The sequence below is a fragment of the Pseudomonas sp. B6(2017) genome, from assembly GCF_002112765.1.
Lineage (GTDB): Bacteria > Pseudomonadota > Gammaproteobacteria > Pseudomonadales > Pseudomonadaceae > Aquipseudomonas > Aquipseudomonas piscis.
Map to the genome: position 1 here is coordinate 1 of NZ_NEIQ01000013.1, position 227,306 is coordinate 227,306.

The following is a 227,306-nucleotide window of genomic DNA, read 5'->3' on the forward strand; positions in this document are numbered from 1 at the left end:
CCTGAGATCCCAACCATCGAAACTATCGAGGACGACAATGGACTTCTCGCAGAGCAAGAAAACCTTCACTGAGCAGGATCGGAAAGCCAACGAGGCCCGCGAGTACCTGCGCCAGACCGACTGGCTGGTGGTACGCAAGCTGGAAACCGGCAAGGACGTCCCGGCCGATATCGCAGAGAAGCGTGCCGAGGCGCGCAGCCTGATCTAACGCAGTAGTAACCAAACACACCGCCATCTGGCGGTTTTTTTGTGCCTGGAGAAAACCCAATGCGTACATCGCAACGCGGCTTGAGCCTGATCAAGTCGTTCGAAGGCCTGCGCCTGCAAGCCTATCAAGATGCCGTCGGAGTCTGGACCATCGGCTACGGCACGACCCGTGGCGTGAAGCCTGGTATGTCGATTAGCAAGGAGCAGGCCGAGCGCATGTTGCTCAATGACGTGCAGCGCTTTGAGCCTGATGTGCAACGACTGATCACCGCGCCGCTGAACCAGAACCAGTGGGACGCCCTCATGAGCTTCACCTACAACCTTGGGGCTGGGAACCTGGAGTCGTCCACGCTGCGCCGTCTGCTCAACGCCGGTGACTATGCCGGGGCCGCAGAGCAGTTTCCGCGCTGGAACAAGGCCGGTGGCAAAGTGCTTACCGGTCTGGCCCGTCGGCGCTCGGCAGAGCGTGAGCTGTTCCTGGAGGCGGCATGAAGGCCCCGGGCTGGTTGTTGCCAGCCCTGGCCCTGGTGCTGGTGCTCGCCTCCCTCTACGGCGCGTATCAGCACGGTAGGTCTGTCGAGAATGCAGAGTGGCAGGCCCGCTGGAATGCCCGTGACGCCGGCGACAAACAGGCCTGGGCCCTGGCAGAAGCCGAGGAGCGTGACAAAGAGCAGGCCTACCAACGATCAGTTACAAAGGCGGTCCAAGATGGGCAACGGAAAATCGATCAAGCTGCAGCTGATGCTGTTACCGCTCGCGCTGCTGCTGGGAGCCTGCAGCGGACAGTCGACGATCTCACAGAGCGCCTCAAGCGTACGACCAGCAGCAATTCCTGCACTGCCGCCGCAAGCGCGGCAGCAACCCGCACCGCCCTGGTGCTTGCCGAGCTGTTCAAGCGCGCTGACGCGCGAGCGGGAGACCTGGCGGCAGAGGCTGATCAAAGCCGGAGCAGGGGAGTGACGTGCGAGCAGGCCTACGAGAGCTTGGCGAGATAGCGTGTAAGGCGCGGAGTGAAAGACTGAACCCTGTTCGTTGCCGTTATGTCACAAAGATATCGGGAAATCATCGGCGTGCCGCCGGATAAAAAGACGTGCAGAGGCCAAATCATCAGGCCTAGAAGTGTTGCTATACATTAAGCGTGGAGTGCTACTCAGCGAGGTCAAGCCCATGATTAATACGGCCCTGGTTGAATGGCGGTATCTATTGGCTATACAGGATATCGCTGAGGAATGTATCGATGAACGCTACTGTCACCTGATCTCCACCGCCAATGAGATGTTGCGATTGGGGCTAGTTAATCGGTCCGAGTGGCACGCTCAGATTCAGGAGGCTGGAGACTGGTTGGTAGCTGCAATTGAGCGCGAGCAATCCTTGCTGGAAACTAAAGAACCTGCTGGGGTGGGCAAAATCCGATGATGGCCTGTGCAGTCATTATCCTTCGCAAGACCGATAGTCTGAAGCTAAAGGTGTGGGCGCTCCTGGCAGATGAGCGTTTGCTCGTTGCGTCCGTTGTGGCTTGCCAGTGATCGGCAGATGCTGAGCAAAGGAGCAGGGTAGCGATGCGCGAACAGACTTATGATGGCCCATGAGCATGATGCGGGGCGCCCCTCAGAATGAAGTTGCGATTGCCAGAGCCAACTGCTTATCGGTCATATGCGGCTGGCCATAGGCCGAGTGGTAGTAACGTGCTGCCTGCTCAAATTGAGCTCCACGGATCTCGCCATCTGAGCCGATGAACGCAAGCGCATCTGCCTTTGCCGATTTCATACTCGAAGGGCCATAAACCGTTAGTGCGGTGGTTCCGCTAACAATCAGGAGGGGAGCAATCGTAGTGATAAACATCGCTTTTTCGACTGGATCATTGTTCTCGTGCGCTACAACTGGAGTGCTAGCCAATGCCAGTAAAATCACACACAGTGTTTTCATTGAATCCATTCTTGACCGCTTCCTGCCGTCTGGTTGAGGGGCGTCACCATAGCAGGGATAGATAGGGCTGGCACAGGAAGCCAGGCGTTGGGCCGGGCTTGCCAGTGATCAGCCGTTGTTCACCGCATCGCCAACGGCAGGCTTGGTTGAGGACTCTATGAGATGCGCCCCGTGATTCCTGACGTTGCCCACCGCAGTATTGACACGGAACCACTCGAAGGCGTCGGCGGGTTCGCCCTGGTGTAGGACCATCTGTTCGGCGCGCTCCTTTGGCGTTGCCGGATCGAGCCATTCCCTGGCCAGGTCAGGTGCCAGGACCACGGGCCGCCGGTCGTGGATATCGACCATGCCGCCCTGGGCGTCGGCGGTGATGATCACAAAGCCGTCGTGCTCGCCTGGGCCTTGATCCAGATCCGGTAGCTGCCCGATTGAAGCGCAAAGGATAGGTGAACCGTCGCGATGGCGGATCAGGTAGGGCTGCTTCTTCGATCCGCCTTCATCTACCCATTCGAACCAGTTGTCGATCGGGCAGATAGCGCGGTGTGGCCAGATCTGGCGGAAGAAAGGCCCGTGGGCCACTTTCTCGACGCGGGCATTTATTGGCGCGGCGCGGTCTTTCGCCCAATGCGGCCGCCAACCCCAGCGGACAGCGTCGGCGTGTATCTGGTCGCCGGCAGCATGAAGGAGGGCGAGCTGCATCGTCGGCGCCGCGTTGTAGCGGCCCAGCGGCTGATCACCGACGTTGTTCTGCCAGGCTCCTGGCATGCTGAGTGCAGCAACAAAGTCGTGAATGCCGCGGTACTGCGAAAGTCGTCCGCACATCTTGAGGTCTCTACCCAGCGTAGCGATCCTTACACTGTAGACCCTGGGTTTCCCCTGGCAACGAACCCACGTCCGCCGCAGGCCTGGCATTCTTCGCGAGTGGCGAACCGGTTAAGGCATTCAGGGCACTTCTTGAATGCTGAAGTAAGGAGCAGGGGGCGAGCGCGCTGGTACGTTCCGAAGTCGTGATTCTCCAGCGCAACCTGGGCGCACTCCGCAATCGCTCTATAGGCGTCAGGATCATCGATGTTCGTGTACTCGATGCCGTTGATTCGTTGACCCGTTATCACAAGGTCATGCATCCGGCCGTCCGGAGTCGTGATCGTCATGCCCTCCATTTTCCAGATGCTGCCGGTCATACGGAAAACCAAGCGCCTGTTCTCTCGTTCACCAATAATTTGCGCGGCATAGTCATTTCTGTCTGCAGGGTAATAGAGGGTGCCCGAAAGCTTCCCGATACTGGGCCCACCGTCGCGCGCAACCAGGTCGTAGAAACCCGACGACATAAAGTCCGGCTCACAGTCGATCAGCGTTTCGACTGCGTGCCAGTACGCCGCGTCTGCGATCTCGTCGAGTTCGAATTTCTCTGCTGCGCTGATGATCTGCTCGTTGAGCATGTCTTGCGAGATGAGGCGGCACATTGAGCGATGCACTTCTGGATTGTTGAAACGTTTTTCGTGGTCGTCGAGATAGCGGCGCCATTGCGCCATTCGCTCGGCTTTAGCGGGGGCATGGGCTAGGAGTTGATTCTTCATCGGATCAGACTACGTAACTGATACTGTGTTTATGTACAGTATCTGATATGTAGCAAGCCCGCGATTTGAGGCGACGAGGTGTATTCGGCAGGACGCCGGAGGAGGGCTAGTTATGGAACGCATCCATAATAGTTATGGAACGCTTTGTGTTGCATGACGCCAAGGCTGAATGCCAGACACAAAAAAGCCCTGAATAATCAGGGCTTTATCGTAGAGATTTGGCGGAGGCGTAGAGATTCGAACTCTAGGACCTGTTACAGTCGGCGGTTTTCAAGACCGCTGCCTTAAACCACTCGGCCACACCTCCAGATCGCATTGCGGGCGCCATAATACCCGAATGAAACACACTGTCAAACTCTCTGCGTCGCGCGCTACAGCGCCTCTGTTATCATCCTTGCCACTAAATGTTTCAACCAACAGGAGTGTCGCCATGCGCGAACAGGATTACGCAGTTAACAACGGCGTGCAGGCCGAGCAGCTAGAGGTTAGCCGCGTCCTGCGCAACACTTATGGCTTGCTGGCCCTGACCCTCGCTTTCAGCGGGATCATGGCCTACGTGGCACAACAGATGCGCGTCGGTTACCCGAACGTCTTCGTCGTACTGATCGGTTTCTACGGTCTGTTCTTCCTCACCAGCAAACTCCGTGACTCGGTCTGGGGCCTGGTCTCGACTTTCGCCCTGACCGGTTTCATGGGCTTTTTGCTGGGCCCGATCCTCAACCGCTACCTGGGCATGCAGGGCGGCGCTGAAGTGGTCAGCTCGGCCTTCGCCATGACCGCACTGGTGTTCGGCGGCCTGTCGGCCTACGTGCTGATCACCCGCAAGGACATGAGCTTCCTGGGTGGTTTCATCACCGCCGGTTTCTTCGTCCTGATGGGCGCCGTGCTGGCCAGCCTGTTCTTCCAGATCAGCGGCCTGCAACTGGCGATCAGCGCCGGCTTCGTGCTGTTCTCCTCGGTGTGCATCCTGTTCCAGACCAGCGCCATCATCCACGGCGGCGAGCGCAACTACATCATGGCTACCATCAGCCTGTATGTATCGATCTACAACCTGTTCGTCAGCCTGCTGCAGCTGTTCGGCATCATGAGCCGCGACGACTGATCTTCAGTTCCAAGCCTTGAAAAAGCCCGCTTCGGCGGGTTTTTTATCGCCCGGATTTTCTTGGCCGGAGCAGGGCAGATGTTCACTCCATGGGCGGCAAACGGCGCTTGATCGGTGACTTCTTGATGATCGAGGTGTTGGTCTCGGCGTACTGGTTGAGGCGGTCCAGCAGGCTGTCCAGTTGTTCCATGGAGCGCACCTGCAGGCGTGCGAAAAAGCAATCGTCGCCGGTGACCTTGTCGCACTCGGTGAACTCGGGGATCGCCAGGATCTGTCGTTCGACTTCCTGCAGTTTTCCCGGCAAGGGACGGATGCGCACGATGGCCTGCAATTGATACCCCAGGAATTTTGGGTCGATTTCCAGGGTGTAGGCGCTGATCACCCCTCGTTCCTCTAGTCGGCGCAGGCGCTCGGCGACACTGGGGGCGGACAGCCCGCTGATCTGCCCCAGGGCCTTGAGTGAAAGTCGGGAGTCTTGCATCAGGGCGCTGATCAGCGTCTGGTCGATGGCATCCAGCATGGCAGTCTCGTTAGGTAGATGGGCTTTCTTGCCTTGATAAAAAAGGCGAAGGCTGAGTCTAGCCTAGGATTTTCTCTGGTGAGGCCGTAGTTGAGTTACGGATAATCTGGCGACCGATAAAGGAGCCTGATGATGGATGCATTGATTCGTCGCGGATCGCTGGAAATGAGCGCCGCCATGCTGATTTCCGGAACCATTGGCTGGTTCGTCCTGGTCTCGGGGCAACCGGTCTTGGACGTGGTGTTCTGGCGCTGCCTGTTTGGCGCCGCGACCTTGCTGCTGGTCTGCGCTGCCCTGGGCTTGCTGCGCAAGGACATTCTCACGCAACGGGTCCTCTTGCTGGCGGTGGTCAGCGGCGCGGCGATCGTCGGCAACTGGGTGCTGTTGTTCGGCTCCTATTCCCGGGCCTCGATCGCCATCGGCACCGCGGTGTACAACGTCCAGCCGTTCCTCCTGGTGGGTTTGGGCGCGTTGTTCCTGGGGGAAAAAATCACTGCGCAGAAATTATTCTGGCTGTGCCTGTCGTTCGGTGGAATGCTGGCCATCGTCAGTGCCCATGAAGGGCAGGGCGAGTCTGGCGATGATTACCTGCTGGGCATCGGCCTGGCCCTGAGCGCAGCCTTGTTGTATGCCTTCGCCGCGCTGCTGATCAAACGCTTGAGCGGAACCCCGCCGCACCTGATCGCCCTGATCCAGGTCTGCACCGGTGTGTTGCTGCTGGCGCCCTGGGCCAACCTCGGCACGCCACCCCGGGAGGCCAGTGCCTGGGCCAGCCTGCTGGCGCTGGGCATCATCCATACGGGACTGATGTACGTGCTGCTGTACGGTGCGATCCAGAAGCTGCCCACGGCGTTGACCGGGGCCTTGTCCTTCATCTATCCGATCGCGGCGATCTTCGTCGATTGGGTGGCGTTCGGTCACCGCCTGGGCTGGCTGCAGTGGCTCGGGGTCGGTGCGATCCTGCTCGCCGCCGCCGGCATGCAGCAGGGCTGGAGCCCTAGGTTGCGCCGCAGCGCCGTGCAGTGAGCCGGCCTGCACCGGTCGGCACCTGGCCTTGACAGCCCGGGGCGCAGCGCTAGATTTCAGCATGCGCCGCAAAGTTTGCGCCGCATTTCCTCTTGATCCAGACGCCTGGCGATCCGGCCATCCGTGCCTGGATCATTGCCGGGTGCCTGGCGCTGCCTGACGCCGCCCCGGTGGTCGATGACCTGTCATTGCCGACTCGCGCCGTACAGGGCCGGTTGGCCCTGGAGCGATCATGAGCACTCGACGCAAGGTTCCCGGAATCCGCAACTACGATGGTCCCGCCGGTGGCTGGGGCGCGCTCAAGGCCACGGCCACGGCCGTACGCGAGCAGATGGACACCCTCAAGGCCCCCCTGACCCTGATGCGCACCAACCAGCCCGACGGTTTCGATTGCCCGGGTTGCGCCTGGCCGGACAAGGAGCACAAGTCGACCTTCCAGTTCTGCGAGAACGGCGCCAAGGCGGTGACCTGGGAGGCCACCAACAAACGGGTGACACCCGAGTTCCTGGCCAGCCATCCGGTGGCCTCGCTGCTGCAGCGCTCGGACTATCAGTTGGAGGACCTCGGTCGCCTCACCGAGCCCCTGGTCTACGACCGTGCCAGCGACACCTTCAAGCCGGTGCCCTGGCAGGCCGCCTTCGAGCGCATTGGCCAGGTCCTGCGTGGCCTGAAGCCCGAGCAGGTGGAGTTCTACACCTCGGGCAGGGCCTCCAACGAGGCGGCCTACCTGTACCAGCTGTTTGCCCGGGAATATGGCTGCAACAACTTTCCCGACTGCTCGAACATGTGCCATGAACCCACCAGCGTCGGTTTGCCCAGATCCATCGGGATCGGCAAGGGCACGGTATCGCTGGAGGATTTCGATGTTTGCGAGCTGATCATCTCCATCGGCCACAACCCCGGCACCAACCACCCGCGAATGATGGGCACCCTGCATGAGGCGTCACGCCGCAAAGTGCCGATCATGGTCTTCAACCCCCTGCGCGAGCGGGCCCTGGAGCGCTTCGCCGATCCGCAGAACATGGTGGAGATGGCCACCTATGGCTCCACGCGCATCGCCTCCTCGTACTTCCAGGTCAAGGCCGGAGGCGACGCCGCGGCGGTCAAGGGCATCATGAAGGCCTTGTTGGCCCTGGAGCAAAGCCTTGGGCAGGTGCTGGACCGCGACTTCATCGCCCAGCACACCCTGGGCTTCGCTGCCCTGGAGGCCGACCTGCACGCCACCCAGTGGGCGGATATCGAACAGGCCAGCGGCCTCAAGCAGAGCGACCTGGAGATGGTCGCCGCGGCCTATGCCAAGTCCAATGCCACCATCGTCACCTATGGCATGGGCATCACCCAGCACAACGAGGGCACCGCCAATGTGCGGCTGATCTGCGACCTCTTGATGCTGCGAGGCAACCTGGGCAAGCCCGGGGCCGGGATCTGCCCGCTGCGTGGCCACTCCAACGTGCAAGGCAACCGCACCGTGGGCATCACCGAAAAACCCGCGCAAGCGTTCCTCGACAAGCTCGAGCAGGTGTTCGGCTTCAAGCCACCGGCCAGCCATGGCCATGACGCGGTGCAAGCGATGCAGGCGATCATCGCCGGCCAGTCCAAGGCCTTGCTGTGCCTGGGGGGCAACTTCGCTGTGGCCCTGCCGGACCCGGGCCAGTGTTTCCCGGCCATGGCCCAGCTCGACCTGAGCGTGCACATCGCCACCAAGCTCAACCGCAGCCATCTGCTTGTAGCCAAGGAAACCTACGTTTTTCCCTGCCTGGGCCGCACTGAAATGGACGTGCAGGACGGTATGCACCAAGCGATCACCGTCGAGGATTCGATGTCCATGGTCCATGCCTCGGCCGGCAAGCTGGCCCCGGCCTCGCAAGCCCTGATGTCGGAACCGGCGATCGTCGCCGGCATGGCCAAGGCGACGCTGACCGCGAGCAAGGTGCCGTGGCTGGAACTGGTGACCGACTACGACAAGATCCGCGACCTGATCGAGAAGACCGTCCCCGGCTTCGACGACTACAACGCCAGGATCCGCGTTCCCGGAGGCTTCCGCATGCCCCTGGCGGCGGCCGAGCGCCAATGGCTGACACCCTCGGGCAAGGCCGAGTTCTTCGTCTTCCCCGGCTTGCACGAAGACAAGGAAGTGGATGGCGCCGACGTCCTGCGCCTGGTGACCCTGCGCAGCCACGACCAGTACAACACCACCATCTATGCCCTGGACGATCGCTACCGCGGGGTCTTCGGTCGTCGCGACGTGCTGTTCATCAGCCCGGCGGACCTCGCGGCCCGGGGCCTGGCCCATGGCGACCTGGTGGACATCGAGACGGTGACCGACGGCCGGCGCCTGCGCTACGAGAACATCACCGCCATCGAGTACAAGATCGCCCCGGGCACCGTCGGCGCCTATTACCCCGAGGCCAACCGCCTGGTGCCGCTGGACTACCTGGACGTCGACAGCGGCACGCCGTCCTACAAGTCGGTACCGGTGCGGGTGCTGCGCGCGGGCGTTTAGCCGCCAGGTTGGGCAGCCGATCCCCTGGAAGGTCCTGCGGAGCTTGGCGCAGCTTCGCAAGCTCAGCAGCGGCTACAGGTGCTTCGTGTAGCCGCTGCCGCAGGCTGCGCCCGGGCGCGCAGCGGCCGCCCCTGGATTGGCCGTCCGATCCCCCAGAAGGTCCTGCGAATCCAGGCGCAACTGCGCAGGCTCGACAGCGACCACAGGAGTGGGTGGCTACGGCGCCGCAATCTGCTAATTTCCGTGGGTGATTTTTTGACCGTAGCCTGTGGAATCCAACATGACGACACCTTCATCCTCGGCTGGGCGCTTGCCCGAGCCCCAAGCTGTCTGCAGCCCCATTACCCGCAGCGCGATCTTCATCGTCGCCACCCTGGCGCCCGGTGCCGAAGCGGCGCAAACCCTGCGCGAGTGGTGCGCCGATGTCGCCGGGCGAGTGCGCTCGGTGGGCAAGCGGGTACCGGCGGGCAACCTGACCTGCGTCTGTGGTTTCGGCTCCGCCGCCTGGGACCGGTTGTTCGGCGGGCCGCGCCCGGCCGCGCTGCATCCGTTTCGTGAAGTGGGGGTAGCGGGGCGGCTGGCACCGTCCACCCCTGGCGACCTGCTGCTGCATATTCGCGCCGAACAGATGGACCTGTGCTTCGAACTCGCCACCCAGTTGCTCAAGCCGTTGGGTGCTGCGATCGAAGTGGTGGACGAGGTCCAGGGCTTTCGCTACTTCGACATGCGCAGCATGGTGGGTTTCGTCGACGGCACCGAGAATCCGGTGGGCCGCGAAGCCGTGGACTTCACCCTGGTGGGCGACGAGGACCCGCAGTTCGCCAATGGCAGCTACGTCCTGGTGCAGAAGTACCTGCACAACATGAGCGCCTGGAACGAACTGACCGTTGAGGCCCAGGAACGCATCATCGGCCGGACCAAGCTGGACGACATCGAGCTGGCCGACGGGGTCAAGCCCAGCTGTTCCCACAGCTCCCTGACCACCCTCGAGGAGAACGGCGAAGAGGTGAAGATCCTGCGCGACAACATGCCGTTCGGCCGGCCAGGGGCCGGGGAGTTCGGTACCTACTTCATCGGGTACGCGCGCTCGCCACAGCCGGTGGAACAGATGCTGGAAAACATGTTCGTCGGGCGGCCGGTGGGCAACTACGATCGCCTGCTGGACTACAGCACGGCAGTGACCGGCGGCTTGTTCTTCGTGCCTTCGGCCGAGCTGTTCGAAGACTTGGCCGAACGCGAGCCAACGCCCCTCTGAACGCACAAGCCCCCGACACGCAAGTGCGTGCCGGGGGCGTATGGGTAATGGGCCCCTATCAGTGGCTGCGCATGCCCGCAGCTTGCATCAGCAGCCGCAACAACCCGGCCACCAGCCCCAGGCTGACCACGCTGGCCAACCAGATGCCGGCCATCCACAACAGTTGCCGCCACCCCGGAACGGGGCGTGTGACTTGTGGCTTATCCATGGGCCAGCTCCAGGACCAGGGCCGTGGTGCAGGCCAGTGTCAGTATCGCCCCCAGGTACAGCAGGCTCAGTTGTGCCACCTGGCGGTGCAAGGGCAGGCGGGCCAGGGTTTCGTGCAGGGTTGGGTGTTCAGTGGTAGCCATCGCCGATCCTCACTTTGCCGCGGAACACGTAGTAGCTCCAGCAGGTGTACATCAGGATGATCGGCAGGATGAACAGCGTGCCGATCAGGATGAACAACTGGCTGGTCAGGGGCGAGGCCGCTTCCCACAGGCTGATGGACGGCGGCACGATGTTCGGCCAGATACTGAAGGCCAGGCCGATGTAGCCCAGGAACACCAGCACCAGGGTGAACACGAACGGCCAGTGCGAATGATGCTGGCGCAAGGTTCCGAGCAAGCCCCAGAACGCCAGCAGGCCCAGCACCAGCAGCGCGCCGAAGATCACGATATGGGCGTGGCCGAACCAGCGGGTGGCGATCTCCGGATGCAGCATGGGGGTCCACACGCACAGCACCGCGATCACCGCCGTCAGGGCGAACGCCAGGGGCCGGGTGTAGTGGCGCATGCGTGCTTCGAGCATGCCTTCGGTCTTGACCAGCAGCCAGGTGCTGCCCAGCAGCGCATAGGCCACCACCAGCCCCAGGCCGCAGAACAGCGGGAAGGGCGCCAGCCAGTCCAGGGTGCCGCCGGCGAACTGGCGATCGACCACCGGGATGCCGCTGATATAGGTGCCGATCACGATGCCCTGGCACAGGGTCGCCAGCAGCGAGCCGCCGATGAAGGCCAGGTCCCAGATATGTCGCTTCTCGGGGCTGGCCTTGAAGCGGAACTCGAAGGCCACGCCACGGAAGATCAGCCCCGCCAGCATGAACACCAGCGGCAGGTACAACGCCTCGAGGATCACCGAATAGGCCAGCGGGAAGGCGCCGTACAGCGCCGCGCCGCCGAGCACCAGCCAGGTCTCGTTACCGTCCCAGACCGGGGCCACGGTGTTCATCATCACGTCCCGTTCCCGGGCATCGGGGATCAGCGGGAAGAGAATGCCGAGCCCCAGGTCGAAGCCGTCCATGATCACGTACATCATCACCCCGAAGGCAATGATGACGCCCCAGATCAACGATAGATCTATGCCTTGAATAGCCATGATCGTTTCCCTTGTTTCAGTTGTGGTGATCGCCGGACGCGAACGTCTCGGAGATGGCGGACAGCGGACGACGCGGGGTCGGTTCCTGGGCCGGCGTGGCTTCGGGCAGGTGCTCGTGGTGGGGCTGCGGGCCCTTGCGCACCAGCTTCATCATGTAGCCGATGCCCACGGCGAATACCGAGAAGTAGATCAGCACGAACAACGCCAGGGACACGCTCAGCTGCATCACGCTGTGGTTGGACGCGGCATCGCTGGTACGCAGCAGGCCGTAGACCACCCAGGGCTGGCGACCGACTTCGGTGGTGATCCAGCCCGCCAGCATGGCGATCAGCCCGGTGGGGCCCATCAGCAGGACCAGGCGCAGGAACCAGCGGTTGCGGTACAGCGCGCCGCTGCGCCGCAGCAGCAGGCCCAGCACCCCGGTGAGGATCATCAGCATGCCGAGCCCGGCCATGATGCGGAAACTGAAGAACACGATGGCCGAGTTGGGTCGGTCTTCCTTGGGGAAGCTCTTGAGCGCGGGGATCTGCTTGTCCAGGCTGTGGGTCAGGATCAGGCTGCCCAGGTACGGCACCTCCAGGGCGTAGTCGGTCTTCTCGCCGTCCATGTTGGGCAGGCCGAACAGCACCAGGGGCGAGGGCTCGTCACCGTGGTTTTCCCAGTGCCCTTCGATGGCGGCGATCTTCGCCGGCTGGTGTTCCAGGGTGTTGAGGCCGTGGGCATCGCCGACCACCGCCTGGATCGGCGCGACGATCAGCGCCATCCACAGCGCCATCGACAGCATCTTGCGCACTTGCGGTGTGTCGTTGCCGCGCAGCAGGTGCCAGGCGCCGGAGGCCCCGACGAAGAACGCCGTGGAGACGAACGCGGCGATGGCCATGTGCGCCAGGCGGAAGGGGAACGATGGGTTGAAGACGATCGCCAGCCAGTCCATGGGCATGATCCGCCCATCGACGATGGAGAAGCCCTGGGGCGTCTGCATCCAGCTGTTGGAGGCCAGGATCCAGAAGGTCGAGATCAGGGTGCCGATGGCCACCATCACCGTGGAGAAGAAGTGCAGTCCGCGGCCGACCCGGTTCCAGCCGAACAGCATGACCCCGAGGAAACCCGCTTCGAGGAAGAACGCGGTGAGTACCTCGTAGGTCAGCAGGGGGCCGGTGATGCTGCCGGCGAAGTCCGAGAAACGACTCCAGTTGGTGCCGAACTCATAGGCCATGACCAGTCCGGAGACCACGCCCATGCCGAAGTTGACGGCGAAGATCTTCGACCAGAAGTGATACAGGTCCTTGTAGGTGTTGTTGTGGGTCTTGAGCCAAAGCCCTTCGAGCACGGCCAGGAAACTGGCCAGGCCGATGGTGATGGCTGGGAAGATGATGTGGAACGAGACCGTGAACGCGAACTGGATGCGCGCCAGGTCCAGTGCCTGTAGATCAAACATGACAATACCCTCGTAAAGGCTGGATGCCGTGCAGCCGCCGCCCGTTCGCCGCGAGCCGCAAAGGTTCGCGCTACGGGGACGGGGCTGCGAGTGGAGGCCGGGGCGCCGGGCCCGGTCAGACGCCGACGGACTGGATCAGGTTGCTGGCCTGGGCCGCCTCCAGGCGGATGGCGATGAACTTGGAAGTCGGCGTATAGGTGCGGTCGCCGTAGCTCTCCAGTGGCACCAGGGGGTTGGTCTCCGGGTAGTAGGCGGCGGCCTGGCCGGCGGGGATGTCATAGGCGATCAGGGTGAAACCGCTGACCCGGCGCTCGCGGCCGTCTTCCCACAGGGACACGATGTCCACCTTCTGCCCCGGCTCGTAGCCCAGCTTGCGGATGTCCTGTTCGTTGGCGAACAGCACCTCGCGCATGCCATAGACCCCGCGATAGCGATCGTCCAGGCCGTACAGGGTGGTGTTGTACTGGTCGTGGGAACGCATGGTCTGCAGGATCAGCTGCGGCTGCTCCTTGAGCTTGCGCACCCCGGGGTTGACCAGGTCCGCGGGCAGTTCGCTGGGGGTGAACCGCGCCTTGCCGGTGGCGGTGTTCCAGCGCCGGTCGGCCGCATCGTTGCCCAGGTGGAAGCCGCCGGGGTTGAGCAGCTTGAGGTTGAAGTCGCTGAAGCCCGGGATGGTATCGGCGATCAGGTCGCGGATGCGTCCGTAGTCTTCGATCACCCACAGCCAGTCGATGGGACGCGGGCCCAGGGTGGCGTTGGCGATGCCGGCGATGATCGCCGGTTCCGAGCGCAGGTGCGCCGACTTGGGCCGCAGTTGGCCATGGGAGATGTGCACCATGCTGAAGGTGTCTTCCACGGTGACGCCCTGGGGACCGTTGGCCTGGATATCGATATCGGTACGGCCCAGGCACGGCAGGATCAGCGCCTCGCGACCGGTCACCAGGTGGCTGCGGTTGAGCTTGGTGGCGATGTGCACGGTGAGCTCGCAATTGCGCAGGGCGGCGTGGGTGCGAGGGGTGTCCGGGGTCGCCTGGGCGAAGTTGCCGCCCAGGCCGATGAACACCTTGGCCTTGCCCTGTTCCATGGCCGAGATCGCCATCACCGTGTTGTGGCCGTGCTCCCGTGGCGGCTTGAAGCCGAAGCGCGCCTCCAGGGCGTCCAGCAACTCGGTGGGCGCCAGTTCGTTGATGCCCATGGTGCGGTCGCCCTGCACGTTGCTGTGGCCGCGCACTGGCGACAGCCCGGCGCCCGGGCGGCCGATGTTGCCGCGCAGCAACAGCACGTTGATCACTTCCTGGATGGTCGGCACCGAATGGGTGTGCTGGGTCAGGCCCATGGCCCAGCACATGATCACGCGCTTGGCCTTGCGATACATGCGGGCGGCCAGTTCGATATCGGCCAGGGACAGGCCGGACTGCTCGACGATGTGGCTCCAGGACGTGGCGTCGACCTCGGCCAGGTAGCTGTCCAGGCCCGAGGTGTGTTCGGCGATGAAGGCCCGGTCGAACACCGCTTCGCCATTGCTGGCCAGGGCTTCACGCTCCCAGCGCAGGAGGAACTTGGCGATGCCGCGAAAGGCCGCCATGTCGCCGCCCAGGGCCGGACGGAAATAGGCCGAGGAGGTGGGCTCGGAGCCGTTGGTGAGCATCTCCAGCGGGTGCTGCGGATGCTGGAAGCGTTCCAGGCCGCGCTCCTTGAGCGGGTTGAAGCAGATCACCTGGGCGCCGCGCTTGACCGCCTCGCGCAGCGGTTCGAGCATCCGCGGATGGTTGGTGCCGGGGTTCTGGCCGATGACGAAGATCGCGTCGGCCTGCTCCAGGTCGTGGAACACCACGGTGCCCTTGCCCACCCCGACGCTCTCGAACATGCCCACGGCGCTGGCTTCATGGCACATGTTCGAGCAGTCGGGGAAGTTGTTGGTGCCGTAGGCGCGTACGAACAGCTGGTAGAGGTAGGCCGCTTCGTTGCTGGCCCGGCCCGAGGTGTAGAACTCGGCCTGGTTCGGCGAGTCCAGGCCCTTGAGGTGGCTGGCGATCAGGTCGAAGGCCTCGTCCCAGGTAGTTTCCACATAGCGGTCCTGGGTGGCGTCGTAGCGCATCGGATGGGTCAGGCGGCCCTGGTATTCGAGCCAGTAGTCGCTCTGCGCTGCCAGGGCCGAGACCGTGTACTTATTGAAGAATGCCGGGTTCACCAGGCGCCCGGTGGCTTCCCAGTTGACCGCCTTGGCGCCGTTCTCGCAGAACTTGACCATGCCGTTTTCCGGCGACTCGCCCCAGGCGCAACCCGGGCAGTCGAAACCGCCGTTCTGGTTGGTCTTGAGCATGGCGCGGATGTTCTTGAAGGCGTTCTCGCTGCCCAGCCAGTTGCGGGTCACCGCCATCAGTGCCCCCCAACCGGCGGCCGCGCCCTTGTAGGGTTTGTATCGATCAACTTCGCTCATGATATTTCTCCAATACATCGCACGCAGGGAACCGCCCGACATTCAATGGATGTCAGATGGTTTCTGACTGCTCAGGCTAAATGCGATTTTGCTGGGACTGGTTATAAGCCCCGTTCTGTTTGTTTGCGTGGAGTAACTTTCGCGGCCTTTTTCGGGCCACGAATAAAGCCTATTCGGCGTCCGTGCGGGCTGTCTAATCGCAATTAATGACCAACTGATCGAGAACCTCTATCGGGGTATTAATTCTTTTAAAAACAATAGTTTGAATTTATTTATCCGACAGCTTTGCGCTTGATAGATGTTTTTGATCAACCAGTTGTTAATAGCGATTGGACGGCCTTTTGAATGGCTCTTAATCTTGCCGCCAATAACTCGCGACAAGCGCGGCTGCACTGTCGGAGTTCAACTAATATTCAATGAGTTCGCATCGGCGACAGAGGCTGTGATGGCAGATCAAGTATTGGTGGATGGCTTTGCTCGCCGGGTCGACTATCTGCGCATGTCGGTGACTGACCGTTGCGATTTTCGTTGCGTGTATTGCATGGCCGAGGACATGCAGTTCCTGCCGCGCCAGCGCATCCTGACCCTGGAAGAGCTGTACCAGCTGGCCGAGCGTTTCGTCGCCCTGGGTACCCGCAAGATCCGCCTGACCGGTGGCGAGCCGCTGGTGCGTTCCGGGGTGGTCGAGCTGTGCCGGCGCATTGCGCGGCTGCCGGGCCTGCGCGAGTTGTGCATGACCACCAACGGCTCGCAACTGGGCAAGCTGGCCGCGCCCTTGTTCGATGCCGGGGTCAAGCGCCTGAACATCAGCCTGGACAGCCTCGACCCGCAGCTGTTCCGCCAACTGACCCGCACCGGCGAGCTGTCCCAGGTGCTGGCCGGGATCGATGCGGCGAACGCCGCTGGTTTTACCCGCACCAAACTCAACTGCGTGGTGATGAAGGGCCGCAACGACCACCAGATCAACGACCTGGTGGCCTTCGCCATCGACCGTGGCCTGGACATCTCCTTCATCGAGGAGATGCCCCTGGGCGCCATCAGCGAACACAGCCGCAGCGATGCCTTCTTCTCCAGCGCCCAGGTGCGCGAGCGCATCGCCGAGCGCTACACCTTGATGGAGTCGGCGGAATCGACCCAGGGGCCGTCGCGCTACTGGCGCCTGGCCGAGGCACCGCAGATCCGCCTGGGCTTCATCTCGCCCCACAGCCACAACTTCTGCGGCACCTGCAACCGCGTGCGGCTGACCGTGGAAGGGCGCTTGCTGCTGTGCCTGGGCAACGAACACTCGATGGACCTCAAGGCCGTGCTGCGTGCCCACCCGGGCGATACCCAGCGCCTGGAACAGGCCATCGTCGAGGCCATGAAGCTCAAGCCCTATCGCCATCACTTCGAGCTCAACGATGAGGTGCAGGTAGTGCGCTTCATGAACATGACCGGTGGCTGACCGGCCCCATCCCTTGCTTGCCCGAATCGTCCAGAGGCCGTCCTTCGATGATCGTCAGATCCAAACCCAACCTGCTCGGCGTGCTGTTTTCGCTCAAGGGCTCGATCGCCAAGCGCATCGCCCTGCGCAGCCTGCTGGTGACCCTGCTGGCCGCCGCCATCGTGTTGATCGAGACCCTGCACCCGGCGTTCTTCTCCAAGGTCAACGCCACGCCCTTCACCTTGCTCGGGCTGTCGCTGTCGATCTTCATGAGCTTTCGCAACAACGCCTGCTATGACCGCTGGTACGAGGCGCGCAAGGCCCTGGGCAGTATCGTCACGGACGTGCGCTCGCTGATCCGCGAGACCCAGGTGATCGGCGATGCCCGGGAGCGCGGGGCGATCCTGCGCAACCTGTGCGGTTTCGCCCATGCCCTCAAGGCCCGGCTGCGCCAGGAGGACGAGCTGGGGGCCGCGGGCACCTGGCTCAGCCAACTGCCGCCGGCGGCGACCCCGAACCTCAGCGACAACGTACTGCGCCTGGTCTCGCGCCAGTGCTCGGGCCTGGCCGAATCGGGCCGCCTGGGCGAGTGGCGCTACATGCTGATCGCCAACCTGCTGGCGGGCATGACCACGGCGCAGACCACCTGCGAGCGGATCAAGGCCACGCCGTTGCCGTTTCCCTACACCTTGCTGCTGCACCGCACCAGCTACATGTTCTGCATCCTGCTGCCCTTTGCCATGGCCGAGCCCCTGGGCTGGCTGACACCGATCTTCACCGCCATCGTCAGCTACACCTTCTTCGGCCTGGACGCCATCGGCGACGAGTTGGAAGACCCTTTCGGTCGTGACGAGAACGACCTGCCCCTGGACGCCATCGTGCGCAACATCGAGCGCGAGATCCTCGATGCCCTGGGGGTCACCGAACTGCCGCCGGTACTCGAACCGGTGGACTACGTCCTGAGCTGACCCGTCCCGGGTCGCCAGGCTTTCCCTTGCCTGAGGTTGAACATGAACGACGCTGTCGCCAGTCCCGCGTTGACCCACCTGGACGCCCAGGGCCGGGCCAACATGGTGGATGTCACCGCCAAGCCCGCCACTGACCGTGAGGCCCTGGCCGAGGCCTGGGTGCGGATGCACCCGGCCACCCTGCAATTGCTGGAGGACAACGGCCATCCCAAGGGCGACGTGTTCGCCGTGGCCCGGATCGCCGGGATCATGGCGGCGAAGAAGACCCACGAGCTGATCCCCCTGTGCCACCCCTTGCTGCTGACCAGGGTCAGTGTCGAGCTCGCCGCGGCGCCGCCGGACCGGGTGCGAATCACCACCCGTTGCCGGCTCAACGGTGCCACCGGGGTCGAGCTGGAAGCGATGACCGCCGCCAGCGTCGCCGCCCTGACTGTCTACGACATGTGCAAGGCGGTGGATCGCGGCATGGTCATCGAGGGCGTGCGGCTACTGGAGAAACACGGCGGCAAATCCGGTTCATTCATCGCGGGAGAGCAGCCATGATCCTCATCAACTACTTTGCCCGCTACCGCGAGCAGCTGGGCAGCGGCGGCGAGAAGCTGGCGCTGCATGTCGAGCTGCGCACGGTTGGCGATGTGCGCCGGTTGCTCATGGCCCGGGACGAGAACTGGGCCCGGGTCCTAGGGGAGAACAGCCTGATGTGCGCGCTGAACCAGGACCTGTGCAAGCTCGACGCGCCCATCGAGGACTTCGACGAGATCGCCTTCTTTCCGCAAGTGACGGGGGGCTGAGGCATGGGTATCCAGGTCCAGCAACAGGCCTTCAGCCTCGATGCCTTGAATACCGCCCTGCAGGCTGGCGATCCGGCAGTGGGGGCGGTGGTGACCTTCGTCGGCTACGTCCGCGACCTGAACCTGGGGCAGGCGGTGCAGAGCCTGTTCCTCGAGCATTACCCGGGCATGACCGAGCGCTCCTTGCGGGGCATCGTGGCCCAGGCCGAGCAGCGCTGGCCGCTGCTGCGGGTCGAGCTGGTGCATCGGGTCGGGCTGCTGCGGGTCGGCGAGCCGATCGTCTTCGTCGGCGTGGCCAGCGCCCATCGCCAGGCCGCCTTCGAGGCCTGTGACTTCATCATGGATTACCTGAAGACCCGTGCGCCGTTCTGGAAGCGCGAAGTCACCGACAGCGGCGAACATTGGGTCGAAGGCCGTGCGAGCGACCAGCAGGCCGCCAGCCGCTGGCAGCAACCCTGAGCACCTGCGGTAGATCTGGAACCGACTCTGGGTGGCGAGGGCGCTCGCTGCCGCTCGGCAGCGCAGGCCGTAGACCCGAATCCTCGCTACAGCTGATCGAGCGCCGGCCAAGGCGGATGGCAAGGCTGCGCCTTGCAGCGCGAGCGACTTCACGCGCTACAGGAATGCCGTGCGGTTACACCGGGCTGTAGATCCGTGGCGGGCTGCGATGGGGGACGTGGATCAGGTTGAGATGGTGCTTGTTGGCCCATTGCACGGTCAGGGCGGTGGGCGCCGAGAGGCTGACCAGGGTGCCCAGGCGTGCCCGCACGGCCTTGTGGATCAGCTCCAGGCTGCAGCGGCTGGTGACCACGGTAAAGCCCAGGCGCGTATCGATCCCGGCGTGGAGCAGGGCGCCGATCAGCTTGTCCAGGGCGTTATGGCGGCCGATGTCTTCCTGGCACAGGCGTACCTCTCCTTGTTCATCGAAGTACAGCGCCGCATGCAGGGCGCCGCTGCTGCGACCCATGAGCTGGGCTTGCTCGATGCGCTCGCGCAGGCCCTGCAGGTGTTCCACCGGCGGCAGTGGCGTTGGTTCCAGCACCTGTAGCTGCGGCAGGGCCTGCTCCAGGGCCTCGACCCCGCACAAGCCGCAGCCGCTGGTCCCGGCCAGTTGCCGGCGATGGTCCTTGAGGGCCCAGAAGGCCCGGCTGGAAATCTGCACGTCGGCCTGGCAGGCCTGGGGGAAATGGCTCAGGCGGATGTCGTAGATCTCGTCCAGGCCGGTGACGATATCGTTGGTGATGCTGAAGCCACGGATGAAATCCTCCAGGTTGCCCGGAGACACCATCATCACTGCCTGGCTCAGGCCGTTGTAGGTGATGGCCAGGGCGGTCTCGGCGGCCAGGGGCGCGTGGGCCTCTTGCGGCGAGCCGTATTCGCGATAGGCCACGCTCTGCGGCGCCGGGGCCGGTGCGTTGGCCTCGGGCTGTTGATCCGCTTGTTCGATCCGGCAAACCATGCATCCACCTCTTGCTACTGGTGCGCCCGCAGGCGCGCTAAACGGTCATTCGCCCTTGATCGCGAACAGCTTGCGAGCTTCGGCGAAACACTTCTCGGCAATCGCCGACCGTGGTTCGGTCTTGCGCATCACCATGCCCAGGGGCGCCAGCACGCTGGCGTCGGGCAGGCTGATGAAGGCCAGGTTCTCGATCGGCGAGTCCAGGCCGCTGTCCAGGGGCATGATCGAGCAGCAGAAGCCCTCGTGGATGGCCTGGAACAGCTGGTAGGTCGAATCGCTTTCCAGGATCGGCTGCGGGTTGAGGCCGCGGCTGCGGAAACTCAAGTCGATGGACTTGCGATAGTGCATGCCGGTGCTGAGCATGCCCAGCGGCAGTTCGGCGGCATCTTCCCAGCTCATCTCGTTGCCTTCGAAATGAAAGTGCCGGGTGTCGTACAGCAGGCCGACCCGGGTCTCGCCGATCTCGAAGAAGTCCAGGTAGTTGGGATTGACGTGGTCCAGGTAGCAGACCCCCAGGTCCAGCTGGTTGTTGCCGATCTCCTCGATGATGCGGTCGGAGCTTGCGGACGACAGGCTGAACTTGAGCTCGGGAAAACTCGCCGACAGCTTCTGCACGTAGCCGATGGGGTTGAAGCCGCTCAGGGGCACCAGGCCCAGGCGCAGGTTACCCACCAGTTGCCCGCGGCAGGCGGCGGCTTCGGCGAACAGCCCGTCGTGGGCGGCGAGCAGGGTCTTGGCCCAGGCCAGCACCCGTTCGCCGGCCTCGGTGAAACCCTCGAAACGCTGGCCCCGGGTCACCAGGATCAGGTCCAGCTCGTCCTCCAGGTTGCGCAGGCGCATGGACAAGGTCGGCTGGGTGATGTGGCAGCGCGCGGCAGCCTGGCCGAAGTGGCGGGTCTGTTCCAGCGCGATCAGAAACTTCAGTTGCTTGATGTCCACAATGGCACCTGTCGTGGGAGGGTCGTCGTCAGTATTAACGCAGAGGTTCAAGCTGTGGGAAGACCCGAAGATCGTCCCGGGCTGTTCCGCCAGCCTTCAGGCCGGGGAGCCGGGGGGTGTTTCAGACAGTAGTTCAGGGCTGTTGAAATTGCTCAGCCGGGGATCGTCGGCAGCGCAGTGCAGGGGCGTCAGGCCCTGTATGCGCAGGGCCCGCAGCAAGCTGCGCTCGCCCTGGTCCCAGGCCTGGCGCAGATCGCCCAGCAGCCGCGTCGGCAACAGGCTGAACATGGGTTGCCATTGGCCGTCCTGCTGCACCATCACCGGTTGTTCGCCAGCGCTGCGGGCTTGCCACAGGGCCTCGATCAAGGCGCCATCGATGCATGGCGCATCGCAGGCCAGCACCAGCAGCCAGGGGTGCCGGGCCTGGGCCAGGCCGGCCAGGACACCGGCCAGCGGGCCGGGAAAATCCTGCTGGGCATCGGCCACCAACTGATCGGCGTAGGGCCGGTACTGCTCGGCGTTGCGGTTGCAGGAAATGATCAGGTCGTCGCTCAAGGGCCGCACCACGTCGTGCACATGGGCAATCAGCGGCCGGCCGCGCCAGGGCACCAGGCCCTTGTCCCGGCCGCCCATGCGCAATCCGCGCCCGCCTGCCAGCAGCAGGATCGAGCAGGGCAGGGGAGTGGCGATGGCAGGTCGGGTCGGGGTCATTGGTCACGGGCATGTCAGGTCGATGGCGGGCACGATCTCATTGTCTGTCCGCGGCGTCCAATCGGAACATTCGAATGGCTGATCGATCAGGCTTATCAGGCCCTGGCACGGGCCTGGCGACGATAGAGCGGGTCGATAATCCGGTCAGCCAGAACGATTAGACAGCCGCGCTTTGCGGCCTTTAGCCTGGGTCCATGATTTTTATCTTGGCGGTCGGAGAGTGACATGAGCGTGAAGGCGGATGCGTTGTTTGTACCTTTGAATATTGCCGTGCTGACGGTCAGCGATACCCGTGAATATGCCACCGATACCTCCGGGCAGTTGCTGGTCAGCCGCTTGCTCGAAGCCGGGCACACCCTGAGCGAGCGCAACCTGCTCAAGGACGATCTGTACAAGATCCGCGCCCAGGTCGCGACCTGGATCGCCGACGAGCGCATCCAGGTGGTGCTGATCACCGGTGGCACCGGCTTCACCGGCCGCGACAGCACCCCGGAAGCCGTGGGTTGCCTGCTGGACAAGCGCATCGATGGTTTCGGCGAGTTGTTCCGTGCGATCTCGATCCTCGATATCGGCACCTCCACGGTGCAGAGCCGGGCCCTGGCCGGGCTGTCCAACGGCACCCTGGTGTGCTGCCTGCCGGGCTCCACCGGCGCTTGCCGGACCGCCTGGGAAGGCATCCTCGCCGAGCAGCTGGATGCCCGGCACCGGCCGTGCAACTTCGTCCCGCACCTCAAGCCGGTGCAGGCCTGCGAGTCCCGCGGATGAGCCAGGGCAAGCTGATGCCGGTAGAGGAGGCGCTGGCCAGCCTGCTGGCCATGGCCGATGCCCGGCAACTGGACCAGAGCCAGGAGCTGGCCCTGGACCAGGCCCGGCAGCGGGTCCTGGCCTGCGACCTGGTGGCGACCCTGGATTTGCCGCCCTGGCCCAACAGCGCCATGGACGGCTACGCCCTGGAACTTGCCCACTGGGACGGCCAGCCACTGCTGGTGGCGCAGACGGTGTTCGCCGGCCGGCCCGGTACGCCGCTGCAGCCGGGCACCTGCGCGCGGATCTTCACCGGCGCCCCGGTGCCCGCCGGCGCCGACTGCGTCGAGATGCAGGAAAACGTCGAGCTGCTGGATGATGGCCGGGTGCGTTTCACCCAGGCGCTCAAGCCGGGGCAGAACATCCGCCCCCAGGGCCAGGAGAACCGCGCCGGCCAGGTGCTGCTCGAGGCCGGCACGCGCCTTGGGCCCTTCGAGCTGGCGGTGGCCGCCGCCCAGGGCTGTACCCGGTTGCCGGTGGTGCGCAAGCCCCGGGTGGCGCTGCTGTCCACCGGTGACGAGCTGCTGGAGCCGGGCATGGCGCTGCGCGAAGGCTGCATCTACAACAGCAACCGCACCTTGCTCCGGCATTGGCTCGATGCCCTGGGCTGCGAGGTGATCGATGCCGGGATCCTGCCGGACCAGCCACAGCAGACCCGGCTACGGCTCGAGCAACTGCAGCATGGGGCCGACCTGATCCTCACCACGGGCGGAGTGTCCGCGGGCGATGCCGACTGCCTGGGCCAGGTGCTGCGCGACAGCGGCCGGCCGCTGTTCTGGAAACTGGCGATCAAGCCCGGCAAGCCCCTGACCGTGGGCTACTTCGGCCAGGTGCCGGTGATCGGCCTGCCGGGCAACCCGGCCTCGGCCCTGGTGACCTTCGGCCTGCTGGCCCGTGCCTACCTGCTGCGCATCCAGGGCGTGGGCGAGGTCGAGCCTCTGGGCGTCATGGTGCCGGTGGCCTTCGACTGGACCCGGGCCGGCAGCCGTCGAGAGTACCTGCGCGCGCGCCTGGAGCAGGGGCGCGCGGTGCTCTATCCGAACCAGAGCTCCGGGGTGCTGCTGGGTGCCTGCTGGGCCGATGGCCTGGTGGAGATCCCCGAAGGGCGGACCCTGCAGGCCGGGGATCTGGCGCGCTTCATTCCGTTCAGCGAGCTGTTCTAGATCTTCCAGTGCCGGGCGCTCTTGGCCAGGCGCTGGCGCATCTCGGCGAGGGTCGCCACCAACTGCCGAGTCAGCAGCCGGTAGCCGTCCGGCGCCGAGTGCGCCGGTGCTTCCAGGGCATTGCCCGGGCTGGCCTCCAGGGGTTTTTCCAAACGCTGGGTAATGCCTGATTGCAGGGCTCGGGCCATGCCCACCAGGTGCATGCGGATCTGCCGGTGCTCGGCCTTGAGGCCCAGTTGCATCTGCGCCATGGCCTGGCGGTCGCCAGCATCGGGGCGGGTATTGCCGAGGATCTCCAGGGTGCTGATGCACATCCGCAGGTTGCGCTGGATGGCGTCCAGCTCGGTCATGGAGATTCGCACTTCCTTGGACACCGAAGGCATCAGCGAGCGCAGTTGCAGCATGGCGCTGTTGACCCGCCCGAGCAGCCTCAGGTGCTCGTCGTCGGTTACCGACTGGCCCTTGATGATCCGTCCGTACAACTGCGCGCAGTCGCGCAGGGCGCCGGCCAGGTTGTAGCGCCAGGAGTACACCGCGTACAGCGGGATGGCGAAGGAAAACGCCAGGGCCAGGGCGATGCCGATCAGGATATCCACCGCCCGCCACAGGCCGTCGCTGACCTGGTTGTCGCCATGGCCGGCGACGATGAACACGGTGATCGCCGCCAGCAGCGCGGTGTAGCCGCCCTTGCCGATGGCGTGGTAGGAAAAATAACCGCAGACCGCCGACATGCCCAGGTAAGTCAGCCAGGGCTGGCCGAAGTACGCCTGCTGCACGATCAGCAACAGGCCGACCCCGGCGCCTACCAGGGTGCCGATGGCCCGTTCGGTGGCTTTCTTGCCGATATTGCCGTGGTGCTGCAGGCCGCCGATCACCACCAGCATGGTCACCGAGGCCCATTCGCCGTGGGGCAGGTTCAGGCCGGTGGTCAGGAGGATCGTGGCGATCAGCCCGAGGACCACCCGCACCGCGTGGATCAACCGGGCATGGCGATAGCGCCGGTACGGGTCGAGCACTGGCCGCAGCAGATGGCGCAGCCAGGAGGGCAGGCGTGTGCCCTGCAGGTGTTTGAACGGGCCCAGACCGGTTTCTCCTGTGATGGGTGAAAGGCAGCGAGTGGGGGGAGCCTGCCAGGCAGGCCCCGGGCCTTGCTAGAAAATGTAGTCGGTGGTCAGGAAGCTGGAGTCACGGTTGCGGATGATGTCGCTGATCAGCTCCTTGTTGCGTGCCTGGAACTTGGTGGCCACCAGGGTGCGGATCGAGAAGGTGCGCAGCGCGTCATGGACCGACAGCGTGCCCTCGGCGGAGTTCTTGCGGCCGTTGAAGGGGAAGGTGTCCGGGCCGCGCTGGCATTGGGCGTTGATATTGATCCGCCCCACCTGGTTGGCGAAGGCGTCCACCAGCTTGCCGATCTGCGCCGGGTCACTGCCGAACAGGCTCAGTTGCTGGCCGAAGTCCGACTCCAGCACGTAGTCGATCACCGTCTCCAGGTCGCGATAGGGCACGATGGGTACCACCGGGCCGAACTGCTCCTCGTGGTACACGCGCATCTGCGGGCTCACCGGGTACAGCACCGCCGGGTAGAAGAACGAGGCGCGGGACACGCCGCCATCGGGGTTCACCACCTGCGCGCCATGGGCCTGGGCATCGGCTACCAGGCCCTGCAGGTAGTCGACCTTGGTGTTCTCCGGCAGTGGGGTCAGGGCCACGCCGGGCTCCCAGGGCATGCCCGGCTTGAGGCTTTGCAGCTTGGCATTGAATTGCTCGATGAAGCGTTGCACCACCGCTTCGTGGACGAACAGGATCTTCAATGCGGTGCAGCGCTGGCCGTTGAACGACAAGGCGCCGGTCAGGGCTTCGCTGACGGCGTTGTCCAGGTCGGCATCGGGCAGCACGATCCCCGGGTTCTTCGCGTCCAGGCCCAGGGCCGCGCGCAGGCGGTGGGGACGTGGATGGAGTTTCTTCAGGTCGCTGGCGGCCTTGTTGGTGCCGATGAAGGCGAAGATGTCCACCTTGCCGCTGGCCATCAGGGCGCTGACGGTCTCGCGGCCGCTGCCGTAGATGACGTTGATCACCCCGGCCGGGAAGCTGTCGCGGAAAGCCTCCAGCAATGGGCGGATCAGCAGCACGCCGAGCTTGGCCGGCTTGAACACCACGGTGTTGCCCATGATCAGCGCCGGGATCAGGGTGGTGAAGGTCTCGTTGAGCGGGTAGTTGTAGGGCCCCATGCACAAGGCCACGCCCAGGGGCACGCGGCGGATCTGGCCGAGGGTGTCCTGCTCCAGTTCGAAGCGGCTGGAACGCCGGTCCAGCTCCTTGAGCGCGCCGATGGTGTCGACGATGTAGTCGCAGGTGCGGTCGAACTCTTTCTCCGAGTCCTTGAGGTTCTTGCCGATCTCCCACATCAACAGCTTGACCACCGCCGTGCGCTGCTCGCGCATGCGCGCCAGGAAGGCTTCCACATGCTGGATGCGCTCGGCCACGCGCATCGTTGGCCAGGCGCCCTGGCCCCGGTCGTAGGCGCGCACGGCGGCGTCCAGGGCCTGCAGTGCGGTGTCGGCATCCAGCAACGGGGTACTGCCGAGGATCACCTGCTGGTCGCCGTCGGCGCCTGTGAGGTAGATCGGGCTGCGGACCTGGGCCAGGGGGCCGTTCCAGATACGCAGCTGGCCATCCACCAGGTAGTCGCGTTGCTCTACCGGGTCGGGCAGGCGATAGGCTTCGGGGATGTCGCTGGCGGCTGGAAACAGGTTGCTGAGGACTTTGGCTGTGGTCATGACTCTACCCCGTGTTGGAAATGGCTCTGGCGCGGATGACGGGCGATTCGTCGTTCCTGGGTTTATCAGGTCGTTGAAAAATTGCCTGCGTTGCCATCGCTGCGTTGAAAACAGTCTGGTGCGCCAGCCCGGTCAAAATGCTCATTCACCACGGGTAAACTGCGCTTTTTCGCTTGTTTTCGCCTTGCGCTGGCTGCCTCGCCTAGGTTTTTCAACGGTCTGTTATACGCCTGAACGGCCGGGTTCTTCAGCAGTTTCTGCGCTCGGCCGGCAGGCGGTCATGGTTCGAGATTAAACGTTTCAGCGAATGCCCGGCAACTGTTCTCGGCGGCCTGCGCCAAGCCTTGGCCGCAGGCTGTCCGAGCACAGGCCGGGCGCTCTGGCCAGCTGTCCGGCCAAGTCCCCTTGGCTGGCCGCCAATGCCCTCAACCCGGCGGCGCCGGTGCCTTAGTGTTGCCCTGTGAGGTGGGTCCCGTGGCCGGGATCGACCCTTTGCCCGGCTGCCCCGAGGACTGCCTATGCCCAGCGTCACCCTTGCGTTTTTTCCCCCGTTGCGGCGCTTGCTCGCCCCGGCCTGCCGCGGCGCCCTGGTACTGGCCCTGGGCTTGTCCCTGGGCGCTTGCGGCGATGCCGAGCCGCCGGCGCCCGGGCGCCTTGACGCGGCCCGCCAGAGCCCGGCCGACCCGGATCTGGCGCGGATCTACGACAGCAGCTGCAAGCTGTGCCATGCCAACCCGGCTTCCGGCGCGCCGCTGGCCGGCGATGCCAAGGCCTGGGCCCCGCGGCTGGCCCAGGGCGCCGATACCCTGCTGGACCACAGCATCAACGGTTACCAGAGCATGCCGCCCATGGGCCAGTGCATGCAGTGTTCCGAAGAGCAGTTCCTGGCGCTGATCAGCTTTATGTCCGGCCATTCATTCCAATAAAAATACAAGGTCACCTTCCATGGTCATGCACCTCTCTCGCCGCCGCTTGTTGCAAGGGGCCGGCGCCCTCGGCGCATTCACCGCGCTGTGCAGCAACCCGCTGATGGCCGAACTGGTCCGCGCCCCGCGGCTGATTCCCTGGCGCAACTGGTCCGGCGCGCAAAGCTGCCTGCCCGAGGCACGCCTGGCGCCCAAGGACCTGGACGAGCTGGTCCAGGTGATCCGCAAGGCTCCGGGCAAGATCCGCCCGGTGGGCTCGGGGCACTCCTTCAGCGCCCTGGTGCCCACTGACGGCACCTTGCTGTCCCTGGCCTATTTCAACGGCCTGCTGGAGCACGATCCCAAGACCCTGCAGGCGGAGTTCGCCGGCGGTACGCCGATGTCGCTCATGGGGCCGGCGCTCAAGGAGGTGGGGCAGGCCCTGTGGAACATGGCCGATATCGATTACCAGACCCTGGCCGGGGCGATTGCCACCTCGACCCATGGCACCGGGGTCGGCTTCGGTTCCTATTCGAGCCAGGTCTGCGGGTTGCAACTGGTGACCGCCGCTGGCCAGGTGCTGGACTGCGATCGCCAGCGTAACGCCGAGGTGTTCCAGGCCGCGCGGGCGTCCCTGGGGGCGCTGGGGGTGACGACCCGGGTGCGCTTGCAGAACCGCGAGGCCTATCGCCTGCGGGAGAAGCAGTGGATCGCCAAGACCGACGAACTGCTGGAGGACATGGACCACCTGACCCGCAGCAACCAGCACTGGGAAATGCTCGTGGTCACCCATTCCGACTACGCCCTGGCGGTGGCGCTGAACGAAACCACGGATCCGGCCACCCCGCCTCGCGATCCGACCGAGGAGGGCGGCAACGAGTTCGTCAGCCTGATCGAGAACCTGGACAAGTACGTCAGCGATTTTCCCGACACCCGGCGCCACCTGCTCAACAGCCTGCGCTGGCTGGCGAGCTTCGACGAACGGGTGGGCGATTCCTACCAGGTCTACGCCAACGTGCGCAGCGTGCGCTTCAACGAGATGGAGTACTCGGTGCCGGCGCACCTGGGGCCGGCCTGCCTGCGCGAGATCCTCGCGCTGATCCATGACAAGGACCTGCGCACCTGGTTTCCCATCGAGTACCGCTACGTCAAGGCCGACGACATTCCCCTGAGCATGTTCGAGGGGCGCGACAGTTGCTCGATCTCGGTGCACCAGCACTACAGCATGGACCACCACAACTTCTTCGCCGCGGTGGAGCCGATCTTCTGGAAATACCAGGGGCGCCCACACTGGGGCAAGCACCACAGCCTCAACGCCCGCAACCTCCAGGCGCTGTACCCGCAATGGCAGGCTTTCGCCAAGGTACGCCAGGAGCTGGACCCACGCGGCACATTCATCAACGCCCACCTGGCCTCGGTGCTGGGGGTGGCATGAAGCGGAGATCAGCACCATGAACCGTCGTCGTTTCATGGCCGGCACCCTGGGTGCCGGCGTCCTGTTGGCGGGTGTCGGCGCCTGGCTGCGGCCGGGCGAGCGGGGCGCGCCCTACGATGCCTACTTCGCCGGGCTCAATCGCGAGCTCAAGGCCAACGGGCCGATGCAGCCGGTGATGCTGATCGACCTCGATCGCCTGGACCACAACATCGACGTGGTCATGCAATCGGTGCAGCGCGGCGGCAAGCAACTGCGCCTGGTAGAGAAATCACTGCCGTCGCCCGGGCTGCTGGCCTATATCGCCCAGCGTGCCGGGACCCGGCGCTTGATGTCGTTCCACCAGCCGTTCCTCAACCACGATGCCCAGGTCTTCGCCGACGCCGACATCCTCCTGGGCAAGCCGTTGCCGGTGCGCGCCGTCGAATTGTTCTACCAGCAGCATCGGGGCCCGTTCGATCCGGCCCGGCAACTGCAATGGCTGCTGGACACTCCCGAGCGCCTGCAGCAATACCTGGCGCTGGCCCAGGGCCTGGGCACCAGGATGCGCATCAATATCGAACTGGATGTGGGGCTGCACCGTGGCGGGGTGGCGGACAACGCGGCCCTGGGGCGGATGCTGGCGCTGATCGCCGCTCACCCGCAGCACCTGGAGTTCGCCGGGTTCATGGGGTACGACCCGTTCGTCGACATGGGCGTGCCGGGGATTCTCGGCTCGCCGCAAAGCCTGTTCGCCAAGGTCATGGCGATCTATACAGGCTTCGTCGATTTCACTCGCCAGCAGTACCCGGCGCTATGGCACGCGGGCCTGACCCTGAACACTGCCGGTAGCCCCAGCTATCGGCGGCACGAGCAGGAATCCCTGAGCACCGAGGTCTCGGTGGGCACGGCGATGCTCAAGCCCAGCCACTACGACCTGCCATCCCTGGAACAGCACCAGCCGGCGGCGTTCATCGCCACCCCGGTGCTCAAGAGCACCGGGCCGGTGCGGATCCCGGCCCTGGATGACAAGTCACGGCTGTTGTCCTGGTGGGACAGTAACCAGCGCGAGACCTTCTTCATCTACGGCGGGCACTGGCTGGCGGATTTCGAATCGCCGGCGGGGTTGCAGAGCAACGGCCTGTTCGGTCGCAGCTCCAACCAGGAAATGGTCAATGGTTCAAGCTCCGTGGGCCTGGCGGTGGACGACCATATCTTCCTGCGCCCGCAACAGAGCGAAGCGGTGCTGCTGCAGTTCGGCGACCTGCTGGCCCTGCGCGGCGGGCGCATCGTCGAGCGCTGGCCGGTCTACGCCTGACCCCCATGGCGCGGCTACACGAAATCCTGTAGCCGCTGTCGGGCCCTGGCGAGGCTGCGCCAAGGTCCGCAGGATCTTCAGCGATGCCAAGACCGCAGCGGCCTTGCAGGCCATGCGCAGCCTGCGGCGGCTGCACGAAACCGGCAGCCGCCGCGCGGGCTCACAGGGCGAAAGGAATGGTCAGCTTGGCCCACAGCATGTCGCCCTCGGGGCGGTTCTCCACGTCGAACTCCTTGGCCCAGCGGATCTCGGCGCTGGCGTACTTGAGAAACCGCAGGTGCAGCGCCGGGCCGATGGCGAATACCTGGCCGCGCACGCCGTCGCTGACGTCCTCGCCCATGAAGGTCACGGTCTTGCCGAACTGCTTGTCGTCGGTGGTCTGCTTCAAGTAGTAGCCGTTGAGCCCCAGGCTCAGGTCGTCGGTCACCCGGTAGCTGGCCGAGTAGTCGAAGTGGAAGATCTGCCCGGAGCGGTAGTGGGTGGCGTGGTTCTCCTTGTTGAAGCTGTAGGTGCTCTTGAGCGACAGCTCGGTGCGCTCGGAGGGCAACCAGGTCATGGAGAACAGCGGTTTGTAGGTGGTGAAGTTGTTGCTGGTGTTGGCCATCCGCTCCTTGTCGTATTCCCCCGTGGGCAGGGTCACCTCCACGGCCGCGGCCAGGGTCAGGTCGGGGCCCATGTCCCAGAGGATGATCGGCGCCAGGGTGGTGTCGCCCATGCTCTCGCGGCGGTCGCTCTGGCCGAACATCGCCACTTGCTGGCGCAGGTAAGGCTGGGCCGCGTAGCCGCCCAGGCGCCCGCCGAAGATGCGTATCGGGCTGAGGTAGTCCAGGCGCGGGATGATTGCGTCGGAGGTGATCTTGACCCCCGGGACCTTGCCGCCCATGGAACTGATGTCGAGCTTCTTCGCCTGGTAGTGGTTGTAGTAGAGGTTGAAGGAGAACATGTGGTCCGGAAGCTGGTCGGACCCTAGCGGCAGGACGTAGAAACCGTCGGTGCCGGGACCTATGTTGTCGACGCCGGACTCGGTGGCCTGGGCGCTCACGCAGCAAGTGGCCAGGACCAGGGCCAGGCCTGGGCGCAGGGGAAAACTGGGACGGGTCGGGTGCATGGTTGGGCTCATTCTTATTGTTAGTAGGAGGGCTGCGGCGGGGGGCACCGGCCGCCCGATAGAAATAAGCCCTGGCCGGTCCGTGGGGCAGGGTATTGGCGGCCACTCAGGGGGACTTTGTCGGACACTTTGCAATGCCTTGTTACATTCCTCCGCCAAAGCCTGTGGGAAGGGATATGCTTGGCCAGGCCGGTGCAGCCTTGGCAGCGGTGTTGTCCCGACAAAATAAGAACAGCCGTCCAAGCGGCCCGGAATCGCCTTCATGAACAAAGCCGTCGATCCCCATGACCAGCTGGCACTGGTTTCACCCTTTCTGTTGCAGACCCTGGCCGATGTCGCCAACGACAAGGGCATCAGCGCCGAGCGCCTGTGCCGTGGGTTGGGCTTCACCCTGGACGACCTGCAGGACCCGACCCTGCGCATCTCCTACCGCCAGGCGGTGGCGATGATCGAGCGGGCCCTGGACGCGTTGCCCCAGCAAGGGCTGGGGTTGTGGGTCGGCAGCCGCAACGTGCTGGGCACCCTGGGCCTGCTGGGCCATGCCCTGTCCCTGTGCCGGACCCTGGGCGATGCCTTCGAACTGGGCATCCGCCACCAGCACACCTCGGGCACCATCGTCAGTGCCGATATCGGGCGCCAGGGCGAGGAGTTCTTCGTCGAGCTGCAATGCCGGTTGCCCTACGGCGAGGTGCAGATCTTCGCCGCCGAGGAGTTCTTCGCCAGCTTGCTGATCTATGGCCGGGCGCTGTTGAGCGCCGACTTCCAGGCGCTGCGGGTGGAGTTCATGCATGCCGCGCCGGCCTATGCCGGGCTCTACACCCAGTTGCTGGGACCGAACGTGCACTTCGGTTGCCTGCACGCGCGCATGGTGATCGAGGCCCGCTGGTTGCAGGCGCCGCTGCCCAATCACCATCCGGTGGCGCTGCGCCAGGCCCTCAAGCTGCTGGAGCTGGAAAGCGCCCAGGTGCACCAGAAGATGGACCTGATCCAGGCGGTGGAGCGGGCCTTGTCCCGGGATTTGCGTTCCGGCAGCCATATCGAGCAGGTGGCGGGGGACCTGAACATGAGCGGGCGCACCTTGCGTCGGCGCCTGACCGAGCACGGCCTGACCTTCGAGACCCTGCTGGAGCGGGTGCGCCAGGCGCGGACCCTGAACCTGCTGGGCAACCCCGAGTTGACCATCGAGCGCATCACCGAAGAGGTGGGCTACAGCGACGTGCGCAGCTTCCGCCGGGCCTTCAAGCGCTGGACCGGCCTGAGCCCCAGCGCCTTTCGCGAAGAAGCGGCGCTGCATTGAGCGGGTCTGGCGTTTCTGCGACCACTGCGCGCCCGTACGCAGCCTGCGGCAGCGGCTACGCGAATCCGGTGTAGCCGCTGTCGAGCCAGGGCGAGGCTGCGTCAAGGGCCGCAGGCCCTCCAGCAATCGTAAGATGCAGGTGATCCTGCGGGTCGCGCACGGCCTGCGGCGGCGGTAAACTCCGCGCTTTCATTCAGGAGTTCCCATGAGTTACTACCAGTCCGGCATCCTCGCTGCCCCCGTTCCGTCCCAGGCCCGCCACCTGTTTTTCGCCCTCGAGTCCATCGCGGCGTTGCCCCAGGCGCTCGACCAATTGCTGGCGCGGATCGATGGCGCCAGCGCCGTGGCCGGGTTCGGTGCCTCGCTGGTCAAGGCCCTGGGGGCTCGTGTGCAAGGACTGAAGGCCTTCCCCGGACTGACCGGGGTCGGCGTCGATAACCCTTCGACCCAGCACGCCCTGTGGGTCTGGTTGCATGGCGACGAGCGGGGCGAGCTGATGCACCGCAGCAATGAACTGGAGGCCGCGCTGGCCCCGGCCTTTCGCCTGGTGCAGATGAACGAGGCCTTCCGCCACAAGACCGGCCATGACCTGACCGGCTACGAAGACGGCACCGAGAACCCCCAGGACGAGGCAGCAGCCACGGCGGCCCTGGCCGTTGGCGAGGCCGGGCTGCGTGGAGGCAGCTTCGCCGCGATCCAGCAGTGGCAGCATGATTTCAAGGGGTTTGCCGCGATGCAGCCTGAAGAGCGTGACAACATCATGGGCCGGCGCCTGAACGACAACGAGGAACTGGACGACGCTCCGGTCTCGGCCCACGTCAAGCGCACGGCCCAGGAAAGCTTCGCCCCTGAAGCCTTCCTCGTCCGGCGTTCGATGCCGTGGCTGGAAGGTGACAAGGGTGGCCTGATGTTCCTCGCCTTCGGCCACTCCTTCAGTGCCTTCGAAGCCCAGCTGCGGCGCATGAGCGGCCTGGAGGACGGCATCACCGATGGCCTGTACCGCATGAGCCGGCCGATCACCGGTGGCTACTACTGGTGCCCGCCATTGCTGGACGGCAAGCTCGACCTGCGCGCCCTGCAAGCGGCCTGACTGGCTGGATCATCGCCGCCCGCTCGGGTGGCGATTGGGTTGCGGGGAGCCTGGCCAGCGCAAGCTTCATTCGCTCTGCAGGTGCGATTGAGCGTCCATGGCATCATGCAGCAACCTGATCACCTCGATCAGGTCGTTATCGATTACCCGGTAGAACAGGATGTGGCGTGGTCGTTTGACCAGGCTGGATTGTCCCTGGCTGCGTCGTCGGGAATGGAGCAGGTGGTAGCTGCGTAATCCGCGCGCCAGTTCGTTGCGTTCATGACTGCCCAAGCGCAGGGGGGCGGCGGCGAGGTCTTGTAGCGCTCCGAGGAGCAAGTCCTGGTAGCGGATTCGGGCCTGTTCGCCAAAGTGTTTCTGGGAAAACCTCAGGGCATCGACGATATCGCTTCGGGCTGTGTCGGCGATCCGATACCTGGCCACCTCAATGTTTCTCTTGTTCCGTGGCGGCGGCCTCCAGCCCCACTTCAGCAAGGTAATGCTGCAACTGGCCTTCGTGAATTTCCGTGAATCGTCCATGTTCCAGGTCGGTCATGCCGGCCGTGGTTGCGTGCCGCAGCGCTTCGATTTTTGCCGCATCCTCGGCCAGGCGTTGTTGCAGCAGGCGCAAGCCTTCACGCAGCACTTCGCTGGCGTTCTGATAGTGGCCGGTCTTGACCAGGTTGTTGATGAGTTGTTCCTGCTGCGCAGTAAGGACAACGTTACGAGTCGGCATGGCCTGTTCCCGCTCAGAGTGGTGATCGAAGTGATTGGCATATTATGCCAATCGATTGCCGGCTTCATCCTCTGGAGCGTCTCGGTGACAGGTGGCCACCATGGCGTGGCGGTCTAGGCTAACGCCGATTGCCGGCCAGCGGCAGGATGGCCAGGAACGACAGTGCGCAGATCGCCATGGAGGCCAGCAGGAGCAGGCCAAAGTCCAGGGTGTCGCCCAGCAGCCAGGCGGCGAGGGACGGGCCCACGGCCAGGCCGCCACAAATGGCCAGGTTGGCCAGCACCACCAGCTTGCCGCCCTGGCGGTCGTAGTCGCTGATCGCCGAGAGCAGGAAGGGCAGGGCGAAGGTCCAGGCGAACTTGAAGGCGCAGGCCGCCAGCAGGTAGCGCCAGGTGGAGATCTCGCCGAGCAGGCCGCACAAGCCCGCGGTCATGGCCAGGTAACCCAGGGCCAGCAGCCAGGCACGCCGGCCCCGGGCTCCGATCCAGCTGGCCATGGCCGCGCCCGCCACGCCCATCAATGAAGCGCTCGCCAGGGCGCTGGCACTGTCGCCGGTGCTGATGCCGCGCAGGCGTGCCAGTTCGCCGGCGAAGGTCCAGATGCCGCTGAGGCTCAAGTAGAAAAGAAAGATCGCCAGCATGCCCAGGCAGACCTTGAGCCGCATCGCCTGGGCCTGGCGTGGCGGCAGCGGGCGGCTATCGTCGTGACTCCCGGTGGGCAGGGAAAGCACCAGCGGCAGGATCAAGGCGGTGAACAGCGCGATCAGCAGGAAGAAGCTGGAAACGCCCCAGTGCTCGAACAGCCATGGCATGAACTGCAGGCACAGCGCCGCCAGTACCAGCTGGCCGGTGACCCACAGGCCGAACGCGCGGGTGGCGTTGGGCAAGGTTCCGGCGGTGCCCAGGCACACCAGCACCAGCGCGGCTTCGCTGAAGGCCGTGAGAAAACGCAGGGCGGCCAGGAGACCGAAGCCGGGGCTCGGCTCGCTCATCAGCCAGGCGCTGAACAGGTTGCCCAACAGGAACAGGCTGCCGGCCAGGCCGGCGATCCAGCGCCAGTCGTAGCGGCGCATCCACAGGTAGGTCGGCAGGGTGGAGATGGCCATGGCGCCCAACTCCAGGCTGAACAGCCAGCCGACCTGGCGGTTATCCATGCCCAGTTCGACGATGTAGCGGCTGACCAGGGCCGGTGCCGTCAGCAGCACCAGCGGCCCGATGGCGGAGAACAGGATCACCGCCAGCAGGCGCAGGCTGTAGCGGCTTTGCGCCATGTCGAGGGCTGGAGCGGATGGCACGCTCATGAGTAGCGCTCCGGCTGCTCCAGCAGCGGTGAATGCAGGCTGGCCTTGAGCTGGGCGATCCACTGCCGCTGGTGTTCGGCCAGTTCCTGGCCCGGCAGGGCGCGCATGGCGCTCAGGTGGGGATCGGCGATGCCGCTTTGCAGGCCGCTGAGGGTCTCGATCACCGCCAGGCCGAAATACGGCACCGAGTTGGCCTCGTAGCCGCCTTCGTGGCACAGCACCAGGCGCCCATCGCACAGGCGCTGGGCGGCGAGCATCAGCCGGGCCGTCAGTTTGCGGTAGGCCTCGCTGTGCAGCAGCATGCGGCCCAACGGGTCGTGGGCCCCGGCATCGAACCCGCAGGGCACCAGGATCAGTTGCGGACGGTGGGCGGCCAGGGCCGGCAGCACTATTTCGTCGAAGGCATGCAGGTAGGCGCCTTCCCCTGAGCCCGGGGGGAGCGGGATATTGATATTGAAACCAAGGCCCGCCCCTGCCCCTTGTTCCTCGACCTTGCCCGAATCCTGCGGATAGTTGCCGTCCTGGTGCAGGGAGAGGGTCAGCACCCGCGGATCGTCCCAGAAAATACTCTGGGTGCCATTGCCGTGGTGCACGTCCCAATCCACCACCGCGATCCGTTCCAGGCCATGTACCGCCAGGGCTTCATGGGCGGCGAGCGCGGCATTGGCCAGCAGGCAGAAGCCGCGTCCACGGTCGGCTTCGGCATGGTGTCCAGGTGGGCGAACCAATGCGTAGGCATTGCGCGCATCGCCGCGCAGCACCTGCTTGACGGCGTCGATCACCCCGCCGGCGGCGAGCCTGGCGATCTCGAAGCTGCCGCTGCCGAACGGAGTATTGTCGCCAGCGTCGCCACCTTGCCGGTCGCTGAGGCCTTGCAGGTATTGCAGGTAGTCGGCGCCATGCACGCGCAGCAGTTGTGCGTCGGTAGCGGGCCTGGGCTTGATCGGTAGCAGTTGTTCGGTGATGCCGCTGATATCCAGCAGGTTCTTCAGCCGCCGCTTGCTTTGCGGGTTCTCGAAGTGCAGGCCGGGCTGGATCTGCAGGCCGGGGGCGAACAGGCCGGCATGGTTGCCGGTGGAATGCCACATGTAGAGCTCGTGCCAGACAAGTGCCGTTTGCATGGAGTCATTGCCTCTCTGGCGCACGGGAGTACGCCGGTTCTCGGGATGTTGTCGGGGAGGGTGCGAGCCGAGGTTAGAAAGGCTGGGGCAATCGATAAATACACCCGAGGAGGTAGGGGCGGCAGGCGATCCTTGGCCGAGCCCCGGGGCAAGTGTTCCCTTCGGAAACAGCCTTGGCCGGGGCGAGCGTCACGCCAGGGCAGGTGGGCGTGAGGCTTGCTTGAGGAACAGGTCGCACAGCTGCATCTGCGAGGACACCGCAAGGCGCGCGTAGATATTGCGCCGATGCACCTTGACCGTACCGGGGCTGATGCCCAGGTGCCGGGCGATGAGCTTGCCGGGGTTGCCTTGCAGCATCAGGCGCACCACTTGCCGCTCCCGTGGGGTCAAGAGCTCCCCGGCAAAAGTCGCCAGTGCCTGCTCCAGGGGGCTGGTGGCGCTTGGCGGTGCGCGATGCTGGTCGCTGTAGTTGCGCAGCAGGTGCTGGAGGATCGGGTAGATGTTGTGCAGTGCTTGCAACTCCTGGGTGCTGGCCAGGCAGCGCGAACGCCTGCCGATGGACATGACCAGGGTGGTCTGGGCATCGACGGGCACCAGCACGCCGATTTCATCGGCCAGGTCCAGCTCCTGGTAGTAGTGCCGGTAGTAATCGGTGTCGCGCAGTTGGCAGGTGCGCTGGTTGATGCGCAGGATGCCGCTGGTGCGGCCATCGATGATGGAGCAGGACACCGGGTCCAGGCGGTAGATGTCGTCCAGGTAACGCGCGATGTAGCGTTCGTGGTGCTGGGCAGGATAGTCCTCGTAGAGGATCTGCGGACGGCAGCCTGCGCGATAGGACTTGATCACCACGTTGTCGTGGGCCAGCAAGGACTGCAGGGAGTACGACAGCAAGTCCGGGAACCCCGGGTGGGCGCTGTTCTCCAGCAACCTGGCGAGCATCTGGTGCCAGTCGGCCATTTCCCACTTCGCCAGCGCCTTGGTCAGTTGCATGGGTATCCCCCCGTTCGCGTGTTCTGGGTCGCTGTCGGTATTGGCAGCAAATGCAGTGCCATCTTGTGCTTGGCCAGGATTCGCGCAGCGCCCTGTTTGCCAAGGGCCGCCGCTGCTTGCCCGGCGCTCGATCGGACGAGTGGCGTACAGAGATTTCGTACGATTCTTGTCAGAAAATTCCGAGAGGAGTACAAATGTACTCCATGACGACTTTATCTCCCCGGCGCAGTGCCATCCTGACCTTTATCCGCGAACGCATCGCCGATCGCGGCCAGCCGCCGAGCCTTGCCGAGATCGCCGAGGCCTTCGGTTTCGCCTCGCGCAGCGTGGCGCGCAAGCATGTACTGGCCTTGACCGAGGCCGGTTTCATCGAGGTCAACCCGCATCAGGCGCGGGGTATCCGCCTACTCAACCAGGCACCACGCCCCGAGCTGCTGGAGATCCCGGTGCTGGGCCGGGTCGCCGCCGGTGCGCCGATCGGCGTCGATGCCGAGATCCACGGCCAGTTGCTGCTGGACCCGGGGCTGTTTTCACGCACGCCCGACTACCTGTTGCGGGTCCAGGGCGACTCGATGATCGACGACGGCATTTTCGACGGCGACCTGGTGGCGGTACGTCGCAGCGCCGAGGCACGCAATGGCCAGACGGTGGTCGCCCGGCTCGATGGCGAGGTGACCATCAAGCGCTTCGAGCGCAAGGGCCAGGGCATTCGCCTGCTGCCACGCAACCCGGCCTACCAGCCGATCGAGGTCACGGCCGACCACGAGCTGTTCATCGAAGGCGTGTTCTGTGGCCTGGTGAGGCAGGGCTGATGGGCGCCGTGGTCGCACTGGACTCGCTGTTCAATGCCGGGCGGGTCTGGAAGGGCCGCCCGGCGGCCGTGCCCGCCAGTGTGCATGCCACCGGCCACGCTGCCCTGGATGCGGTGTTGCCCAGTGGCGGCTGGCCGGAAGCGGCGCTGACGGAAATCCTCGTCGCCGCCCAGGGCCTGGGCGAATTGCAATTGCTCTGGCCCAGCCTGGCACGGCTGGCGGCGGCGGGGGAGCGCATCGTCCTGGTGGCGCCGCCGTTCGTGCCTTTTCCCCTGGCCTGGCAGAACGCCGGGGTGGATCTGCGGCAGTTGTCGATCATCCAGGCCGCAGAGCGCGATGCCTTGTGGGCCGCCGAACAGTGCCTGCGCTCGGGCAGTTGCGGCGCGGTGTTGTGCTGGCCGCAACAGGCCGACGACCGGGCCCTGCGGCGTTTGCAGGTGGCGGCCGAAAGCGGCCAGACCCTGGCCTTCGCCTACCGTCCCCTGGAGGCCGCGCACAATCCGTCGCCAGCGGCCCTGCGCCTGACCTTGCAGGGCCATCCTGCGCAGTTGCGGATTCTCAAGTGCCGGGGGGGCCTGGCCCATCCACAACCGATTGCCCTGCAGGCCGGGCACTGAGGTCGATATGCGCTGGGTGTGCATCCTGTTCCCGCAATTGGCGCTGGACGCGGTACTGCGCCAGCGCGCCGAGCCCCAGGCGCCGCTGGCACTGCTCAGCGGCAGCCCGCAACGCCGAGTGATCCAGGCGGTGAACGACGCCGCCCGCGAGCTGGGGTTGCGTCCCGGGCAATCGCTGACGGCCGCCCAGGCCCTGGCCCAGGATTTCGCCTGTGCCGAGTACGACCCCCAGCAGATCGATCACTGGCAACAGTTCCTTGCCGCCTGGGCCTATGGCTTCAGCTCCCAGGTCAGCGTGGCCTATCCGCGCACCCTGGTGCTGGAAATCGAATCGAGCCTGGGCCTGTTCGGGCCCTGGCCACAGTTGCAGGCTCGCCTGCGCCAGGAACTGCAGGCATTGGGCTTTCGCCATCGCATCGTCGCCGCGCCGAACCCGGCGGCGGCCCGGATCCTGGCCAATGCCTACGATGGCCTGGCGGTGGCCGGCGAGCAGGACCTGCACCAGGCCCTGGGGCCGATGCCCATCGAGCGCCTGGGGTTGGCAGCAGAGCAGGCCACGGCCTTGTCGCGCATGGGCGTGCGCAGCTTCGCCCAGCTCCGGCAGTTGCCGCGCCAGAGCCTGGCCCGGCGCTTCGACGCCAGCTTGCTCAAGCAAATCGATACCCTGCTTGGCGAACGTGCGCTGGGGCTGGCCTTCTACCAGCCGCCGGATCGTTTCGACCTGCGCATCGAGCTGAACTTCGATGTGCAGTCCCACCAGGCGCTGCTGTTTCCCCTGCGTCGCCTGACCGCCGACCTGGCGGCCTTTCTCTGTGGTCGCGACAGTGGCGTGCAGCGCTTCGTCTTGCACCTGGAGCACGCCGAAGGTGCTAACACCCTGGTCCCGGTAGGGCTGCTGGGTGCCGAGCGCGACCCGGCGATGCTCTTCGAACTGGCCCGCGGACGCCTGGAGCAGATCCAGGTGCCCGCTGCGGTGCGCAACCTGCGCCTGGTGGCCGAGGACTTGCCACTGTTCGTGCCCCGGCATACGGAGCTGTTCGAGGAGCGGCCACAGCAGAACCTGCCCTGGGAGCAATTGCGCGAACGGCTGCGGGCGCGCCTGGGGGACGATGCGGTACAGGGCCTGGGCTATCGCGCCGACCACCGCCCGGAGCTCAGTTGGCAGCCCCAGGCCGACCCACGGCCGTGTCCGGCCAACCCGGGCTTGCGCCGCCCAGGCTGGCTGCTGAGCGAACCCCAGCCACTGGCCGAAGGTTCGGTGCAGATCGTCATGGGCCCGGAGCGCATTGAATCCGGTTGGTGGGACGGTGCCGATGTGCGCCGCGACTATTACCTGGTCCAGACTCGCGCCGGCCAGCAGGGCTGGGCTTATCGCCAGGTAGGCGACCCCGGGCCGCTGTTGCTGCAAGGCTGGTTCGCATGAGCGGCTACGCCGAGCTGCATTGCCTGTCCAATTTCAGCTTCCAGCGTGGCGCCTCCAGTGCCCGGGAGTTGTTCGAGCGCGGCCAGGCCCTGGGCTACCAGGCCCTGGCGATCACCGACGAATGCACCCTGGCCGGTATCGTGCGGGCCTGGCAGGCCGCCCGCGAGACTGGCTTGAAGCTGATCGTCGGCAGTGAAATGCAGGTCGAGGAGGGCCCGCGCCTGGTGCTGCTGGTGCAAGAGCTGGCCGGTTACCAGGCCCTGTGCCGGCTGATCACCCAGGCCCGGCGCCGGGCCGAGAAGGGGTGTTATCGCCTGTTGCGGGAGGATTTCGCCGAGCCCTTGCCCGGGTTGCTGGCGTTGTGGCTGGTCGATGAGAAAGGCGATGAGAAGGACGACCCCGATGCGGCGTCCTGGTTGCGCCAGGTGTTCCCCGAGCGGCTGTGGCTGGCGGTGGAACTGCATTGCGGCCAGGACGATGCCCGGCAGTTGCAGCAACGCTTGGCCCTGGCCCGGCAACTGCGCCTGCCAGCGGTGGCCTGCGGTGATGTGCACATGCATGTGCGTGGACGCCGGGCCCTGCAGGACACCATGACCGCGATCCGCCACCACCTGCCGGTGGCCGAGGCCGGGCAGCGCCTGTTCGCCAATGGCGAGCGCCACCTGCGGCCGCTGCCGGTACTGCAAGGCCTGTACCCCCAGGCGCTGCTCGATGAGTCGCTGGTGATTGCCGAGCGCTGCCACTTTGACCTCGGCCAGTTGCGCTACCAGTACCCTCGGGAGCTGGTGCCCGAGGGCCACGATGCCGGTTCCTGGCTGCGGGTCCTGGTCCGCGAGGGGATTGCCCGACGCTGGCCCGCCGGGGTCCGGTCCGGGGTGCTGGCACAGATCGAGAACGAGTTGCAGGTGATCGGCGAGCTGGGCTACGAGAGCTACTTCCTCACGGTGCATGACATCGTCGCGTTCGCCCGCGAGCGGCACATTCTCTGCCAGGGTCGCGGCTCGGCGGCCAACTCGGTGGTGTGTTTCGTCCTGGGCATCACCGCGATCGACCCGGATCGTTCGGTGATGCTGTTCGAGCGGTTCCTGTCCAGGGAGCGCAACGAACCGCCGGACATCGACGTCGATTTCGAGCATGAGCGCCGCGAAGAGGTGCTGCAGTACGTGTTCCGGCGCTATGGCCGGCATCGCGCGGCGTTGACGGCGGTGGTCAGTACCTATCACGGCGCCGGGGCGGTGCGCGACGTGGCCAAGGCCCTGGGCCTGCCGCCGGACCAGGTCAATGCCCTGGCCGCCTGCTGTGGCCGCTGGAGCGATAGCGCGCCTGATCTCGAACGCCTGCGCGAAGCCGGTTTCGACCCCGAGAACCCGCTGCTGCGCCGGGTCCTGAGCCTGACCGGGCAGTTGATCGGCTTTCCCCGGCACCTGTCCCAGCACCCCGGTGGCTTCGTGATTTCCGAGCAGCCCCTGGACAGCCTGGTGCCGGTGGAGAACGCCAGCATGGCCGAGCGCACGGTGATCCAGTGGGACAAGGACGACCTGGACATGGTCGGCCTGCTCAAGGTGGACATCCTCGCCCTGGGCATGCTCAGCGCCATCCGCCGCTGTTTCGACCTGATCCATGGCTACCGTGGCCAGCGCTATAGCCTCACCAGCATTCCCAGCGAAGACCCGGCGACCTACGCGATGATCGGCCGGGCCGATACCATCGGCGTGTTCCAGATCGAGTCGCGGGCGCAGATGTCGATGCTGCCCCGGCTCAAGCCGAAGAAGTTCTACGACCTGGTGATCGAGGTGGCCATCGTCCGCCCCGGGCCGATCCAGGGCGGCATGGTCCATCCTTACCTGCGCCGGCGCGATAAGAAGGAACCGGTGACCTATCCCTCGCCAGCACTGCAAGAGGTGCTGGTGCGTACCCTGGGGGTGCCGCTGTTCCAGGAACAGGTGATGCAGATCGCGGTGGTGGCGGCCGACTACACCCCGGGCGAGGCCGACCAGCTGCGGCGTTCCATGGCGGCGTGGAAGCGCCATGGCGGGCTGGAGCCCCATCGCCAGCGCTTGCTCGATGGCATGACGGGCAAGGGCTACAGCGAGGAATTCGCGGCGCAGATCTTCGAGCAGATCAAGGGCTTTGGCAGCTATGGTTTTCCCGAGTCCCATGCCGCCAGTTTTGCCCTGCTGACCTATGCCAGCTGCTGGCTCAAGTGCCATGAGCCGGCGGCCTTCGCCTGCGCCCTGATCAACAGCTGGCCCATGGGCTTCTACAGTCCGGACCAGATCCTCCAGGATGCCCGTCGCCATGGCCTGGAGATCCGCCCGGTGGATATTCGCACCAGCAGCTGGGATTGCAGCCTGGAGCCGGTCCACCGCTCCGGGCGTGATGAGCAGGGCGCCAGTGGTGGGGCGGCAGGCGCTGCGCAGGACTGTGTACCTGGCCAGCCGGCCCTGCGCCTGGGGCTGCGGATGATCAAGGGTTTTCGCCAGGACGACGCCCTGCGTATCGAGCAGGCTCGGGGCCAGCGGGCCTTTGTCGACGTCGCCGACCTGGGGGAGCGGGCCCGGCTCGATCTGCGGGCCCAGGAATTGCTGGCCGATGCCGGGGCCCTGCAGGGCCTGGCCGGTAATAGGTTCCAGGCCCGCTGGGAGGTGGCCGGGGTGCAGCAGCAGTTGGGGCTGTTCGCCGGCTTGCCAGGCCAGGAGGAGGCGCCGGTGAACCTGCCCCGACCCAGTGTCGGCGAAGACTTGTATGCCGATTACCACAGCCTGGGCACCACCCTGGGGCCGCATCCCCTGGCCTTGCTCCGGCCGCAGCTCGCGGCTCGGCGCTGCCGCAGCTCCCGGGACTTGCAGGGGCTGGAGCATGGGCGGGCGGTGAGCGTGGCCGGGCTGGTCACTGGGCGCCAACGCCCGGGCACCGCCAGCGGGGTGACCTTCGTCACCCTGGAGGACGAGTTCGGCAATCTCAACGTGGTGGTCTGGCGCGATCTGGCCGAACGCCAGCGCCGGGTGCTGGTGGGCGCGCAGTTGCTGCGGGTCGACGGCACCCTGGAGACCGAGGGCGAGGTACGTCACCTGGTGGCCGGACGCTTGAGCGACCTGACCCCGCTGCTGGCCGGGATCAAGGTGCCCAGCCGGGATTTTCGGTGAACGATCAATGGTTTGCCTGGATGCCTGGAAATGCTCTGCTAATTCATTGGCGCCAAGGCTTTTTTATTCCTTTTCGCGATGATAGCGCTTTGGCATAATCGCCGCCGGTGGCGCCCCCCGCGTCAAGATCCAGAACATCCGAACCGTCTTTTTCGAACCCGTGCCTCTACGGATTCGCGGTGGTTGGTGGGTGCAAGAGCAGTTGGATACTCAAAAAGGAACATAGAGTGAGAGTGATCTCGAAGTTGATGTTGTCGGGCGCTGCAGTGGCGGTGCTGGCAGGTATGAGCGGTTGTGCCACGGAAAGCTCCCGGGCCTTGCCGGTGGAAAAGGTCCAGAGCGCCAGCCAGGCCTGGAGTGGCACCCGGGTGCCGATGGCGGTGGGCAAGTTCGATAACCGCTCCAGCTACATGCGCGGGATTTTCTCCGATGGTGTCGACCGTCTCGGCGGCCAGGCCAAGACCATCCTCATCACTCACTTGCAGCAGACCAACCGCTTCAACGTGCTGGATCGCGACAACATGGGCGAGATCCAGCAGGAAGCGGCGATCAAGGGCCAGGCACAGAAGCTCAAGGGCGCGGATTTCGTGGTGACCGGCGACGTCACCGAGTTCGGCCGCAAGGAAACCGGCGATCACCAGCTGTTCGGCATTCTCGGCCGTGGCAAGACCCAGGTGGCCTACGCCAAGGTGGCCTTGAACATCGTCAATATCAGCACCTCCGAAGTGGTCTATTCCACCCAGGGCGCCGGCGAATACGCCTTGTCCAACCGTGAAGTGATCGGCTTCGGCGGCACGGCCTCCTACGACTCGACCCTCAACGGCAAGGTCCTGGACCTGGCCATGCGCGAGGCGGTCAACCGCATGGTCGAGGCCATCGACGCCGGTGCCTGGAAACCAGGTCGCTGATCACCACTGCCAACAGGGAAAGTGCACATATGTTCAAGATCATGATGGCCCGGCCAGCGCTGGCCGCTGTCGTGCTGGGCAGCGTATTGCTGGCCGGCTGCAGCGGGCCGAAGACGCTGTACCAGTGGGAAAGCTACCAGTCCCAGACCTACGAGTATTTCAAGGGCGAGGGCGCCCGCGAGGCCCAGGTCGAGGCGCTGGAGCGCGACCTGCAGAAAATCAAGTCCACCGGCAAGGCGGTGCCGCCGGGTTACCACGCACACCTGGGCATGCTCTACGCCGGCCTGGGCAAGGATGACCAGATGGTGCAGCAGTTCAACACCGAGAAGGCGCTGTTTCCGGAGTCGGCGAAGTACATGGACTTCCTGCTCAAGAACGCCAAGCAGGGGGCCGCGCAATGAACCTGTCGACCCTGCGCAACCTCCTGGGCCTGCTGGCGGTCAGCCTGCTGGTTGGCTGCGCCGCCCCCAAGACCGTGGACTACGCGGCCTACAAACAAGCCAGGCCGAAGTCGATCCTGGTGCTGCCGCCACTCAACGAGTCGCCGGACGTCAAGGCCACCTACAGCATGCTGTCCCAGGTGACGTTGCCGTTGGCCGAAGCCGGTTACTACGTGATGCCGATCGCGGTGGTGGACGAAACCTTCCGTCATAACGGCCTGACCAACCCGGCGGATATCCATGGCCTGCCGCCCACCAAGCTCAACGAAATCTTCGGCGCCGATGCCGGCCTGTACATCACCGTCAAGGAGTACGGCACCAGCTACATGCTGATCAGCAGCGAGACCGCGGTGACCGCCAGCGCCACCCTGGTCGACCTCAAGACCGGCACCACCCTCTGGACCGGCAGCGCCCGGGCCTCGAGCGAGGAAGGCAACAACAACAGCGGGGGCCTGGTGGGCATGTTGATCACCGCCGCGGTGAAGCAGATCGTCAACACCTCCACCGACGCCGGCCATCCGATCGCCGGTGTCACCAGCCAGCGCCTGCTGTCGGCCGGGCAACACAACGGCCTGCTGTACGGTCCGCATTCGCCGAAATACGGCACCGACTGATCCACCCGGGGGCGGGCAATCCGCCCCTGCCAGGCGACGCCGCGAGCGTCCGCCTGGACTGGTCGGCATCGCCTATCCTGTCTGTTCAGTCTTGCCGGGTGTGCAGGTCCAGGTGAAATCTGGAAACCATTGCCCCGGCCGGGCCTCCAAGACTCGAGGGCGGTGTGCAGCCCTTTGCCAATCCATGCCGTGCCACGTTCTTCAAAGAGTCCGTTCATGCCGTTCTTATCCGATCATCACGGGTGCCAGGGCTGGAGAGGCGAGATGGCCAGTCGCATCCGCGCCTTCGACTGGTCCCTGACCAGCCTCGGCCCGTTGCAGCACTGGAGCCACAGCCTGCGCAGCACGGTGCAACTGATGCTCGGTTCGCCTGTGCCGATGGTGATGCTCTGGGGCCCCCTGGGCTACATGATCTACAACGACGCCTATGCGGTTTTCGCCGGCGGACGCCACCCCTACCTGCTCGGGTGCGCGGTGGAACGCGGCTGGCCGGAGGTGGCCGAGTTCAATCGCGGGGTGATGAACACCTGCCTGAGCGGCGGCACCCTGACCTACCACAACAAGGAACTGGTGCTGCTGCGCAACGGGGCGCCGGAGAGTGTCTGGCTGGACCTCTACTACAGCCCGGTGGCCGATGATGACCAGGCCCCGGCGGGGGTCATTGCCATCGTCGTGGAAACCACCGCCCATGTGATTTCCGAGCAGCGCCGACAGGCTGCCGAGGCGGCCTACCGCGCCGAGAACGAGCGAGTCCAGCTGGCCTTGAATGCCGGGGCGTTGCTCGGTTCCTTCGTGTGGGACATCCAGCACGACCGGTTTTCCAGCGACGAGCGTTTTGCCCGGACTTTTACCTACCCGGTCGGGCAAGCCCTGGATGATCTGCCGATCGCCATCGCCGAGAGCCGCATCCATCCCGATGACCTGCCACGCATTCGCGAACTGGTGGACTACAGCCTGACCCATGGCGGCGCGTACAACGCGGAATATCGGATACGTCGCGTCGACGATAGCTACAGCTGGGTGTTGGCCTGCGGTCGTTGCGAGCTCGACGACCAGGGCCGGGCCCTGCGCTTTCCCGGGGTGCTGATCGATATCCAGGAGCGCAAGCTCGCCGAAGACGCGTTGCGCCAGTTGACCCGCGACCTGGAGCGGCGGGTGCTCAGGGAGGTCGACGCGCGGCTGAGCGCCGAGGAGCGCCTGCGCCAGGCACAGAAGCTCGAAGCCATCGGCGGTCTCACCGGTGGCGTGGCCCATGACTTCAACAACCTGTTGCAGGTGATCTCCGGCAACCTGCACCTGCTGGCCCGCCACGAGCCGGACAACGTCAATGTGCAACGACGGACCGGGGCCGCGCTGGCAGCGGTGGAGCGTGGAGCCAAGTTGTCGGCGCAGCTCCTGGCCTTCGCCCGGCGCCAGCCGTTGTCGCCCGCGGTCTACGATCCGCGCCACCTGTATGAAGACTTGGGCGAACTGTTGCAACGGGCCCTGGGGGAAACCATCAGCCTCGACGTACAACTGCCCGAGGACCCCTGGTGCATCCATGTCGACCGCAACCAGTTGGAGAATGCGGTGCTCAACCTGTTGCTCAATGCCCGGGACGCCATGGGCGGTGAGGGTACGATCCAGATCCGCGCCGAGAACCTGGTGCTGGAGCGCGAGCAGTGCCTGGACAAGGACATCGAGCCCGGCCAGTACCTGTGCCTGACCGTGGCCGACAGTGGCAGGGGGATGTCGGCCAAGGTGCTGGAGCAGGCCTTCGAGCCGTTCTTCACTACCAAGAGCGATAGCCACGGCACCGGCCTGGGGTTGAGCATGGTGTTCGGTTTCGTCAAGCAGAGCGGCGGCCATGTGGAGATCTTCAGCAGCCCCGAGCAGGGGACCCGGGTGCGGATGTATTTCGCCCGTTGTGCGGGGCAGGAGGCGCCCGCTGTGCGCAAGCCCCATAGCCATGGCGCGGGCGGCCAGGAGAGCATCCTGGTGGTGGAGGACAACGCCGATGTGCGCAGCGCCGCGGTGGAGATGCTCAGGCTCGAGGGGTATCGGGTCAGTACCGCGGCCAGCGGCGATGCCGCCATGCAGATGTTGCTGGAGGGGCTCAAGGTGGACCTGATCTTCACCGACGTGGTGATGCCCGGCCTGATCAAGAGCACCGACCTTGCCACCTGGGCCAAGACCCAGGTCCCGCCGATCGCCGTGCTGTTCACTTCCGGGCACACCCGCGACCTGATCTCGCCGGACCATTTGCTCAGCCCGAGTACCTACCTGTTGAGCAAGCCCTACGGACCCGAGGAGTTGACCGCCATGGTGCGCTCGCTGCTTGAGACTTGACGGCGCCAGTGTGACGTCCCGCACGGAAATCCGGCATGGCGACGACAAGTTGGCGTCAAGCCTCTATTCTGTACCGAATTGAATGAACTTGTACTGTTTGGCCGATGACCAAGGACAGGGGCACCGACCGCCTGATCCCACAATAACAATGCTTGTCTTGCGCGGTTTTTTCCTTTCAACCTCTTTGGATCCTCTGCCCGTGATCTCTACCCTCGAACTGCGCAGAATCATCGAAACCAGCTTCCTGCCCCTGCACTGCCAGTGCACCATCGGCCACGACGGCGCCATGACCGTGCGTATCTGCGATCCGGATTCTGGCCGCGTCGACCTGTTCGTGACCGGCATCTCCACTCGTTCCCTGACCAGCTCCCGGGCCATCTGCGAGCTGATCGCCGAACTGCGCTACGACCTGCGGCACACCGGGCTGTCGGCGGAGCAGGGAGCCCGGCAACCGCAACGGCGCTGAGTAGCCGCTGGCCACCGGGCTTGCCCTGGGCCCTGGGGGGTATGTGATGATCGGTGGTCGCGCTCCTCGCATTTCATGATTCCCCAGACAAGGCAGGTCCATGACTTCTTCGTCCGATCGTTCCGCTGATTCCCCGGACAGCACCGCAGCAACCCACAGTTCCGGATTCGTGCGGGTGCGTGGCGCCCGCGAGCACAACCTGCGCAACGTCGACGTCGACATTCCCCGGGATGCGCTGGTGGTGTTCAGCGGCGTGTCCGGTTCGGGCAAGTCGTCCCTGGCGTTCTCGACCCTGTATGCCGAGGCCCAGCGACGCTATTTCGAATCGGTGGCGCCCTATGCGCGGCGTTTGATCGACCAGGTCGGGGTGCCGGACGTGGACCGCATCGACGGCCTGCCCCCGGCGGTAGCCCTGCAACAACAGCGCGGCAGCCCCAGCACGCGGTCCTCGGTGGGCAGCGTGACCACCTTGTCCAGCCTGGTGCGCATGTTGTATTCCCGGGCCGGCAGCTATCCGCCCGGGCAAGCGATGCTATATGCCGAGGACTTCTCGCCCAACACCCCCCAGGGCGCCTGCCCGCAATGCCATGGCCTGGGCCGGGTGTACGAGGTGGACGAGGCGAGCATGGTCCCCGACCCATCGCTGACCATCCGCCAGCGCGCGGTGGCTTCCTGGCCCCTGGCCTGGCAGGGGCAGAACCTGCGGGACATCCTGGTGACCCTGGGCTACGACGTGGACATTCCCTGGCGCGACCTGCCCAGGGAGCAGCGCGACTGGATCCTGTTCACCGAAGACACGCCGACGGTGCCGGTGTATGCCGGGCTCACCCCGGAACAGACCCGCCAGGCCCTGGCGCGCCAGCAGGAGCCCAGCTACATGGGCACTTTCAGCGGCGCCCGGCGCTATGTGCTGCACACCTTCACCCATACCCAGAGCGCCTTGATGAAAAAGCGCGTGGCGCAGTTCATGCGCGGCAGCCAGTGCCCCTTGTGCGACGGCAAGCGGCTCAAGCGCGAGGCGCTCGCGGTGACTTTCGCCGGGCTGGATATCGGCGAGCTGGCGCGCATGCCGCTGCTGCAACTGGCCGAGGTGCTTGCGCCGGTGGCCGCCGGCACGCAGGTAGCGCAGGACACGGCGCAGCTGTCGCCGGAGAAGCGCCTGGCGGCGCAGCGCATCGCCCAGGATCTGCTGGAACGGGTCGCTACCCTGGTGGACCTGGGGCTGGGCTACCTGGCGTTGGAGCGCAGCACGCCGACCCTGTCCCCGGGCGAGTTGCAGCGCTTGCGCCTGGCGACCCAGCTGGGCTCGCAGCTGTTCGGGGTGATCTATGTGCTGGACGAGCCCTCCGCGGGCCTGCATCCAGCGGATGCCGAGGCCCTGTTCGCGGCCTTGCAGCGCCTCAAGGCCGCGGGCAACTCATTGTTCGTGGTGGAGCACGACCTGCAGACCATGCGCCGGGCCGACTGGCTGGTGGATGTCGGGCCGGCGGCCGGCGAGCGCGGTGGCCAGGTGCTGTACAGCGGGCCACCGGCGGGGCTGGCGACCATCGAGGCTTCGCAAACCCGGCCCTACCTGTTCGCCGGGCAGGCCCCCGTGGCGCATACCCCGCGCCAGCCCCGGGACTGGTTGCGCCTGGCCGGCATCACCCGCAATAACCTCAAGGACCTGGACGTCGAGTTTCCCCTGGGCTGCTTCACCGCCGTGACCGGGGTTTCCGGTTCCGGCAAGTCGAGCCTGGTCAGCCAGGCGCTGCTGGAACTGGTCGGCGCCCACCTGGGCAAGATGCCTGCCGCTGAGGAGGCCGCGCAGCTGGACCTGGAGGACGAGGTTCCCGTTGCCAGCGGCGGGCGGGTGGTGGCGGGCATGGAGCGGGTCAAGCGCCTGGTGCAGGTGGACCAGAAGCCCATCGGGCGTACTCCGCGTTCCAACCTGGCGACCTACACCGGCTTGTTCGACCAGGTGCGCAAGCTGTTCGCCGCTACCCCCGAGGCCCGGGCCCGGGGTTATGACGCCGGGCAGTTTTCCTTCAACGTCGCCAAGGGCCGTTGCCCGGCCTGCGAGGGCGAGGGTTTCGTCAGCGTCGAGCTGCTGTTCATGCCCAGCGTCTTCGCGCCATGCCCGACCTGCCATGGCGCGCGTTATCACCCGCAGACCCTGGAAGTGACCTGGCAGGGCCTGAACATCGCGCAGGTCCTGCAATTGAACGTCGAGCAGGCCTTGCCGGTCTTCGCCGAGCAGCCGGCGATCCTGCGGGCCCTGCAGGTGCTGAGCGACATCGGCCTGGACTACTTGCGCCTGGGCCAGCCGGCCACCGAGCTATCCGGTGGCGAGGCGCAGCGCATCAAGCTGGCCACCGAACTGCAACGCAATGCCCGTGGCGCCACCCTCTATGTGCTGGACGAGCCCACCACGGGCCTGCATCCCAGGGACGTGGACCGGCTGCTGGAGCAGTTGGACAAGCTGGTGGCCGCAGGACACAGCGTGGTGGTGGTCGAGCATGAAATGCGCGTGGTGGCGAGGGCCGACTGGGTCATCGATATCGGCCCGGGCGCGGGCGACCAGGGTGGTCGCCTGGTAGCCTGCGGCACTGCGCAGCAGGTGGCCAGGCAGGGTGAAAGCCGTACCGCGCCGTTCCTGGCGGCGGCCCTGGGCGGGAATTGATCCAGGGCAGCCGACGGCGACGAACGGTTACCGCTGGTCTGATTGGCGGTCGACAGACCCGGGGAGCCAAGGCCATGCTGATGGCTGGCAGGGGCGTGAGGACGCCCCTGCTGCCGATCAACCACGGAGGTGTTCCATGCCGGTGACCCACGATCTTTACCAGGACCTGAGCTGCAGCAAAGAAGACATTCAACAGCGTCGGGCCAAGGATCCCCACCTCAATGCACTGTTCGACAAGTACAACAGTATCGACGACCAGGTGCTCAAGGCCGAAGCAGCGGCCGCCGCAGACGATGAAGTAAGGAAGCTCAAGGAAAAACGCCTGCTGATCAAGGATGAGATCTCCCAGAAACTCACCGCCCGTTCCTGACCTCCCGCCCCTGGCGCCTGTGGTTCGACCACAGGCCGCCGATAACCGACCTGCATTTCCTTGTATCCCTGCGGCAACGGCGAGAGGGCCCCTGCCTGCAGCCGCCGAGCCTGCGGGGCCGGGCCAAGGCCTGCAGGACCTTCAGCGACCCGCAGTTCAGCGCGTCCGGCTGGCCGTGCACAACCTGCGGCAGCGACCCCAAGTGGCGGCCCCAGGCCTCAGTACTCCAACGCTTGCTGCAATGGCAAGCGCGCCATGTGCCGGGCACTCAAGGAGCCCAGGTACAACGCATCGCCGTACTCGCGCACCGTGGTAATCGGCGAATAGTTGCCGCTGCTGCCATCCTGCAGGTTGGCGATCACCCGGCCCTGGGTGTCCAGGCCCAGCACGAAGCCGCGCTTTTCCACCGGCTTGGGCAATACCTGCATGGCCCGCACCAGCATCTTGCGCACGAAAGGGTAGGCGGCGGTGCCGTCCAGCAGGGCATTGCGCGGCGCATACAGGGCCACCCAGAAACGATCACGGCCATTGAAGCTGAGGTTGTCCGGCAGCCCCGGCAGGTTATCGATGAACAGGTCGTGCTGGCCGGTCTTGTCGCCCTTGAGCCAGTAGCGGCTGATGCGGTAGGCGCCGGTCTCGTTGACCAGGACGAAGGCCTCGTCCGGGCCCAGGGCGATGCCATTGGCGAACTCCAGGCCGTCGAGCAGGACCTCGGTCCGGCCACTCTGGAAGTCGTAGCGCAACAGGCGGCCATCGCCACCGTGTTCGATCACCGCCTCGCCGTCGTGGCCATAACCCCAACGGCTGCTGGCGTCGCTGAAATAGGCGTAGCGACCGGCGGCATCCACCGCGACATCGTCGGTGAAGCCGAATTTCAGGCCATTGGCCGTGTCGCTCAAGACCTGGATCTGGCCCTGTCCGTCCAGGGCCAGCAGGCCCTTGATGGCGTCGGCGATGATCAGGCGGCCGTCCGGATGCCGGGCCAGGCCCAGGGGCCGGCCACCGGTATTGGCCAGTACCTTGAGGGCCGTGCCGTCGAGGCTGGTCTGGATCACCCGGCCATCATGCAGGCCGGTGAGCAACTGGTCGTTTTCCAGCAGTAGCGCCTCGGGGCCGGCAATATCCCGGGCACCGACCGCCTGCACGGCCTTGAGCTTCTGGTTCTCGGCGTAAGGGCCCTGGCTCATCGATGGCGCAGGCGAGGGCTGCCAGGCCACTGGCTGGACCTTGGTCGGCGCCAGCAGCAGGAAGGCCAGGATGGCGATTACCAGCAGCAGGATGATCCGGCCGAGGCCGAAGCGGCGAGGGGCGATCTGGTTCATGCAATGACTCCTGTCGGTGTGCGGTTCAGGACGGGCTGGCAGCCGGCGCGGCGGGCTGCGCTGCGATGGTTTGCTGGGCCATCTTGCACAATGCCTGCATCGAGGCCGCGGACTCCCGTTCTATCCGTCGTTTGAATAGCAAGCGATTACCCAGGCGCATCAGCAGGTTGTCGAAACCATATTCCAGGGTGCGCACGAAACGGGTGTGTCCGCCTGCCAGGGGCTGGCATTGGTAGGTGACCTGCAACCATAGACCATGATCGCCCCGGGCCGTGGCGCGCCAGCGCTGCCCCGGCAGGTACTCCTCGACCCGCCAGCTCAGGTGGCCGTTGCGCCCGCCGGCGTGGATGTCTTCCTCGAAGCCCTGGCCGCCGGCCAGGGGGCCGGCGGCGCCCTCGACCCGCAGCGAGGAGGGATGCCATTGCGGCCAGCACCTTGGGCTGGCGGCATAGGCCAGGGTGCTGGCGCTGCTGCGGGGGATGTCGACCTGATGCTGCATGCGGGTCAGGGGCGTGGACCTGGTCACGCAGTGGGACTGTGCCGGGGTTTGCTCCGGCTGCCAGTACAGGGTGCCGAACAGCCAGTCCATCAAGGGCAGGACGATATTGAAGTTGCGTTCCTGCATCAGCTCGCGGCGGTGATGCAGTTCGTGCAGGCGCCGCATCTGGCGGATCCAGGGCAGGCGCGCCAGGGGATGGCCGGCCGGCAAGTGTTCGCAGGCATGGAAGATCTCGTAGGCCAGGTAGCCGATCAGCGTGCAGCTGGCGAACAAGGCCGCGACATTGGCGTTCCACAGGCGCAGCAGCCCCCACAGGGGCAGGGCGAACAGCAGGCTGTGGAGCACGATCAGCCAGGCCGGGAACAGGATTACCCGCCAATCCCGCAAGCCTTCGTAGGCCATCAGCCCCGGGGTGAAGAAACTGTGGTGATCGCCGGTATGCCGGGCGTAGAACAGGCGTCCCAGGCGCCGCTTGTGGTGCCCCAGCCAACGGTGCACCACATAGATGCACAGGTTGAAGAACAGCAGCGCCAGCGGTATCGCCAGCCATTCCAGCGGCTGTACCCGGTTAAGGGTGCTCCACAGCAGGCCGATGCACAGCAGGCCGTAGGCCAGGACGAAGCCGCCGTGCAGCCATGGGTTGTAGCGCGGGCTGACCGCGGCCCGGTATTGCTGGCGAAAGTGCTGGGTGGTGTCGCGCATGGCGCTGCTCCCGTTGTTGTTTTTATTGACTGCAGCCTAGCTCCGGGAGAATTATCCAGCCAATGGATAGTAGGAATGAGCATTATTCATGAAGCTGAATATCCAGCGCCTGGACCTCAACCTGCTGCGGGTGTTCGATGCCTTGATGCAGGAGCAGAACCTGTCCCGGGCCGCCTTGCGGCTCAATCTCAGCCAGCCGGCGGTGAGCAATGCCCTGGCGCGCCTGCGCCGGCACCTGGACGAGCCGTTGTTCGTCCGCACGGCCCGGGGCATGCAACCGACTTCCCGGGCCCAGGGCCTGCATGTGCTGGTGCGCCAGGCCCTGCATCTGCTGCAACAGGGCCTGGACCCGGCTGCCGAGTTCGATCCTGCGGCGGCCGACCAGTTGTTCACCCTGTCGATGAACGACTACGCCCAGGCTCGCTTGTTGCCGGCGCTATCGCGGCACTTGCAGGAGATGGCGCCGCGGGTACGGCTGGCGGTGCGCAGCGACAGCGCCGACTCGCTGGCGGCCTGGCTCAGTGCGGGCATGCTCGACCTGGCGGTGGACTACCTGTATTTCGACAACCCGGACCTGTGCTACCAGCCATTGCTGGAGGAGCAGTTGGTGGTGATCGGTCGCGTCGGCCATCCGGCCTTCGTTCCCGAGCTGGACCTGGCGGCCTACCAGGGTGGCCAGCATGTGGCGATTCCCGATCGTGGCGGGCGTGGTTCGCCGCTGGAGATCGTGCTGGGCTCGGCGCGGGTCAGGCGCCAGGTGCAGCTGTTCGTACCCAACTACCTGAGCATCCCGCTGATCGTGGCGTAATCCGATCTTCTGGGCACGGTGCCACGGCACCTGGCGGAACATTTCGCCGCGTTGCTGCCGATCCGCATCGCCAGCTTGCCGTTGCTGGCAGCGCCGGTGCAGGTCAGCCTGATCTGGCACCGCCAGCAGCAACATGCGCCGGGGCTGCAATGGTTGCGTGGCGAGATCGGGGCTCTGGCGAGCCAGGGGCCTGGCAGCTAGCGTCGCTCTCTACGGGGCTTGCCTGTGTAGTCCAGGCCAGAGATTTTTCCTACTTCTATTCAGGATGTATCTTGAATTCAGCTCGAGGGCGCTTTGGCTAGCATGGGTTTTTACCCGGAGCCGCAGTCCATGAAGACCCTGAACGTATTGCTGTTGTGTTCGAACACCTTCAGGGCCCGGCGCTTTGCCCGGATACTCGACAGCCCCGCCTTCGTGCAGCTCCAGGTGGTCTGTAGCGACGACGATTGGACCTGCTTTCCCCCTTGCACGCAGGCCCCGGACCTGGTGATCTGCGACTCCCTGCCAGCCACTAGCGCTATCCATTACCTACGTCGGCTCTGCGAGTACTACCCATTCTTCTTGATGGTCGCGAGCACTAACCTGGAGACCTCGATCCGCTGGGGCCTGGCGAATTTGCTTGAGTATTCGGGCAAGCACGACCTGGGCAGTTTCGATGAGCCGGAGGCCTCCCAGCTTGGCGAGTTGTTGCTCAAGGCCCTGGCTCTCAAGTCCAGGAGGACCGGCCAGGACCACTGGCAGTTGGCGCCGGGCGAGCCGCTCACGCAAGAGCAGGCGCTGCTGGCCCTGGAACAACGACAGATCGTGGCTTTTTTCCAGCCCCAGGTGTGCCTCAAGACCCAACGCATCATTGGGGCCGAGACCCTGGTGCGCTGGCTGCATCCGAGCCGGGGCGTGTTGGGGCCTGGTGCTTTTCTCGCTCTGTTCGAGCGACCTGAGCAACAGCGCCGGCTGTTCCATGGCCTGTTGCAACAGGGCCTGGACTTGCAACGCCGGTTGCCGGCTGGCCATGGGGCTGGGCTGGTGTTTTCCTACAACCTGGAGGCCAGCCAGTTACGCGAGCCAGGACTTGCCCCGCAGATTCTGCAGCGGATCGAGGCCACCGCGGTGCCGGCCAGCCAGGTGACCCTGGAGATTACCGAGCGCGAGGCCCTGGTCCTGGATATGCCGAGCATCGAGAACATCAGCCTCCTGGTGAGAAACGGGGTACGCCTGTCCCTCGATGACTTTGGCTGCGGGTATTCCTCGCTGACCCGCCTGGCGGACATTCCCTTCAGCCAGGTCAAGCTCGATGCAGGGCTCATCGGCAATGCCCTGGAGCCCAAGCAAAGCCTGATCATCGAGGCCGTGGTCAGGCTGGCCCGGTCCCTCGAGCTGGAACTGGTGGCCGAAGGTGTCGAGACTCCACAGCAGCGGACACACTTGCGGCGCCTGGGGGTTGGTGCGGCCCAGGGCTATCTGTTCCACAAACCCATGGATGGCGCCAGCCTGCTGCGCTTGCTGGCCATGGAGGATACGGCCCCTCGGGCATTGCACCAGGAGCCGCCAGGGCCAGGCGGCTTGCTCAAGGCGCCTTGAGCATCACATAGGCTTCGCCGCCACGCCGATCGTGCATCAACAGGAATACCTTGCCGTCGATGGTGAGCTTGGCGGGCAGGGTCTGTGCCACCGGCGTGCTGGAGAACTTGCCGGCAACGCTGAGGAATTGCCGGGTCAGGGAGCTGTCGTTCTGGCTCGGGGTGGTGACGGCGCATTCCTGGTTGGCCCGCACCTGGACCCCAAGGCTCTGATCCTGGTTCATGCCCATCCTGGCGAACCCCGCGTCGTTCAACTCCCCGATACCATGCTCGCGAGCTGCAGTGGCGGCGCCGTTGAAGGACGGTGCGGATTTCAGGCAGATATCGCGAAAGGCCAGGATCCCGGCGGAGGTGACCGTGGGTTCGCTTTCGATTTCGCGGGTCACGCTGGTACAAGCGCCGAGCAGGCTGGCGGCGAGCGTGATGAACAGGGCGGTGCGGGGTAGGGGGAGCATGGGTGATCCTTGGGCGGGCAAGCGGGTTTGTGTAGCAGCGTAGGCATGCGAGCCCCACAGATCAATGCCGAACTTCCTGCCCGTAGCCGCTGTCGAGCCTGCGCCGGGGCGCGTTGCGGCCGCAAGGTCGCGTGGCGCAGTGCATCGGGCCCGTCACTGGTGCTCAGTCGAAGCCGATGCTGGTGCTGTGGCGGGTCTCGCGGTCGTGCAACTGGTCGATATCGGTTTCGTAGGTGCATTGCCCGCTGCACTTGTATTCGTAGCTCACCGAAGGTTTGACCGACAGCTTGAGGCCTGGAACGGTCGGTTCCGGTGCCTGGGGCCGGGCGCTGGGAGCCGCCAGTGGCGGTTCGGGATACTTGAGGTCGAGCCCTTGGGACTGGGCCGGGACAGCCAGCGCCGCCAACAACAGTCCCGGGAAAAACGCTTTGCAACTGAACATCATCGATTTCGCACTGCCATAAAAGGGGTTGCCGATTATAACGAAGCAGACGCCGGGCAATTAACCGCTTCGCTCCGGATTCGAACATGAAGGCTTTGTCACCGGCGCCGGGCGCGTCTGCTTCTACACTGCCATGGGTTCCCGTGGCCAAGGACATTCCCCATGCCGGCAAGATCCCCGAGCAGCATCCTCGACACCCCCGAAGGCCAGCGCCTGCACGGACCGGACGCCGAACACTGGCGCCAGTGGGGCCCTTACCTGAGCGAGCGGCAATGGGGCACGGTCCGCGAGGACTACAGCGCCGACGGCGAAGCCTGGAAGTATTTCCCCCATGACCACGCCCGCAGCCGCGCCTATCGCTGGGGCGAGGATGGCCTGGCCGGGTTCTCCGACAAGGACCAGTACTGGTGCCTGGGGCTGGCGTTGTGGAACGAGCACGATGCGATTCTCAAGGAGCGCCTGTTCGGCCTGGACAATGCCGAGGGCAACCATGGCGAGGACGTCAAGGAGCTGTACTTCTACCTCGACGGCGTGCCTAGCCACGCCTACATGCGCATGCTCTACAAGTATCCCCAGGGAGCCTTTCCCTATGCCGACCTGGTGGCGGAGAACGCCCGCCGTGGCCTGGAGGATGCCGAGTACGAAATCCTCGACACCGGGATCTTCGAGGACGACCGCTACTTCGACGTGACGGTGGAGTATGCCAAGCACACCGTAGACGACCTGTTGATGCGGGTCACGGTGCACAACCGCTACCACCAGCCGGCGCGCCTGCGGGTCTTGCCCCAGGTCTGGGCGCGCAACACCTGGAGCTGGGGTGGTGGCCAGCCCCGGCCGAGCCTGCGCCTGGAGGGTGAGCGACTGCTGGCCCGGCATCCCAAGCTGCCCGAGCATGAGGTCAGCGCCTGGGGAGCCGAGCCCTGCCAGTGGTTGTTCTGCCACAACCAGAGCAATTTCCAGCGGCTCGAGGGCCTGGCCTGCCCGGGGCCGTTCAAGGATGGGATCAACGATTACCTGGTGCACGGCCAGGCCACGGCGGTGACCTTCGACTCCGGCTCCAAGGCCGCCGCGCATTTCGCCCTGGAACTGGCCGGCGGCCAGAGCCGTAGCCTGTACCTGCGCTTCGCCCCGGCGGGCAGCGGGCCGGTCAATGCCCGTCGCCTGTTCGAGCAGCGCCGCGCCGAGGCCGACCAGTTCTACGGGGCCTTGCAGCAGCGCATCACCGACGCCGATGCGCGCAATGTGCAGCGCCAGGCCCTGGCCGGGCTGCTGTGGTCCAAGCAGCTGTACTACTTCGACGTCAACCAGTGGCTCGACGGCGACCCCGGGCAACCGGCGCCGCCCGAATCGCGCCAGCACTTGCGCAATAGCCATTGGCGACACCTGTCCAACTGCGACATCGTCAGCATGCCCGACACCTGGGAATACCCCTGGTACGCGTCCTGGGACCTGGGCTTGCAGGCGGTGGCGTTCGCCCTGATCGACCCGGGGTTCGCCAAGCAGCAACTGCTGTTGCTGGTCAAGGACCGCTTCATGCACCCCAATGGGCAGTTGCCGGCTTACGAATGGCGCTTCGACGACGCCAACCCGCCGGTGCATGCCTGGGCCTGCTGGCGGGTCTACCAGCAGGAGAAGGCCCTCACGGGCGAGGGCGACATGGACTTTCTCGAACGGGTCCTGCACAAGCTGCTGCTGAACTTCTCCTGGTGGGTCAATCGCAAGGATTCGGAGGGCCGCAATCTGTTCCAGGGTGGTTTTCTCGGCCTGGACAACATCGCCCTGTTCGATCGTTCCGCGCCCTTGCCGCCGGGGTACAGCCTGGACCAGGCCGACGGCACCGCCTGGGTCGCGGCCTATGCCCTGGACCTGATGCGCATCGCCCTGGAACTGGCCCGGCGCAACCCGGTATACGTGGATATCGCGGTGAAGTTCTTCGAGCATTTCCTGTACATCGCCGGGGCCATCAACCGGGTGGACGACAGCGCCGAGGGCCTGTGGGACGAACAGGACCAGTTCTTCTACGACGTGCTGCAACGTCCCGACGGCCGCAGCGAGCCGCTGCGCCTGCGCTCCATCGTCGGCCTGCTGCCGTTGTTCGCGGTGCAGGTGCTGGAACAGCACGAACATGAATGCCTGCCGGGGCTGGCCCAGCGCCTGCTGGGCTTTTTGCACCATCGGCCGGACCTGGCCAACCTGGTGTCGCGCTGGTACGAGCCGGGCAAGGGCAACCGCCTGCTGCTGGCCTTGCTGCGTGGGGAACGAACCAAGGATTTGCTCAAGCGCATGCTCGACGAGAACGAGTTCCTCTCGGAGTTCGGGATTCGTTCGCTGTCCAGGGTCTTCGAGCAGCCATTCGCCCTGCAGGTCGACGGCAAGCAGCTGTGCGCCCGTTACGAGCCGGCCGAGTCCGGTTCGCGCCTGTATGGCGGCAACTCCAATTGGCGCGGGCCGCTGTGGATGCCGATCAATTACTTGCTGATCGAATCCCTGCGCGAATTCCATCGCTACTACGACGTCAACTTCTCGGTGGAATATCCCCGGGGCTCGGGTTACCTGGCGTCACTGCAAGAGGTGGCCGACAGCCTGGGCCAGCGCCTGACCCGGTTGTTTCTCCTGGATGAAGACGGGCGGCGGCCGTCCATGAGCGGCTACCCGCAGTTGCAGGCCGATGCCCGGGATCGTGACCTGGTGCTGTTCCATGAGTACTTTCATGGCGACAACGGACGCGGGCTGGGGGCCAGCCACCAGACCGGCTGGACCGCATTGGTGGCGCTGCTGTTGCAGCCGGGGGCCTGAAGTCGCCGCCCGGCAAGCCGGGCGACGGTTCAGGAGGGGAACGCGGTTCAACCCACCAGGGCGATGTCCTGGGGCTTGGCCCAGCTTTCGATCAGGCGCTCGGGGGTGCAGCAGGTCTTGCGCTTGTACACGAAATTGCGGCATTTCTCGGCGAAGCCCTTGCGGTTCTGCACCATGTCCATGTGCATTTCTTCCAGCTCGGCATTGCGGCAGTGCTGCATCAACTGCGGGTCGGCGTCGAGCTTGCGCTGGCGCAGGTGCTGGTAGCGCGGGTCGCTGGGCACGGCGTTGGCCCGTTGCAGCAGCCACAGGCCGAACTCTTCGGGATCCCGTGGACCCACTTCCTGGACCATGCCCATCTGCAGGGCCTGGAGGGCGCTGATGGGCAGGCAGGCCTCGGTCAGCTGGCGGGCCAGGGGCTGGCCCACGGCGCGGGGCAGGCTGTAGGTCCAGTATTCGGAACCGAACAGGCCCATGCTCTTGTAATGCGGGTTGTACACGGTATCGGCCCGGGCCAGGACCACATCGGCGGCCAGGGCCAGCATCAGCCCGCCGGCGCCGGCATTGCCGGTCAGGCCGCTGACCACCAGCTGGCGGGCGGTGAGCAGCTCGCGGCAGACATCGTCGATGGCCTGGATATTGGCCCAGGCCTCCAGGCCCGGTTCATCTGCCGCCTGGATCACGTTCAGGTGCACGCCATTGCAGAATGCGCCACGGCCGCCGCGCACCAGCAACACCTGGGTGTCGCGGGCCTTGGCCCATTGCAGGGCGCTGACCAGGCGCTGGCATTGCTCGGTGCTCATGGCGCCGTTGTAGAACTCGAAGGTCAGCTCGCCGACCTTGCCGGATTCGCGATAACGGATCGGCTGGTAGGCCTCGGCGCTGAACGGCGTGCTGACCACCGACCAGTCCAGTACCGGCACTGCGGCCAGGCGTTCGCCGAGCACATGGCGCGCCGGACGCTTGAAGGTCTCTTCGCCGGGCTGGGGCTTGAGCCGCAGGGAGCCGATCCACAGGCTGCTGTCGCCGCAGGCCACCAGTATCGCGTCGTCGTGTACCGCCAGCAGTTCTCCCGGGGTACCGGTGCGCGGGTCCAGGTGCGCGTCGTACACGTAGTACTGGCCGCCGGCGAGGCTGGCCAGGACTCCGGGCTGGCCATCGGCGGCATCGATGCTGCGCTTGATGAACCGGGCGCAGTCATGCCAGCTGAAGGTGCGGTCCGCCTGCTTCATGTTCGGTTGCAGGCGGCCGAGCACCGAGGGCTTGTCGTAGTCCAGTGGTTCGGGGGTGTAGCCGTTGCGGAACTTTTCCACCACATCGCGGATGCAGTGGATCGCCGCATCGCTGACCGGACCGTTGTACAGCTCGGACTTGCGCATCCCGGCCGGCAGGTTGAATTCGTGGGTGGCCCAGATCGGCCCGGCGTCCATTTCTTCCACCGCCTGCAGGGCAGTGACGCCCCAGCGCTTGAGTTCCTTGCTGATGGCCCAGTCCAGGGCGCTGGCACCCCGATCGCCGACGATGCCCGGGTGGATGATCACCACCGGCCGCTTGGGGTTGCTCCACAGCTGTTGTGGCACCCGGTCCTTGAGGAAGGGGCAGATCACCAGGTCGGCGCCGGCGTCCTCGACCTGCCGGCAGACTTCCTCTTCGCTGGTGAACAACACGACGCTGGGACGATGCCCGGCCTGGCGCAAGTCGAGCCAGGCGCGTTGAGTGAGGCCATTGAAAGCGGTGGACAGCAGGATGATCTTCAGTGATCGCATGACAAGACTCTTCCTTGAGTGATGGGGCTGGCGGCTCCCGATGAGCCGTCCGTGGCCGTGATGGAGGCGCAAGAGTAGGGGGGCACAGGCAATCACCTGCTGACCGAGATCAATCAAGCGGCACCCAGGGTGCAGAGGCCGCTGGATGGCTTATGTTTTTTAGTTAGTGAAAGAGAATTTTTAATTACTTCAAAACAGGATCGACGCTGTTGCACAGTCGCTGCCTCAATCCGGGACCGGGACTGGCCCGGCGCAATCATCGGTGTGCCAGGCGCTCGAGCGCCTGCCGAGGGAGCAAGGCATGGGTACGAATCCGAACCCTCATTACCCGCTGATCGGGCAGATGTTCAAAAAGGACTACCAATGGTTGTGCGCTTCCGTCGCCCGGGCCCTGGGCTGTCACCACAGCGCCCAGGACATCGCCTCGGAAACCTTCGTGCGGGTCCTGGCGTTGCCCGATCCGAGCGCCATTCGTGAACCACGGGCGTTGTTGACCACCATCGCCCGGCGCCTGGTCTACGAAGGCTGGCGCCGTCAGGACCTGGAGCGTGCCTACCTGGAAAGCCTGGCGCTGGCGCCTGCGCCGGTGCACCCGTCGCCCGAAGAACGGGCTTTGCTGATCGAGGCGCTGCTGGCGGTTGACCGTCTGCTCGATGGCCTGTCGGCCAAGGCCAAGGCGGCCTTCCTCTATCACCAACTGGACGGCCTGACCTATGCCCAGATCGGCGCCTTGCTGGAGGTGTCCACCAGCCGGGTGCAGCAGTACATGGCCGAGGCGTTCAAGCGTTGCTACCTGGCATTGGTGGAAACATGAGCCGCTCGCGGATCGACCCGGCGGTGGTGGACGAGGCCGCCCAGTGGATGGCCCTGTTGCAGTCGGGCCAGATGAGCGCGGTGCAAGCCGAGGCGTTCGCCGCCTGGCGCAGCGCCGACCCTGAGCATGAGCAGGTCATCGGCCTGATGGGCGGCGGGTTCGCGGCCCTGCAACACAATGCCCTGCGCCAGCTGAGCCGCGACAGCCTGCTGCACAGCCTCAATGCCCCCTCGAGTCGGCGGCGCTTCATCGGCAGCAGCCTGGGGCTGCTGGGCGCGGCGTTGGCAACGGGGCTGCTGGGGCGCCAGCTGGATTGGTGGCCGCCCGCCGGCGCGCTGTACACCGGCGTGGGCGAGCGTCGCAGCCTGACCCTCGACGACGGCAGTGCGCTGCTGCTCGATGCCCAGACCCGGGTGCTGGCGCATTTCGACCAGGTCCAGCGCCACCTGGAGCTGTGCAGTGGGGAATTGCAGGTGGACGTGGCCAGGGATCCGTCGCGACCGTTCGTGGTGCAGACCGAGCATGGCCGCATGCGTGCCCTGGGCACCCGTTTCCTGGTGCGTCGCGATGAAGCCTCGACCCAATTGGTAATGCTGCATTCCCAGGTGGAGGTGCTGACGGCCAATGGCACCCGGCAAGTGGCGACGGCGGGGCAGAGCCTGCGTTTCGACGGCCAGGGCTTGTTGGTCCTGGAGGCGGCCAAGGGCTATGAAAGCGCCTGGACCCGGGGCTTGCTGGAGGCGCGCGATCGGCCGCTGGGGGAAATCGTCGAGCAATTGCGCCGTTACCGACGCGGCATCCTGCGGGTCGATCCCGAGGTCGCAGGCTTGCGCTTGAGCGGCCTCTATCCGCTGGACGAAAGTGATCGCACCCTGCAACTGCTGGAGCGCTCGCTGCCGATCCGGGTGCGTTACCACAGCCCCTACTGGGTCAGCATCGAGCCGCGCCAAGGCGGGTTATAAGCTCATAGCCCCTTGGCCTAACCCACGGCCTATAAAAAACCGCCTGCCGCTGCTCATTCCCTGCAACTGCATTCAACAGGGAAGGGCTTCGGGATGTCTTCACAGAACTGTTTCAACCGTCCGCTCCGGCATCTATGCCGATTGTCGTTGGCCGTAGTCCTGGGCATCGCCAGCTGCCCGGCACCGCTTCTGGCCCAGGAACCGGCGGCCGCAGTCTTCTCCTTCGATATCACCAAGGGGCCGCTGGACCAGGTGCTGCTGGATATCTCGCGCCAGAGCGGGGTACCGATCTCCTTTCGCCAGGACCTGGTGCAAGGCAAGCAGGGGCCGGCCATTCGTGGCGCGCTGGAAACTCGCCAGGCGCTGGAGCGGGCGTTGCAAGGCAGCGGCCTGGAAGTGGAGGCCAGCGACCAGGGCCTGGTCTTGCGCCCGGCAGCGGCCAAGCCTGCCCCGGTCGCGGTCCGCGCCGATAGCTCCGCCAGTGCCAGCGAGCCACGGCTATCGAAGGTCACGGTCACCGGCTCGCGCATCGCCCGGGCGCAGACCGACGGTGCGACTCCGGTCACCGTGATCACCCAGCAGGAGATGGAGGCCCGGGGTTATCGCAATGTCTACGACGCCCTGGCGACCCAGACCCAGAACACTGGCATGACCCAGGGCGAGGACTACGGCAACACCTGGCAGCCAGCCGCCAGTGCCCTCAACCTGCGCGGCCTGGGTCCCAACCATACGCTGGTGCTGATCAACGGCCGGCGAGTGGCGGACTATCCGACCGCCTATGGCGGCCAGGTCAACTTCACCAACCTGGCCAACATTCCTTCGGCGGTCATCGAGCGCATCGAGATCCTCAGCAGCGGGGCCTCGGCGGTCTACGGCTCGGATGCCATCGCCGGGGTGGTCAACATCATCCTCAAGAAGAAGATCGACGGCATCGACCTCAACCTGCGCGGTGGCACCAGCGAGCGTGGCGGTGGCGACAACCAGCGCTTGCAATTGAGCGGTGGCGGCAGCTGGGGCGACTTCGATGGCCTGTTCGGCCTGGAGCTGACCCGGCGCGAACCAATCTGGGCCGACGATCGCGGGTTCATGGACAGCAGCCCGGCGGTGGACGTCGGCTACCGGCGCAATCTCGATACCGGCCGCTACCTGGGCCCCGGGTGTGGCGCCTACCAGGGCACCTTCGGCAATCACCTGGGCGGTAGCGGCGGGCGCTGTACCACTGACCAGATGTACAACGACTACTGGACCTTGCAGACCCAGAAGGAAAACTACGACGGCTACACCCGCGGTACCTGGCACTTCAGCGACAGCGGCCAGTTGTACGCCGACCTGATGTACGGCCTGGACCATATCCAGAACAACACCCGCGGCCCGACCTTCACCTCGCCGGATTTCATCAACGCCAACACCGGCAACCTGGAGCGCTGGTTCCGGCGCTTCTCCGAAGAGGAGATCGGCGGGCGCACCAGCAACAACAGCAAATGGCGCGAGACCTCCTGGACCGGCACCCTGGGGCTGTCCGACCAACTCGGCGACAGTGGCTGGAGCTATGAGCTGGCGGCCAACCGCTCGGAATATCGCAGCGTGCGCAGCACCCGCTACCGGCCGTTGTCGACCATCCGCGATTTCTACCTGGGGCCGCAGTTGGGTACCCAGGATGGCCACCCGGTGTTCGCTCCGGACCCGGCGCGCCTGGACCGGCCGCTGACTCCCGACGAGTGGCGCCAGTTCCGTCGCAACCAGACCGAGACCAGCCGCTCGGTTTCGCAGACCTACAACGCCTCGATCAACGGTGATCTGTTCGACTTGCCGGCCGGGCCGGTGGGCTTCGCCGGGGTGTTGGAAATGGGCAAGCAGTCGTATCGCATCGAGCCCGACTCGGGGCTCAACGAGGGGTTGTTCTACGGTGCTGCACCGGCGCAGGAGTCCGGTGGCTCGCGCAAGCGCTACGCCTTGGGCGGCGAGTTCAGCGTGCCGGTCACCGATAGCGTGCTGGCGTCCCTGGCCGGACGCTGGGACCAGTACAAGTTCGCCGATCGCAGCGAGCAGCAGAAGACCTACAACCTGGGCCTGGAATGGCGCCCGCTGACCAGCCTGCTGGTACGCGGCAGCTATGGCACCAGCTTTCGTGCGCCGGACCTGAACTACATCTACCAGGCCGACAACAACGGCTACTACCCCGACCAGATCGACTACTACGGCTGCAGCAAGGGCGTGGAGGGCGCCTGCGATCGCGGGCGGGTGGACTACGTGCAGAGTGGCACCAGCGACCTCAAGTCCGAGCGCGGCAAGTCCTGGACCTATGGCCTGGTCTGGTCGCCGTCGCGCAACTTCGATATTTCCGCCGACTACTGGCGGGTGCAGATCGACGACTTGCTGACGAGCGTGGATCAGAACCGCCTGTTGCAGGAAGAGAACGCCTGCCGCAGCGGTGCCCAGGACATCAACTCGGCCAGTTGCCAGGCGGTGCTGGCGCGGGTCCAGCGCAATCCCGGCAATGCCGCGGTGGACCCCAACAAGCTGCAGCAGGTGCGGGTCAATGCCATCAACGCCGCCAGCGAGCGGGTCAGCGGCCTGGATCTCAAGAGCAACATTCGCTGGGGCGCTGGCGACTACGGGGCATTCAGCTCGACCCTGGGCTACACCCTGGTGCTTTCGCATTACTACAAGGAGTCCGACCAGGCCGCGAGCCTGGATTTGCGCTCCGACCGCAGCAACCATGACTGGCGCAGCAAGGCCAACGCCAGCCTGACCTGGGACTATGCGCACTACAGCGCGACCCTCATGGGGATCCGCTACGGCAGCGTCACCAATGGCAACGGCGATGGCCGGCTGTCGCCCTGGACGGTGTTCAACGCCAGCGCCCGCTACAAGATCAACGACCGCGCCAGCCTCGGCCTGACCGTCAATAACCTGCTCAACCAGTACAAGCACGATGATTCCGCTGGCTGGCCCTATTACCCCACCGGCAACTACGACGCCTACGGGCGCCAATGGTGGCTGGACCTGAGCTACCACTTCGGCAGTTGAATCCCGTGGGCCTGCGCAGCCTGCGGCGACTACACAAGTGGCGGTCGCTGCCGAGCTGGCGAGGCTGCGCCAAGGTCCGCAGGACCTTCAGCGATAGGAAGAGCGGTACATCCCGGCGGGTATAAGGTCAGCTCCCAACGGTCTAAACCGGGCCTATAAAAAACCGCTGGCCATTGCACATCCCTGCATAAACCTAACGCAGGGATGGTTATCCATGAGTCTGTCTGTACCCCGTAAATCCCCCTTGAGCCTGGCCTTGCTGCTGTCTCTGCAGGTCGTGCCGGCCTGGGCCGCCAGCGAGTCGTTCGACCTGCCCGCTGGTCCGCTGGACCAGACGCTGCTGAGCATCTCGCGCCAGAGCGGCCTGCCGATCTCTTTTTCCCAGGCGCTGGTGGCCGGGCATTCGGCCCCGGCGATCAAGGGCCAGCTGAGCCACAACCAGGCCCTGGCCCTGGCGTTGCAAGGCACTGGCCTGAAGGACGAGGAGGGCGCCCAGGGCGTGGTGATCAGCGCCGCAGCGACCCCGGCCGCCAGCGTGGCGCCGACCCCGGCGACCTTCGCCGAGCCCACCACCCAGTTGCAGCGGGTCGAAGTCACCGGTTCGGCGATCCGCCGGGTCGATGCCGAGACCGCGGTGCCGGTCACCATCCTGCGGGTCGAGAAGCTGCGCGAGCAGGGCGTGACCAGCACCGAGGAGTTGATCAACCGCATTTCCGCCAACCAGTCCTCGGTGGGCTCCGGGCGTTCGGTGGGCTCCAGCAGCGGCGGAGCGGCCTTCGCCGACCTGCGTGGCATCGGTCCGAACAAGACCCTGGTGCTGCTCAACGGCCGGCGCCTGAGCAACAACGCCACCAGCTCCAGCAACGGTTCCGGGGTGGACCTGAACACCATTCCCTTCGCCGCCATCGACCGGGTCGAGGTCCTGCGTGACGGTGCCTCGGCGCTGTACGGCACCGATGCCATCGGCGGAGTGATCAACTTCATCACCAAGACCAGCCTCACCACCGGCCAGGTCAGCACCAGCTACGACACCCCGACCCATTCGGGCGGTGGCCAGAGCAAGAACTTCAGCGGCAGCTGGGGGTTCGGCGACCTGGAGGAAGATCGCTTCAATGTCTTTGGCGTGGTCAGCCACGACAAGCAGGAACGCCTGGCGGCCAAGGACCGTGGCTACACCTACAACTACCAGCCCGGTCGCGGCCTGGACTACACCTCGGGCACGGCCTTCCCGGCCAACTGGAGCCAGGGCAGCAACGCCACCAACCCCCTGGCCGGTTCCGGCTGCAACGCCCCGGGGTTGCTGTCGCGCAATGGCATCTGCCGGCAGAGCCTGTGGAGTTACCTGGACCTGGTGCCGGAAACCGAGAAGACCTCGGCCTTCGCCAAGGCCACCGGCAAACTTGGCGATGAACATAACGTCAGCCTGGAGTATTTCTGGGCGCGCAACCAGAACCGCACCCAGATCGGCCCCGGCACCCTGATGGGCAACCAGGTCAACCCGGGTACCGCGTTCTACCCGGGCAATGGCATCACCCCGGGGCCCAGCGACTTTGTCCTCGACTCCTCGCAACCGGTATCGGTGAACTGGCGCGAAGCCCCGGTCGGCGCCCGCCGGCATGAAGACGACAACAGCAACCAGCGCTTGCTGCTGAGCTTCGACGGCAATGTGGCCGGCTGGGACTACAACCTGGGCGCGGCCTACAACCAGAACAAGGTGACCAACACCATCCGCAGCGGTTATGTGCTCGATCAGGCGGTGCGCCAGGGGATCGCCAACGGAGTGATCAACCCCTTCGGGCCCCAGACCAGCGCAGGTGAGGCCTTGCTGGCGGCCAACAGGGTGAGCGGCGACTACGGCACCGCTGTGGGCCGGGTCAAGTCCATCGACGGACGTGCCAGCCGCGAGATCGGCGACTGGTTCGGCGCGGGGCCGGCCGGCCTGGCCCTGGGGGGCGAGTACCGCAAGGAGGATTTCCATCAGGATTTCGCGGCCTTTGCCGGCGACTTGCAGAACCTGGGAGTCGATCCCAATGGCGCCGTGACGGGTGATCGCAGCGTGCAGGCCCAGTACGCCGAGCTCAACGTACCGGTGCTCGACAGCCTGGAGCTGTCGGCGGCGGTGCGCCATGACAAGTACAGCGATTTCGGCAGCACCACCAACCCCAAGTATTCGTTCCGCTTCCAGCCGTTTCGCGAGCTGGTGGTTCGCGGTGCCTATAGCGAAGGTTTCCGCGCCCCTTCGTTGTACGAGTTGTACAACCCGAGCTATACCACCTTCACCAACGCCAACTACAACGATCCGGTGCTGTGTGCCGGCGGCAATCCGAGCAATGGCGGGATCGCCAACCGCGACTGCGCCCAGCAGTTCAACCGCAGCTCTGGCGGTAACCGCAACCTCAAGCCCGAGACCGCGCGCAACGTGACCCTGGGTTTCGTCTACCAGCCGTTCGAGCGCCTGACCACCGGGCTGGATTTCTGGTGGATCGATATTGCCAACCAGATCGCCGAGTTCCCCGAGTCCTCGCCGTTCGAGAACCCCGGCCTGTATCCCGATCGCCTGGTGCGCAAGGCCGATGGCTCCATCGACCATGTGGTCACCGGCCTGTCCAACCTGGGCAAGCTGAAGACCGAAGGGGTGGACGTCAACTTCGACTACCGCCTGCCGGCCCTGGCCTGGGGCCAGTTCGGCGTGGCGTTGCAAGGCACCTACGTCAACCGCTACGAGTACCAGCAAGAGCTCAAGGGCGCCTTCATCGACAAGCTGGGGGATTTTCGCGGCGGTGATTTCTCCTCCGCCGGTGCGGTGGCGCGCTGGCGCCACAGCCTGACCGCGACCTGGAACCAGGGGCCGCTGGGCGCCAGCCTGACCAACCGCTACACCAGCGGCTATCACGACTCGGACCCCAGCACCCACCACAGCGTTGGCGCCTACAGCGTCTGGGACCTGGCGGGCACCTACACCTGGCGCAAGTCCCTGGCCGTCACCCTGGGGGTGAAGAACCTGCTGGACCGCGAGCCGCCGTTCAGCAACCAGACCTACACCTTCCAGAGCGGCTACGACCCGCGTTACTCGGACCCCTTCGGGCGGACCTTGTACACCCGGCTCAGCTACAGCTTCTGAAACGAGCCGATAACGGCAGTCCGAAGGCTTTTTAGTAACCAATGGATCTAGACCCCGCTCTATAAAAATGCCGGCCTGGTTGCACAACACAGGCAGGAGCGGGGCGTTGCGATCATCGAGAACCGTGACCGGGAACCTGGCACGCGGGCCATCAAGGCCGGCGAGCCCCCGGGCACTGTCCAGAGGGGCTTGTTGCAATGCCGTTGCGAACCATCTTCTTGCTCTGGCTGTGGGTGCTGCTGAGCCCGGCAGTGTCGGCCGCCGTGCAACCGTCGTTGACGGTGTACGGCGAGGCACCGAAGTATCCGGCCGGCTTCAGTCACTTCGACTACGTCAATCCGCACGCGCCCAAGGGCGGCAGCTTGCGCCGTTCTTCCCTGGAGAGCGGGCCGTTCGACCACCTGGTGCCCTATATCGACAAGGGCACCGGGGTGGCCGAGGTCGACGGCTGGGTCTACGCGCCCCTGGCCTACCGCTCCCAGGACGAGCCCTACACGGTGTACGGCCTGGTGGCCCAGGGCCTGGAGCTGGCCCCGGACCGGCGCTGGCTGCGGTTGTACCTGAACCCGGCGGCGCGCTTCGCCGATGGCCGGCCGATCAGCGCCAGCGATGTGCGCTTCACCTTCGAACTGTTGATGACCCAGGGCAGCCTCAAGTACCGCCAGCAGTTCGCCGATGTGGCCGAGGTCCTGGTGGAGTCGCCGAGCCAGGTGCGCTTTGTGTTCAAGAATGCCGAGAGCCGCACCTTGCCCCTGGACCTGGCGTCGTTGCCGGTGCTGCCGGAACACTGGTGGCGCGGACGCAATTTTGCCGATGGCGGTGGCTTCGAGCCGCCCCTGGGCAGTGGCCCGTACCGAGTGGCCAAGGTGGATGCCGGGCGCAGCGTGACCTTCGAGCGGGTCAAGGACTGGTGGGGCGAGCGCCTGCCGGTGGCGCGCGGGCGCTACAACTTCGATCGCCTGCGCCTGGAGTTCTTTTCCGATACCGATGTGGCGCGGCAGATCCTCAAGGCCGGCGGCTATGACTACAACCGCGAGTTCTCCGCCACTGCCTACACCATCGGTTATGCCGGTGCCGCCCTGGACGATGGCCGCCTGCAGCGCGAGCACCTGGCCCCTGGCGCGGCCCAGGGCACCCAGGGGTTCGTCTTCAACCTGCAGCGGCCGCTGTTCCAGGATCGCCGGGTACGCCAGGCCATCGCCTTGCTGTGGGACTTCGAGTGGAGCAACCGGCAGATGATGCGCGGCATGTACCTGCGCCAGCGCAGCTTCTTCTCCCACAGCGAACTGGCGGCGGTGGGCCTGCCCTCGGCAGAGGAGCTCAAGATCCTCGAACCCTGGCGCGCTCAGGTCCCGGATGAGGTCTTCAGCCAGGTGTTCGAGGCGCCCAGGACCGATGGCAGCGGGATCGTCCGTGGCCAGCAGTTGCAGGCGCTGCAACTGTTGCGCGAGGCCGGCTGGACCCCCAGCGGCGATCGTCTGGTGAATGCCGCCGGCGAGCCGCTGCAGTTCACCTTCCTCAATGGCCAGAAGGGCTTCGAGCGCCTGCTGTTGCCGTTCAAGCGCAACCTGGCGCAGATCGGCATCGGCTTCGACATTCGCCAGGTGGACAGCGCGCAGTACACCAACCGGGTGCGCAGCCGCGACTACGACATGATCGTCGTCGGCTACCCGGTGTCCCAGGCTCCGGGGCGCGAGCTGTTCAACTACTACGGCGCCGAGGGGGCCGAAGATCCGGGTTCGAACAACTACATGGTGCTCAAGAGCCCGGTGGTGGATGCCTTGCTCGAGGGCCTGGTCCGGGCCGACAGCCGCAGCAGCATGCTGGCCCATGCCCGGGCCCTGGACCGGGTGTTGCAGTGGGGCTACTACTGGATTCCCAACTATTACCCTCCGGGCATCTCCACGGTGTGGTGGAACCGCTTCGGTCGCCCGGCGGTCGCCCCGCTGTATGACGCCGGACTGGACAGCTGGTGGGAGATCAGCCCGACGGCGCTGACCCAGGGCCAGATGCACAAGCGCAGCGCGGAGGTGGTCCATGCTGGGTTATAGCCTGCGGCGCTTGCTGCTGATCGTGCCGACCTTGTTGTGCATCCTGCTGGTCAATTTCGTCATCGTCCAGGCCGCTCCCGGAGGACCGGTGGAGCAGGCCATCGCCCGTTTGCAGGGTATCGGCGCCAATGCCGCGGTGGGCGGCGGGCATGTGGAGAGCGTGGCCGGCGAGTCCCGGGCCAGCCGGGGCCTGGACCCCAAGCTGCTGGCGGACATCGAGCGCCAGTACGGCTTCGACAAGCCCGCCAGCGAGCGCTTGTGGCTGATGCTCGGGCAGTACGCCCGGCTGGACTTCGGCAAGAGCTTCTTCCGTGGCGCCACGGTCACCGACCTGATCCTGGACAAGTTGCCGGTGACCTTGTCCCTGGGCCTGTGGGCGACCCTGATCACCTACCTGGTGTCGATTCCCTTGGGGATTCGCAAGGCGGTGCACAACGGCTCGGGTTTCGATGTCTGGAGCAGCGCGGCGATCATCGTCGGCTACGCCATGCCGGGGTTCCTGTTCGCCCTGTTGCTGATCGTGGTGTTCGCCGGCGGCACCCTGCTGGACTGGTTCCCGGTACGCGGCCTGGTCTCGGACGACTTCGACCAACTGAGCACCCTGGGCAAGGTCGCCGACTATTTCTGGCACCTGGTGCTGCCGGTCAGCGCGCTGGTGGTCGGCGGCTTCGCCACCCTGACCCTGCTGACCAAGAACAGCTTCCTCAACGAGATCTCGCGCCTGTACGTGGTCACCGCGCGGGCCAAGGGCCTGACCGAGCGCCAGGTGTTGTACGGCCATGTGTTTCGCAACGCCATGCTGCTGGTGGTGGCGGGGCTGCCCCAGGCGCTGGTCACGGTGTTCTTCGGCGGTTCGCTGCTGATCGAGGTGATCTTCTCCCTCGATGGCCTGGGACGCATGAGCTACGAGGCGGCGGTATCCCGGGATTACCCGGTGGTGTTCGGCTCGTTGTTCATCTTCACCCTGTTCGGCTTGTTGATAAAACTGCTGGGCGACCTGGCCTACACCCTGGTCGACCCACGCATCGATTTCGCGGCGAGGAAGCTCTGATGCCCCTGTCTCCCCTTGGCCGGCGGCGCTGGCAACGTTTCAAGTCGCACCGGCGTGGCTGGTGGTCGTTGTGGCTGTTCCTCGGCCTGTTCGCCCTGAGCCTGGGCGGCGAGCTGATCGCCAATGACAAGCCGTTGCTGGTGGCGTGCCAGGGGCAGTGGTATTTCCCGGCCTTCAAGCGCTACACCGAACAGGACTTCGGCGGCCAGTTGCCGTTCCAGCCGGACTACCGCAGCGCTGCGGTTCGCCAGTTGATCGAGGGACAGGGCGGCTGGTTGTTGTTCGCGCCGATTCCCTTCGGCTACGACACCATCAACTACGAGCTGACGCAGCCGGCCCCCAGCCCGCCCAGTGGCGACAACTGGCTGGGCACCGACGACCAGGCCCGGGACGTGCTGGCGCGGGTGATCTTCGGGGTGCGGGTGTCGTTGTTGTTCGCCTTGTCGCTGACGGCCATCAGTGCGCTGGTCGGCATCGTTGCCGGCGCCCTGCAGGGCTACTACGGCGGCTGGGTCGATCTCTGGGGGCAACGCTTGCTGGAGGTCTGGTCGGGGCTGCCGGTGCTGTACCTGCTGATCATCCTGTCCGGTTTCGTCGAGCCGAACTTCTGGTGGCTGCTGGGGATCATGGCGCTGTTCTCCTGGCTGGCCCTGGTGGATGTGGTGCGTACCGAGTTCCTGCGTAGCCGCAGCCTGGAGTACGTCAAGGCGGCCCGGGCGCTGGGGGTGGATGACCTGCAGGTGATGGGCCGGCACATCCTGCCCAATGCCATGAACGCCACCCTGAGCTACCTGCCGTTCATTCTTACCGGGGCCATCGCCACCTTGTCGGCCCTGGACTTCCTCGGCTTCGGCATGCCGGCTGGCAGCGCGTCGCTGGGCGAGTTGGTGGCCCAGGGCAAGAGCAACCTGCAAGCGCCCTGGCTGGGGCTGACGGCGTTCTTCGTCCTGGCACTGATCCTGTCGTTGCTGGTGTTCATCGGCGAAGGCTGCCGCGATGCCTTCGATCCCAAGAGTTGAAACTGCGAGTACCCAAGATGACCCAAGCCCTGATTGAACTGCGTGGCCTGAAGGTGGCCTTCGGTGCCACCGAGGTGGTGCATGGCCTGGACCTTCAGATCCGCCCTGGTGAGTGCCTGGCGCTGGTGGGCGAGTCCGGCTCCGGCAAGTCGGTGACCGCCCACAGCATCCTGCAATTGCTCGACCCGCGTGCGGCGCGGATCGCGGGCAGCATCCGCTATCGCGGGGAGGAACTGCTGGGGGTAGCGCCGGCCCGCTTGCGCCAACTGCGCGGCAACCGCATCGCGATGATCTTCCAGGAGCCCATGAGCTCGCTCAATCCGCTGCACAGCGTCGAGCGGCAGTTGGGCGAGACCCTGCGCCTGCACAAGGGCCTGGCCGGCGCCCAGGCCCGGGAGCGGATTCTCGAACTGCTGGAGCTGGTGGGTATCCAGAACCCCCGGGAACGGCTCAGGGCCTATCCGCACCAGTTGTCTGGCGGCCAGCGCCAGCGGGTGATGATCGCCATGGCCCTGGCCTGCGAACCGGAGTTGCTGATCGCCGACGAGCCCACCACCGCTCTGGACGTGACCGTGCAGCGCAAGATCGTGCTGTTGCTCCAGGCGTTGCAACAGCGTCTGGGCATGGCGCTGCTGATCATCAGTCATGACCTGAACCTGGTGCGCCATATCGCCCAGCGAGTGGCGGTGATGCGTGGCGGCTGCATTGTCGAGCAGGCTGATTGCCAGCAGCTGTTCCAGGCACCGCGACATCCCTACAGCCTGGAATTGCTCAATGCCGAGCCCGGCGGCCAGGCGCTGCCCCGGGGCAGCAGTGAAACCCTGCTGGCGGTGGAGCAGTTGAAGGTCTGGTTCGGCCAGGGCGGCGGCTGGTGGCGGCCACGGCGTTACCTGAAGGCGGTGGATGGCATCGACCTGCAACTGCAACGGGGCAAGACCCTGGGCATCGTCGGTGAGTCCGGCTCGGGCAAGTCGACCCTGGGTCAGGCGATCCTGCGGCTGATCGCTGCACAAGGGCGCATCCGTTTCAATGGCCAGGCCCTGGAGACGCTCCACGGGGCGCGGTTGCGGCCGCTGCGCCGGCAGTTGCAGGTGGTGTTCCAGGACCCCTTCGGCAGCCTCAGCCCGCGCCTGAGCGTGCAGCAGATCATCGCCGAGGGCTTGCGGGTACACACCGACCTGGATTCTGGGCAACAGGAGCGGGCGGTGATCGAGGTGCTGGAGCAAGTGGGCCTGGACCCGGCCGCTCGGCACCGTTATCCCCACGAGTTCTCCGGTGGCCAGCGCCAGCGCATCGCCATCGCCCGGGCCCTGGTGCTCAAGCCTGAGCTGATCCTGCTGGATGAGCCGACCTCGGCCCTGGATCGCACGGTGCAGAAGCAGGTGGTGGCGCTGCTGCGGCGCTTGCAACAGGAGCATGGCCTGACCTACCTGTTCATCAGCCACGACCTGGCGGTGGTCCAGGCCCTGGCCCATGACCTGATCGTGATGAAGGACGGCCAGGTGGTGGAGCGCGGCCAGACCCAGCAGCTGTTCGCGGCGGCGCGACATCCCTATACCCGTGAGCTGTTGGCAGCGTCCGGGGTGGCGCCGTTGCCAGCTGGCGCGGGCTGAAAACGACGAATCCCGCCAGGGGGCGGGATTCGTGGATGGCCGGACCTTGCGGGGTCTTAGGCTGGGAACAGCTCGCTCAGTTTCATGGCCAGCATCATGTCGCCTTCGGCGCGCAGCTTGCCGCCCATGAAGGCCTGCATGCCGTCGGTTTCGCCGCTGACGATACCGTCCAGGGTTTCGCCATCCATCACCAGGGTGACTTGGGCGTCTGGGTTCTCGCCTTCCTTGAGTTCGCAGGTGCTGTCTTTCACCACCAGCGAGAAGTGCTTGGTGTCATCGATGCGGAAACCGAAGACCAGGTCCAGGCCGGCAGCGGCAGCTGGGTTGAACTTGGCTTGCATGGCTTGTACGGCGTCAGCTACGGAGGTCATGGTTCGATCCTTTTATGGGTGGTTACAGCAAGGGTTCACGGTAAGCCGGGCTCAGCGGAAAGTGATGAGCTCCGGTGCCTTCAACAGTTGCAGGTGCGTATGACCGTTGAAGGAGGCCAAGGACACTTCGCGACCGCGGAACTTCAGCTGGTTGAGCGAAGTGTTGACGATTTGCCAGTTCAGTTCGAAGGCCTGCTGGGCAGGCATCCGGGTAATCAGGTGGAGCAGGGCGGTGATGGTGCCGCCGGAGGTGAACACGGCGATCTTCTGCCGGTTGTCCGCCGCTTCGAGGATGCGCTGCAAGCCACCCTGGACCCGTTCGACGAAGCCCAGCCAGCTTTCCAGGCCGGGCGGGTCGTAGGTGCCGGCCAGCCAGCGCTGGATGATCAGGGCGAAGATGCGTTGGAATTCGCCGCGATTTTGCGCGGCGTTGCGCAGGGTGTGCAGCGCTTCGGGTTCCTGGGGCAGCAGGTCGGGCAACAGGGCGCGGATGATGGCGTCGGCATTGAATTCGTTGAACGCCGGGTCGATCTCCAGGGCCGGCGTGGCCAGCCCAGCGACAGCCAGCTGTTCCAGGGTGGCCTGGGCGGTATGCTGCTGGCGTTGCAGGTCGCCGGACAGGCAGCGATCGAAGTTCACCCCGAGGGCCGCCAGGTGATCGCCGAGGACGGTGGCCTGGCGCACGCCGATGGGCGACAGCACGTCGTAGTCGTCTGCACCAAAAGAGGCCTGGCCATGTCGAATCAGATAGATGCTGCCCACGTCCGCGTCATCCCGGTACGTTGAAAGTTTTGCGAGGTTATGAGGATGCCGGTGAGCTGTCAATGAAAAAACATACGCTTGTTTGAAATGATTGTTGGAGCGCGGCCCCACAAGGTTTCGCGACTGGTGGCCGACCGGTCGCGTCGGTATGCTTGGGCCCATTGCGCCGCCGGTGGGTGGCGATCATGCGTAAGGAGTTTCCGTGGAGTTTTTCATCGAGTACGCCAGTTTCCTGGCCAAGACCGTGACCCTGGTGGTCGCCATCCTGGTGGTGCTGATCACCGCTGCCGCGCTGCGCAGCAAGGGTCGGCGCAAGGGGGCCGGGCAGTTGCAGGTCAGCAAGCTGAACGATTTCTACAAGGACCTGCGCGAGCGCCTGGAGCAGAGCCTGCTGGACAAGGAGCAGCTCAAGGCCTTGCGCAAGGCCAAGGGCAAGGCCGAGAAGAAGCAGAAGAAACAGCCCGCCGAGGATAAGCCGCGGGTGTTCGTGCTGGATTTCAACGGCGATATCAAGGCGTCGGCCACCGAGGGCCTGCGCCACGAGATCACCGCGGTACTGAGCCTGGCCACGCCCAAGGATGAAGTGGTGCTGCGCCTGGAAAGCGGCGGCGGCATGGTCCACAGCTATGGCCTGGCGTCCTCGCAGCTGGCGCGTATTCGCCAGGCCGGGGTACCGCTGACGGTGTGCATCGACAAGGTCGCGGCCAGCGGCGGCTACATGATGGCCTGCATCGGTGAGAAGATCATCAGCGCCCCCTTCGCCATCCTCGGCTCCATCGGCGTGGTGGCGCAGTTGCCCAACGTCAATCGCCTGCTGAAGAAGCACGACATCGACTTCGAGGTACTCACCGCCGGCGAGTACAAGCGCACCCTGACGGTGTTCGGCGAGAACACCGAGAAGGGCCGGGAGAAGTTTCAGGAGGACCTGGACGTCACCCATCAATTGTTCAAGAACTTCGTGGCCCGCTATCGCCCGCAACTGGCCATCGACGAAGTGGCCACCGGCGAGGTCTGGCTGGGTGTGGCCGCCCAGGAAAAACAACTGGTGGACGAGTTGCAGACCAGCGACGAGTACCTGGCCGAGAAAGCCAAGGCGGCCGAGGTCTTCCACCTGCACTACGCCGAGCGCAAGAGCCTGCAGGAGCGGGTAGGGCTGGCGGCTAGCGGTTCGGTCGACCGCGTGTTGCTGACCTGGTGGAGCCGCCTGACCCAGCAGCGTTTCTGGTAATGCTGCGCGCGAGCTTGCCGTTGGTGCTCTTCTGGTGAGCGATCGCGGGCAAGCCTTGCTCCTGCAACAAGGCTCGAACCTTCCTGTAGGAGCTTGCTCGCGATGACGGTCTAGAAGACGACAGATACAAAAAAGCCCTGGAGCGGGAAACCGCTCCAGGGCTTTTTGTTGGCGCAGGCCTAGCGGCGGCGGAACAGCGGCAGTGGCTGGTCCGTGGAGGCCTGGTAGGTCACCGAGAAGTCCTTGAGGCTTTCCAGGGCTTCGTAGGGGTCCTTGTCGGCCCGCAGTGCGTAAGCGTCGAAACCACAGCGCCGCAGGTAGAACAGCTGGTCGCGCAGCACGTCGCCGATGGCTCGCAGTTCGCCCTTGTAGCCATAGCGGTCGCGCAGCAGGCGGGCGTTGGAGTAGTTGCGGCCGTCGGTGAACGCCGGGAAGTTCAGGGCGATTACCTGGAAGTTATGGACATCGTCGCCGATTTCTTCGGCTTCTTCGTCCGCGTCCAGCCAAATGCCCAGGCCGCCGTCGCGGGCCTTGAGGGCGTGGCCGTGGTCGCGCCACAGTGCCAGCGGCACGATCAGGTCGTCGCAGTTGGAGATGCCGTCGAGGGTCGCGTCCTTGGGCAGCAGGTGCCAGGTTTCGTCGACGACCTCGTTGTTCTTAATGATTCGCTGCATAGACGCGCTCCTTGAAGAGGTCGATGCCAATACGTTGATAGGTGTCGATGAAGCGCTCGTCCTCGGTACGCTGTTCCACGTACACGTCGATCAGCTTGGAGATCACGTCCGGCATGTCGTCCTGGGCGAAGGACGGGCCGAGGATCTTGCCCAGGCTGGCGTCGCGGCTGGCGCTGCCACCCAGGGAGACCTGGTAGAACTCCTCGCCTTTCTTATCGACACCGAGGATGCCGATGTGGCCCACGTGGTGGTGGCCGCAAGCGTTCATGCAACCGGAGATGTTGAGGTCCAGCTCGCCGATATCGAACAGGTAGTCCAGGTCGTCGAAACGGCGCTGGATGGATTCGGCGATCGGGATCGACTTGGCGTTGGCCAGGGAGCAGAAATCACCGCCAGGGCAGCAGATGATGTCGGTCAGCAGGCCGATGTTCGGGGTGGCGAAGCCGTTTTCCCGCAGTTCGCCCCAGAGGGTGAACAGCTGGCTCTGCTCGACGTCGGCGAGGATCACGTTCTGCTCGTGGGAAGTGCGCAGCAAGCCGAAGCTGTAGCGGTCGGCCAGGTCGGCGATGGCATCGAACTGCTTGTCGGTGACATCTCCAGGGGCCACGCCGGTGGGCTTGAGCGACAGGCTCACGGCGACATAACCCGGCTTCTTGTGGGCCAGGGTGTTGCGGGTGCGCCAGCGGGCGAAACCGGGGTGCTCCTGGTCCAGGGCGGCCAGGGCGGCATCCTGGTTGTCCAGGGCCTTGTAGTCCGGATCGACGAAGTGCCGGGCCACGCGATGCACTTCGGCCTCGGTCAGGGTGGTCTGGCCGCCGCGCAGGTGGACCATCTCGGCCTCGACCTTCTCGGCGAACACTTCCGGGGTCAGGGCCTTGACCAGGATCTTGATCCGCGCCTTGTACTTGTTGTCGCGCCGGCCGTAGCGGTTGTAGACCCGCAGGATGGCGTCGAGGTAGCTCAGAAGGTCCTGCCAGGGCAGGAACTCGTTGATGAAGGCGCCGACCACCGGGGTCCGGCCCAGGCCGCCGCCCACCAGGACCCGGAAGCCCAGCTCGCCGGCGGCGTTGTAGTGCGGCTCCAGGCCGATGTCGTGCACCTCGATGGCCGCGCGGTCCGCGGTCGAGCCATTGATGGCGATCTTGAACTTGCGCGGCAGGTAGGCGAATTCGGGGTGGAAGGTGGTCCACTGGCGGACGATCTCGCACCATGGGCGCGGGTCTACCAGTTCATCTGCAGCGACGCCGGCGAACTGGTCGGTGGTGACGTTGCGCAGGCAGTTGCCGCTGGTCTGGATGGCATGCATCTGCACGGTGGCCAGCTCGGCCAGGATCTCCGGCACGTCTTCCAGCGCCGGCCAGTTGAACTGCACGTTCTGCCGGGTACTGATGTGCGCGTAGCCCTTGTCGTAGTCGCGGGCGATCTTGGCCATCATTCGCGCCTGGCGCGAGTTCAGCTGGCCATAAGGCACGGCGACCCGCAGCATCGGGGCGAAGCGTTGGATATAAAGCCCGTTCTGCAGGCGCAGGGGGCGGAATTCTTCTTCGCTCAGCTCGCCTGCCAGATAGCGTCGGGTCTGATCACGGAACTGCTTGACGCGGTCCTCGATGATCCGCTGATCGTACTCGTCGTATACGTACATATAGGTCCAGTTCTCAGGCTACAGGTGGCTTGCAGGCGCACTCGGCAAATACTGCGGTGAACAGGTGCTCAGGACGCTTTGACTGGAGTCGATCGCGGTCTGTCACCGCATCCACCTCGTCTTGCCTTCGTTGACGCTCAACACCACCTACGTAAGCAAATCTGCGCGCACGGCCGCGCACTCCGATCGGAGCCGCCGAACGATACCAGTTTGCGGTTATGCGCAAAAGTGATGTTTGAGTATATGCAAAGAACCAAAACGACTAACGGTAGGGCTTTCTCAGTATCCACATTTGTGGTGTGGGAAATCCTGGTCTTAACTGTGGGCGTGTCTTTGAGCAGTCACCGATAAAATCCACTAGAGGCGATGCTATGAGCCATCCAACCAAAGCCAGGAAAAGTGACAGCAGTGTCGATGCTTGGGCCATTCTCTTTCTGATCATACTGGTCGTGGGTACGGCCGTGTTCTGGGTCAGCCACCAGTAGTAGAGAGGCCTTACAGAGCCTGGATTGTCGGACAATCACGACAATTTACCGCTATTGGCCAGCATCTTGCCAGTTATACTGCTGGGATCATTCTGGGGCTCTTTTCGTGATGTTCAAGCTGTTGTGCAAGTGCGTGGTGTGGCTGAGCCTGCCGTTCTGGAGCATGGCTCAGGCGACCTCGGTGGTCTTCCTCAATCCCGGCAACTCGACCGAAACCTTCTGGGTCAGCTATTCGCATTTCATGCAGGCCGCCGCTCGCGACCTGGGCATGGACTTGCGCATCCTCTATGCCGAGCGCGACGCCGGCCGGACCCTGGAGCAGGCGCGGCAGGTGATCCAGGGCGAACATCGACCGGACTACCTGGTGCTGGTGAACGAGCAGTACATCGCCCCGCAGATCCTGCGTTTGTCCCAGGGCACCGGGATCAAGCTGTTCCTCGTCAACAGCGCGCTGACCCAGGACCAGCGTGAGCTGATCGGCCAGAACCGGCACAAGTATTCCGACTGGATCGGCAGCATGCTGGGCAACGACGAAGAGGCCGGCTACCTGATGCTCAAGGAACTCGTGCGCCAGCACGGGCCGGTGGCGGACGGGCAGAGCATCGAGCTCCTGGCTTTCTCCGGGTTGAAGGTCACGCCCTCGGCGCAATTGCGCGAGCAGGGCCTGCGCCGGGCCCTGGCCGAATTCCCGCAGGTGCACCTGCGCCAGCTGGTCTATGGCGAATGGAACCGTGAGCGTGCCTACCGCCAGGCCCAGCAGTTGCTGCGGCGTTACCCGCAGGCCCGGCTGGTCTGGTCGGCCAATGATGAGATGGCCCTGGGGGCCATGAGTGCGGCCCGCGAGCTGGGCCTGAAGCCCGGCAAGGACGTGCTGTTCAGCGGTCTCAACAGCTCGCCGCAAGCGCTGCAGGCCTTGATCGATGGGCAATTGTCGGTCCTGGTCGCCGGGCACTTCACCCTGGGCGGCTGGGCCCTGGTGACGCTTCACGACGACGCGCTGGGCCTCGACACCCGGCGCCAGGGCGGGCCGGATTGGCGCTTGCCGCTATTGCAGCCGTTGACCCCGGGCCAGGCGCAGCAATTGCTGCGCCTGGGAGACCGTGCCGGGAGCGGGGTGAATTTCCGCGCCTTGTCCGCCCAGGGCAAGCCGGACGGCTATCGCTACCCCTTCGGGTTGCAGTTGCTGCTGCGCTAGCGCTTCAGACTCCCGCCAGGTGCATCGCCAGCTTGGCGATGCCCAGCAGCACCAGGACGAACAAGGTGGTGAACAGGATGCCCAGCGCGATGAAGTGGCTGGGCTTGCCGTGGGTGAAGTCGCGGGCGCGATTCTTCCCGCTTTGTACGCCGAAGGCTGCCGCCAGGACGCTTTGCAGCATTTGCAGGAAGGTCGGTGGCTGGTTGTTGCTTGGATCGTCCATAAATCCCTCGACACGGTTGGGTGTCAACAGAGCATAGACAATACCGGCGGGCATCAGGGGGTGCCTGGCACCCCCTGCACAAGCGGCTGCGATCAGTCGTCGTAGCCCAGGTTCGGCGCCAGCCAGCGTTCGCTCACGGCCAGGTCCTGGCCCTTGCGCTGGGTGTAGCTCTGCACCTGGTCCTTGTCGACCTTGCCCACGGCGAAGTACTGCGCCTGCGGGTGGGCGAAGTACCAGCCGCTGACCGCCGCCGCCGGGAACATGGCGAAGTGTTCGGTGAGGAACACGCCGCTGCGCCCGGCCTTGCCTTCGCTGGCCTCGGGGTCGAGCAGGGCGAACAGGGTGCTCTTCTCGGTGTGGTCCGGGCACGCCGGATAGCCCGGGGCAGGGCGGATACCGCTGTACTGCTCCTTGATCAGCGCCTCGTTGTCCAGGTGTTCGTCCCTGGCGTAACCCCAGTGCTCCTTGCGCACCTGTTGGTGCAGCCATTCGGCGCAGGCTTCGGCCAGGCGGTCGGCCAGGGCCTTGACCATGATCGAGCTGTAGTCGTCGCCCTTGTCCTGGTAGGCCTTGGCCACTTCCTCGGCGCCGATGCCGGCGGTGGTGATGAAGCCGCCGACGTAGTCGGTCACACCGCTGTCCTTGGGCGCCACGAAGTCGGCCAGGGACAGGTTGGGCTTGCCGTCGGGCTTGATGGTCTGCTGGCGCAGGTGGTGCAGGGTGGCCAGGGTCTGGCCGTGGTCGCCGTAGACTTCGATGTCGTCATGGTTGACCTGGTTGGCCGGCCAGAAGCCGAATACCGCCCGGGCGCTGATGAGCTTCTCGTCGATCAGCTTGTCGAGCATCTCGCGGGCATCCTTGTACAGCGCCGTCGCTGCCTCGCCGACCACTTCGTCGGTGAGGATGCGCGGGAATTTGCCGGCCAGGTCCCAGGAGATGAAGAACGGCGTCCAGTCGATGTACTCGGCCAGCTCGCGCAGGTCGATGTTGTCGAGCATCTTCACGCCCGTGAAGGACGGGGTCGTGGCCTGGTAGGCCGCCCAGTCATATTGCGGCTTGGCCGCGATCGCCTGTTGGTAGCTCAAGCGCTCGGTACGGGCGCTGCGGTTGGCGGTGCGCTCGCGTACTTCCACGTACTCCTGGCGGGTCTTGTCGACGAAGCCGGGCTTGAGTTCCTTGGACAGCAGTTGGGTGGCCACGCCCACGGCGCGGGAGGCGTCAGTGACGTAGATCACCGCGTCGTTGTTGTACTTGGGTTCGATCTTCACCGCGGTGTGGGCCTTGGAGGTGGTGGCGCCACCGATCATCAGCGGCAGGTGGAAATCCTGGCGCTGCATCTCGCGGGCGACATGGACCATCTCGTCCAGCGACGGGGTGATCAGGCCGGACAGGCCGATGATGTCGCACTTCTCGTCGCGGGCGGTCTGCAGGATCTTCTCCGCCGGCACCATCACGCCCAGGTCGACGATGTCGTAGCCGTTGCAGCCCAGCACCACGCCGACGATGTTCTTGCCGATGTCATGCACATCGCCCTTGACCGTGGCCATGAGGATCTTGCCCTTGGCCTCGGGCTTGTCGCCTTTCTCGGCTTCGATGAACGGGATCAGGTGGGCCACGGCCTGCTTCATCACCCGGGCCGACTTGACCACCTGGGGCAGGAACATCTTGCCGGCGCCGAACAGGTCGCCAACCACGTTCATGCCGCTCATCAGCGGGCCTTCGATGACCTCGATCGGCCGCGCGCACTGCTGGCGGCACTCCTCGGTGTCCTCGACGATATGGGCGGTGATGCCCTTGACCAGCGCGTGTTCCAGGCGCTTGCCCACTGGCAGTGAACGCCAGGCCTCGTCCTCGACTTCCTTGCTGGCGCCGCCACCCTTGTAGTCGTCGGCGATGGCCAGCAGCGCGTCGGTGCCTTCCGGAGTGCGGTTGAGCACCACGTCCTCGACCTTGTCGCGCAGGGCCGGCGGGATCTCGTCGTAGATCTCCAGTTGGCCGGCGTTGACGATACCCATGGTCAGGCCGTTCTGGATCGCGTGGTAGAGGAACACCGAGTGGATCGCCTCGCGCACCGGGTTGTTGCCACGGAACGAGAACGACACGTTGGACACCCCGCCGCTCGACAGGGCGTAGGGCAGGTGGTCGCGGATGTAGGCGCAGGCTTCGATGAAGTCCACGGCGTAGTTGTTGTGCTCTTCGATGCCGGTGGCCACGGCGAAGATGTTCGGGTCGAAGATGATGTCTTCCGGCGGAAAGCCCACTTCATTGACCAGGATGTCGTAGCTGCGCTGGCAGATCTCGCGCTTGCGCGCGGCGGTGTCGGCCTGGCCGACCTCGTCGAAGGCCATGACCACCACGGCCGCGCCGTAGCGCTTGCACAGGCGCGCGTGATGCTTGAACTGCTCGACGCCTTCCTTCATCGAGATCGAGTTGACGATGCCCTTGCCCTGGATGCACTTGAGGCCGGCCTCGATCACTTCCCACTTGGAGGAGTCGATCATGATCGGTACGCGGGAGATGTCCGGCTCACCGGCGATCAGGTTGAGGAAGCGGACCATGGCGGCCTGGGAATCGAGCATCCCTTCGTCCATGTTGATGTCGATCACCTGGGCGCCAGCCTCGACCTGCTGCAGGGCGACTTCCAGGGCCTCGGTGTAGTTTTCTTCGCGGATCAGCCGGGCGAACTTGGCGGAGCCGGTGATGTTGGTGCGTTCGCCGACGTTGACGAACAACGACTGGCGATCGATGGTGAACGGCTCCAGGCCCGACAGTCGGCAAGCCTTGGGAATCTCCGGGATGACCCGTGGCTTGTGTTTGGCCACGGCCTCGGCGATGGCCCGGATATGCGGCGGAGTGGTGCCGCAGCAGCCGCCGATGATGTTGAGGAAGCCGCTGGCGGCGAACTCCTCGACCACCGCGGCCATTTCCGCCGGGGTTTCGTCGTATTCGCCGAAGGCGTTGGGCAGGCCGGCGTTGGGGTGGGCCGAAACATGAGTGTCGGCCTTGGTCGACAGCTCTTCCAGGTAGGGACGCAGGTCCTTGGCGCCCAGGGCGCAGTTCAGGCCCACCGAGATCGGGTTGGCATGGCGCACGGAGTTCCAGAACGCTTCGGTGGTCTGGCCCGACAACGTGCGGCCGGAGGCGTCGGTGATGGTGCCGGAGATCATGATCGGCAATTCGACGTTGTCCTCCTCGAACACCTGCTGCACGGCGAAGATCGCCGCCTTGGCGTTGAGGGTATCGAAGATGGTCTCGATCAGGATCAGGTCGGCGCCGCCCTCGATCAGGCCACGAGTGGCCTCGGTGTAGTTGCTCACCAGTTCGTCGAAAGTGACGTTGCGATAGCCCGGATCGTTGACGTCCGGGGAGATCGAGCAGGTGCGGCTGGTCGGGCCCAGGACGCCGGCGACGAAGCGCGGCTTATCCGGGGTTTCCAGGGTTTTCGCGTCGGCCACCTTGCGAGCCACGCGGGCACCTTCTACGTTCAGTTCGTAGACCAGCGCTTCCATGCCGTAGTCGGCCTGGGACACCTGGGTGGCGTTGAAGGTGTTGGTCTCGAGGATGTCGGCGCCGGCGTCCAGGTAGGCTTTCTCGATCGCGCCGATCACGTCCGGACGGGTCAGTACCAGCAGGTCGTTGTTGCCCTTGACGTCGCTGGGCCAGTCGGCAAAGCGTTCGCCACGGTAGTCCCGCTCCTCGAGCTTGTAGCTCTGGATCATGGTCCCCATGCCGCCATCGAGGATCAGGATGCGCTCCTTGAGGGCTTGCTGGAGAGCGTGGAGGCGAGCACTGCGGTCAGACATGGGAGCTACCTGGAAAGGCCATTACGGAGGGCGTGGAGAATAGCAAACCTGCATGGTTTTGCGGCATGTGCCGGTTTTGCATGAATATCGTTCATGTTGGTTCGCCGGGCGGACCGGTAGAATCGCGACGTTTTTATTTTCGGGACCAGGGACATGCCGTATCGTTTTGCCGTCAGCAGCGTGCTGCTGCTATTGAGTTCACTGTGCATGGCGCAAGGTCCGGCGCCGGCGATTTCCTATACCCGCGATATCCAGCCGATCTTCACCGAGAAATGCGTGGCTTGCCATGCCTGCTACGACTCGGCTTGCCAGCTCAACCTGGGCAGTGGCGAAGGTGCCGCCCGTGGCGCGTCGAAGGCGCCGGTATACGACGGTGAGCGGAGCAAGGCCCAGGATCCGACCCGGTTGTTCTACGACGCCAGCGGCAAGGCGGCCTGGCAGAGCCGCGGGTTCTATTCGGTGCTCGACGCCCAGGGCAGCCAGGCGGCACTGATGGCGCGCATGCTGGAATTGGGGCACCGGACGCCGTTGCAACCCAATGCCAAGCTGCCCAGTGAGATCGTCCTGGGCCTGAACCGGGAAAACATGTGCCCGCAGCCGGCCGAGTTCGACGGGTATGCCGGCGCCCATCCCAAGGAAGGCATGCCCCTGGCGGTCACCGGCCTGACCAGCCAGCAGTACCAGACGCTACAGCGCTGGCTGGCTTCCGGCGCGCCGATCGATGAGCAGGGCCTGGCCCCCAGCACCCGGGAAAGCCTGCAGGTGGTCCAATGGGAAAACCTGCTCAACGCCCCTGGCGCCCGGGAAAGCCTGGTGGCGCGCTGGCTCTACGAGCATTGGTTCCTCGCCCACATCTATTTCGAAGGCGGTGAGCCGGGGCATTTCTTCCAGTGGGTGCGCTCGCGTACCCCCACTGGCCAGCCCATCGACCTGATCAATACCCGACGCCCCAACGACGACCCGGGTACCCAGGTGTACTACCGCCTGTGGCCGGTGCAAGGGGTGATCGTGCACAAGACCCACATCACTTACCCGTTGGGCGCGGCGAAGCTGGCCCGGGTCAAGACCCTGTTCTACAGCGGCGACTGGCAGGTCAACGCCTTGCCCGGTTATGGGCCGGCGCGCCGGGCCAACCCGTTCGAGACCTTCGAGGCGATTCCGGCCAAGGCCCGCTACCAGTTCATGCTGGATAACGCCGAGTACTTCGTGCGGACTTTCATTCGTGGCCCGGTATGCCGCGGACAGATCGCCACCGATGTGATCCGCGACAACTTCTGGGCGCTGTTCCAGGCCCCGGAACATGACCTGTACATCACTGACCCGGCCTATCGCGGCCAGGCCACGCCCCTGCTGGCGATGCCGGGTCAGAACGACGATGTTGGCAGCGTGCTCAGCCTGTGGCTGGCCTACCGCGACAAGCGCAACGAGTACGAGGTCCTGCGCCGTGATTCCTACGCCGAGGCCCCGGCGCCCAGTTGGTCGACCCTGTGGGCCGGCAACGACAACGCGCTGTTGAGCATCTTCCGGCACTTCGACAGCGCCTCGGTGACCAAGGGCCTGATCGGCGAGATTCCGCAGACGATGTGGCTGTTCGACTATCCATTGCTGGAGCGCACCTATTACCAGCTGGCAGTGAACTTCGACGTGTTCGGCAACGTCTCGCACCAGGCCCAGACCCGGCTGTACTTCGACCTGATCCGCAATGGCGCCGAGCAGAACTTCCTGCGCCTGATGCCGGCCGGCACCCGCGAGGACTTCCTCGACGACTGGTACCAGAACAGCGGCAAGTTCAAGATGTGGCTGGACTACGAGTCCATCGACGACAGCAAGCGCAGCGCCCTGAAGCTGGACGCCAAGGATCCGAAGAAGGATTTCGCCAACCAGTTGCTGGCGCGCTACGGCGAGCTCAATGCCAAGCCGGACCCGATCAACCGCTGCGACAGCGCCTATTGCTCGCGACCCAACATCGCTCCGGCCCTGCAGGATGCCGAACAGGCCCTGAGCGGTCTGGCGTCGCGGCCGGCGGCCGGGCTCAAGGTCATCGAGCAGTTGCCTGAGGCCACCTTGCTGCGGGTCCAGACGCCCGGCGGCAAGCGCCAGTTCTACAGCATGCTGCGCAACCGGGCCCACAGCAACGTGGCCTTCATGCTCGGCGAATCGCTGCGCTACCAGCCGGGGCTGGATACCCTGACCATCTTCCCGGGCATCCTCAGCAGCTACCCGAACTTCATGTTCGACATCCCGTCCGCCGAGGTGCCGGAGTTCGTCACGGCCATGCAGGAAGCCCGCGATGCCGAAAGCTTCGAGAAGATCGTCGAGCGCTGGGGCATCCGCCGCAGCCATCCGCAGTTCTGGCAGTACTTCCATGATCAGACCCGCTTCTTGCAGGAAACCGATCCGGTCGAGGCCGGGGTCATGGATATGAACCGCTACGAAAACCTCTGAGATAGAGCGGTCGCCGCCCCCGGATGCGCAGAAGGCTACGGGGGCGTCTCAGACCAAGGTCTATCCTGACAAAAACACTAGGACTTTTTCAGCGACATCGATTGGCGTAAACTGCGCCCACGTCTGCGAGGAACCATCATGAGCGCCATAACCATTACCGACGCCGCCCACGATTATCTGGCTGATCTGCTGTCCAAGCAGAACACCCCGGGGATCGGCATCCGCATCTTCATCACCCAACCAGGTACCCAGTACGCCGAGACTTGCATCGCCTATTGCAAACCGGGCGAAGAAAAGCCCGAGGACAAGGCCCTGGGCCTCAAGAGCTTCACTGCCTACATCGATGCCTTCAGTGAAGGTTTCCTCGATGATGCAGTCGTCGACTACGCCACCGACCGCATGGGCGGCCAGCTGACCATCAAGGCTCCCAACGCCAAGGTGCCCATGGTCAACGCCGACAGCCCGATCAACGAGCGCATCAACTACTACCTGCAAACCGAGATCAACCCCGGGCTGGCCAGCCACGGCGGCCAGGTCAGCCTGATCGACGTGGTCGAAGACGGCATCGCCGTGCTGCAGTTCGGTGGCGGTTGCCAGGGTTGTGGCCAGGCCGACGTGACCTTGAAGGACGGCATCGAGCGCACCCTGCTCGAGCGTATTCCTGAGCTCAAGGGCGTGCGCGACGTCACTGACCATACGCAGAAAGAAAACGCCTACTACTAAGGCGTTCGCTGCGACACAAAAAAACGGCGCCCCGTGAGCGCCGTTTTTTTATGCCCGGAACCAGGCCCCTGGGCGTGAACAAGTGGGTCAGGGCCGATAGAGGTGTGCGTGGCCGGCGCGGTACAGCGACGACTCACTGAAGGCATCGGCGGCCAATACCCGGCCCACCAGGATCAGCGCGGTGCGCCGGAAGCCCTTGGCGGCTGCCTTGGCTGCGATATCCGCCAGGGTCCCCTGCACCCAGTCCTGGTCCGGCCAGGTGGCCCGGTGCACCACCGCGATCGGGCAGTCGGCACCGTAGTGGGGCAGCAGTTCGGCGACGATGCGCTCCAGATGGTTGACCCCCAGATGGATGGCCATGGTGGCGCCATGGGCCGCCAGGCTGGCGAACTCTTCCCCGGCCGGCATGCTGGTCTTGTCCGCGTAGCGGGTGAGGATCACGCTCTGGGAGACATCGGGCAAGGTCAGCTCCGCTCCCAGCAATGCGGCGCAGGCGGCGGTGGCGGTGACTCCGGGGACGATCTCGAAAGCAATCCCCAGCTCCCGCAGGCAACGGATCTGCTCGCCGATGGCGCCGTACAGGCTCGGATCGCCGGAGTGCACCCGGGCTACATCCTGGCCCTGGGCATGGGCTTCGCGGATGGCCTCGATGATCTGTTCCAGGTGCAATTCGGCGCTGTTGATCACCCGTACTGCGCTATGTCCCTCGAGCACCGCCTGGGGCACCAGGGAGCCGGCGTAGATGATCACCGGGCAGCGATGGATCAGGCGCTGGCCCTTGACGGTGATCAGTTCCGGGTCGCCGGGGCCGGCGCCGATGAAGTAGACAGTCATGGCAGTGTCCTGTGAAAAAGGGGGCGAGCAGGCTTCATGATGAAGATCGCTCATGATCGAGGGCGGGGGTTAGCGGCGATTCTACGGGCAAACAGCTAACAGGCCGTTGAAAAACTATCTGCGTTGCCATCGCTGCGTTGAAAACAGGCTGGTGCGCCAGCCCGTTCAAAATGCTCATTTACCGCGCGTAAACTGCGCTTTTTCGCTTGTTTTCGCCTTGTGCTGGCTGCCTCGCCTACGTTTTTCAAGGGCCTGCCAATGCCAGGGTGGCTTCGGCGGATTTTTGCCGGGGCACCAGCAGTTGCGCCGAGCCTGCTTGCAGGCATTCGGCCATGGCCAGGGCGGCGCTTTCGGCGACGCCATGACAGCCGGTGCGTTCGAATGCGGCCTGCGACCTGTGGCTCAGGCGGGAGTCGTAGGGCGCCAGTTGGGCACTGCTGAAGAAGGTCAATGGCAGCGACAACTGCTGCGCCAGCTCCAGCAGGCCCAGTTCATCCTGCTTCAGGTCGATGCTGGCCATGGCCTGTACCTGGCCCAGGTCCAGGCCATGGGCCCGCAGCACCTGGTCCAGCAGGGCGCGCAGGGCGCTGGCCGGGCAGCCCTTGCGACAACCCAGGCCGACCACCAGGACCGGCTCGGTGATCATGCCCGCTGGCCATCCTCGCCCTTGCGCCGGAACAGCCAGGCGCTGATCAAGCCCAGGGCCAGCCAGAAGGCGGCATTGGTCAATTGCGAGGCAATCTTGAACTGGGCCTCCAGTGCTTCGGGAGCCAGCATCGAATGCACTTCCGGTTGGGGAGCGCCGATCACATGGGGCACGGCGATGATGGCCGCGCCCAGCAACTTCAGCAGCCAGTTGCCGGCGAACACGATCAGTGCCAGGCCCACGGCAGTGGACGCGGCGGCACCGACCCACCAGGTCTGGCGCTGCACCAGGTCGGCCGCGGCGGTGCCCGGCAGCTCCGGCGGCAGGCCCAGGGTGGGCGCCAGGCAGAAGGTGGCGTAGCCGGCCAGGCCCCAGAGCAGGCCCTGGGAAGTGCGGCTCGGTGCGCGCAGGGTGTAGAGGCCTGCCAGCATCAGGGCGAAGCCCACGGCGACCACCAGGTTGCCGCCGGTGGTGGACAGGACTCGCTGCCAGCCGTCCTCCGGTTCCCAGGCTTCTTCATCGTGGACGTGCCCGGCCATGGCGCCCGGGGCGTGTTCATGGACTGCCTCGGTGGCCGGGGCCTTTTCGTAGGTTTCCGCCTGGAGAATCAATGGCGCGACCCAGAAGCTTTGCAGCAAGGTCAGCAGCAGGGCGGCCAGCAGCCCGGTGAAGCCTGCGGTTTGCGCGATACGCTTGATCATCGGACGGGTCTCAGTGGCAAGGGAAGGCGGCGCTGTGGCGGGTGTCGTGGGCGGCGTTGTGTACCGCCTCGATGTGCGAGAAACCGGCGAAGTACACCAGGCAGGCGCCAAGGATCGAGGCACCGATGGCGGCTACCAGGCGCTGGCTCAGGGTGGCGGTGCTGCTGGCGGAATGGCTGGTGCTGCTGATGATCGACATGGCGCGTTCCCTTGGGTTTGTCAGCGGGAAGCGGCGCAGGAAAACCCCGCGTGGCGTTCACGCAGGGTTTGCAACAGCGCCCGCCCACCGCGGGTTTGTCATTCGTGTATTGCGGGCCGGTCTCCGGGCTCGCGAGGGGCAGGGCGGGTCATGCCATGCCGGCAAGTGTCGCCTTCCCATGCCCAGGGCACAGTGGATCTGACACTTCGCTCGCTTACCGTTGCGGGGGCAGCACCGGACTGGTCATCGCGGCAAGCGCGTGATTCACCGGTTTCCCGTTTCACCCTGTGAAGGGCACCCGTAACAAGTTGTGTAGCAAATCATGGGCAAGGGAGCGCCGTCAATCGCCGGTTGGCACGGGAAGCCGCCGCATATGTGCATTGACCGTCCTCCGCGCTCTGCGTAGCCTTGCGCCTTCGAGGTTCTTCGGCCAGCGGTCGAAGCTAAGACGGGAACGCGGTAGAAGCCGCGGCTGCCCCCGCAACTGTGAAGGGTTCCATTCCTGCACGGCCACTGCCTGGCGTCCATGACGCCGGCGGGAAGGCACAGGAAGCGTCAGTCCTGGACTGGCAAGCCCCCAGCCAGGAGACCTGCCTCGACCCAGATTCTCACTACAACCGGGCGGGGTGATCCGGTGGCGAAATCAGCACCTGGCCCGCGCCGTGCCTGTCGTCCCGTATGCCCGCCTCCTTCGCCAAAAGGGCATCCGATGAAAACACTGGCCAAACTTCCCGTCACTATCGTCACCGGCTTCCTGGGCTCGGGCAAGACCACCTTGCTGCGGCACATGCTGGACAACGCCCAGGGCCGTCGTATCGCGGTGATCGTCAACGAGTTCGGCGAACTGGGCATCGACGGCGAGATCCTCAAGCAGTGCTCCATCGGCTGCACCGAGGAAGAGGCCAGCGGCCGGGTCTTCGAATTGGCCAACGGCTGCCTGTGCTGCACCGTGCAGGAAGAATTCTTCCCGGTGATGCGTGAACTGGTGGCCCGCCGTGGCGACCTGGACCATATCCTCATCGAAACCAGCGGCCTGGCCCTGCCCAAGCCCCTGGTGCAAGCCTTCCAGTGGCCGGAAATCCGCAGCGCCTGCACCGTCGATGCGGTGATCACCGTGGTCGACAGCCCGGCCGTGGCCGCCGGCACCTTCGCCGCCTTCCCGGACCAGGTGGACGCCCAGCGCAAGCTCGACCCCAACCTGGACCACGAGTCGCCACTGCACGAGCTGTTCGCCGACCAGTTGTCCAGCGCCGACCTGGTGATCCTCAACAAGACCGACCTGATCGACCCGGCCGACCTGGCCAAGGTCCGCCAGGAAGTGGCCGAGGAGCTGCCGCCGGCGGTCAAGGTGATCGAGGCCAGCAGCGGGCGCCTGCCCCTGGACGTACTGCTGGGCGTGGGTGCCGGTTCCGAGGAGCACATCGACAGCCGTCACAGCCACCATGATCACCACCATGACGACGATCATGACGACCATGACCACGACGCCTTCGACTCGATCTCCATCGAGCTGCCCGAGGCCGACGAAAGCCTGCTGCTCGATGCCCTGACCCAACTGGTGGTCAAGCACGGCATCCTGCGGGTCAAGGGTTTTGCGGCGATCCCCGGCAAGCCGATGCGCCTGCTGCTCCAGGGCGTGGGTACCCGTTTCGACAAGCACTTCGACCGCAAGTGGGGCGCTGATGAGAAACGCATCACCCGCCTGGTGCTGATCGGCCAGGAACTGGACGCAACCCAGCTGGAAGCGCAACTGCGCGCCGCCCTGGGCGCCTGACCCATGCACCTGCTCAGGACCCAGCCCGGCGGATTCGTGTCGGATGACAACATCGCCGACCTTGGACAAACCCCCGCCGAGCTGGTGATCCTGTGCAGCGGCGACTCCAGCCTGGCGCTGCTGGCCGAGGCCGCCGAGCAACTGCCAGCGGACTACCCCAGCTTTCGCCTGGCCAACCCGATGCAGGTGCAGAACCACGCCTCGGTGGACCTGTACGTCGACCAGGTGCTGCGCCATGCCAAGGTCATCCTGATTTCCCTGCACGGTGGCATCGCCTACTGGCGTTATGGCGTCGAGCAACTGGTGGAGCTGTCCCGACGCGGGGTGCAGCTGATCCTGGTGCCGGGGGACGACCGGCCCGACCCGGAGCTCAGCGACCTGAGCACGGTGTCGGCCGTGGAGCGCGACCGCCTGTGGCAGTTCCTGCGCCAGGGCGGGCGAGAAAATGCGTTGAATTTCTACCGCTGCCTGAGCGGCTTGCTGGGGCGCGACTACCCCTGGAGCGAACCGCAGGTGCTGCCGCGCACCGCGCTCTATCACCCGGCCAGGAGCCAGGCCAGCCTGGCGGATTGGCAGGCCCACTGGCAGCCCGGCCAGGCGGTGGCGGCGCTGCTGTTCTATCGCTCGCACTTGCAGGCGGCCAACACCGCATTCATCGACCTGTTCTGCCAGCGCCTTGCGGCTGCCGGTCTCAACCCCTTGCCGATCGCCGTGGCCAGCCTCAAGGAGCCTGGCTGCCTGGCGCAGGTGCAAGACTGGCTGGATGAGACCGGTGCGGGAGTGATCCTCAACACCACCGGTTTCGCCCAGTCCAGCCCCGAGGCGCCGCACCTGCGGCCGTTTCGCCGCGACATCCCGGTGATCCAGGCCATCTGCGCCCAGGATAACGAGCCGGGCTGGCAGGCCAGCGAACAGGGCCTGGGCCCACGGGACCTGGCCATGCACATCGCCTTGCCCGAACTGGATGGGCGCATCATCAGCCGGCCCATCAGCTTCAAGGACCTGGCCTGGCGCAGTGAGCGCAGCCAGTCGGACGTGGTCTGCTACCGCGGCCAGCCCGAGCGCATGGACTTCGTCGCCCGGCTGGCAAGCAACTGGGTCGAGCTGGGCCGCCTGGACAACCACCAGAAGCGCATCGCCCTGGTCCTGGCCAACTACCCGACCCGCGACGGGCGCATCGGCAACGGCGTGGGCCTGGATACCCCGGCGGCGGCGCTGAACATTCTCAAGGCCTTGCAGGCCGAGGGTTATCCGCTGCCTGGCGAGCTGCCGGCCAGCGGCACCGAGCTGATCCAGCAATTGCTCGGTGGCGTCAGCAACGATCTGGACAGCCTCGACCTGCGCCCTTGCCAGCAGAGCCTGGCCCTGGACGACTACCAGCGTCTGTTCCAGGCACTGCCCGAGGCCAACCGCCAAGCGGTGCTGGAGCGCTGGGGCGCCCCGGAGCAGGACCCGATGTTCCGCAACGGGCGGCTGATGGTCGCCGGCCTGCGCCTGGGCCTGACTTTCATCGGCATCCAGCCGGCCCGGGGTTACCAGGTCGACCCCAGCGCGGTGTACCACGACCCGGACCTGGTGCCGCCCCATGCCTACCTGGCGTTCTATTTCTGGCTGCGCCAGGTCTACGGCGCCCACGCAGTGATCCACGTCGGCAAGCACGGCAACCTCGAGTGGCTGCCGGGCAAGGGCGTCGGCCTGTCGGCCCAGTGCTGGCCGGACGCCTTGCTGGGGCCGCTGCCGAACATCTACCCGTTCATCGTCAACGACCCAGGGGAGGGTGCCCAGGCCAAGCGCCGGACCCAGGCGGTGATCATCGATCACCTGATGCCGCCCCTGACCCGCGCCGAAACCTATGGCCCGCTGCGTAACCTGGAGTTGTTGGCCGACGAGTATTACGAGGCCCAGTTGCTCGACCCGCGCCGCGCCCGGGAGCTGCAACGGGACATCTTGCGCCTGGTGCGCGAGACCCAGATCGACCGCGAGCTGCAACTGGACGGACCACTGGAAGGCGAAGCCGATGCGGCGCTCTGGCTGCCACGGCTGGACACCTACCTGTGCGATCTCAAGGAATCGCAGATCCGCGACGGCCTGCATGTGTTCGGCGAGTCGCCAGAAGGGCGCTTGCGCATCGATACGTTGCTGGCCCTGCTGCGCATCCCCCGGGGCGATGGCAAGGGCGCCCACGCCAGCCTGCTGCGGGCCCTGGCCAAGGCCTTCGAGCTGGGGTTCGACCCGCTGGACTGCGCCCTGGCCGAGCCCTGGACCGGGCGGCGGCCGCAGGCCCTGCAACAGCTCAGCGATGCCTTGTGGCGTACCGCCGGGGATGTGCGCGAGCGCCTGGAAATCTACGCCGGGCGCCTGATCGAGGCGGCCTTGCAAGGCCCGGTGGCGCAACTGGACGAAGCCGGCTGGGAGCCGGTGCGCAGCATCATCGAAGGCTTGCGCGAGGTAGTGGCGCCGCGCCTGGATGCCTGCGGGCCGGCGGAGATGCGCGGCCTGCTCGATGCCCTGCAAGGCCGCTTCGTGCCGGCTGGCCCCAGCGGCGCGCCCAGTCGCGGACGCCTGGACGTGTTGCCCACCGGGCGCAATTTCTATTCGGTGGATGTGCGCAACCTGCCCACCACCACTGCCTGGCGCATCGGCTTCCAGTCGGCCAACCTGATCCTCGAGCGCCACCTGCAGGATCACGGCGATCACCTGCTGCAACTGGGCTTGTCGGTCTGGGGCACGGCCACCATGCGCACCGGTGGCGACGATATCGCCCAGGCCATGGCGCTGATGGGCGTGCGGCCCGTCTGGGCCACCGGCAGCCAGCGGGTCGACGACTTCGAGATCCTGCCCCTGAGCCTGCTGGACCGGCCCCGGGTCGACGTGACCCTGCGGATTTCCGGGTTCTTCCGCGATGCCTTCGCCAACCTCATCCGCCTGTTCGACGCGGCGGTGCAGGCGGTGGCTGCCCTGGACGAGCCGGCCGACATGAACCCCCTGGCGGCCAGGGTCCGTGCCGAACGCGAAGCCTTGCAGGCTGGCGGCCTGGACCCGGAAGCAGCGGCGCGCCAGGCTGGCTGGCGGATCTTCGGGGCCAAGCCCGGGGCCTATGGCGCCGGGGTCCAGGGCGCCATCGACGGTCGGCTGTGGCAGAGCCGCGAGGACCTGGCCGAGGTCTACCTCAACTGGGGCGGCTACGCCTACGGCGGCAGCGATGAAGGCACCGCCGCCCGCGAGCAGTTCGCCGCTCGCCTGGGCCGGGTCCAGGCGGTGGTGCAGAACCAGGACAACCGCGAGCACGACCTGCTGGATTCCAACGACTACTACCAGTTCCAGGGCGGCATGCTGGCGGCGGTGGAAAGCCTGGGCGGGGCCAAGGTCGCCAGCTACCACGGCGATCACAGCCAGCCCGACCTGCCGAAGATCCGCAGCCTCAAGGAAGAGCTCAACCGGGTGATCCGTTCCCGGGCGGTGAACCCGAAATGGATCGAGGGGGTCAAGCGCCACGGTTACAAGGGGGCCTTCGAAATGGCCGCGACCCTGGACAACCTGTTCGCCTTCGATGCCACCACCGAACTGATCGACGACCATCAATACGCCTTGCTGGCCGATGCCTACCTGCTGGACGACTCGACCCGCGAGTTCGTTCGCCAGCATAATCCCCACGCCTTGCGCGATATGACCGAGCGTTTGCTGGAGGCCCAGCAGCGCGGCCTGTGGCAGGAGCCCGGAGCTTATCGCGAGGCCCTGGAGCATCTGCTGCTGGATATAGAAGAAGACTCCTGAGGGCACCTTAAAAAACTACCTGCGTTGTCATCGCCGCGTTAAAAACAGGCTGGTGCGCCAGCCCGGTCAAAATGCTCATTTACCCCTTGTAAACTGCGCTTTTTCACCTGTTTTTGCCTTGCACTGACTGCCTCGCCTACGTTTTTAAGAGGTGCCCTGAGGCGGTGAATGCTGCGCACTCGATCGCGAGCCGGCTCGCGAAATCGTCCTTCGGGACACCCAGACCCAAGCGAGAACCCCAGATGAGCGACACCCCGCATTTCCCCTTGTCGGCCGTGGTCGGCGCCGATGCCCTGAAGCTGGCCCTGTGCCTGACCGCCATCGACCCGAAGATCGGTGGCGTGTTGATCGAGGGGCCACGGGGCATGGCCAAGTCGACCCTGGCCCGGGGGCTGGCGGATTTGCTGGCCAGCGGGCAGTTCGTCACCTTGCCCCTGGGGGCCAGCGAAGAGCGGCTGGTGGGTACCCTGGACCTGGATGCAGCCCTGGGCGAGGGGCGGGCGCAGTTCTCCCCGGGCGTTCTGGCCAAGGCCGACGGCGGGGTGTTGTATGTCGATGAGGTCAACCTGCTGCCCGACCACTTGGTGGACTTGCTGCTGGACGTGGCGGCCAGTGGCACCAACCTCATCGAGCGCGATGGCATTTCCCATCGGCATTCGGCCAAGTTCGTGTTGATCGGCACCATGAACCCGGAGGAGGGCGAGTTGCGCCCGCAACTGCTGGACCGCTTCGGCCTCAACGTGGCCTTGAGCGGCCAGGTCCTGCCCCTGGAACGCGGGCAGATCATCCGTCGGCGCCTGGATTTCGACAGTGATCCGCAGGACTTCTGCAACCAATGGGCCCAGGCCCAGGCCGAACTGCGCCAGCGCTGCCAGCAGGCGCGGACGCTGCTGGAGCGTATCGCCCTGGATGACCAGGCCCTGGCGCAGATCACCGAGCGCTGTTTCGCCGCCGGGGTCGACGGCTTGCGTGCCGACCTGGTCTGGTTGCGGGCCGCCCGGGCCCATGCCGCCTGGCGTGGCGCTTCGGCCATCGCCGAGGAGGATATCGACGCGGTGGCGGAATTCGCCTTGCGCCATCGGCGCGGGCAGGCGCCCGCCGCACCGGCGCAGCAGCCCCAGTCGCCGGCACCGCAGCAGTCCGGGGCGCAGCGCGAGGCCAGCGAAGGCGCGGGCCAATGGGGTGACATGCCGGCCCAGGCACTGCCCACCGGCGCCCGGCGCGAGGTACCCAGCTGGCCAAAAAAGCCCTAGGCATCCGTTCCCGCTCTGGCCTGGGGGCGGATGCCAAGTCCCGGCCGGGGCGCCTGGGCCAGGGACGACAAGGCCGCAGCCGGGCGGCGAGTTGCGGTCGCATCAACTGGCCCGGCACCTTGCTCAAGGGCCGCCCACGCCTGGTCGAGGACCTGCTGTGGCAACTGCGCAGTCGCACGCCCCATGAGTTGTGGCTGGTGATCGTCGACGCCTCGGCCTCGACACGCCGGCACCATGCCCTGAGCGATGCCAAGGGCCTGCTGGCGCAACTGTTCGACGATGCCTACCGGCAACGGGCGCGCCTGGCCTTGCTCACCGCCAGCGGTCGGGCGCCCCGCTGGCGGGTCCAGGGGCTCAAGGCTTCCAAGGACCTGCGCCACTGGCTCGATGGCCTGGGCGCCGGCGGCGGTACGCCATTGCCCCAGGCCCTGGCCGAGGCCGGGCAGTGGCTGGAGCAGCGGCAACGGCGCTGGCCGGCGGAACAGCAGCGGGTGCTGCTGATCACCGATGGGCGCCTGAAGACCCTGCCGCCGGTCGACGCTCTGAACTGTCCGACCCTGTTGCTGGACATCGAGCGCAGCCCGATCCGCCTCGGTCGCGCCCGGGAGCTGGCCCAGCGCCTGGGTGCCGACTACCACCATATCGACCTGTAGCGCCCCAACCCCCGTGGCTCGTGCCGAGGCTGCGTACGGGCGCGCAGTGGCCGCAAGGCTTGGTAGCGCGATCTACCTGTTGCTCCAAGAGCGCTGTCCCAGGGCTCATATCGAGCCATGCACGGCCGGTAGCGGCAGCTACACTGCCTGCGCCAATCAGTGGAGCGATGCCATGCGGGTACTGGTGCACAACGACAAGGACGATTTTCGGGTCAAGGCCTACGCTGGCACCAATGGCGTGCTCCTGGCCATGGACCTGGATGCCAGTCGCCGCCAGGGCTTGCTGGGTTTCGCCATCGAGAAACAGACCGGCGACAAACCCTGGCTGTTCCTGTTCAACAGCCTGACCTTTCCCGGCAAGACCCACACCTTCCCCCAGTACAACGCCACGCCCAGCAACCAGGCGCCGTTGCAGAAATTCCGTTGGGCCGACTACGCCGTCCACCCCGGTGCCACCCTCAATTACCGGGTGTACCTGGTCTATGGCAGCGCCGCTGCGCCGCAATTGGGAGAAATGCTGCAACTTGGCATCACCACCGATAATGGCCTGCCTGCCGGGCAACGGGTGATCTTCAATCGGGCAGTGGCTGCCAGCCAGGCGTTCTCGCGCAAGTTTCCCGAGCTGGACGCTTGGCTCAGCGCCAACAAGAACCTGCCCATCGAAGCCTGGCCGGACGCGCCCCGGCAATGGCTGGAAAACGGCCTGCTGGGGCAGCTGCTGGGATTCATCCAGCGGGCCGCCGATGCCAGCTGGTGCCTGGATATCGCCATCTACGAGTACCAGTTGCCGGCCATTGTCGCTGCGGTCAATGCCGCTTTCGACCGGGGCGTGCAGGTGCGGGTGCTGTATCACGCAGGTCCCGGGGACGATGACACGGCGCAGAACCAGGCCAGCCTGCAGCACTTGCCCGAGGCTTGTAAGCGCGGGCGAGTGACCCACGCCATCTTCCACGACAAGTTCATCGTCCTCGGCCGCCTGGATGCCGGCGGGCAGCGCCAGGACATCGCGGTCCTGTGCGGCAGCACCAACTTCACCGCCAATGGCGTGTACCGCCAGGTCAACGTGGTGCACTGCCTGGACAACACGGACATCGCCAGCCGCTACCTGCAAGTGTTCGAGCAGATCTGGGCAGCGCCGGCGGATGTCGGTGCCACCCGCAAATGGTTGACCCAGCACAACCCCATGCAGCCTGCGGCAGCGCTGTTCGCCGGTTTCTCGCCGCGGACCGGGCAGGGCGACCTCGACGAGTTCGTGCGGATCATCAACGGCGCCCGCCGTGACTTGCTGTTCGTCACCGCCTTTGCCTTGCCCGACCGGATCCTCGATGCCTTGCTCGGCCAGCCCCACGACGACGTGCTGCGCTATGGCCTGCAGAACACCGCCAGCCGCATCACCGGTTTCCATGCCGACCGCACGGCGGAGTTCGCCGCTACAGCCTTGCTCAACAACGGCCTGGAAGGCTGGCTCAAGGAAGGCCTCAAGGGGCAGAAGGGCAACTTGCTGGTGCACACCAAGGCGGTGGTCACCGATTTCACCAGCGATGCGCCGGTGATCATCAGCGGCAGCCACAACCTCAGCGTCGGCGCCAGCCAGGGCAACGACGAGAACTTCCTGATCATCCGTGGCGATACCGACCTGGCGGACCGCTATGGCCTGGAACTGCTGCGGTTCTACGAGCACTACCGGTTCCGTTACTTCGCCCGGCAACTGGCGCTCAAGCAGGTCCAGCCCCTGGCCACCAACGATAGCTGGAGCGACGACTATTACCAGGAAGGCGACTTGCGCCAGCTCTCGCGCCTGCGTTTTTCCGGGCGTTGAGGTTGGGCAAAGGACCCCGGGCAGGCACGGCTCGGAGACTCTTGCGCTGGCAACACTTACCTTGCTCTGGACTGCGCTCGTTGTGTATAGAAGGCGTCCGGCTGTTCCAACCCAAGCTAAGGAGTGCAATCGATATGTGCGGGATCGACCACAACAACCAGCCCGATATCGCCAGGCTCCTCGAGGGACTGCCCAGGAACTGGGGCAAATGGGGGCCAGACGACGAGGTCGGCGCCCTCAACTACCTGCAGCAGGCCGAGGTGCTGCGTGGCGTTGCCGCGGTGCGCCAGGGCAAGACCTTCACCCTGCAGGTGCAGATCGGCCATCCGGGCGGCGATCCGATGTGGCCGGCGCGCAGCCCATCCATGCGCTTCAACACCCTGGACCGCAGTCACTACCAGGCCGGCAAGCAGCCCTCGATGGGCGGCGGTGCCGAGTATTGCGACGACGTGATCTTCATGCAGTTGCAGGGCTCGACCCAGTACGACGCCCTGGGCCATGCCTGGTACGACAACCAGTTGTGGAACGGCTACGACGCCAGCACCACGGTGGGTGGCATGGCCAAGGCCAGCGTGCTGCCGATCGCCGAACGCGGGATCGTGGGGCGTGCGGTACTGATCGACATGGCCCGCCACCGGGGCAAGAAGTACCTGGGCCGTGGCGAGACCTTCGATCACCGGGACCTGCTGGCCGCGGCCAAGGCCCAGGGCGTTGTCATCGAGAAGCGTGACATCCTGATCATCCGCACCGGCTCCATGGGTGCTTTCTATGAGTACGGCAAGACCGAGTTCTTCAAGGACCTGGTGGAGCCGGGGCTGACCTATAGCCGGGAGCTGGTGGAGTGGTTCGACCAGATGGAGATCCCCAACCTGGTGACCGATACCATCGCCAACGAGGTGATCACCGATCCGGCGTCGGGGGTGCAGATCCCGCTGCATTGCGCACTGATGCGCAACCTGGGCATCGCCTTCACCGAGATCGTGCTGCTCGAGGACCTGGCCGAGGACTGCGCGGCCGATGGCCAGTGGACTTTCCTCTACACCGCAGCGCCGTTGAAGATCGTCGGCGGCAGCGGCGCCCCGGTGAACCCGGTGGTGATCAAGTAGCGCCAGCCAGGGTGCTGGAGTCCGGGCGGCCAAGGGTTTACCCTGCCGCGCGTTTTCCACCACCGATATGGACCTTCGACCTGCCATGAGCGATACCTGCCCGCCAGACTGTGCCCATTGTTCTCCCGACGTCGATCATGAAACCGCCCACCGCGCCGTGCTCGATGCCTTGCAAGTCATGGGAGCCCACCCCGAGGCCGACGAGGACCGGATCGTCGAGCTGCTGCAAGAACGGGGCTATTCGCCGATCATTGCCGAAAAGCTCAATGCCTTCGTGCCCGCGGCCCTGAGCTGGCCCATGCTCAAGCGCCTGGGGGTGGCATCCTTCGTCGGGCATTTCATCGTCTATGACGACAACGACGAAGAGGTACAGGTACCGGTTGCCAGCCAGCATTACTTCACCGCCGCGCTGACCCTGGCCTACTGGACCGTCGAGCAGGGCTTCACCGCCGAGTTGCCCAGCAGCACTTACCAGCTGGTCGCCGGCCGCAGCGCCGAGATGGATGCCGTGAACCAGATCCTGCACGAGGGTGGCAGTGTGCAGGGGGCCACGGTCGGCCCGTTGCAATTGCTGCGCATCAGTGCCAGCCAGATGCTGGCCTAGCTCCTCAACCGATGAAGATGATCTTCGACACCAGCTCCGCACTGTTCTTGGCCTGAAGTTTCTTCATCAGCCGGGCGCGGTGCACTTCCACGGTGCGATGGGAGATGCCCAGCCTGCGCGCCACCTCCTTGCAGGTCAGGCCGTTGACGATATGCAGGGATATCTCTCGTTCGCGCGGGGTCAGTCGGATCGACGGCGCCGGCTGGCGGTCCAGGCGCTCGAAGTGCCAGACCATCAGTTCGAACGGGTCCAGCGGGGTCAGGGAGAACCCCTGGGCCCGGGCCCAGAACACCTCGCCATTGCGATGCTGCATGAAGCGTTCGTCGCTGTAGGAGTCGCTGGGGCCGCTGCGCAGCCAGTGTTCGCTGCGTTCGCCAATGCTCTGGTAGTCGGCGTGCGAGGGGTACAGCAGCAGGGTCAGGTGGTCGCGCAGGTGCTCGCGTTCATAACCGAACAGGCGGACGAAGGCCTGGTTGCAGTCGAGTATCCGTCGGTGCCCGGTGATCAACTGCGGTGCGGGGGAAACCTGGAACGCCAGGCGCTCGAGGTCCTGGAATCGCTGGGTATGTAGGGTCATTGGGCATCCTGCCTCGAGATGGTCGGCGTACTTGCCAGGAGGCGGGCACTACTTACAGGAGTAGGTAGTTGCCCCAACTAGCTTGGGATTCGGGCGCTGGATCATTCTATGGAATCCCCGCTTCAAGGACAGAAGAAAATCACCATGACCCACGATTCCGTATCCATCGTCGCTGCCGCCCACAGTCCTTTCGGTCGCCTGGACGGCCTGAACCTCGAAGACCTGATCGTCAAGGTCACGCGCGAAGCCCTGGCGGACGCTGCGATCGATGCAGCCGAGATCGACGCACTGTTTCTCGGCCACTTCAACTCCGGCCTGGTGTCCGATGGTTTTCCCGCCTCGCTGATGCTCCAGGCCGATCCCCAACTGCGCTTCAAGCCTGCCACCCGTTGCGAGAACGCCTGTGCTTCCGGTTCGGCGGCGATCCAGGCCGGGATCAACGCGATCCGCAGTGGCGCCGCCGAACTGGTGCTGGTGGTGGGCGCGGAGAAAATGACCAGCAACAGCACCGCCGAGGTCACCCGGGCCCTGGCTGGCGCCGGCTACCAGAACGATACGCGGGAGGCCGGCCTGAGCTTCGCCCAGTTGTTCGGCCAGGTGGCGCAGCAGTACACCGAGCGCTACCACAGCCCGCTGGCCTCGATGGCGGCGATCGCGGTGAAGAACCACGCCAACGCCATGGCCAACCCCCTGGCGCAGATGCACCGGTTGATGGATTTCGAGCACTGCAACAGCGTCTCCCAGAGCAACCCGCTGATCGCGCCACCGCTGCGCCTGACCGACTGCTCGCTGATCAGCGACGGCGCGGCGGCGATCGTCCTGGCCTCGTCCCATCGCGCCCGCTCGATGCGGCGCCAGGTAGCGATCCGCGCCATGGTCCAGGTCAACGACCTGCTGCCCATGGCCAGCCGCGACGTGCTGGCCTTCGAAGGCCCGCAGCGGGCGATCCATGGTGCGCTGCGTGAGTCCGGGGTGACCCTGGGCGACCTGAGCTTCGCCGAGGTCCACGACTGCTTCACCATCGCTGAACTGCTGATCTACGAGGCCATGGGCCTGGCGCCCAAGGGCGAGGGGCACCGCGCCATCGACGACGGCATCGTGCGCCAGGGCGGACGCCTGCCGGTGAACCTGTCCGGCGGGCTCAAGGCCAAGGGACACCCGGTGGGGGCCACCGGGGTATCGATGCATGCCCTGGGCTTTGCCCAGCTGGTCGGCGAGCCCATTGGCCTGGGCGTGCCCGGCGCCGAATTCGGCCTGCTGTTCAACATGGGCGGCATGGCCGTGGCCAACTATGCCAGCGTGCTGCAAGCGGTCAGGACCTGAGGATGAATATCGCCCAATGGCTGCTCGATGCGGCCCAGCGCTGGCCGCAGCGCGCGGCGCTGTTCGAGGGTAGCCGGCAGGTTGCCGACTACCAGGCGTTTGCCGCCAGGGCCCGCGACCGGGCCCTGGAGCTGCGCCAACAGCATGGCATCGTCCCCGGCGAACGGGTGGCGCTGCTGTTGAAGAACAGCTGCGCCTATCTCGAACTGCTGTACGCCATCTGGTGGAGCGGGGCGGTGGCGGTGCCGATCAACCACAAGCTGCACGCCCTGGAGGCCGCCTGGATCGCCGGTAATGCAGGGGCGCGGTTGATCTACACCGACGACGGCCGGGTCTTCGACGGTACGGCGCTGCCAGAGGGCTGTCGCGAACTGGCGGTAGCGGCGGCCATGCCTGGGGAGGCGGCAGGTGCCGAGCTCCTGGAGCCCTGCCCGCGACAGGACAGCGACCTGGCCTGGCTGTTCTATACCTCCGGCACCACCGGGCGCTCCAAGGGGGTGATGCTGTCCCACGGCAACCTGCTGGCCATGTCCCTGTGCTACCCGCTGGATGTCGACCCGGTCTCGGCGGACGACGCGGTGGTCTATGCCGCGCCGCTGTCCCATGGCGCCGGGTTGTACAACTTCATCCACGTACGCTGTGGCGCCCGGCACGTGGTGCCGGCGTCCCGGGGCTTCCAGGCACAGGAGCTGTTCGAGCTGGCGCAAGAGCTGGGACAGGTCAGCCTGTTCGCCGCGCCGACCATGGTCAAGCGCATGGTGGAGCAGGCGCGGCAGCAGGGTTATGCCGGACAGGGAATCAAGACCATTGTCTACGGCGGCGGCCCGATGTACCTGGCGGACCTGACCGCGGCCCTGGATACCTTCGGCCCACGACTGGTGCAGATATACGGCCAGGGCGAATGCCCGATGACCATCACTGCCTTGTCCCGGGAGACCATCGCCGACCGTGACCAGGCCGCCTGGCCGGCCATCGCCGCTTCGGTCGGGCGGGCCCAGGCCTGCGTCGAAGTGCAGGTCCTGGATGCTTCGGGCCAGCCCCTGGCGCCCGGCGAACCGGGAGAAATCGCCGTGCGCGGGGCGCCGGTGATGCAGGGCTACTGGAACAATCCGCAAGCCACCCAGGCGGCCCTGGTGGACGGTTGGCTGCGTACCGGCGATGTGGGTTTCCTCGATGGGCAGGGCTACCTGACCCTGACCGACCGCTGCAAGGACGTGATCATTTCCGGTGGCAGCAACATCTACCCGCGGGAAGTCGAGGAAGTGCTGATGCAGCACCCCGGCGTGTTCGAGGTCTGCGTGGTGGGCGAGGCCGACGCCGAGTGGGGCGAGTCTGTGGTGGCCTTCGTGGTCGCACGCTCATCGGCGAGCCTCGATGAGCAGGCCCTCGGCCAGTGGTTCGTGGAGCGCATGGCCTCATTCAAGAAGCCGCGCAAGTACCTGTTCTGCGCCGAGCTGCCGAAGAACAGCTACGGCAAGATCCTCAAGACCCGCCTGCGCCAGTGGCTCAAGGACCCTGCACAGGCACTGGCCGAGCTCTGACACAACTTTTTTCCATGGATAGCACCACGACAGGAGTCCCCGACATGGGCGTGCCACCTTCCAACTCCCGGCGCCAGCGGCGCCGGGCCTTCATCGGCGCCACTTCCGGCCACTTGATCGAGTGGTACGACTACGGCGTCTACGGTTTCCTGGCCCTGTACATCGGCAAGGCCTTCTTTGTCTCCGACGACCCCACCAGCAGCCTGCTGGCGAGCTTCGCCGCCTTTGCCCTGAGTTTCTTCATCCGGCCCCTGGGCGGCCTGTGCTTCGGTCCACTGGCCGACAAGATCGGCCGGCGCAAGACCCTGATCACCGTGCTGGTGCTGATGTCCGCTTCCACCTGCCTGCTGGGCTTGCTGCCGACCTACGCCAGCATCGGTATCGCCGCGCCGATCCTCCTGATCCTGATCCGCTGCGTGCAGGGCTTCTCCGCCGGGGGCGAGATCGGCACCATCACCAGCTTCATTTCCGAGTACGCCGGCCCGGGCCGCCGGGGTTTCGCCACCTGCTGGCTGATGGTCACCGCCGTGCTCGGGCTGTTGCTGGGCGGTGCCGTGGCCAATGGCATGACCTGGACCCTGGGCGCCGAGGTGATGCAGGACTGGGGCTGGCGCATCCCGTTCGTGATCGCCGGGCCCTTGGGCGTGATCTCGCTGTACATCCGCCTGAAGCTGGAGGACAGCCCGGAGTTCCTGGCCCTGGTCGAAGCGGGGCAGACGTCCAAGGCGCCGCTGCGCGAGGTCTGGCAGTGGAAGCGGGCCATCGCCCTGGTGTTCTTCATCATCACCCTGCACAGCTCGATCTTCTACCTGGTGCTGACGTTCGCCTCGACCTACATGTCCAACACCTTGAAGTTCGACAGCGGCACCACCTTGCTCTACGTGTTCGTCGCCAGCCTTGCAGCGGCGCTGGTGATGCCTTTCGGCGGCGCCTTCACCGACCGCTACGGTCGCAAGCCGTTCCTGATGGTGATCGGCGTGCTGGCGACCCTGGCCATGTACTGGTTCTTCAAGGCCGCGCCCACGGCGACCCCGGCTACGCTGTTCTGGCCGTTGATGGCGGTGGCGATCCTGTTCGGGTTGTATGCCTCCTCGACCTACGCGCTGATGAGCGAGTTGCTGCCGACGCGCGTCCGTTCCACCGGCATCGCGGTGGCCTACAACATCCCGGTGGCGGCGTTCGGCGGCAGTGCACCGCTGATTTCCACCTGGCTGATCAAGCTCACCGGCGACATCAGTGCGCCCTGGTACTTCTACGTGGCGACCGGGGTCGCTTCGCTGCTGGCCCTGGTGATCCTGCGCCAGGAAGACTTCGTCGCCTGTACCCACGATGCCCGCGAACAGCCGCGGCCGGCTTCTCGATTGCTGGCCAATTGAGGATATTGCCCACGGTTTTGCCAACTACTGCTTGAACTCACTCCGTGCCGGCATGCCCGAGGCGCAAATACTACTAGGCTCTGGCGAGGCTCATATCCCGGGCCTTCAAGGCGATTCAGCAAGGGAGGGGGATAGACGCAATGGACGCATTGGCCGCAGCACGCCTTGGCGATGAAATCGCCCACGGTTTCGGGGTCGCGGCCATGGTCGCCGGGGCCGTGGCCGGGGCCGTGATCGGCGCGGCGATCATCGCCGCCACGGCGGCCACCGGTGGGGTGGCCGCGGTGATTCTCGCTGGTGCGATCGCCGCGGGCGGCCTGTCGATGTTCCAGATCGTCAAGGGCCTGAGCACCATCTTCAACCTGCCCGAGCCCACCACGGGGGTGCTGGTGGAGGGCAGCTTCAATGTCTATATCAACCAGCGCCAGGCAATGCGCGCCGGCCAGGACAGTTCATCCTCGTGCAGTGGCCTGCCGTTCAACCATCCGCCCTGGCCGTTTCCGGTCCTGATCGCCGAAGGCAGCGCCAAGGTCACCATCAACGGCAAGCCCGCCGCGCGCCTGCAAAGCAAGATGGTCTGTGGCGCGCATATCAAGAGCGGCAGCCAGAACACCCTGATCGGTGGTCCGAGCGTGCAGGTGGAGTTTGTCTTCGACCTCGAGAGCTGGATGCATACCGGCTTGGAGCTGCTGGGGCTGGGGGCGTTGATCGGAGCTGGGGTCCTGGCGGCTTTCGCCGGTCTTGCGGCCTTTGCCGGATTCGCCGCGCTGACCGGTGCGGGATTCCTCGGCATGGCCTTGCTGGGCGATCTGGGCGACCGCCTCGGGCCAGGTTACCGCGACCTGTTGCAAGGCGCGGCGGGCATGCTTTTGCTGGGGCTGGGGCCGAAGATGGCCGGGGGCAAGCGGCCGCCACCGCCTGCGGAAGCCTCGGTGTATCACGTCACTGACAGTCCGAAGAAGATCGACGGCGTGCTCAGCGGCATCGATCCGAAGTACCTCAACCCCAACAGCCGTTTCGGTGCGGCCTTCTACGTCGGTGAGAGCCCCAGCACACCCTTGGCAGAAATGGCTCACCACGGCGTCAAGCCGACCCACGGGATTCGTTTCAACGTCGATGCCAGCAAGGCCAAGGTCCTGGACCTCACCGATCCGGCGATCGCCAAGGAGTGGGGCTACAACGGTGGCCCCATCACCTCCAAGACCCAACAGATCGGCATGGACGCCAAGGACCAGGGTTACAATGTGATCCGCTTCGGTTCCGAGCGCGACCCTGGCGGGGTCAACCAGGCGGTGCTGGATAATTTCAACGAAATCCTTTCTCCCCAGATAGTCACTCCGGTAGAACCATGAAGTTTTATTTGTATACCTACGTTTGCGCCGACTGCGGCCACCGCTTCAAGGCTCCCGAGGTCATGCCCGGCAGTTATGGCGAATTCCTGATGCGCAGCATCAACGGTGAGACGGTATGGCTCGATGGGCCGAACGACGAAACCTATAGCGAGGTCGATGGGTTGCTGGAGCAGTTGCTGCAAGGGCAGGGCGTCAGTTCCACGCGCCGTGCTGACCTGCTGCGCCGGGTGTTCGGCGTGGCCTGCGATCCCGATTCCAAGGGCCAGTCCTTCAGCCTGCTGATCAAGCCCAGGTGCGGCCAGTGTGCCAGCGTGAACATGGATTACTGGGAGGGCACCGAGCCGCCGGAGTACGTCGATTGCGATTTTGCGCCGGTGCAGCATCGCCAGTGGCGGCAGTTGAGCCAGGCACAGAAGCTCGACCTGCTGCGCCAGATGTTGCCGGCGCCCAGGCCCTAGGCCGGCGCCACAGGCCGTACGTCGCGACCAGTCGGCAAGGGCCGCGGTCCTGGTTTATGGTGTGCGACGGCGCTGGACCCGCCCGGGTCCGGCAGCCTGAGCCTCCAGCCAGGGACAGCGGCCTTGAACCCCCATCTTTTTCATTTCTCCAGCCAGGCCTATCCGCCGGCGCAACGCTTCGAAGTGTGGCGCGACGAGGTCAACGCGATCTTCCAGATCGGTATCGAGCAGGCGCTGGCGCCGCGCTTCAACTACCAGTTGAGCACCGGCTACGCGGGCTCGATCCTGATCGGTTGCGGCTCCTGGGTCGGGGCTGGCGAGCCGGTAGCCTATGGTGTCCGCCGCCCGCAGCAGATGATTCGCCGCGATGGCCTGGACCACCTGTACCTCTGCCTGGGATTGAACCATTCGTTGCACGGCATGGCTGGCCGGACCCCATTGCAGGCCGGGCCTTCGAGCATCTATGTGCTGGACCTGGCCCGGGAGCTGGACTCGCAGATCATTGCAGGCGACACGGTGATCCTGACCCTGGCCCGGGACCTGCTGAGCCCACGCATCCGCGCCGCCAACCTGCATGGCAGCCTGGTCCGGGGCCCCTTGGGCAGCCTGCTGGGTGACTACCTGCGTAGCTTGCGCCGGCAACTGCCGTCGTTCCATGGTGAAGAACTGGCCGCCGTCGAGCAGGCGACCCTGGCCATGGTCAGTGCCGCGTTGGCGCCCAGTGCCCAGAGCCTGGCGGAGGCCGAGGGACCGATCAATCGCACGTTGTTGCAGCGGGTGCGGCGGTTCATCGAGGCGCACCTGCGCTCGGCCGAGCTGAGCCCGCAGTTGATCTGTCGCGAGGTGGGTATTTCCCGGGCCCAGTTGTACCGGCTGTTCGCCGAGGAGTCGGGCGTGGTCGCCTATATCCAGCAGTGCCGCCTGGACCGGGTGCGGCGGATCCTGGAAAGCCCCCTTGGCGCCAACCAGCGTATCTCGGCCCTGGCCTTCGACCATGGCTTCAAGAGTGAATCGCACTTCAGCCGGGTGTTTCGCCAGGCCTTCGGCTATTCACCCCGGGATGCCCGCGACCGGCGCTCGGCCACGCTACCTGCCAAGGCTGGAGCCGTGAGCGTCGAAGGTCCGGGATCGCTGCTTGAAGTACTTGATCGACTCGACACCCAGGTGCGTTTGAGACGCTGAGCACAGTGTTGGAGACCCACAGGACAATCGGCGCCGAGGGCCGCTGATAGCATCTTTTTCGCCCATTCCCCAGGCCGGGCCGCGCCGTGCGGCCGACCGCGAAAGGAATCCCCTAGGTGAGCCGTTCATGGGACATGAAGGCTCCTGGATACGTGAAGAGGATGTTATGAAACTTCGACTGATGTGCATCGCCACCCTGGCCCTGGTCTCTGCATGCAATGGCAATGGCGGCCTGAATATCCCTGGCATGGCCCAGGGCACCGGACCCCAGGCGCAGATCTACGATGCATCGTTCGCCAAGCGCAACTTCGTGGTCGGCAAGACTTCGCTGGACGATGTGCAACGCCTGTGCGGCGATACCCCGGAAAAGCGCTATGCCTCCGATGGCAGCGAGTACTGGACCTACCGCAGCGATGTGAACAGCGGCGGCTATGCACCCGGACGCTCGACCATGCAGCAGATGCTCGCCAAGGCCTGGAGCCATGTGCCGTCCAATGAGGTGACCGGCGCCGCGGCCAACGAATACAACCTGGCCACGGGGGGCAATGGAGTGGTGGCCGGCATGACCAACCAGCTCATGGGCAAGCCCACTGGCCCGGCGCACATGCTGCAGTTGTACTTCAAGCAAGGCGTGTTGCAGTCCTACAGCTTGAATTGAAGTCGCTGCTTGCCAGGCTGCCCCGGGAATGAATTATCATACGCTGTATGTTTATTCTCCAGAGGCACCGCGACATGGCATTCGGCAAGGTATTCATCGCCACTTCGGTGGACGGCTTCATCGCCCGCGACGACGGCAGCATCGACTGGCTGCCGCCTGGTGAACCCGGGGAAGACCATGGTTATGCGGCCTTCATCGACTCGGTGGATGGCATCGTCATGGGGCGCAGCACCTACGACACGGTGCTGGGGTTCGAGCCCTGGCCGTTCACCAAGCCGGTGGTGGTGATGAGCCGCACCCTGGGGCCCGCCGATGTGCCGGCGCACCTGGCCGATCGGGTGCGCATCAGTGGCGCCGAACCGGTGCAACTGGTGGCGCAGTTGCAGGCCGAGGGCTGGCGCCAGGCCTATATCGATGGCGGTACGCTGATCCGGGCTTTTCTCCGGGCGGGACTGATCGGCGAGATGGTCCTGACCCGGGTGCCGGTGCTGATCGGCAGTGGCCGGCCGCTGTTCGGTTCCCTGGAGCAGGACCTGCGCCTGCACTGCCTCGATACCCGGCAATACGCCAATGGCCTGGTCAGCAGCCGCTACCGCGTGCAATCCCCATCGCGGGGCGATCTTCATGACTGAGGTACGCAAGCGCAGCGGGCGCCCGGCTGCCGGCCGGGCCCTGACCCTGGACCAGGTGCTGGACTGCGCTCTGGTACTGCTCGAGGAGCTGGGCCCCCAAGGCTTCGGGATCCGCGCCCTGGCCCGGCAACTGGACATCACCCCGATGTCGGTGGCTTACCACGTGGGCGACCAGCAGCAATTGCTGCGCCTGCTGGTGGAGCGGGTGCATGGCGTGCCGCTGCCCGAGCCGGCGGCGCAGGCCGCGCCGATGGAGCGGGTCCGATGGATGCTCGGGCACTACATGGACCGGGTGCGCCTGCACCCGGCGCTGACGTTGTGTGTCCTCGGCGATCCGCAGCTTTTCGGCGGCTCGCTGGCAGCCTTCAGCGACCAACTGCGTGTTGAAGTGCAGCGCTTCGACGCCGAGCCCGAGCTACTGTTCGATCTGCTGGTGGACTACACCCACGGCCACGCCCTGGCGCTGGCCTTGGCCGGGGAGGGCGCGCCACCGCTTGCCGGGGCCTTCGAGGCCGGCCTGCGGCGCCTGTTGCGCTGAGGCCCAGGCGCTACCGGGAGTGGCCGTTCCTGGCGCCGATGCCTGGCCTGCGCATCGATGCACTCTTCTTCACAGAAAATCACTGACTTGCGACAGATTGCAACGGATGCCCTGGGGATACTGGCCAGGCTCCGAAGGAGCATGAAGGACCGTCACGTGAGAAGAGGAAGACATCCATGCGTTCAATGCTTGCAACCTTGTTGCTCTCCCTGGGGAGCACGACGCTGGCCAATGCCGCGGCGACCCCGGCGTTTGACCAGGTGTTCCGCGATTTGAAGCCGGACCAGCCCGGCTGCGCCGCGGGGGTCATGCGTGATGGCAAGGTTATCTGGAGTGCCGGTTACGGCATTGCCAACCTGCAGACCGGTGCGCCGATCAAGACCGATACTCTCTTCAACCTGGCCTCGGTGTCCAAGCAGTTCACCGCCTTCGCCATTCTCCAGCTCGAGGCCCAGGGGCGCCTGAGCCTGGACGATTCGGTCCGGCGTTTTATCCCCGAGTTGCCGGTATACGCCCAGGACATCAAGATCCGCCACCTGCTGCACCACACCTCAGGGCTACAGGACTACATGTTCCTGGCCGAGCTGGCCGGCATCGGCTACTCCCAGCGCTTCACCCAGCAGCAGGCGCTGCAGATGCTGTTCAAGCAGAACACCGCGATGTTCCCGTCCGGGGTCGAGTTCAGCTACAGCAACAGCGGCTACATGCTGCTGTCCAGCATCGTCGAGCGGGTTTCGGGCATGTCGCTGAAGAACTTCTCCCAGGCCCATATCTTCAAGCCCCTGGGCATGACCCGCACGAGCATCGTCGACCAGTACCCGCTGCAATTGCCGAACCTGGCCGAGAGCTACGAGCAGGACCCCAAGACCAAGGCCTACACGTTCGCGGATGTGCGCTGGGAGCAGACCGGCGATGGCCAGGTGCACAGCACCGTGGTGGATGTGATGCGCTGGATGCGCAATTTGTCCACGGGCAAGGTCGGGGGCCCGGCCCTGCTGCAGAAGATGCGCCAGACCGAACCGCTGGCCGACGGCGACCCCGGCTACTACGCCATGGGCGTCGGCCTCTCGCGTTATCGCAGGTTCGATGAGGTGTCCCACAGCGGTGGCTGGGCAGGCTACAACACCCATGTGGCCTGGTACCCGAAGATGGAGCTGGCCACCGTGGTGCTGTGCAATTCGCCGGTCCCGGATGCTTCGGCGCGTGGCTATGCGCTGATGGACGCGGTGCTGGGCTCGCCCAATCCGTCCCCGGGCCACGATATCCCGCCGCCAGTACCCAGCATCAGGGCCGTTCCACCGGCTCCGTTGAACGCCCTGGTGGCCGGTACCTACCTCGACGACTCGGGGCATCAATTCCAGCTGCAACGCAGCGACAACAGTTTCACCCTCAATACCTTCCCCGACACGCTGGCGTTGTCCCGACTGAGCGAGCACCTGATGGCGGCCGATAACGACGGCTCGCCGATCTACCTGGCTGCGACTTCGGGAGCGCGCATCGTGTCCACCAACCCGGCCTCGACCTACACCCTGGCCGCCCCCTGGAAGCCCCAGGATATCCAGCGGTATGTGGGGATCTACAAGTTGCAGACCTCATCCGGGCAGCTCAAGGTCTACCCCAAGCAAGGCAAGCTCTACATTCGCATCGGCAAGCACACCTATCCCATGCAGCCGCTGGCGGCAGAGCGATTCAGCGCCCAGGACCTGGGGGTGATCCGCTTCGAGCAGGATGGCCAGGTGCTGACCAGCAGCCTGGCGCGCAACCTGCGGTTCGTGCGCGCCAAGGCCAAGTGATCCTGGGTATTGCCTGCCGGCGCATCCCCTGGATGCGCCGGCTGCGCACCAGCAGCCAGAGCAGGTAGAAGCCGCCCACCTGGGTTTCGTATTCCGTTCCGGCGTCAGTCAGTTGCTTGAATAGGCGACGCTTGGAAAACGGCTCGGGTTTGCCATCTCGGTGGCCTGGTGTCCGGGCAAGGGGCCGCCCTGAAACTGCGCCACCACCTGTTGCGGCGCCATGGAGGTGGTTTCATCGCCGCGCCGGGCTGTTCGGCAAGCGCTATAGCGCCAGCATCTTCATGGAGCGCTGCAGGAACAGGGCCGAGGCCGGACGGTTACCAGCGGTCGAACAGCTGCTTGACCTGGCGCGCCTCACGGCAGTCGTGCAGGGCCTGGCGGAAGCGCTGGTCGGCGAACAGCCGGGCGGTTTCGGCCAAGAGATCCAGGTGCGACTGCTCGGCAGGGGCCGGTACCAGCAGCACCAGGATGTCGCGCACCGGCTGCTGGTCGGGGGCGGCAAAGGCCATGGGCGCCTGGGGGCGCAGATACAGGACGTGGATCGCGTCCAGTTCCTCCAGCCGCGCATGGGGCAGGGCCACGCCCGCGCCGATGGCGGTACTGCCGGCCTCCTCGCGACGGGCCAGGCTCGCGGCCACCCAGTCGCCCGGCAACTGCCAGGTATGTTGCATATGCTGGCCGATCTGCTGGAACAACCGGTGCTTGTTCGACGGATTGACGGCAAGGAGGATGTCCTTCTCCTGCAGGTGCATGGCCAAGTTACCCATGGGCTTCTCCAGGACAGGCGGGCGCCAGCGGCCCGGCTCAGCTTCCATTCAAGCGTATTCACGGCCGGCTGGCAGCCAGGGTGCGGCAGTCTTTACGAAGTTTTTAGGTCCCCGAGTTGCTGGCACCTTTCCGATCCCGGTAAACAAGTAATCCAGGTATCAACGTGCTATGGGAGAAGCGGTGGTTCTCTTGAACCATGTCAGCGCTACCTGAAAGCGTTCATCAGGCATCGATAGCCCTATCCTGCACACAGCATTTGCACACCCCAAGTTCTTTGTGATTTTCACAGGGCCTCCAGGAACGCCTTCAGCGCCTTCAGTTCGACCCGGTCCAGTCCCAGAACCTCGAATTGCGCCGACGTCACGGGAAACAGAGGGTCCTGCAATTGCGCACCCTTGGGCACGGGCACGGGCCTGGGCATGCCTGCGTTGTAGAACAACAGCACCTGATCGAGGCTGCTGGCCAGCCCATTGTGAAACCAGGGGCCGGTATGGCTCACGAGTCGCAGTGATGGTGTGCGAAAGCGCCCGACATCTTGCGCCAGCCCGGTGACCTCATAGCGGCCGAGGTCTTCGCGGCGACGTCCATAGAAGGTCAGGCCGGCATTGTGGAAGCGGTTGTCCTGCAGTGCCGGACCGAAGTGGCAATTCATGCAGCGGGCCTTGGTGCGAAACAGGTGTAGGCCTTGTAACTGCTGGTCACTGAGCGCCTTCGCCTGCCCCCGCAGAAAACGCTCGAAGGGGGTACGTTGGGCAACCCGCAGCAGATCGCGCTGGTAAGTCGCCAGTGCCGCCGCCACCTGCTCGGCACCCAACGCCTGTCCGGGAAAGGCCTTGGCGAATTGCGCCGGATAGTCCGTGCTGTCTCGCAGCCGGGCCACCAGTTGCGTGACGCTGAAAGCCATCTCCTTCGGGTCGACGACCGGCATCAGGGCCTGCATCTCCAGGCTGGCGGCGCGCCCATCCCAGAACAGATGCTCGGCCAGGCCGCTGGCCACCAGGCTCGGCGCATTGCGCCGGCCCGCTGCACGGTCATGCCCGAAGGAAACGCGACGCCCATCGGCGAATGCCAGGTCCGGCTCATGGCAAGAGGCGCAGGCAATCTGCCCCGAGCGCGACAGGCGCGGGTCGAAGAACAGCTGGCGGCCCAGATCGGCCTTCTGCTGCGTGTAGGGGTTGTGCTCCGGCGACGGCGCACGCTCGGGCAAGGGGCCCAGCTCTTGCCAGGCCACGCCGGCATCCACCTGGGGCGCCGGCCACTGCGCGAAGGGGCGGCTGTACGCCTCGCGCAGGCACGCCACTTCGCTCAGTGCGCAGGCCAGCCCTGGCTCCGATTCAATCACCAGCAGGATGCCGATCAAGGCCACAAGACTCTTCAGGTGGCGGCGCATTTCAGAACGCGTACCCGACTTCGAGCCAGTACTGGCGGCCCACCTCATAGGTCGAGACCGAGTTGCTGTTGATCGTCTGGTTGGCATTGACCGACTTCTTGTCGAGCACGTTGAACACGTCGACATTGATGAACACCGTCTGGTCCCTGGCGGTGGGAATACGCCAGCCCAGGCGGGTGTCCCAGGTCAGCGCGGCCTGGAACTTCTGTTCTTCCCAGACATCCACCGAGGTCCCCATGTAGTCCACATTGCGCCCCGTGTCGCCAATGCGCTTGTAGCCGGCGCGATAGCGCCAGAAGTTGCTCCACTGCAGGTTGGCTTGGGGGATCTCGGTGATGGTTGTCAGGCGGGCCGTCCAGGGCCGGTTGAAGTTGCTGGCAGGCCGGTCGTCATAGTTGATGAAGCTGCCTTGGTACTGGATGACGTTGTTCTGGTAGTACAGGTTTTCAGCGGCGACGTAGGTCGGCGCCGAGGCCTTGCTGTCGGTCCAGTTGAGCGCCAGCTGCCCCCCGGTCTGGGTGCCCAGCAGTGTCCAGCGCTGCAACGGCGTGACCGTCAGGGTGTAGGTGTCGGTCTCGCTCTTGCCGTCGTTGGTGTAGGTGGTGTAGTTGCTCGCCAGCGCCGGGTCTGTGGACGGCTCGCCCAAGGTCCTGCCGGATACCTGCACCACCTGGTCGCGGCCCTTGCGATTGACATACTTGAGCGCGTATTCGATCCCGGCCCATTGCTGCACCACGCCCAGCATCAGTTCATCGTCGTAGGGGATGTCCAGCTGATTGAAACGCACCTGGTTGGCGGCGTTGGACTTGACCACCCAGGGCTTGTCCAGGCTGTCGCGGGTTTCGTTGAAGCGCAGGCGGTTGCGCCCGTCCTGCAGTTGCCAACTGCTGACGCTGCGCCCGTAGTAACGGTTGACGCCGGCATTGAGCAGGGTAGTGCGGTCACCGAACAGGTCATATTCGAGGGAGAAGCGCGGCGCCCAGGTGGTCTTGTCCATGTAGTCGTCGGTGTCCATGCGCACGCCCGGGCGCAAGGTCAGTGGGCCGATGGTGATCTCGTCCTGCAACCAGCTGCCCCAGGAGGTCGTGGTGAAGTCGAATTCGCCGGTGGCGTAGCGGGTACGGCTTTTCATGTATTGCCCCGCCCAGCCGTTCAGGGTCTGGCCCATGTTGCAGGCGACGTTGTCGGTAACCCCGGCGCTGTTGGTGCAGGTTTTGGTGGCCGCGGGAGCAACATAGGTGCTGCTATCGGTCAGGCGCTCATAGCGCACGTACTGGCGGGAGAATTCGAAGCCGGTTTGCGGGCGATGAGTCATGCCCAGCCAGTTGACGCTGCGCCAGTCGGCATTGAGCTTGTATTGCCAGGTACGTTGTTGCTGCTCGATATCTCCCCAACCGCCTTCAAGGGTATTGGCGGTGGCCTTGTTGCCGATGCCCCAGTCCTTGGTGCTCGATTTGCGCCAGGTCCAGTAGTCGGCCGAATCCGACTGGCGGCTCTGTTCCTGGCCGCTCCACGCCAGGTTCTGTTCGACCCGCGCCAGGTCGCCATCCCAGATGGTGCGCAGGTTCAGTTGGGTGCCGCCGGCCTTGTTGTCGTAACCCGAGTTGGCCACGTTGGCGCGAAAGTAGTGACTCTCCTCAGGCGCATGGGTCACGCTGGTCTCGACGGTGAGTTGGTCGCTGGCCCGCCAGACCGACTTGAGGAAGTAGTTGTCGATGCGCCGTTGCTGCTTCTCCTCGTGAAAGCCCATTTCCTCGACGTTGTTATAGGAGTAGAAACCCAGCGGGATCGTCGAGCGCTTCTGGCTGAAGCTGCCGAGCAGGCCGAAATTGTCGGTCAGGTGGCCCTGCAGCGTGCCGCGAATGGTGACCTTGTCGAACTTGGGCTGCTCGTCGGGGGAGCCGGAGTTCTCCATGCGCTGTTCTTCGCTTTCGTCGATGTGATATTTGGTCCAGGCGGAGCGGGTGGTCTGCACCGAGAACTTGCCGTGCAGCGCCTGGGACGGCGCACGGGTTTGTGCATCGATGACGCCGCCGTTGAAGCCGCCATAGGCTGCCGGGACGTTGCTGTCCAGGACCGTGATGTTCTCCAGCAGGTCGGTGTCCAGGGCCAGGCCCTGGCTGCGCCCCGGCACCGCGTCCAGCAATTGCACCCGGTCTTCTGCCGGATCGATGTCGTTGTTCATGTTGATGCCATCGATCAGGAAGGCATTCTGGTAGAACTGCGCGCCGTTGATGCTGATGTTGGCCGGGCTGATTTCGCCAGGGGTCTTGCTGCTGAGCTGGGCGTCGTCGAACTGCACGTTGGGATGGCTGCGCAACAGGCTGGTGATGTCGCCATTGCCGGCCGGCATCGCTTCGATCGTCGCGCGGTCTATACGGGTTTCCCCCTGGGGCAGCGTCCACTCGCCGGGGACCTTGGTGTTGCCCAGGCGCACCGGGTCTGCGCGCCGGTGGGTCGCACGTTGCACCATCAGCGCGTCGTCACTGAGGTAAATCCACTCCAGATGACTGCCCTTGAGCAGTTTCGCCAGCGCCTGATCGGCGCTCAGCTCGCCCTGCACCGCGGGAGCGGTCAGGTTGAGCAGCAATTGGCTCTCGACGCTGATCTGCAGGCCGGTCTGCTGTGCCAGCGCCATCAGTGCCGTACCTAGCGGCTGGCGGGCGATGTCGATGCTATGCCGGGCCCGCTGGTCACCGGCCAGTACCGGCAAGGACATCGCCAGTCCTACCGACAGCAATAATAGGCGCGCGCTGCGTCGGCAACCGTGAAGACCTTCTAGGTGGCGAATGGACATGCTCTGGTGAACTCCCCGCTTGGTGCGAATGATCCGCATTTGTTAATGAGAATATTTACTATTAACTGGACGGGGCAATAAACGAACGGCGATCGAGAACTTCCAGAATTTTTTGAAATTTATTTTTCTACCGGCGCTCCAGGGGTTTCTCGGATAAGGGTGAGGTAGGGCCCCCAATGCGTGAGATGCCCACGAAGCGGAGCGATGGCCAGTTGCAGCGCGCTGACCGGCGAACGCAGGTTCAGCGAGGCGGTGACGCGCCGCTCGCCCAGGGCCCGGTCGGCCAACAGCAAGGCGCCGGGATAGTAGTCCCGCAGTTGTTCGATCACCTCGCGCAGGGGCCGGTCGTTGACCACCAACTGCCACTGGCGCCATAGCGCAACCTGGTCCGGCGCTAGCCGGTTGCGCTGCGGTGGACTGTGGTCCAGGCCCAGGCGCAGGCTATCGCCGGGGCCCAGGGCAGGCACCGCGAGTTCGCCCCGGCCATCGCGAACCTGGACCGTTCCGCTTTGCACTGCCACCACGACGGCGTTGCGACCCAGGTCCACATCGAACGCCGTACCTATGACCCTGACCTTCACGTCCGCTGCCTGGACCGTGAACGGGCGTGAAGCATCGTGGCTGACCTCGAAGAACGCCTGCCCCCTGAGCAGCGTCACGCCCCGCGTACCTGGCTCGAAGGCCACCCGGATGGCACTGTCGCTGCCCAGTTCGACATGGCTGCCGTCGCTCAGGCTGATCTTCAGATGCTCGCCGAGTGGGCTGGCATGGTCTGTCGGCGGCGTGGGTCCTACCAGCAACAGCACACAGGCTGCCAGTGCCAGCGTTGCCAGCGCTCGGCCCGCCCAGCGATGTCGGCCCTGGGGCGGGGCCGAGGCTGGCAGCGGCCGAGGCACGGGTATCTCCGGCGGCTCCAGGTAACCACTGAGCAACCAGACTTTCTCGGCCTTGCGCCAGGCGGCAGCGTGACGCTCATCAGCGGCCAGCCAGCGTCCATGGGCCTGTTGCAGTGCCAGGTCATCCGGCGCGGCGCGGCATTGCAGCAGCCAGTCCATGGCCGCCTGCCACACCAGGTCGTCCTTCAGTGAGCCGGATACAGGTTGGGAGGAGGGGATATCAGTCATCGGCCAGATGCTCCGCACAGTGGGTCAGTGCGTCACGCACCAGTTGGTGCGCCAAGCTGGTGGAGATCTTCAACTCAGCGGCAATTTCCTGGAAGGTCTGGTGTTGCAGGCGATGCATGTAGAAGGCCCGGCGCGTTCGTTCCGGCAGTCGGGTCAGGGCGTCCTGCAGGAGGCGCAACTGGTCGCTGTGCAGCGCCTGGTGCTCCGGCGAAGGCGTGCTCGAGGGCAGTTCGCTGAGCAGATCGTCGCCATCGGGGTGGCGGTTTTCCAGGGTCGAGCGCCGCAGCAGATCAAAGGACAGGTTGCGCACGATGCGGTACAGGTAGCCCACCGGGTTGCTCGGCTGGGCAACGCTATCGGCCTGGCCGCAGAAGCGCAGCCAGGCTTCCTGGACCACCTCTTCGGCTTGGGCCCGACAGCCGACAATCGGCGCCGAGTAGTCGACCAGCGCGGCACGGTGGGAAAGGTAGAGCTCGAGTTTATCGCTGGGATAAGACACGGCGGCGATCATTCAAGGTGGGATCAGGCTAGGGGGGCGGAATCTTATCTTTAGTTGCAAATGCTTATCAACAGCGTTTGTGCGGCCCTTGAGTGGATGCCGGATCGACCCGAGAGGAGGAGGGGGGAACTGCAAATGGCTGTATTAATCTGATAGTGAGCAGATGGCGAGCACTCCCGGCAAACTCCAGGAGCTGCCCAGGTTGTCGCCGCTGATCCTCGAGCAACTCAATATGCGTGGCGCTATTTCTTTGCTGTACCGCAGGAAATCGCCCGCGGTGAACGGCGGCCGTCATCCAGACGAAACCCAGCGACCCTCCCATTCAACGATTACATGAGCCGGGTTGCTGACGCTTACGGGTCTGTTCCATTGCTCCCTAAGCCCCGGTACTGGCCTGCATGGAAGACCAGCGGTTCTGCGCCGCTGTATCGGTACTGTTCGATCTCGCCAATGAAGATCAGGTGATCACCGCCCTCGTACTGGGTGACGTTGCGGCACACCAGTACTGCCACCACATCGTCCAGCACCGGGGCTCCCGCCTTGCCATAGGAATGAGCTACACCGGCGAACTTGTCAGGTGCTGCCCGGGCGAACTGCTCCGACAGGTGATGCTGGTGCGCGCCCAGTATGTTGATGGCGAAATGGCTCGCCGCGCAAAAAACCTTCAGGCTCGGTGCCTTGCGAGCCAGGCTCCAGAGCACCAGTGCCGGTGACAGCGACAATGAGGAGAACGAGTTGGCGGTCACGCCGATGTTTCGGCCGTCAGCGGTGCGGGTGGTGATCACGGTGACACCGGTCGCGAACTGCCCCAGCAAGTTGCGCAGTTCGCGGGCATCGTGGACATCGCAACCCTGGGCATCGAGCAAATCGAGAGCTTTGGTTTCGGTGGCAGCGTTCATGCTGATCTCTCCCCTCAAGCGGGCTCAGGCGGCCTGCTGGTTCATTGCGCGCGATTGCAGGCGCAGCGTGAATCGAACCAGAGGCGCGCTCAGCGCCGTCGTCACCAGCGCGAACACCACGAGTATCGTGTAGACCTCTGGCGGAAGGATCTGCATCTGCAGGCCGATCGACAGGACGATTAGCTCCATCAAGCCGCGTGTGTTCATCAACGAGCTCACCAGCATCGCATCGTGTGGCGCAAGCCCGGTGGTGCGTGCGCCCAGATAGCTGCCGCCGAACTTGCCGATGAATCCGCCCAGCAGGAATACACCGCACCACATCCATGATGCCTGGTCGTCGATCGTGCCGATCGATGCACGCAGTCCCGCACATGCGAAGAACACCGGCATCAGCACAAGCTTGACGAAACCTTCGACGTTCTCGCTCCACTCCTTCGCGACGCCGGGCACGCGCCGCACGAACAGCGCCGCCGCCAGTGCGCCAAATGCGCTATGGAATCCGATCAGCGACGTCGCCAGTGCCGACGCGATGACGAAGCAGAGCAACACGGCCAAGCGGTCGCGCGCCGCATGGGCAGTCGATGCGAGCCGTGCAAGCGCCGGTCGAACCACGAAGCGCACCAGCAGCCCGCTCAGCAGCAGGTACACGAGCAGGCTGACGAGCATGCGCACAAATGCCCAGCCAGGCCCGCTCGATAGCGAGGCAATGGTGGCCAGCAGCATCCATCCGAGTGCATCTGTCAGCATCGCGGCGGACATTGCGTGCCGTGCGCCGACCATGGCGCTCAGCGCCAGGTCGTCGATGATGCGCGCCATCACCGGCACCGCCGATACCGCCAGTGCGACACCGCAGAAGAGCACATAGGGCAGCGTCGGTGCGTCGCTGGCGAGCGTGTCTTTGGAGGCGACGGCGACGAGCATGCCGGCCGCCGCCGGTGCGATGAGCCCGCCGGCTGCGATCGCCGCCGGTATGCGCCAGCGCTTGCCGTGCAGCGTCTGGCCCAAGTCCATACGCAGACCGATCTGGAACATCAGCAGTATCAAACCGACTTCGCCAACTTGCGCCATTGCCGACAGCGTGTGTGGGGCGAACAACAGGCCGTAGAAACTCGGTGCGACCAGGCCCAACAGCGAAGGTCCCAACAGCAGGCCGGCCGCAATCTCGCCGACGACCGCGCACTGGCCGAGCCGTTCGGCAATGCGCCCGCAGACATTGCAGAGCGCGATCACCAGCATGAGTTGCAGCAGCCAGATGGTCATGGATACCTCGCAAGGAGCGACACCGGCACGAAGCGAGCGGCGGCGAGCCCCGTGATGGCCGTGACGCCACTGGCCAGGTTCGCGAGCGCCCGGTACAGCGACACGGCCGATACCGGCTCGGCCTCACGCATTACCGCTCGCTCTCGACGCGGTCGACCCAGCCCCGGTAGAACGCCCGGTACCTGAGCACGAGCTTGTCGTACTTGCTGTACGCGCCGCCGCCGTCGGGCTTCATCCCGTTCCAGATCTTGACGTCGTACCCGGCTGCCTGCCTGGTCTGCAGCCCGAACAGCACGAAGTCAGTGGCGCGACGCAGGGCACCGCCCACCTTCTTGATCGAGATGAGCATGTGCATGACGTTCTTGCCGTCGCTCACTGGCGTCACACACTGGAGCAGCTTGTATTTGACGTTTGCGTCCAAGGCTACGGTCATGACGCACCCGCCGGGGTAGCCATCGAAGTGCAGGTTCATCTGCGACATGTTCAGGCCGAGCGCGCGCGACAACATGCCCAGCGGACCGAAGTAGCGGTTTACGGTGAAATCGATCCCGGCACCGAACCACGCGCCTGCCCGGGCCAGCGACTCGACCTCTGGCCACCGGCGCCAGTCGTCGAAGAGCTTGAGCTCGAAGGCCGAGATCGGGAGCGCGTGCACGGGGGTTGCGTGCTGCGCGTCGTAGAAGTTCTCGACGATGCGCAAGACCGCCGTCGTCGTCTCGAACGCGAAGTGCAGGTGCATGAAGTCGCCGTTGTCGACGTCGGCCGCGGCGATTTCGGGCAGCGGGTGCAGCGGCTGCGCGGAGCCGTACCAGACCCACACGTAGCCGTAGCGCTCGGTGGTCACCAACGTCGGCTGGCGCGCCCCGCGCGGTACGGGTTCCAGCTGGCGCACCGCCTGGTTGTGGCCGGGGATGTGAACGCACTGGCCGTGCTCGTCGTATCGCCAGTGGTGAAACGGGCATTGGATGCACCCGTCCTTGACCTGCCCGTCAGCCAGGTTGGCGCCCAGGTGCGGGCAGTGGCGATCCATCACCACGGCCCGTCCCGTCGCTGCGCGCCATGCCACGCACGGACGGCCAAAGAGCGTCAATTCCTTGGGCTTGTCCCTGAGGTCGCTGGAGCGCATCGCGACGTACCAGCTCGCGGCCACGCGCGTGGTCGCGTCGTGCGCCCCTGGGGGATGCTTCTTGATGCTCGGCTGATCCAGTTGAATGTTGTTCATCGCGTTATGTCGTCCTCGGCCGGCTACTTCTTCAGAACCAGGCCGATGCGGGTCGTGACGTACGCCTTGAGCAGCGCGAACATCGGGTTGTAGTCGAAGTACTTTTTCACCTCTGCCGGCGCTCTGGTCTGCGTCCAGTACATCAGCTTCATCGCCGGTATCAGGCTGTACTTCGAGTTGTTGAGCTGCGGCTTGTCCCCGGTGATGCAGTACCCGAAGCCGAACATCGGCTTGGCGAAGTCTCGTTCGTCGATGAGGGCGTGGATCCGCACCGCGGCCTGTGCAGCCGACTGGTTCCCGGCGCTCACTGCCTCGACCTCGGCCTTGGCGTCGTTGAACAACTGGTAGTACTCCTCCATGTCCGCGCACAGGTACCCAAGGTACGGGGGGTCGTTGTCGAGGTGATCCAGGTCGCCCTCGTCGCGCGAGGTGCGAAACCGCGCGTGGGCTTGCACGAGCCGGAACTGCCCGAGGATCGTGCCGACCGCCCACAGCCTGTGGAATGCATCCCATAGACGGAAGTCCGAGAACGCCGTGTAGCAGCAGCTGACGAAGTCGTCGTTGTGGTCCAGAAGCTTTTGCTGCAGGCGCTCGATGTACTCGAAGCGCTCGGGGGCGAAGTCATCGTCGCGTAGCGCCTTGATAAGGCGCGCCGCGAGCGCGTGGATGGTCACCGCGGTGTTCTCCAGGCCCCGGGAGAACAGCGGGTCGATGAACCCGTTCGCGTGCAGCATCAGGCAGTAGCGGTCGCCGATGCAGGCGGTCGACGAGAACTGCAGGCGGTCGGTCCTGACCCAGTCGCGCACCGGCACGGCGTCCTGGAACTGAGCCCCGATGCTCGGGAACCGCGCGAGGAACTCGGCGAATTCTTGCTGCGCGCTGATGTCCGTTTTCGGGTAGATACGCGGGTCGAGCTGCAGGCCGACACTCACCAGGTTATTGGTCGATCGGGTGTGGTTGTTGAACGGAATCACCCAGAGCCAGCCGCCCGTGAACATGTGGTGCAAGGTCCCCTCGTGCCAGCGCCAGCGCTGCCCCTTGACCTTGAAGATGTCGTCGAACGGCTTGACCCCGAGCATGTGCGTGTAGAGGCTGCGCGAGTGCGTCTTGAAGCGACACGGTTCTTCGCGAAGCTTGAACTTGGTCGCCAGCGGTGCGCGAGGGCCTCCGCAGTCGATCATGTACCGGCCGGTGAACCGTTCGCCCTCGGCGGTGGTCACCGCGACGCCGTCTTTATCGGCGTGGTAGTCGGTCACGCTAGTCCTCTGGCGGACCTTGCAGCCGTATTTGATGGCGGCCTGCAACAAGTAGGCGTCGACGTCCTGCCGGTAGTAATGGCTCTCCGGTCCCCATGGCAGTTCGGGAATGACGCACTGCGTGAACTCCTTCGGGTCGTGCTCCTGGCCGGGTTTGTGGAACACGAATCCGAAGTTGCGCTTGATGCCCGTGCTCGACGAGACGTAACGCTGCGTCGAGTAGAACGACGTGATGTGGTCGAGCTCCGGAATGCCGTAGCGGTCAGCGATGATGCGGTTCATGAGAGACGTCTCGGGGATCGACGACTCGCCGATCGTGAACCGCGGGTGCGACGACTCCTCGATGATCAGCACGCGAAACTGTTTCTTGGCCAGGATGGCTCCCATCTGGGTGCCGGACATGCCCGAGCCGAGGATGATCACGTCGAAATGGTTGTTGTCGCGCCCGTTCTCGGGGCTCTTCTGAGTCATGGGGGCAAACTCTCCTTGCGAGATGAGACCTGGCTTTGCGCGTCAGGATTCGTCGAGCGCGGCGCGGATGCGCGAGCGCGCGGCACACGTGAGCGTGAGTAGATCAACGAGCATGCTGGGCGCGTACCCCCCGCTGCCGGTTGCGGGACCGCTTCGCCCGGCCTCGTACGCCCGTTCTGCCAACTTGAGGTGAGGCGCCCGGAAGCGCAGCAGGACCTTGAGCACCCGCTCCAGGGCTACCAGCCCAGCCCGGGCAGGCTCGTCTGGCGCACCAGCGGTTCGCGCTTCGTCGAGCGCGCGGTCCATGAGCGCCGGCCCCTCGGCGAACCGAGCGTAGACCGCCCGGTACGCGGGAAGCACGTAGGGCAGGTACGTCTCCTTGAATTCTCGATAGGCCTGGTCGTCGGTTTGCGAGCCCCACAGGACGTGCTCCAGCACGAACAGGGGCATTTCCACGGCGCCGGGGCCGAGGTAGCTTTGGCCCCCGACCTGGATCGGATCGTAGAAGGGGCGCAGTTCATCGTAGAAGACCTGCGGTGAGATGAAGCGGTACGCGTAGACGATCGATTCGACCATTTTCTGCAGATAGGCTTCCAGCTCGGCGCACCCTTGCACGAACGCGGGCGAGCGCAGGGGCACATCGAACAGCTCGACGGTCACCGCGATGGCCGCTTCCAGGGCCGCCATCGAGATGCGCACGCTCTCGAGCAGATGCGCTTCGTCGGGCAGCCCGGTGTAACTGCGCTGCGCGTCGGCCGCCGCAGGGTTCCAGACCGTCACATGCAGGAGCGTCTCGCGCGGCGGCATATCGGTCGCGCGTGCCAAGTCCAGCAGCACCTGTTCAAGCCCGGGCACCACGTCCGCAGGCTCGTGTCCGTGCCGCTTGAGCGACCCCAGGAAGAAGCCGATGTCCCGCATCGCGGCGGCGGCTTCGACGAAGCCCCAGCCGGAGGGCACGCCGCGCGTCGGGAGGAACTCGCGCAGCAGGCCGATGATGCCGGGCACGTCCTTGTTACGGTTCAGGCCCGGCAGTTGCAGCACCAGCGAGCGCGCCTGTAGCGGATCACAGGCGGCCACGGCAGCGTGGGTGGTGGCGAATGCGGATACCCGGTTCAAGGTGCGTTCCACTACCGGCCTTCCCGCGTCGCGAGCGTCGGCCCGCGCTGGTTGCCAGACACCTGCGCGTTCCCGTCACGCAGCGACCGCAGGTAGTCGTAGTTCGTCGGCAGGCTGCTCCGCAGGCGCTCGGCCTCGCGGCGGATGCTGGCGAACATCGCCTCGGCCTTTTCGATCGACTTGGGTCGGTGCTGCAAGAGCGGGAGCGACCGGTCGGGCAGCATGCCCAAGCCGGCAAAGATGCAGTAGTAGTTGCCGTTCAACCAGAAGTTCTTGAATTCGTAGTCGAAGGTCTCGTAGTACGTGGAATCGTCGAACGACGTGGTAGTCAGTGGCAGCCCCGCCTTGTAGCGCTGCACCTTCTCCTGGATGGCGTCCGAGAGCCGCAGTTCGTGCCGGTTCGCGAGCCAGAACGGCGTGTCTTCGCGCGACGTGGTGAAATAGTGCGCCTGGACGAAGTCTCGGCAGTCGTCAAACATGTAGACGATCTCGGCGTTGAATGCATCGCGCAACCGCGAGTCGAACGAGGTGTCGGGGAAGTGCTTCACAAGCTGGTAAAGCGCGGCGTAGATGAAGTAGATGCCCGTCGATTCCAGGGGCTCCAGAAAGCACGACGACAGCCCGATAGACACACAATTGTTGACCCACGCCCGCTTGTTGCGTCCGACCCGGAACTTGATCTGGTTGAGCGACTGATTGTCCGAGAGGTCCCAGAGTTTGAGGAAGTCGGCGGTAGCCTGGTCGCGTGAGGTGAACTTGCTCGAGAAGACGTAGCCGCTGCCGAACCGGCCCAGCATCGGAATCTTCCAGGTCCACCCCGAGTTCATGGCGATCGCCGAGGTGTACGGCTCGACCCCGTCACGCGCGTCGTCGTTGGGCACGGCGCTGGCGACCGCGCTGTCGCACAGCAGGTAGTCGGACATGTCGATGAAGGGCTCTTTCAGGGTCTGATTGATCAGGAGCCCCCGCATGCCGGAGCAGTCGATGAACAGGTCCGCCTCCAGCTTCCGCCCCCCCTTGGTCAACAGGGTGGAGATGTAGCCGCGGTCGTTCAGCTGAATCTCCACGACCTCGTCGACCACGCGGTTGACCCCACGCTCGACGGCCCAGCGCTTCAAGAAGTCGGCCACCAGGTGCGCGTCGAAGTGCCACGCATGGGACATCTGGCGGGTGCCGTCGGGCAGGCACGGTGCCAGCTTGCCATCGAGCGCCCCGGGCTGCGGGTAGCACGCGTACTCCATCGGTTGCTGGAAGCCCTGTTCGCGCTTGCGCAACCAGTAGTGGGTAAGCGGCACGCCGTCGCAGTTCGGCACATTGCCGAACAAATGGTAGAAGTGATCGTCACGCGATGGGTCGGGAGACTTTCTCCAGTTCACGAACTTGATCGCGGCCTTGAACGCGCCGTTCACCTGGGGCATCCACTCCCGCTCCGGTATCCCGAGGAAGTCGAAGAACACCTTCTGCAAACTCGGGATAGTCGCCTCGCCCACGCCGATCCGGGGGATCGCCGCAGACTCGATGAGCGTAATGTCTACCTGCTGCTGGAGCGCCCGGACGAGGTACGAGGCGGCCATCCAGCCCGCAGTGCCGCCGCCCACGATGACGATATTCTTGATCGGCTTGTTCATAACACTCCTTGTTTGCAGGCAGACGGTCTGTAGGGAGGGGAAGGCCGCCAGTCTCCGTGCATCCGTGCAAGAGGCACATCAATGTGCTTGTCGGATTAGACTCTAGACCGCAGGAAAAGCGATGCATCTTCCGTTTCCGAATTAGCCTTCCCCAAAGCAAAAGCATTTGATCTAAAGAAAGGTCTTGCGTGCTTTGCATGCGCCCAATCAGTCCGCCGCAGTGCCCTTGCGCGAAGTGCGTGGCGTGATCATCCATGTGATGCACAGGAGCCAAGCTCGTGGACAGTTGGTCGAACAGGCCGTCAGCGCAACGCGCCCTTGCGGGTCGTTGCGGCCAGCTGGTTATTGAAGTCGTTGGATGGAATCAGGGAAAGACCGCCAATGGGCGTCGCAGAAATGCTGCGCTGGGGATCGGTGATGCATGAGGCCGGCAGGTCGTGGATCCCGCACCGGGCTTGATCCATGCGGGGCGGCTGCAAGGGAGATGGCTGGAGCGGATTCTGCTCGATGAGAAGAGCCCCCAGGCCGGCTTCGGCGCCAACGCGCCGATGCCTGGGGTCGTGGTGATTTCTCCAACGCCATCCTGGTGGATGCCATTGGCGCAATCTTCACCGATGCCCACCTCCAAGGTGGGGCCACCAGAGGTTGCGATGACACCGGGCGGTACTCCCCGGGTCCAGGCCCAGGCTAGGGGAGCCGGAACCAGCCGCCCTTGGGCCAGTTGGTCCGGGCCAGCTCCACCACTTCGTCGCCGCGCCCGCTCATCACCGCCTTGAGCATGTACAGGCTCATGCCCTTGGCCTGTTCCAGCTTGATCGCCGGTGGGATGACCAGTTCCTGGGTCGCGGTGACCACGTCCACCAGCACCGGGCCGTCATGTTCCAGGGCGGTGCGCAGGGCACCTTCCAGGCCTGCGGAATCTTCCACTCGCAGGCCGAGGATACCCATGGCGTTGGCCATGGCGGCGAAGTCCGGGTTGTGCAGGTCGGTGCCGGTGTCCAGGTAGCCGGCGGACTTCATCTCCATGGCGACGAAGCCCAGGGCCGCGTTGTCGTAGACGATGATCTTCACCGGCAGCTTGAGCTGGACCAGGGAAATGAAGTCCCCCATGAGCATGCTGAAGCCGCCGTCGCCGGCCAGGGCAATGACTTGGCGTGTGGGGCAGGCGGCCTGGGCGCCGATGGCCTGGGGCATGGCGTTGGCCATGGAGCCGTGGTTGAACGAGCCCAGCAGGCGCCGCTGGCCGTTCATCTTCAGGTAGCGCGCGGCCCATACCGTGGGCGTGCCGACATCGGCGGTGAAGATCGCATCGGCGTCCGCCAGTTCGCTGACCAGTTGGGTGAGGTACTGCGGGTGCACCGGCCGTCCAGCTGCCGCGGGCCGGGCCAGGTCGTCCAGGCCTTGGCGGGCCTTGGCGTAGTGCTCCAGGGAGGTTTCCAGGAAGCTCCGGTCGCCCTGGTAGGGCAGGCGTGGCAGCAAGGCGGCGAGGGTCTCGCTGACGTCGCCGACCACGCCCAGGTCCAGCGGCACCCTCCGGCCCAGGGCTTGTGGGTCGCGGTCGATCTGGATCACGCAGGCGTCCGTCGGATAGAACTGGCGATAGGGGAAGTCGCTGCCCAGTATCACCAGGGTGTCGCAGTTGAGCATGGCGTGATAACCGGAGCTGAAGCCGATCAGCCCGGTCATGCCGACATCGAAGGGGTTGTCCCATTCCACATGCTCCTTGCCGCGCAGGGCGTGCACCACCGGCGCGCCCAAGGCATCGGCCAGGGCCACCACTTGGTCATGGGCGCCGGCACAACCGCTGCCGCAAAGCAGGGTCACGGCCTTGCTGTGGCTGAGCAATTCCACCAGGCGGTCCAGGTCATGGGGCGCTGGCAGGGTGCGTGGGGCGTGTAACGGTGGCCATGGCTTGCTGGACGTCGGCACCTGTTGCAAGGCCACGTCCCCGGGGATCACCACCACGGCCACGCCGCGCTCGAGGATCGCACTGCGCATGGCCCGGTGCAGTACCTCGGGCATCTGCGCCGGGTGGCTCACCAGCTCGACGAAGTGGCTGCACTCCTTGAACAGCTCCTGGGGGTGGGTTTCCTGGAAATAATCCAGGCCGATCTCCGAGGACGGGATCTGTGCGGCGATGGCCAGCACCGGCACCCGGCTGCGGTGGCAGTCGAACAGGCCGTTGATCAAGTGCAGGTTGCCCGGGCCACAACTGCCGGCGCACACCGCCAGCTGGCCGGTGATCGCCGCTTCGGCGCCAGCGGCGAAGGCCGCCACTTCCTCGTGGCGTACATGCATCCATTGGATGCTTTGCATGCTCTGCAGGGCGTCGGTGAGGCCGTTGAGGCTGTCGCCGGTCAGGCCCCAGATACGCTTGACCCCGGCTTGTTCGAGGGTCTGGGCCAGTTGTCGGGCAATGCTGATGTTCGCCATGGAGTTCTCCTGCCGTGGGATGGGAAATCGTCGCGATCAACAGGGGACAGCGGGCGAGGGCGGATGATTCCATGAAGATGTGCGAATGAGAATTAATGCTAATATCGTCGCCCGATTTCCTCTCTGCGAGCGCCGGCCTTGCATCCGCCCCCCCAACTGGACCAACGCTACTACCTGCGGGACTTGCGTCAGCTTGGCGAACGCCATGCCGTGCGCTACAGCCTGCCCGGAGCAGGGAACGAGGATGACGCTACCTGCCTGATGCATGGGCGCATCACCGAGCATCGCCTGCCTGGCGGCCTGGTCCTGGTGAGCTCCGACGTGCTGGCGTTCCACAGCTACCGGGCCGACTCGCTGCGCATGCCATGCCTGAGCCTGGCGCTGGTGCTCGAAGGACATGCGGCGCTGAGTTTCACCCGGGACCAGGCGTTGCTCGCCGGTCACTGCGTTACGACCCTGTGCGCCGACGGCCGGCCCATGTCGGCCGTGCACTTCGCCGGGACGCGGTTGCGCGGCCTGAACCTGGCCCTCAACGCCCCGGAGGATCTGCCTGACGCGCAATGGGCGCAGTTGCTGCATAACGCCCTGCGCGGGAACGGTTCACGAATGCACTGCGGGCCGTTGCCGGTGCACCTGCGCCAGGCCATCGCCGACCTGCTCGGCGGACGTTGGCATGGCAGCCTGCAGGCCCTGTTGTGCGAAGGCGTGGCCTTGCAACTGCTGGCCCATGCCCTGGCCGGGCTGGAAGCCGATGCTGAACAAGCCGGCAGCTTGAGCCCGCGGGATCGGCAATTGCTGGAGCGGGTTCGCGAGCGCCTGCACCAGGCTCCGGGCGAGGAGCACTCGCTCGGTGAGCTGGCGCAGTTGGCCTGCATGAGCAGCAGTTCGCTGCGCAGCAAGTTCCGCCAGGCCTATGGGCAGACGGTCTTCGGCTACCTGCGCGAGCGGCGCCTGGAGGTCGCCCATGCGCAGTTGCAACAAGGCTGGTCGGTGCAGCAGGCGGCGCATTTCGTGGGTTATCGCCATGCCAGCAATTTCGCCACGGCGTTTCGCCAGCGCTTCGGCGTGGCCCCCGGCAGCTGTGGTTGAAGGCCCGCGACGGCTTGGCGGCGCTTATCCGTGTCGAACCCGGCAGCGCCCATAACATCCTCGGCATCTGGCAAAACCTGGACGGGATATGGATGTGAATAATGCGCATCCGACAATAGTGTTCATCGGACAACCATTCCTATGTATTGCCCAGACTCCCGCGCTTTCCCGCGTCGTGCCCATTGCCTGCCCGCCGCCGTGTTCGGTGGCTTGCTGGTGTCCCTCTCGGCTTCGGCCGAAGAACCTGACCGCCGCTCCAGGTCGAACGCTTCATTGGTGCTACCCACGCTGAACGTGCAGGGCGAGCAGGAACTGGGCGAGACCACCGAGGACTCCGGCAGCTACACCACCGGCGCCATGTCCACGGCCATCGGCTTGCCGCTGTCGATCCGCGATACCCCGCAATCGGTCAGCGTCGTCACCCGCCAGCGCATCGAGGATCAGGGCCTGGCCACCACCGCCGAGATCCTGGCCAGCGCCCCGGGGATTTCCTATACCCGCAGCGACAGCAATCGTCTGGCGTTTTCCGCTCGGGGTTTCGCTATCGACAACTTCCAGTTCGACGGCCTGGCATCGCCCATCAACAACCTGTGGAACTTCGGTGCCACCGACATGGACTCGGCCATCTACGACCGGGTGGAAATCGTGCGCGGTTCCACGGGGCTGCTGACCGGCGCCGGCAACCCTTCGGCAGCGGTGAATTTCGTGCGTAAAAAGCCGCTGGCGGATTTCGCCATCAGCGGCTCGGCCGGAGCCGGACGCTGGGGGGAGCGGCGCGGTGATTTCGATCTGTCGCTGCCCCTGGCGGCGGATGGGAGGGTGGCGGCGCGGCTGGTGGCGGCCTACTCGGAAAAAGACAGCTACGTGAACTATCTGGAAAACGACTCACGCACGCTCTATGGAGTGATCAGCGCCGAGCTGAGCCCCAGCACTCGGCTGACCACCAGCCTGGAATACCAGCGCAACCGGGTGCGGGGCATGGGCAGTGGTTTTCCGTTGTTCTACAGCGATGGCTCGCGCACCGACTTCGGCCGTTCGACCGCCAACAACACCCGCTGGAGCCGCACCGGCAGTGAGTCCACCACGGCCTTCGTCGACCTGGAGCACACCCTGGACAACGACTGGAAACTGCGTACGGCCTACAGCCGTTACGAGGGTGGCTATGACATGCACTCGCTGTTTCGCGGTGGTTTTCCGGACCGCACCAGCGGCCTGGGGATGCGGGTCAATTTCCTCAACTACGACGGCGAACGCAGCCGCGATACCTGGCATGTGACGGCCAGCGGGCCGTTCCAGTTGCTGGGGCGCGGGCACGAGCTGGGCCTGGGCTGGATGAGCATCGACGACGACCTGAACATCGACCAGTACCAGCCCGCCGGCAGAACCCCGGCCCTGGGCAGCTTCACCGACTGGCGCAACGGCCGGATCCCCGAGCCGGCGTGGTCACGCACCCGATCCTCGGGCGATGCCACCCATATCCGGCAGACCGGTGGCTACCTGGTGACCCGGCTGTCCCTGGCCGACCCGTTGCACTTGATCCTCGGGGCGCGGATCAGCGACTGGCGGATCGACCAGAACTACTACGGCGCCCAGCGCCAGTACCGCTACAAGAATGAAGTCACGCCCTATGCCGGGCTGATCTACGACATCGATTCCACCTACAGCGCCTACGCCAGCTATACCAGCATCTTCAACCAGCAGAACGCCCGTGGCGCCAACGGCAGCATCCTCGATCCGGTGACTGGCGACAGCTACGAGGTGGGGCTCAAGGCGGCCTACCTGGAGGGGCGGCTCAATGCCGCGCTGGCGGTCTACCGCACCCAGCAGGAAGGGCTGGCCGAGGCCATCCCCGGGGTGAACGTGCAAGGGCGGCCCAACGAGCAGGCCTACAAGGCCGGTACCGGGGCGCGGGTCGATGGTTTCGACCTGGAGCTGAGTGGCCAGCTCAGCGATGCCTGGAACCTGTCCACCAGCTATACCCACTTCATCGCCCGCAATGGCGATGGCCGGGCGATCAACACCGAGTTCCCCAGGACCCAGTTCAAGCTGTTCACCACCTATCGCCTCTGGGGCCCCCTGGAGCGTCTGACCCTGGGCGGCGGCACCACCTGGAACAGCCGCACCTCGCGCAACCGGGTGCCCAGCCCGCGGGGCCTGACCGATGTGGGCCAGGGCGCCTACGCCTTGACCAGCCTGATGGCGCGCTACCAGGTCAACGACAACCTGTCGGTCAGCGCCAACCTGGATAACCTGTTCGACAAGCGTTACTACGAGCAACTGGGCTTCTACAGCCAGGGCTTGTGGGGCGAGCCGCGCAGCCTGCGCCTGAGTGCCAAGGCCAGCTTCTGACCTGCGCTCCGACGCCGTTGGTGGCCTGGCTCAGAGGCCGAAACGGCTGGGGCGGCAGGGCTCGAGTTCCGCGCAGCGGTGACCCGAAAGCTCCTGGCTGACCAGGCGCCCAACGATCGGTGCCAGGGTCACCCCGGCGTGCATCACCGCCAGGTACAACCCGGGGTACTGGGCGAGCGGGCCGATGATCGGCACCTGGTCATCGGGCATCGGCCGCTGGCCTACTTCGGCGCTGCGCAAGGTCACCGCCTCGGCACCACGCAGGGCCTGGCGGATGCTGGTCAGTGCTTGCTGGGCGATGGCCTCGGGCGTTGCGTCATCGAGGTGGTCCTCGGCTGCCAGCAGGCTGCCGTCAGGGGCTTCGCGCACCTCCAGCTGGTCGTTGGAAATCAGGGTCTTGACCAGCCCCCGGGGGGCGTCCAGGCGTAGCAGGATCGATGGCGAGGCGTGCATGGGCAGTTCGATGCCCAGCGATTCCAGCAGGGCCGGGGTGCCGCAACCGGTGGCCAGTACCAGGTGGTCGGCCTGATAGACCCCGGCGGCGGTGGCCACGCCGATCCCTTGCTGGCCTTCTACTTGCAGCTCCAGCACCGAGACTTGGGTCAGCACTTGCGCGCCATGGGCGCGGGCGCCTTCGAGCAGGCACAGGGTGGTGGCCACCGGGTCGAGGCTGCCTTCGCCGGGGGCGAACTGCGCGCGTTCCGGTACGGCCTGCAGGTTGGGCTCGAGTTGGGCAATCCGCTGGCGATCCAGCCACTGGCGCGTCGACCCGCAGGGCATTGCGGTGGGTTGCATGGCGTTCGCCTGGTAATAGCACAGCGCGCCGGACCAGTTGATCCGCAGGCCCGGCAGCTCCTGCTCCAGGCGCCGGTATTCGGTCAGCGCCTGTTCGCGCAGGGGCTTCACGGGGCTGGGGTATTCCCCGTGGGGGTTGATCCAGGCGAAGGAGTGGCGCGTGACGCCCGAGCCGGGGGTGGCCTGCTCCAGGACGGTCACCTGGGCGCCCTGGCGGGCCAGGTGGTAGGCGATGGCGGCGCCGACGATCCCGGCGCCCAGCACTATTACCCGTGGATGCTGCTGCATAGCTACCTCGTAGATGTGGTCAGCGGTGGCGCTGGCGTTCGATCAGGGCCTGGGCCTGTACCTGCTGGATCCAGGCGTCCTTGCAATCGCTGTAGGCGTGGGAGTCGTCGGGGTGCAGGGCCTGGCAGCGGAGTTTTTCCCGCTGGTAGGCCTGGGCGATATCCGGGTGCCGGCGCAGGTGATCGCGAAACGCCAGGTGGCGCTCTATCTCCGGCGAGCCCTGGGCATAACAGTGCAGTTGCGCCAGGCGGCGACCGCTGGCCGGTTCATCCAGGCTGCAATAGCGCCGTCCGGGCAGGCCCAGCTCGCCGCGCCAGATGTACCCCAGGGCCTCCAGCGCTCCCTGGCGTTCGTCCAGCTCGGCCAGCGAGCGGACTGTGGGCAGCAGGTCGAGTACCGGCTTGGCGAGGATGCCGGGGATCGCGGTGGAGCCGATATGGTGTACCTGCAACAGGTTATCGCCCAAGACTGCTTGCAGGGCCTGGGCGATCTGCCGCGCCTGTTCGGCCCACTGCGGGTCATGGGGCAGCAGCTCGACCTTGATCGGGGCCGGAGGGGGAGCAGCAGGTGATTCGCGGTGCATGGCCAAGGTGTCTCCTGACGGTGAAGCCGATTGCAGGGCGCACCTTAACCGTGGGTTCGCAGCCCCGGCAATTGGCTCAATGTTATGAAATTGCAAGCGCCTTCCAGGTGCTGGCCAGGTGCTGGCCAGGCGCCTGGAGGGCGCTGCCTAGCGGCTTTCCATGGCCAGGCCCCGGGCCTGCGGCAAGGGGCTGCGCATCAGTCGTCCCACCACCAGCGCCCCCAGTAGGGCCAGGCCGCCAGCCGCCGCCAGGACCAGGCCGAAACCACCGGTGAACGCCTGCAGGGCCAAGGGCTCGACCAGGGTCCTGGCACTTTCGGGCAACCCGGCCAGGGCGCCTTGCATGTCGCCGGCCACCACCCGCGAGGCGATCTCCGGGGCCTGGGCCAACCAGGGCCCGGGTACCTCTTGCAAATTGCCTTGCAGCAGTTGCCGGGTGTGGTTGCCCAACAGTGCGCCGAACACGCCGATGGCCAGCATGATGGCGCTGAAGCGCATGGTAGTGCTCAGCCCCGAGGCCATGCCGGTACGTTCCCGGGGGACGCAGGCCATGATGTTCTTCTGCGTGTCGCCGTTGAGCAGGCCGGCCCCGGCCCCGGTCACCGCGATCGCCAGGGCGAAGGCCGAGTAGCCGCCGACCTGCACGGCCCAGGCGCTGAGCAGGTTGCCGCTGCCCACCAGGGCCAGCCCGGCGGCCATCAGCGTGGCGGGCGGGTAGCGCCCGGCCAGGCGTGCGCCGATCCGCGGGCAGACCAGCATGGTCAAGGCGAAGGGCAACATGCCCAGCCCCGAGGCGATGGCCGAGAAGCCCAGGCCGTTCTGCAGGTAGAACGGCAGCAGGGTCATCATCACCTGGGCGCAGCCGGCGTAGGCGAACATGCCCAGCAAGGCGCCGATGAAGCGTGGGTAGCGCAACAGCTGCAAGTCCACCATGGGCCTTTGTTGCAGGCGCTCGACCAGCACGAACAGGCCCAGCAGCGCCAACCCGGCCAGCAGGCGCAGGATAGTAGCCGGATGGCCCCAGCCGATGCGGTTGGCCTCGATCAGGCCCCAGATCAGGCACAGCAGGCTGGCGCTGAACACCAGGCTGCCCCAGGGATCCAGGCGCGCCGCCCGGGTATCGCGGGATTCCGGCACCTGGCGCATGACGCACCAGAGCAGCAGGGCGCCCACCGGCAAGTTGAAGTAGAAGATCCAGCGCCAGCCCAGGTACTGGGTGATCAGGCCGCCGATCGTCGGCGCGGTGGTCATCGCCAAGCCCATGCAGCCGCCCCAGAAGGCCCAGGCCCTGGCGCGTTCCGTTTCGTCGTGAAAGACATGGCCGATGGTCGCCAGGGCCGAGGTCAGCAGTAGCGCCGCGCCTATTCCCTTGAGTGCCCGCGCCAGGTCCAGCAGCAGGGCCGTGGACGCGGCGCCGCAGCCCACGGAGGCGAGGATGAACAAACCCAGGCCGCAGAGCAGGGTGCGCTTGCGGCCAAAGCGGTCGGCCAGGCTGCCGGCGGGGAGCAGCAGGGCGGCGAAGGCCAGCATGTAGGCGCTGACCACCCATTCGATATCGGCGAAGTCGGCGCCCAGGTCCCGGGCGATGCTGGGCAGCGCCACGGCGACGATGTTGGTGTCCAGGATGATCAGCGAGCAGACACCGGAGGCGGTCAGCAGGGTCAGGCGCGGGTTGCCGGAGGTGCTCATGGCGCACTCTGCCGGCCAAGGCTGGCCAGGGCCGCGAGGGCGATTTCATCATCGTGGGCCGGGGTGTCGGCGCTGACCCCGATGGCACCTACCACCTGGCCCTCGAGCACGATCGGCTGGGCGCCTTTCATCATCAGCAGGCCGGCACTGAGGGCCGCCGGGCGCCCGCCGTTGATGGCGTTTTCCAGATCGCCCGAGGGGCGGCGAAACAACGCCGAGGTGCGCGCCTTGCCCTGGGCCAGTTCGATCCCGGCGACCACCGGTGCGCCATCCATGCGTGCGCCCAGAACCGGCCAGCCGCCGTCGTCGACTATCACCACGGCACAGGGCCAACCCTTGGCCCGGGCGGTTTCCTGGGCGGCCTTGAGCAAGTCCTGGGCTCGGTCCAGGGTGAGGATTGCCTTGTGGGCAACGGATGCTTGGGTTTCTGCCGCTACCGCTCCTTGCAGGCTGCAGCAGGTGATCATGGCCAGAAGCAGGGGTTTGACGTGCATGGCATGGGCTCTCTAGTGTGGAGGTCCTGGGAGCTTATCCCGGCCATTGGCGCAGTTCGTTAGCCTCTGGCGGCAAGTTCATTACCTTTTGGCTAACGTATTTATGGACATCCGACACTTTCGCTATTTCCTGGCGGTGGCGCGCCAGCGCAACTTCACCCGGGCCGCCGAGCAACTGGGCATCGCGCCACCGACCCTGAGCCGGCAGATCCAGGACATGGAGCAGGCCCTGGGCACGCGGCTGTTCCTGCGCCAACAGCGCGAGGTCAGCCTTACCGAGGCCGGTGCCACCTTGCTGCTGGAGGCTGAGGCCACGGTACGCCAGTTCGAGCTGGCGCAGCGCAACGCCCAGCGCGCCGGCCGCGGCGAGATCGGCCATATCGAGCTGGGCTACGTGGCCTCGGCGGTGTACTCGGGGGTGCTGCAAAAGCAGGTGCAGGAGTTCGTCCGCGACTGCCCGGATGTCAGCCTCAATGTGCGCGAGTGCCCCATGCCCACCTTGCCGGCGCGGATCGCCGACGGTCGCCTGGACATCGGCTACATCCGTTCACCCATGACCTTGCCGGAAGGGGTGGAGGCGATCCGCCTGGAGGCCGAGGGTTTCGTCCTGGCGTTGCCGGAGCAGTCCTGGCTGTGCCGCCTGCCGCAGATCGCCTGCGAGCACCTGCTCAATGAAACCTTCATCCTGCCGGAACAGATCAACGGCACCTTGCAGGTGGCGGCTGAGGGCGGCTACGCCCCCAAGCTCGGTGTACAGCCCGGTGGCCTGGTGGCAGTGCTGGCCCTGGTATCCCTGGGGCAGGGTGTCGCCGTGGTGCCGGAGTCGGTGGTGGGCCACCTGAGCCTGCCCCATGTCCTGTACCGACCTATCCTGGGTAGCTCGGCTTCTTCCTGGCTGTCGCTGGTCCATCGGCGTTTCGAGCAGGCCCCGGCGGTGACTCGCTACATCGAGCAAGTGCGCCGCGAATACCGTCGCTGACCGCCACTTCGGCAATCGCTCTGTCCCGGTAAATCCTCGTGTAGCCGCTGCCGAGCTTGCGAGGCTCTACACGGGCGCGTAGCGGCCGCAGCGTTGTATCAAGCCAATTGCGGACCTCATTCGGGCGGCTCGTACCGAGCCGTGCGCAGCCTGGGGCAGTGGCTACACTAAGCGCGCTGGGAGGCGGATAAAATCTTGTAATGATTTGCCGCTGGGGCTGCGAGGCCCATGCCTTGTAATCTCCAAATCCGTTTTTTCACTCAGGACATGCATGAACACGCTCTCGGAGCCTCCCAATCGGCGCTCTCATCTCGCTTTCCCCCCTGACTTCCCACGTCATCCCGCCCTCCTGAGGCGCAGGCGTTCAGGCCGCCACAGCAGTGGCCGTGCTTATCCGGCATCCGCCGTTCCCCATCTTTGCCAGCCCGTCCCCAAGGCCCTGCGCCTTGGCGTCTTGTCGCGCCTGGCCGCCTGAGTTTCCCGGAGACCTACGTTATGGAATGGATCGCAGACCCCACGGCCTGGCTCGGCCTCTTGACCCTGATCGTCCTGGAGCTGGTGCTGGGCATCGACAACCTGGTGTTCATCGCCATCCTCGCCGACAAGCTGCCGCCCCATCAGCGCGATCGTGCGCGGATCATCGGCCTGTCGTTGGCGTTGCTGATGCGCCTGGGCCTGCTGGCGAGCATCTCCTGGATGGTGACCCTGACCCAGCCGTTGTTCGAGGTATGGGGCAAGAGCTTCTCGGGCCGTGACTTGATCCTGCTGTTCGGTGGTGTGTTCCTGTTGTTCAAGGCCACCATGGAGTTGCACGAGCGCCTTGAGGGCCATGTCAGCCAGCGGGCCAGCAACGCAGGTTATGCGCTGTTCTGGCCCATCGTGGCGCAGATCGTGGTGCTCGATGCGGTGTTCTCCCTGGACGCGGTGATCACCGCCGTGGGCATGGTCGATGAGCTGGCGGTGATGATGATCGCGGTGGTGGTGTCCATCGGCGTGATGATCGTGGCCAGCAAGCCGCTGACCCGCTTCGTCAACAGCCACCCGACGGTGATCATGCTGTGCCTGGGCTTCTTGATGATGATCGGCTTCAGCCTGACCGCCGAAGGCCTGGGCTTCCACATTCCCAAGGGCTACCTGTACGCGGCCATCGGTTTCTCGATCCTGATCGAACTGTTCAACCAGATCGCCCGGGCCCGGCGCAAGAAGTCCATGCAGGGCCTGCGGCCGATGCGCGAGCGTACGGCCCACGCGGTGATGCGCCTGCTGGGCGGGCGCAAGCTGGCAGCGGAGGAGGTGGGCGAGGATATCGCCGACCTGGTGGAAGGCGACGAGACGGCGCCCAACGAGCTGTTCGACCGCCGCGAGCGGGTGATGATCAGCGGCGTGCTGCAACTGGCCGAACGCCCGATCCGCAGCCTGATGACGGTACGTGCCGACGTCGACTACATCGACCTGGCCGACGATGCCGAAAGCATCCGCGAGAAACTGATGCATTCGTCCTACTCACGCCTGCCGCTGATTCGCGACGGTGCGGTGGAGGAGCCCCTGGGCTTCGTGCACAAGAAGGAACTGCTCAAGGAGTACCTGGCCGGCAACCAGCCGAACCTTGCGCACCTGGCGCGGACCACGATCAACCTGCTGGACAGCTTCACGATCCTCAATGCCCTGGAGCAGATGCGCAAGGCCTCGACCCACATCGCCTTCGTGATCAACGAATTCGGCGATTTCGTCGGCGTCCTGAGCATGACCGACATCCTCGAGTCCATCGCCGGCGAGTTGCCTGACGCCAGCGAAATCGAAGGTCCGGACATCGTCGAGGAGCAGGGCGGGTTCCTGGTCAGCGGTGCCTTGAACCTGGCGCAGATCCGCCAGCGCACCGGCTTCGCCGCCGAGCCGACCGAGGACTACCAGACCCTGGCCGGGCTGGTCATGAGCCTGCTGGACCGCTTGCCGGTCAAGGGCGATTGCCTGGAGTGGCAAGGCTGGAGCCTCCAGGTGATGACGGTCGAGGAACGGCGGGTGACCCGGGTCTTGCTGCTGGCTGGGGAGCGGGCTGACGGTAGCGACTCCGAGGCTTGAGCCGGGCAAGCTGCCGCCGCTGCCCGCCAACGCAGATCGGTGCCTGGCCAAGACTCACAAGTCGTCGTGAAGGGTATAGCGGTCCTTGCCGCTGTGCTTGGACTGGTACAGGGCCTGGTCGGCCTTGACCAGCACCTGGTTCAGGCTGTCGTCGTCCTCGACCCGGGCCAGGCCGATGCTGATGGTCACTGGCGGCCCCGCCGACTGCTCGCGCACCTGCTGGCACAAGCGTGCGGCCAGCAGTTCCACGGCTTCGCGCCGTACCCCCGGCAGGTAGACGGCGAACTCCTCTCCGCCCAGGCGCGCATAGTCGAAATCCACCATCACCGACTGGATATCGGCGGCGACACGCTTGAGTACCTCGTCGCCGCTGTCATGCCCGTAGCGGTCGTTGATCTTCTTGAAATTGTCGATGTCGATCATCGCCAGGTAATGCTCGGGTTCCCGGGGCCGGACCTTGAGGCGCTGGCCGGCGCGGGCCATGAACGAGCGGCGGTTGGGAATCTCGGTCAGGGCGTCGACATAGGCCTGCTCCAGCAAGCGCTTGGCCATGATGTAGTTGTACAGCCGGGCCTGGCGCAAGGTGATGAAGCTGTACAGGGTCAGTGCGGTGAGGAACAGCGAGTAGGCCAGGACGATCAGGCCCTTGAGTTCGGTGATCGAGGTGCGGGTCATCCAGTAAGGGTTGAGCACGCTCCAGGTGATCAGCACCGCGACGAAGAACGACCAGCGCCGCAACGGCATCACCGAGGCGCTGTAGAGAATGCTCGAGGCGCCGAGGATCAGCCAGACCGGGTGCAGCTCCATGGGCAGGCCCTCGATCACCAGGCGCACCGCCAGGGCGATGACCAGCACGAACAGCAGGTTGACCCATTGGAAGTGCCGGGCTTTGTGGGTGAAGCCCAGGATGATGGTGTCGATCACCAGCAATGTCAGGAATACCAGCGAAAGGAAGGTGAAGCCCTGCTGGCCGGGAAAGCTGACGATCAGGTCGAAGATCAGCCAGATGCTCAGGCTGGCGATGTAGGTCAGGATGCAGAAGCTGTGCAGGCGTTCGAAGTCGTACTGGGCGAATTCGTTCTTCAAGGCCGCCGGGGCGGCCTGGCTGAGTACCTGTTCTTCAATGGTCCTGAACATCGCCGGCCCTTGAGTGAGCTAAGGAGTGCGCAAGGCCTGGCCCCAGGGGCGGTAGCGCAGGGAGAACACCGCGCTGGCATGGCAGCCGGCCGGTCGCGCATCGGGAGTCGCAGGTTCCGCGCGAAACGGCTGGCCTTCGCCGCTGGTCTGGCGGAAGGCCTCGCGGACGATGCCGACCCCACAGGGCAGGGCGCCGGCATAGCTGTCGCGCACCATGGGGGCCAGGCGTGCTGTGCCGGCGCCATCTTGCCACCAGACCTGCAGGCCGGCGCTGGCCAGTTCGCCGAGCCAGGCGCCATTCACCTGCGGTGTCAGGTGTCCGGCGCTGAAGGCGCTCAGGTGCAGTGGCGCGTCGAGCTGGCGGGCGAAGTCCTTGAGCTGGCGTTGCAGGGTGATCCGCCGCTGGGCATCGAGAAAATGCAGGTCATCCAGTTCCATGGGCAGGTACCAGCCGCTGACGGGCAGTTGCCAGTCCTCGCGCAGCTTGCGCTGGCGCGCCAGGGAAGTGCCCAGTTGGGCCTGCCAGTAGGTTTCCAGGCCGGCGCTGTCCAGTTGCTGGATGCGCTGGTAGTAGGCCGGATCCATGTACAGCCCCAGCACCAGTTGCAGGCCCTGCTCGCGGGCCTGGCGCAGGCTGTCGGCGAGCCAGCCATGGGCGTCGCCGAAGTGCGAGTCGCCGTAGGCGGTCCATTGCACGATCAGGGTCTTTACGCCGTTGTGGACGCTGTCCTGCCAGATCTTGCGCCATTGTTCGCGGCCCAGGGCCGCATCGCTGTTCAAGGGCTGGTAGAACAGCCGTTCCTCGGCCTGGGCGTGCAGGCCCAGGCCCAGCCACAGCAGGGTGATGTACATCAGTCGTTTCATCAGAAATTCAGCTCCACGCCCACCAGAATGCCATTGCCGCCTTCATACAGATTGCCGCCGAGGGATTGCTGGTACTCGGTGCGCACGGTCAGGCGCGAGCGGTAGGCGTTGTATTGGTCGTCGTCGAACCAGTATTGCCAGCGCAGGCCGAGCCCGGTGCGCAGGTCCTGGCGCCAGTCGTTGCTCGGATCCTGGGCGGCGAACTCGAGAAAACCGTAGGGCATGATGGTCTGCGGGCTGCCCACCGGCAGCTTCCAGGCATGGCCCTGCTGGTAGCGCGACAGCCATTGGTGGTCGCCGGCCTTGGTCCACCAGGCCGCATCCAGGTAGAGGAAACGTTCGTCCCAGTCGCTTTCGTCGATGCGCCAGTCGTTGCGGTAGCGGCCCTGGTCGAGGACCGAGGCGGTGGCCCGCAGCAGGTAGTCGGTACTGGTGTGGCCACGCTTGCGATGGTCGTTGAGCTGGTCCAGCAGCCGCCCGGGGTCGAGCATCTGGCCCAGGCTCAGGCCATGGTTGTCGCGGTCGTCGAACTGGCTCTGCTTGTAGATCTCGCCATAGAAGTTGACGTTGGCGTTGCCCCAGGGCTTGTAGCGCAAGCCGACCCCGGCCGCGGCCGACTCGCCATAGGACGAGCGCCCCTGGCCACCCAGCAAGGTGCGGCCGTAGACCGACAGGCTGCTGCCGTTGCGGCTCGGTTCCTCGCCCAGGGCATGGTCCCACAGGGCCATCTGCACGTTCTGCGACTGAGGGTGGCGCCGGCTGCCCTTGACGCTGTTGTCCGGCAGCAGATTGTTGTTGGTCGATACCCCGCCTGGCGACCAGGTGCTGGCGATGGTCACGCTATCGCGCCGGGACAGGGCCTCGTGGGCGCGGCGCTGGCGATAGCGGCGCGCTTCCAGGCTGCCGTTCTCGTCGTCGCCGGCCACCGGGTTCTGCTCCAGGTCGATCACCCGGCGCAGCTCCTTACGGGCGGCGGCGCTGTCTTCGGCTTCGGCGTAACGCCAGGCCAGGGTTTCGCCCAGGCGATAATCCTCGGGGAAATCACCGGTGGCCCGTTGCAGGTGGGGAATGGCCAGGCGCCGTTGCTCCGGGGTGTCGGTGGCGGCCAGGCGCATGCCGTAGTCGGCAGCAAAGCGCGGGTTGTCCGGTTGCCGGCGCACGGCCTCGGCCAGCCACTGGGTGCTTTGTTCCGGCTCGCCGGCCTTTTGCGCGGTGACCGAGGCCGCGTAGTAGTGCCCGGCGTCGGGTGACTGGGCCAGTGCCTGGCGCTGGCGTTGCAGGGCTGTCGGGTAGTCGCCGCGTTGCTCGGCGATCGCCGCGCCCAGCGCCCATTCATTGGCACCACGGCTGCTGCTTTGCTGCCAGTAGCGTTCGGCGCTGTGGTTGTCGCCGACGTTTAACGCGCTGCGGCTGGCGGTGAGCCGGGCGTTATCGCTCAATTGCGCATCCGGGATGCTGCGCCAGGCGGCCAGGGCCGCGGCGGAGTCGCCAGCGGCCTCCAGGGCATAGGCCAGGGGCAGGCGGCTGCCACGATCGCCCAGGCGTTCGGCGGCCTGGTACCAGGCCACGGCGGCGCCGGGTTGCCCGGGCATGGCGCAGCGCCCCAGTGCGCGGTACTCGCCCGCATTCCGGGGTTGCTGGCCAATGCTCTGCCGTACCACATCGCAGCGCCCGTTTTCGGCCAGTTGGGCCAATAGCTGGCTGCGGGTGGCGGGGTCGGCCCGCTTGATCAGCCCTGTCATGCGCTGCAATTGCAGCGGGTTCAACTGCGGCGTGGCGGCATAGAGCCCGGCCAGGCGCTGCAGCAGCGGGGCGGGCAGGGCGCCCGCGTGGCGGTCGTACGCTTGCTCCAGCAGGGCCTGGGCATGGGGCTGGCGTCCAGCGGCCAGGGCCAGGTAGGTGGCCTGGTCCAGGGCCGTGAGGTTGCCGCCCTGGCGGTACTGGCGCTCCCACAACTCGGCGGCCTCGCGGTTGCGGCCCTGGGCCTGGAGCAGTTCGGCGCGCTTTTTCAGCACCGGCAGCGTCTGCGGTTGCTGGCCCAGCCATTGCAACGCCCGGGCGCCCTGGCCCTGTTCCTGCCAGACCTCGATCAGCCGCTCGCGCCGGGCCGTATCCCAGGGTTCGGGCAGGCTCTGGTTTTGCAGCAGGTCGCTGGCCTGCAGGCGCTGGGCCAGCACCAGCCAGGCTTGGGGATCATCCTGGGGCGAGCACTGGCGCAGCTGCTTGAGGGCCGCGTCCGGGTCGTGCCGCGAGAGCCATTCGACGGTCTCCAGGCAGGGGCGGCGCAGTTCGTCGCTGAGGCGGCGCACGGTGTCGCTGTCGTTCTCCTCGCGGGCCAGTTCCCAGTGCTGCAGGCGGATCGCCGGGTCGGCCTGCTCGGCCGGCGACAGGCGCAGGATCCAGCGTTGGGCCTGGTTGTTGCGGCCCAGGGCGATGGCCCGCTGGATCATCGCCCGGTGCACCTGATGCGCCGCTTGGGGGCTGGGCGCCTGTTCGAGCAGTTGTTCCAGCTTGGCTTCGTCCAGATGCTGCATGTAGGCGTTGGCCAGACGTTGCCAGCCTTCGGCGTCCAGTTGCCTGCTGGCGGCGAGCGGTTCGAGCTGGGCGATGGTGTCGCCGGTGTTGCTCAACTGCTCGGACCAGTTGGCCCGGGCCTGACGCAGTTCGGTGTCGTCGCCCTTGGCCGGCAACTGCGCCAGCCAGTCGTAGGCGCGCCGGGGACCGCCGGAGGTGGCCAGGCTCAGGCTATAGGCCTGCCACAACTGGGTGCGCTGGGCCGGGGGAGCGCTGTCGAGCCAGCGCTGCACTTGCTCCGGGGCGGGCGGGTCCTGGTCGATCCAGGTCAGGTGCAGGTCCAGTAGCGCCTCGCTGTCCTGGGGGGCGTTGGCCATGGCTTGCACCGCATCCTTGTAGCGCCGCTGCTTGGCCAGGGACTGGGCCAACAGGCCCTGGGCTTCCTGGTTCCTGGGCACGCGCTGCAGCAGGTGCCGGGTCAGGCGCTCGACTTCCTTCCAGTTGCCCTTCTGTGCTTCGCGGTAGCCACGGTCGAGGTAGGGATAGCTGCGAAAACGCTCGAACTCGGTCAGTTCCTGGGCCAGGACCGTGCCGGACAGGCCCAGCAGCAGGCTGCCCAGCAGCCATGGAGTGTGCTTGTTCATGGGGTCACCTGTGCCACGATGCTGTAGGCCGCCTGTTGTTCCTCGGCCTGGTCGGCCAGAGCCTGTTGCAGCACCTCGGCGGTGATCATGCCGCGTTCGACCAGGTGCTCGCCCAGGGAGCCGCGGTCGGCGTCGTAGTCGATCATGGCCTGGTTGAACAGGCTCGCCGGGACCAGGCCGTGTGCCTGCAGCAGGCGGCCGATCTGCACCTGGTGATGGCTGACCCGTTCGAGCAGCGCCTCGTCATCCTGGTGCCGTTCCAGGGTGGCGAGCATGTGCCGGGTTTCCTCGCCCTGGTGCTTGCCCGGGTACCAGTGGCGGATACCCAGGGTCACTCGGCCCTGGGGCGCCAGGCGGCATTTGACCGGGCGCTTGAGCTGGCGGCTGATGGCCCCCAGCGAGACTTGGCTGACCGGATCCTCGGAGGCCAGGACCAGCGTGCCATCCTCGTCCATGACCGGCAGCACGCCGTACTGCACGGCGATGCGCCGGGGCACGCTGGCGATCAGTTGGGGATCGAGCTTGAACGGGTTGAGCGGTGCCCACTCCAGCTCGAACTGCGCGGCCAGCTCCTGTACCAGCTGGATGCTGTCGATGTAGCCGCGCACCAGCAGTTCGCGCCCCAGCCGCCGGTGCAGCGGGCTGGTGAGGACGGCTTCGAGCTGTGCTTCGCTGAGCAGGCCCTTTTCCACCAGGCGATGGCCCAGGGGTGTGCGCTGGGCCTTGGTCAGGGCCGGGAATTCATGGGTGGTCTTGTCCCAGGCGACCCGTCGCGAGTCGCCCATCTGCAAGACCTGGCGCAGTGCCCGCAGGTTGGCGAAGAAATTGACGAAGTTGCTCCACATCATGCGTGGAGCCGAGAGCAGGCCCTGGCCCAGGCCATAGAAACGGGTAACGAACCAGGCCCGCTGGAACAGGCGGTTGGCCAGCATCAGGCCGTTGAGCCAGAGCAGCGCCGCCAGTAGCGGGCTGTCGGTGAGGATCGACTGGAAGTGCCAGGCGTCCGGGGACAGCACGGTGATCAGCCACATGCCCAGCAGGACCAGGAGCAGCAGGTTCACCAGGAAACTCAGCAGGTAGGCAATCAGCCCGCGGCGATCGCGCCAGAGGAAGTAGTTGAGCAGGTTCTTGCGGCTCCAGCCCAGGTTGGTGGTGCCCTGGAACACGATGCCGACGATCCAGCGCGACTTCTGCCGAACGGCGTGCTGCCAGTCCCGGGGGAAATGCTCGCGCACGCAGATCACCTGGGCGAACTGGCGGTTCATCCCCGGGGCCCACTCATAATCCAGGGCCAGCTTCGGATCATTCACCGAGTAGCGGGCGAAGATGCACTTCATGCCTTTTTGCTTCAGGCGAAAGCCGATGTCGTAGTCCTCGGTCAGGCTCTGCACGTCGAAGGCGATGCCGTCGCCGTCTTCCAGCAGGGCGCTGATGGCCCGGCGGCTGAAGCAGGTGCCGACCCCGGCGCTGGGCACCTGGCCGGTCAGGGCCTCGCGCACGATCACGTCCTTGCCGTGGTTCTCGGCGAACTCGTCGACGTAGTGGCCGGCGGTGAAGCCCTGCCATTGCGGCGCGTAGGGATAGACCGGGATCTGGATCAGGTCCTTGTTGGGTAGCAGGTAGTTGTACAGGCGCAACTCCATCGGCGAGATCACGTCTTCGGCGTCATGCAGGATGAACCCGGCGAACTCGATCTTCGCTTCGCTCTCGAAGCGCAGGATGGCGTCGATGATGTTGTTCAGGCAGTCGGCCTTGCTGGTGGGGCCGGGGCGCGCGCAGACCACCTTGTGCACATTGGGGTAGTGCTGGCACACCGCGTCGACGTCGGCCTGGGTCTCGGCGTCGTTGGGGTAGGTGCCGACGAAGATCTGGTAGTTCTGGTAGTCGATGGTGGAGGCGGCCAGGCGCGCCATCTCGCCCACCACGCCGACCTCGTTCCAGGCCGGGACCATGATCGCCAGGGGTTTTTCCGCTGCCTCGAACAGCCGTTGCTCGTCTGCCGGCTGGAACTTCTCGTAGATGCGCCAGCGCCGGATCAGCTTGCGGGTCCAGTACACCAGGTCGATGAACAGGTCATCCAGGCCCAGCAGGAACATCAGCAGGGCCAGGGTGATGGCCAGGTACTTCAGGCCATAGAGGATGTAGATGAAAAAATCGATCAGCTCCAGGTTCATGCAGGGCCACCCGCGGCTTGAGCCTCCAGCCAGGCGCTCAAGCGGCGGGCGATGTGTTCGCTGGCGTGGCCATCGCCATAGGGGCTGTGGACCCGGCTCATGCGTGCGTACACCTGTTGATCGTCCAGCAGTTCGCTGGCGTGGCGCACGATGCGCTCACGGTCGGTGCCCACCAAAAGCACGGTGCCGCCTTCGAGCACCGCGGGGCGTTCGGTGACCTCGCGCAGCACCAGCAACGGCTTGCCGATGGCCGGGGCCTCCTCCTGGATACCGCCGGAGTCGCTGAGAATGAAGTACGAACGTCCCATCAGCCAGACAAAATGCTGATAGTCCTGGGGCGGGATCAGGTAGATGTTGGGCTTGTCCGACAGCAGGCCGTATACGGCGTTCTGCACCTGGGGATTGAGATGGACCGGGTACACGAACTGGATGTCCGGGTAGCGCTGTCCCAATTCGGCCAAAGCTTCGCAGATCTGCTGGAACCCATCGCCGAAGTTTTCCCGGCGGTGGCCGGTGATCAATACCATGCGCCGGCTGTCATCGAGGATCGCCAGCGGTGAATGGGCGCCCGGTCGCCAGTGCAGTTCTTCCTGGTGGCTGCGCATCCACAGCAGGGCGTCGATCACGGTGTTGCCGGTGATCTCGATGTTGGCTTCCGGCACGCCTTCGCGCAGCAGGTTGGCCTCGCACTTGGCAGTGGGGGCGAAATGCAGGTCGGCGATCACCCCGGTCAGGCGGCGGTTGGCCTCTTCGGGCCAGGGGGCCCTGAGGTTGCCGGTACGCAGGCCGGCCTCGACGTGGCCGATGGGGAGCTGGCGGTTGAACGCGGCCAGGGCGGCGATGAAACTGGTGGTGGTGTCGCCATGCACCAGCACCATGTCCGGGCGCAGGCGTTGATAAGTGGCGTCGAGGTTGATCAGCAATTGCTGCGAGAGGCCATTCAGGGACTGGCCCTGGGTCATGACCTGCAGGTCTTCGTCGACTTCCAGCTCGAACGAATCGAGCACCTGCTTGAGCATCTCCCGGTGCTGTCCGGTGGAGCAGATGTGCAGTTCGATTCCTGGCCATTGACGCAGGACTCGCGCCAGGGGCGCCATCTTGATTGCCTCTGGGCGTGTTCCGAAAACCATCATGACTTTGAAAGGCATTGACCCCTCCTGGGTAGTAATGCAACCGGGCCTGACCCTGAATGAAAGCAGTGGGAACCACTCTTGTCCAACCAGGGGGCGCAACCCTGGGGAGCGCTCAAGGGCGAGGTTGCAGAAGAAAAGAGGGTGTCTGGCAGTGGGGCGAAATCGAAGTTCCGCCGGCCTGGGATAAATCGTTCGGAAAATGCAAAAGGATGTGTCGGCAAGTCCCCGATTCCAGGGCTGAGAGTCAATCTTTCATTACATTTTCGTCATAAAAATGACGCTGATTGCCATTTATCGGGATGACTGAAAACGGCGATGGGTTGCGTGTCAATATGACGGCGCTCGCTGCTAGAATGCGCGCTATTGGTCGTTCGTCGAGCGGCTGCAAGTCAAGAGTCTGTTGCGTGGGGTGGTTCCGTGGGTCGTGCGTTGGCGGTGTATGTAATGGGAATGGCGTTGGTCTTGACGTGCTTCGCTTGGGCGGCGTCTTCCCTGTTCCATTGAGACGCCCTTGTGGCGCATCCAATTCTGGCGCTCGCCGATCGGTGGGCGCTTCAGTCATCCAGGGCCGATGCCCTGGTCCGTGACGGCAATCAGCAAGTGCTCCTGGCCATGATCGCCAGGGCTTGCTCCAGCATCTGTGGTACCGATACCGAACCGTCGATATGCCCCTGGGGCCGCTCGAGCCGTGCCAGCCAGGCCTGGTGTCGTGGGCGGTTGCGCCCTTCCCGGGTGCCGTTGTCGTAGGCTGCCGCCCATTCGAGGAAGGCCAGGTGCCGGGTATGCATGTCGCCGCCGGGCAAGATACGCGGGCCGAAGCGTTGGCGTTCCCGGGCACGGATGCGTTCCAGGCGCAGCGGCGTCGGCGTGTCGATGTACAGCACCCAGTCCGCCTGGGCGATGAGGGTATCGCCCCAGCCATCCATGGACCCGGACATCACCCAGGGCTCGCGCCCCAGCGCGCGGCTCAGGTTCTGCACACGTCGCTCCGGGGGCCAGGCTTGCACGAAAGGCGGGTCGCTGGGTTGCCAGTAGTGATCGTCGACATCGACATGGGGCAAGCCCAAGTGCCGGGCCAGGGCAGCACCCAGGGTGCTGACGCCGGCTCCCGAGGCGCCGATCAGGTAAATGCGTTGATTCAAGGGCTGCTCCTCCAGAGCCAGGCAAGGGGCGACAGCATGCCATCGCGCAGGCCGTTGGGCCGCTATTTGTGTCCAGGGAACGGAAAATGTTCATCTTCGCCTGCTAGAACGGGGCTTTTACTCAGCCAGGCCGCAGGCTCCGTTGGAGCGTCCGGCCGCCAGGGAGGCTCCTGTCATATGCGCGTCTTACTGTTTTTAGCTCCATTGCTGCTGTGCGCCGGTATTGCCCATGGGGAGGATGCGGCCTCTGTATTGGGGCATGGCTTCGGTTCCTTGAGCTGCATCGACCTGCAAGACCCGGACAGCAAGGCCACCTGCGGTGCTCGTGCATTGTCCAATGGCAAGGGCTGCCAGGGCTTGTCCAGCCAGGGCATGCGCGATAAGTGCCTGGATGAGGCGCTGTATCCTGCGAGCAGCTCGAATCGTAACCGGGTGACCAGGATCAAGCCTGCGGTGTCGGCGCGACGGGCATCCGAGCAGCAGGGCGCAGCGCTTCCCGCACCGCCGCTGTCGGACGCCGAGGCCCGGCACCTGGAGCAGGTGCTGGGGGTCAAGGGCAGCCGTCCCTGAGGCGGAGTCGCCGGGGCGCAACAAGCTTTTGTGTGTCTTCGCGCCAGCCTATATGCTCCCGGCCCCTGGATGATTCGACCTGCTGCGGGCCTGGGGCCTGGGCAGGCCCATGGAGCGAACCGTGCACTACCGATCTTTTGAATGCCTGCCGCGGCTTGTCGCAGGGGGCTTGCTGCTGGCTGGCCTGCTGTTCGGCGCCGGTTGCCAAGGTACCTCGGCGCCCACTCCCGAGCAGCAGGCCGCTAAACAGATGGCCGGCTTTGTTTCGGGCTTCGAGCGGGTGTTGAACCAGGGCGTGAACCGCTACAACGTCGATGACTGGGTCGGCGGCCTGGCCCTGCATGCGGTGATCGATCGTCGCAACGCGGTAGTCGGTTGTTCCGCCGAGGCATTGCCCGACTATCCCCTGCAGCGTTTTCCGGACAACCGCAGGCTTGCACCGTTGCTGGAGAGCATCTGCTGGAACATGGTATTTCCCAGGGCCGGGGCGCAGCTGTTCGCCAGTGTTCCCGGGGACAATCTGCAAGTAGTGCTGCCGGTGGTCTTCCCGCAGCCCAAGTCGCGGCCGATGGAGGAGCAGAAGATTCGTGCAACGGTCCGCGGGTACGCGCTGCAAGAGCAGTACCTCTGGCATCGGCTGTTCGCCCAGGAGTCCCTGGATAGCATCGGTACCGCCCGTATTCGCGCCCGAGCCAATGAGCAGGGGCAAGTGGTCGATTGCCAGGTCGAGCTGGTGGCCATTGATGGGCGAGAGGAAGATTTCAGGCAGGACCCTGGCCTGCGACAACGCCTGGAGGCGCGCTGCATGACCCTGGACCCGCAGCGAATGTCGGTTTTCCTGGTATTGCGGCCCACGCAGGAGCAGTTTCGGGTGGAGTTGGAATACTCCCCATGGAAGGTTGACTCGTATCGACCAGGCCAGGGGCAAGACTCCGGAGCGGCGCCGCTGCCGTAACCGCCCGGGAGGGTAGCGCAGCAGCGATGCCCTCGATCTTTTGTGCAACCCACATCGAGGTTAACCCCTGTGAGCAAACTGGCCTGCCGCTGCGGACATGTCATCGTCGACCAAACTGACGACCTGCCTTACAAGGCGGCGATCTTGCCCGATGGGCAGGAGCAGGAGTTCTTCACCGGGGCGGCGCAGTTGGCCAACGACCTGCTGGTCGCCGCCAGCGCCGGCAAGGTCGACGAACTGCTGGACCGGGAGTACGCCAAGGGCCCTTGGCGGCCCCAGCCCACCGAGTATTTCGAGGATCGCTTGTCCAGCGTCTACCTGGCCTGCACCTCCACGGCCTACGAGTGCAGCCGCTGCGGGCGGTTGTGGTTGCAAAAGCCCGGCCTCGAGGACTTTGTCTCCTTCGCGCCTGACAGCGGGCACTACGAAGCGGTGCTGGCGGTGGATAACCCGCTGGCCGACTAGCCTTGCCGGCGGTGTTGCGCAGCGTGCAGGGCGATGTAGTCCTGCAGGTTCTGATCGTCGATACCCAAGGTACGCAGGATCTGTTCCATGAAGCTCACCGGGGCGCTGCCCGGCGCGGTGATCACGCGCTGGTCGGCCACGGCGTGGGCTACATCCTGGTAATGCGCGGCGCCGCCGTAGTTCACCGAGAGCAGGTTGGCCGCCGAATTCGAGGTGTGCTGCAGGCGATCGAGAACCCCGGCCTGGGCCAGGACCCTGGTGCCGTCGCAGATTCCTGCGAGCACGATGCCGCGTGCCTGGGCGTCACGCAGCAGGGCACCGATCTCCAGGGGCTGGCCGCTCTGCCAGAAGGTTGCGCCGCAGATCATCAAGAGGTCGAGTTGCTCCAGGTCGATGTCCTCCAGTGCCAGGTCGGGCGTCACTCGCAAGCCGCCCATGGATGTGACGAGCGTGCCGCCGGGGCTGGCGTAGCGGCAGTCGAAACCGTAGTAGGCTCGGGCAGTGGCGTTGATCAGGGAGGTTTCCCAGTCGGCGAAGTCTTCGGTAAGCAGGGTGATGGCGCGGGGCATGGGCAATCCTTGCGATAGGCAATGGAGACAGGGGGCATCGGTTTAGCTTGCTACATATTACATCGTGGCCGCGGTGCCCTGCCGGTCCTGCTGTCTCGTTTTCATGACGCTTGAAGAGGCGATCTTCAAGGGAGTCTCCAGTGCGGCCGATGTAGGCGCGGCCTGGCAGAAAGAGGTCAGCGACGAGGTCGAGCTTGTTCGATGGAGGAGCACCAAGGTGCCCCACGACGTGATCGACGACTGCGCCGATTGGCCTCAGAACCATCGGCGCGGGGCCTGAACGCCATCCAGGCCAAACGGTGGCAGGTCGGCCTGGAGGGCGAGCTACAAAAAAGTGGCTGGCGGGTATTTACATGAAGCCTCGGGCTCATCACCATATGCGCCGTCTAAGTTTCGCTGCTGACCAGACAATTCCAGCCACCAAAAGGGTGGTTGTTTTGTTGCGTCCAAGAAAAGCAGTCGAATATGACCCAAGTACCGTTCAAGAGAATTCAGCACAAGCTCGCCCGTTCCGGGGTGGCCATCGAACGCCTGAATTCCAATTCCCTTTCCATCTCCTCGATCAATGACGCCGGGCTCAAGGCGGATCTGCTGCTGCCCGAAGGTTTTGCCATCGAAGAGAAGGCCATCACCCAGCTCATGGATTTCGCCCGCGTCGCCCACCCCCATGGCGGCGAGGTGAAGTGCGCTTGCGCCACGCCGGACTTCCACACCGGCAGCTCGATTCCGGTGGGCAGCGTGATCGTCACCAGCCACGACCTGGTGGTGCCCCAGGCCATCGGCACCGATATCAATTGCGGCATGCGCCTGCACAAGCTGGGCCTGGACTATGAGCAGTTCATGGCGCAGAAGGCCAAGTGGACCGCCCTGGTGCGTGGCGACCTGCTGGAAGGCACGCGCAACATTCCCACCAGCCCGCAAGCCATGAGCGCGTTGTTCGAGGCGGGCCTGGGAGACTTCTGGGCCCAGGTCCGGCAGCAGGCTCCGGTGGGCTTGTTCGCCGGAGCGGATTTCGCCCAGTTGCAGCGTGAGCTGGCCGGCCTGCATGGCTCGTCCTTTGCCCGTGGTCGCGCCGCCTATGGCCCGGAGGCCTTGCAGGACCGGTCGCGGCAGGTTCTTCGTGATCCGGGCCTGGGCTCCCTGGGCGGCGGCAATCACTTCGTCGAGATCCAGGTGGTTACCGAGCTGGTGGATCGCCAGGCCTGTTTTACCCATGGCCTGGCGGTGGGGCAGGTGGTGATGATGATCCACACCGGATCGCGGGATGTCGGGTTCTATGTCGGGCGGCGCTGGATGGACAAGGCCAAGGCCTTGTGGCCGACGGGCCTGAAGCATCCGCAATCGAAGATCTTCGCCCTGTTCGGCGAGATGGCCGACGAGTATCTGCTGGCGATGCACAGCGCTGCGCACTATGCCGATGCCAACCGCGCGCTGATCGCCGAGATGGTGCGCCAGCGCACCCGGCAGGTGTTCGGCGCGGGGATCGAGGCACCGCTGATCGTCGATGTGCCGCACAACATCGTGTTGCGTGAGGAGGTGGGCAACGTGCACCGCAAGGGCGCGACCCCGGCCTATGCCGGGCAGCCGTTGCTGATTCCCGGGAGCATGGGCCACGATTCCTACCTGTTGACCGGCCTGGGCAACGAACGCTGGATGCGTTCGGCCAGCCACGGCGCCGGGCGTTCGATGTCGCGCGGCGACGTGATCGTGCGGGCCAAGCGGGACAAGGCGTTCCTGGGGTTGCAGGGGGTGGAGTGCATCACCACCAAGGAGGAGCGGATGATCGAGGAGGCGCCGGGGGCGTACAAGGAGATCGGGCAGGTGATTCGTTCCCAGGTGGAGGAGCAGACGGTGTCGGTGATTGCGCGGTTTTCGCCGGTGTTGACCTTCAAGGCGTAAGAGCGATGGGCTCTTGGGGCGCGATGGCTTGCGGATTTGCCGTTCAGCTAGGCGGCCGCTACATTGTCGCCCCCTCTGGCCTGTTCGTTCTGAGCGTTGCCCTTGCAGTCATCGGCGGCCGCCAACGCCCGAGACGCGTTAGCCGCCAGGGCGATTGCCTGTTTGCGTTGAAAGTCGGGTATCCAGCATGAGTCAAGATCAGAACCTGAAGCACGAGGCGGGAGCGCCTTTGACAGGTGCCAGCGAGTTCGTCGTCGACAAGCAGCCCCTTGCCGAACTGCTTGCCGTGCTTGCCCAGTGTGGCGAGGTGGTTTCCAGCTTCTTCAAGCCAGATCCTTGCATCAGGGTACTGGGCGAGGGGCGGCGACTGGCCGAGTTTCTGGAGCGTTTCAGCGACTTCGCCGGGTCGACTGCGATCGGGCAGGTCGAGCCTGAGTTCGGACCTTTTTCCCTGCTGAATCGATACGAGTTCGAGGGCTCGTTGCTGGCGGTGGTGCTGCGAGGCGGCTGTCATCACTCGACCCGCGGGTTGGGCCAGGCCAGTGCCCGCAAGTTGGTGGGAGAGGCGCTGGAGGCAGTGTTTCCGGCGCCGTTTTCCGAGCTTGTGGTGTATCGGTTTGACAGCCTCGATTGGTGTGAATTGACCCGGGGGTCGACGATTTCTTCCGCTTATGTGGTGTGTCAGGGGGCTCGGAATCTCTGGTGGGTGTTGTGCGTTTCCGACTTTGATTGATGCCTTCGCAAAAAAAGTAAGCAAAAACGCTTGCCCCTCCACTCGGTGCCTCGCCTAGGCTCGACATACTCTCTCTTGCATTGATCCATGGGCCGCTGCAACGAGCCATCCATGGGCCGCTGCAATGAGCCATCCCTGGCCTAATGCGGCTAACCCGGCGTCCTGCCGGGTCACCCACGGTTCAATGCCTGCGTTCGGCCATCGTGGTCAACGGGGCCTTCAGGATCAAAAGCCAAAGCAAATCTAAACAGAGCGAAAGCCCTGGCATCGCCTTGTGGAGCCGCTGCCCCAGGCTGCGCACGGGTGCGCAGCGGGCGCTGGGATCGTCAATCCGCCGCAGGTCCTTTGGCCCTTGTCGCAGCCTCGCCCGGGCTCGACAGCAGCTACAGGACTGAGAGCGCGCGTTCGATTTTTTCCTCTGTTGCCGCCGTTGGTTTGTATGGCAGACTCCATCAATATTCCGTTACTGCGATTCTAATTCCGTTGTAGCGGAAATATTGTTCGGAGCCCGTCGCTGCTGCGATGGGCTGCGGAGCTCTCAGGCGTGGTCGTGGATGGCCACCTTCAACCAGGAGAAACCCCATGAGCATTACCCGTTACGGCACCGGCAGCACCGCAGGCGGTGGCCAGCCGCGTCCTTTCGCCCGCGCCGTGGAGGCCGATGGCTGGTTGCATGTGTCCGGCCAGGTGCCGGCGCTGGATGGCGAGATCATCCATGGCGGCATTGTTGAGCAGACCCATCAGACCCTGCGCAACCTGGTGGCCATTCTCGAAGAGGCCGGCTACGGCCTGGAGGATGTGGTGCGGGTTGGCGTATGGCTGGAGGACCCGCGGGATTTCTGGAGTTTCAACAAGGTCTTCGGCGAGTACTTCAAACCCGAGCATGCGCCGGCCCGGGCCTGTGTGCAGGCCAGCATGATGGTGGACTGCAAGGTCGAGATCGACTGCGTGGCTTACAAGCAGCGGTAAGCGGCTAGCTGCAAGCGGCAAGTCGAGGCGTGATTGGGAGTGCTTTGGGGGAATGGTTCGAAGATGAGCGAAGACAACATCAAGCGCCGGGCCAGGGGCCTGGACCGGGCGTTCGATATCCTCGATTTCCTCAAGGAGGTCGGCCAGCCGCTGCGCCCCAACGATATCGCCAAGGGCGTGGGCAGCCCCAAGTCCACGGTCTACGAGCTGGTGGAATCCCTGCTGGAGCGGCGCATCCTGGAGCCGGTGGGGCGCGACGGGCATGTGTACCTGGGGCGCCAGCTGTACTTTCTCGGCCAGGCGCACTTGCGGCATTTCGACCTGAGCCGCGAAGCCGACCAGGCCCTGCAGGACATCGTCGCCCAGACCGGCGAAACCGCGCAGATGTGCCTGCTCAATGGGCGCAAGTACACGGTGGCGCTGATGAAGGAGGGCGAGCGGCACTTTCGCATTTCCTCGGACATCGGCGAGAACGCGCCCATTCCCTGGACCGCGTCCGGGCGCTTGCTGCTGGGGCACTTGAGCGATGAGCAGATCGTCGAGTTGATCGACGAGGGCGATTTCATCCTGCCTGGCGGCGAACGCCTGCCGCTGGCGCGCTTCCTTGGGGAAATCCGCCAGGCCAGCGAGGAAGGTTTCTTCTCTTTCGACAGCGTCGCCGACACCTTCACCCATTGTTTTGCCGCGCCGGTGCGCGATGAGCACGGTGTGTGCGTCTGTACCCTGTGCATCGTCGCGCCCCGGGCCGATGCACAGGCCAACTATCGCCACTATCGCCAGGTGCTGCTCGACAGCGCCGATCGCCTGGCCCGGCGAATCAACGACTAACGTGTACCCCGCGGCCGTCGCTGGCCGCTTTGCCAAGGAGTAGCCACATGTCTTCTGTTTCGAATCTGCCGCTGGTGCAAAAGGGCGCGGCCGCCACTGGCGCCAGCTTGCTCAAGGACGTCAGCCTGCCGGCCCTGGTCCTGCATCGTGAGGCCCTGGAACACAACATCCGCTGGATGCAGGCATTCGTCAGCGCCAGCGGCGCCGAGCTGGCCCCCCATGGCAAGACCAGCATGATGCCGGGGCTGTTCCAGCGGCAATTGGACGCCGGCGCCTGGGGCATCACCCTGGCCACTGCCGTGCAGGCGCGGGCCGCCTATGCCCATGGCGTGCGCCGGGTGCTGATGGCCAACCAACTGGTGGGCGCGCCGAACATGGCGCTGGTGGCCGAGTTGCTGGCCGCCGGGGATTTCGACTTCTATTGCATGGTCGATCACCCGGACAACGTCGCCGACCTGGGGGCGTTTTTCGCCCAGCGCGGCGTCACCCTCAAGGTGATGATCGAGTACGGCGTGGTGGGCGGGCGCTGCGGCTGCCGCAGCGAGCAGGAGGTCGTGGAACTGGCTCGGGCGATCAAGGCCCAGCCGGCGCTGGCCCTATGCGGAATCGAAGGCTACGAGGGGGTGATCCATGGCGACCAGGCGGTGGCGGGCATTCGCCGGTTCGCCGACTCCCTGGTGCGCCTGGCAGTGGACCTGCAAGACGACGGCCTGTTCGCCATCGAGCAGCCGATCATCACCGCTTCGGGTTCGGCCTGGTACGACCTGATCGCCGAGTCTTTTAAGACCCATAACGCCAAGGGCCGGTTCCTCAGCGTGCTGCGCCCTGGCAGCTATGTGGCCCATGACCATGGGATCTACAAAGAGGCCCAGTGCTGCGTGCTGGACCGGCGCAGCGACCTGGACGAAGGCCTGCGCCCGGCGATGGAGGTCTGGGCCCATGTGCAGTCGCTGCCGGAGCCGGGCTTCGCGGTGGTGGCCCTGGGCAAGCGCGACGTGGCCTATGACGCCGGCCTGCCGCTGCCGTTGCGGCGCTACCGGGCCGGGGCCGAGGCGGGCGCCGGGGATGACGTCAGTGGCTGCAAGGTCACCGCGGTCATGGACCAGCATGCGTTCCTCGCCGTGGCCCCTGGGGTACAGCTGCGGGTGGGGGACATCCTCTCCTTCGGCACGTCCCACCCATGCCTGACGTTCGACAAGTGGCGCACCGGGTTGTTGGTGGACGAGCAGTTGCGGGTCCTGGAAAACCTCGAGACCTGCTTCTGATTCTGGCACCTGCTGCGCAGGTGATGACGTTCTCCCCGACAACACAAATACTCGCCAGAGATGCCCTCATCATGAACACCGCCAACCTGCGCATCGCCCTGATCGGCGAATGCATGATCGAACTGCAACACCGCGCCGACGGCAGCCTGCAGCAGAGCTTTGGCGGTGACACTCTCAACAGCGCCGTATACCTGGCCCGCGAGCTGGGCGAGGACGCCCGGGTCGACTACGTCACCGCCCTGGGCGACGACAGCTTCAGCGATGCCATGTGCCAGGCCTGGGCTGCCGAGGGGATCGGCCTGGACAAGGTCCAGCGCCTGCCCGGGCGCTTGCCGGGGCTGTATTGCATCCAGACCGATGAGCGTGGCGAGCGGCGCTTTTTGTACTGGCGCAACGAGGCGGCGGTGCGTGATTGCTTCACCACTCCGGCGGCCGGGGCGATCCTTGCGCAGTTGCGCGATTACGACGTGCTGTATTTCAGCGGCATCACCCTGGCGGTACTGGGCGAGGCAGGTCGTGCCCGGCTGCTGGAGCTGTTGCCCGAGGCCCGCCGGCATGGGGCCCGGGTGGTGTTCGACAACAACTACCGGCCCAGGCTCTGGGCATCCGTGGAACAGGCGCGGCAGGCCTACCAGCAGGTGCTGGAGCAGGTCGACCTGGCGCTGCTGACCCTGGATGACGAACAGGCGCTGTTCGGCCATGCCGATGCTGAAGCGGTGCTGGCGGCCTATCCGGGGCTGGCCGAAGTGGTGGTCAAGTGCGGCGCCCAGCCGTGCTGGGTGCGTTGTGGCGAGGGCCTGTGCCAGGTAGCGGCGCAGCGGGTGGAAAAGGTGGTGGATACCACGGCGGCGGGGGATTCGTTCAGCGCCGCCTACCTGGCCGCGCGTTTGTCGGGCCAGGAGCCGGTGTCAGCCGCCGAAGCCGGGCATCGCCTGGCGGCACGGGTGATCCAGTATCCAGGTGCCCTGATCCCTCGCCACTCGGTGTAGCCGCTGCTGCAGGCTGCGTACGGGCCGCAGGGCCGGGGCGCTCTTGAAGGCGCTGAAGGCCTTGCGGGCCTTGGCGCAGCCTCGCGGGTTCGGCAGCGGCTAGCGGTCAGTCGCGGAAGAACACTTGCACCAGGTGGTAGCCGAACTTGCTCTTGATCGGGCCGTGCACGGTGCGCAGGGGTTTCTTGAAAATCACCTGGTCGATGGCGCCGACCATCTGTCCCGGGCGCACTTCGCCCAGGTCGCCGCCGCGCTTGCCGGAGGGGCAGGTGGAGTATTTCTTGGCCAGCACGTCGAAGGCTTCGCCCTTGGCGATGCGCTGCTTGAGCTGTTCGGCTTCTTCGGCGGTTTTCACCAGGATATGGCGGGCTTGGGCTTTCATGGGCGGGTGACCTTGTAGCGGGAATACGGCGGCCGCGGATTATGCCTGAATTCCATCTTCGCGACCGATCATCTGACGAATCTTCTGCGCCAGTTCCTCGATGGAAAACGGCTTGGCCATCAAGTCCATGCCCGGTTCCAGGAAACCCTGGCGCTCGGCGGCCTTTTCCGCGTAGCCGGTCATGAACAGCACCTTGAGCCCCGGGCGATGCTGGCGGGCGATCTCCGCCAGTTGCCGGCCGTTCATCCCCGGCAGGCCGACATCGGTCACCAAGAGGTCGACCCGCATGGGCGACTCCAGGAAGGGCAGGGCACTGCGGGCGTCCTCGGCCTCGAAGGCGCGGTAGCCCAGTTCGCTCAGCACATCGAGCACCAGCATGCGCACCGCCGGATCATCCTCGACCACCACCACGCATTCCCCGGCGATGGCCTGGGGCGGCTCGCCCAGGGTCCCGGATTCGGCGTGCTCCAGGGGCGCGGCATACAGGCGCGGCAGGTACAGGCGCACGCAGGTGCCGTGGTCCGGTTCGCTGTTGATGGTCACGTGGCCGCCGGACTGCTGGGCGAAACCATAGATCATCGACAGGCCCAGGCCCGTGCCCTGGCCGATGGGCTTGGTGGTGAAGAACGGATCGAAGGCCTTGGCCAGGATCCGCGGGCTCATGCCCGCGCCGTTGTCACTGACGCCGAGCATGACGTAGTCGCCGGCCTTGACCGGTTCCAGGGTGCTGATGTCGCTGCCGTCCAGGTAGCTGTTGGCGGTCTCGATCAGCAGCCGGCCGCCACCGGGCATGGCGTCGCGGGCGTTGATCACCAGGTTGAGCAGGGCGTTTTCCAACTGGCTGGCGTCGGTGCTCACCGGCCAGATGCCGTCGGCCAGTTGCAGCTGCAACTCGATGTGCTCGCCCTTGGTGTGGTTGAACAGGTCCTGCAGCGAACGCACCAGCTGGTTGGGGTCCAGGGGCCGGCGATCCAGGGACTGGCGACGGGAGAAGGCCAGCAGGCGATGGGTCAGGGACGCGGCGCGCTTGGCCGAGGACATGGCGGCCTCGGTGAAGCGGCCGATCTCGCTGCTGCGGCCGTTGTCGATGTAGCGCTGCATCAGGTCCAGGCTGCCGATGATGCCGGTGAGCATGTTGTTGAAGTCGTGGGCGATGCCGCCCGTGAGCTGGCCCACGGCCTCCATCTTCTGTGCATGGCGCAGGGCGTCTTCGGCGCGCTCGCGCTCGAACATCTCGTTTTGCAGGCGCTGGTTGGCCGTGGCCAGGGCCTCGGTACGGCGATTGACCCGTTCTTCCAGGGTTTCGTTGAGGTTGCGCAGGGCTTCCTCGGTCTGCCGGCGCTCGGTCTCGTCGTAGACGAAGATATAGAAACCGTTGACTGCCCCATCGGCGCCGTGGCGTGGCAGGAAGCGGGTCAAGGCGTGGCGCGCTCGGCCGTCGCGATGGGGCGAGTCGGCCTCGAAGCTGCACGGTTTGCCCGCCAGGGCGGCGGCGATCTGCTCGGCGCGGGTGGCATAGACCTCTTCGCCCACCACTTCGCGGATGGTCTTGCCGTACAGCTCCTGGGGCGTGAAGCCGTACCAGTCCAGGTAGGCGCTGTTGTTCAGGCGAAAGCGTTCCTCGTGGTCGACGTAGCCGATCAGCGCCGGCATGGCGTTGATGATCAACTGCAGCTCGGTCTGGCCCTGGCGCAGCGCCTGCTCCATCTGCTTGCGTTCGGTGAGGTCCAGGGCGGCGCCGAGAAAACGCGTCGGCCGACCGTGGTGATCCTTGTAGCAGCGGCCCCGGGCGAAAACCCAGCGCACCTGGCCGTCGGCCAGTTGCAGGCGGTATTCCTCGGCGTATTCGCTGCCGTGGGTGATGCAGTGCTTGATGCTGCGGGCCACCATGCCCCGGTCCTCGGGATGCACGCCCTTGAGGTACTCGCTGATGGGCAACTGCCGCGAACGTTGCGGATCGACGCTGTGCAGTTGGGCGAAATGCGCATCGGCGATGAAGCGATCCTCGCCGATATCCCAGTCCCAGGTGCCCACCGCGTCGGTGGCGGCCAGGGCCAGTTGCAGGCGTTCCTCGGTCTCGTGCTGGGCGCGCAGGCTGTCGTCGGAGCGCTGCTTGAGCTCCAGGGCGATGCGCCGGCGCTCGTTGGTCTCGATGGCGGTGACCAGGATCCCGGCCACGGCGCCGTGTTCGTTGCGGATCGGGCTGTAGGTCAGGTCCAGCCAGACGTCATGGGCCGTGCCGTTGGTGCGCTGCAGGTTGAAACGCTGCTCGCTGAAGCTGCGTACCTGGCCGTTGAGCACGGCGCGGTAGATCGGGTCGGTGAAGTCCTTCAGCTCTGGCCAGGTCAGGTGCGCTGGCAAGCCGAAGGCCTTGGGGTGCTTGTTGCCGGCCAGCAGGGCGAAACCGTCGTTGTAGATCTGCGTCAGCTCTTCGCCCCAGAGCAGCAGCATCGGCATGGGGGAATGGATCACGATGTCCACCGCGGTACGCAGGCTCTGCGGCCATTGCCGGGAGTCGCCCAGGGCCGTGGTCGTCCAGTCCAGGCGGGCAATCAGGGTGGCGGCTTCGCTGCCGTGGTGGGAACCATTCATATCGGGGGAGTCCTGGGTGCAGCGGTATTGCGCAATGACCGACAGCCTGTGAAGTCGTGCTGCCTATGCAAACGGATGGAGTGTAGGCGGTTCTGGCATGGTTATTTTCACCCGCTTTGGCGCTGGATGACCAGCGCCGGGTATCGCGCAGCGCCCGCAGGAGCGGTCGGCGGGGTGTATCAGCTGCGCAGTTCCTCGCGGTCGCGGAACTGTTCCAGGGCCTCGGGGTTGGCCAGGGCGTCGGTATTCTTCACCGGCAGGCCGTGGACCACGTTGCGCACCGCGAGCTCGACGATCTTGCCGCTGATGGTCCGGGGGATGTCGGTCACCGCAAGGATCCTGGCGGGTACATGGCGTGGCGTGGTGTTGCTGCGGATCACCTGGCGGATGCGCTCGCGCAGGGCGTCGTCCAGGACCACGCCCTCTTGCAGGCGCACGAACAGCACCACCCGTACGTCATGCTCCCAGCTCTGGCCGATGGCCAGGCTCTCCAGCACTTGCTCGAGCTTCTCCACCTGGCGGTAGATCTCCGCAGTGCCGATGCGTACGCCGCCGGGGTTGAGCACCGCATCCGAACGCCCGTGGATCAGCCAGCCGCCATCGGCCAGTTGTTCGGCATAGTCGCCCTGGGCCCAGACCCCGGGAAACAGCTTGAAGTAGGAGTCGCGCAACCGGCTCTGGTCCGGGTCGTTCCACAACCCCACCGGAATGCTCGGAAAGTGCCGGGTGCAGACCAGTTCGCCTTTCTCGCCGAGTACCGGCTGGCCCTGGTCGTTCCAGACTTCGATGGCCATGCCCAGGCCCTTGCCCTGCATCTCGCCACGGTGCACCGCTTGCACCGGATTGCCGGCGACGAAGCAGGCGACGATATCGGTGCCGCCGGACATCGAGGCCAGGCACAGGTCGGCCTTGATCTCTCGATACACGTAGTCGTAGCTCTGGGGCGACAGCGGCGAGCCAGTGCACAGCAGGGTCTTGAGGGTGTCGAGGCGGTGGCTCAGGCGTGGCCGGCTACCGGCTTTCTCCAGGGCGGCCAGGTACTTGGGGCTGGTGCCGAAGGCGTTGATCGCCTCGCTGTCGATCAGGTCGACCAGGCGCTCGTTATGGGGGTGGAACGGCGAGCCGTCGTAGAGCACCAGGCTGGCGCCGGTGGCCAGGGTCGAGACCAGCCAGTTCCACATCATCCAGCCGCAGGTGGTGTAGTAGAACAGCCGCTGGCCGGGGCCGAGGTCGGCGTGCAGGCCGTGTTCCTTGAGGTGCTGCAACAGCACCCCGCCGGTGCCATGGACGATGCACTTGGGCACCCCGGTGGTGCCGCTGGAGTAGAGGATGTACAGCGGGTGGGCGAAGGGCACCGCGACGAACACGGGGTCGCCGCCGCTGTGGTAGAAGTCCTGCCAGAGGCTGACCCGGGCCTGGGTCCGGTAGTCTTCGGCGCGGGCCTGGGGGCGGGTGCCGGGCACGATCAGCAGTTGTTCCAGGGAGGGCAGGCGCTGGAGGATCTGGTCGATCTTTTCCCCCTGGTCCACATCCTTGCCGGCGTAGCGGTAGCCGGCACAGGTGATCAGCACCTTGGGCTCGATCTGGCCGAAACGGTCGATCACGCCCTGGGTGCCGAAGTCCGGCGAGCAACTGGACCACACCGCACCCAGGCTGGTGGTGGCGAGCATGCCCACCAGGGTCTGCCAGGTATTGGGCATGCAGGCCGCCACCCGGTCGCCCAGGCCGACACCGATGGCCCGCAGGCTGGCTTGCAGGCCGGCGACCTGGGCCGCCAGCTCGGCGTAGGTCAGTTGCTGGCGCTGGCCGTCTTCGGCGATCGCCACCACCGCCACACTGTCGTCGCGGCGCTTGAGCAGGTGTTCGGCGAAGTTCAGGGTAGCCCCGGGAAACCACTGGGCGCTGGGCATCTGTGGCCCTTCGCGCAGCACGCATTCGGCGCCTTGGTGGAAGCTGACCTCGAAGAAGTCGACGATGGCCTGCCAGAAGGCTTCGCGCTGGTCGATGCTCCACTGATGCAGGCCGGGGTAGTCGCCGATGTCCAGGCCGTGGCGCTGGTTCACGAAGCGGCGGAAGGCGTCGATGCGCGTCTTGCCAATGCGCTCGGCGCTGGGTTGCCAGAGTATTTCGGACATGCAAGGGCTCTCTTGTTGTTCTTCTGATCTGCTGTTGCTGGCGACTCACCGCTTACAGCTTGTCGCTACCGTTATTGCGCCAGCCAGCCGCCATCGATGTTCCAGGCCGCGCCGCGGACCTGGGCTGCGGCATCACTGCACAAAAATAGCACCAGCTCGCCCAGCTGCGCCGGGGTGACGAATTCCAGGGAGGGCTGTTTTTCCGCCAGCAGGTCGTGGCGCGCCTGTTGCGGGTCGATGCCGCTGGCCGCGCGGTCGTCGATCTGCTTCTGCACCAGCGGGGTCAGCACCCAACCCGGGCAGATGGCGTTGCAGGTGACGTTGCTGGCGGCGGTCTCCAGGCCCACCACCTTGGTCAGGCCGATCACTCCGTGCTTGGCCGCGACATAGGCGGCCTTGCCCACCGACCCCACCTGGCCGTGCACCGAGGCGACGTTGACGATCCGCCCCCAGCCCTTGGCGCGCATGCCCGGCAGCCCCAGGCGGGTGCTGTGGAACACCGCCGACAGGTTGATGGCGATGATCGCGTCCCAGCGTTCCACCGGGAACTCCTCGACGGTGGCCACGTGCTGGATGCCGGCGTTGTTCACCAGGATGTCGACGCCACCGAATTCGCGTTCGGCATAGGCGAACATCTCGGCGATCTGCGCCGGGTCGCTGACGTCCGCCGGGTGGTGGCCGACCTTGACCCCCAGTTGCTTCAGCTCGGCGATGACGGGTGAGGCGTCACCGAAGCCATTGAGGATCAGGTTGGCCCCGGCCCGGGCCAGGACCTGGGCGATGCCCAGGCCGATACCGCTGGTGGAGCCGGTGACCAGGGCGGTCTTGCCAGAAAGAGTGGTCATGAATACCTCACACGATGCCAGTGGCGTAGAAAGTGGCGATGACGACGAAGACCGCCAGGGTCTTGATCAGGGTAATGCAGAAAATGTCCTTGTAGGCCTCGCGATGGGTCAACCCGGTGACCGCCAGCAGGGTGATCACCGCGCCGTTGTGGGGCAGGGTGTCCATGCCGCCGCTGGCCATGGCGGCCACCCGGTGCAGCACTTCCAGGGGAATGTTGGCGGCGTGGGCTGCGCTGATGAAGGTCTCGGACATGGCCGCCAGGGCGATGCTCATGCCGCCCGAGGCGGAGCCGGTGATACCGGCTAGCAGGGTCACGGTGATGGCCTCGTTGACCAGCGGGTTGGGGATGCTCTTGAGCCAGTCGGCCAGTACCAGGAACCCCGGCAGGGAAGCTATCACTGCGCCGAAGCCATACTCCGAGGCCGTGTTCATGGCCGCCAGCAAGGCGCCGCCGACCGCGCTCTTGCTGCCTTCGGCGAGCTTGCTGCGAATGGCACCGAAGCCACATGCCAGCACCATCAGGATGCCCACCAGCAAGGCGGCCTGCACCGCCCAGATGGCGGTGAGCTTGGCGATCTCGGTGGTCACCGGCGCCGCCATGCCCGGCAGGGCCAGGCTGTGGGTCTTGCCATACCACTGCGGGATCCAGTGGGTGAACAGCAGGTTCATGACCCCTACCAGCAACAGCGGCGACAGGGCCACCCAGGGGTTGGGCAGCTTGAGGTCAGCGGCGGTCTCCGGTTCGTTGCGCAGGTCGCTGCCGTAGCCTTCACCGGCCTTTTGCGCCTTGCTGCGCTGGCGTTGGAGGAACAGCATGCCGGCGCAGAACACGAACAGGGTGCCGATCAGCCCCAGCCAGGGCGCGGCCCAGGCGGTGGTGTTGAAGAAGGTGCTGGGGATGATGTTCTGGATCTGCGGGGTGCCGGGCAGGGCGTCCATGGTGAAAGAGAACGCTCCCAGGGCGATGGTCGCCGGGATCAGGCGCTTGGGGATGTCGCTCTGGCGGAACATCTCGGCGGCGAACGGGTAGACCGCGAACACCACCACGAACAACGACACGCCGCCGTAGGTCAGCAGGGCGCAGACCAGCACGATCACCAGCATCGCCTGGCGGGTGCCCAGCAGACGGATGGCGGCGGCGACGATGGAGCGGGAGAACCCCGACAGCTCGATCAGCTTGCCGAACACCGCGCCCAGCAGGAACACCGGGAAATACAGCTTGATGAAACCCACCATCTTTTCCATGAACACCCCGGTGAAGGCAGGCGCCACGGCGGATGGGTCGGTGAGCAGGACGGCGCCGAGGGCGGCGATGGGGGCAAAGAGGATGACGCTGTAGCCTCGGTAGGCGGCCAGCATCAGCAGCGCCAGGGCTGCCAGGGCAATGATCACACTCATGGTGTGTCTCTCCAGGATTGTTCTTGTTGTGGGTACTACGTGTGGAGAGGGGCTATAGCGAGTTTTGTGCCATTTTTACAAGTTGTTGAAATATAAGGAGTTTTTATATTTATTAAGTGGCGGCAAGGAACTTTGTCTCTGTTTGGAGACTTTTCTCGGGCCTGAGGGTGCTATCGCGGGCAAGCCTCGCTCCTACAAAAGCCACGCACGTCTCTGTAAGGATGGGTCTTGCCCGCGATCAGCGCGAAGCGCTGGCTATTTCTCCAAATGGAGATATTTATCTCTCTATTGAGACTCGGCGATGCCCAGGGCTGCCATTTTCTTGTACAGCGTCGAGCGGCCCAGGCCGAGGCGCCGGGCCGCCTGGTCCACTTTGCCGGCGCATTGCGCCAGGGTCGCCTCGATCAACTGACGGTCGAAACGCTCGCGCGCCGCGGCAAAGGTTTCATGGGGCAACGCCTCGGTGGACGCGGCGAGGGCCGCGCGCGGCAACGCACTGAAGTTGCCGATGGCCGCGCGGATATCCCCGGCACCGAGCAGCAAGTCGTCGTTGAGCAAGGCCGCGCGTTCCAGCACATTGCGCAGTTCGCGGATGTTCCCCGGCCAGGCGTGCTGGCCCAGCAGCGCCAGGGCCTCGGGTGTCAGCTCGTGCTGGCTGCGCAGTTCTTCCAGGATGCCTTCGCTCAGCGCCGGCAGGTCGTCCAGGCGCTCGCGCAGGGCCGGCACCTGGATCGGCAACACATTGAGGCGGTAATACAGGTCGGCGCGGAACTCGCCGCGCTTGATCGCCGCCTCCAGGTCGGTGGAGGTGGCGGCAATGATCCGCACGTCGCTGTGGATCACCTCGTTGGAGCCCACCGGCTCGAACTCTTTTTCCTGCAGCACCCGCAGCAGCTTGCTCTGCAGGGGCAACGGCATGTCGCCGATTTCATCGAGGAACAGGCTGCCGCCCTGGGCGATCTGCAGCTTGCCGGCGCGCCCCTTGCGGTCGGCGCCGGTGAAGGCGCCGGGGGCGGTGCCGAAGAACTCCGCTTCCAGCAGGGCTTCGGGAATCGCCGCGCTGTTGATGCTGACAAAGGGCTTGTGCGCCCGTGGCGAGGCGGCGTGGATGGCCTGGGCCAGCAACTCCTTGCCGGTGCCGGTCTCGCCTTGCAGCAACACCGGCGACTCGGTGCTGGCGCCGCGCCGGGCCCGACGCTTGACCTCCAGGCTGGCGCTGCTGGTGCCGATGAAATGGGCGAAGTTGTACTTGGTCTGCCGGGCCCGCAGCAGCGAGCGGGTGGAGGCCAGTTCTTCCTGCATGCTCAGGTAGCGCTTGAGCATCGGCGAGAGGCTGCGCAGCTCGTCGTACAGGGCAAAGCCGATGGCGCCGATCACCAGGCCCGCGGTGTCGTGGATCGGCAGGCGCATCACTACCAGCGGTTCCTTGGGGGTGTCCTGCATGTCCAGCAGGATCGGCCGGCCGGTGCGCACCACTTCACGCAGCAGGCTACCGGGGATCACGCTCTCGCAGGGCTTGCCGATGGCGAACGCCGCCGACTCCAGGCCGAAGCGCCGGGCATAGCGCTCGTTCATCCAGACGATATTGGCGTCGCGGTCGACGATCACCGTGCCTTCGCTGGATTGCTCGATGATCTCGAACAGCGAGCGGATCGCCAGTTGGCGCACACGCTGGTAGTCCTTGAGGTTTTCGCTGTCGTTCATGGGTTGGGGTCCTGGGGCTGGCGGCGCCGATTATGCCGACAATCCCCTCCCGGGCGCGACCAGGGAAGGGGTGGCTGGAGATTGCCGGAAGGTCCTGCGGACCTTGGCGCAGCCTCCCGGGCTCGGCAGCGGCCATGAACGGGGAGGGCCGCAGATCACCGCAGGTTCAGCCGGGTTGCGCGGCGGCCAGCAGTTCCCGGGTGTAGGGGTGCTGCGGGGCTTCGAATACCTGGTGGCTGGCGCCGCTTTCCACTACCTGGCCGTCCTTGATCACGATCATGTCGTGGGCCAGGGCGCGGACCACCGCCAGGTCGTGGCTGATGAACAGGTAGGTCAGGCCGTACTTCTCCTGGAGCTGGCGCAACAGGGTCACCACTTGTTTCTGCACGGTGCGATCCAGGGCCGAAGTGGGTTCGTCCAGCAGGATCAGCGCCGGCTTGAGCACCAGGGCCCGGGCGATGGCGATGCGCTGGCGTTGGCCGCCGGAGAACTCGTGGGGATAGCGGTGGCGGCTGTCCGGGTCGAGGCCGACTTCCTCCAGGGCGCGGATCACCTGTTCCTCGCACTGGCGGGCATCGTACTGGCTATGCACCTCCAGGCCTTCGCTGATGATCTGCGCCACCGACATGCGCGGGCTGAGGCTGCCGAAGGGGTCCTGAAACACCACCTGCATCTGTTTGCGCCAGGGCCGCAGTTGTTTCTGGTTGAGGCCGTCCAGGGCCTGGCCCTGGAAGCGGATGCCGCCCTGGGAGTCCAGCAGCCGCAGGATCGCCTGGCCCAGGGTCGACTTGCCCGAGCCGGATTCGCCGACGATGCCCAGGGTCTTGCCCTGCTGCACGCGCAGGCTGATACCGTCCACGGCCCGCAGGTACTGCTTGCGCCTCAGCAAGCCGCCGCCGACCTGGAACTCGACGCAGAGGTTGTCCACCTCGAGCACGGTGTCGCGGGTGTCGCGGCGCAATGGCAAGCCCTCGGGCTCGGCGTGCAGCAGCTCGCGGCTATAGGGGTGCTGCGGAGCGTTGAACAGGGTGTCGCAGTCGGCCTGCTCGACGATTTCCCCGGCCTTCATCACGCACACGCGCTGGGCGATGCGCCGCACCAGGTTGAGGTCGTGGCTGATCAGCAGCAGCGACATGCCCAAGCGTTGCTGCAGGGATTTGAGCAACAACAGGATCTTGCGCTGCACGGTGACGTCCAGGGCGGTGGTGGGTTCGTCGGCGATCAGCAGCTCAGGTTCACAGGCCAGGGCCATGGCGATCATCACCCGTTGGCGCTGGCCGCCGGACAACTGGTGCGGGTAGGCCTTGAGCCGTTCACGGGGTTTCTGGATGCCCACCAGCTCCAGCAGTTCGAGGATGCGCGCCTGGGCCGCCTTGCCGCCCAGGCCGCGGTGCAGCAGCAGGGTTTCGCCGATCTGCTTCTCGATGCTGTGCAGCGGGTTCAGCGAGGTCATGGGCTCCTGGAAAATCATGGCGATGCGGTTGCCCCGCAGCTTTTGCAGGGTGGCGCTGTCGGCGCCGATCAGCTCCTGGCCGCGGTAGCGCACGCTGCCGCTATTGCTGCAGCCGGTCTGGGGCAGCAGTTGCAGGATCGAGTGGGCCGTCACCGATTTGCCCGAGCCGGACTCGCCCACCAGTGCCAGGCACTCGCCGGGACGGATGTCCAGGCACAGGTCGCGGACCGCCGGGCGGCCGCCGAAGGCCACATTGAGCTGGCGGATTTCGATCAGGTTTTCAGTCATTTCTACAGTCCGCTTCAAGATCGTGGATCAAAGGCATCGCGCAGCGCCTCGCCGATGAACACCAGCAGCGAGAGGATCAGCGCCAGGGCGAAGAACGCCGTCAGCCCCAGCCATGGCGCCTGCAGGTTCTGCTTGCCCTGGCCGATCAGCTCGCCCAGGGAGGCGCTGCCGGCGGGCATGCCGAAGCCGAGGAAGTCCAGGGCGGTGAGGGTCGAGATGGCGCCGGTGAGGATGAACGGCAGGTAGCTCAGGGTGGCGTTCATGGCGTTGGGCAGGATGTGCCGCAGGATCACCTTGCGATCGCCCAGGCCCAGGGCCCTGGCGGCCTTGACGTATTCCAGGTTGCGCCCACGCAGGAATTCGGCGCGTACCACGTCCACCAGGGCCAGCCAGGAGAACAGCGCCATGATCCCCAGCAGCCACCAGAAGTTGGGTTCGACGAAACCGGACAGGATGATCAAAAGGTACAGCACCGGTAGCCCCGACCAGACTTCCAGCAGGCGCTGGCCCAGGAGATCGACCCAGCCGCCGTAGTAGCCCTGCAGTGCGCCGGCGGCAATGCCGACCAGGGCACTGATGGCGGTCAGGGCCAGGGCGAACAGGATCGACACCCGGGCGCCGTAGATCACCCGCGCGAGGACGTCCCGGGCCTGGTCGTCGGTGCCCAGCCAGTTGGTCGCCGTGGGCGGGCTGGGGGCCGGTCGGATCAGGTCGTAGTTGGGCGTGTCTTCGCTGAAGGGGATGGGCGGGAACAGCAGCCAGCCGCCGTCCTTGCGAATCAGCTGCTGCACGTAGTCGCTGCGGTAGTCGGCCTGGAACGGCAGCTGGCCGCCGAACTCCTGCTCGGTGTAGCGCTTGAACACCGGGAAGTACAGCGAGCCCTGGTAGCTCAGTACCAGCGGCTTGTCGTTGGCGATCAGCTCGCCGCCCAGGGTCAGGACGAACAGGCCGATGAACAGCCAGAGCGACCACCAGCCCCGGCGGTTCTGCTTGAAACGGTCCAGGCGTCGGCGCGCCAGGGGGGAAAGCTTGAGCATCAGGCGTTCCTCGCGGCGAAGTCGATGCGCGGGTCGACCAGGGTGTAGCACAGGTCGCCGATGAGTTTTATCAAGAGCCCGAACAGGGTGAAGATGAACAGCGAGCCGAACACCACCGGATAGTCCCGGGAGACCGCGGCCTCGTAGCTCATGCGCCCCAGGCCATCGAGGGAGAAGATCACTTCGATCAGCAGGGAGCCGGCGAAGAACACGCTGATGAAGGCCTGGGGAATGCCCGAGACCACCAGCAGCATGGCGTTGCGAAACACATGGCCGTACAGCACCCGGCGTTCGCTCAGACCCTTGGCCCGGGCGGTGACCACGTACTGGCGGGTGATTTCGTTGAGGAAGCTGTTCTTGGTGAGGATGGTCAGGGTAGCGAAGCCGCCGATCACCAGGGAGCTGACCGGCAGCACCAGGTGCCAAAAGTAGTCGGCGATCTTGCCCAGGGTGCTCAGCTGGTCGAAGTCGTCCGAGACCAGGCCGCGTACCGGGAACCAGTTCAGCGAGGTGCCACCGGCGAACAGCACGATCAGGAACATGGCGAACAGGAAGGCCGGCATGGCGTAGCCGATGATGATCGCGGTGCTGCTCCAGACATCGAAGTGGCTGCCATGGCGCACCGCCTTGCGGATCCCCAGGGGGATCGACACCAGGTAGGTGATCAGGGTCGCCCACAGCCCCAGGGAAATGGTCACGGGCATCTTTTCCAGGATCAGGTCGGTGACCGTGGCACCACGAAAGAAGCTCTTGCCGAAGTCCAGTTGGGCGTAGTTCTTGAGCATCAGCCACAGGCGTTCATGGGCCGGCTTGTCGAAACCGTACTGTTTCTCGATGTCCTGGATCAGCTTGGGGTCCAGGCCGCGGCTGGCGCGCGAACCGCCACTGGTCATGGCATCGGCGGAGCCACCCACGCCACCGCCGCCAATGCCCTGCAAGCGGGCGATGGCCTGCTCAACCGGGCCGCCGGGAGCGGCCTGGACGATGACGAAGTTCACCAGAAGGATGATCAGCAGGGTGGGGATGATCAGCAGCAAGCGCCGCAGGATGTAGGCCGGCATCAGGGGCGCCCTCCGGGTTTGCCACGGCGCGCGAGTTCGGCGGCCATCTGGTCATTGGTCAGTGGGGTGGGGCTGACTTCCCACCAGGTTTCGATGGCTTCGTCGTTGCTGGCCGGCACCTTGGGCCTGCCGAAACGGTTCCACCAGACGGTGGAGGTGCCGGGTGGGTAGTAGTTGGCGATCCAGTAGTAGTTCCATTGCAGCACCCGGTCCAGGGCGTGGGCGTAGCGCAGCATTTGCGGCTGGCTGGTGGCCTTGACCAGGCCGTTGACCAGGGTGTCCACCGCCGGGTTCTTGAGCACCATGAGGTTGTTCGAGCCCGGGTCGTTGGCCGCGGCCGAACCGAAGTAGTTGTACAGCTCCAGCCCGGGCGAGGTGGTCACCGGGTAGCCGGTGACGATCATGTCGTAGTCGCGGGCCATCAGCCGATTGACGTACTGCGCGGAATCGATGCGGCGGATGTTCAGGGTGATGCCGATCTGGGCCAGGTTGCGCTTGTAGGGCAGCAACAGGCGCTCGATGGAGCCCTGGGTGATCAGGAAGGTGAACGCCAGGGGGGCGCCCTGGGCATTGACCAGCTTGTCGCCCTCGGGCTTCCAGCCTGCTTGTTCCAGCAGGGACAGGGCCTGCAGTTGCTTGTCGCGCAGTACGCCACTGCCGTCGGTCTTCGGTGCTTCGAACACCTGGGTGAAGACCTCGTCGGGAATCTGCCCGCGCAATGGCTCGAGGATCTTCAACTCCTCGGCGTCCGGCAGGCTGCGGGCCGCCAGCGGGGTGTTGGAGAAGAAGCTCTGCTGGCGGATGTACAGGTTGCGCATCATCTGCCGGTTGCTCCACTCGAAGTCCCAGAGCATGGCCAGGGCCTGGCGGGTGCGGCGGTCCTGGAACACCGGGCGGTCGAGGTTGAACACGTAGCCCTGGGCCGGTTGCGGTGCGGCTTGGGCCAGGTGGGCCTTCTGCAGGCGTCCGTCGTTCAGGGCCGGGCTGTCGTAGCCGATGGAGTAGCCGGTGGCGGAGAACTCGCGGTTGTAGTCGTAGGCCCCGCCGCGCAGCACTTGGCGGGCAACGTCGATGTCGCCGAAGTACTCGACGCTGAAATGGTCGAAGTTGTACAGGCCACGGCTGACCGGCAGGTCCTTGCCCCACCAGTCGGGGTTGCGGATGAAGGTGATGCTGTTGCCCGAGTCCACCTTGCCCACGCGGTAGGGGCCGCTGCCCAGTGGGGCTTCATAGCCGCCACCGCCGGCGAAGTCGCGACTCTTCCACCAGTGTTCGGGGAACACCGGCAGGGTCGCGATATCCAGGGGCAGGGTACGGTTCTCGTTGTTCTTGAAGTCGAAGCGGATCACCCGTGGCGACTCCACGGTGACGCCGCTGACATCGGCGAACTGGGTGCGATAACGCATGCTGCCCTGGGTCATCAGCAGGTCGTAGCTGTAGCGCACGTCTTCGGCGGTGATGGGGGTGTCGTCGGCGAAGCGCGCCTTGGGGTTGAGGTAGAAACGCAGCCACAGGCCGTCTTCGGCGCGCTCCATCTTCTCGGCCACCAGGCCGTAGACGGTATAGGGTTCGTCCAGGGAGCGCTGGGCCAGGGGGGCATACACCAGGCCATCCAGCTGGGACACGCCGATGCCCTTGTCGATGTAGGGCAGCACATGGTCGAAGCGGCCGATCTCGATGGCCGAGCGGCGCAGGGTCCCGCCTTTGGGGGCCAGGGGGTCGACGTAGTCGAAGTGGCTGAAACCCTGGGAATACTTGGCCGGTTCGCCATAGACGGTCATGGCGTGTCCGGGAGCGGCCTGGGCACTGGTGGCGCCCAACAACAGGGTGGTGAGCAGTACGGAGGGGAAAAGCAGTCGCATTGTCAGCCTTGCAAGCCGGGTGATCGATGACCACGATTTGTACGCTAGCCGCGCGTGACTGGCCAGCCGCATCCGTTGTCGCGCATCTTGGGGGCATAAAGGCAACGGCCCACCGAGTGGCGGGCCGTTGGGGCAGGCGTGATCGCCGGGCGGTCAGTCCTGGCGGCTGGTGACTTCCAGCAGGTGGTAGCCGAATTGGGTCTTCACCGGGCCCTGGACCACGTTGATCGGGGCGCTGAACACCACGGTATCGAATTCCTTGACCATCTGGCCCGGGCCGAAGGAGCCCAGGTTGCCGCCGTCACGGCTGGAAGGGCAGGTGGAGTTCTTCTTCGCTACGTCGGCGAAATCGGCGCCGGCTTCGATTTCGGCTTTGAGTTCGTTGCACTTGGCTTCGCTGGCAACCAGGATGTGACGGGCAGTGGCTTTGGCCATGGGAGTTGCTCCTTTCAAGAAAGTGGAGAGCCTACCGGATTCAGGTGGCCATTTCTTGTCAAAGTTCCTTCAAGCCGTTACCGCCACGACTGCCGGCGTGGCGGTAACGGCTGATGCTCAGGCGCTGGCCGCCAGTGCCCGCAGTCGCTGGGCGGCGTTGCCCAGCAGGTGCTCGGTGGTGTCCCAGCCCAGGCAGCCGTCGGTGATCGAGACGCCGTAGCGCAGGTTGCCGCTCAGCGGTTGGCAGCCTTCGAACAGGTGGCTTTCGAGCATCACCCCCATCAGCGAGGCGTCGCCTTGCAGGCGCTGCTCCAGCACCTCGTTGAACACTGCCGGCTGGCGCGCCGGGTCCTTGCCGCTGTTGGCGTGGCTGCAATCGACCATGATCCGTGCCGGGATCTTCAGCTTGTGCAGGTCGCGCTGGACCTGGGCCACGCTCTGGCGGTCGTAGTTCGGCCCGCGGTGGCCGCCGCGCAGCACCAGGTGGGTGTCGGGATTGCCCGCGGTCTGGATGATCGCCGGATGGCCCTGGCTGTCGACGCCGAAGTGGCGGTGCGGATGGGCCGCCGAGCGCATGGCGTCGCAGGCGATGGCGACGCCTCCGTCGGTGCCGTTCTTGAAGCCCACGGGGATCTCCAGGCCACTGGCCATTTCCCGGTGGATCTGCGATTCGGTGGTGCGTGCGCCGACGGCGACCCAGCTCAAGAGGTCGTCGAAGTAGCCGGCGGCCATGGGTTGCAGCAATTCGGTGGCGATCGGCAGGCCCAGGCGCAGCATCTCGCGCATCAGTTCCCGGGACAGGGCCAGGCCTCCGGCCATGTCATCGCTGCCGTCCAGGTGCGGGTCGTAGGCCAAGCCTTTCCAGCCGACGGTGGTACGGGGTTTTTCCACGTAGGCGCGCATCACCAGGAGCATCTGGTCGCTCACTTGCGCGGACAGCCGGGCCAGGTTGGCGGCATATTCCAGGGCCGATTGCGGATCGTGGATGGAGCAGGGGCCGACCACTACCAGAAGGCGTGGGTCCTGGCCTTGGAGGATGGCGCGGATGGCTTGGCGATGGGTGGCGACTTGCTGGCTCAGGGCCGTGGATAGCGGCAGGTGCTGCTTGAGTTCCAGGGAGCTGGGCAGGCGCTGGCTCAGGGGTTCGTTGGCGCTGGCTTGAGCGGACAGGGACAGAGCGGATACGGACGAGTTCATGTGCGGTCTTCCTGGGCGGGCGGCGGGTGATGTCCCGCGCGCGGCCCTACTGGGGTGTTCGACAATTGGCCGTACTGGCCATGAGTGTGCAATTGCCACCGGTAGGTGACCGATCGGAGGCGGCAGGCTGTCCCGAGCGGAGGCTGCTAAATCGCCAGGTGGAAAACATGTCGTAACGGTAATAGGTGGCGTAGTTCATAGTGCAATCCTCGGTAAGTTCGGTGTGTCGCAAAAATCGTGGTTGAAAATCCGGGCCCGGAAAAACAAAACCCCCGGTCGGGAGGCCGACCGGGGGTTGAGATTTCTCTGGTGGGCGACCCGTTTTTATGGGCGCCGGTTGGGTATCAGGCGCGCCAGTGGCTAAACCAATACCCAAAATAAAAGCTCGCCGCCGCGCTGCCATTGACCCAGGCAGCCGCAACCGAACGCAGTGCGCTGGCGGTGTGGCGATGCAGGGAAAGGGTCTGGGGCAGCATGGGGTTTCTCCGTGAAGTGCAGCGAGCTTACTAGAGGGCGGGCCGGCGATTCAATCAGTAATTTCCATGGCGCAGGCGGGGGCGCGACTATGGATCAATCCAATGGGGGTTGTGCGACACTCGCGGCGCCTGCCTGTTTACCTCCATCGTTGCCCGAAAAAGGACTGCCCGTGACCTTGTTGACCCTTGCCGCTGCCCAATCGGTATCCATTGCCGGAGACTTGCCGACCAACCTCGCCGGACATCAGCGCTTGATGCGACTGGCGGCGCAGCAGGGCGTGCAGTTGCTGGTGTTCCCCGAGCTGTCGCTGACCGGCTACGAGCCACAACTGGCGGCCGAGTTGGCCTTGGCTCCGGATTCGCCGGTATTGCAACCCCTGCGCGACCTGGCGCGGGAGCTGCAGATGACTACGGTGGTGGGGCTGCCGATTCGCCTGGTCGATGACGGACCGGTACTGATCGGTGCGCTGGTGCTGGGGGGCGATGGTTCGCTGGCGGTCTATAGCAAGCAGCATCTGCATCCCGGAGAGGAGCGCGCTTTTGCCGCGGGCAGTGGCGGCGCGCCCTTGGCATTTGCCGAGCACCAGGTTGCCCTGGCGGTTTGTGCGGACTTCAGCCATGCCAGCCATGTGCAGGCGGCTGCACATGCCGGGGCCGATGTCTATGCCGCCGGCGTGCTGATCAGCGAAGGCGGGTATGCCGTCGACGGCACGCTGTTGCAAGGGTATGCCCGGGAGCATGGACTGCTGGTGCTGATGGCCAATCATAGCGGGCCCAGTGGCGGTTGGACCTGCGCCGGGCGCAGTGCGGCCTGGGGCCCCCAGGGAGAACTGTTGGCAGCGGTGGACGGGGTCGGTGAGGCGTTGCTGCTGGTTCGAGGCGGTGCCGGGCAGTGGCAGGCCCAAGTGCTGCCGGTGGCTCGGTGAGCGACTTCGAACTGCGCCCGGCCCGGGAGGACGACCTGGCCTTCGCCCGGGAGCTGACCTGCTCCGGCATGCTGCGCTACTACATCCGTCATGACCTGCTGTGGCTCGACGACGCCTTCGACGTGGCCTGGGCCGGTCGCGAGAACCTGCTGATCTGCCAGGGGACTGAAGTGCTGGGTTTCGTCAGTCTGAGCCGCGACTCGCGGGCGCTCTACATCCGCGAGCTGCATGTGCTGCCGGCCAGGCGCGGGCAGGGCGCAGGGAGCTGGACCTTGCAGCAGGTACTAGAGATAGCGCGAAAGGAGCGCCGTGGCTTGTTGCGCTTGACGGTGTTCAAGGACAACCCGGCACAACGCCTGTATGAGCGAACGGGCCTTGAGGTAGTGGGAGCCGATGATTGCTTCTGGCGCATGGAGCGCTCTACCACTGCGGTTGGCGCTGCGCCAGGCAGAAAAGAATAGTAGGGGGGGGGCTCAGCCCAGTGCCGGATCCACTATCGGCACTTCGTCGAGGATAATGCCGTCCTTCATGCCCAGCAGCACCGCGACCTTGTGTGCTTCCCCTCGCTTGCCCTTCTTGCGGCCGGCCAATACCTGATAGGTAGTGGCCGGATCAACCCCATGTTCGCGCGCGAACTGTTGAACCGACTTTCCCTGGTGTTCCAGCCAGGCCTTGGCTTGTGCGGCAGTGCGTATACCGGGCATAGTTCAAAACCGTTCAATTTTGTTCAAAGCTTGAAGAGTATGACACCCCCTTGGGGTGTATCTGATGGGATCATACATCCAAATGAGTGGAATCGGTTCGCGGTTGAGGCAGGAGCGGGAACGCCTTGGACTGTCGCAAAAAGTTTTTGGTGAAATCGGCGGGGTGGAAGCCAACGCCCAGGGTAAATACGAGAGTGGGGATCGAGCACCCAAGGCAGATTATCTGTCGCGGGTGGCAGCCAGGGGAGTGGATGTGCTGTATGTGCTGACCGGCAGCCGGACGCCGGTCCAGGCCGGCAGGTTGAGCCGGACCGAGGAAAAGGTGCTTGACTGCTATCGGGCGCTGTTCAAGGGTGATCAGGATGCAATCTGTCGTCTGACTGCCACCCTGGCCGAGCTGTCGCAGGGCCAGGGCTCCAGGAAAAAAACCCAGCCCGCCGAGCCCTGAAGCCAGGGCCTGGCGGAGAGGCGGGCCGGGTGTGCGTTGTTATCGCGGCTGATGTGTTTTTAATAGCGCATGTGATTAGGTTTGTACGGCGCTTTTTTGCTAAGGTGTCGGGCAACCTGTAAAGACCATTTCGCGAGGTGTCTGCTTGATTAGGGTGCTAGTAGTCGATGACCACGATCTCGTTCGTACGGGCATTACACGAATGCTGGCTGACATCGATGGCCTGCAAGTAGTCGGGCAGGCGGAGTCGGGAGAGGAATCCCTGCTCAAGGCGCGGGAGTTGAAACCCGACGTAGTCCTGATGGACGTCAAGATGCCAGGGATCGGTGGGCTTGAAGCCACGCGCAAGTTGTTGCGCAGTCATCCGGACATCAAGGTCGTGGCCGTGACGGTCTGCGAGGAAGATCCATTCCCTACCCGATTGCTGCAAGCGGGTGCGGCGGGTTACCTGACCAAGGGGGCGGGGCTCAATGAAATGGTCCAGGCCATCCGCCTGGTCTTCGCCGGCCAGCGCTACATCAGCCCGCAAATCGCCCAGCAGTTGGTCTTCAAGTCGTTCCAGCCTTCCAGTGAATCGCCGTTCGATGCGTTGTCGGAGCGGGAAATCCAGATTGCCCTGATGATCGTCGGTTGCCAGAAGGTGCAGATCATCTCCGACAAGCTGTGCCTGTCGCCGAAAACCGTGAACACCTACCGTTATCGGATTTTCGAGAAGCTCTCGATCAGCAGCGATGTGGAATTGACGCTGCTTGCGGTTCGCCACGGCATGGTCGATGCCAGCCTCTGAAAAATGACCGACCTGTTTGATCCCAGCGCCTTTCTTTCTACCTGCAGTGGCCGCCCCGGTGTGTATCGCATGTTCGACAGCGATGCGCGCCTGCTCTACGTCGGTAAAGCCAAGAACCTGAAGAACCGCCTGTCGAGCTACTTCCGCAAGACCGGCCAGGCACCGAAGACCGCCGCCCTGGTGGCGCGTATCGCCCAGATCGAGACCACCATCACCGCCAACGAGACCGAGGCGCTGCTGCTGGAGCAGACCCTGATCAAGGAGTGGCGGCCGCCGTACAACATCCTCCTGCGAGACGACAAGTCCTATCCCTACGTCTTCCTCTCCGATGGCGCCTTTCCGCGCTTCAGCATCCATCGCGGGGCGAAGAAGCAGAAGGGCAAGTATTTCGGGCCTTACCCCAGTGCCGGCGCCATCCGTGAAAGCCTGAGCCTGTTGCAGAAGACCTTCCTGGTCCGCCAGTGCGAGGACAGCTACTACAAGAACCGTACGCGGCCTTGCCTGCAATACCAGATCAAGCGTTGCAAGGGGCCGTGCGTCGGCCTGGTCGAGCCCGAGGTCTATGCCGAGGACGTGCGCCATTCGGTGATGTTCCTCGAGGGGCGCAGCAATGCCCTGACCGACGAGTTGTCCAGTGCCATGGAAGCCGCCGCCAGTACCCTGGACTTCGAGAAGGCCGCCGAACTGCGCGACCAGATCGGCCTGCTGCGTCGGGTCCAGGACCAGCAGAGCATGGAAGGCGGTACCGGCGATGTCGACGTGCTGGCGGCTTTCGTCAACCCCGGCGGCGCTTGCGTGCACCTGATCAGCGTGCGTGGCGGGCGAGTGCTGGGCAGCAAGAACTTCTTCCCCCAGGTGGGCATCGAGGAAGATGTGGCGCAAGTCATGCTGGCGTTCCTGGGACAGTATTTCGTCAGCAGTCCTGAGCGCGACCTGCCGGCCGAGTTGATCGTCAATGTGACCCATGAAGACTTTCCGATCCTGATCGCCGCCATCGATGAGTTGCGCGGTCGCGAATTGACCATCAGCCACAGGGTGCGTGGCACCCGGGCGCGTTGGCAGCAGCTGGCGGTGACCAATGCCGAGCAGGCCCTGGGCGCGCGCCTGGCCAACCGTCAGCACGTGGCAGCGCGTTTCGAAGCCCTGGCCGAGGTGCTGAACCTGGACGAGCCACCGCAGCGCCTGGAGTGCTATGACATCAGCCATTCCAGCGGCGAGGCCACCGTGGCTTCCTGCGTGGTGTTTGGACCCGAGGGGCCGCTGAAGTCCGACTATCGTCGTTACAACATCGAGGGCGTCACCGCCGGCGACGACTACGCGGCCATGCACCAGGCCCTGACCCGGCGCTTCAGCAAGCTCAAGGACGGCGAGGGCAAGCTGCCGGACATCCTCCTGGTGGACGGCGGCAAGGGCCAGATGGCCATGGCCCGCGATGTGCTCAATGAACTGGCGGTACCGGACCTGATCCTCCTCGGCGTGGCCAAGGGCACCACTCGCAAGGCCGGTTTCGAAACGCTATACCTGAACGACGCGGCCCATGAGTTCACCCTCAAGGGGGATTCGCCGGCGCTGCACCTGATCCAGCAGATTCGCGACGAGGCCCACCGCTTCGCGATCACCGGCCACCGCGCCCGGCGTGGCAAGGCTCGACGTACCTCGACCCTGGAAGGGGTGGCGGGGGTCGGCCCGACACGCCGGCGGGACCTGCTCAAGCATTTTGGTGGATTACAGGAATTGTCCCGGGCCAGCATCGACGAGATCGCCAAGGCACCGGGAATCAGTAAAAAGCTCGCAGAGTTGATTTATGCAAACCTGCACAGCGAGTAGAATGCCCAATCACCTCGTAGCCAGTTGTGCCGATGAATATCCCTAATCTGATCACCGTTCTACGCGTCCTGCTTATCCCGATCTTCATATTGCTGTTCTATATGCCTTATAGCTGGAGCTATATGGCAGCCAGTTCAGTCTTTGCCTTCGCGGCCGCCACCGATTGGCTGGACGGCTACCTGGCGCGACGCCTGGAGCAGAGTACGCCTTTCGGCGCGTTCCTCGACCCCGTGGCCGACAAGCTGATGGTGGCGGTGGCATTGGTGCTGCTGGTGCAGGAGCACGCCAACCTGTGGCTGACCCTGCCGGCAGCCGTGATCATTGGGCGCGAGATCGTGGTCTCGGCCCTGCGCGAATGGATGGCCGAACTCGGCGCCCGGGCGCAGGTGGCGGTGTCCAACATGGGCAAGTGGAAAACCGCGGCGCAGATGCTGGCGCTGGTGATCCTGCTGGCCAATCCTTCGGTCTTCAGCTTCTGGGTATTGCTGGGTTATATCCTGCTGATGGTGGCGGCAGGCCTGACCTTGTGGTCGATGCAGCAATACCTTCGTGCCGCATGGCCGCATTTGAAAATCGACGGCGAGAAAAAATAAGTTTTTTTGAATCAAGGGGTTGACGTTCATTCTGATTTCTATAGAATGCGCAACACCAAGACGTTGCGGGAATAGCTCAGTTGGTAGAGCACGACCTTGCCAAGGTCGGGGTCGCGAGTTCGAGTCTCGTTTCCCGCTCCAAATTCAGAAAAGCCACTCAGTCGAGTGGCTTTTTTTTGCCCGAAATAAATGTCTGCGCAACATGGATGAAAAGTCCGTTGTTTCGGAGGGGCATTACAAATTAACTGTCTTGCCTGGGGCGTTGATACCGTGATGAGCGAACTGCCTCCTGATAGCGGCAACCTCTTCTGGCCATGCTCGACTTGAGGGAAAACCCTCATTGCTGCCTGCGCGCTTTCCTACAATGATGATGGAATTCGCCCTGCACAATGGAGCAAGCCATGAGTCATACCCCCGCCGACGACAAACGCCCGACTCCGGATCCGGCCGAGGACAATGCGTTTTTTCCTTCGCCGTACTCGCTAAGCCAATTCACTTCCGCCCACTCCGATCTCAGTGGTGCCGACTACCAGCGGCCCTATACCGGTGGGCGCTGGAAGGTGCTGGTGATCGGTGCGGACGAGCGCTATCTGCTGACCGACAACGGCACGATGTTCTCCACCGGCAATCATCCGGTGGAAACCCTGTTGCCCATGTACCACCTGGACAAGGCCGGGTTCGGTTTTGATATCGCCACCTTGTCGGGCAACCCGGTCAAGTTCGAGTTCTGGGCCATGCCCTCCGAAGATGTCGAGGTCAAAGGCCTGTATGCCAAGTACCGCGACCAGTTCAAGCAACCCTTGAAGCTGGCCGAGGTCCTGGACAACGCCCTGGGCGCCGATTCCGACTACATCGGGGTGTTCATCCCCGGCGGCCATGGCGCGCTGATCGGCCTGCCCGAAAGTGCCGAGGTGAAAAAACTCCTGCAATGGGCCATGGCCAACGACAAGTTCGTCATTTCCTTGTGCCACGGCCCCGCGGCATTGCTGGCTGCCGGGCTGGGCGAGACCAGGGACTCCTGCCTGTTCAACGGTTACCGCATTTGCGCCTTCCCCGACGCCCTGGACGCCCAGACCCCGGACATCGGCTACATGCCCGGCCACCTGACCTGGAAGTTCGGCGAGCAGCTGTCCGCCCTGGGGATCGAGATCCTCAACCAGGACATTTCCGGGGCGGTGCACCAGGACCGCAAGCTGCTCACCGGCGACAGCCCGCTGGCGGGCAACGCCCTGGGCAAGCTGGCGGCCACCGCGTTGCTGCAAGCAGTGGCGGCCGGGTGACGGCGACCAGCGCTGAAGCGGCCCTGCACAGCGTTCTGGAATTGGAGCGCGCCACGGCGCTGCCTGCGATCCAGGCGCTGGTGCGGGGCCTGGCGGGCCCTTTCGGTTATGACCGTTTCGTGCTGTTTTCCGCCTCATCGGCCAGGGACGAAGTGCTCGAGCGCATCTACTGGGTCGAGGGGGACTGGTTCGGCGACGGCCAGGTGGTCGACGCCGCGACCTACGTGCGCCGCTGTCCGGTCACCCGGCATATCCTGGAGGCACGCGAGCCGTTCTTCTGGAGCAAGCGTGGTGACCGCTACCAGGTGGTCCGCCGCCCCCAGGGCGCCGGCCTGCATGGTCTGCAGGTACCGGTGTTCGGCCCCTTGGGCCTGGAGGGCGCCATGAGCTTGGGCGGTGAGCGGATCGACAGCAGCCCCAGGGTTCGGCTGATGTTGGGCAACGTCGCCAGTGCGGCGTTCTGTGCCGCACGGCGGTTGCTGGAGGTGGCCGTCAGCGACCCGTCCAGGCAGTTGTCGGATCGGGAGCGTGAAGTCCTGGCCTGGACCGCCGCCGGCAAGCGCCAGGCCGATATCGCCGTGACGCTGGGGTTATCCGGGCGCACCGTGGAAAACCACCTGCGGTCGGCGCGTCGACGCCTGGGCGCCAGTACTACCGCACAAGCCATCAAGGTGGCGGTGCGCAACGGCGAATTGGACGCCGTGCCCGGCCGCCAGGAGCCGTAGCCGAGTTGCCGGGCAGGGCACGGCCGAGGTCGTCATGGACAACCTCGGCCTGGGCTCCGGGGCTAGTGGGCGACGGTCAGCACCACCTTGCCGATGTGCTGGCCGGACTCCATCAGGGCGTGGGCCTGGTCGGCATCCGTCAAGGCGAAGGTCTTGAAGATCAATGGCTTGACCGCGCCGCTCTGGACGTGGGGCCAGACGTTGGATTCCAGCTCGGCGATGATCCCGGCCTTGTCCTCTGGGCTGCGCGAGCGCAGGGTCGAGCCCAGGTGGGTTAGGCGCTTGACCAGCATCGGGAACAGGTCGACCTGGGTCGCCGGGCCCTTGACCACGCCGATCTGCACGATCCGCGCGTTCATCGCTGCGGCCTGGAAGTTACGCGCCACATAGTCGCCGGCAATGATATCGACGATGACGTCGACCCCAAGCTGCTCGGTCCCGAGCAGCACTTGCTCGACGAAGTCCTCGCGGTTGTAGTCGATGGCCACGTCGGCACCCAGGGCCAGGCTGGCCGCCTGTTGTTGTGCATTGGCGACCGTGGTGAAGATCTTCGACGCGCCCAGGGCCTTGGCCAGCATGGTCGCCGTGGTGCCGATGCCGGAGGCGCCGCCATGCACCAGCAGCGATTCGCCGGCCTTGAACTGGCCGCGCTGGAACAGGTTGACCCACACGGTCATGAAGGTCTCGGGCAGCGCCGCGGCTTCGATCATCGACAGGCCACCGGGCAGGTGCATGGTGGTGCGCTCGTCGGCGACCGTGTACTGGGCGTAGCCGCCGCCAGTGACCAGGGCGATCACCGGGTCACCCACGCTGAAGCGCGTCACCTCGCTGCCCAGGGCCGCGACTTCCCCGGCGATCTCCAGGCCCGGGATGTCCGAGGCGCCGGCTGGTGGATCGTAGAGGCCCTTGCGCTGCAGCAGGTCGGGGCCGTTGACGCCAGCGGCGTGGACCCGGATCAGGATCTCTCGTGGGCCAGGGGTAGGCACCGCCCGGCGGGCAGGTTTCAATACCTGTGGATCACCCGGCCGGGTGATCTCGATAACAGTCATCTGCGCCTCTGGCGCACTATGGGAATGGCTCATGAATGGGTCCTGGTAAGGTGGATGCCGGCCGTTCGGGCTGGGGTGGGCAAAGGTTACGCAAGCGGGCCGGTGCCGGCGCGCGGCGATTTTGCGAGGCTGTGTTGCAATGATTCTTCATGGGGAAATCTTGAATGAACTGGGATGATGCACGGGTCCTGCTGGCCCTCGGGCGCGAGCTGACCTTGCGCCGTGCGGCGCGCGTGCTGCACGTGGACCAGGCCACGGTGGGGCGGCGTATCGCGGCCATGGAGGCGGACCTGGGATCGACCCTGTTCCTGCGCACTCCGGCCGGCTACCAGCTGACCAGCGTTGGCGAAATGGCCTTCGCGATGGCCGGGAAGATGGAGCAGATGGCCCTGGAGCTGATCCGGCGTACCGGGGGGATGGATAACGAACTGGCCGGCGAAGTGCGGATTTCCACCACCGACTCCCTGGCCTGTGATTTCGTGATGCCGGCGCTCAAGGCGCTGCACCTTGCGCATCCGGATATCCGCATCGTGCTCAACAGCACCTCCGAGGTGGTCAACCTGTCACGGCGCGAAACCGACATCGCCATCAGGAACCTGCGTCCGGACAATCCCGACCTGATCCTGCGCAAGCTGGCCGAGTGGCCGATGGGCCTGTTCGCAGCGCGCGAATACCTGGAGTGCCATGGCCAGCCCGAGCCAGGCACTGGCTTCAAGGGCCATGACCTGGTGATGTACGAGCCGTACTGGCGGGATCGTGCGCAGCCGACCTTGCTCGACGAGCCCATCGACCAGGCCCGGGTGGTGATGGCGGTGAACTCCAACATGTTGCTGCGACGCTCCATCGCCCAGGGCCTGGGCATCAGCGAGATCCCCATCGAGATGGGCCGGCGTGATGGCCTGGAGCGGATCTGGCCCGGGCGCACGGCCGGCAAGCCATATGAGGTGTGGATGGTCACCCACCAGGACCTGCGGCATACCACGCGCATGCGCCTGGTGATGGAGCACCTGGCGCGGTCCTTCGCCAATACTGGCGGGCCGGCGAATCCGCCGTTTGAATAATCCTCGGAATAATGCTGTGATTGCGCGCCTGAAGCCCGGCAGCCCTGCCTTTTCCTGAGATACCGCGCCATGGATAGCCAACAATCGACGACCCGGATGTCGCAACAGCCCGCCTGTGATACCGGGCCCCTGGCAGCGATCGCCGGCAGTGCCGCGCTGGTGCTGGAAACCAACAACCTGCGCGGCGGCAAGGACGCGGCGCAGGCCCTGGACAGCCTCAAGCACCTGGTAGCCCGCCTGGCTCGCCAGAGCCTCTGCCCGCAATCGCTCGGCCAATGGGTCATCACCCACGATGGCCTCGGGCAAGAGGCCCGGGAGGCGCTGTGCGCACTGGCCGGGCGAGTGCTGGAATTTGTCGAGATCGATCCCCGCACCGGTTACTACGAGGCCAAGAATATCGGTTTCGAGGCGGTCGACCAGGCGCGCTGCCAGTACGTGGTGTTCGCCGATGCCGACTGCCTTCCCGCCGGCCACTGGTTGGAGCAGTTGCTCTTGCCCTTCACCGAGGCGGATGCGCCCCTGGCCGTGGCCGGGCGCACCAGCTATGCCCCGAGCGTGGTCGGCAGCGCGTTGACCACCATCGACTTCATGTATTTCCCCAGCCCGCTCGGTGCCCGGGCGACCCGCAATTTCTACGCGAACAACGTGGCCTTTCGTTGTGCCACCTTCGAGCAGTATCGCTACCAGCCGCTGGACGGCGTCTACCGTGCCCACTGCCAGGTCATGGGGCTGCGCCTGCAGGCGGCGGGGGTGGCGGTACGCTACGTTCCGGCGGCCCATACCGAGCACCGGTTGCCCGACAGCCGTGGCGAAGTGTTCAAGCTGCGCTGGTTGCGTGGTGGCGACAGTGTCGACCTGACCCCCCACCTGGTGCGTGCCTATATGCCGGGCTGGTTGCAATGGCTCGGACGCAGCGGACCTATCGGCCCCTTGTGCGTGATGCTCGGGCGCCTGGGCTACAGCCTGCGCGCACTCAACCACCAGGACCTGCCGGCCGTGCATGGGCGGCGGCGCCTGGGTGCGATCCTGGCGATACTCGGTATCTCGTCCCTCGATAGCGCCGGCGCGCTGGTCCGCGGGCTGGGGTTGAACATCGGCCGTGCCAGCGCGCGCCAGGGGCAAGCCCTGTCCTATCACCGCCAGCTGGATTGATCCGCGCCGCCCCCTTGGCACTCCTACAGGAAGTTCCCATGAGCATGAAACCCCTGGCCGCATTCGGCTCCTCCCTGGCGTGCCTGGCATGGTTGGCGTGCGCCACCCCGGCCAGCGCCGCCCCCAGCGAAATCAACGGCCGCAGCGTGCTGCACTTCGTCTCCGGCAGTGGCTGTGCGACGGTCCAGGGCGGCGCCGCGCAAAACTGCAACCGCTTGGCCCTGGACGTGGCGGACGCACGGGCCAGCGTTGACCCGCAGGCGCGCACCATAGTGTTCAGCGTCGAGGCCCGGCCTGCCGGCAAGGGGGTGATCGGCGACGTACTGCTGCATGGCAGCGGCATTGCCAGCGACGGCCAGCGGGTGCCCTTGAGCTTGCAGGTACTGGTGCGGCGCTCGGGCAAGACCTGGAAGGCCGACACCTATGTACATGCGCCGGTGCGTGGCACCTTCCGGGATATCGCCCTGGACCCTTACCAGATCAGCGTCCACCAGGGGCGTGACGAGCACGTGCTGCTCAATCCCGAGCTGGCGCGCAAGGTCTTGGCGCAGCCATCGATCGCCGCCCGGGTCGCCAGCTATTTGGTGGTGGTGCGTCCCAGCGACGAGAAAAATCCGACGGCCGATGACATCACCATCGGCCTGGGGGTAGGGCGGATCTCGAAGTCGCTGATGCGTGCCCGCTTCAGCTCGAGGCAACCAGGCAGCCTGCCGCTGGACCAGGTGCTGGAGCAGGGCACCTGGAACCTCGACCTGCAAGCCTTGAGTGGCCAGATTCCGCGGTGGGTGGTCCAGCGCCAGCTGTTCGTCTTCGGCCTGGAGGACAGCCCCTTGCTCGAGGACGTGCGCCAGCGTGGCTTGCACAAGCACGACCGCCTGGAGCTGGGCGCGGTCAATGGCAAGGGCTACCTGCGTTACAACGGCCAGGAGCAGAGTTTCCCCGGGGCCACTGCCAGCGGTACGGCCTTCATGCGTGACAGCTTCATCGGCCTGATCCTGGCCTGGCATCGCAGCGCCCAGGCGGCCACGACTGCGACCCAGGGCGTGGACACCGCGCAGTCCGTGCCATGAGTGTTGGCGAAGCGCTTGCAAGCCAAGCGGACTTCAGTTGCCTGGACATGCCCCGGCCCCGTGGGTTGGGAGCCGTACAGGCGCGCCTGGTGGATCGTATCAAGCGCGTCGCCCTGCAGCGCCTGCATCGCAGCGTGCGTGGGGAGCGCTTGCTGCTGCGCATCTACCTGGCTGGGGAGGATGCCACCGAACGTGCGCTGCTGGATGAGTTGCTGCCGCAGTCGCCACCCTGGCTCGAGCGCCAGGTCGAGCGGCACCTGGCCGATGAGCAACGGCACGTGACGCTGTTCGCCGCGGCCCTGGGCGAGCGTGGCGGCGAAGGAACGGCACGCCTGGAACCGGATTGGCTCAGCCGGCGCAAGATCCTGCGCTGGCAGCGCCTGGCCCGTCGCTATGCGGGGCATTTCGAGCATGGCCTGCTGGTGCCGGCCTATGCCACCGGCCTGTGTGCCGAACAGATGGCGCAACGGGTGCTGAGCCGCCACTGCGCGGTCATCGGCGCCGAGCATGGGCTGTATCCGTTGCTGTCGCAGGTCCTGGCCGATGAAAAAGCCCATGTGCGCCTGTGCCAGGGCACCTTGCAACGCATTGTCGCCCCCCATGAAACCGTGCACCTGGCGCGCCTGCTCAAGGATATCCGCCGGGTCGATGCGAGCTTTGGCGTGACCGGTGCCCTGGCGATGTACCTGGCCGGCTGGGTGCTGGGCGGTGGGCGCGGCGCCATTCGATGACTCCACGCATTCTCTATCTCGCCACCGCCGATGCCCGTGGCCACCTGATGCGCGCGCAGTTGTTGGTGCATGCGCTGCGCGCGGCCGGCGCCCAGGTCGAGGTGCTGACCACGTCGGACCAGGGCCAGCGCTTCCTGCACAGTTTTGGGGTCCAGGCCGAGGTCCTTTCGCGGCACTATGCGGTGCAGTTCGACAGCCAGCAGAACATGCTGCGCCGGGCCACCAATCGCAATGTCGCCCAGTACCTGTTCCGTCCCGGGCGGATGCTGCGCGATATCCTTAAGCTGCGGCGCCGTTTGCGCGGCGTGGAGCTGGTGGTCAACGACTCCTTCCACCCGGCGTTGCTGTACATGGGCATGCTGCCGGGCTGGCGGCGCAAGGTGGTGCATGTGTACGGCGCGAGCCTGAAGGTGGCGTTGCTGAACAACTTCGACGGCATGTGGCCACGGCAGTTCGGGCGGTTGTTCGCCTGGATCGTCGGGTGCCAGATCAACGCTGCGCGGGCGCGCATCGAGCACGATTTTGCCTACGAGATCGACGATACCGTGGCCCGAGCGCTGTATCGCCTGCCGACCCCGGTGGCCCTGGCCGAGGCGGTGCAGGAACCGGCCGCGGTGGGCGCGGCGGTGTACCTCAATCCGCACTTTCGCGAACCCGGGCTGGCCGATGCCCTGGAGGCCGGCCTGGGCGATGCCGGCCTGGATCGGCACCTGGTGGGCGAGGGGTATGCCGGGCGCAACGGCTGGCTCGGGGTCGACCCGCACTGGGCCAGCCGCGCGGCCCGGGCGCAACTGCTGGTATCGGCACCCGGCATGGCGGCGCTGTCCATCGCCCGGGTCTACCAGCGGCCGATCATCCTAGTGGTGAGCGACCAGCCGGAGCAGGCCAGCAATGCGGCCCGGGCCAGCCGTTTGCAACTGCTGCACCGGGTGGTGACCTGGCGCGGCGACATTGCCGACTTTCGGCGCCAGGTGAGTGCGGCGGCGCAGCAATTGAGCGCGCTCGCCCCAGCGCCTGACGTGATGTCGGGCAACCAGCGGGCCCAGGCACGGATCGATGCCTGGGCCAACCATCTGCTTGGCTTGTGAGGGCGCCGCCTTGAGTCGCCATGTCCCCATGCCCGCGGCGAGCCGACAGCCATGACCGGCTCCTGGCCGCGTCAGGGGTCCGCCAATCCTCGGCAGGCCCTGGCGGCGGCGTTTGGCTTGCTGCTGGGGCTGGGCGCGTTCATCGGCCTGCAGCGCCTGGTCACGCCGCGTTATCAGTGGGTCACGCCGCTGGATGAGCTGATTCCTTTCGTGGCCCAGTCCTGGTTTCTCTACGTGCTGTTCTTTCCCTTTGTGCTGTTGGCGGCGGCCTACGCCAGCCAACAGGGCTTCAAGGCCTTGCGCAACGCAACCGGTATCGCCTTCGTCGTGAGCCTGTTGTGCTTCTGGCTGTTTCCCGAGCAGGTGCCCCGGCCGGATCTCGGCGAACTCGGCAGCGGCTTCCTGCAGCAGCGACTGAGCCGGATGTGGCAACTGGACCTGGCCTGCAACGGTTTTCCCAGCCTGCATGTAACCGTGACTTGCCTGGCCTGCCGAGCACTGTGGGGCCGGCGTGGCAAATGGCTGGTCGCCGGCAGCGGCCTGTTGATCTGCCTGTCGACCCTGACCCTCAAGCAGCACACCCTGGTCGACGTCGCTGGCGGCCTGCTACTGGCCCTGGCCTGCGCCTTGGCCACTCACCGACAAGGGAGCATTCGCCGTGTCCCAGCTTGAATCGCGTGCCGGGGCCAACCTGGCATTGCGCGCCTTTACCCCCGCCGCCGAGTGGTTCGTCCTCAAGCCCTGGATCGGCCTGTTGGCGTTGCTGGCCGACTGGGGCCTGATCGGCGTGGCATTCGCCTGTGCCGCCTATTGGCCGCACCCCCTGACGTACCTGCTGGCGGCGCTGGTCATCGCCCGCAGCCAGCTGGCGCTGGCGGTGATCATGCACGAGAGCGCCCATGGCGTGCTGTTGCGTCGTCAGTCGGCCAATGACCGGGTCGGCCAATGGCTGGCCGCCGGTCCGTTGTTCCTGTCCCTGCGCACCTATCGGGCCGGGCACCTCAAGCATCATCGCCAGCCCATGCTGCACGACGATCCGGTGGTGGCGGTGTTCGGCATCGGGGACTATCCACTGCCTCGGCGGCGCCTGGCCTTGCGCCTGGCGGCGGACCTGTGTGGGGCGGGGTACTTCATCAGCGCCTTCAGGTTGGTTCGCGGCGACTACCGCCACTGCCTGCCCAAGGTCGACAAGTCGCCGCGCCAGGTGCTCGGCGAAGTCCTGTCGATGCTGGTGGGCAATGGCTTGCTGCTGGGGCTGCTGGCCTGGTCCGGGCATCCATGGCTCTACCTGGGGTTGTGGTTGCTGCCGGCCATTACCTTGTTGCCGCTGATGGGGCGCGTGCGGGCGATCCTCGAGCATGCGGGCTTGCCCGCCAACGCCGACCAGAGCCAGAACGCCCGCAGCATCGTGGCGCCCAACTGGCAGACCTTCGTCTTCGGCCCCCACGGGATCCACTACCACATCGAACACCATCTCTACGTGCGCATACCCTTCTATCACCTGCGCAGCGCCCATCGCCAGCTGGCGGCCCGAGGGCTGCTGCCGGTGGAAAACCTTTATCGGGGCTATATCGCGGTGCTGCGGGATGTCAGCCGCCCGGCGCAGGACGCTGCGGGCGACTGAGGCAGGTGCACTGGCCCCAGGGGCCAGTGCCAAGGGGATGGCTAGAGCTTGGGCAGCTGTCCGACCCGGCCGACCATCTCGGTGACGATCTGCAGGTCCAGCAGGAACTGCTCCACGGTCTTGAACTCGTTGTCGGTGTGGCCGGTGTATTTCACCTCCGGACGCGCCAGGCCGAATTGCACGCCGTTGGGCAGTTCATGTACCGAGGTCGCCCCGGCGGAGGTGCCGAACTTGTGGGCCATGCCCAGGTTCTCGCTGGCCACGTCCAGCAGCGCCTTGACCCATTCGCCCTCGGGATTGCGGTACATCGGTGCGGCGACCGAGGTATTGAACTGCACCGCCACCTGGTTCTGCTTGCTCCAGGCCTCCAGCTTGTCGCTGATCTGCGCCTTCAGCGCCTCTGGCGCCTTGCCTTTGGGCACGCGCAGGTTCACCGCGACCTTCAGCGCCTTGTCATCCACGCTGACCAGGGTCGGCGAGGTGGTCAGCGGGCCCATGAAGGCGTCCGAGAAGCCCACGCCCAGCTTCTTGCCTTCGTAGTCCAGGCCCCAGTTGTCGGCGAGGTAGTGCGCGGCGTCGGTGAACGAGTTGTGCTTGAGCGCCACCTTGCCCTCCAGGCCGTGGACGAAGTCCAGCATCCGCGCCACCGGATTGACCCCGGACTCGGGCTCGGAGGAGTGGGCGGACACGCCGGTGACGGTCAGCAGCACGTCCTTGCCTTGCACCCGGGCGTCGATCTTGAAGTTGCCGCCGTGGCGCTTGACGTACTCGGCCCCGGCCTTCTGCAGGCTGGCCACCAGTTCGGCTGGCTGCTCGGTCACCAGGGTCGCCACCGAGGTGGAGGGGATCTGGTTGGTGGCCAGGCCGCCGGTCAAGTGGGTGATCTGCGCGCCCGTGCCCTCGGCGGCACGCTGGGCGAAGGTCGCCATTACGGTGCCATAGCCTTTCTCGGCGATCACCACCGGGTAGCCGCCATCGAGCGCCAGGTTGTAGTTGGGCACCGGGTTGTGTTCGAAGTAGTAGGGGATGGCATCGCCGCTGGTTTCCTCGGTGGTGTCCACCAGCAGCTTGAAGTTGCGGGCCAGGGGCAACTGCTCTTCCTTGACGATCTTCATGGCGTACAGCGCCACCACGATGCCGTTCTTGTCATCCTCGGTGCCGCGCCCGTACATCCGGTCGCCGATCAGCGTGACCTTGAACGGGTCGAGCCGGGTACCGTCCTGCAGCACCCAGTTCTCCGGGGTGACCGGCACCACGTCGGCGTGGGCGTGGATGCCCACTACTTCGTCGCCGCTGCCGGGCAGGGAGATCTCGTAGACGCGGTTGTCGACATTGCGAAACGCCAGGCCGAAGTCCTGGGCCAGGCCCTTGATCTTGTCGGCGATCTTGAGGAATTCCGGGTTCTCGTGCTGGGGCACGCCATCCACGCGGAAGGTGGGGATGGCCACCAGTTCGCGCAGGGTTTCAGTGGCGGCCTTGCCGTACTTGACCCGGGCATAGAGCCCGAGCAGGCGATGGATCTCGTTCTGCTGCTCGGCCGAGAGCGTCTTGCCGGCCAGGAAGCCATCGATGGCCGGGGCCAGGTGGGCGCTCTTGCCCGGCTGGCTCTTGGCGACCTCACCGATGAACTGGCGGAAGTCCTTGACCGAGGCGTCGTTGAAGTTCTTGAGGATGGCCGCGCTCTGTTGCGGCGTGATGTTGGCCTGGGCGACGTTGGCAAATGCCGACAGGCTGGCGAGCATCAGGGTGGCCGTGGCCAGGTGCTTGAGGGAAAAGTCCATTACGCAGGGCATTCCTTTGCAGGAGGTGGGTAGGGAATGTCTGATAGGCCAGACAGAAACCTTGCCAAGCTAACACTGCGCAGGAGGGCTGCGGGAGCCCCGGAAAGGGGAACTGTCGCACGGAAATGCAAAAGCGGCGCACAAACGAAAGATGTGTCGCCGGCGGGGCAGGGGGCGCCGCGGCGGGCGCCCCCTGCGTTGGGGACTACCTTAGATGGCGGCGTCCCACGGACGGTCGCCATGCTCGTCCTTGATGCGGGTCGGCAGGCCCATCACGTCCAGCGCCTTGAGGAACGGCTCGGCCGCCAGCTCCTCGACGTTGACCATGCGCTGCACATCCCACTCGCCACGGGCCACCAGCAGGGCGGCGGCGACTGGCGGCACGCCTGCGGTGTAGGAAATGCCCTGGCTGTCGGTCTCGGCGTAGGCTTGCTCGTGGTCGGCCACGTTGTAGATGAACACCTCGCGCGGCTGGCCGTCCTTGGTGCCCTTGACCAGGTCTCCGATGCAGGTCTTGCCGGTGTAGCCCGGGGCCAGGGAAGCCGGGTCGGGCAGCACGGCCTTGACCACTTTGAGCGGCACCACTTCCAGGCCTTCGGCGGTCTTGACCGGCTGCTCGGAGAGCAGGCCCAGGTTCTTCAACACGGTGAACACGTTGATGTAATGCTCGCCGAAGCTCATCCAGAAGCGCACGTTGGGCACTTGCAGGTTCTTGGACAGCGAGTGCACTTCATCGTGGCCGGTCAGGTACAGGTTCTGTGAGCCCACCACTGGCAGGTCGTCGGTACGCTTGACTTCGAACATGGTGTTGCTGGTCCACTGGCTGTCCTGCCAGCTCCACACCTGTCCGGTGAATTCGCGGAAATTGATTTCCGGGTCGAAATTGGTGGCGAAATACTTGCCATGGGAACCGGCATTGACGTCGAGAATGTCGATCGAGTCGATGCGGTCGAAATGCTGTTGCTTGGCCAGGGCAGCGTAGGCGTTGACCACGCCCGGATCGAAGCCCACGCCGAGGATGGCGGTGACGTTCTTCTGCTGGCATTCCTCGAGGTGTTTCCACTCGTAGTTGCCGTACCACGGTGGGGTCTCGCAGATCTTGCCCGGCTCTTCGTGGATCGCGGTGTCCAGGTAGGCCACGCCGGTATCGATGCAGGCACGCAGCACCGACATGTTGAGGAAGGCGGAACCGACGTTGATGACGATCTGCGATTCGGTCTCGCGGATCAGCGCCTTGGTCGCCTCGACATCCAGAGCGTCAAGCGAGAAGGCCTGGATATCGGCGGGCACCTTGAGGCTGCCCTTGGCCTTTACGCTGTCGATGATGGCCTGGCATTTGGAGATGTTGCGCGACGCGATAGCAATACGACCGAGTTCGTCGTTGTGCTGCGCGCACTTGTGGGCCACCACCTTGGCGACACCTCCTGCACCAATGATAAGAACATTCTTCTTCAATTTACTTACTTCTCCTTAATTACCTGCCCGTTCAGGAAAGGCTGGACAGGTAGTCTTCGAAACCAAACTCGCGAACCACTTCGACACTACCGTCGAGTTGTTTCACGACGATGGACGGCATTTTCAGACCGTTGAACCAGTTTTTCTTGACCATGGTGTAACCCGCCGCGTCAACGAACGACAGTCGATCGCCGATGGCCAGCGGACGCTCGAATTGGTACTCGCCGAAGATGTCGCCGGCCAGGCACGACTTGCCGCAGACCATGTAGGTGTGCTCGCCGTCGTTGGGGGCCATCTTGGCATTGAGGCGATAGATCAGCAGGTCGAGCATGTGCGCTTCGATGGAGCTGTCCACCACCGCCAGGTGCTTGCCGTTGTACAGGGTGTCGAGCACGGTGGTTTCCAGCGAGGCGCTCTGGGTGATCGCCGCTTCGCCGGGCTCCAGGTACACCTGCACGCCGTACTTTTCGGAGAAGGCCTTGAGCCGGGCGCAGAACGCATCCAGGGCATAGTCTTCGCCGGTGAAGTGGATGCCGCCGCCGAGGCTGACCCAGTCGACCTTGTGCAGCAGGTGGCCGAAGCGCTCCTCGATGTGATTCAGCATCTGGTCGAACAGGCCGAAGTCGCCGTTCTCGCAATTGTTGTGGAACATGAAGCCGCTGATCTGCTCGATCACTTGCTCGATCTTCGCCGGGTCCCATTCGCCCAGGCGGCTGAATGGACGAGCCGGGTCGGCCAGCAGGTAGTCGGAGCTGCTTACCTGGGGGTTGACCCGCAGGCCGCGGACCTTGCCGGCGGACTGTTCGGCGAAGCGCTGCAGCTGGCCGATGGAGTTGAAGATGATCTTGTCGCAGTTATCGAGCATTTCCTCGATCTCATCGTCGGCCCAGGCCACGCTGTAGGCATGGGTCTCGCCCGCGAACTTCTGCCGGCCCAGCTTGAGCTCGTACAGCGACGAGGAGGTGGTGCCGTCCATGTACTGCTGCATCAGGTCGAACACCGACCAGGTAGCGAAGCACTTGAGGGCCAGCAGGGCCTTGGCGCCGGATTGCTCGCGCACATAGGCGATCTTCTGCATGTTGACCAGCAGCTTCTGTTTGTCGATGAGGTAGTAAGGCGTCTTGATCATTGGGCGATCTCCGGCAGGGCCAGCCAAAAAGGTACGCATTGTGCCTTCAGTGTCCACAGATCGAAAGCACGGAAATGGATTTTCGCCGGATGGCCGCTTGTGCTCTTGCGTCATCGGCCAATGCATGCGATGAGGGGACCGTGGGCAGGCCCGCGCCCCCGGCTGTGCGAGTTGCCAGCGGCATGGCTGCCGGTCTTGCTCCTGTTCCTACGATATCGATAACGGAAGCCGTCATGAGTGATCAGCCTGCGCCTTGCAACCCCCTGAGCGACGATCGGTTCCGCCTGCTGGTCGACGCCGTGGTGGACTATGCGATCTACATGCTCGACCCCCACGGCCGGGTCGTCAGTTGGAACAGCGGTGCCAGGCGTTTCAAGGGTTACCAGGAAGCGGAGATCCTCGGCGCGCATTTCTCCTGCTTCTACACCCCTGAGGATCGCCAGGCCGGATTGCCCGACCGGGCGCTGGCGGTGGCCGCCGACCAGGGCCGCTTCGAAGGCGAAGGCTGGCGACTGCGCAAGGACGGTACGCGGTTCTGGTGTCATGTGGTGATCGATCCGATCCGTGATCCCCAGGGGTTCTTGCTGGGGTTTGCCAAGATCACCCGCGACATGACCGAGCAGCGGCGTGCCGAACAGACTCTGAAGCAGAGCGAGCAGCAATTTCGCCTGCTTGTGCAGAGCGTGACCGACTACGCGATCTACATGCTCGACCCCGAGGGCCGGGTCAGCAGCTGGAACCCGGGCGCCCAGCGCATCAAGGGCTATGCGCCCGAAGACATCATCGGCAAGCATTTCTCACTGTTCTATACGCTCCAGGACCGGGCCGCCGGCGAACCGCGCAATACCCTGGAGATCGCCGTGCGCCAAGGGCGCTTCGAGAAGCAGGGCTGGCGCATGCGCAAGGACGGTACGCAGTTCCTGGCCCATGTGGTGGTCGATCCGATCCGCGCCGACAATGGCGAGCTGCTGGGTTTCGCCAAGATCACCCGCGATATCAGCGAGGTGGTCGCGGCCCAGAAGGAGTTGGAAGCGGCGCGCGAGGCGCTGTTCCAGTCCCAGAAGCTGCAAGCCATCGGCCAGCTCAGCGGCGGTATCGCCCATGACTTCAACAACCTGCTGACGGTGATCCGCGGCAACCTCGAGTTGCTGCGCAAGCGCATCGGCGAAGATCCCAGGCTGTCGCGCCTGGTGGACAACGCGCTGCTGGGCACCGAGCGCGGCGTCACGCTGACCCAACGCATGCTGGCCTTTGCCCGCCGGCAGGAACTCAAGACCGAGGCCGTCGACCTGTACCCGCTGGTCCACGGGCTCGATGGTCTGTTGCGCAGCTCCGTGGGACCGCAGGTCACGATCCAGCTGGACGTACCCCAGGACCTGCCCGCAGTGCAGGTCGATGTCAACCAGTTGGAGTTGGCGCTGCTCAACCTGGTGGCCAATGCCCGTGATGCGATGCCCGCCGGTGGCGCGATCCTGATCCAGGCCCGGATGCCTGGCGCCGTCGACCTGCGCCAGCCACCCTGCGTCTGCCTGGCAGTGATCGATAGCGGCGAAGGCATGGATGAACAGACCCTGGCTTGCGCTACGGATCCGTTCTTTACCACCAAGGGCCTGGGCAAGGGCACCGGGCTTGGATTGTCCATGGTCCATGGCCTGGCCGAGCAACTGGGTGGCCGGCTGATGCTCAAGAGCTGCAAGGGGCAGGGCACCACCGCCGAGCTCTGGCTACCCTTGGCCACCCGCAGCGAGGCCCGCGCGTCCCGGCAACCGACAGGGGAATCGGGGCCGGTGGTCAGGTCCTTGTGCGTACTGCTGGTGGATGATGATGCCTTGGTGCTCGACAGCACCACGTTGTTGCTCGAGGACCTGGGCCATCGGGTGATCCGCGCCGCTTCCGGGGCCGAGGCCCTGGAGACCTTCGCGCAGTACCCGGGCATCGACCTGATGATTACCGACATGGCCATGCCGCGCATGGATGGTGCGCAATTGGTGGCGGCGGTTCGACAACTGCGCCCACAGTTGCCGATCGTGCTGGCCACCGGCTACGCCCGGCACCTGGGGGATGAGGTAGTCGGGTTGCCACGCCTGGTCAAACCTTATACCCAGGCGCAACTGGTGGCCGCCGTGGCCCTGGCGATGGTGCCGCGCACATCCCGGGCTCGCGGCCCGGACAACTGATACCGCGCCGCGCTGGCGGGTCTCGAGTCCCCAGGGACCTGCCTCGTTTTTTGCTCTGCAGCGAGCACATATTTAGTAATTTTCCTGCGCCAACGCCTGTCGCACCATCTGCGCATCCGACTTGACAACCCGGGTTCTGAAACAAGGCGCCGAGCCTTCCGCCGGCGCCTGCCGTCTCGCAGAAGGACACAGACATGAGCGTTGAACAAATACACGTGGATACCCTGGTGGTGGGTGCGGGCCAGGCCGGCGTGGCCATGAGCGAGCACCTGGGCAAGCTGGGCGTGCCGCACCTGGTGCTGGAGCGCAAGCGCATCGCCGAGGCCTGGCGCAGTGGCCGCTGGGATTCGCTGGTGGCCAACGGCCCGGCCTGGCACGACCGTTTCCCGGGGCTGGAATTCGACCTGGGCCCCGACGCCTTCGCCACCAAGGACCAGGTGGCGGACTACTTCGAAGCCTATGCCCGCCAGGTCGACGCGCCGATCCGCACCGGTGTCGAAGTGCGCCAGGTGCAGCGCAACGTCGGTCGTCCCGGCTTCACGGTCGAGACGTCCATGGGGCCGATCCAGGCCAATCGGGTGGTAGCGGCCACCGGGCCGTTCCAGCGCCCGGTGATCCCGCCCATCGCTCCTGCCGATACCCGGCTCCTGCAGATCCACTCCGCCGACTACCGTAACCCGCAACGACTGCCGGCAGGCGCGGTGCTGGTGGTGGGCGCCGGATCGTCCGGGGTGCAGATCGCCGATGAGCTGCAACGTGCCGGCCGCCAGGTGTACCTGTCGGTGGGCGCTCACGACCGGCCGCCACGCGCCTACCGTGGCCGTGATTTCTGCTGGTGGCTCGGGGTCCTGGGAGAGTGGGACGCCGAGATCGCCAAGCCCGGCCGCGAGCACGTGACTATCGCCGTCAGTGGTGCCCGTGGCGGCCAGACCATCGACTTCCGCGCCCTGGCCCACCAGGGCATCACCCTGGTGGGGTTGACCAAGGCCTTCGACGGCGACCGGGTGAGCTTCCAGGCCGACCTGGTGGACAACCTGGCCCGGGGCGACGAGAACTACCTGGCCCTGCTGGATGCCGCCGACGCCTACATCGCCCGCAACGGCCTCGACCTGCCGGCCGAACCCGAAGCCCGGCGACGCCTGCCGGACCCAGGGTGCGTGACGCGGCCGATCCTCGAGCTGGACCTGCGGGCCGCGGGCATCACCTCGATCATCTGGGCCACCGGTTATGCCGTGGATTTTTCCTGGTTGCAGGTCGACACCTTCAGCGAACAGGGCAAGCCCTTGCACCAGCGCGGCGTGTCCCGCGAGCCGGGGATCTACTTCCTCGGCCTGCCGTGGCTGTCGCGGCGCGGTTCGTCGTTCATCTGGGGTGTCTGGCACGACGCCAGGCACATCGCCGATCACATCGCCACCCAGCGCAAGTACCAGGCCTACGGCAGCGAGCCGGCCGGGTCCAGCGTCCATGCCTTCAGTTCCGTGGGAGCCCGTTGATGCCAGTCCATACCCGTATCCGCATGTTCAACACCAAGGACACCTATCCCAACCAGACCCTGGACAACGACCTCTGCCAGGCGGTGCGCGCCGGCAACACGGTGTATGTCCGGGGCCAGGTGGGCACCGATTTCGCCGGCAACCTGGTGGGGCTCGGCGATCCACGAGCCCAGGCCGAACAGGCGATGAAGAACGTCAAGCAACTGCTGGAAGAGGCCGGCAGCGAGCTGGCCCATATCGTCAAGACCACCACCTACCTCACCGATCCGCGCTATCGCGAGCCGGTCTACCAGGAGGTGGGCAAGTGGCTCAAGGGCGTGTTCCCGATCTCCACCGGCCTGGTGGTCGCGGCCCTGGGCCAGCCCCAGTGGCTGATGGAGATCGACGTGATCGCGGTGATTCCCGAGTGAGTGCCGTGCTGTGGTGTTTGGCGGCGCCGCTCGGCGCGTCCCAGGGGCCTTTTGGGGCCAAGGAGTTACCATGACTTTTTCCATCGTTGGGCGTTGCGCCGAAACCGGCCAGCTGGGCATTGCCATCAGTTCCTCGAGCATCGCCGTGGGCGCACGCTGTCCCTGGGTCCGGGCCGGGGTCGGGGCGGTAGCCACCCAGAACGTCACCCTGCCGGCCCTGGGCCCGCAGATCCTCGACCTGCTGGAGAGCCACAAGCTGGAACCGCAGCAGGCGCTGCAACAGGCCCTGGGGCGCAATGGCTGGAGCCAATACCGCCAGGTCACGGTAATCGACGACCAGGGGCGCACCGCGCTGTTCAGCGGCCAGCAGGCCCTGGGCACCCACAACGCCGTGGCTGGCGAGCAGTGCGTGGCGGCCGGCAACCTGTTGGCCGGGACCGAGGTCATCGAGGCCATGGTCCAAGCCTTCGAGGGCACCCCGGGGATGCTCGCCGAACGCTTGCTGGCGGCGATGCACGCCGCGATGCGCGCCGGCGGCGAGGCCGGGCCGGTGCATTCGGCGGCGCTGATGGTGGTGGACGACCTGACCTGGCCCGTGGTCGACCTGCGGGTGGACTGGGCCGAAGAGAACCCCATCGGCCAGCTCAATGACCTGTGGCAAGCCTATCGCCCGCAGATGCAGGACTACCTGACCCGGGCCCTGGACCCCACGGCGGCCCCCACCTATGGAGTGCCGGGTAATGAATGAGCCGTCGAGCCGTGAACTGCTGGCAAGGTTGGTGGGCTTCGCCACGGTCAGTCGTGATTCCAACCTGGAGCTGATCGCCTTCATCCGCGATTACCTGGCGGGCCTCGGGGTCGACAGCGAGCTGATCTACAACCCCGAGCGCACCAAGGCCAACCTGTTCGCCAGCATCGGTCCCGACGACCGTGGCGGCATCGTGCTCTCCGGCCACACCGACGTGGTCCCGGTGGATGGCCAGGCCTGGACGGTGGAGCCCTTCGTGCTGAGCGAGCATGAAGGGCGCCTGTACGGGCGTGGCACGGCAGACATGAAGGGGTTCATCGCCGCGGTGCTGGCGGCGGTACCGGTCTTGCTCCGGCGGCCGTTGCGGCTACCCGTGCACCTGGCGTTCTCTTATGACGAGGAGGTGGGTTGCCTCGGCGTAAGGCCGATGCTCGCCCGCTTGCAGGCCCGAGCGCACCGGCCAAAGCTGTGCCTGATTGGCGAGCCCACCGAGCTGCGGCCAGTGCTGGGGCACAAGGGCAAGCTGGCCATGCGCTGCCAGGTGCGGGGCGCCGCTTGTCATTCGGCCTATGCGCCCCAGGGGGTCAACGCCATCGAGTACGCGGCGCGGTTGATCGGCAAGCTCGGGGAGATCGGCACCCGCATGGCGCAGCCGCAGCACCATGACCCACGGTTCGATCCGCCTTTCACCACGCTGCAGACCGGCATCATCGCTGGTGGCCGGGCACTGAACATCGTGCCGCAGGATTGCCAGTTCGATTTCGAGGTGCGCACCCTGCCGGGCTTCGACCCCCGGCAGGTGGTGGACGAGTTGCAAGCCTATGCCCAGCAGCAGTTGCTGCCCGGGATGCGCGCCGTGCACGCCGATACCGCCATCGACCTGCAGCCCTTGAGTGCCTATCCGGGGCTGGCCACCGCGCCCGACAGCGAGGCTGCCGAACTGCTGGCGCTGCTCACTGGTTCCCGGGAGTTTGGCACCGTGGCCTTCGGCACCGAGGGCGGCTTGTTCCATGAGGCCGGCATCCCCACGGTGGTGTGTGGGCCGGGCAGCATGGGCCAGGGACACAAGCCGGATGAGTTCATCAGCCTGGAGCAGCTCGCGGCCTGCGATGCGCTGCTGCTGCGCCTGGCGGACTGGCTGGCGCAACCGGCCTGAATCGATCTCGTCCGCCGACCCTGGCACAGCCCCGCGCGCCAGCCCGGGCTGCGGTTCGCGAGGGCTCTGCGACGGGCTGTCGAGGCTTATCTTGCTACAGAGCTTTTTCATGGGACTGGAGCATATTTTTAGTATTTTTCCTCCGCTCCCCAGTGACGCACCATCGCCTTGAACTCCTATAACAACCAGGCCGTCGCAACGGCCGACGAGGGCATGCAGCGTGTTCGATCTTCGTTACTGGCAGCAACGGGCTGCCCAACAGACATTCATAGACCAGGCGCTGATCGGCGGACGCCGCCAGCCGGCGCGGTCAGGCGCGACCTTCGACGCCATCAATCCCGCCACCGGCCAGGTGCTGGCCCAGGTCAGTGCCTGCAATGCCGACGATGTCGAGCTGGCAGTGGCCAGCGCCCGCCAGGCTTATGAACAGGGGCCCTGGGCGCGCATGGCCCCCGGACAGCGCAAGCGGGTACTGCTGCGCCTGGCCCAGTTGCTGCTCGAGCACCGCGAGGAGCTGGCCTTGCTGGATTCGCTGAACATGGGCAAGCCGGTGATGGAAGCCTGGAATGTCGATGTGCCTGGCGCCGCCAACGTCTTCGCCTGGTACGCCGAGAGCATCGACAAACTCTACGACCAGGTAGCCCCCGGCGCGGCCGACAGCCATGTCAGCATCCGCCGCGAGCCACTGGGGGTGGTCGCTGCGGTGGTGCCCTGGAACTATCCCCTGGACATGGCCGCCTGGAAGTTGGCACCGGCCCTGGCGGCCGGCAACTCGGTGGTGCTCAAGCCCGCCGAGCAATCGCCGTTCTCGGCCCTGCGCCTGGCCGAGCTGGCCCTGGAGGCCGGCCTGCCCGAAGGCGTGCTCAACGTGGTACCGGGCCTGGGGCCCGAGGCCGGGCGCGCCCTGGGCTTGCACCCGGATGTGGACTGCCTGGTATTCACCGGGTCCACCGAGGTGGGCAAGTACTTCATGCAGTATTCGGCCCAGTCCAACCTCAAGCAGGTCTGGCTGGAGTGTGGCGGCAAGAGCCCGAACCTGGTGTTCGCCGATTGCCAGGACCTGGACCTGGCCGCCGAGAAGGCCGCGTTCGGCATCTTCTACAACCAGGGCGAGGTGTGCTCGGCCAACTCGCGACTGCTGGTGCAGCGCAGCATCCACGATGAATTCGTCGAGCGCCTGCTGGCCAAGGCCCGGGACTGGCGCCCCGGCAATCCCCTGGACCCGGCCAGCCGCGCCGGGGCCATGGTCGATGCACGCCAGGCTGCCAGTGTCATGGCCCATATCGAGCGGGCCCGGGAACAGGGCGCGCAGTTGGCCTGTGGTGGCCGGCGCCTGCGGATCGATGACAGCGACAACTACATCGAGCCGACCATCTTCACCGGTGTCCAGCCGCAGATGAGCATCGCCCGCGAAGAGGTGTTCGGCCCAGTGCTGGCGGTGAGCGCATTCGACAGCGAGGAACAGGCCATCGCCCTGGCCAACGACAGCGTCTACGGCCTGGCGGCCTCGCTGTGGACCGACGACCTCAACCGGGCCCATCGCGTGGCCCGGCAGCTGCGGGTCGGCACCGTGTCGGTGAACACCGTGGATGCCCTGGACGTCACCGTGCCCTTTGGCGGGGCCCGGCAGTCGGGTTTCGGCCGCGACCTGTCGCTGCACGCCTTCGATAAATACACCCAGCTCAAGACCACCTGGTTCCAGCTGCGCTGAATCCTGCTCGATGCCTTGCGGCGCCGTGCGGGTGCCGTCGCGCCTGCCGCCCTGGCGGCAGGCTCACAACAATAAGAACGGAGTATGTGGCATGACGACGAATGTCTTGGACGGGGCCACGGGTTCCGCCGCCAAGGGTGGTTTGCGCCGGGTCCTGGGCCTGGGCTCGCTGATCTCGGTGGCCGTGGGCCTGGTGGTGTCCCAGGGAGTGATGGTGATGATGCTGCAAGGCGCAGGCATGGCCGGCATGGGGTTCTTCATCCCGCTGCTGCTGGCCTACCTGCTGGCCCTGACCTATGCCTTGTCGTTTTCCGAACTGGCGCTGCTGGTGCCCCGGGCCGGTAGCCTGAGCAGCTACACCGAGGTGGCCATCGGGCACTTCCCGGCGATCCTCGCGACCTTCTCCGGCTACATGGTGGTGGCGATGTTCGCCCTGTCCGCCGAACTGCTGCTCCTGGACCTGATCATCGGCAAGGTCTACCCCGGCGCGCTGCCGCCCATGGTGGTGGCCTATGGCGTGCTGGGCACCTTCACCGCTCTCAACCTGCTGGGCATCGACGTGTTCGCCAAGCTGCAGACGGTGTTGGCGGTGGTGATGGTGGTGATCTTGCTGACCCTGGGCCTGGGGGCCATCGGCAGTCCCCAGGCCGACCTGCAACTGCCCCTGGACCAGGGCTGGAACCCGCTGCACTTCGGGGCCCTGGCCCTGGCGGCAATGGCCATCTGGGGTTTCGTCGGCGCCGAGTTCGTCTGCCCGCTGGTGGAGGAGACCAAGCGTGCGGAGCGCAATATCCCGCGCTCGATGATCATCGGCCTGAGCCTGATCTTCCTGGTGATCACCCTGTATTGCCTGGGCGCCTTGCTGTGCATCCCCCGGGACCAGCTGGCGAGCGATCCGCTGCCGCATTTCCTGTTCGCCACCACGGTGTTCGGCGAGACCGGCAAGGCGTTCCTGGTGGGCGCGGTGCTCACCGCCACCTGCAGCACGGTCAACTCGTCACTGGCGGCGCTGCCCCGCATGCTCTACGGCATGGCCCAGAACGGCCAGGCCTTTCCCCAGTTCAAGCGCCTGAGCACGGGTACCCGCACGCCCTGGGTAGCGGTGCTGTTCATCGCCGCCATCACCGGCCTGCCGATCCTGTTGCTGGGCCAGGACCCGGATTCGGTCAGCCTGCTGTTACTGGCCGCGGCCCTGGCGTGGCTCTTGGCCTACATCATCGTGCACATCGACGTGATCGCCCTGCGCCGGCGCTATCCGGACGCGCCCCGGCCGTTCCGCTCGCCGTTCTATCCCTGGCCCCAGGTGGTGGGTATCGGCGGCATGCTGTTCGCGATCTACCACGCTTCGCCGGCGCCGGAGATGACTGCGCGGATCTTCGGCAGCGCCGGGGTGGTGCTGGGGATCATCTCGTTGATCGCCGTGCTCTGGGTCAAGCTGGTGATGCACAAGCCGCTGTTCGTCCCCGAACCCCTGGTGCCGGCCGCCCCGACAAATCCTTCCGAGCAATCCACCTACAGTGCAGGAGAACGACCATGAGTGCTTCCAATCCCCAGCCGCAACGCAGCACCCGGGACTACCAGGATCTGGACGCAGCGCACCATATCCACGCCTTCCTCGACCAGAAGGCCCTCAACGCCGAGGGCCCACGAGTGATCGTGCGTGGCCAGGGCCTGCAGCTCTGGGACAACGACGGCAAGCGCTACCTGGATGGCATGTCCGGCCTGTGGTGCACCAACCTCGGTTATGGGCGCAAGGACCTGGCCGCCGCGGCCACGGCCCAGCTCGAACAGCTGCCGTACTACAACATGTTCTTCCACACCACCCACCCGGCGGTGGTGGAGTTGTCCGAGCTGTTGTTCAGCCTGTTGCCGGGGCACTACAGCCACGCCATCTACACCAACTCCGGTTCCGAGGCCAATGAGGTGCTGATCCGTACTGTGCGCCGCTACTGGCAGATCCTCGGCCAGCCGCAGAAGAAGGTGATGATCGGCCGCTGGAACGGCTATCACGGCTCGACGCTCGCGGCCACGGCACTGGGCGGCATGAAGTTCATGCATGAAATGGGCGGGCTGATTCCGGATGTCGCGCATATCGACGAACCCTACTGGTTCGCCCATGAGGGCAACTTGAGCCCGGCCGAGTTCGGCCTGCGTTGCGCCCGGCAGTTGGAGGAAAAGATTCTTGAACTTGGGGCCGAGAACGTCGCCGGGTTCATCGCCGAACCCTTCCAGGGCGCAGGGGGCATGATCTTCCCGCCGCAAAGCTACTGGCCAGAGATCCAGCGCATCTGCCGCCAGTACGACGTGCTGCTGTGCGCCGACGAGGTGATCGGCGGGTTCGGGCGCACCGGCCAGTGGTTCGCCCACCAGCACTTCGGTTTCGAGCCCGATACCCTGTCCATCGCCAAGGGCCTGACCAGTGGCTACGTGCCCATGGGTGGCCTGGTGCTGGGCAAGCGCATCGCCCAGGTGCTGGTGGAGGAGGGTGGCGTGTTCGCCCACGGCCTGACCTATTCCGGGCACCCGGTGGCGGCGGCCGTGGCCATCGCCAACCTCAAGGCCCTGCGCGACGAGGGCGTGGTGGACCGGGTCCGCGACGATACCGGCCCGTACTTGCAGCAGTGCCTGCGGGAGGTGTTCGGCAACCATCCGCTGATTGGCGAGATCCAGGGCACCGGCCTGGTGGCCGCCTTGCAATTGGCCAAGGACAAGGCCAGCCGCCAGCGCTTCGCCAACGAGAACGATATCGCCTGGCGCTGTCGCACCCTGGGTTTCGAGGAGGGGGTGATCATTCGTTCGACCCTGGGCCGGATGATCATGGCCCCGGCCCTGGTGGCGACTCGGGCGGATATCGACGAGCTGGTGGACAAGACCCGTCGGGCGATGGAGCGCACCGCGCAGGAACTGGCGATGGGGCAGTTGCCCGGGGCCTAGCATGGACGGTGCCGGCCTGTGCGGCCGGCACCATTGGTTGCAGCGAGGTGCGCGGGGCACCTCGCAGTGCCGGTCAGAGGCCGGCGCTCTCCCCGGCAACCGTCTTGGGCTTGCCGTAGTGCCACTCGTAGACCACGAACTTGAAGTCCTTGAGGTCGCCTTTTTCATCGAAGCTCAGGTCCCCGGTCGGGGTCTTGAAGGTACCGGCGTGGATCGCCTCGGCGACCTTCTCCGGATCTTCGCTCTTGGCTGCGGCGATGGCGCCGGCAATCACCTGCACTGCCGAGTAGGATGGCAGCACGAATGGGCCGCTGGGGTTTTCCTTCTTGGCTTCGAAGGCTGCCACCAGCTCCTTGTTCGCCGGGTCCTGGTCGAAGGACTTGGGCAGGGTCACCAACATGCCTTCGGAGGCATCCTTGGCGATCTGCGAGATGGAGTCGTTGCCCACGCCCTCAGGCCCCATGAAGCGCGCGGTCAGGCCCTTTTCCTTGGCCTGGCGCAGCAGCAGGCCCATTTCCGGGTGGTAGCCGCCGAAGTACACGAAGTCGACATTGGCCTGCTTGAGCTTGGTCAGCAGCGAGGAGTAGTCGCGCTCGCCGACGTTGATGCCTTCGAACATCGCCACCTTGATACCTTCCTTGCCAAGGATGTCCTTGACCGAGCTGGCGATGCCTTCACCGTACTGCTGCTTGTCGTGGAGCACGGCGACGTTGGTGGGCTTGAGCTTGGCGATGTAGCGCGCCGCCGCCGGGCCCTGGGCGTTGTCCAGGCCGATGGTGCGGAACACCATCTTGTAGCCACGGGAGGTCAGCTCGGGGCTGGTGGCGGCCGGGGTGATCATCACGATGCCTTCGTCCTCGTAGATGTCCGAGGCCGGTTGGGTGGAACTGGAGCACAGGTGGCCGACCACGTACTTGACGCCGTCGTTGACCACCTTGTTGGCCACGGCCACCGCTTGCTTGGGATCGCAGGCGTCGTCGTATTCAACGGCTTCGAGCTTCTTGCCGTCGACGCCGCCCTTGGCGTTGATCTGCTCGATGGCCATGCGCGCGCCGCTGAACTGCATGTCGCCGTATTGCGCTACCGGGCCGGTCTTGGCCCCGGCGATACCGATCCGGATGGTGTCGGCGGCCAGGGAATGGCAGGCGAGACCGGCGAGGATCATGGCGCTGAGCAGTTGGGTGGCTTTGTTATTGATACGACTCATTGTTGGTTCCACTCCTGTGGGTAACGGTTCTAAGGGTGTTGCGGGTGCTGCATGGATGGCCGGCTCGGCGGCCATCCGGGTGGTAGTTTGCAGCTGGTCCGGTTCAGGGCAGCGCCTTGCCGAAGGCCAGCAGCGGCGCGGTGGCGGCGCAGGCTTGCAGGGCCTGGTCGAGGTCGGCCAGCAGGTCGTCGATGTCCTCGAGGCCCACCGACAGGCGTACCAGGCCTTCGGCGATGCCGTGCTCGGCGCGCTCCTCGGGGCTGTAGGTGGAATGGGTCATGCTCGCCGGGTGCTGGGCCAGGGACTCGGCATCCCCCAGGCTCACCGCCCGGCTGAACAGTTGCAGGGCATTCATGAAACGGGTGCCGGTGGCCAGGCCACCCTTGAGTTCGAAGGCGATCATGCCGCCGGGCAATTTCATCTGTTGCCGGGCCAGGGCGTACTGGGCGAAGGACGGCAGGCCGGGGTAAGCCACCCATTGCACCAGCGGATGCGCCTCCAGGTAGCGAGCCACGGCCAGGGCGTTGGCGCAGTGGCGGTCCATGCGCAGGGCCAGGGTCTTGAGCCCACGCATCAGCAGGAAGGCATCCTGGGGCGACAGCACGGCACCGGTCAGGTCCTTCAGGCCCTGCAGGCGGATCTTCTGCGCCAGTTCCTGGCGGGTGACGACTACGCCGGCGGTGATGTCGCCGTGGCCGCTCAGGTACTTGGTGGCCGAATGCAGCACCAGGTCGGCACCCAGTTCCAGGGGGCGCTGCAGGTAGGGCGTGCAGTAGGTGTTGTCCACCACCAGGGTGAGGTCGCGGTGCTGGTGGGCGATCGCGGCCACGGCGGCAATATCGACCAATTGCATATTGGGGTTGGCTGGCGATTCGAAGTAGATCACCCGCGTGTCGGGGCTGATGGCGGCTTGCAACTGGCCTGGCTCGGCCATGTCCACATGGCGCACCTTGACCCCGAATTCACCGAGGCCGTGGTGCAGCAGGGCGAAGGTGCAGCCGTAGAGGGTACGGTTGACCAGGATCTCGTCCCCCGGACGCAGCAAGGTCCAGAGGGTGGCGGCGATGGCCCCCATGCCGGAGCCGAAGGCCACCGCGGCCTCGCCGTGCTCCAGGTCGGCCATGCGTGACTCCAGCAGGGCCAGGGTCGGGTTGCCGATACGGGTGTAGAAATAGCCGGGCTCTTCGCCGGCAAAGCAGCCGGCGCCGTATTCGGCGGTGGCGAAGGTGAAGGTGGATGTCAGGTAGATCGGCGGGATCAACGCACCCTGGTGCTGCTGGGGGTCGTAGCCGTGATGGATGGCGCGGGTGGAAAAACCAAGGTCACTGTTTTTATTGTTCATGGTGGACGCTCCTGATTTGCTCTAATGCTATGCTCAAATCCGGCGCAGTATTTTCTAATCTTGCCCCTGTAAAAGCGCTAGATTGGAATAAAAAACCATAAAAACAATATAAAGAGGCAAAATATGCCCGCTGGACTGGATCGTACCGACAAAGCCCTGCTGGTCGCTCTGCAAGACAACGCACGGCTGACCACCGCCGAACTGGCCGACAGTGTCGCGCTCACCACCTCGCCCTGCTGGCGCCGGGTCAAGCTCCTGGAAGAGAGCGGGGTGATCACCGGCTACCAGGCGATCCTCTCGCCCAAGGCCCTGGGTTATGGCGTCACCGCGTTCGTCAGCGTGATGATGGAATCCCACTCCCGCGAGACCGCCCGGGCCTTCGAGCAACGGCTGCTGGACATCCCCGAGATCATCGCCTGCCACAACGTCTCCGGGCGTTATGACTTTCTCCTCGAAGTGCTGGCCAGGGACCTGGAGTCCTTCGGCGAGTTCGCCCGCGAAGTGCTGCAGACCCTGCCGGCGGTCAAGGAGATCTACTCCAGTTTCTCGTTCAAGTCGGTCAAGCCGGCGCGGTTGATCCCGGTGCTGCAGCAAGGCGGCTGACGGCAGCGCGGATCAGTGCAAGTGCTGCTGGTCCAGGTACTCTTTCAGGCATTCGATGAACGCCTGGTGCTTGCGCGTTTGCCGCCGGTGCACCGGGTAGATCGCGTGGATCCGCGGGCCGAACTGCTCCGGATCGAGCACCGCCTCCGGTAGCAGTTGCACCAGTTCGCCGCGTTGCAGGTAGGGCGCCGCGCTCCACTGCGGGCACAGTTGCAGGCCCAGGCCGGCCAGCAGCGCGCCGAACAGGAAATCGTAGTTGTCGCTAGCCAGCCGTGGCACGGGCTGGGCCACTCGATGCTGCTGGCCCCCGAGGCTGAAGCGCCAGAAGTGCGGGTTCAGCGCCGGGTGGCGGAAGATCAGCCAGTCGTGTTCGTGGAAGGTCTGCGGGGTCACCGCCAGCGGCTTGCGTTGCAGGTAGCGCGGGCTGGCACAGAGCAGGATGCGGTTGGCGGTCAGTGGCCGGGCGATCAGGTCCGGCAGGTCCACCGGGCCGTCGCGCACCGCCAGGTCGTAGCCGCCAGCGAGCAGGTCGACGAACTCGTCGGTCAGCTCCACTTCCAGGCGCATCTGCGGGTAGAGCTCGAGAAAGCGGTAGCACACCGCGTTGAGAAAGGCCGGGGCAAAGGAGGGCGGTGCCACCAGGCGCAAGGTGCCACACATTTGCTGTTGCAGCTGGTCGATGTGTTCCTGGGCCTGTTGCAGTTGGAACAGCACCTGGCGAGCACTGGCCAGGTAGAGATGCCCGGCCTCGGTCAGGGCGATGCGGCGCGTGGAGCGTTCGAACAGCCGCGTGCCCAGTTGAGTCTCCAGGTGCGTCACCGCCTTGGTCAGGGCCGAGGTGGTCTTGCCCAGGCAGGCGGCGGCGCGGGTGAAGCTGCCCTGGTCGGCGGTGGCGACGAACATGCTGATGGCGCCCAGTTGGTCCATGGGTCTTGCCTCTTTGGAAAGAATGAGTTGCTCGGCGCAGTATTCTTAAATCCCCCCGGGCTTGGCTAGTCTCGTGGCCATTCTGACCAAGGGGTGTCAACGACAATGAAAAACGCTCTGAAGATCACGCTGGCCTCGGCGCTGGCTTGCATATCGCTGCCGAGCCTGGCGGCGGTGGACCTGCTGCTCTACAACGGCAAGGTGTTTACCGCCGAGCAGGGCCGGCCCCTGCAGCAGGCGCTGGCGGTGGAGCAGGGGCGGATCGTCAGGGTCGGTAGCGACGCCCAGGTGCTGGCGCTCAAGGCGGCCGGCACCCAGGTGGTCGACTTGCAGGGCAAGGTGCTGATGCCCGGCTTCATCGACAGTCACAGCCACGCGATCTTCGGCGGTCTCAAGCTCAAGGCCGCGGACCTGGAAAGCCAGCAGTTGCCGCTGGATGAACTGGAGCGGCGCCTGCGCGGCTGGCGCGACGACGGCAAGGCGCGCCATGGCGATACCCTGAGCGTCAGCGGTTTTCCTTCCACCTACTGGAGCCAGGTGGATGCGCTGGAACAACGCTTCAACCAGGGCGAGTGGGCGGATACACCGATCCTGTTCGTCGGCTGGGACTACCACACCGGCTGGGCCAACCGCGCCATGCTCAAGCGCGCCGGCATCGACGCCCAGCGGGTCAAGGCGCTGACGGGCGAGGCGGTGGCGACCATCGGTCACCATCCCGATGGCACGCCCAATGGCTTCGTTGCCGATGCCGGGCTCTCGGCCCTGACCTCCCAGGTACCGGCGCCGAGTTTCGAACAGATGCTCGAGGCCGGGCGTGCCGCCAGGGACCTGAACCACAGCCTGGGCATCACCGCACTGATGGATCCGGCGGCCAACGCGGTACCCAGTGACGCGCTGTTCGCCATGCATCCCACGGCCCAGACCGTGGGCGTCTTGCCGGTGTACAAGGCGCTGGCCGAGCAAGGCGAACTGGAGCTGCGGGTCGCTGCGCTGATGGTGGCCAATCCCAAGAGCCGGCCAGCGGATCTTGCGGTGCTGGACCAGGTGCGCCGGCAGTTTCTCGATGTGCCCAACCTGAGCTTGCCGGGGATCAAGATCTTCGCCGATGGCGTCGCCGAGTTCCCGGCCCAGACCGCGTCCTTGCTGACGCCCTACAAGAACTCGCAAAAGGGCGGCGAGCTGCTGATCGACCCGGCGCATTTCGGCGAGCTGGTCAGCGCCGCCGACGCCCGTGGCTGGCTGGTGCATGTGCACGCCATCGGCGATCGCGCGGTGCGTGAGTCGCTCAACGGCATCGAGCAAGCCCGGCGCCAGCGCCATAGCGGCGTGGTGCACTCGATCACCCACTTGCAAATGGTCAATCCCAAGGAATTCGCGCGCTTCAAGCCGCTGAACGTGATCGCTTCGATGCAGCTGTATTGGGCCTCCGCCGATGAGCTGAGCATCGACCTGCTCAAGCCCTACATCACGGCCATGCAGTTTCAGTTCATGTACCCGGCGCGCTCGTTGTTCAAGAACGGCGCCACCATCGCCGGTGCCAGCGATTGGCCGGTGAGCACGCCCGAGCCATGGAAGGCTATCGCCCAGGCGGTCAGTCGCAAGGGCCCCAAGGGGGTGTTGAACAAGAACGAGGGTATCGACCGCCAGGCCATGTTCTACGCCTACACCCGTAATGCCGCCCGCGCCATCGGCCTGGAACAGCAGATCGGCAGCCTGGTCCCGGGCAAGCAGGCCGACCTGATAGTGCTCGATCGCGATGTGTTCCAGGTCCCCGATGAGCAGTTGGCCGGCACCCAGGTATTGAGCACCTATTTCGCCGGTCGCGAGGTCTATCGCCGTCCGAGCGAATGACCTCGCGCCACTGCGCCAAAGCGGCCCGCGACCCTGTTCGCGGGCTTTTTTTCAGCCGTCGATCAGGCTCCGTCGATGGTGCTGGAGACTTTGATTCACCTGGGCTCTGGCGTTTTTTCCAATGGCTGAGAAGGCCTGCGCCAGGGCCTTTGCGGCGATTGAACAGTTGACGTTGGCAGCGGCTTGTTCCTATTCTTTGTCAATCGACAAATAATAGGAGCGTTCGATGAAAACCCTCAAGGGTCCCAGCCTGCACCTGGCGCAGTTCAGCGCCGATACCGCGCCATTCGACGACCTGCCGGGCATCGGCCGCTGGGCCGCCGACCTGGGCTTCAAGGCGTTGCAGGTCCCGGCTTGGGATGAGCGGCTGTTCGATGTCGCCACGGCGGCGCACAGCCAGGACTACTGCGATGAGGTCAAGGGTCAACTGGCCGAGCACGGCCTGGTGATCAGCGAGCTGACCACCCACATCTTCGGCCAGCTGGTGGCGGTACACCCGGCCTACGACGCGATGTGCGACAACTTCGCCCCCGAGGCCCTGCGCGGCAATCCCAAGGCGCGCACCGACTGGGCCATGGAACGCATGCAACTGGCGGCGCGGGCTTCCCGGCGCCTGGGGCTTGCTGACATGGGCACTTTCTCCGGCTCGCTGGCCTGGCCCTACCTGTTTCCCTTTCCCCAGCGCCCCGACGGCCTGATCGAGACCGCGTTCGCCGAACTGGCGCGGCGCTGGCGGCCGATCCTCGATGCCTGCGACGAGCAGGGGGTCAACCTTTGCTATGAGATCCATCCCAGCGAGGACCTGCACGACGGCACCAGTTTCGAACGCTTCTTCGACCTGGTGGATCGGCATCCGCGCTGCCACATCCTTTTCGATCCCAGCCACTTCGTGCTGCAGCAACTGGACTACCTGGCGTACCTGGACATCTACCACGAGCGCATCCGCATGTTTCACGTCAAGGATGCCGAGTTCAATCCCAGCGGGCGCCAGGGCATCTATGGCGGCTACAGCTCCTGGGTCGAGCGGGCCGGACGGTTCCGTTCGCTCGGCGACGGCCAGGTGGATTTCAAGGGGATCTTTTCCAAGCTGGCGCAATACGACTACGGCGGCTGGGCGACCCTGGAGTGGGAGTGCTGCCTCAAGGATCAGGAGGACGGCGCCCGGGAAGGCGTGGAGTTCATCAACCGCCACATGATCCGCGTCACCGAACGGATCTTCGACGACTTCGCCGGTGCCCGCATCGACCGCCAACAGATCAACGCCATGCTCGGCATCGCCTGAACCTTTCCCACGGAGATCACTATTGATGAATGCCTTTACCGACAACACCCAGGTCGATGCCAACGGCCTGGCCCATCGCTACGTGCGCATCGACGGCCAGCGGATCCATTGCGTCAGTGCCGGCAATGGCCGGCCGGTGCTGCTGATTCCTGGCTGGCCGCAGACCTGGTACGCCTGGCGCGAGGTGATCCAGGCCCTGGCCGCCAGGGGTTTCCAGGCCATCGCCGTGGACCCGCCGGGCACCGGGCAATCCGATCGCCCGGAGCATGGCTACGATACCGGCGCCGTGGCCGGTGTGCTGCACCGAGTGATGGAGCAGCTGGGGTTCGAACGCTACAGCGTGGTCGGCCATGACGTAGGCATGTGGGTCGCCTACGCCCTGGCCAGCGACCGGCCCGAGGCCGTGGAGCGCCTGGCGCTGACCGAGGCGGTGATCCCGGGGCTGGCCGAGGCGCCGCCGATCTTCGTCGAGCCGGGGCAGAACATCTTTCTCTGGCACTTCATGTTCAACCAGTTGCGCGATTTGCCGGAAGCGCTGATTGCCGGCCGCGAGCGGGTCTACCTCAACTACATCTTCGACAAGTGGTCCCATCGCCGCGAAGCGGTGGCCACCGAGGAGTACATCCAGGCCTATGCCGCCCCTGGCGGACTGCGTGCGGGCTTCGCCTACTACCGGGCGATTCCCGAGACCGTGCGCCAGAACCAGCAGCGCGCCGAACGCATGCTCGACATGCCGGTGCTGGCCATCGGCGCCGAGCATGCCACCAACGATGCACCGCTGCTGACCCTGCAGGGCCGGGCCAGTAACCTGCGGGGCGCCATCGTGCCGGACTGCGGGCACTTCATCATGGAGGAGGCACCAGAAGCCTTCCTTGCCCACTTGCTGCCGTTCCTGGAAGAGCAGGCGGGCTGAGCCCCCACCGTCGTCCCCGGGCAGGGAAAATGGCCCGGGGAGCGCGCAAATCTAATATCATTTCGTCCCGGCGCCCCGTGCCGGCCGCCGATCGGGCCCCACCGATCGCCGCTCATCCTGACGAGATACCCGACTCCCATGGCTGGAAGACCCCGCGAATTCGATCGCAACCAGGCGTTGCGCCAGGCGCTCGAACTGTTCTGGGCCCGTGGTTTCGAAACCACCTCCATGGCCGACCTGGTGGCCGCGCTGGGCATCGCCTCGGCACGGATCTACGCTGCCTTCGGCTCCAAGGAGGCGCTGTTTCGCGAAGCCATCGAGCTGTACGAGAGCCATGAGGGCGGTTTCGCCGACCGCGCGCTGGCCGAAGAGCCCAGTGCCCGTGCCGCCATCGCCCGCCTGCTCGACGAGGCCGTGCAACTCTATACCCGGCCAGGTCAGCCCCTGGGTTGCATGGTGGTGTCCTCGGCGGTGAACTGCTCCAGCGACAACGACGGCGTGCGCCAGTGGCTGGCCGAGCACCGGCGGGCGCGCACCGCCAGCATCGTCCAGCGGCTGCAGGCGGCGGTGCAGTCGGGGGAATTGGCAGGTCATGGCGATGCAACTTCCCTGGGCGATTATTACTCTACGGTGCTGCATGGCCTGTCGGTGCAAGCCCGGGATGGCGCCAGCGCCGAGCAACTGCGCAAGGTGGTGGCGCTGGCCATGGGCGTGTTCGATAACGCGCGCAACCCAACCCTTGGCTAACCTGCGATTCATTACCCTGGCTGCGCTCGCCGTGGGCGCCAGACAGCGCTACCAGCCGGGCAGGGGCCCGGTTTTTCTCGGATCCATCATCCGCTCCACCTTCGAACGAGTAGTACGACCCCGACATGAGCAATCCCCAGGCGACACCCCAAGGTAACTGGCAGTCGGTCATCGCGTTGGCCCTGGCCGCCTTTGTCTTCAACACCACCGAGTTCGTCCCGGTCGGGCTCCTGAGCGCCATCGGCGCGAGCTTCGACCTGGCCAGCGAGCAGGTCGGGCTGATGCTGACCATCTACGCCTGGGTGGTTTCCCTGACCTCTCTGCCGGTGATGCTGCTGACCCGCAACGTCGAGCGCCGGCGCTTGCTCACGCTGCTGTTCGGCTTGTTCATCCTCAGCCACATATTGTCCAGCCTGGCCACCAGCTTCGGCCTGTTGATGCTCAGTCGCATCGGCATCGCTCTGGCCCATGCGTTGTTCTGGTCGATCACCGCATCCCTGGCGGTGCGCCTGGCCCCCGCGGGCAAACAGGTACAGGCCCTCGGCCTGCTGGCCACCGGCACCTCCCTGGCCATGGTCCTGGGCATTCCCCTGGGACGCCTGCTGGGCGAGGCCCTGGGCTGGCGCACCACCTTCAGCGTGATCGCCGGCCTGGCGGCACTGCTGGTGCTGTGGCTGATCCGCACCTTGCCGCTGTTGCCCAGCCAGAACTCAGGTTCGCTGCGCAGCCTGCCGCTGCTGTTCAAGCGCCCGGCGCTGGTGGCGGCCTATGTGTTGACGGCCATGGTGGTGACGGCGCAATTCACCGCCTACAGCTACGTCGAGCCCTTCATCAAGGTGGCCTCGGGCCTGGGCGGCGACGTGGTGACCCTGGTGCTGCTGGTGTTCGGCGGCTCGGGGATCATCGGCTCGCTGCTGTTCAGCCGCCTGCACCGCCACAGCCCCCAGGGGTTCCTGCTGGTGGCGGTGGCCCTGTTGATGTTGTGCCTGGGCCTGTTGCTGCCGCTCAACGGGCATGTCTGGTCGCTGGTGGCCCTGAGCGTGGTCTGGGGCATGGCGATCATGGGGTTTGGCCTCTCGCTGCAGTCCAAGGTCCTGACCCTGGCACCTGACGCCACCGACGTGGCGATGGCGATGTTCTCCGGGATCTACAACATCGGCATCGGCGGCGGCGCCTTGCTCGGCAGCTGGGTCGGCGGGCAACTGGGGTTCGCCTATGTCGGCGTGGCCGGCGGCGCCCTGGCGGCCCTGGCGCTGATGCTCTATGGCTGGTCGAGCTGGCGCATCGCCCGCGCCACCGCGCAATGAAGCCCTGGATGTAGTCGCTGCCCCAGGCTGCGCCCGCGTGTGTAGCGCCCGCCAGGACGGTGTTGCTCGATCGTTAGCTGAAGGCCCGCCGGCCTTGTCGCAGCCTCGGCAGCAGCTACAGGGTTTCGTGCCGGGTGGCCGAAGGTTGGCTGGCCAGGCCGGTGGCGGGCTGGCTCTTCAACAGGGCACCGATCGCCACGGCATAGTCCTTGCCGGCCAGGTTCATGCTGTTGTTATGGGTGCCGCCGGGCACCAGCAGCAATGTCTTGGGTTGTGCCGCCGCAGCGAACAGCTCCCGGCTCAGGCGCGCCGGTACGTAGTCGTCCTTGAGGCCGTGGACCACCAGCAACGGCATGCCGATTTCGCTGATCTTGTCGATGGAGTCGAACTTCTGCGACATCAGCCAGCGCACCGGCAGCGAAGTCTTGGTCACTGCCGCCGCCGCGTCGCCCAGGGTGGTGAAGGTGGATTCGACGATCAAGCCGCGCGCGGCCACCGGACGCTGTTCGCTGGCGGCCTGGCGACCCAGCTCGGCGGCCAGGTCGATGGCTACCGCGCCGCCCAGGGAGTGGCCGTAGATCAGGCGCTTGCCCGCCTCGGGCTGTAATACCTTGAGGCGTTCCCAGGCCACGCGGGCGTCTTCATAGACGCTGGCTTCCGAGGGCAGCTCGCCGTGGCTCTGGCCAAACCCCCGGTAGTCGATAGCCAGCACCGAATAACCCAGGGCGTGCAACTGCTCGATGCGAAACAGTTGGCCGGTGAGGTTCCAGCGCACCCCGTGCAGATAGAGGATCGCAGGCGCATCGGCGCGTTGCGCCGGCCACCACCAGGCGTGGAGGTTCTGTCCGGCCCTGAAGCGGCTGGACTTGAGTTCCAACTCCTGCACCGCTTGCGGCAGGCCGTGGAACCAGCCGGCGGTACCAGGCTCGATGCGAAACACCAGCTGGCGTTCCTTGTGCTGCAGCACTGCGCAACTGGCCGGCAGGCCAATGACCAGCAGGGCCATGCACAGCAGGGGGAGCCAGCGACGGCCAAGGCGCTGGAGCAGGGGCGGGGACATGCGGGGGCACCATGGAGGAATCAAAACCGCGTTTTAACAGATGTCGCCAGGAAGGTCGTATAGATTTTCGTCGAGTCTCCAATGACCGCCCGGCGGGCGCCGGGCGGATTGGGTCAGAAGTTCCAGCGGGTGCTGACCATCACGTTGCGTGGGTCGCCGTAGTAAGCCGACTCGAAGAAGCCGATGTTGGTGTAGTAGCGCTTGTCGAACACGTTGTAGACGTTGAGGCTGGTGGAAAGATTCTCGGTGATTTGATAGCGCGCCATCAGGTCCACCAGCCAGTAAGGATCCTGGGACAGTTTTTCCTGGGTCTTCTTGGGCTTGTTGTTGATCATCTGCCAGCCTTCGCCTTGCCAGCGGGCACCGCCGCCCAGGGTCAGCTTGTCCAGTGGGCCGCTGAGCTTGTAGGTGGTGTAGAAGTTGAGCTGGTCTTCGGGTTCCCAGGTCGACACCTTCTGCCCAGCCTTATCGCGCATGATCTTGTGGGTGTAACCGGCTTGTACCTGCCAGTTGGGCATCAGCTCCCCGGATATCTCGGCCTCATAACCCTTGGTCTTAGCGGTCACGGGCTTATAGGCAAGCATATTGGCCTGGCTTTTGTTGAAGTCCAGGTCTTCTATCGCGCGATTTTCTTCATGCAGTTCGAAATAGGCGAGGCTGGAGTTCAGGCGGCCATCGAAGAACTCGCCCTTGATGCCGACTTCATAGTTCTTGCCTTCGTTAGGCTCGATCATCTTCTTGTTACGGTCGCGGAACTGCGTCTGCGGCAGGAAGATCTCGCTGTAGCTGGCATACAGCGAGAAGTGGTCATCGAGATCATAGGTCAGGCCAGCGTAGGGAATCACCTTGCCGCTGTCCTTGGCATCGGAGGTGCCAGTGACCTGGTAGTTGGCTATGCGAGTTCCCAGCAACAGTTTCAGGTCATCCATGAGGCTGAAGCGCCCGGTCATGTAGATCCCGGTCTGGCGGGTGACTTCATCGTTGAGCGAGGTTGGCGATCCCCAGTCCGGCTCGATGCTCTTGCCGTTCCAGGAGAAGAAATCGTAGGCGTTGCCGAAGTAGGTCGGTGCGCCGTAGTCCTTGCCTTTCCAATGCGAACGAGATGCCGAAGTACCGATCACCATTTCGTGGTCACGCCCGGCAAAGCTGAAAGGGCCGGAAATATAGGCGTCGAGACTATCGCTGGTGGTTTCACCGGTGAACTTGTTGGCGTAGATCGAGCCGATAACGGGGTCATCGGGAGTGATCGAACCCAGGGGCGCGTCATAGCCGTTGAGTTGATGGTTGTACTGTCCCTTGGCGACCCAGCCGTTGGCGAAGCTGTGCTCCAGGGTCGCGAACACCGTGCGGGTGTACTGTTCCCAACGACTCCATTTGGCGCCGTTGTTGAATGAGCGTGACATCTTCAAGGCATTGCCCGAGGCATCGTAGAGCGGCTGGCTGCCGGACCAGCTGGAGCCACGCGGATCGTTGTCCTGGTAGTCGGCACCCAGTGTCAGCAGGGTGTCGGGCGTCAGGTCCATTTCGAGGATGCCGTAGTAGACGCTGGTCTTGCGCTGATAGTGGTCCATGAACGATTGCTTGTCCTGATACGCCGCTACCGCCCGCCCGCGAACGTTGCCGGTTTCGGTGAGCGGGCCGCTGAGGTCGATCTCCGAGCGATAGTTGTTCCAGGAGCCGGCACCCAGGTCGATATGCCCCTTGAACTCGCTGGTCGGTTTCTTGCGTACCAGGTTGATGGTGCCACCAGGGCCCCCCGCGCCGGTGAGCAGGCCGCTGGCGCCCTTGAGCACTTCGACCCGGTCATAGATCGCCATGTCGGTCAGGGTATGGCCGGCTGAGTAGGCGCTGCTGCGTGTGGTGGGAATGCCGTCGTACTGGAAGCTCTGGATAGAGAAACCGCGGGCATAGTAGTTGGTGCGTTCACTGTCATAAGTCGACACGGTGATGCCCGGGGTATGGCGCATGACATCATCGATGGAGTTGAGCCCGAAGTCGTCGATGACCTGGCGAGTGACGACCGAAATCGACTGTGGTGTTTGCCGGGGAGTCAGCACCAGGCGCGTGGCCGTGGCGATGGTGCCTGGAGTGTAGGAGCCCGTGCCTTCGGTGACCGTGCCCAACTGGTTAGCGATAACGCTGGTCGTTCCCAGTTGTAAAGGGGCGCTGGCTACCTGCGAGGCCACTTGAACCCGGTAGCCTTCGCCTTCTTTCACTGCCACAAGACCCAGTGGGACCAGTAGCCGTTGCAGCCCCTCGCTGACCGCGAAACGGCCCTTGAGGCCTGGGCTGCGTAGGCTCTGGGTCAGGTTCGAGTCGACGGCGATCATGGTCCCGGACTGCTGGCCAAAGGCGCCGAGCACCTGGTCCAGGTTGCCTGGCGCGATGTCATAGCCTACAGACGGGATATCCGCAGCCAGCAGGGGCGGGCTGCAGCTGGCGATGGCAAGGCCGATGACGACCGGGCGCAAGGCCGCGGCAAGGGGCGTGAGGCGAATGTGCATAAGGAAAGTCCGTGGGTTGGAAAGGGTTGGCGCAGAGCTGTTTTCCAGCTTCTTCCCTGGTCTTGATGCACGAGATTGAAAAAACTGCCGCCGTCCTGAAAAAAACTGAGGAAAAATCAGGCCGCGTCCACGAAGGCCCAGTACCCCATTACCCGCCGGATGCGAATCGGCAGGGTCTTGGCCAGCAAATCGAGGCTGGCGTCCGGCTGGTTCAGGGAGAAGGAGCCGGAAACCCGCAGACCGGCGACTTCGGCGGCGCAGCGCAGCAGGCCGGGGCGATAGCGGTCGAGTTCGGCGATCACCTCGCCCAGGGGGCGGCGCTCGGCAAGCAGCAGGCCCTGGGTCCAGGCATTGGCCGTGGTGGGCACGACGGCCAGGGCGCCGATTTGCTGTTGGGCGACATCCACTTGCTGGCCTGGGCCCAGGTTTAGCACAGGGGCATGGGCGGTACTCACCGAGCTGCTGCCGGCCAGCAGTTGTACCCGGGTGCCGTTGATGCCCGGCAAGCCGACGCTGAGGATCAGTTGTGAGCGCGGCGCGAGCTGGATGCGTCCATCGGCGGTGATGACCTGCACGGGTGCGGCGTTGCCCAGGGTCAGCAACAGGCGGCCGCTGTTGAGCTGCAGTTGCAAGCCCTGGGGGCTGGCCTGCTGATCGAGGCTGGTGCGGGTGTCCAATTGCAGGCTGGCGCCAGCGGCCAGTTGCAACTGGCGGCGCTCGCCGGTGGCGGTGTGATAGTCGCTGAACAGCTGCGGCAACAGCAGTCGTTCGCGCACGCTCCAACTGCTGGCGGCCACCACGCCCAGGCCGACGATGCCCTTGAGCAGGGTGCGCCGCCCCGGGTGGCTGCGAGCCTGCAGCAGTTGCCGGGCGCGGGGCGCGGGCAGGCTGCGGGTGCTGTCGCGCAGGTCCTGGCCGATACCGGCCAGGCGCTGCCAGGCCAGTTCATGCTGCGGGTCGGCCCGGCGCCAGGCCAGGCAGGCGGCCTGCTGCTCGGGGCTGCTGATGCCCGATTGCAGCAGCACCAACCACTCCAGGGCCTGGTCCAGAACCTGCTGTTCCACCGCGCCCTGATCGTCCACCGGCTGGAAGACGTTCATCCCGGGTACACCGCCGCATAGCAATGGCGGTAGGCCTTGAGCATGGCTTTTTGCACCACGTTGACCGAGAGCTGCAGGCGTTCAGCAATCTGCGGGTAGGTCAGGCCTTCGAGCTGGGACAGCAGAAACACCTCGCGCACCCGGCTGCCCAGGCCGTCCAGCACCTGGCCCACGGCGTCCAGCGCCTCGAGGACCAGCAGTCGGGTTTCCGGCGAGGGCTGGTGCTGCGGCTCCAGCTGCGCAAGGGTCTCCAGGTACGCGCGCTCCAGGGCCTGGCGGCGCAAATACTGCCCGCACAGGCGGCTGGCCACGGTGTTGAGGTAGGCCCGGGGTTCGCGCAGCACCGGCAGTTGCTCGCTGCGCAAGATGCGCACGAAGGTGTCCTGCGCCAGGTCCATGGCCTGGTCATGATTGCCGAGCTTGCGTCGCAGCAGTTGCACCACCCAGTTGTGATGCTGGAGGTAGAGCTCGCCCACGGCGTGCTGGAGCGAAGGGGTGGGCACCATCGATAAGGGTTCCGAGGTCGAGGTGGGCGAAATCGGTGCTTATGGTAATGCTTCTCATTATTGGGTGCTTGAATTTTTACTACTGTCCACCAGGGCTTGTCGTCACCCTGAGCCAGGGTTGTGGGTTAAATGGTTGTAAGGTACAACTAAATACCCCATTTGCGAGGTCGCCCTTATGTCGAGCCAATCCGCTTCCCTTCTCCCGCAGTTGCGCCAGGCGTCCCGGCAGATGGTCCGCGAGCTGGGCTTCATGCAAGCCACCCTGGCCGGCACCGACTACCCGCCCTCGGCGGTGCATGCGTTGCTGGAGATCGGCCAGGGCCATGCCTTGACTGCCGGCGATCTGGTGACGCTGCTGGGGCTGGAGAAATCCAGCGTCAGCCGCCTGGTGCGCAAGCTGGTGGAGGCGGGAGAGATCTGTGAACTGGCCCATGAACAGGACGCCCGCTCGAAGAAACTGCAACTCAGCGCCCGCGGGCGCCAAACCCTGGAGGGCATCGACCATTTCGCCCAGGCCCAGGTGGCCGCGGCCCTGGCGCACCTGACCGCGGAACAGCAGCGCAGTGCTTCTGCGGGCATCGCCGACTATGCCCGTGCGTTGCGCGCGGTGCGTCTGGGCGAGGCGCCCGAGCAGCTCGCATGCGGAACCATCGCCCGGGGCTACCGACCGGGGGTGATTGGCCGTATCGCCGAGATGCACGCTTGCTACTACGCCGCCCGGGCCGGCTTCGGCCAGCCCTTCGAAAGCCTGGTGGCGGCGGACATGGCCGAGCTGATGGGGCGTTTGCACAACCCGCGCAATGAAGTCTGGGTGGCGCTGTTGGAGGAGCGGATTGTCGGTTCCATCGCCATTGATGGGGAGGGCGAGGGCGGCGAGGCGATCCTGCGTTGCTTCATTCTCGATGAGGCTGCCCGCGGCCTGGGACTGGGCCGGCGTCTGCTGGCCGAGGCGCTGGTGTTCTGCGACCGGTGGAACTTTGCAGCCACCCGCTTGTGGACCTTCAAGGGCCTGGATGCGGCACGCGCGCTGTATGAGGAACAGGGTTTTGTGCTGGTGCAGGAACAGGTGGGCGAGCAATGGGGCGCGACCGTGACCGAGCAGTGTTTTGTGCGGCCGGGAGTGGAGCCTTGTAGCCGCTGCTGAGCCTGCGAAGCTGAGCAAAGGCCCGCAGGGCCTTGCCTGGCGATTTTGGGTCGAACCCGTAGCGGCTGAAAACCTGCATCCCGGCGATGCAGTGCTCGCAGCCTGCGGCAGCGGCTACAGCCAGGCGTTCGGTGGTAGGGTTAGCCCCCTGGAAGATTATCGATCTGTGGAGTACCTCCCATGCAAGCCATCAAGCTCAGCCTGCCGGCATCCCTGGACAACCTGAAGCTCATCGAGCTGCCCGACCCGGGCCAGCCCGGCGCCGGGCAGGTCCGGGTGCGGATCCATGCCTGTTCCCTGAACTATCACGACTACGCGGTGGTGACCGGCGGCCTGCCCACCGTCGATGGACGAATTCCCATGGCCGATGGCGCCGGTGTGGTGGAGGCCGTGGGCGAGGGCGTCAGCGAGTTCAAGGTCGGCGACGCGGTGGTGTCCTGCTTCTTTCCCCATTGGCATGACGGTGGCCCGGCCATCGCCGACTTCAGCACCACCCCTGGCGACGGCGTCGATGGTTATGCCCGGCAGGTGGTGATCCAGCCCAGCCACTGGTTCACCCATGCGCCCAAGGGCTACAGCCACCCCGAAGCCGCAACCCTGACCACGGCTGGGCTCACCGCCTGGCGCGCACTGGTGGTAGACGGCGGCCTCAAGGCCGGTGAGACCGTCCTGGTGCTGGGCACGGGCGGGGTATCGATCTTCGCCTTGCAACTGGCCAAGGCCATGGGCGCCACGGTGATCGCCACTTCGTCCTCGGACGCCAAGCTGGCGCGGGTACGCGAGCTGGGGGCCGACCACACCATCAACTACCGCACCCAGCCGGAGTGGGGCGCCGAGGTGCTCAAGCTCACCGGCGGGCGGGGCGTCGATCATGTGGTGGAAGTCGGCGGCCCGGGCACCCTGGCCCAGTCCATCACTGCGTGCCGGATCGGTGGGCACATCGCCCTGATCGGCGTGCTAACCGGTTGGGCCGGGCCGGTACCCACGGCAGCCCTGATGGCCAAGCAGCAGCGCTTGCAAGGCTTGATCGTCGGTAGCCGCCAGCAGCAGGTGGAGATGGTCCGTGGCCTGGAAGCCACCGGCATCAAGCCGGTGATCGACAGCACCTTCCCCTTGGCCGAGATCGCCAAGGCCTTCGCCCATGAAGCCTCCGGCGCCCACCTGGGGAAAATCTGCCTGAGCCTTTGAGGTCCAGCCAGGGCAACGTCGGTCGCTACTCCGGCGTTGCCGTCCATACTGCTTCGACGGTGTGCCGCAATCCGCTCTGGAAGGGCTCTGGCCATGTTGAAGTTCTCCGCTCATCACTATCCCTATGCCTCGCAACGCCAGAGCGTGTTCGCTCGCCGTGGCATGGTCGCGACGTCCCAGCCACTGGCCGCCGAGGCCGGTATCCAGGTCCTGCGCCAGGGCGGCAACGCCATCGACGCGGCGATTGCCACGGCTGCGGTGCTTACAGTGGTCGAGCCCACGGGTTGCGGCCTGGGCGGTGATGCCTTTGCCCTGGTCTGGACCCAGGGCCAGCTCCATGGCCTGAGCGCCAATGGCCAGGCTCCGGCAGCCCTGAACATCGATGCGGTGAAGGCCGCGGGACATGTGCGGATGCCGCTCCATGGCTGGACGCCAGTGACCGTACCTGGCTGCCCGGCGGCCTGGGCCGAATTGTCCCGGCGCTTTGGCCGGTTGGCGTTTGCCCGATTGCTGGAGCCGGCCATCGAACTGGCCCGCGACGGTTTCCCGTTGTCGCCGGTGGTCGCCCTGCAATGGCAGCGGGCCCTGGAGTTGTTCAGCGCGCAGGGTGATCCGGTACTGGAGCCCTGGTTCGCGACCTTCCTGATCGAGGGCCGTGCGCCGCGGGCCGGTGAAGTGTTCCGCATCCCTGCCCTGGCCCAGACCCTGCAAGCGCTGGCAGCCAGCGCCGGTGAAAGCCTGTATCGCGGCGAGCTGGCCCAGCGCCTGGACGCCCATTCCCGGGCCACGGGCGGTTACCTGCGGGCCAGCGACCTGCAGGATTACCGGCCGCAATGGGTGCAGCCGATCAAGATCGATTACCGAGGCTATGAAGTCTGGGAGATTCCTCCCAGTGGCCAGGGGCTGGTGGTGTTGATGGCCCTGAAGCTGCTCGAAGGTTTCGAGTTCGACCAGCGCGACAGCCCGCGCACCTGGCACCTGCAACTGGAGGCCCTGAAGCTGGCCTATAGCGACGGCTTGCACTACATCACCGACCCGACCCATATGCGGGTGGCGGTCAGCGACCTGCTCAGCGATGCCTACAGCCGGCGCCGCCGGGCACTGATCGGCGACCAGGCCCGGCTCCCGACGGCGGGCGAGCCCCAGGCCAGTGGCACGGTGTACCTGGCCACGGCCGACGCCGAGGGCAACATGGTCTCGTTCATCCAGAGCAACTACCACGGCTTCGGTTCGGGCGTGGTGCTGCCTGACAGCGGCATCGCCCTGCAGAACCGTGGCCAGGAGTTCAGCCTCGACCCGGCCCATGCCAATTGCCTGGCCCCGGGCAAGAAGACCTTCCATACCATCATCCCGGGATTTCTCAGCCAGGCCGGGGTGCCCCTGGGGCCTTTTGGCGTGATGGGCGGCTACATGCAACCGCAGGGGCACGTCCAGATGGTTATGAACCTGGTGGACTTCGGCCTGAACCCTCAAGCGGCACTGGACGCCCCGCGTTGGCAATGGTTGGGCCAGCAGCAGGTCGCCATCGAGCACAGTGCCCCTGGCGAATTGCTCGAGGCACTGGTTCGGCGCGGGCACCAGGTCCAGGTCGCCCATGACCTGAGCCGCTTTGGTCGCGGCCAGATCATCCTGCGCGACCCGCAAAGCGCAGTGCTCTGTGGCGGCACCGAGCCCCGGGCGGACTCGCATATCGCTGTCTGGTAGGCGCTAGGTGTAGCGCCTGGGTCAGCGCTGGCCCAGGCTCTGTTCCATGCGCCGGATGCCTTCTTCCAGCAGTGCCCGTGGGCAGCCGAAGTTCAGGCGCACGAACTGCTGGCAGTCGTCGCCGAATTCCAGCCCGGCACTGAGGCCGACCTTGGCCTGTTCGAGGAAGAAGGCGTGGGGATCTTCCAGGCCCAGGCCACTGCAATCGAGCCAGGCCAGGTAGGTGCCTTGCGGTGCGTGCATGCGGATGCCCGGCAAGCGAGTGCGCAGCGCTTCGAGCAGGTAGTCGCGATTGGCTTGCAGGTAGGTGATCAGCTCCTGGCGCCAGGCGTCGCCCTGGGTCAGGGCGGCGTGGGTGGCTTCCAGGCCCAGGGGGCTGACGCTGTCCACCATGCCGGCGCGGGCGTTGTTGAAGGCCAGGCGGGTGGCGGGGTCCTGGACGATGGCGAAGCAGGTCTTCATGCCCGCGACGTTGTAGGCCTTGCTGGCCGACATCAGGGTGATGGTGCGCCGGGCGATCTCCGGGCCGAGGGTGGCGGTGGGGATGTGCCGGCGACCGTCGAAGCACAGCTCGGCGTGGATCTCGTCGGATACGATCAACGCGCCCTGTTCCAGGCAGGCCTCGGCCACTGCTTGCAGTTCTTCCCGGGGGAAGACCTTGCCCAGGGGGTTGTGCGGGTTGCTCAGCAGCAGCGCGCCGGCGCCTTGCAGGGCCTGGCGCAGTTCGGCCAGGGGCGTGGTGTAGGTGCCTTCGGCGGTGGCCTGGAACGGCACCTCGATCTTGCGCAGTTGCCAGTTGCCGGGAGCCAGGCGCAGGGGCCGGTAGTTGGGGGTCTGCACCACCACCTGCTGGTGCGGCTTGACGAAGGCGTGCAGGGCCATGTTGAAGCCCGGTTCGACCCCGGGCAGGAAGATCAGCTCATCCGGCTGCACGCGCCAGGCGTACTTGTGCCACAGGTCGGCGACGACCGCCGCGCGCAGCTCGTCGCGGGCCACGCTGTAGCCCAGCAGCGGATGCTCCAGGCGCTGGCGCAGGGCGTCGATGATCTGCGGCGCCGCGGCGAAGTCCATGTCCGCCACCCACATCGGCAATACGTCCTCGGGGTAGCGGCTCCACTTGGTACTACCGGTGCCGTGGCGTGG

At 65.3% G+C, this 227,306-nt stretch carries 196 protein-coding genes, 2 tRNA genes, 1 pseudogene and 2 riboswitches (1 of these 201 running past the window's edge); of the genes and pseudogenes, 111 read left to right on the forward strand and 88 right to left on the reverse strand.

Features of this window, described 5'->3' with window-relative positions:
• Window positions 1-37: 37 nt before the first annotated feature.
• The 4 genes from CAG11_RS33845 to CAG11_RS21605 all read left to right on the forward strand — a co-directional run bounded on the left by CAG11_RS33845 (window position 38) and on the right by CAG11_RS21605 (window position 1,623).
• Window positions 38-208, forward strand: a complete 171-nt coding sequence (locus CAG11_RS33845; protein ID WP_177409160.1) for a hypothetical protein — start codon at window positions 38-40, stop codon at window positions 206-208.
• A gap of 59 nt (window positions 209-267) precedes the next feature.
• On the forward strand, window positions 268-699 hold the full coding sequence (locus tag CAG11_RS21595) for a lysozyme (RefSeq protein WP_085597864.1): 432 nt from the start codon (window positions 268-270) through the stop codon (window positions 697-699).
• Window positions 696-1,202, forward strand: coding sequence for a DUF2514 family protein (locus tag CAG11_RS21600; RefSeq protein WP_085597865.1), 507 nt, complete (start codon window positions 696-698; stop codon window positions 1,200-1,202). Before CAG11_RS21595 ends, CAG11_RS21600 begins: the two co-directional genes overlap by 4 nt.
• 172 nt (window positions 1,203-1,374) lie before the next feature.
• Window positions 1,375-1,623 carry a hypothetical protein gene (locus CAG11_RS21605; RefSeq protein WP_143494715.1) on the forward strand — a complete coding sequence of 83 codons (249 nt, stop codon included), beginning with the start codon at window positions 1,375-1,377 and terminating at the stop codon, window positions 1,621-1,623.
• Between the two features lie 192 nt (window positions 1,624-1,815).
• Here CAG11_RS21605 and CAG11_RS21610 read toward each other — a convergent pair whose 3' ends face one another.
• The 4 genes from CAG11_RS21610 to CAG11_RS21625 all read right to left on the reverse strand — a co-directional run bounded on the left by CAG11_RS21610 (window position 1,816) and on the right by CAG11_RS21625 (window position 4,017).
• Window positions 1,816-2,142: a DUF2388 domain-containing protein gene (locus tag CAG11_RS21610; RefSeq protein WP_085597867.1), complete on the reverse strand. Its 327-nt coding sequence runs from the start codon at window positions 2,140-2,142 to the stop codon at window positions 1,816-1,818.
• Window positions 2,143-2,241: 99 nt separating this feature from the next.
• Entirely contained in the window at window positions 2,242-2,955 is a 714-nt protein-coding gene (locus CAG11_RS21615) for an SOS response-associated peptidase family protein (protein ID WP_085597868.1), read from the reverse strand.
• A gap of 29 nt (window positions 2,956-2,984) precedes the next feature.
• On the reverse strand, window positions 2,985-3,710 hold the full coding sequence (locus tag CAG11_RS21620) for a hypothetical protein (protein WP_085597869.1): 726 nt from the start codon (window positions 3,708-3,710) through the stop codon (window positions 2,985-2,987).
• Window positions 3,711-3,929: 219 nt separating this feature from the next.
• Window positions 3,930-4,017, reverse strand: a tRNA-Ser gene (locus CAG11_RS21625).
• A gap of 123 nt (window positions 4,018-4,140) precedes the next feature.
• On the opposite strand from CAG11_RS21625, the gene CAG11_RS21630 reads away from it, so the two are divergent.
• Window positions 4,141-4,812 carry a Bax inhibitor-1/YccA family protein gene (locus CAG11_RS21630; RefSeq protein ID WP_022639478.1) on the forward strand — a complete coding sequence of 224 codons (672 nt, stop codon included), beginning with the start codon at window positions 4,141-4,143 and terminating at the stop codon, window positions 4,810-4,812.
• A gap of 82 nt (window positions 4,813-4,894) precedes the next feature.
• Here CAG11_RS21630 and CAG11_RS21635 read toward each other — a convergent pair whose 3' ends face one another.
• Complete coding sequence (locus tag CAG11_RS21635; RefSeq protein WP_085597870.1) at window positions 4,895-5,332, reverse strand: Lrp/AsnC family transcriptional regulator; 438 nt, start codon at window positions 5,330-5,332, stop codon at window positions 4,895-4,897.
• 132 nt (window positions 5,333-5,464) lie between these two features.
• Here CAG11_RS21635 and CAG11_RS21640 point away from each other — a divergent pair, with 132 nt between their 5' ends.
• From CAG11_RS21640 to CAG11_RS21650, 4 genes are all read left to right on the forward strand, one after another.
• Window positions 5,465-6,358, forward strand: coding sequence for a DMT family transporter (locus CAG11_RS21640; protein ID WP_085597871.1), 894 nt, complete (start codon window positions 5,465-5,467; stop codon window positions 6,356-6,358).
• A gap of 92 nt (window positions 6,359-6,450) precedes the next feature.
• Window positions 6,451-6,594, forward strand: a complete 144-nt coding sequence (locus tag CAG11_RS33650) for a hypothetical protein (RefSeq protein WP_157836811.1) — start codon at window positions 6,451-6,453, stop codon at window positions 6,592-6,594.
• Window positions 6,591-8,861, forward strand: a complete 2,271-nt coding sequence (locus CAG11_RS21645; protein ID WP_085597872.1) for an FdhF/YdeP family oxidoreductase — start codon at window positions 6,591-6,593, stop codon at window positions 8,859-8,861. Before CAG11_RS33650 ends, CAG11_RS21645 begins: the two co-directional genes overlap by 4 nt.
• A 280-nt stretch (window positions 8,862-9,141) precedes the next feature.
• Window positions 9,142-10,116, forward strand: coding sequence for a Dyp-type peroxidase (locus CAG11_RS21650; protein ID WP_085597873.1), 975 nt, complete (start codon window positions 9,142-9,144; stop codon window positions 10,114-10,116).
• A gap of 58 nt (window positions 10,117-10,174) precedes the next feature.
• On the opposite strand, the gene CAG11_RS21655 is transcribed toward CAG11_RS21650, so the two are convergent.
• The 5 genes from CAG11_RS21655 to CAG11_RS21670 form a co-directional block, all read right to left on the reverse strand.
• Complete coding sequence (locus CAG11_RS21655; RefSeq protein WP_085597874.1) at window positions 10,175-10,324, reverse strand: DUF2474 domain-containing protein; 150 nt, start codon at window positions 10,322-10,324, stop codon at window positions 10,175-10,177.
• The gene (locus CAG11_RS33850; protein ID WP_177409161.1) at window positions 10,317-10,466 is read right to left on the reverse strand and encodes a hypothetical protein; all 150 of its coding nucleotides are present in this window, start codon (window positions 10,464-10,466) and stop codon (window positions 10,317-10,319) included. Before CAG11_RS33850 ends, CAG11_RS21655 begins: the two co-directional genes overlap by 8 nt.
• On the reverse strand, window positions 10,453-11,469 hold the full coding sequence (cydB, locus tag CAG11_RS21660; RefSeq protein WP_085597875.1) for a cytochrome d ubiquinol oxidase subunit II: 1,017 nt from the start codon (window positions 11,467-11,469) through the stop codon (window positions 10,453-10,455). The genes CAG11_RS33850 and cydB overlap by 14 nt, the downstream gene beginning before the upstream one ends.
• A 16-nt stretch (window positions 11,470-11,485) precedes the next feature.
• Complete coding sequence (locus CAG11_RS21665) at window positions 11,486-12,907, reverse strand: cytochrome ubiquinol oxidase subunit I (RefSeq protein ID WP_085597876.1); 1,422 nt, start codon at window positions 12,905-12,907, stop codon at window positions 11,486-11,488.
• 115 nt (window positions 12,908-13,022) lie between these two features.
• Entirely contained in the window at window positions 13,023-15,347 is a 2,325-nt protein-coding gene (locus CAG11_RS21670) for an FdhF/YdeP family oxidoreductase (protein ID WP_085597877.1), read from the reverse strand.
• A gap of 445 nt (window positions 15,348-15,792) precedes the next feature.
• Between CAG11_RS21670 and moaA the strand changes: the two genes are divergently transcribed.
• Genes moaA through moaE form a run of 5 tightly spaced genes read left to right on the forward strand, consistent with a single transcriptional unit; the run spans window position 15,793 to window position 18,988 of the window.
• A complete protein-coding gene (gene moaA / locus CAG11_RS21675; RefSeq protein WP_022639468.1) occupies window positions 15,793-16,791 on the forward strand; it encodes a GTP 3',8-cyclase MoaA in 999 nt (332 codons plus the stop codon).
• 47 nt (window positions 16,792-16,838) lie between these two features.
• Window positions 16,839-17,738: a bestrophin family protein gene (locus tag CAG11_RS21680; protein ID WP_085597878.1), complete on the forward strand. Its 900-nt coding sequence runs from the start codon at window positions 16,839-16,841 to the stop codon at window positions 17,736-17,738.
• Between the two features lie 42 nt (window positions 17,739-17,780).
• Window positions 17,781-18,281: a cyclic pyranopterin monophosphate synthase MoaC gene (gene moaC, locus CAG11_RS21685; protein WP_085597879.1), complete on the forward strand. Its 501-nt coding sequence runs from the start codon at window positions 17,781-17,783 to the stop codon at window positions 18,279-18,281.
• The gene (locus tag CAG11_RS21690; RefSeq protein WP_085597880.1) at window positions 18,278-18,529 is read left to right on the forward strand and encodes a MoaD/ThiS family protein; all 252 of its coding nucleotides are present in this window, start codon (window positions 18,278-18,280) and stop codon (window positions 18,527-18,529) included. Before moaC ends, CAG11_RS21690 begins: the two co-directional genes overlap by 4 nt.
• Window positions 18,530-18,532: 3 nt before the next feature.
• Window positions 18,533-18,988: a molybdopterin synthase catalytic subunit MoaE gene (gene moaE, locus CAG11_RS21695; protein WP_022639464.1), complete on the forward strand. Its 456-nt coding sequence runs from the start codon at window positions 18,533-18,535 to the stop codon at window positions 18,986-18,988.
• Window positions 18,989-19,163: 175 nt separating this feature from the next.
• Here the strand turns inward: moaE and fdhD are convergent, their stop codons facing one another.
• The 3 genes from fdhD to mobA all read right to left on the reverse strand — a co-directional run bounded on the left by fdhD (window position 19,164) and on the right by mobA (window position 21,638).
• The gene (gene fdhD, locus CAG11_RS21700; RefSeq protein WP_053131256.1) at window positions 19,164-19,988 is read right to left on the reverse strand and encodes a formate dehydrogenase accessory sulfurtransferase FdhD; all 825 of its coding nucleotides are present in this window, start codon (window positions 19,986-19,988) and stop codon (window positions 19,164-19,166) included.
• A 45-nt stretch (window positions 19,989-20,033) separates the two neighbouring features.
• Complete coding sequence (locus tag CAG11_RS21705) at window positions 20,034-20,927, reverse strand: LysR family transcriptional regulator (RefSeq protein WP_085597881.1); 894 nt, start codon at window positions 20,925-20,927, stop codon at window positions 20,034-20,036.
• A gap of 96 nt (window positions 20,928-21,023) precedes the next feature.
• The gene (mobA, locus tag CAG11_RS21710; RefSeq protein ID WP_085597882.1) at window positions 21,024-21,638 is read right to left on the reverse strand and encodes a molybdenum cofactor guanylyltransferase MobA; all 615 of its coding nucleotides are present in this window, start codon (window positions 21,636-21,638) and stop codon (window positions 21,024-21,026) included.
• A 225-nt stretch (window positions 21,639-21,863) separates the two neighbouring features.
• On the opposite strand from mobA, the gene moaB reads away from it, so the two are divergent.
• Window positions 21,864-22,403 carry a molybdenum cofactor biosynthesis protein B gene (gene moaB / locus CAG11_RS21715; RefSeq protein WP_022639460.1) on the forward strand — a complete coding sequence of 180 codons (540 nt, stop codon included), beginning with the start codon at window positions 21,864-21,866 and terminating at the stop codon, window positions 22,401-22,403.
• Window positions 22,400-23,605, forward strand: coding sequence for a gephyrin-like molybdotransferase Glp (gene glp / locus CAG11_RS21720; protein WP_085597883.1), 1,206 nt, complete (start codon window positions 22,400-22,402; stop codon window positions 23,603-23,605). Before moaB ends, glp begins: the two co-directional genes overlap by 4 nt.
• On the opposite strand, the gene CAG11_RS21725 is transcribed toward glp, so the two are convergent.
• Entirely contained in the window at window positions 23,602-24,642 is a 1,041-nt protein-coding gene (locus CAG11_RS21725; RefSeq protein ID WP_085597884.1) for an FUSC family protein, read from the reverse strand. The two genes, glp and CAG11_RS21725, sit on opposite strands and share 4 nt — an antisense overlap.
• Window positions 24,643-24,756: 114 nt before the next feature.
• Window positions 24,757-26,382 carry an NADP-dependent glyceraldehyde-3-phosphate dehydrogenase gene (locus CAG11_RS21730; protein ID WP_085597885.1) on the reverse strand — a complete coding sequence of 542 codons (1,626 nt, stop codon included), beginning with the start codon at window positions 26,380-26,382 and terminating at the stop codon, window positions 24,757-24,759.
• A gap of 518 nt (window positions 26,383-26,900) precedes the next feature.
• Between CAG11_RS21730 and CAG11_RS21735 the strand changes: the two genes are divergently transcribed.
• The 3 genes from CAG11_RS21735 to CAG11_RS21745 all read left to right on the forward strand — a co-directional run bounded on the left by CAG11_RS21735 (window position 26,901) and on the right by CAG11_RS21745 (window position 30,016).
• Window positions 26,901-27,308: a cytochrome c5 family protein gene (locus CAG11_RS21735; RefSeq protein WP_085597886.1), complete on the forward strand. Its 408-nt coding sequence runs from the start codon at window positions 26,901-26,903 to the stop codon at window positions 27,306-27,308.
• A gap of 103 nt (window positions 27,309-27,411) precedes the next feature.
• Complete coding sequence (locus tag CAG11_RS21740) at window positions 27,412-28,722, forward strand: D-arabinono-1,4-lactone oxidase (protein ID WP_371857910.1); 1,311 nt, start codon at window positions 27,412-27,414, stop codon at window positions 28,720-28,722.
• Between the two features lie 85 nt (window positions 28,723-28,807).
• Window positions 28,808-30,016 (forward strand): DSD1 family PLP-dependent enzyme, encoded by a 1,209-nt coding sequence (locus CAG11_RS21745; RefSeq protein ID WP_177409166.1) that lies wholly within the window; start codon window positions 28,808-28,810, stop codon window positions 30,014-30,016.
• Window positions 30,017-30,176: 160 nt separating this feature from the next.
• Here CAG11_RS21745 and CAG11_RS21750 read toward each other — a convergent pair whose 3' ends face one another.
• Window positions 30,177-31,124: a transporter gene (locus CAG11_RS21750; RefSeq protein WP_085597889.1), complete on the reverse strand. Its 948-nt coding sequence runs from the start codon at window positions 31,122-31,124 to the stop codon at window positions 30,177-30,179.
• A 262-nt stretch (window positions 31,125-31,386) separates the two neighbouring features.
• On the opposite strand from CAG11_RS21750, the gene CAG11_RS21755 reads away from it, so the two are divergent.
• Complete coding sequence (locus tag CAG11_RS21755; RefSeq protein ID WP_085597890.1) at window positions 31,387-32,421, forward strand: AraC family transcriptional regulator; 1,035 nt, start codon at window positions 31,387-31,389, stop codon at window positions 32,419-32,421.
• 205 nt (window positions 32,422-32,626) lie between these two features.
• Window positions 32,627-33,511, forward strand: coding sequence for a Dyp-type peroxidase (locus tag CAG11_RS21760; protein ID WP_085597891.1), 885 nt, complete (start codon window positions 32,627-32,629; stop codon window positions 33,509-33,511).
• Between the two features lie 66 nt (window positions 33,512-33,577).
• On the opposite strand, the gene CAG11_RS21765 is transcribed toward CAG11_RS21760, so the two are convergent.
• From CAG11_RS21765 to CAG11_RS21785, 5 genes are all read right to left on the reverse strand, one after another.
• Window positions 33,578-33,934, reverse strand: coding sequence for a type II toxin-antitoxin system RelE/ParE family toxin (locus tag CAG11_RS21765; RefSeq protein WP_085597892.1), 357 nt, complete (start codon window positions 33,932-33,934; stop codon window positions 33,578-33,580).
• A gap of 1 nt (window position 33,935) precedes the next feature.
• Window positions 33,936-34,226 carry a type II toxin-antitoxin system ParD family antitoxin gene (locus CAG11_RS21770; RefSeq protein WP_085597893.1) on the reverse strand — a complete coding sequence of 97 codons (291 nt, stop codon included), beginning with the start codon at window positions 34,224-34,226 and terminating at the stop codon, window positions 33,936-33,938.
• A 118-nt stretch (window positions 34,227-34,344) separates the two neighbouring features.
• A complete protein-coding gene (locus CAG11_RS21775; protein WP_085597894.1) occupies window positions 34,345-35,526 on the reverse strand; it encodes an MFS transporter in 1,182 nt (393 codons plus the stop codon).
• Window positions 35,523-36,647 (reverse strand): class II histone deacetylase, encoded by a 1,125-nt coding sequence (locus CAG11_RS21780; RefSeq protein WP_143494717.1) that lies wholly within the window; start codon window positions 36,645-36,647, stop codon window positions 35,523-35,525. The genes CAG11_RS21775 and CAG11_RS21780 overlap by 4 nt, the downstream gene beginning before the upstream one ends.
• 189 nt (window positions 36,648-36,836) lie before the next feature.
• Window positions 36,837-37,637, reverse strand: coding sequence for a LuxR family transcriptional regulator (locus tag CAG11_RS21785; protein ID WP_085597896.1), 801 nt, complete (start codon window positions 37,635-37,637; stop codon window positions 36,837-36,839).
• Window positions 37,638-37,831: 194 nt separating this feature from the next.
• On the opposite strand from CAG11_RS21785, the gene lexA reads away from it, so the two are divergent.
• The 11 genes from lexA (at window position 37,832) to CAG11_RS21840 (ending at window position 51,423) form a co-directional block, all read left to right on the forward strand.
• Window positions 37,832-38,449 carry a transcriptional repressor LexA gene (gene lexA, locus CAG11_RS21790; protein ID WP_085597897.1) on the forward strand — a complete coding sequence of 206 codons (618 nt, stop codon included), beginning with the start codon at window positions 37,832-37,834 and terminating at the stop codon, window positions 38,447-38,449.
• Window positions 38,449-39,066, forward strand: coding sequence for a translesion DNA synthesis-associated protein ImuA (imuA, locus tag CAG11_RS21795; RefSeq protein WP_022639437.1), 618 nt, complete (start codon window positions 38,449-38,451; stop codon window positions 39,064-39,066). The genes lexA and imuA overlap by 1 nt, the downstream gene beginning before the upstream one ends.
• A 7-nt stretch (window positions 39,067-39,073) precedes the next feature.
• A complete protein-coding gene (locus CAG11_RS21800) occupies window positions 39,074-40,489 on the forward strand; it encodes a DNA polymerase Y family protein (RefSeq protein ID WP_085597898.1) in 1,416 nt (471 codons plus the stop codon).
• A complete protein-coding gene (locus CAG11_RS21805) occupies window positions 40,486-43,635 on the forward strand; it encodes an error-prone DNA polymerase (protein ID WP_085597899.1) in 3,150 nt (1,049 codons plus the stop codon). The genes CAG11_RS21800 and CAG11_RS21805 overlap by 4 nt, the downstream gene beginning before the upstream one ends.
• 248 nt (window positions 43,636-43,883) lie before the next feature.
• Window positions 43,884-44,543 (forward strand): CsgG/HfaB family protein, encoded by a 660-nt coding sequence (locus CAG11_RS21810; protein WP_152899490.1) that lies wholly within the window; start codon window positions 43,884-43,886, stop codon window positions 44,541-44,543.
• 29 nt (window positions 44,544-44,572) lie between these two features.
• Window positions 44,573-44,944, forward strand: a complete 372-nt coding sequence (locus CAG11_RS21815; RefSeq protein ID WP_022639433.1) for a DUF4810 domain-containing protein — start codon at window positions 44,573-44,575, stop codon at window positions 44,942-44,944.
• On the forward strand, window positions 44,941-45,597 hold the full coding sequence (locus tag CAG11_RS21820) for a DUF799 domain-containing protein (RefSeq protein WP_085597900.1): 657 nt from the start codon (window positions 44,941-44,943) through the stop codon (window positions 45,595-45,597). Before CAG11_RS21815 ends, CAG11_RS21820 begins: the two co-directional genes overlap by 4 nt.
• Before the next feature lie 216 nt (window positions 45,598-45,813).
• A complete protein-coding gene (locus tag CAG11_RS21825) occupies window positions 45,814-47,925 on the forward strand; it encodes a PAS domain-containing sensor histidine kinase (protein ID WP_085597901.1) in 2,112 nt (703 codons plus the stop codon).
• 199 nt (window positions 47,926-48,124) lie between these two features.
• On the forward strand, window positions 48,125-48,391 hold the full coding sequence (locus tag CAG11_RS21830) for a DUF1652 domain-containing protein (protein ID WP_085597902.1): 267 nt from the start codon (window positions 48,125-48,127) through the stop codon (window positions 48,389-48,391).
• A gap of 100 nt (window positions 48,392-48,491) precedes the next feature.
• Window positions 48,492-51,053, forward strand: coding sequence for an excinuclease ABC subunit UvrA (locus CAG11_RS21835; protein ID WP_085597903.1), 2,562 nt, complete (start codon window positions 48,492-48,494; stop codon window positions 51,051-51,053).
• A gap of 136 nt (window positions 51,054-51,189) precedes the next feature.
• Window positions 51,190-51,423, forward strand: a complete 234-nt coding sequence (locus CAG11_RS21840; RefSeq protein ID WP_022639428.1) for a DUF465 domain-containing protein — start codon at window positions 51,190-51,192, stop codon at window positions 51,421-51,423.
• A 218-nt stretch (window positions 51,424-51,641) separates the two neighbouring features.
• Here CAG11_RS21840 and CAG11_RS21845 read toward each other — a convergent pair whose 3' ends face one another.
• The gene (locus CAG11_RS21845; RefSeq protein ID WP_085597904.1) at window positions 51,642-52,745 is read right to left on the reverse strand and encodes an SMP-30/gluconolactonase/LRE family protein; all 1,104 of its coding nucleotides are present in this window, start codon (window positions 52,743-52,745) and stop codon (window positions 51,642-51,644) included.
• A 25-nt stretch (window positions 52,746-52,770) separates the two neighbouring features.
• Window positions 52,771-53,946, reverse strand: a complete 1,176-nt coding sequence (locus CAG11_RS21850; protein WP_085597905.1) for an SRPBCC family protein — start codon at window positions 53,944-53,946, stop codon at window positions 52,771-52,773.
• Between the two features lie 88 nt (window positions 53,947-54,034).
• Here CAG11_RS21850 and CAG11_RS21855 point away from each other — a divergent pair.
• Together CAG11_RS21855 and CAG11_RS21860 are read left to right on the forward strand one after the other, a co-directional pair.
• Window positions 54,035-54,955: pseudogene (locus CAG11_RS21855) on the forward strand (LysR substrate-binding domain-containing protein).
• Window positions 54,956-55,084: 129 nt separating this feature from the next.
• Entirely contained in the window at window positions 55,085-56,332 is a 1,248-nt protein-coding gene (locus CAG11_RS21860; protein WP_085597906.1) for an EAL domain-containing protein, read from the forward strand.
• On the opposite strand, the gene CAG11_RS21865 is transcribed toward CAG11_RS21860, so the two are convergent.
• Together CAG11_RS21865 and CAG11_RS21870 are read right to left on the reverse strand one after the other, a co-directional pair.
• Window positions 56,319-56,786, reverse strand: a complete 468-nt coding sequence (locus CAG11_RS21865) for a hypothetical protein (RefSeq protein ID WP_085597907.1) — start codon at window positions 56,784-56,786, stop codon at window positions 56,319-56,321. The two genes, CAG11_RS21860 and CAG11_RS21865, sit on opposite strands and share 14 nt — an antisense overlap.
• A 163-nt stretch (window positions 56,787-56,949) precedes the next feature.
• Window positions 56,950-57,228: a hypothetical protein gene (locus CAG11_RS21870; protein WP_172681622.1), complete on the reverse strand. Its 279-nt coding sequence runs from the start codon at window positions 57,226-57,228 to the stop codon at window positions 56,950-56,952.
• A gap of 162 nt (window positions 57,229-57,390) precedes the next feature.
• Here CAG11_RS21870 and CAG11_RS21875 point away from each other — a divergent pair, with 162 nt between their 5' ends.
• A complete protein-coding gene (locus CAG11_RS21875) occupies window positions 57,391-60,024 on the forward strand; it encodes a glucosidase (RefSeq protein ID WP_085597908.1) in 2,634 nt (877 codons plus the stop codon).
• Window positions 60,025-60,071: 47 nt separating this feature from the next.
• On the opposite strand, the gene CAG11_RS21880 is transcribed toward CAG11_RS21875, so the two are convergent.
• Window positions 60,072-61,790 (reverse strand): hydrogenase maturation protein, encoded by a 1,719-nt coding sequence (locus CAG11_RS21880; RefSeq protein WP_085597909.1) that lies wholly within the window; start codon window positions 61,788-61,790, stop codon window positions 60,072-60,074.
• Window positions 61,791-62,091: 301 nt separating this feature from the next.
• Between CAG11_RS21880 and CAG11_RS21885 the strand changes: the two genes are divergently transcribed.
• The 8 genes from CAG11_RS21885 to CAG11_RS21920 all read left to right on the forward strand — a co-directional run bounded on the left by CAG11_RS21885 (window position 62,092) and on the right by CAG11_RS21920 (window position 75,451).
• Window positions 62,092-62,604 carry a sigma-70 family RNA polymerase sigma factor gene (locus tag CAG11_RS21885; protein WP_022639416.1) on the forward strand — a complete coding sequence of 171 codons (513 nt, stop codon included), beginning with the start codon at window positions 62,092-62,094 and terminating at the stop codon, window positions 62,602-62,604.
• Window positions 62,601-63,566 carry a FecR domain-containing protein gene (locus tag CAG11_RS21890; protein WP_085597910.1) on the forward strand — a complete coding sequence of 322 codons (966 nt, stop codon included), beginning with the start codon at window positions 62,601-62,603 and terminating at the stop codon, window positions 63,564-63,566. The genes CAG11_RS21885 and CAG11_RS21890 overlap by 4 nt, the downstream gene beginning before the upstream one ends.
• A 93-nt stretch (window positions 63,567-63,659) precedes the next feature.
• Window positions 63,660-66,596, forward strand: coding sequence for a TonB-dependent receptor (locus CAG11_RS21895; RefSeq protein ID WP_085597911.1), 2,937 nt, complete (start codon window positions 63,660-63,662; stop codon window positions 66,594-66,596).
• A 214-nt stretch (window positions 66,597-66,810) separates the two neighbouring features.
• Window positions 66,811-69,717 carry a TonB-dependent receptor gene (locus tag CAG11_RS21900; protein WP_256578659.1) on the forward strand — a complete coding sequence of 969 codons (2,907 nt, stop codon included), beginning with the start codon at window positions 66,811-66,813 and terminating at the stop codon, window positions 69,715-69,717.
• Between the two features lie 197 nt (window positions 69,718-69,914).
• Window positions 69,915-71,768: an extracellular solute-binding protein gene (locus CAG11_RS21905; protein WP_085597912.1), complete on the forward strand. Its 1,854-nt coding sequence runs from the start codon at window positions 69,915-69,917 to the stop codon at window positions 71,766-71,768.
• Window positions 71,755-72,819 (forward strand): microcin C ABC transporter permease YejB, encoded by a 1,065-nt coding sequence (locus CAG11_RS21910; RefSeq protein WP_053131177.1) that lies wholly within the window; start codon window positions 71,755-71,757, stop codon window positions 72,817-72,819. Before CAG11_RS21905 ends, CAG11_RS21910 begins: the two co-directional genes overlap by 14 nt.
• A complete protein-coding gene (locus CAG11_RS21915; protein WP_085598040.1) occupies window positions 72,816-73,838 on the forward strand; it encodes an ABC transporter permease in 1,023 nt (340 codons plus the stop codon). The genes CAG11_RS21910 and CAG11_RS21915 overlap by 4 nt, the downstream gene beginning before the upstream one ends.
• Window positions 73,839-73,855: 17 nt before the next feature.
• Window positions 73,856-75,451, forward strand: a complete 1,596-nt coding sequence (locus tag CAG11_RS21920; RefSeq protein ID WP_085597913.1) for an ABC transporter ATP-binding protein — start codon at window positions 73,856-73,858, stop codon at window positions 75,449-75,451.
• Window positions 75,452-75,507: 56 nt separating this feature from the next.
• Here CAG11_RS21920 and CAG11_RS21925 read toward each other — a convergent pair whose 3' ends face one another.
• A complete protein-coding gene (locus tag CAG11_RS21925; protein ID WP_022639409.1) occupies window positions 75,508-75,822 on the reverse strand; it encodes an SCP2 sterol-binding domain-containing protein in 315 nt (104 codons plus the stop codon).
• Window positions 75,823-75,873: 51 nt separating this feature from the next.
• Window positions 75,874-76,584, reverse strand: a complete 711-nt coding sequence (locus CAG11_RS21930; protein ID WP_022639408.1) for a histidine phosphatase family protein — start codon at window positions 76,582-76,584, stop codon at window positions 75,874-75,876.
• 202 nt (window positions 76,585-76,786) lie between these two features.
• Here CAG11_RS21930 and sohB point away from each other — a divergent pair, with 202 nt between their 5' ends.
• The gene (gene sohB, locus CAG11_RS21935; RefSeq protein WP_022639407.1) at window positions 76,787-77,812 is read left to right on the forward strand and encodes a protease SohB; all 1,026 of its coding nucleotides are present in this window, start codon (window positions 76,787-76,789) and stop codon (window positions 77,810-77,812) included.
• Window positions 77,813-77,991: 179 nt separating this feature from the next.
• Here sohB and CAG11_RS21940 read toward each other — a convergent pair whose 3' ends face one another.
• Window positions 77,992-78,486, reverse strand: a complete 495-nt coding sequence (locus tag CAG11_RS21940) for a DUF934 domain-containing protein (protein WP_022639406.1) — start codon at window positions 78,484-78,486, stop codon at window positions 77,992-77,994.
• A complete protein-coding gene (locus CAG11_RS21945; RefSeq protein ID WP_053131174.1) occupies window positions 78,470-80,128 on the reverse strand; it encodes a nitrite/sulfite reductase in 1,659 nt (552 codons plus the stop codon). Before CAG11_RS21945 ends, CAG11_RS21940 begins: the two co-directional genes overlap by 17 nt.
• A gap of 594 nt (window positions 80,129-80,722) precedes the next feature.
• On the opposite strand from CAG11_RS21945, the gene CAG11_RS21950 reads away from it, so the two are divergent.
• Window positions 80,723-81,808 (forward strand): ABC transporter substrate-binding protein, encoded by a 1,086-nt coding sequence (locus CAG11_RS21950; protein ID WP_085597914.1) that lies wholly within the window; start codon window positions 80,723-80,725, stop codon window positions 81,806-81,808.
• Between the two features lie 4 nt (window positions 81,809-81,812).
• Here the strand turns inward: CAG11_RS21950 and CAG11_RS21955 are convergent, their stop codons facing one another.
• Both CAG11_RS21955 and metH read right to left on the reverse strand, forming a co-directional pair.
• The gene (locus CAG11_RS21955; protein ID WP_022639447.1) at window positions 81,813-82,031 is read right to left on the reverse strand and encodes a DUF2970 domain-containing protein; all 219 of its coding nucleotides are present in this window, start codon (window positions 82,029-82,031) and stop codon (window positions 81,813-81,815) included.
• Window positions 82,032-82,123: 92 nt separating this feature from the next.
• Window positions 82,124-85,834, reverse strand: coding sequence for a methionine synthase (gene metH, locus CAG11_RS21960; RefSeq protein ID WP_085597915.1), 3,711 nt, complete (start codon window positions 85,832-85,834; stop codon window positions 82,124-82,126).
• 153 nt (window positions 85,835-85,987) lie between these two features.
• Here metH and CAG11_RS21965 point away from each other — a divergent pair, with 153 nt between their 5' ends.
• Together CAG11_RS21965 and nfuA are read left to right on the forward strand one after the other, a co-directional pair.
• Window positions 85,988-88,279: a fatty acid cis/trans isomerase gene (locus tag CAG11_RS21965; RefSeq protein ID WP_085597916.1), complete on the forward strand. Its 2,292-nt coding sequence runs from the start codon at window positions 85,988-85,990 to the stop codon at window positions 88,277-88,279.
• Window positions 88,280-88,417: 138 nt separating this feature from the next.
• Window positions 88,418-89,002, forward strand: coding sequence for a Fe-S biogenesis protein NfuA (nfuA, locus tag CAG11_RS21970; protein ID WP_022639450.1), 585 nt, complete (start codon window positions 88,418-88,420; stop codon window positions 89,000-89,002).
• Between the two features lie 87 nt (window positions 89,003-89,089).
• Here the strand turns inward: nfuA and cobM are convergent, their stop codons facing one another.
• The 4 genes from cobM to CAG11_RS21990 all read right to left on the reverse strand — a co-directional run bounded on the left by cobM (window position 89,090) and on the right by CAG11_RS21990 (window position 91,382).
• On the reverse strand, window positions 89,090-89,836 hold the full coding sequence (cobM, locus tag CAG11_RS21975; protein ID WP_085597917.1) for a precorrin-4 C(11)-methyltransferase: 747 nt from the start codon (window positions 89,834-89,836) through the stop codon (window positions 89,090-89,092).
• A gap of 244 nt (window positions 89,837-90,080) precedes the next feature.
• Window positions 90,081-90,482 (reverse strand): cobalamin biosynthesis protein, encoded by a 402-nt coding sequence (locus CAG11_RS21980; protein ID WP_085597918.1) that lies wholly within the window; start codon window positions 90,480-90,482, stop codon window positions 90,081-90,083.
• On the reverse strand, window positions 90,479-91,183 hold the full coding sequence (locus tag CAG11_RS21985) for a CbtA family protein (RefSeq protein WP_022639453.1): 705 nt from the start codon (window positions 91,181-91,183) through the stop codon (window positions 90,479-90,481). The genes CAG11_RS21980 and CAG11_RS21985 overlap by 4 nt, the downstream gene beginning before the upstream one ends.
• Before the next feature lie 10 nt (window positions 91,184-91,193).
• Window positions 91,194-91,382, reverse strand: a complete 189-nt coding sequence (locus CAG11_RS21990) for a CbtB-domain containing protein (protein WP_085597919.1) — start codon at window positions 91,380-91,382, stop codon at window positions 91,194-91,196.
• Window positions 91,383-91,478: 96 nt separating this feature from the next.
• A riboswitch (cobalamin riboswitch) is annotated at window positions 91,479-91,699 on the reverse strand.
• A gap of 85 nt (window positions 91,700-91,784) precedes the next feature.
• Window positions 91,785-91,995, forward strand: a riboswitch (cobalamin riboswitch).
• Between the two features lie 96 nt (window positions 91,996-92,091).
• On the opposite strand from CAG11_RS21990, the gene cobW reads away from it, so the two are divergent.
• The 7 genes from cobW to CAG11_RS22025 all read left to right on the forward strand — a co-directional run bounded on the left by cobW (window position 92,092) and on the right by CAG11_RS22025 (window position 102,365).
• Entirely contained in the window at window positions 92,092-93,156 is a 1,065-nt protein-coding gene (gene cobW / locus CAG11_RS21995) for a cobalamin biosynthesis protein CobW (protein ID WP_085597920.1), read from the forward strand.
• A gap of 3 nt (window positions 93,157-93,159) precedes the next feature.
• Window positions 93,160-96,930, forward strand: coding sequence for a cobaltochelatase subunit CobN (gene cobN / locus CAG11_RS22000; protein ID WP_085597921.1), 3,771 nt, complete (start codon window positions 93,160-93,162; stop codon window positions 96,928-96,930).
• 242 nt (window positions 96,931-97,172) lie between these two features.
• Complete coding sequence (locus tag CAG11_RS22005) at window positions 97,173-98,183, forward strand: ATP-binding protein (protein WP_085597922.1); 1,011 nt, start codon at window positions 97,173-97,175, stop codon at window positions 98,181-98,183.
• 53 nt (window positions 98,184-98,236) lie between these two features.
• A complete protein-coding gene (locus tag CAG11_RS22010; protein WP_085597923.1) occupies window positions 98,237-98,836 on the forward strand; it encodes a VWA domain-containing protein in 600 nt (199 codons plus the stop codon).
• A 172-nt stretch (window positions 98,837-99,008) separates the two neighbouring features.
• The gene (locus tag CAG11_RS22015) at window positions 99,009-100,655 is read left to right on the forward strand and encodes a phospholipase D-like domain-containing protein (RefSeq protein WP_085597924.1); all 1,647 of its coding nucleotides are present in this window, start codon (window positions 99,009-99,011) and stop codon (window positions 100,653-100,655) included.
• 134 nt (window positions 100,656-100,789) lie between these two features.
• On the forward strand, window positions 100,790-101,761 hold the full coding sequence (locus CAG11_RS22020) for a cyclase family protein (RefSeq protein ID WP_085597925.1): 972 nt from the start codon (window positions 100,790-100,792) through the stop codon (window positions 101,759-101,761).
• A gap of 85 nt (window positions 101,762-101,846) precedes the next feature.
• Complete coding sequence (locus CAG11_RS22025) at window positions 101,847-102,365, forward strand: hypothetical protein (RefSeq protein ID WP_085597926.1); 519 nt, start codon at window positions 101,847-101,849, stop codon at window positions 102,363-102,365.
• Between the two features lie 4 nt (window positions 102,366-102,369).
• Here the strand turns inward: CAG11_RS22025 and CAG11_RS22030 are convergent, their stop codons facing one another.
• Window positions 102,370-102,942, reverse strand: coding sequence for a response regulator transcription factor (locus tag CAG11_RS22030; protein WP_085597927.1), 573 nt, complete (start codon window positions 102,940-102,942; stop codon window positions 102,370-102,372).
• 144 nt (window positions 102,943-103,086) lie between these two features.
• Between CAG11_RS22030 and CAG11_RS22035 the strand changes: the two genes are divergently transcribed.
• The 10 genes from CAG11_RS22035 (at window position 103,087) to CAG11_RS22080 (ending at window position 113,795) form a co-directional block, all read left to right on the forward strand.
• Entirely contained in the window at window positions 103,087-104,265 is a 1,179-nt protein-coding gene (locus tag CAG11_RS22035) for an acetyl-CoA acetyltransferase (RefSeq protein ID WP_085597928.1), read from the forward strand.
• 2 nt (window positions 104,266-104,267) lie between these two features.
• Window positions 104,268-105,806 carry a class I adenylate-forming enzyme family protein gene (locus tag CAG11_RS22040; RefSeq protein WP_085597929.1) on the forward strand — a complete coding sequence of 513 codons (1,539 nt, stop codon included), beginning with the start codon at window positions 104,268-104,270 and terminating at the stop codon, window positions 105,804-105,806.
• A 44-nt stretch (window positions 105,807-105,850) separates the two neighbouring features.
• Complete coding sequence (locus CAG11_RS22045) at window positions 105,851-107,182, forward strand: MFS transporter (RefSeq protein ID WP_085597930.1); 1,332 nt, start codon at window positions 105,851-105,853, stop codon at window positions 107,180-107,182.
• 140 nt (window positions 107,183-107,322) lie between these two features.
• A complete protein-coding gene (locus CAG11_RS34370) occupies window positions 107,323-108,534 on the forward strand; it encodes a PAAR domain-containing protein (RefSeq protein ID WP_085597931.1) in 1,212 nt (403 codons plus the stop codon).
• Complete coding sequence (locus CAG11_RS22055; protein WP_143494721.1) at window positions 108,531-108,992, forward strand: hypothetical protein; 462 nt, start codon at window positions 108,531-108,533, stop codon at window positions 108,990-108,992. The genes CAG11_RS34370 and CAG11_RS22055 overlap by 4 nt, the downstream gene beginning before the upstream one ends.
• A 123-nt stretch (window positions 108,993-109,115) precedes the next feature.
• Entirely contained in the window at window positions 109,116-110,174 is a 1,059-nt protein-coding gene (locus tag CAG11_RS22060; protein WP_085597933.1) for a helix-turn-helix domain-containing protein, read from the forward strand.
• 166 nt (window positions 110,175-110,340) lie between these two features.
• On the forward strand, window positions 110,341-110,832 hold the full coding sequence (locus tag CAG11_RS22065) for a hypothetical protein (RefSeq protein ID WP_124421342.1): 492 nt from the start codon (window positions 110,341-110,343) through the stop codon (window positions 110,830-110,832).
• A gap of 74 nt (window positions 110,833-110,906) precedes the next feature.
• On the forward strand, window positions 110,907-111,464 hold the full coding sequence (locus CAG11_RS22070; RefSeq protein WP_085597934.1) for a dihydrofolate reductase family protein: 558 nt from the start codon (window positions 110,907-110,909) through the stop codon (window positions 111,462-111,464).
• A complete protein-coding gene (locus tag CAG11_RS22075) occupies window positions 111,457-112,002 on the forward strand; it encodes a TetR/AcrR family transcriptional regulator (protein ID WP_085597935.1) in 546 nt (181 codons plus the stop codon). The genes CAG11_RS22070 and CAG11_RS22075 overlap by 8 nt, the downstream gene beginning before the upstream one ends.
• A gap of 176 nt (window positions 112,003-112,178) precedes the next feature.
• Window positions 112,179-113,795 carry a serine hydrolase gene (locus tag CAG11_RS22080; RefSeq protein ID WP_085597936.1) on the forward strand — a complete coding sequence of 539 codons (1,617 nt, stop codon included), beginning with the start codon at window positions 112,179-112,181 and terminating at the stop codon, window positions 113,793-113,795.
• A gap of 317 nt (window positions 113,796-114,112) precedes the next feature.
• Here the strand turns inward: CAG11_RS22080 and CAG11_RS22085 are convergent, their stop codons facing one another.
• The 14 genes from CAG11_RS22085 to poxB form a co-directional block, all read right to left on the reverse strand.
• Window positions 114,113-114,562 carry a PTS sugar transporter subunit IIA gene (locus CAG11_RS22085; protein ID WP_085597937.1) on the reverse strand — a complete coding sequence of 150 codons (450 nt, stop codon included), beginning with the start codon at window positions 114,560-114,562 and terminating at the stop codon, window positions 114,113-114,115.
• Window positions 114,563-114,846: 284 nt separating this feature from the next.
• Window positions 114,847-115,953 (reverse strand): cytochrome-c peroxidase, encoded by a 1,107-nt coding sequence (locus CAG11_RS22090; protein ID WP_085597938.1) that lies wholly within the window; start codon window positions 115,951-115,953, stop codon window positions 114,847-114,849.
• Between the two features lies 1 nt (window position 115,954).
• Window positions 115,955-118,672, reverse strand: coding sequence for a TonB-dependent receptor (locus CAG11_RS22095; protein ID WP_177409162.1), 2,718 nt, complete (start codon window positions 118,670-118,672; stop codon window positions 115,955-115,957).
• Between the two features lie 197 nt (window positions 118,673-118,869).
• Window positions 118,870-119,874 carry a FecR domain-containing protein gene (locus CAG11_RS22100; protein ID WP_256578666.1) on the reverse strand — a complete coding sequence of 335 codons (1,005 nt, stop codon included), beginning with the start codon at window positions 119,872-119,874 and terminating at the stop codon, window positions 118,870-118,872.
• The gene (locus tag CAG11_RS22105) at window positions 119,867-120,385 is read right to left on the reverse strand and encodes a sigma-70 family RNA polymerase sigma factor (protein ID WP_022639376.1); all 519 of its coding nucleotides are present in this window, start codon (window positions 120,383-120,385) and stop codon (window positions 119,867-119,869) included. Before CAG11_RS22105 ends, CAG11_RS22100 begins: the two co-directional genes overlap by 8 nt.
• 341 nt (window positions 120,386-120,726) lie before the next feature.
• The gene (locus CAG11_RS22110; RefSeq protein WP_085597940.1) at window positions 120,727-121,272 is read right to left on the reverse strand and encodes a flavin reductase family protein; all 546 of its coding nucleotides are present in this window, start codon (window positions 121,270-121,272) and stop codon (window positions 120,727-120,729) included.
• A 24-nt stretch (window positions 121,273-121,296) separates the two neighbouring features.
• Window positions 121,297-122,532, reverse strand: coding sequence for a cation:proton antiporter (locus tag CAG11_RS22115; RefSeq protein ID WP_085597941.1), 1,236 nt, complete (start codon window positions 122,530-122,532; stop codon window positions 121,297-121,299).
• The gene (locus tag CAG11_RS33305) at window positions 122,529-122,663 is read right to left on the reverse strand and encodes a flavin reductase (protein WP_143494723.1); all 135 of its coding nucleotides are present in this window, start codon (window positions 122,661-122,663) and stop codon (window positions 122,529-122,531) included. Before CAG11_RS33305 ends, CAG11_RS22115 begins: the two co-directional genes overlap by 4 nt.
• On the reverse strand, window positions 122,663-123,754 hold the full coding sequence (locus CAG11_RS22120) for a Rieske 2Fe-2S domain-containing protein (protein ID WP_085597942.1): 1,092 nt from the start codon (window positions 123,752-123,754) through the stop codon (window positions 122,663-122,665). Before CAG11_RS22120 ends, CAG11_RS33305 begins: the two co-directional genes overlap by 1 nt.
• Before the next feature lie 23 nt (window positions 123,755-123,777).
• Window positions 123,778-125,481 (reverse strand): NAD(P)/FAD-dependent oxidoreductase, encoded by a 1,704-nt coding sequence (locus tag CAG11_RS22125; protein ID WP_085597943.1) that lies wholly within the window; start codon window positions 125,479-125,481, stop codon window positions 123,778-123,780.
• Between the two features lie 42 nt (window positions 125,482-125,523).
• Window positions 125,524-126,609, reverse strand: a complete 1,086-nt coding sequence (locus CAG11_RS22130) for a monodechloroaminopyrrolnitrin synthase PrnB family protein (RefSeq protein WP_085597944.1) — start codon at window positions 126,607-126,609, stop codon at window positions 125,524-125,526.
• The gene (locus CAG11_RS22135) at window positions 126,609-128,225 is read right to left on the reverse strand and encodes a tryptophan halogenase family protein (RefSeq protein ID WP_085597945.1); all 1,617 of its coding nucleotides are present in this window, start codon (window positions 128,223-128,225) and stop codon (window positions 126,609-126,611) included. Before CAG11_RS22135 ends, CAG11_RS22130 begins: the two co-directional genes overlap by 1 nt.
• A 302-nt stretch (window positions 128,226-128,527) precedes the next feature.
• Window positions 128,528-128,689: a hypothetical protein gene (locus CAG11_RS33655; RefSeq protein WP_158091437.1), complete on the reverse strand. Its 162-nt coding sequence runs from the start codon at window positions 128,687-128,689 to the stop codon at window positions 128,528-128,530.
• 223 nt (window positions 128,690-128,912) lie between these two features.
• Window positions 128,913-130,658: a ubiquinone-dependent pyruvate dehydrogenase gene (gene poxB / locus CAG11_RS22140; protein ID WP_085597946.1), complete on the reverse strand. Its 1,746-nt coding sequence runs from the start codon at window positions 130,656-130,658 to the stop codon at window positions 128,913-128,915.
• Window positions 130,659-130,796: 138 nt separating this feature from the next.
• Here poxB and CAG11_RS22145 point away from each other — a divergent pair, with 138 nt between their 5' ends.
• Both CAG11_RS22145 and CAG11_RS22150 read left to right on the forward strand, forming a co-directional pair.
• Window positions 130,797-131,747, forward strand: coding sequence for a helix-turn-helix transcriptional regulator (locus CAG11_RS22145; RefSeq protein ID WP_085597947.1), 951 nt, complete (start codon window positions 130,797-130,799; stop codon window positions 131,745-131,747).
• 141 nt (window positions 131,748-131,888) lie between these two features.
• Entirely contained in the window at window positions 131,889-134,096 is a 2,208-nt protein-coding gene (locus tag CAG11_RS22150; protein ID WP_085597948.1) for a TonB-dependent siderophore receptor, read from the forward strand.
• Between the two features lie 30 nt (window positions 134,097-134,126).
• Here CAG11_RS22150 and CAG11_RS22155 read toward each other — a convergent pair whose 3' ends face one another.
• The 4 genes from CAG11_RS22155 to CAG11_RS22170 form a co-directional block, all read right to left on the reverse strand.
• A complete protein-coding gene (locus tag CAG11_RS22155) occupies window positions 134,127-135,179 on the reverse strand; it encodes an FAD-binding oxidoreductase (protein ID WP_085597949.1) in 1,053 nt (350 codons plus the stop codon).
• A gap of 19 nt (window positions 135,180-135,198) precedes the next feature.
• Window positions 135,199-135,762, reverse strand: a complete 564-nt coding sequence (locus tag CAG11_RS22160; RefSeq protein ID WP_085597950.1) for a GrpB family protein — start codon at window positions 135,760-135,762, stop codon at window positions 135,199-135,201.
• Between the two features lie 147 nt (window positions 135,763-135,909).
• Window positions 135,910-137,451, reverse strand: coding sequence for an MFS transporter (locus tag CAG11_RS22165; protein ID WP_085597951.1), 1,542 nt, complete (start codon window positions 137,449-137,451; stop codon window positions 135,910-135,912).
• Complete coding sequence (locus CAG11_RS22170) at window positions 137,448-137,945, reverse strand: heme-binding protein (protein WP_085597952.1); 498 nt, start codon at window positions 137,943-137,945, stop codon at window positions 137,448-137,450. The genes CAG11_RS22165 and CAG11_RS22170 overlap by 4 nt, the downstream gene beginning before the upstream one ends.
• Window positions 137,946-138,048: 103 nt before the next feature.
• Between CAG11_RS22170 and CAG11_RS22175 the strand changes: the two genes are divergently transcribed.
• Window positions 138,049-138,924, forward strand: coding sequence for a LysR family transcriptional regulator (locus CAG11_RS22175; protein WP_085597953.1), 876 nt, complete (start codon window positions 138,049-138,051; stop codon window positions 138,922-138,924).
• 495 nt (window positions 138,925-139,419) lie between these two features.
• Window positions 139,420-141,003, forward strand: coding sequence for a TerC family protein (locus CAG11_RS22180; RefSeq protein ID WP_085597954.1), 1,584 nt, complete (start codon window positions 139,420-139,422; stop codon window positions 141,001-141,003).
• A gap of 54 nt (window positions 141,004-141,057) precedes the next feature.
• Here the strand turns inward: CAG11_RS22180 and CAG11_RS22185 are convergent, their stop codons facing one another.
• The 6 genes from CAG11_RS22185 to CAG11_RS22210 form a co-directional block, all read right to left on the reverse strand.
• Window positions 141,058-142,140 (reverse strand): GGDEF domain-containing protein, encoded by a 1,083-nt coding sequence (locus CAG11_RS22185; protein ID WP_085597955.1) that lies wholly within the window; start codon window positions 142,138-142,140, stop codon window positions 141,058-141,060.
• Window positions 142,141-142,158: 18 nt separating this feature from the next.
• On the reverse strand, window positions 142,159-143,004 hold the full coding sequence (locus tag CAG11_RS22190; RefSeq protein ID WP_085597956.1) for a DUF4434 family protein: 846 nt from the start codon (window positions 143,002-143,004) through the stop codon (window positions 142,159-142,161).
• Window positions 143,004-146,162, reverse strand: coding sequence for a hypothetical protein (locus CAG11_RS22195; RefSeq protein WP_085597957.1), 3,159 nt, complete (start codon window positions 146,160-146,162; stop codon window positions 143,004-143,006). Before CAG11_RS22195 ends, CAG11_RS22190 begins: the two co-directional genes overlap by 1 nt.
• Window positions 146,159-148,336, reverse strand: a complete 2,178-nt coding sequence (nrfB, locus tag CAG11_RS22200; protein ID WP_085597958.1) for a cyclic di-3',5'-guanylate-activated glycosyltransferase NrfB — start codon at window positions 148,334-148,336, stop codon at window positions 146,159-146,161. Before nrfB ends, CAG11_RS22195 begins: the two co-directional genes overlap by 4 nt.
• A complete protein-coding gene (wecB, locus tag CAG11_RS22205; protein ID WP_085597959.1) occupies window positions 148,333-149,484 on the reverse strand; it encodes a non-hydrolyzing UDP-N-acetylglucosamine 2-epimerase in 1,152 nt (383 codons plus the stop codon). The genes nrfB and wecB overlap by 4 nt, the downstream gene beginning before the upstream one ends.
• Window positions 149,485-150,062: 578 nt before the next feature.
• Window positions 150,063-150,611 (reverse strand): adenylate kinase, encoded by a 549-nt coding sequence (locus CAG11_RS22210; protein ID WP_085597960.1) that lies wholly within the window; start codon window positions 150,609-150,611, stop codon window positions 150,063-150,065.
• A 177-nt stretch (window positions 150,612-150,788) separates the two neighbouring features.
• Between CAG11_RS22210 and CAG11_RS22215 the strand changes: the two genes are divergently transcribed.
• From CAG11_RS22215 to CAG11_RS22225, 3 genes are all read left to right on the forward strand, one after another.
• Entirely contained in the window at window positions 150,789-151,181 is a 393-nt protein-coding gene (locus CAG11_RS22215) for a hypothetical protein (RefSeq protein WP_085597961.1), read from the forward strand.
• Between the two features lie 121 nt (window positions 151,182-151,302).
• Window positions 151,303-152,136, forward strand: a complete 834-nt coding sequence (locus CAG11_RS22220) for a hypothetical protein (RefSeq protein ID WP_143494725.1) — start codon at window positions 151,303-151,305, stop codon at window positions 152,134-152,136.
• Between the two features lie 69 nt (window positions 152,137-152,205).
• Window positions 152,206-152,601, forward strand: coding sequence for a hypothetical protein (locus CAG11_RS22225; RefSeq protein ID WP_022639355.1), 396 nt, complete (start codon window positions 152,206-152,208; stop codon window positions 152,599-152,601).
• Here the strand turns inward: CAG11_RS22225 and CAG11_RS22230 are convergent.
• Window positions 152,598-153,170 (reverse strand): type 1 glutamine amidotransferase family protein, encoded by a 573-nt coding sequence (locus tag CAG11_RS22230; protein ID WP_022639354.1) that lies wholly within the window; start codon window positions 153,168-153,170, stop codon window positions 152,598-152,600. The two genes, CAG11_RS22225 and CAG11_RS22230, sit on opposite strands and share 4 nt — an antisense overlap.
• A gap of 103 nt (window positions 153,171-153,273) precedes the next feature.
• On the opposite strand from CAG11_RS22230, the gene CAG11_RS33660 reads away from it, so the two are divergent.
• From CAG11_RS33660 to CAG11_RS22260, 7 genes are all read left to right on the forward strand, one after another.
• Window positions 153,274-153,450: a hypothetical protein gene (locus CAG11_RS33660; protein WP_158091438.1), complete on the forward strand. Its 177-nt coding sequence runs from the start codon at window positions 153,274-153,276 to the stop codon at window positions 153,448-153,450.
• A 185-nt stretch (window positions 153,451-153,635) separates the two neighbouring features.
• Window positions 153,636-155,069 (forward strand): RtcB family protein, encoded by a 1,434-nt coding sequence (locus CAG11_RS22235; protein WP_085597963.1) that lies wholly within the window; start codon window positions 153,636-153,638, stop codon window positions 155,067-155,069.
• 187 nt (window positions 155,070-155,256) lie between these two features.
• A complete protein-coding gene (locus CAG11_RS22240) occupies window positions 155,257-155,802 on the forward strand; it encodes a hypothetical protein (RefSeq protein WP_085597964.1) in 546 nt (181 codons plus the stop codon).
• A gap of 582 nt (window positions 155,803-156,384) precedes the next feature.
• A complete protein-coding gene (locus tag CAG11_RS22245) occupies window positions 156,385-156,771 on the forward strand; it encodes a RidA family protein (RefSeq protein ID WP_085597965.1) in 387 nt (128 codons plus the stop codon).
• A gap of 63 nt (window positions 156,772-156,834) precedes the next feature.
• Window positions 156,835-157,599: an IclR family transcriptional regulator gene (locus tag CAG11_RS22250; protein WP_022639350.1), complete on the forward strand. Its 765-nt coding sequence runs from the start codon at window positions 156,835-156,837 to the stop codon at window positions 157,597-157,599.
• Between the two features lie 47 nt (window positions 157,600-157,646).
• A complete protein-coding gene (locus CAG11_RS22255; protein ID WP_085597966.1) occupies window positions 157,647-158,864 on the forward strand; it encodes an amino acid deaminase in 1,218 nt (405 codons plus the stop codon).
• 71 nt (window positions 158,865-158,935) lie between these two features.
• Window positions 158,936-159,853, forward strand: coding sequence for a sugar kinase (locus CAG11_RS22260; RefSeq protein WP_085597967.1), 918 nt, complete (start codon window positions 158,936-158,938; stop codon window positions 159,851-159,853).
• A 106-nt stretch (window positions 159,854-159,959) separates the two neighbouring features.
• Here CAG11_RS22260 and CAG11_RS22265 read toward each other — a convergent pair whose 3' ends face one another.
• The 13 genes from CAG11_RS22265 to CAG11_RS34150 form a co-directional block, all read right to left on the reverse strand.
• On the reverse strand, window positions 159,960-160,235 hold the full coding sequence (locus CAG11_RS22265; protein WP_011061856.1) for a peptidylprolyl isomerase: 276 nt from the start codon (window positions 160,233-160,235) through the stop codon (window positions 159,960-159,962).
• A gap of 39 nt (window positions 160,236-160,274) precedes the next feature.
• The gene (locus CAG11_RS22270) at window positions 160,275-162,827 is read right to left on the reverse strand and encodes a PAS domain-containing sensor histidine kinase (protein WP_085597968.1); all 2,553 of its coding nucleotides are present in this window, start codon (window positions 162,825-162,827) and stop codon (window positions 160,275-160,277) included.
• A gap of 179 nt (window positions 162,828-163,006) precedes the next feature.
• Complete coding sequence (locus CAG11_RS22275) at window positions 163,007-164,962, reverse strand: acetoacetate--CoA ligase (protein WP_085597969.1); 1,956 nt, start codon at window positions 164,960-164,962, stop codon at window positions 163,007-163,009.
• A 71-nt stretch (window positions 164,963-165,033) separates the two neighbouring features.
• Window positions 165,034-165,807 (reverse strand): 3-hydroxybutyrate dehydrogenase, encoded by a 774-nt coding sequence (hbdH, locus tag CAG11_RS22280; protein ID WP_085597970.1) that lies wholly within the window; start codon window positions 165,805-165,807, stop codon window positions 165,034-165,036.
• A gap of 7 nt (window positions 165,808-165,814) precedes the next feature.
• Entirely contained in the window at window positions 165,815-167,206 is a 1,392-nt protein-coding gene (locus CAG11_RS22285) for a GntP family permease (RefSeq protein ID WP_085597971.1), read from the reverse strand.
• Between the two features lie 285 nt (window positions 167,207-167,491).
• The gene (locus tag CAG11_RS22290) at window positions 167,492-168,910 is read right to left on the reverse strand and encodes a sigma-54-dependent Fis family transcriptional regulator (RefSeq protein ID WP_085597972.1); all 1,419 of its coding nucleotides are present in this window, start codon (window positions 168,908-168,910) and stop codon (window positions 167,492-167,494) included.
• Window positions 168,911-169,076: 166 nt separating this feature from the next.
• The gene (locus tag CAG11_RS22295; RefSeq protein WP_085597973.1) at window positions 169,077-170,651 is read right to left on the reverse strand and encodes an ABC transporter ATP-binding protein; all 1,575 of its coding nucleotides are present in this window, start codon (window positions 170,649-170,651) and stop codon (window positions 169,077-169,079) included.
• 14 nt (window positions 170,652-170,665) lie between these two features.
• Complete coding sequence (locus CAG11_RS22300; protein ID WP_085597974.1) at window positions 170,666-171,688, reverse strand: ABC transporter permease; 1,023 nt, start codon at window positions 171,686-171,688, stop codon at window positions 170,666-170,668.
• Window positions 171,688-172,749: a microcin C ABC transporter permease YejB gene (locus CAG11_RS22305; RefSeq protein WP_022639340.1), complete on the reverse strand. Its 1,062-nt coding sequence runs from the start codon at window positions 172,747-172,749 to the stop codon at window positions 171,688-171,690. Before CAG11_RS22305 ends, CAG11_RS22300 begins: the two co-directional genes overlap by 1 nt.
• On the reverse strand, window positions 172,749-174,611 hold the full coding sequence (locus CAG11_RS22310) for an extracellular solute-binding protein (RefSeq protein ID WP_085597975.1): 1,863 nt from the start codon (window positions 174,609-174,611) through the stop codon (window positions 172,749-172,751). Before CAG11_RS22310 ends, CAG11_RS22305 begins: the two co-directional genes overlap by 1 nt.
• Window positions 174,612-174,764: 153 nt before the next feature.
• Window positions 174,765-175,046, reverse strand: a complete 282-nt coding sequence (locus tag CAG11_RS22315) for a peptidylprolyl isomerase (RefSeq protein WP_022639338.1) — start codon at window positions 175,044-175,046, stop codon at window positions 174,765-174,767.
• Window positions 175,047-175,163: 117 nt separating this feature from the next.
• Window positions 175,164-176,243: a 3-deoxy-7-phosphoheptulonate synthase gene (locus tag CAG11_RS22320; protein WP_085597976.1), complete on the reverse strand. Its 1,080-nt coding sequence runs from the start codon at window positions 176,241-176,243 to the stop codon at window positions 175,164-175,166.
• A 344-nt stretch (window positions 176,244-176,587) separates the two neighbouring features.
• The gene (locus CAG11_RS34150) at window positions 176,588-176,719 is read right to left on the reverse strand and encodes a hypothetical protein (RefSeq protein WP_256578678.1); all 132 of its coding nucleotides are present in this window, start codon (window positions 176,717-176,719) and stop codon (window positions 176,588-176,590) included.
• A 170-nt stretch (window positions 176,720-176,889) separates the two neighbouring features.
• On the opposite strand from CAG11_RS34150, the gene CAG11_RS22325 reads away from it, so the two are divergent.
• Both CAG11_RS22325 and CAG11_RS22330 read left to right on the forward strand, forming a co-directional pair.
• Window positions 176,890-177,645, forward strand: a complete 756-nt coding sequence (locus CAG11_RS22325) for a carbon-nitrogen hydrolase family protein (RefSeq protein WP_085597977.1) — start codon at window positions 176,890-176,892, stop codon at window positions 177,643-177,645.
• Window positions 177,642-178,106, forward strand: a complete 465-nt coding sequence (locus CAG11_RS22330; protein ID WP_143494729.1) for a GNAT family N-acetyltransferase — start codon at window positions 177,642-177,644, stop codon at window positions 178,104-178,106. The genes CAG11_RS22325 and CAG11_RS22330 overlap by 4 nt, the downstream gene beginning before the upstream one ends.
• A gap of 12 nt (window positions 178,107-178,118) precedes the next feature.
• On the opposite strand, the gene CAG11_RS22335 is transcribed toward CAG11_RS22330, so the two are convergent.
• Window positions 178,119-178,349: a DNA-binding protein gene (locus CAG11_RS22335; RefSeq protein ID WP_085597978.1), complete on the reverse strand. Its 231-nt coding sequence runs from the start codon at window positions 178,347-178,349 to the stop codon at window positions 178,119-178,121.
• An 82-nt stretch (window positions 178,350-178,431) separates the two neighbouring features.
• Here CAG11_RS22335 and CAG11_RS22340 point away from each other — a divergent pair, with 82 nt between their 5' ends.
• From CAG11_RS22340 to CAG11_RS22370, 7 genes are all read left to right on the forward strand, one after another.
• Window positions 178,432-178,797 (forward strand): helix-turn-helix domain-containing protein, encoded by a 366-nt coding sequence (locus CAG11_RS22340; protein WP_085598043.1) that lies wholly within the window; start codon window positions 178,432-178,434, stop codon window positions 178,795-178,797.
• A gap of 145 nt (window positions 178,798-178,942) precedes the next feature.
• On the forward strand, window positions 178,943-179,584 hold the full coding sequence (gene uvrY, locus CAG11_RS22345; protein WP_031320037.1) for a UvrY/SirA/GacA family response regulator transcription factor: 642 nt from the start codon (window positions 178,943-178,945) through the stop codon (window positions 179,582-179,584).
• A gap of 3 nt (window positions 179,585-179,587) precedes the next feature.
• Window positions 179,588-181,411: an excinuclease ABC subunit UvrC gene (uvrC, locus tag CAG11_RS22350; protein ID WP_085597979.1), complete on the forward strand. Its 1,824-nt coding sequence runs from the start codon at window positions 179,588-179,590 to the stop codon at window positions 181,409-181,411.
• A gap of 32 nt (window positions 181,412-181,443) precedes the next feature.
• Complete coding sequence (gene pgsA / locus CAG11_RS22355; protein WP_085597980.1) at window positions 181,444-182,004, forward strand: CDP-diacylglycerol--glycerol-3-phosphate 3-phosphatidyltransferase; 561 nt, start codon at window positions 181,444-181,446, stop codon at window positions 182,002-182,004.
• Window positions 182,005-182,069: 65 nt separating this feature from the next.
• A tRNA-Gly gene (locus CAG11_RS22360) sits at window positions 182,070-182,145 on the forward strand.
• A gap of 260 nt (window positions 182,146-182,405) precedes the next feature.
• The gene (gene hchA / locus CAG11_RS22365; protein WP_085597981.1) at window positions 182,406-183,284 is read left to right on the forward strand and encodes a glyoxalase III HchA; all 879 of its coding nucleotides are present in this window, start codon (window positions 182,406-182,408) and stop codon (window positions 183,282-183,284) included.
• Window positions 183,281-184,009 (forward strand): PA1136 family autoinducer-binding transcriptional regulator, encoded by a 729-nt coding sequence (locus CAG11_RS22370; protein ID WP_022639325.1) that lies wholly within the window; start codon window positions 183,281-183,283, stop codon window positions 184,007-184,009. Before hchA ends, CAG11_RS22370 begins: the two co-directional genes overlap by 4 nt.
• A gap of 62 nt (window positions 184,010-184,071) precedes the next feature.
• On the opposite strand, the gene CAG11_RS22375 is transcribed toward CAG11_RS22370, so the two are convergent.
• Window positions 184,072-185,058: an NAD(P)H-quinone oxidoreductase gene (locus CAG11_RS22375; protein ID WP_085598044.1), complete on the reverse strand. Its 987-nt coding sequence runs from the start codon at window positions 185,056-185,058 to the stop codon at window positions 184,072-184,074.
• A 164-nt stretch (window positions 185,059-185,222) separates the two neighbouring features.
• Here CAG11_RS22375 and CAG11_RS22380 point away from each other — a divergent pair, with 164 nt between their 5' ends.
• From CAG11_RS22380 to CAG11_RS22410, 7 genes are all read left to right on the forward strand, one after another.
• The gene (locus tag CAG11_RS22380) at window positions 185,223-186,119 is read left to right on the forward strand and encodes a LysR family transcriptional regulator (RefSeq protein ID WP_085597982.1); all 897 of its coding nucleotides are present in this window, start codon (window positions 185,223-185,225) and stop codon (window positions 186,117-186,119) included.
• A gap of 96 nt (window positions 186,120-186,215) precedes the next feature.
• Window positions 186,216-187,271, forward strand: a complete 1,056-nt coding sequence (locus CAG11_RS22385; RefSeq protein ID WP_085597983.1) for a glycosyltransferase family 2 protein — start codon at window positions 186,216-186,218, stop codon at window positions 187,269-187,271.
• A 38-nt stretch (window positions 187,272-187,309) separates the two neighbouring features.
• Window positions 187,310-188,341: a hypothetical protein gene (locus CAG11_RS22390; protein WP_085597984.1), complete on the forward strand. Its 1,032-nt coding sequence runs from the start codon at window positions 187,310-187,312 to the stop codon at window positions 188,339-188,341.
• Window positions 188,338-189,072, forward strand: a complete 735-nt coding sequence (locus tag CAG11_RS22395) for a hypothetical protein (protein ID WP_068580897.1) — start codon at window positions 188,338-188,340, stop codon at window positions 189,070-189,072. Before CAG11_RS22390 ends, CAG11_RS22395 begins: the two co-directional genes overlap by 4 nt.
• A complete protein-coding gene (locus tag CAG11_RS22400; RefSeq protein WP_085597985.1) occupies window positions 189,069-190,160 on the forward strand; it encodes a hypothetical protein in 1,092 nt (363 codons plus the stop codon). The genes CAG11_RS22395 and CAG11_RS22400 overlap by 4 nt, the downstream gene beginning before the upstream one ends.
• A gap of 51 nt (window positions 190,161-190,211) precedes the next feature.
• Window positions 190,212-190,832, forward strand: a complete 621-nt coding sequence (locus tag CAG11_RS22405) for a phosphatase PAP2 family protein (protein ID WP_085597986.1) — start codon at window positions 190,212-190,214, stop codon at window positions 190,830-190,832.
• Window positions 190,819-191,784, forward strand: a complete 966-nt coding sequence (locus CAG11_RS22410; RefSeq protein WP_085597987.1) for a fatty acid desaturase family protein — start codon at window positions 190,819-190,821, stop codon at window positions 191,782-191,784. Before CAG11_RS22405 ends, CAG11_RS22410 begins: the two co-directional genes overlap by 14 nt.
• Window positions 191,785-191,825: 41 nt before the next feature.
• Here the strand turns inward: CAG11_RS22410 and CAG11_RS22415 are convergent, their stop codons facing one another.
• The 3 genes from CAG11_RS22415 to nspC all read right to left on the reverse strand — a co-directional run bounded on the left by CAG11_RS22415 (window position 191,826) and on the right by nspC (window position 196,149).
• Entirely contained in the window at window positions 191,826-193,565 is a 1,740-nt protein-coding gene (locus CAG11_RS22415) for a dipeptidase (RefSeq protein WP_085597988.1), read from the reverse strand.
• Window positions 193,566-193,775: 210 nt separating this feature from the next.
• Entirely contained in the window at window positions 193,776-195,020 is a 1,245-nt protein-coding gene (locus CAG11_RS22420; RefSeq protein ID WP_085597989.1) for a saccharopine dehydrogenase family protein, read from the reverse strand.
• A gap of 31 nt (window positions 195,021-195,051) precedes the next feature.
• Window positions 195,052-196,149 carry a carboxynorspermidine decarboxylase gene (gene nspC / locus CAG11_RS22425; RefSeq protein WP_085597990.1) on the reverse strand — a complete coding sequence of 366 codons (1,098 nt, stop codon included), beginning with the start codon at window positions 196,147-196,149 and terminating at the stop codon, window positions 195,052-195,054.
• 233 nt (window positions 196,150-196,382) lie between these two features.
• Here nspC and CAG11_RS22430 point away from each other — a divergent pair, with 233 nt between their 5' ends.
• The 8 genes from CAG11_RS22430 (at window position 196,383) to CAG11_RS22465 (ending at window position 206,778) form a co-directional block, all read left to right on the forward strand.
• Window positions 196,383-198,326 carry a PAS domain-containing sensor histidine kinase gene (locus CAG11_RS22430; RefSeq protein ID WP_085597991.1) on the forward strand — a complete coding sequence of 648 codons (1,944 nt, stop codon included), beginning with the start codon at window positions 196,383-196,385 and terminating at the stop codon, window positions 198,324-198,326.
• 194 nt (window positions 198,327-198,520) lie between these two features.
• The gene (locus tag CAG11_RS22435) at window positions 198,521-199,819 is read left to right on the forward strand and encodes an NAD(P)/FAD-dependent oxidoreductase (RefSeq protein ID WP_085597992.1); all 1,299 of its coding nucleotides are present in this window, start codon (window positions 198,521-198,523) and stop codon (window positions 199,817-199,819) included.
• A complete protein-coding gene (locus CAG11_RS22440) occupies window positions 199,819-200,229 on the forward strand; it encodes a RidA family protein (protein WP_022639313.1) in 411 nt (136 codons plus the stop codon). The genes CAG11_RS22435 and CAG11_RS22440 overlap by 1 nt, the downstream gene beginning before the upstream one ends.
• A gap of 70 nt (window positions 200,230-200,299) precedes the next feature.
• Entirely contained in the window at window positions 200,300-200,977 is a 678-nt protein-coding gene (locus CAG11_RS22445) for a DUF1028 domain-containing protein (RefSeq protein WP_085597993.1), read from the forward strand.
• Window positions 200,970-202,133: an acetylornithine deacetylase gene (argE, locus tag CAG11_RS22450; RefSeq protein ID WP_085597994.1), complete on the forward strand. Its 1,164-nt coding sequence runs from the start codon at window positions 200,970-200,972 to the stop codon at window positions 202,131-202,133. The genes CAG11_RS22445 and argE overlap by 8 nt, the downstream gene beginning before the upstream one ends.
• 220 nt (window positions 202,134-202,353) lie before the next feature.
• Window positions 202,354-203,844 (forward strand): aldehyde dehydrogenase, encoded by a 1,491-nt coding sequence (locus CAG11_RS22455; RefSeq protein ID WP_085597995.1) that lies wholly within the window; start codon window positions 202,354-202,356, stop codon window positions 203,842-203,844.
• A gap of 91 nt (window positions 203,845-203,935) precedes the next feature.
• On the forward strand, window positions 203,936-205,381 hold the full coding sequence (locus CAG11_RS22460) for an APC family permease (RefSeq protein WP_085597996.1): 1,446 nt from the start codon (window positions 203,936-203,938) through the stop codon (window positions 205,379-205,381).
• Entirely contained in the window at window positions 205,378-206,778 is a 1,401-nt protein-coding gene (locus CAG11_RS22465) for an aspartate aminotransferase family protein (RefSeq protein WP_085597997.1), read from the forward strand. Before CAG11_RS22460 ends, CAG11_RS22465 begins: the two co-directional genes overlap by 4 nt.
• A gap of 73 nt (window positions 206,779-206,851) precedes the next feature.
• Here the strand turns inward: CAG11_RS22465 and CAG11_RS22470 are convergent, their stop codons facing one another.
• Together CAG11_RS22470 and CAG11_RS22475 are read right to left on the reverse strand one after the other, a co-directional pair.
• Window positions 206,852-207,985: a branched-chain amino acid ABC transporter substrate-binding protein gene (locus tag CAG11_RS22470; protein WP_085597998.1), complete on the reverse strand. Its 1,134-nt coding sequence runs from the start codon at window positions 207,983-207,985 to the stop codon at window positions 206,852-206,854.
• 103 nt (window positions 207,986-208,088) lie between these two features.
• Window positions 208,089-209,327, reverse strand: coding sequence for a methionine gamma-lyase (locus tag CAG11_RS22475; RefSeq protein ID WP_085597999.1), 1,239 nt, complete (start codon window positions 209,325-209,327; stop codon window positions 208,089-208,091).
• Window positions 209,328-209,450: 123 nt separating this feature from the next.
• On the opposite strand from CAG11_RS22475, the gene CAG11_RS22480 reads away from it, so the two are divergent.
• Complete coding sequence (locus CAG11_RS22480) at window positions 209,451-209,930, forward strand: Lrp/AsnC family transcriptional regulator (RefSeq protein ID WP_085598000.1); 480 nt, start codon at window positions 209,451-209,453, stop codon at window positions 209,928-209,930.
• Window positions 209,931-209,942: 12 nt separating this feature from the next.
• On the opposite strand, the gene CAG11_RS22485 is transcribed toward CAG11_RS22480, so the two are convergent.
• Window positions 209,943-210,857, reverse strand: coding sequence for a LysR family transcriptional regulator (locus tag CAG11_RS22485; protein ID WP_085598001.1), 915 nt, complete (start codon window positions 210,855-210,857; stop codon window positions 209,943-209,945).
• Between the two features lie 105 nt (window positions 210,858-210,962).
• Between CAG11_RS22485 and CAG11_RS22490 the strand changes: the two genes are divergently transcribed.
• The 5 genes from CAG11_RS22490 (at window position 210,963) to CAG11_RS22510 (ending at window position 216,957) form a co-directional block, all read left to right on the forward strand.
• Complete coding sequence (locus tag CAG11_RS22490; protein ID WP_085598002.1) at window positions 210,963-212,708, forward strand: amidohydrolase; 1,746 nt, start codon at window positions 210,963-210,965, stop codon at window positions 212,706-212,708.
• A 226-nt stretch (window positions 212,709-212,934) separates the two neighbouring features.
• Window positions 212,935-213,990 carry a sugar phosphate isomerase/epimerase gene (locus CAG11_RS22495; protein ID WP_085598003.1) on the forward strand — a complete coding sequence of 352 codons (1,056 nt, stop codon included), beginning with the start codon at window positions 212,935-212,937 and terminating at the stop codon, window positions 213,988-213,990.
• 25 nt (window positions 213,991-214,015) lie between these two features.
• The gene (locus CAG11_RS22500; RefSeq protein WP_085598004.1) at window positions 214,016-214,903 is read left to right on the forward strand and encodes an alpha/beta fold hydrolase; all 888 of its coding nucleotides are present in this window, start codon (window positions 214,016-214,018) and stop codon (window positions 214,901-214,903) included.
• A 138-nt stretch (window positions 214,904-215,041) separates the two neighbouring features.
• Entirely contained in the window at window positions 215,042-215,650 is a 609-nt protein-coding gene (locus CAG11_RS22505) for a TetR/AcrR family transcriptional regulator (RefSeq protein ID WP_085598005.1), read from the forward strand.
• A 125-nt stretch (window positions 215,651-215,775) separates the two neighbouring features.
• The gene (locus tag CAG11_RS22510) at window positions 215,776-216,957 is read left to right on the forward strand and encodes a sugar transporter (protein ID WP_085598006.1); all 1,182 of its coding nucleotides are present in this window, start codon (window positions 215,776-215,778) and stop codon (window positions 216,955-216,957) included.
• A 115-nt stretch (window positions 216,958-217,072) separates the two neighbouring features.
• Here CAG11_RS22510 and CAG11_RS22515 read toward each other — a convergent pair whose 3' ends face one another.
• The 4 genes from CAG11_RS22515 to CAG11_RS22530 form a co-directional block, all read right to left on the reverse strand.
• Window positions 217,073-218,017, reverse strand: a complete 945-nt coding sequence (locus CAG11_RS22515; protein WP_085598007.1) for an alpha/beta hydrolase — start codon at window positions 218,015-218,017, stop codon at window positions 217,073-217,075.
• 113 nt (window positions 218,018-218,130) lie between these two features.
• A complete protein-coding gene (locus CAG11_RS22520; protein WP_085598008.1) occupies window positions 218,131-220,521 on the reverse strand; it encodes a TonB-dependent siderophore receptor in 2,391 nt (796 codons plus the stop codon).
• A 116-nt stretch (window positions 220,522-220,637) separates the two neighbouring features.
• On the reverse strand, window positions 220,638-221,621 hold the full coding sequence (locus CAG11_RS22525) for a DUF4880 domain-containing protein (RefSeq protein ID WP_085598009.1): 984 nt from the start codon (window positions 221,619-221,621) through the stop codon (window positions 220,638-220,640).
• Window positions 221,618-222,127 (reverse strand): sigma-70 family RNA polymerase sigma factor, encoded by a 510-nt coding sequence (locus CAG11_RS22530; protein WP_085598010.1) that lies wholly within the window; start codon window positions 222,125-222,127, stop codon window positions 221,618-221,620. The genes CAG11_RS22525 and CAG11_RS22530 overlap by 4 nt, the downstream gene beginning before the upstream one ends.
• A gap of 175 nt (window positions 222,128-222,302) precedes the next feature.
• Here CAG11_RS22530 and CAG11_RS22535 point away from each other — a divergent pair, with 175 nt between their 5' ends.
• The 3 genes from CAG11_RS22535 (at window position 222,303) to CAG11_RS22545 (ending at window position 226,163) form a co-directional block, all read left to right on the forward strand.
• Window positions 222,303-223,271 carry a MarR family winged helix-turn-helix transcriptional regulator gene (locus CAG11_RS22535; RefSeq protein WP_085598011.1) on the forward strand — a complete coding sequence of 323 codons (969 nt, stop codon included), beginning with the start codon at window positions 222,303-222,305 and terminating at the stop codon, window positions 223,269-223,271.
• Window positions 223,272-223,451: 180 nt separating this feature from the next.
• Entirely contained in the window at window positions 223,452-224,459 is a 1,008-nt protein-coding gene (locus tag CAG11_RS22540; protein WP_085598012.1) for an NAD(P)-dependent alcohol dehydrogenase, read from the forward strand.
• A gap of 93 nt (window positions 224,460-224,552) precedes the next feature.
• Entirely contained in the window at window positions 224,553-226,163 is a 1,611-nt protein-coding gene (locus CAG11_RS22545; RefSeq protein ID WP_085598013.1) for a gamma-glutamyltransferase family protein, read from the forward strand.
• Between the two features lie 21 nt (window positions 226,164-226,184).
• Here CAG11_RS22545 and CAG11_RS22550 read toward each other — a convergent pair whose 3' ends face one another.
• Window positions 226,185-227,306: the 3' portion of a MalY/PatB family protein gene (locus CAG11_RS22550; RefSeq protein WP_085598014.1), read on the reverse strand. 27 nt of this gene lie beyond the right edge of the window; 1,122 of the gene's 1,149 nt are visible here — the last part of the coding sequence; its start codon lies off the right edge, out of view; it ends in the stop codon at window positions 226,185-226,187.

What these genes read in the sequence shown, in the direction of transcription:
- CAG11_RS33845 (WP_177409160.1), top strand. Translation starts at nt 38, where the DNA reads ATGGACTTCTCGCAGAGCAAGAAAACCTTCACTGAGCAGGATCGGAAA.
- CAG11_RS21595 (WP_085597864.1), top strand. Translation starts at nt 268, where the DNA reads ATGCGTACATCGCAACGCGGCTTGAGCCTGATCAAGTCGTTCGAAGGC.
- CAG11_RS21600 (WP_085597865.1), top strand. Translation starts at nt 696, where the DNA reads ATGAAGGCCCCGGGCTGGTTGTTGCCAGCCCTGGCCCTGGTGCTGGTG.
- CAG11_RS21605 (WP_143494715.1), top strand. Translation starts at nt 1,375, where the DNA reads ATGATTAATACGGCCCTGGTTGAATGGCGGTATCTATTGGCTATACAG.
- CAG11_RS21610 (WP_085597867.1), bottom strand. Translation starts at nt 2,142, where the DNA reads ATGGATTCAATGAAAACACTGTGTGTGATTTTACTGGCATTGGCTAGC.
- CAG11_RS21615 (WP_085597868.1), bottom strand. Translation starts at nt 2,955, where the DNA reads ATGTGCGGACGACTTTCGCAGTACCGCGGCATTCACGACTTTGTTGCT.
- CAG11_RS21620 (WP_085597869.1), bottom strand. Translation starts at nt 3,710, where the DNA reads ATGAAGAATCAACTCCTAGCCCATGCCCCCGCTAAAGCCGAGCGAATG.
- CAG11_RS21630 (WP_022639478.1), top strand. Translation starts at nt 4,141, where the DNA reads ATGCGCGAACAGGATTACGCAGTTAACAACGGCGTGCAGGCCGAGCAG.
- CAG11_RS21635 (WP_085597870.1), bottom strand. Translation starts at nt 5,332, where the DNA reads ATGCTGGATGCCATCGACCAGACGCTGATCAGCGCCCTGATGCAAGAC.
- CAG11_RS21640 (WP_085597871.1), top strand. Translation starts at nt 5,465, where the DNA reads ATGGATGCATTGATTCGTCGCGGATCGCTGGAAATGAGCGCCGCCATG.
- CAG11_RS21645 (WP_085597872.1), top strand. Translation starts at nt 6,591, where the DNA reads ATGAGCACTCGACGCAAGGTTCCCGGAATCCGCAACTACGATGGTCCC.
- CAG11_RS21650 (WP_085597873.1), top strand. Translation starts at nt 9,142, where the DNA reads ATGACGACACCTTCATCCTCGGCTGGGCGCTTGCCCGAGCCCCAAGCT.
- CAG11_RS21655 (WP_085597874.1), bottom strand. Translation starts at nt 10,324, where the DNA reads ATGGATAAGCCACAAGTCACACGCCCCGTTCCGGGGTGGCGGCAACTG.
- CAG11_RS33850 (WP_177409161.1), bottom strand. Translation starts at nt 10,466, where the DNA reads ATGGCTACCACTGAACACCCAACCCTGCACGAAACCCTGGCCCGCCTG.
- cydB (WP_085597875.1), bottom strand. Translation starts at nt 11,469, where the DNA reads ATGGCTATTCAAGGCATAGATCTATCGTTGATCTGGGGCGTCATCATT.
- CAG11_RS21665 (WP_085597876.1), bottom strand. Translation starts at nt 12,907, where the DNA reads ATGTTTGATCTACAGGCACTGGACCTGGCGCGCATCCAGTTCGCGTTC.
- CAG11_RS21670 (WP_085597877.1), bottom strand. Translation starts at nt 15,347, where the DNA reads ATGAGCGAAGTTGATCGATACAAACCCTACAAGGGCGCGGCCGCCGGT.
- moaA (WP_022639468.1), top strand. Translation starts at nt 15,793, where the DNA reads ATGGCAGATCAAGTATTGGTGGATGGCTTTGCTCGCCGGGTCGACTAT.
- CAG11_RS21680 (WP_085597878.1), top strand. Translation starts at nt 16,839, where the DNA reads ATGATCGTCAGATCCAAACCCAACCTGCTCGGCGTGCTGTTTTCGCTC.
- moaC (WP_085597879.1), top strand. Translation starts at nt 17,781, where the DNA reads ATGAACGACGCTGTCGCCAGTCCCGCGTTGACCCACCTGGACGCCCAG.
- CAG11_RS21690 (WP_085597880.1), top strand. Translation starts at nt 18,278, where the DNA reads ATGATCCTCATCAACTACTTTGCCCGCTACCGCGAGCAGCTGGGCAGC.
- moaE (WP_022639464.1), top strand. Translation starts at nt 18,533, where the DNA reads ATGGGTATCCAGGTCCAGCAACAGGCCTTCAGCCTCGATGCCTTGAAT.
- fdhD (WP_053131256.1), bottom strand. Translation starts at nt 19,988, where the DNA reads ATGGTTTGCCGGATCGAACAAGCGGATCAACAGCCCGAGGCCAACGCA.
- mobA (WP_085597882.1), bottom strand. Translation starts at nt 21,638, where the DNA reads ATGACCCCGACCCGACCTGCCATCGCCACTCCCCTGCCCTGCTCGATC.
- moaB (WP_022639460.1), top strand. Translation starts at nt 21,864, where the DNA reads ATGAGCGTGAAGGCGGATGCGTTGTTTGTACCTTTGAATATTGCCGTG.
- glp (WP_085597883.1), top strand. Translation starts at nt 22,400, where the DNA reads ATGAGCCAGGGCAAGCTGATGCCGGTAGAGGAGGCGCTGGCCAGCCTG.
- CAG11_RS21730 (WP_085597885.1), bottom strand. Translation starts at nt 26,382, where the DNA reads ATGACCACAGCCAAAGTCCTCAGCAACCTGTTTCCAGCCGCCAGCGAC.
- CAG11_RS21735 (WP_085597886.1), top strand. Translation starts at nt 26,901, where the DNA reads ATGCCCAGCGTCACCCTTGCGTTTTTTCCCCCGTTGCGGCGCTTGCTC.
- CAG11_RS21740 (WP_371857910.1), top strand. Translation starts at nt 27,412, where the DNA reads ATGGCCGAACTGGTCCGCGCCCCGCGGCTGATTCCCTGGCGCAACTGG.
- CAG11_RS21750 (WP_085597889.1), bottom strand. Translation starts at nt 31,124, where the DNA reads ATGCACCCGACCCGTCCCAGTTTTCCCCTGCGCCCAGGCCTGGCCCTG.
- CAG11_RS21755 (WP_085597890.1), top strand. Translation starts at nt 31,387, where the DNA reads ATGAACAAAGCCGTCGATCCCCATGACCAGCTGGCACTGGTTTCACCC.
- CAG11_RS21760 (WP_085597891.1), top strand. Translation starts at nt 32,627, where the DNA reads ATGAGTTACTACCAGTCCGGCATCCTCGCTGCCCCCGTTCCGTCCCAG.
- CAG11_RS21770 (WP_085597893.1), bottom strand. Translation starts at nt 34,226, where the DNA reads ATGCCGACTCGTAACGTTGTCCTTACTGCGCAGCAGGAACAACTCATC.
- CAG11_RS21775 (WP_085597894.1), bottom strand. Translation starts at nt 35,526, where the DNA reads ATGAGCGTGCCATCCGCTCCAGCCCTCGACATGGCGCAAAGCCGCTAC.
- CAG11_RS21780 (WP_143494717.1), bottom strand. Translation starts at nt 36,647, where the DNA reads ATGCAAACGGCACTTGTCTGGCACGAGCTCTACATGTGGCATTCCACC.
- CAG11_RS21785 (WP_085597896.1), bottom strand. Translation starts at nt 37,637, where the DNA reads ATGCAACTGACCAAGGCGCTGGCGAAGTGGGAAATGGCCGACTGGCAC.
- lexA (WP_085597897.1), top strand. Translation starts at nt 37,832, where the DNA reads ATGTACTCCATGACGACTTTATCTCCCCGGCGCAGTGCCATCCTGACC.
- imuA (WP_022639437.1), top strand. Translation starts at nt 38,449, where the DNA reads ATGGGCGCCGTGGTCGCACTGGACTCGCTGTTCAATGCCGGGCGGGTC.
- CAG11_RS21800 (WP_085597898.1), top strand. Translation starts at nt 39,074, where the DNA reads ATGCGCTGGGTGTGCATCCTGTTCCCGCAATTGGCGCTGGACGCGGTA.
- CAG11_RS21805 (WP_085597899.1), top strand. Translation starts at nt 40,486, where the DNA reads ATGAGCGGCTACGCCGAGCTGCATTGCCTGTCCAATTTCAGCTTCCAG.
- CAG11_RS21810 (WP_152899490.1), top strand. Translation starts at nt 43,884, where the DNA reads ATGTTGTCGGGCGCTGCAGTGGCGGTGCTGGCAGGTATGAGCGGTTGT.
- CAG11_RS21815 (WP_022639433.1), top strand. Translation starts at nt 44,573, where the DNA reads ATGTTCAAGATCATGATGGCCCGGCCAGCGCTGGCCGCTGTCGTGCTG.
- CAG11_RS21820 (WP_085597900.1), top strand. Translation starts at nt 44,941, where the DNA reads ATGAACCTGTCGACCCTGCGCAACCTCCTGGGCCTGCTGGCGGTCAGC.
- CAG11_RS21825 (WP_085597901.1), top strand. Translation starts at nt 45,814, where the DNA reads ATGCCGTTCTTATCCGATCATCACGGGTGCCAGGGCTGGAGAGGCGAG.
- CAG11_RS21835 (WP_085597903.1), top strand. Translation starts at nt 48,492, where the DNA reads ATGACTTCTTCGTCCGATCGTTCCGCTGATTCCCCGGACAGCACCGCA.
- CAG11_RS21840 (WP_022639428.1), top strand. Translation starts at nt 51,190, where the DNA reads ATGCCGGTGACCCACGATCTTTACCAGGACCTGAGCTGCAGCAAAGAA.
- CAG11_RS21845 (WP_085597904.1), bottom strand. Translation starts at nt 52,745, where the DNA reads ATGAACCAGATCGCCCCTCGCCGCTTCGGCCTCGGCCGGATCATCCTG.
- CAG11_RS21850 (WP_085597905.1), bottom strand. Translation starts at nt 53,946, where the DNA reads ATGCGCGACACCACCCAGCACTTTCGCCAGCAATACCGGGCCGCGGTC.
- CAG11_RS21860 (WP_085597906.1), top strand. Translation starts at nt 55,085, where the DNA reads ATGAAGACCCTGAACGTATTGCTGTTGTGTTCGAACACCTTCAGGGCC.
- CAG11_RS21865 (WP_085597907.1), bottom strand. Translation starts at nt 56,786, where the DNA reads ATGCTCCCCCTACCCCGCACCGCCCTGTTCATCACGCTCGCCGCCAGC.
- CAG11_RS21870 (WP_172681622.1), bottom strand. Translation starts at nt 57,228, where the DNA reads ATGTTCAGTTGCAAAGCGTTTTTCCCGGGACTGTTGTTGGCGGCGCTG.
- CAG11_RS21875 (WP_085597908.1), top strand. Translation starts at nt 57,391, where the DNA reads ATGCCGGCAAGATCCCCGAGCAGCATCCTCGACACCCCCGAAGGCCAG.
- CAG11_RS21880 (WP_085597909.1), bottom strand. Translation starts at nt 61,790, where the DNA reads ATGCGATCACTGAAGATCATCCTGCTGTCCACCGCTTTCAATGGCCTC.
- CAG11_RS21885 (WP_022639416.1), top strand. Translation starts at nt 62,092, where the DNA reads ATGGGTACGAATCCGAACCCTCATTACCCGCTGATCGGGCAGATGTTC.
- CAG11_RS21890 (WP_085597910.1), top strand. Translation starts at nt 62,601, where the DNA reads ATGAGCCGCTCGCGGATCGACCCGGCGGTGGTGGACGAGGCCGCCCAG.
- CAG11_RS21895 (WP_085597911.1), top strand. Translation starts at nt 63,660, where the DNA reads ATGTCTTCACAGAACTGTTTCAACCGTCCGCTCCGGCATCTATGCCGA.
- CAG11_RS21900 (WP_256578659.1), top strand. Translation starts at nt 66,811, where the DNA reads ATGAGTCTGTCTGTACCCCGTAAATCCCCCTTGAGCCTGGCCTTGCTG.
- CAG11_RS21905 (WP_085597912.1), top strand. Translation starts at nt 69,915, where the DNA reads ATGCCGTTGCGAACCATCTTCTTGCTCTGGCTGTGGGTGCTGCTGAGC.
- CAG11_RS21910 (WP_053131177.1), top strand. Translation starts at nt 71,755, where the DNA reads ATGCTGGGTTATAGCCTGCGGCGCTTGCTGCTGATCGTGCCGACCTTG.
- CAG11_RS21920 (WP_085597913.1), top strand. Translation starts at nt 73,856, where the DNA reads ATGACCCAAGCCCTGATTGAACTGCGTGGCCTGAAGGTGGCCTTCGGT.
- CAG11_RS21925 (WP_022639409.1), bottom strand. Translation starts at nt 75,822, where the DNA reads ATGACCTCCGTAGCTGACGCCGTACAAGCCATGCAAGCCAAGTTCAAC.
- CAG11_RS21940 (WP_022639406.1), bottom strand. Translation starts at nt 78,486, where the DNA reads ATGCAGCGAATCATTAAGAACAACGAGGTCGTCGACGAAACCTGGCAC.
- CAG11_RS21945 (WP_053131174.1), bottom strand. Translation starts at nt 80,128, where the DNA reads ATGTACGTATACGACGAGTACGATCAGCGGATCATCGAGGACCGCGTC.
- CAG11_RS21950 (WP_085597914.1), top strand. Translation starts at nt 80,723, where the DNA reads ATGTTCAAGCTGTTGTGCAAGTGCGTGGTGTGGCTGAGCCTGCCGTTC.
- CAG11_RS21955 (WP_022639447.1), bottom strand. Translation starts at nt 82,031, where the DNA reads ATGGACGATCCAAGCAACAACCAGCCACCGACCTTCCTGCAAATGCTG.
- metH (WP_085597915.1), bottom strand. Translation starts at nt 85,834, where the DNA reads ATGTCTGACCGCAGTGCTCGCCTCCACGCTCTCCAGCAAGCCCTCAAG.
- CAG11_RS21965 (WP_085597916.1), top strand. Translation starts at nt 85,988, where the DNA reads ATGCCGTATCGTTTTGCCGTCAGCAGCGTGCTGCTGCTATTGAGTTCA.
- nfuA (WP_022639450.1), top strand. Translation starts at nt 88,418, where the DNA reads ATGAGCGCCATAACCATTACCGACGCCGCCCACGATTATCTGGCTGAT.
- cobM (WP_085597917.1), bottom strand. Translation starts at nt 89,836, where the DNA reads ATGACTGTCTACTTCATCGGCGCCGGCCCCGGCGACCCGGAACTGATC.
- CAG11_RS21980 (WP_085597918.1), bottom strand. Translation starts at nt 90,482, where the DNA reads ATGATCACCGAGCCGGTCCTGGTGGTCGGCCTGGGTTGTCGCAAGGGC.
- CAG11_RS21985 (WP_022639453.1), bottom strand. Translation starts at nt 91,183, where the DNA reads ATGATCAAGCGTATCGCGCAAACCGCAGGCTTCACCGGGCTGCTGGCC.
- CAG11_RS21990 (WP_085597919.1), bottom strand. Translation starts at nt 91,382, where the DNA reads ATGTCGATCATCAGCAGCACCAGCCATTCCGCCAGCAGCACCGCCACC.
- cobW (WP_085597920.1), top strand. Translation starts at nt 92,092, where the DNA reads ATGAAAACACTGGCCAAACTTCCCGTCACTATCGTCACCGGCTTCCTG.
- cobN (WP_085597921.1), top strand. Translation starts at nt 93,160, where the DNA reads ATGCACCTGCTCAGGACCCAGCCCGGCGGATTCGTGTCGGATGACAAC.
- CAG11_RS22005 (WP_085597922.1), top strand. Translation starts at nt 97,173, where the DNA reads ATGAGCGACACCCCGCATTTCCCCTTGTCGGCCGTGGTCGGCGCCGAT.
- CAG11_RS22015 (WP_085597924.1), top strand. Translation starts at nt 99,009, where the DNA reads ATGCGGGTACTGGTGCACAACGACAAGGACGATTTTCGGGTCAAGGCC.
- CAG11_RS22020 (WP_085597925.1), top strand. Translation starts at nt 100,790, where the DNA reads ATGTGCGGGATCGACCACAACAACCAGCCCGATATCGCCAGGCTCCTC.
- CAG11_RS22025 (WP_085597926.1), top strand. Translation starts at nt 101,847, where the DNA reads ATGAGCGATACCTGCCCGCCAGACTGTGCCCATTGTTCTCCCGACGTC.
- CAG11_RS22030 (WP_085597927.1), bottom strand. Translation starts at nt 102,942, where the DNA reads ATGACCCTACATACCCAGCGATTCCAGGACCTCGAGCGCCTGGCGTTC.
- CAG11_RS22035 (WP_085597928.1), top strand. Translation starts at nt 103,087, where the DNA reads ATGACCCACGATTCCGTATCCATCGTCGCTGCCGCCCACAGTCCTTTC.
- CAG11_RS22040 (WP_085597929.1), top strand. Translation starts at nt 104,268, where the DNA reads ATGAATATCGCCCAATGGCTGCTCGATGCGGCCCAGCGCTGGCCGCAG.
- CAG11_RS22045 (WP_085597930.1), top strand. Translation starts at nt 105,851, where the DNA reads ATGGGCGTGCCACCTTCCAACTCCCGGCGCCAGCGGCGCCGGGCCTTC.
- CAG11_RS34370 (WP_085597931.1), top strand. Translation starts at nt 107,323, where the DNA reads ATGGACGCATTGGCCGCAGCACGCCTTGGCGATGAAATCGCCCACGGT.
- CAG11_RS22055 (WP_143494721.1), top strand. Translation starts at nt 108,531, where the DNA reads ATGAAGTTTTATTTGTATACCTACGTTTGCGCCGACTGCGGCCACCGC.
- CAG11_RS22065 (WP_124421342.1), top strand. Translation starts at nt 110,341, where the DNA reads ATGAAACTTCGACTGATGTGCATCGCCACCCTGGCCCTGGTCTCTGCA.
- CAG11_RS22070 (WP_085597934.1), top strand. Translation starts at nt 110,907, where the DNA reads ATGGCATTCGGCAAGGTATTCATCGCCACTTCGGTGGACGGCTTCATC.
- CAG11_RS22075 (WP_085597935.1), top strand. Translation starts at nt 111,457, where the DNA reads ATGACTGAGGTACGCAAGCGCAGCGGGCGCCCGGCTGCCGGCCGGGCC.
- CAG11_RS22080 (WP_085597936.1), top strand. Translation starts at nt 112,179, where the DNA reads ATGCGTTCAATGCTTGCAACCTTGTTGCTCTCCCTGGGGAGCACGACG.
- CAG11_RS22085 (WP_085597937.1), bottom strand. Translation starts at nt 114,562, where the DNA reads ATGGGTAACTTGGCCATGCACCTGCAGGAGAAGGACATCCTCCTTGCC.
- CAG11_RS22090 (WP_085597938.1), bottom strand. Translation starts at nt 115,953, where the DNA reads ATGCGCCGCCACCTGAAGAGTCTTGTGGCCTTGATCGGCATCCTGCTG.
- CAG11_RS22095 (WP_177409162.1), bottom strand. Translation starts at nt 118,672, where the DNA reads ATGTCCTTGCCGGTACTGGCCGGTGACCAGCGGGCCCGGCATAGCATC.
- CAG11_RS22100 (WP_256578666.1), bottom strand. Translation starts at nt 119,874, where the DNA reads ATGACTGATATCCCCTCCTCCCAACCTGTATCCGGCTCACTGAAGGAC.
- CAG11_RS22105 (WP_022639376.1), bottom strand. Translation starts at nt 120,385, where the DNA reads ATGATCGCCGCCGTGTCTTATCCCAGCGATAAACTCGAGCTCTACCTT.
- CAG11_RS22110 (WP_085597940.1), bottom strand. Translation starts at nt 121,272, where the DNA reads ATGAACGCTGCCACCGAAACCAAAGCTCTCGATTTGCTCGATGCCCAG.
- CAG11_RS22115 (WP_085597941.1), bottom strand. Translation starts at nt 122,532, where the DNA reads ATGACCATCTGGCTGCTGCAACTCATGCTGGTGATCGCGCTCTGCAAT.
- CAG11_RS33305 (WP_143494723.1), bottom strand. Translation starts at nt 122,663, where the DNA reads ATGCGTGAGGCCGAGCCGGTATCGGCCGTGTCGCTGTACCGGGCGCTC.
- CAG11_RS22120 (WP_085597942.1), bottom strand. Translation starts at nt 123,754, where the DNA reads ATGAACAACATTCAACTGGATCAGCCGAGCATCAAGAAGCATCCCCCA.
- CAG11_RS22125 (WP_085597943.1), bottom strand. Translation starts at nt 125,481, where the DNA reads ATGACTCAGAAGAGCCCCGAGAACGGGCGCGACAACAACCATTTCGAC.
- CAG11_RS22135 (WP_085597945.1), bottom strand. Translation starts at nt 128,225, where the DNA reads ATGAACAAGCCGATCAAGAATATCGTCATCGTGGGCGGCGGCACTGCG.
- CAG11_RS33655 (WP_158091437.1), bottom strand. Translation starts at nt 128,689, where the DNA reads ATGGATCAAGCCCGGTGCGGGATCCACGACCTGCCGGCCTCATGCATC.
- poxB (WP_085597946.1), bottom strand. Translation starts at nt 130,658, where the DNA reads ATGGCGAACATCAGCATTGCCCGACAACTGGCCCAGACCCTCGAACAA.
- CAG11_RS22150 (WP_085597948.1), top strand. Translation starts at nt 131,889, where the DNA reads ATGTATTGCCCAGACTCCCGCGCTTTCCCGCGTCGTGCCCATTGCCTG.
- CAG11_RS22155 (WP_085597949.1), bottom strand. Translation starts at nt 135,179, where the DNA reads ATGCAGCAGCATCCACGGGTAATAGTGCTGGGCGCCGGGATCGTCGGC.
- CAG11_RS22160 (WP_085597950.1), bottom strand. Translation starts at nt 135,762, where the DNA reads ATGCACCGCGAATCACCTGCTGCTCCCCCTCCGGCCCCGATCAAGGTC.
- CAG11_RS22165 (WP_085597951.1), bottom strand. Translation starts at nt 137,451, where the DNA reads ATGAGCACCTCCGGCAACCCGCGCCTGACCCTGCTGACCGCCTCCGGT.
- CAG11_RS22170 (WP_085597952.1), bottom strand. Translation starts at nt 137,945, where the DNA reads ATGCACGTCAAACCCCTGCTTCTGGCCATGATCACCTGCTGCAGCCTG.
- CAG11_RS22175 (WP_085597953.1), top strand. Translation starts at nt 138,049, where the DNA reads ATGGACATCCGACACTTTCGCTATTTCCTGGCGGTGGCGCGCCAGCGC.
- CAG11_RS22180 (WP_085597954.1), top strand. Translation starts at nt 139,420, where the DNA reads ATGGAATGGATCGCAGACCCCACGGCCTGGCTCGGCCTCTTGACCCTG.
- CAG11_RS22185 (WP_085597955.1), bottom strand. Translation starts at nt 142,140, where the DNA reads ATGTTCAGGACCATTGAAGAACAGGTACTCAGCCAGGCCGCCCCGGCG.
- CAG11_RS22190 (WP_085597956.1), bottom strand. Translation starts at nt 143,004, where the DNA reads ATGAAACGACTGATGTACATCACCCTGCTGTGGCTGGGCCTGGGCCTG.
- CAG11_RS22195 (WP_085597957.1), bottom strand. Translation starts at nt 146,162, where the DNA reads ATGAACAAGCACACTCCATGGCTGCTGGGCAGCCTGCTGCTGGGCCTG.
- nrfB (WP_085597958.1), bottom strand. Translation starts at nt 148,336, where the DNA reads ATGAACCTGGAGCTGATCGATTTTTTCATCTACATCCTCTATGGCCTG.
- wecB (WP_085597959.1), bottom strand. Translation starts at nt 149,484, where the DNA reads ATGCCTTTCAAAGTCATGATGGTTTTCGGAACACGCCCAGAGGCAATC.
- CAG11_RS22215 (WP_085597961.1), top strand. Translation starts at nt 150,789, where the DNA reads ATGCGCGTCTTACTGTTTTTAGCTCCATTGCTGCTGTGCGCCGGTATT.
- CAG11_RS22230 (WP_022639354.1), bottom strand. Translation starts at nt 153,170, where the DNA reads ATGCCCCGCGCCATCACCCTGCTTACCGAAGACTTCGCCGACTGGGAA.
- CAG11_RS33660 (WP_158091438.1), top strand. Translation starts at nt 153,274, where the DNA reads ATGACGCTTGAAGAGGCGATCTTCAAGGGAGTCTCCAGTGCGGCCGAT.
- CAG11_RS22235 (WP_085597963.1), top strand. Translation starts at nt 153,636, where the DNA reads ATGACCCAAGTACCGTTCAAGAGAATTCAGCACAAGCTCGCCCGTTCC.
- CAG11_RS22240 (WP_085597964.1), top strand. Translation starts at nt 155,257, where the DNA reads ATGAGTCAAGATCAGAACCTGAAGCACGAGGCGGGAGCGCCTTTGACA.
- CAG11_RS22245 (WP_085597965.1), top strand. Translation starts at nt 156,385, where the DNA reads ATGAGCATTACCCGTTACGGCACCGGCAGCACCGCAGGCGGTGGCCAG.
- CAG11_RS22250 (WP_022639350.1), top strand. Translation starts at nt 156,835, where the DNA reads ATGAGCGAAGACAACATCAAGCGCCGGGCCAGGGGCCTGGACCGGGCG.
- CAG11_RS22255 (WP_085597966.1), top strand. Translation starts at nt 157,647, where the DNA reads ATGTCTTCTGTTTCGAATCTGCCGCTGGTGCAAAAGGGCGCGGCCGCC.
- CAG11_RS22260 (WP_085597967.1), top strand. Translation starts at nt 158,936, where the DNA reads ATGAACACCGCCAACCTGCGCATCGCCCTGATCGGCGAATGCATGATC.
- CAG11_RS22265 (WP_011061856.1), bottom strand. Translation starts at nt 160,235, where the DNA reads ATGAAAGCCCAAGCCCGCCATATCCTGGTGAAAACCGCCGAAGAAGCC.
- CAG11_RS22270 (WP_085597968.1), bottom strand. Translation starts at nt 162,827, where the DNA reads ATGAATGGTTCCCACCACGGCAGCGAAGCCGCCACCCTGATTGCCCGC.
- CAG11_RS22275 (WP_085597969.1), bottom strand. Translation starts at nt 164,962, where the DNA reads ATGTCCGAAATACTCTGGCAACCCAGCGCCGAGCGCATTGGCAAGACG.
- hbdH (WP_085597970.1), bottom strand. Translation starts at nt 165,807, where the DNA reads ATGACCACTCTTTCTGGCAAGACCGCCCTGGTCACCGGCTCCACCAGC.
- CAG11_RS22285 (WP_085597971.1), bottom strand. Translation starts at nt 167,206, where the DNA reads ATGAGTGTGATCATTGCCCTGGCAGCCCTGGCGCTGCTGATGCTGGCC.
- CAG11_RS22290 (WP_085597972.1), bottom strand. Translation starts at nt 168,910, where the DNA reads ATGAACGACAGCGAAAACCTCAAGGACTACCAGCGTGTGCGCCAACTG.
- CAG11_RS22295 (WP_085597973.1), bottom strand. Translation starts at nt 170,651, where the DNA reads ATGACTGAAAACCTGATCGAAATCCGCCAGCTCAATGTGGCCTTCGGC.
- CAG11_RS22300 (WP_085597974.1), bottom strand. Translation starts at nt 171,688, where the DNA reads ATGCTCAAGCTTTCCCCCCTGGCGCGCCGACGCCTGGACCGTTTCAAG.
- CAG11_RS22305 (WP_022639340.1), bottom strand. Translation starts at nt 172,749, where the DNA reads ATGCCGGCCTACATCCTGCGGCGCTTGCTGCTGATCATCCCCACCCTG.
- CAG11_RS22310 (WP_085597975.1), bottom strand. Translation starts at nt 174,611, where the DNA reads ATGCGACTGCTTTTCCCCTCCGTACTGCTCACCACCCTGTTGTTGGGC.
- CAG11_RS22315 (WP_022639338.1), bottom strand. Translation starts at nt 175,046, where the DNA reads ATGGCCAAAGCCACTGCCCGTCACATCCTGGTTGCCAGCGAAGCCAAG.
- CAG11_RS22320 (WP_085597976.1), bottom strand. Translation starts at nt 176,243, where the DNA reads ATGAACTCGTCCGTATCCGCTCTGTCCCTGTCCGCTCAAGCCAGCGCC.
- CAG11_RS34150 (WP_256578678.1), bottom strand. Translation starts at nt 176,719, where the DNA reads ATGCTGCCCCAGACCCTTTCCCTGCATCGCCACACCGCCAGCGCACTG.
- CAG11_RS22335 (WP_085597978.1), bottom strand. Translation starts at nt 178,349, where the DNA reads ATGCCCGGTATACGCACTGCCGCACAAGCCAAGGCCTGGCTGGAACAC.
- CAG11_RS22340 (WP_085598043.1), top strand. Translation starts at nt 178,432, where the DNA reads ATGAGTGGAATCGGTTCGCGGTTGAGGCAGGAGCGGGAACGCCTTGGA.
- uvrC (WP_085597979.1), top strand. Translation starts at nt 179,588, where the DNA reads ATGACCGACCTGTTTGATCCCAGCGCCTTTCTTTCTACCTGCAGTGGC.
- pgsA (WP_085597980.1), top strand. Translation starts at nt 181,444, where the DNA reads ATGAATATCCCTAATCTGATCACCGTTCTACGCGTCCTGCTTATCCCG.
- hchA (WP_085597981.1), top strand. Translation starts at nt 182,406, where the DNA reads ATGAGTCATACCCCCGCCGACGACAAACGCCCGACTCCGGATCCGGCC.
- CAG11_RS22375 (WP_085598044.1), bottom strand. Translation starts at nt 185,058, where the DNA reads ATGACTGTTATCGAGATCACCCGGCCGGGTGATCCACAGGTATTGAAA.
- CAG11_RS22380 (WP_085597982.1), top strand. Translation starts at nt 185,223, where the DNA reads ATGAACTGGGATGATGCACGGGTCCTGCTGGCCCTCGGGCGCGAGCTG.
- CAG11_RS22385 (WP_085597983.1), top strand. Translation starts at nt 186,216, where the DNA reads ATGTCGCAACAGCCCGCCTGTGATACCGGGCCCCTGGCAGCGATCGCC.
- CAG11_RS22390 (WP_085597984.1), top strand. Translation starts at nt 187,310, where the DNA reads ATGAGCATGAAACCCCTGGCCGCATTCGGCTCCTCCCTGGCGTGCCTG.
- CAG11_RS22395 (WP_068580897.1), top strand. Translation starts at nt 188,338, where the DNA reads ATGAGTGTTGGCGAAGCGCTTGCAAGCCAAGCGGACTTCAGTTGCCTG.
- CAG11_RS22400 (WP_085597985.1), top strand. Translation starts at nt 189,069, where the DNA reads ATGACTCCACGCATTCTCTATCTCGCCACCGCCGATGCCCGTGGCCAC.
- CAG11_RS22405 (WP_085597986.1), top strand. Translation starts at nt 190,212, where the DNA reads ATGACCGGCTCCTGGCCGCGTCAGGGGTCCGCCAATCCTCGGCAGGCC.
- CAG11_RS22415 (WP_085597988.1), bottom strand. Translation starts at nt 193,565, where the DNA reads ATGGACTTTTCCCTCAAGCACCTGGCCACGGCCACCCTGATGCTCGCC.
- nspC (WP_085597990.1), bottom strand. Translation starts at nt 196,149, where the DNA reads ATGATCAAGACGCCTTACTACCTCATCGACAAACAGAAGCTGCTGGTC.
- CAG11_RS22430 (WP_085597991.1), top strand. Translation starts at nt 196,383, where the DNA reads ATGAGTGATCAGCCTGCGCCTTGCAACCCCCTGAGCGACGATCGGTTC.
- CAG11_RS22435 (WP_085597992.1), top strand. Translation starts at nt 198,521, where the DNA reads ATGAGCGTTGAACAAATACACGTGGATACCCTGGTGGTGGGTGCGGGC.
- CAG11_RS22440 (WP_022639313.1), top strand. Translation starts at nt 199,819, where the DNA reads ATGCCAGTCCATACCCGTATCCGCATGTTCAACACCAAGGACACCTAT.
- CAG11_RS22445 (WP_085597993.1), top strand. Translation starts at nt 200,300, where the DNA reads ATGACTTTTTCCATCGTTGGGCGTTGCGCCGAAACCGGCCAGCTGGGC.
- argE (WP_085597994.1), top strand. Translation starts at nt 200,970, where the DNA reads ATGAATGAGCCGTCGAGCCGTGAACTGCTGGCAAGGTTGGTGGGCTTC.
- CAG11_RS22460 (WP_085597996.1), top strand. Translation starts at nt 203,936, where the DNA reads ATGACGACGAATGTCTTGGACGGGGCCACGGGTTCCGCCGCCAAGGGT.
- CAG11_RS22465 (WP_085597997.1), top strand. Translation starts at nt 205,378, where the DNA reads ATGAGTGCTTCCAATCCCCAGCCGCAACGCAGCACCCGGGACTACCAG.
- CAG11_RS22470 (WP_085597998.1), bottom strand. Translation starts at nt 207,985, where the DNA reads ATGAGTCGTATCAATAACAAAGCCACCCAACTGCTCAGCGCCATGATC.
- CAG11_RS22475 (WP_085597999.1), bottom strand. Translation starts at nt 209,327, where the DNA reads ATGAACAATAAAAACAGTGACCTTGGTTTTTCCACCCGCGCCATCCAT.
- CAG11_RS22480 (WP_085598000.1), top strand. Translation starts at nt 209,451, where the DNA reads ATGCCCGCTGGACTGGATCGTACCGACAAAGCCCTGCTGGTCGCTCTG.
- CAG11_RS22485 (WP_085598001.1), bottom strand. Translation starts at nt 210,857, where the DNA reads ATGGACCAACTGGGCGCCATCAGCATGTTCGTCGCCACCGCCGACCAG.
- CAG11_RS22490 (WP_085598002.1), top strand. Translation starts at nt 210,963, where the DNA reads ATGAAAAACGCTCTGAAGATCACGCTGGCCTCGGCGCTGGCTTGCATA.
- CAG11_RS22495 (WP_085598003.1), top strand. Translation starts at nt 212,935, where the DNA reads ATGAAAACCCTCAAGGGTCCCAGCCTGCACCTGGCGCAGTTCAGCGCC.
- CAG11_RS22500 (WP_085598004.1), top strand. Translation starts at nt 214,016, where the DNA reads ATGAATGCCTTTACCGACAACACCCAGGTCGATGCCAACGGCCTGGCC.
- CAG11_RS22505 (WP_085598005.1), top strand. Translation starts at nt 215,042, where the DNA reads ATGGCTGGAAGACCCCGCGAATTCGATCGCAACCAGGCGTTGCGCCAG.
- CAG11_RS22510 (WP_085598006.1), top strand. Translation starts at nt 215,776, where the DNA reads ATGAGCAATCCCCAGGCGACACCCCAAGGTAACTGGCAGTCGGTCATC.
- CAG11_RS22515 (WP_085598007.1), bottom strand. Translation starts at nt 218,017, where the DNA reads ATGTCCCCGCCCCTGCTCCAGCGCCTTGGCCGTCGCTGGCTCCCCCTG.
- CAG11_RS22520 (WP_085598008.1), bottom strand. Translation starts at nt 220,521, where the DNA reads ATGCACATTCGCCTCACGCCCCTTGCCGCGGCCTTGCGCCCGGTCGTC.
- CAG11_RS22525 (WP_085598009.1), bottom strand. Translation starts at nt 221,621, where the DNA reads ATGAACGTCTTCCAGCCGGTGGACGATCAGGGCGCGGTGGAACAGCAG.
- CAG11_RS22530 (WP_085598010.1), bottom strand. Translation starts at nt 222,127, where the DNA reads ATGGTGCCCACCCCTTCGCTCCAGCACGCCGTGGGCGAGCTCTACCTC.
- CAG11_RS22535 (WP_085598011.1), top strand. Translation starts at nt 222,303, where the DNA reads ATGTCGAGCCAATCCGCTTCCCTTCTCCCGCAGTTGCGCCAGGCGTCC.
- CAG11_RS22540 (WP_085598012.1), top strand. Translation starts at nt 223,452, where the DNA reads ATGCAAGCCATCAAGCTCAGCCTGCCGGCATCCCTGGACAACCTGAAG.
- CAG11_RS22545 (WP_085598013.1), top strand. Translation starts at nt 224,553, where the DNA reads ATGTTGAAGTTCTCCGCTCATCACTATCCCTATGCCTCGCAACGCCAG.